The organism is Streptomyces sp. NPDC041135, assembly GCF_055592085.1.
Genome location: NZ_JBVIYZ010000001.1, coordinates 1 through 223,310, shown reverse-complemented (window position 1 = coordinate 223,310; position 223,310 = coordinate 1). Strand labels below are relative to the sequence as shown.

The 223,310-nt window shown below is 73.0% G+C and carries 198 protein-coding genes, 6 tRNA genes and 4 pseudogenes (1 of these 208 running past the window's edge); 88 read left to right on the top strand and 120 right to left on the bottom strand.

Features of this window, described 5'->3' with window-relative positions; all coding sequences use genetic code 11:
• The 3 genes in view from ACZ6CZ_RS01040 to ACZ6CZ_RS01030 are tightly spaced (each overlapping or abutting the next) and all read left to right on the top strand, a layout consistent with a single transcriptional unit that may run on beyond the window.
• Positions 1 to 502: the end of a glycosyltransferase gene (locus ACZ6CZ_RS01040; protein WP_469012718.1), read on the top strand. It extends 656 nt beyond the left edge of the window; 502 of the gene's 1,158 nt are visible here — the last part of the coding sequence; its start codon lies off the left edge, out of view; it ends in the stop codon at positions 500 to 502.
• Positions 499 to 1,155, top strand: a complete 657-nt coding sequence (locus ACZ6CZ_RS01035; protein WP_469012715.1) for a YveK family protein — start codon at positions 499 to 501, stop codon at positions 1,153 to 1,155. The genes ACZ6CZ_RS01040 and ACZ6CZ_RS01035 overlap by 4 nt, the downstream gene beginning before the upstream one ends.
• Complete coding sequence (locus tag ACZ6CZ_RS01030) at positions 1,152 to 2,261, top strand: GNAT family N-acetyltransferase (RefSeq protein ID WP_469012713.1); 1,110 nt, start codon at positions 1,152 to 1,154, stop codon at positions 2,259 to 2,261. The genes ACZ6CZ_RS01035 and ACZ6CZ_RS01030 overlap by 4 nt, the downstream gene beginning before the upstream one ends.
• On the opposite strand, the gene ACZ6CZ_RS01025 is transcribed toward ACZ6CZ_RS01030, so the two are convergent.
• Complete coding sequence (locus ACZ6CZ_RS01025) at positions 2,258 to 3,610, bottom strand: glycoside hydrolase family 26 protein (RefSeq protein ID WP_469012711.1); 1,353 nt, start codon at positions 3,608 to 3,610, stop codon at positions 2,258 to 2,260. The two genes, ACZ6CZ_RS01030 and ACZ6CZ_RS01025, sit on opposite strands and share 4 nt — an antisense overlap.
• 189 nt (positions 3,611 to 3,799) lie before the next feature.
• Here ACZ6CZ_RS01025 and ACZ6CZ_RS01020 point away from each other — a divergent pair, with 189 nt between their 5' ends.
• Positions 3,800 to 5,077 carry a carboxylate--amine ligase gene (locus ACZ6CZ_RS01020; RefSeq protein ID WP_469012709.1) on the top strand — a complete coding sequence of 426 codons (1,278 nt, stop codon included), beginning with the start codon at positions 3,800 to 3,802 and terminating at the stop codon, positions 5,075 to 5,077.
• Positions 5,074 to 6,342 (top strand): FAD-dependent oxidoreductase, encoded by a 1,269-nt coding sequence (locus tag ACZ6CZ_RS01015; protein ID WP_469012706.1) that lies wholly within the window; start codon positions 5,074 to 5,076, stop codon positions 6,340 to 6,342. Before ACZ6CZ_RS01020 ends, ACZ6CZ_RS01015 begins: the two co-directional genes overlap by 4 nt.
• A 366-nt stretch (positions 6,343 to 6,708) precedes the next feature.
• Here ACZ6CZ_RS01015 and ACZ6CZ_RS01010 read toward each other — a convergent pair whose 3' ends face one another.
• Together ACZ6CZ_RS01010 and chpD are read right to left on the bottom strand one after the other, a co-directional pair.
• The gene (locus ACZ6CZ_RS01010; protein WP_469012702.1) at positions 6,709 to 7,215 is read right to left on the bottom strand and encodes a chaplin; all 507 of its coding nucleotides are present in this window, start codon (positions 7,213 to 7,215) and stop codon (positions 6,709 to 6,711) included.
• Positions 7,216 to 7,337: 122 nt separating this feature from the next.
• Positions 7,338 to 7,565 (bottom strand): chaplin ChpD, encoded by a 228-nt coding sequence (chpD, locus tag ACZ6CZ_RS01005; protein ID WP_469012698.1) that lies wholly within the window; start codon positions 7,563 to 7,565, stop codon positions 7,338 to 7,340.
• Positions 7,566 to 7,745: 180 nt separating this feature from the next.
• On the opposite strand from chpD, the pseudogene ACZ6CZ_RS01000 reads away from it, so the two are divergent.
• Positions 7,746 to 7,826, top strand: a pseudogene (locus ACZ6CZ_RS01000) (rodlin); the annotation flags it as partial.
• A gap of 30 nt (positions 7,827 to 7,856) precedes the next feature.
• Here ACZ6CZ_RS01000 and ACZ6CZ_RS00995 read toward each other — a convergent pair.
• From ACZ6CZ_RS00995 to iolC, 9 genes are all read right to left on the bottom strand, one after another.
• Complete coding sequence (locus ACZ6CZ_RS00995; RefSeq protein ID WP_469012695.1) at positions 7,857 to 9,773, bottom strand: AMP-dependent synthetase/ligase; 1,917 nt, start codon at positions 9,771 to 9,773, stop codon at positions 7,857 to 7,859.
• 91 nt (positions 9,774 to 9,864) lie between these two features.
• A complete protein-coding gene (locus ACZ6CZ_RS00990; RefSeq protein WP_469012691.1) occupies positions 9,865 to 11,415 on the bottom strand; it encodes a vWA domain-containing protein in 1,551 nt (516 codons plus the stop codon).
• Between the two features lie 170 nt (positions 11,416 to 11,585).
• A complete protein-coding gene (locus tag ACZ6CZ_RS00985; protein WP_469012687.1) occupies positions 11,586 to 12,449 on the bottom strand; it encodes an ABC transporter permease in 864 nt (287 codons plus the stop codon).
• Positions 12,446 to 15,097 carry an alpha/beta fold hydrolase gene (locus ACZ6CZ_RS00980; RefSeq protein WP_469012686.1) on the bottom strand — a complete coding sequence of 884 codons (2,652 nt, stop codon included), beginning with the start codon at positions 15,095 to 15,097 and terminating at the stop codon, positions 12,446 to 12,448. The genes ACZ6CZ_RS00985 and ACZ6CZ_RS00980 overlap by 4 nt, the downstream gene beginning before the upstream one ends.
• 170 nt (positions 15,098 to 15,267) lie before the next feature.
• On the bottom strand, positions 15,268 to 16,686 hold the full coding sequence (locus ACZ6CZ_RS00975; RefSeq protein WP_469012681.1) for an APC family permease: 1,419 nt from the start codon (positions 16,684 to 16,686) through the stop codon (positions 15,268 to 15,270).
• 372 nt (positions 16,687 to 17,058) lie between these two features.
• Positions 17,059 to 18,561, bottom strand: a complete 1,503-nt coding sequence (gene mmsA, locus ACZ6CZ_RS00970) for a CoA-acylating methylmalonate-semialdehyde dehydrogenase (RefSeq protein WP_469012676.1) — start codon at positions 18,559 to 18,561, stop codon at positions 17,059 to 17,061.
• Between the two features lie 14 nt (positions 18,562 to 18,575).
• Positions 18,576 to 20,462 carry a 3D-(3,5/4)-trihydroxycyclohexane-1,2-dione acylhydrolase (decyclizing) gene (iolD, locus tag ACZ6CZ_RS00965; RefSeq protein ID WP_469012670.1) on the bottom strand — a complete coding sequence of 629 codons (1,887 nt, stop codon included), beginning with the start codon at positions 20,460 to 20,462 and terminating at the stop codon, positions 18,576 to 18,578.
• Positions 20,459 to 21,283 (bottom strand): 5-deoxy-glucuronate isomerase, encoded by an 825-nt coding sequence (gene iolB, locus ACZ6CZ_RS00960; RefSeq protein ID WP_469012667.1) that lies wholly within the window; start codon positions 21,281 to 21,283, stop codon positions 20,459 to 20,461. The genes iolD and iolB overlap by 4 nt, the downstream gene beginning before the upstream one ends.
• Entirely contained in the window at positions 21,280 to 22,236 is a 957-nt protein-coding gene (gene iolC / locus ACZ6CZ_RS00955; RefSeq protein ID WP_469014348.1) for a 5-dehydro-2-deoxygluconokinase, read from the bottom strand. Before iolC ends, iolB begins: the two co-directional genes overlap by 4 nt.
• A 123-nt stretch (positions 22,237 to 22,359) precedes the next feature.
• Between iolC and ACZ6CZ_RS00950 the strand changes: the two genes are divergently transcribed.
• Together ACZ6CZ_RS00950 and ACZ6CZ_RS00945 are read left to right on the top strand one after the other, a co-directional pair.
• A complete protein-coding gene (locus ACZ6CZ_RS00950) occupies positions 22,360 to 23,286 on the top strand; it encodes a sugar phosphate isomerase/epimerase family protein (RefSeq protein ID WP_469012663.1) in 927 nt (308 codons plus the stop codon).
• 271 nt (positions 23,287 to 23,557) lie between these two features.
• Positions 23,558 to 23,758 (top strand): helix-turn-helix transcriptional regulator, encoded by a 201-nt coding sequence (locus ACZ6CZ_RS00945; RefSeq protein WP_469012661.1) that lies wholly within the window; start codon positions 23,558 to 23,560, stop codon positions 23,756 to 23,758.
• A 31-nt stretch (positions 23,759 to 23,789) separates the two neighbouring features.
• On the opposite strand, the gene ACZ6CZ_RS00940 is transcribed toward ACZ6CZ_RS00945, so the two are convergent.
• Positions 23,790 to 24,833 carry a zinc-dependent alcohol dehydrogenase family protein gene (locus tag ACZ6CZ_RS00940; RefSeq protein ID WP_469012658.1) on the bottom strand — a complete coding sequence of 348 codons (1,044 nt, stop codon included), beginning with the start codon at positions 24,831 to 24,833 and terminating at the stop codon, positions 23,790 to 23,792.
• A gap of 211 nt (positions 24,834 to 25,044) precedes the next feature.
• Here ACZ6CZ_RS00940 and ACZ6CZ_RS00935 point away from each other — a divergent pair, with 211 nt between their 5' ends.
• The 3 genes from ACZ6CZ_RS00935 to ACZ6CZ_RS00925 all read left to right on the top strand — a co-directional run bounded on the left by ACZ6CZ_RS00935 (position 25,045) and on the right by ACZ6CZ_RS00925 (position 28,678).
• On the top strand, positions 25,045 to 25,992 hold the full coding sequence (locus tag ACZ6CZ_RS00935) for a PrsW family glutamic-type intramembrane protease (protein WP_469012657.1): 948 nt from the start codon (positions 25,045 to 25,047) through the stop codon (positions 25,990 to 25,992).
• A gap of 76 nt (positions 25,993 to 26,068) precedes the next feature.
• Positions 26,069 to 26,308 carry a heavy-metal-associated domain-containing protein gene (locus ACZ6CZ_RS00930; protein WP_469012653.1) on the top strand — a complete coding sequence of 80 codons (240 nt, stop codon included), beginning with the start codon at positions 26,069 to 26,071 and terminating at the stop codon, positions 26,306 to 26,308.
• A gap of 111 nt (positions 26,309 to 26,419) precedes the next feature.
• Positions 26,420 to 28,678, top strand: coding sequence for a heavy metal translocating P-type ATPase (locus ACZ6CZ_RS00925; RefSeq protein WP_469012647.1), 2,259 nt, complete (start codon positions 26,420 to 26,422; stop codon positions 28,676 to 28,678).
• A gap of 607 nt (positions 28,679 to 29,285) precedes the next feature.
• Here the strand turns inward: ACZ6CZ_RS00925 and ACZ6CZ_RS00920 are convergent.
• The 5 genes from ACZ6CZ_RS00920 to ACZ6CZ_RS00900 form a co-directional block, all read right to left on the bottom strand.
• A complete protein-coding gene (locus ACZ6CZ_RS00920) occupies positions 29,286 to 30,575 on the bottom strand; it encodes a citrate synthase (RefSeq protein ID WP_469012644.1) in 1,290 nt (429 codons plus the stop codon).
• Between the two features lie 197 nt (positions 30,576 to 30,772).
• Complete coding sequence (gene recD2 / locus ACZ6CZ_RS00915) at positions 30,773 to 33,067, bottom strand: SF1B family DNA helicase RecD2 (RefSeq protein ID WP_469012639.1); 2,295 nt, start codon at positions 33,065 to 33,067, stop codon at positions 30,773 to 30,775.
• Between the two features lie 219 nt (positions 33,068 to 33,286).
• Positions 33,287 to 34,153 (bottom strand): sugar phosphate isomerase/epimerase family protein, encoded by an 867-nt coding sequence (locus ACZ6CZ_RS00910; RefSeq protein ID WP_469014346.1) that lies wholly within the window; start codon positions 34,151 to 34,153, stop codon positions 33,287 to 33,289.
• A gap of 32 nt (positions 34,154 to 34,185) precedes the next feature.
• Complete coding sequence (locus ACZ6CZ_RS00905; RefSeq protein WP_469012636.1) at positions 34,186 to 35,337, bottom strand: dihydrodipicolinate synthase family protein; 1,152 nt, start codon at positions 35,335 to 35,337, stop codon at positions 34,186 to 34,188.
• Positions 35,334 to 36,485 carry a Gfo/Idh/MocA family protein gene (locus ACZ6CZ_RS00900; protein ID WP_469012633.1) on the bottom strand — a complete coding sequence of 384 codons (1,152 nt, stop codon included), beginning with the start codon at positions 36,483 to 36,485 and terminating at the stop codon, positions 35,334 to 35,336. The genes ACZ6CZ_RS00905 and ACZ6CZ_RS00900 overlap by 4 nt, the downstream gene beginning before the upstream one ends.
• Positions 36,486 to 36,848: 363 nt before the next feature.
• Between ACZ6CZ_RS00900 and ACZ6CZ_RS00895 the strand changes: the two genes are divergently transcribed.
• The 4 genes from ACZ6CZ_RS00895 (at position 36,849) to ACZ6CZ_RS00880 (ending at position 41,529) form a co-directional block, all read left to right on the top strand.
• Positions 36,849 to 37,898 carry a LacI family DNA-binding transcriptional regulator gene (locus ACZ6CZ_RS00895; protein ID WP_469012631.1) on the top strand — a complete coding sequence of 350 codons (1,050 nt, stop codon included), beginning with the start codon at positions 36,849 to 36,851 and terminating at the stop codon, positions 37,896 to 37,898.
• Positions 37,899 to 38,029: 131 nt separating this feature from the next.
• Positions 38,030 to 38,623, top strand: coding sequence for a dihydrofolate reductase family protein (locus ACZ6CZ_RS00890; protein WP_469012628.1), 594 nt, complete (start codon positions 38,030 to 38,032; stop codon positions 38,621 to 38,623).
• Between the two features lie 74 nt (positions 38,624 to 38,697).
• A complete protein-coding gene (locus ACZ6CZ_RS00885) occupies positions 38,698 to 39,498 on the top strand; it encodes a sugar phosphate isomerase/epimerase family protein (RefSeq protein ID WP_469012624.1) in 801 nt (266 codons plus the stop codon).
• A gap of 156 nt (positions 39,499 to 39,654) precedes the next feature.
• Positions 39,655 to 41,529, top strand: a complete 1,875-nt coding sequence (locus ACZ6CZ_RS00880) for a glycoside hydrolase family 3 protein (RefSeq protein ID WP_469012621.1) — start codon at positions 39,655 to 39,657, stop codon at positions 41,527 to 41,529.
• Positions 41,530 to 41,543: 14 nt separating this feature from the next.
• On the opposite strand, the gene ACZ6CZ_RS00875 is transcribed toward ACZ6CZ_RS00880, so the two are convergent.
• The 3 genes from ACZ6CZ_RS00875 to ACZ6CZ_RS00865 all read right to left on the bottom strand — a co-directional run bounded on the left by ACZ6CZ_RS00875 (position 41,544) and on the right by ACZ6CZ_RS00865 (position 46,889).
• On the bottom strand, positions 41,544 to 41,933 hold the full coding sequence (locus ACZ6CZ_RS00875) for a hypothetical protein (protein ID WP_469012619.1): 390 nt from the start codon (positions 41,931 to 41,933) through the stop codon (positions 41,544 to 41,546).
• A gap of 152 nt (positions 41,934 to 42,085) precedes the next feature.
• Complete coding sequence (locus tag ACZ6CZ_RS00870) at positions 42,086 to 45,841, bottom strand: ABC transporter ATP-binding protein (RefSeq protein WP_469014345.1); 3,756 nt, start codon at positions 45,839 to 45,841, stop codon at positions 42,086 to 42,088.
• Positions 45,842 to 46,082: 241 nt separating this feature from the next.
• On the bottom strand, positions 46,083 to 46,889 hold the full coding sequence (locus ACZ6CZ_RS00865; RefSeq protein WP_469012615.1) for a serine hydrolase: 807 nt from the start codon (positions 46,887 to 46,889) through the stop codon (positions 46,083 to 46,085).
• 95 nt (positions 46,890 to 46,984) lie between these two features.
• Between ACZ6CZ_RS00865 and ACZ6CZ_RS00860 the strand changes: the two genes are divergently transcribed.
• Positions 46,985 to 47,785 (top strand): endonuclease I family protein, encoded by an 801-nt coding sequence (locus ACZ6CZ_RS00860; RefSeq protein ID WP_469012613.1) that lies wholly within the window; start codon positions 46,985 to 46,987, stop codon positions 47,783 to 47,785.
• A 7-nt stretch (positions 47,786 to 47,792) separates the two neighbouring features.
• On the opposite strand, the gene ACZ6CZ_RS00855 is transcribed toward ACZ6CZ_RS00860, so the two are convergent.
• Both ACZ6CZ_RS00855 and speB read right to left on the bottom strand, forming a co-directional pair.
• Positions 47,793 to 49,481, bottom strand: coding sequence for a thiamine pyrophosphate-binding protein (locus ACZ6CZ_RS00855; RefSeq protein WP_469012610.1), 1,689 nt, complete (start codon positions 49,479 to 49,481; stop codon positions 47,793 to 47,795).
• Complete coding sequence (speB, locus tag ACZ6CZ_RS00850) at positions 49,478 to 50,446, bottom strand: agmatinase (protein WP_469012608.1); 969 nt, start codon at positions 50,444 to 50,446, stop codon at positions 49,478 to 49,480. Before speB ends, ACZ6CZ_RS00855 begins: the two co-directional genes overlap by 4 nt.
• A gap of 141 nt (positions 50,447 to 50,587) precedes the next feature.
• On the opposite strand from speB, the gene ACZ6CZ_RS00845 reads away from it, so the two are divergent.
• Both ACZ6CZ_RS00845 and ACZ6CZ_RS00840 read left to right on the top strand, forming a co-directional pair.
• A complete protein-coding gene (locus ACZ6CZ_RS00845) occupies positions 50,588 to 52,126 on the top strand; it encodes a PucR family transcriptional regulator ligand-binding domain-containing protein (protein WP_469012606.1) in 1,539 nt (512 codons plus the stop codon).
• 79 nt (positions 52,127 to 52,205) lie between these two features.
• Positions 52,206 to 53,000, top strand: coding sequence for a phosphatase (locus ACZ6CZ_RS00840; RefSeq protein WP_469012601.1), 795 nt, complete (start codon positions 52,206 to 52,208; stop codon positions 52,998 to 53,000).
• A 143-nt stretch (positions 53,001 to 53,143) separates the two neighbouring features.
• Here ACZ6CZ_RS00840 and ACZ6CZ_RS00835 read toward each other — a convergent pair whose 3' ends face one another.
• From ACZ6CZ_RS00835 to ACZ6CZ_RS00820, 4 genes are all read right to left on the bottom strand, one after another.
• Positions 53,144 to 53,413: a hypothetical protein gene (locus ACZ6CZ_RS00835; protein WP_469012596.1), complete on the bottom strand. Its 270-nt coding sequence runs from the start codon at positions 53,411 to 53,413 to the stop codon at positions 53,144 to 53,146.
• A 305-nt stretch (positions 53,414 to 53,718) separates the two neighbouring features.
• The gene (gene tesB, locus ACZ6CZ_RS00830) at positions 53,719 to 54,591 is read right to left on the bottom strand and encodes an acyl-CoA thioesterase II (protein ID WP_469012592.1); all 873 of its coding nucleotides are present in this window, start codon (positions 54,589 to 54,591) and stop codon (positions 53,719 to 53,721) included.
• 36 nt (positions 54,592 to 54,627) lie between these two features.
• Positions 54,628 to 55,785, bottom strand: a complete 1,158-nt coding sequence (locus ACZ6CZ_RS00825; RefSeq protein WP_469012590.1) for an acyl-CoA dehydrogenase family protein — start codon at positions 55,783 to 55,785, stop codon at positions 54,628 to 54,630.
• A 115-nt stretch (positions 55,786 to 55,900) separates the two neighbouring features.
• Positions 55,901 to 56,500, bottom strand: a complete 600-nt coding sequence (locus ACZ6CZ_RS00820) for an SACE_7040 family transcriptional regulator (protein WP_469012587.1) — start codon at positions 56,498 to 56,500, stop codon at positions 55,901 to 55,903.
• Between the two features lie 95 nt (positions 56,501 to 56,595).
• Here ACZ6CZ_RS00820 and ACZ6CZ_RS00815 point away from each other — a divergent pair, with 95 nt between their 5' ends.
• The 10 genes from ACZ6CZ_RS00815 (at position 56,596) to ACZ6CZ_RS00770 (ending at position 69,670) form a co-directional block, all read left to right on the top strand.
• On the top strand, positions 56,596 to 58,212 hold the full coding sequence (locus tag ACZ6CZ_RS00815) for a carboxyl transferase domain-containing protein (protein WP_469012585.1): 1,617 nt from the start codon (positions 56,596 to 56,598) through the stop codon (positions 58,210 to 58,212).
• An 11-nt stretch (positions 58,213 to 58,223) separates the two neighbouring features.
• A complete protein-coding gene (locus ACZ6CZ_RS00810) occupies positions 58,224 to 60,254 on the top strand; it encodes an acetyl/propionyl/methylcrotonyl-CoA carboxylase subunit alpha (protein WP_469012581.1) in 2,031 nt (676 codons plus the stop codon).
• Positions 60,251 to 61,192 carry a hydroxymethylglutaryl-CoA lyase gene (locus ACZ6CZ_RS00805; protein WP_469012578.1) on the top strand — a complete coding sequence of 314 codons (942 nt, stop codon included), beginning with the start codon at positions 60,251 to 60,253 and terminating at the stop codon, positions 61,190 to 61,192. Before ACZ6CZ_RS00810 ends, ACZ6CZ_RS00805 begins: the two co-directional genes overlap by 4 nt.
• A gap of 5 nt (positions 61,193 to 61,197) precedes the next feature.
• Positions 61,198 to 62,358, top strand: coding sequence for an acyl-CoA dehydrogenase family protein (locus ACZ6CZ_RS00800; protein ID WP_469012576.1), 1,161 nt, complete (start codon positions 61,198 to 61,200; stop codon positions 62,356 to 62,358).
• A gap of 138 nt (positions 62,359 to 62,496) precedes the next feature.
• On the top strand, positions 62,497 to 63,537 hold the full coding sequence (locus ACZ6CZ_RS00795; protein WP_469012571.1) for an ABC transporter substrate-binding protein: 1,041 nt from the start codon (positions 62,497 to 62,499) through the stop codon (positions 63,535 to 63,537).
• A 97-nt stretch (positions 63,538 to 63,634) separates the two neighbouring features.
• The gene (locus ACZ6CZ_RS00790) at positions 63,635 to 64,528 is read left to right on the top strand and encodes a siderophore-interacting protein (protein WP_469012567.1); all 894 of its coding nucleotides are present in this window, start codon (positions 63,635 to 63,637) and stop codon (positions 64,526 to 64,528) included.
• Between the two features lie 115 nt (positions 64,529 to 64,643).
• A complete protein-coding gene (gene desA / locus ACZ6CZ_RS00785; RefSeq protein ID WP_469012563.1) occupies positions 64,644 to 66,086 on the top strand; it encodes a lysine decarboxylase DesA in 1,443 nt (480 codons plus the stop codon).
• Positions 66,070 to 67,353 carry a lysine N(6)-hydroxylase/L-ornithine N(5)-oxygenase family protein gene (locus ACZ6CZ_RS00780; RefSeq protein WP_469012560.1) on the top strand — a complete coding sequence of 428 codons (1,284 nt, stop codon included), beginning with the start codon at positions 66,070 to 66,072 and terminating at the stop codon, positions 67,351 to 67,353. Before desA ends, ACZ6CZ_RS00780 begins: the two co-directional genes overlap by 17 nt.
• A complete protein-coding gene (locus ACZ6CZ_RS00775; protein WP_469012558.1) occupies positions 67,350 to 67,880 on the top strand; it encodes a GNAT family N-acetyltransferase in 531 nt (176 codons plus the stop codon). The genes ACZ6CZ_RS00780 and ACZ6CZ_RS00775 overlap by 4 nt, the downstream gene beginning before the upstream one ends.
• On the top strand, positions 67,877 to 69,670 hold the full coding sequence (locus tag ACZ6CZ_RS00770; protein WP_469012556.1) for an IucA/IucC family protein: 1,794 nt from the start codon (positions 67,877 to 67,879) through the stop codon (positions 69,668 to 69,670). Before ACZ6CZ_RS00775 ends, ACZ6CZ_RS00770 begins: the two co-directional genes overlap by 4 nt.
• A 115-nt stretch (positions 69,671 to 69,785) precedes the next feature.
• On the opposite strand, the gene ACZ6CZ_RS00765 is transcribed toward ACZ6CZ_RS00770, so the two are convergent.
• Positions 69,786 to 71,387, bottom strand: coding sequence for a beta-N-acetylhexosaminidase (locus tag ACZ6CZ_RS00765; protein WP_469012551.1), 1,602 nt, complete (start codon positions 71,385 to 71,387; stop codon positions 69,786 to 69,788).
• 72 nt (positions 71,388 to 71,459) lie between these two features.
• On the opposite strand from ACZ6CZ_RS00765, the pseudogene ACZ6CZ_RS00760 reads away from it, so the two are divergent.
• Positions 71,460 to 72,280 (top strand): annotated as a pseudogene (locus ACZ6CZ_RS00760) (DUF4429 domain-containing protein).
• Positions 72,281 to 72,329: 49 nt separating this feature from the next.
• Here the strand turns inward: ACZ6CZ_RS00760 and ACZ6CZ_RS00755 are convergent.
• The gene (locus ACZ6CZ_RS00755) at positions 72,330 to 73,889 is read right to left on the bottom strand and encodes a purple acid phosphatase family protein (protein ID WP_469012548.1); all 1,560 of its coding nucleotides are present in this window, start codon (positions 73,887 to 73,889) and stop codon (positions 72,330 to 72,332) included.
• Positions 73,890 to 74,054: 165 nt separating this feature from the next.
• Here ACZ6CZ_RS00755 and ACZ6CZ_RS00750 point away from each other — a divergent pair, with 165 nt between their 5' ends.
• Together ACZ6CZ_RS00750 and glmS are read left to right on the top strand one after the other, a co-directional pair.
• Positions 74,055 to 74,312, top strand: coding sequence for a hypothetical protein (locus ACZ6CZ_RS00750; RefSeq protein ID WP_469012546.1), 258 nt, complete (start codon positions 74,055 to 74,057; stop codon positions 74,310 to 74,312).
• Positions 74,313 to 74,336: 24 nt separating this feature from the next.
• On the top strand, positions 74,337 to 76,154 hold the full coding sequence (glmS, locus tag ACZ6CZ_RS00745) for a glutamine--fructose-6-phosphate transaminase (isomerizing) (RefSeq protein WP_469012545.1): 1,818 nt from the start codon (positions 74,337 to 74,339) through the stop codon (positions 76,152 to 76,154).
• A gap of 294 nt (positions 76,155 to 76,448) precedes the next feature.
• On the opposite strand, the gene ACZ6CZ_RS00740 is transcribed toward glmS, so the two are convergent.
• Entirely contained in the window at positions 76,449 to 76,976 is a 528-nt protein-coding gene (locus tag ACZ6CZ_RS00740; protein ID WP_469014343.1) for a universal stress protein, read from the bottom strand.
• Positions 76,977 to 77,301: 325 nt separating this feature from the next.
• Here ACZ6CZ_RS00740 and ACZ6CZ_RS00735 point away from each other — a divergent pair, with 325 nt between their 5' ends.
• From ACZ6CZ_RS00735 to ACZ6CZ_RS00720, 4 genes are all read left to right on the top strand, one after another.
• On the top strand, positions 77,302 to 77,559 hold the full coding sequence (locus tag ACZ6CZ_RS00735; RefSeq protein ID WP_469012541.1) for a hypothetical protein: 258 nt from the start codon (positions 77,302 to 77,304) through the stop codon (positions 77,557 to 77,559).
• 387 nt (positions 77,560 to 77,946) lie between these two features.
• A complete protein-coding gene (locus tag ACZ6CZ_RS00730; RefSeq protein ID WP_469012536.1) occupies positions 77,947 to 79,158 on the top strand; it encodes a GlxA family transcriptional regulator in 1,212 nt (403 codons plus the stop codon).
• Positions 79,159 to 79,254: 96 nt separating this feature from the next.
• Positions 79,255 to 79,857 (top strand): oligoribonuclease, encoded by a 603-nt coding sequence (orn, locus tag ACZ6CZ_RS00725; protein ID WP_469012533.1) that lies wholly within the window; start codon positions 79,255 to 79,257, stop codon positions 79,855 to 79,857.
• A gap of 134 nt (positions 79,858 to 79,991) precedes the next feature.
• A tRNA-His gene (locus ACZ6CZ_RS00720) sits at positions 79,992 to 80,064 on the top strand.
• Between the two features lie 141 nt (positions 80,065 to 80,205).
• Here ACZ6CZ_RS00720 and ACZ6CZ_RS00715 read toward each other — a convergent pair.
• From ACZ6CZ_RS00715 to ACZ6CZ_RS00695, 5 genes are all read right to left on the bottom strand, one after another.
• Positions 80,206 to 81,261 carry a LacI family DNA-binding transcriptional regulator gene (locus ACZ6CZ_RS00715; RefSeq protein ID WP_469012529.1) on the bottom strand — a complete coding sequence of 352 codons (1,056 nt, stop codon included), beginning with the start codon at positions 81,259 to 81,261 and terminating at the stop codon, positions 80,206 to 80,208.
• Positions 81,262 to 81,430: 169 nt separating this feature from the next.
• Entirely contained in the window at positions 81,431 to 82,873 is a 1,443-nt protein-coding gene (locus ACZ6CZ_RS00710; RefSeq protein ID WP_469012526.1) for a GH1 family beta-glucosidase, read from the bottom strand.
• Between the two features lie 213 nt (positions 82,874 to 83,086).
• The gene (locus ACZ6CZ_RS00705) at positions 83,087 to 84,007 is read right to left on the bottom strand and encodes a carbohydrate ABC transporter permease (protein ID WP_469012523.1); all 921 of its coding nucleotides are present in this window, start codon (positions 84,005 to 84,007) and stop codon (positions 83,087 to 83,089) included.
• Positions 84,008 to 84,021: 14 nt separating this feature from the next.
• The gene (locus ACZ6CZ_RS00700; protein WP_469012519.1) at positions 84,022 to 85,005 is read right to left on the bottom strand and encodes a carbohydrate ABC transporter permease; all 984 of its coding nucleotides are present in this window, start codon (positions 85,003 to 85,005) and stop codon (positions 84,022 to 84,024) included.
• A gap of 239 nt (positions 85,006 to 85,244) precedes the next feature.
• Entirely contained in the window at positions 85,245 to 86,564 is a 1,320-nt protein-coding gene (locus ACZ6CZ_RS00695; RefSeq protein WP_469012512.1) for an ABC transporter substrate-binding protein, read from the bottom strand.
• Positions 86,565 to 87,053: 489 nt separating this feature from the next.
• Between ACZ6CZ_RS00695 and ACZ6CZ_RS00690 the strand changes: the two genes are divergently transcribed.
• Both ACZ6CZ_RS00690 and ACZ6CZ_RS00685 read left to right on the top strand, forming a co-directional pair.
• Positions 87,054 to 88,103, top strand: coding sequence for a LacI family DNA-binding transcriptional regulator (locus ACZ6CZ_RS00690; protein WP_469012510.1), 1,050 nt, complete (start codon positions 87,054 to 87,056; stop codon positions 88,101 to 88,103).
• Positions 88,104 to 88,207: 104 nt separating this feature from the next.
• A complete protein-coding gene (locus ACZ6CZ_RS00685) occupies positions 88,208 to 89,638 on the top strand; it encodes a GH1 family beta-glucosidase (protein WP_469012507.1) in 1,431 nt (476 codons plus the stop codon).
• A gap of 101 nt (positions 89,639 to 89,739) precedes the next feature.
• Here ACZ6CZ_RS00685 and ACZ6CZ_RS00680 read toward each other — a convergent pair whose 3' ends face one another.
• From ACZ6CZ_RS00680 to ACZ6CZ_RS00670, 3 genes are all read right to left on the bottom strand, one after another.
• Positions 89,740 to 91,218, bottom strand: coding sequence for a glycoside hydrolase family 18 protein (locus tag ACZ6CZ_RS00680; RefSeq protein WP_469012502.1), 1,479 nt, complete (start codon positions 91,216 to 91,218; stop codon positions 89,740 to 89,742).
• 143 nt (positions 91,219 to 91,361) lie between these two features.
• Complete coding sequence (locus ACZ6CZ_RS00675; protein ID WP_469012497.1) at positions 91,362 to 92,765, bottom strand: sensor histidine kinase; 1,404 nt, start codon at positions 92,763 to 92,765, stop codon at positions 91,362 to 91,364.
• On the bottom strand, positions 92,762 to 93,490 hold the full coding sequence (locus tag ACZ6CZ_RS00670; RefSeq protein WP_469012494.1) for a response regulator transcription factor: 729 nt from the start codon (positions 93,488 to 93,490) through the stop codon (positions 92,762 to 92,764). The genes ACZ6CZ_RS00675 and ACZ6CZ_RS00670 overlap by 4 nt, the downstream gene beginning before the upstream one ends.
• 439 nt (positions 93,491 to 93,929) lie before the next feature.
• On the opposite strand from ACZ6CZ_RS00670, the gene ACZ6CZ_RS00665 reads away from it, so the two are divergent.
• Positions 93,930 to 94,592, top strand: coding sequence for a chaplin (locus ACZ6CZ_RS00665; protein WP_469012491.1), 663 nt, complete (start codon positions 93,930 to 93,932; stop codon positions 94,590 to 94,592).
• Positions 94,593 to 95,325: 733 nt separating this feature from the next.
• Here ACZ6CZ_RS00665 and ACZ6CZ_RS00660 read toward each other — a convergent pair.
• Together ACZ6CZ_RS00660 and ACZ6CZ_RS00655 are read right to left on the bottom strand one after the other, a co-directional pair.
• Entirely contained in the window at positions 95,326 to 95,610 is a 285-nt protein-coding gene (locus ACZ6CZ_RS00660) for a hypothetical protein (protein WP_469012488.1), read from the bottom strand.
• Positions 95,611 to 95,683: 73 nt separating this feature from the next.
• Complete coding sequence (locus ACZ6CZ_RS00655) at positions 95,684 to 95,842, bottom strand: hypothetical protein (RefSeq protein WP_469012485.1); 159 nt, start codon at positions 95,840 to 95,842, stop codon at positions 95,684 to 95,686.
• Positions 95,843 to 96,691: 849 nt separating this feature from the next.
• On the opposite strand from ACZ6CZ_RS00655, the gene ACZ6CZ_RS00650 reads away from it, so the two are divergent.
• From ACZ6CZ_RS00650 to ACZ6CZ_RS00640, 3 genes are all read left to right on the top strand, one after another.
• The gene (locus ACZ6CZ_RS00650; RefSeq protein WP_469012483.1) at positions 96,692 to 97,159 is read left to right on the top strand and encodes a hypothetical protein; all 468 of its coding nucleotides are present in this window, start codon (positions 96,692 to 96,694) and stop codon (positions 97,157 to 97,159) included.
• A gap of 203 nt (positions 97,160 to 97,362) precedes the next feature.
• Positions 97,363 to 97,647: a hypothetical protein gene (locus ACZ6CZ_RS00645; RefSeq protein ID WP_469012480.1), complete on the top strand. Its 285-nt coding sequence runs from the start codon at positions 97,363 to 97,365 to the stop codon at positions 97,645 to 97,647.
• Positions 97,648 to 97,853: 206 nt separating this feature from the next.
• Positions 97,854 to 98,138 (top strand): hypothetical protein, encoded by a 285-nt coding sequence (locus ACZ6CZ_RS00640; RefSeq protein ID WP_469012477.1) that lies wholly within the window; start codon positions 97,854 to 97,856, stop codon positions 98,136 to 98,138.
• A gap of 537 nt (positions 98,139 to 98,675) precedes the next feature.
• On the opposite strand, the gene ACZ6CZ_RS00635 is transcribed toward ACZ6CZ_RS00640, so the two are convergent.
• The 8 genes from ACZ6CZ_RS00635 to ACZ6CZ_RS00600 form a co-directional block, all read right to left on the bottom strand.
• Positions 98,676 to 98,939 (bottom strand): ATP-binding protein, encoded by a 264-nt coding sequence (locus ACZ6CZ_RS00635; protein ID WP_469012475.1) that lies wholly within the window; start codon positions 98,937 to 98,939, stop codon positions 98,676 to 98,678.
• A gap of 698 nt (positions 98,940 to 99,637) precedes the next feature.
• Positions 99,638 to 99,874, bottom strand: a complete 237-nt coding sequence (locus ACZ6CZ_RS00630) for a hypothetical protein (RefSeq protein WP_469012473.1) — start codon at positions 99,872 to 99,874, stop codon at positions 99,638 to 99,640.
• Positions 99,875 to 100,238: 364 nt separating this feature from the next.
• Positions 100,239 to 100,478, bottom strand: coding sequence for a hypothetical protein (locus tag ACZ6CZ_RS00625; protein WP_469012471.1), 240 nt, complete (start codon positions 100,476 to 100,478; stop codon positions 100,239 to 100,241).
• A 117-nt stretch (positions 100,479 to 100,595) separates the two neighbouring features.
• On the bottom strand, positions 100,596 to 100,895 hold the full coding sequence (locus ACZ6CZ_RS00620; protein ID WP_469012469.1) for a hypothetical protein: 300 nt from the start codon (positions 100,893 to 100,895) through the stop codon (positions 100,596 to 100,598).
• 522 nt (positions 100,896 to 101,417) lie between these two features.
• Complete coding sequence (locus ACZ6CZ_RS00615; RefSeq protein WP_469012464.1) at positions 101,418 to 101,663, bottom strand: hypothetical protein; 246 nt, start codon at positions 101,661 to 101,663, stop codon at positions 101,418 to 101,420.
• A 722-nt stretch (positions 101,664 to 102,385) separates the two neighbouring features.
• Complete coding sequence (locus ACZ6CZ_RS00610) at positions 102,386 to 103,213, bottom strand: alpha/beta fold hydrolase (protein ID WP_469012459.1); 828 nt, start codon at positions 103,211 to 103,213, stop codon at positions 102,386 to 102,388.
• A gap of 28 nt (positions 103,214 to 103,241) precedes the next feature.
• Entirely contained in the window at positions 103,242 to 104,468 is a 1,227-nt protein-coding gene (locus ACZ6CZ_RS00605) for a beta-ketoacyl-[acyl-carrier-protein] synthase family protein (protein ID WP_469012458.1), read from the bottom strand.
• Positions 104,465 to 104,698, bottom strand: coding sequence for an acyl carrier protein (locus ACZ6CZ_RS00600; protein ID WP_469012456.1), 234 nt, complete (start codon positions 104,696 to 104,698; stop codon positions 104,465 to 104,467). The genes ACZ6CZ_RS00605 and ACZ6CZ_RS00600 overlap by 4 nt, the downstream gene beginning before the upstream one ends.
• Positions 104,699 to 104,979: 281 nt before the next feature.
• Between ACZ6CZ_RS00600 and ACZ6CZ_RS00595 the strand changes: the two genes are divergently transcribed.
• Positions 104,980 to 105,498: a hypothetical protein gene (locus ACZ6CZ_RS00595; RefSeq protein ID WP_469012450.1), complete on the top strand. Its 519-nt coding sequence runs from the start codon at positions 104,980 to 104,982 to the stop codon at positions 105,496 to 105,498.
• Positions 105,499 to 105,537: 39 nt separating this feature from the next.
• On the opposite strand, the gene ACZ6CZ_RS00590 is transcribed toward ACZ6CZ_RS00595, so the two are convergent.
• Both ACZ6CZ_RS00590 and ACZ6CZ_RS00585 read right to left on the bottom strand, forming a co-directional pair.
• Positions 105,538 to 106,404, bottom strand: coding sequence for a spermidine synthase (locus tag ACZ6CZ_RS00590; protein WP_469012443.1), 867 nt, complete (start codon positions 106,402 to 106,404; stop codon positions 105,538 to 105,540).
• Between the two features lie 62 nt (positions 106,405 to 106,466).
• Positions 106,467 to 106,865, bottom strand: a complete 399-nt coding sequence (locus ACZ6CZ_RS00585) for a hypothetical protein (protein ID WP_469012438.1) — start codon at positions 106,863 to 106,865, stop codon at positions 106,467 to 106,469.
• Positions 106,866 to 107,130: 265 nt separating this feature from the next.
• On the opposite strand from ACZ6CZ_RS00585, the gene ACZ6CZ_RS00580 reads away from it, so the two are divergent.
• The gene (locus ACZ6CZ_RS00580) at positions 107,131 to 108,561 is read left to right on the top strand and encodes a hypothetical protein (RefSeq protein ID WP_469012433.1); all 1,431 of its coding nucleotides are present in this window, start codon (positions 107,131 to 107,133) and stop codon (positions 108,559 to 108,561) included.
• A 9-nt stretch (positions 108,562 to 108,570) separates the two neighbouring features.
• On the opposite strand, the gene ACZ6CZ_RS00575 is transcribed toward ACZ6CZ_RS00580, so the two are convergent.
• Positions 108,571 to 109,167, bottom strand: a complete 597-nt coding sequence (locus tag ACZ6CZ_RS00575; protein WP_469012431.1) for a histidine phosphatase family protein — start codon at positions 109,165 to 109,167, stop codon at positions 108,571 to 108,573.
• Between the two features lie 189 nt (positions 109,168 to 109,356).
• Between ACZ6CZ_RS00575 and ACZ6CZ_RS00570 the strand changes: the two genes are divergently transcribed.
• The 7 genes from ACZ6CZ_RS00570 to ACZ6CZ_RS00540 all read left to right on the top strand — a co-directional run bounded on the left by ACZ6CZ_RS00570 (position 109,357) and on the right by ACZ6CZ_RS00540 (position 115,872).
• On the top strand, positions 109,357 to 110,310 hold the full coding sequence (locus tag ACZ6CZ_RS00570) for a phosphatase PAP2 family protein (RefSeq protein WP_469012429.1): 954 nt from the start codon (positions 109,357 to 109,359) through the stop codon (positions 110,308 to 110,310).
• On the top strand, positions 110,243 to 111,427 hold the full coding sequence (locus ACZ6CZ_RS00565) for a hypothetical protein (RefSeq protein WP_469014342.1): 1,185 nt from the start codon (positions 110,243 to 110,245) through the stop codon (positions 111,425 to 111,427). The genes ACZ6CZ_RS00570 and ACZ6CZ_RS00565 overlap by 68 nt, the downstream gene beginning before the upstream one ends.
• Positions 111,418 to 113,088: a hypothetical protein gene (locus ACZ6CZ_RS00560; RefSeq protein WP_469012428.1), complete on the top strand. Its 1,671-nt coding sequence runs from the start codon at positions 111,418 to 111,420 to the stop codon at positions 113,086 to 113,088. Before ACZ6CZ_RS00565 ends, ACZ6CZ_RS00560 begins: the two co-directional genes overlap by 10 nt.
• Positions 113,085 to 114,422, top strand: a complete 1,338-nt coding sequence (locus tag ACZ6CZ_RS00555; protein ID WP_469012425.1) for an AAA family ATPase — start codon at positions 113,085 to 113,087, stop codon at positions 114,420 to 114,422. Before ACZ6CZ_RS00560 ends, ACZ6CZ_RS00555 begins: the two co-directional genes overlap by 4 nt.
• Positions 114,423 to 114,738: 316 nt before the next feature.
• Entirely contained in the window at positions 114,739 to 115,110 is a 372-nt protein-coding gene (locus ACZ6CZ_RS00550; RefSeq protein WP_469012423.1) for a hypothetical protein, read from the top strand.
• Positions 115,111 to 115,211: 101 nt separating this feature from the next.
• Complete coding sequence (locus tag ACZ6CZ_RS00545) at positions 115,212 to 115,808, top strand: hypothetical protein (protein ID WP_469012421.1); 597 nt, start codon at positions 115,212 to 115,214, stop codon at positions 115,806 to 115,808.
• A tRNA-Lys gene (locus ACZ6CZ_RS00540) sits at positions 115,799 to 115,872 on the top strand. The genes ACZ6CZ_RS00545 and ACZ6CZ_RS00540 overlap by 10 nt, the downstream gene beginning before the upstream one ends.
• 165 nt (positions 115,873 to 116,037) lie before the next feature.
• Here ACZ6CZ_RS00540 and ACZ6CZ_RS00535 read toward each other — a convergent pair.
• Entirely contained in the window at positions 116,038 to 117,249 is a 1,212-nt protein-coding gene (locus ACZ6CZ_RS00535; RefSeq protein WP_469014340.1) for a M6 family metalloprotease domain-containing protein, read from the bottom strand.
• A 371-nt stretch (positions 117,250 to 117,620) separates the two neighbouring features.
• On the opposite strand from ACZ6CZ_RS00535, the gene ACZ6CZ_RS00530 reads away from it, so the two are divergent.
• The gene (locus ACZ6CZ_RS00530) at positions 117,621 to 119,429 is read left to right on the top strand and encodes a putative bifunctional diguanylate cyclase/phosphodiesterase (protein ID WP_469012418.1); all 1,809 of its coding nucleotides are present in this window, start codon (positions 117,621 to 117,623) and stop codon (positions 119,427 to 119,429) included.
• Here ACZ6CZ_RS00530 and ACZ6CZ_RS00525 read toward each other — a convergent pair.
• On the bottom strand, positions 119,408 to 120,508 hold the full coding sequence (locus tag ACZ6CZ_RS00525) for an LLM class flavin-dependent oxidoreductase (RefSeq protein WP_469012416.1): 1,101 nt from the start codon (positions 120,506 to 120,508) through the stop codon (positions 119,408 to 119,410). The two genes, ACZ6CZ_RS00530 and ACZ6CZ_RS00525, sit on opposite strands and share 22 nt — an antisense overlap.
• 79 nt (positions 120,509 to 120,587) lie before the next feature.
• Positions 120,588 to 121,319: a maleate cis-trans isomerase family protein gene (locus ACZ6CZ_RS00520; protein WP_469012411.1), complete on the bottom strand. Its 732-nt coding sequence runs from the start codon at positions 121,317 to 121,319 to the stop codon at positions 120,588 to 120,590.
• Between the two features lie 269 nt (positions 121,320 to 121,588).
• Between ACZ6CZ_RS00520 and ACZ6CZ_RS00515 the strand changes: the two genes are divergently transcribed.
• The 3 genes from ACZ6CZ_RS00515 (at position 121,589) to ACZ6CZ_RS00505 (ending at position 123,673) form a co-directional block, all read left to right on the top strand.
• Positions 121,589 to 122,536 (top strand): D-2-hydroxyacid dehydrogenase, encoded by a 948-nt coding sequence (locus tag ACZ6CZ_RS00515; protein ID WP_469012408.1) that lies wholly within the window; start codon positions 121,589 to 121,591, stop codon positions 122,534 to 122,536.
• A gap of 184 nt (positions 122,537 to 122,720) precedes the next feature.
• On the top strand, positions 122,721 to 123,479 hold the full coding sequence (locus ACZ6CZ_RS00510) for an IclR family transcriptional regulator (protein ID WP_469012406.1): 759 nt from the start codon (positions 122,721 to 122,723) through the stop codon (positions 123,477 to 123,479).
• A gap of 120 nt (positions 123,480 to 123,599) precedes the next feature.
• Positions 123,600 to 123,673: transfer RNA gene (locus ACZ6CZ_RS00505), tRNA-Lys, on the top strand.
• Between the two features lie 96 nt (positions 123,674 to 123,769).
• On the opposite strand, the gene ACZ6CZ_RS00500 is transcribed toward ACZ6CZ_RS00505, so the two are convergent.
• From ACZ6CZ_RS00500 to ACZ6CZ_RS00485, 4 genes and pseudogenes are all read right to left on the bottom strand, one after another.
• Positions 123,770 to 124,210: a hypothetical protein gene (locus tag ACZ6CZ_RS00500; RefSeq protein WP_469014338.1), complete on the bottom strand. Its 441-nt coding sequence runs from the start codon at positions 124,208 to 124,210 to the stop codon at positions 123,770 to 123,772.
• Positions 124,211 to 124,385: 175 nt separating this feature from the next.
• On the bottom strand, positions 124,386 to 124,991 hold the full coding sequence (locus ACZ6CZ_RS00495; protein ID WP_469012404.1) for a lytic polysaccharide monooxygenase auxiliary activity family 9 protein: 606 nt from the start codon (positions 124,989 to 124,991) through the stop codon (positions 124,386 to 124,388).
• 120 nt (positions 124,992 to 125,111) lie between these two features.
• Positions 125,112 to 126,245: an SPFH domain-containing protein gene (locus ACZ6CZ_RS00490; RefSeq protein WP_469012400.1), complete on the bottom strand. Its 1,134-nt coding sequence runs from the start codon at positions 126,243 to 126,245 to the stop codon at positions 125,112 to 125,114.
• A gap of 233 nt (positions 126,246 to 126,478) precedes the next feature.
• A pseudogene (locus ACZ6CZ_RS00485) lies at positions 126,479 to 127,063 on the bottom strand (peptidoglycan-binding protein); the annotation flags it as partial.
• A 300-nt stretch (positions 127,064 to 127,363) separates the two neighbouring features.
• Here ACZ6CZ_RS00485 and ACZ6CZ_RS00480 point away from each other — a divergent pair.
• Positions 127,364 to 127,437, top strand: a tRNA-Lys gene (locus ACZ6CZ_RS00480).
• An 86-nt stretch (positions 127,438 to 127,523) separates the two neighbouring features.
• On the opposite strand, the gene ACZ6CZ_RS00475 is transcribed toward ACZ6CZ_RS00480, so the two are convergent.
• From ACZ6CZ_RS00475 to ACZ6CZ_RS00455, 5 genes are all read right to left on the bottom strand, one after another.
• A complete protein-coding gene (locus ACZ6CZ_RS00475; protein ID WP_469012396.1) occupies positions 127,524 to 128,195 on the bottom strand; it encodes a class F sortase in 672 nt (223 codons plus the stop codon).
• 13 nt (positions 128,196 to 128,208) lie between these two features.
• Positions 128,209 to 128,787, bottom strand: coding sequence for a hypothetical protein (locus tag ACZ6CZ_RS00470; protein ID WP_469012393.1), 579 nt, complete (start codon positions 128,785 to 128,787; stop codon positions 128,209 to 128,211).
• A 117-nt stretch (positions 128,788 to 128,904) separates the two neighbouring features.
• Positions 128,905 to 129,684: an HAD-IIA family hydrolase gene (locus ACZ6CZ_RS00465; RefSeq protein WP_469012392.1), complete on the bottom strand. Its 780-nt coding sequence runs from the start codon at positions 129,682 to 129,684 to the stop codon at positions 128,905 to 128,907.
• Between the two features lie 131 nt (positions 129,685 to 129,815).
• Complete coding sequence (locus ACZ6CZ_RS00460; protein WP_469012390.1) at positions 129,816 to 130,796, bottom strand: hypothetical protein; 981 nt, start codon at positions 130,794 to 130,796, stop codon at positions 129,816 to 129,818.
• Between the two features lie 137 nt (positions 130,797 to 130,933).
• Complete coding sequence (locus ACZ6CZ_RS00455) at positions 130,934 to 132,142, bottom strand: ROK family transcriptional regulator (RefSeq protein WP_469014336.1); 1,209 nt, start codon at positions 132,140 to 132,142, stop codon at positions 130,934 to 130,936.
• A 122-nt stretch (positions 132,143 to 132,264) separates the two neighbouring features.
• Here ACZ6CZ_RS00455 and ACZ6CZ_RS00450 point away from each other — a divergent pair, with 122 nt between their 5' ends.
• From ACZ6CZ_RS00450 to ACZ6CZ_RS00440, 3 genes are all read left to right on the top strand, one after another.
• Positions 132,265 to 133,362, top strand: coding sequence for a Gfo/Idh/MocA family protein (locus ACZ6CZ_RS00450; RefSeq protein ID WP_469012388.1), 1,098 nt, complete (start codon positions 132,265 to 132,267; stop codon positions 133,360 to 133,362).
• On the top strand, positions 133,359 to 133,862 hold the full coding sequence (locus ACZ6CZ_RS00445) for a heme-degrading domain-containing protein (RefSeq protein ID WP_469012385.1): 504 nt from the start codon (positions 133,359 to 133,361) through the stop codon (positions 133,860 to 133,862). Before ACZ6CZ_RS00450 ends, ACZ6CZ_RS00445 begins: the two co-directional genes overlap by 4 nt.
• Positions 133,863 to 134,038: 176 nt before the next feature.
• Entirely contained in the window at positions 134,039 to 134,923 is an 885-nt protein-coding gene (locus ACZ6CZ_RS00440) for an LLM class F420-dependent oxidoreductase (RefSeq protein WP_469012382.1), read from the top strand.
• A gap of 134 nt (positions 134,924 to 135,057) precedes the next feature.
• On the opposite strand, the gene ACZ6CZ_RS00435 is transcribed toward ACZ6CZ_RS00440, so the two are convergent.
• The 4 genes from ACZ6CZ_RS00435 to ACZ6CZ_RS00420 all read right to left on the bottom strand — a co-directional run bounded on the left by ACZ6CZ_RS00435 (position 135,058) and on the right by ACZ6CZ_RS00420 (position 137,883).
• Positions 135,058 to 135,915, bottom strand: a complete 858-nt coding sequence (locus tag ACZ6CZ_RS00435) for a fumarylacetoacetate hydrolase family protein (protein ID WP_469012380.1) — start codon at positions 135,913 to 135,915, stop codon at positions 135,058 to 135,060.
• Positions 135,916 to 136,087: 172 nt separating this feature from the next.
• Positions 136,088 to 136,801, bottom strand: a complete 714-nt coding sequence (yidC, locus tag ACZ6CZ_RS00430) for a membrane protein insertase YidC (RefSeq protein WP_469012378.1) — start codon at positions 136,799 to 136,801, stop codon at positions 136,088 to 136,090.
• Positions 136,802 to 136,899: 98 nt separating this feature from the next.
• Positions 136,900 to 137,283 carry a DUF6412 domain-containing protein gene (locus ACZ6CZ_RS00425; RefSeq protein ID WP_469012376.1) on the bottom strand — a complete coding sequence of 128 codons (384 nt, stop codon included), beginning with the start codon at positions 137,281 to 137,283 and terminating at the stop codon, positions 136,900 to 136,902.
• Positions 137,284 to 137,355: 72 nt separating this feature from the next.
• Entirely contained in the window at positions 137,356 to 137,883 is a 528-nt protein-coding gene (locus ACZ6CZ_RS00420) for a winged helix-turn-helix transcriptional regulator (RefSeq protein WP_469012373.1), read from the bottom strand.
• Between the two features lie 66 nt (positions 137,884 to 137,949).
• Here ACZ6CZ_RS00420 and ACZ6CZ_RS00415 point away from each other — a divergent pair, with 66 nt between their 5' ends.
• From ACZ6CZ_RS00415 to ACZ6CZ_RS00390, 6 genes are all read left to right on the top strand, one after another.
• Positions 137,950 to 139,380, top strand: a complete 1,431-nt coding sequence (locus tag ACZ6CZ_RS00415; protein WP_469012370.1) for an MFS transporter — start codon at positions 137,950 to 137,952, stop codon at positions 139,378 to 139,380.
• 334 nt (positions 139,381 to 139,714) lie between these two features.
• A complete protein-coding gene (locus ACZ6CZ_RS00410) occupies positions 139,715 to 141,187 on the top strand; it encodes a glycoside hydrolase (protein ID WP_469012365.1) in 1,473 nt (490 codons plus the stop codon).
• A 116-nt stretch (positions 141,188 to 141,303) separates the two neighbouring features.
• On the top strand, positions 141,304 to 142,314 hold the full coding sequence (locus tag ACZ6CZ_RS00405) for an SEC-C domain-containing protein (RefSeq protein WP_469012362.1): 1,011 nt from the start codon (positions 141,304 to 141,306) through the stop codon (positions 142,312 to 142,314).
• 86 nt (positions 142,315 to 142,400) lie between these two features.
• On the top strand, positions 142,401 to 143,375 hold the full coding sequence (locus ACZ6CZ_RS00400; protein WP_469012360.1) for a NaeI family type II restriction endonuclease: 975 nt from the start codon (positions 142,401 to 142,403) through the stop codon (positions 143,373 to 143,375).
• A 30-nt stretch (positions 143,376 to 143,405) separates the two neighbouring features.
• A complete protein-coding gene (locus ACZ6CZ_RS00395) occupies positions 143,406 to 144,386 on the top strand; it encodes a hypothetical protein (protein ID WP_469012356.1) in 981 nt (326 codons plus the stop codon).
• On the top strand, positions 144,386 to 144,862 hold the full coding sequence (locus tag ACZ6CZ_RS00390; RefSeq protein ID WP_469012351.1) for a very short patch repair endonuclease: 477 nt from the start codon (positions 144,386 to 144,388) through the stop codon (positions 144,860 to 144,862). Before ACZ6CZ_RS00395 ends, ACZ6CZ_RS00390 begins: the two co-directional genes overlap by 1 nt.
• An 8-nt stretch (positions 144,863 to 144,870) precedes the next feature.
• On the opposite strand, the gene ACZ6CZ_RS00385 is transcribed toward ACZ6CZ_RS00390, so the two are convergent.
• Positions 144,871 to 145,926 carry a DNA cytosine methyltransferase gene (locus ACZ6CZ_RS00385; RefSeq protein WP_469012347.1) on the bottom strand — a complete coding sequence of 352 codons (1,056 nt, stop codon included), beginning with the start codon at positions 145,924 to 145,926 and terminating at the stop codon, positions 144,871 to 144,873.
• 159 nt (positions 145,927 to 146,085) lie between these two features.
• Between ACZ6CZ_RS00385 and ACZ6CZ_RS00380 the strand changes: the two genes are divergently transcribed.
• On the top strand, positions 146,086 to 146,835 hold the full coding sequence (locus ACZ6CZ_RS00380; RefSeq protein WP_469012342.1) for an HNH endonuclease: 750 nt from the start codon (positions 146,086 to 146,088) through the stop codon (positions 146,833 to 146,835).
• Here ACZ6CZ_RS00380 and ACZ6CZ_RS00375 read toward each other — a convergent pair.
• The gene (locus tag ACZ6CZ_RS00375) at positions 146,832 to 147,461 is read right to left on the bottom strand and encodes an ATP-binding protein (protein WP_469012340.1); all 630 of its coding nucleotides are present in this window, start codon (positions 147,459 to 147,461) and stop codon (positions 146,832 to 146,834) included. The genes ACZ6CZ_RS00380 and ACZ6CZ_RS00375 overlap by 4 nt on opposite strands.
• Before the next feature lie 217 nt (positions 147,462 to 147,678).
• Between ACZ6CZ_RS00375 and ACZ6CZ_RS00370 the strand changes: the two genes are divergently transcribed.
• From ACZ6CZ_RS00370 to ACZ6CZ_RS00360, 3 genes are all read left to right on the top strand, one after another.
• Positions 147,679 to 148,524 carry a helix-turn-helix domain-containing protein gene (locus ACZ6CZ_RS00370; protein ID WP_469012339.1) on the top strand — a complete coding sequence of 282 codons (846 nt, stop codon included), beginning with the start codon at positions 147,679 to 147,681 and terminating at the stop codon, positions 148,522 to 148,524.
• On the top strand, positions 148,525 to 148,740 hold the full coding sequence (locus ACZ6CZ_RS00365) for a DUF397 domain-containing protein (protein WP_469012334.1): 216 nt from the start codon (positions 148,525 to 148,527) through the stop codon (positions 148,738 to 148,740).
• Between the two features lie 180 nt (positions 148,741 to 148,920).
• On the top strand, positions 148,921 to 149,463 hold the full coding sequence (locus tag ACZ6CZ_RS00360) for an MOSC domain-containing protein (protein WP_469012329.1): 543 nt from the start codon (positions 148,921 to 148,923) through the stop codon (positions 149,461 to 149,463).
• A 76-nt stretch (positions 149,464 to 149,539) separates the two neighbouring features.
• On the opposite strand, the gene ACZ6CZ_RS00355 is transcribed toward ACZ6CZ_RS00360, so the two are convergent.
• The 4 genes from ACZ6CZ_RS00355 to ACZ6CZ_RS00340 form a co-directional block, all read right to left on the bottom strand.
• Positions 149,540 to 150,079 (bottom strand): DUF2267 domain-containing protein, encoded by a 540-nt coding sequence (locus ACZ6CZ_RS00355; protein WP_469012327.1) that lies wholly within the window; start codon positions 150,077 to 150,079, stop codon positions 149,540 to 149,542.
• 144 nt (positions 150,080 to 150,223) lie between these two features.
• Positions 150,224 to 150,649: an Hsp20/alpha crystallin family protein gene (locus ACZ6CZ_RS00350; protein WP_469014334.1), complete on the bottom strand. Its 426-nt coding sequence runs from the start codon at positions 150,647 to 150,649 to the stop codon at positions 150,224 to 150,226.
• A 244-nt stretch (positions 150,650 to 150,893) separates the two neighbouring features.
• Complete coding sequence (locus tag ACZ6CZ_RS00345) at positions 150,894 to 152,387, bottom strand: MFS transporter (protein WP_469012323.1); 1,494 nt, start codon at positions 152,385 to 152,387, stop codon at positions 150,894 to 150,896.
• Between the two features lie 51 nt (positions 152,388 to 152,438).
• Positions 152,439 to 153,899, bottom strand: a complete 1,461-nt coding sequence (locus ACZ6CZ_RS00340; protein ID WP_469012319.1) for a DUF445 domain-containing protein — start codon at positions 153,897 to 153,899, stop codon at positions 152,439 to 152,441.
• A gap of 167 nt (positions 153,900 to 154,066) precedes the next feature.
• Here ACZ6CZ_RS00340 and ACZ6CZ_RS00335 point away from each other — a divergent pair, with 167 nt between their 5' ends.
• The gene (locus tag ACZ6CZ_RS00335; protein ID WP_469012315.1) at positions 154,067 to 155,401 is read left to right on the top strand and encodes an SGNH/GDSL hydrolase family protein; all 1,335 of its coding nucleotides are present in this window, start codon (positions 154,067 to 154,069) and stop codon (positions 155,399 to 155,401) included.
• A 60-nt stretch (positions 155,402 to 155,461) separates the two neighbouring features.
• On the opposite strand, the gene ACZ6CZ_RS00330 is transcribed toward ACZ6CZ_RS00335, so the two are convergent.
• The 4 genes from ACZ6CZ_RS00330 to ACZ6CZ_RS00315 form a co-directional block, all read right to left on the bottom strand.
• Positions 155,462 to 156,235: a DUF1707 SHOCT-like domain-containing protein gene (locus tag ACZ6CZ_RS00330; RefSeq protein ID WP_469012312.1), complete on the bottom strand. Its 774-nt coding sequence runs from the start codon at positions 156,233 to 156,235 to the stop codon at positions 155,462 to 155,464.
• A gap of 34 nt (positions 156,236 to 156,269) precedes the next feature.
• Positions 156,270 to 157,265: an ABC transporter ATP-binding protein gene (locus tag ACZ6CZ_RS00325; protein WP_469012311.1), complete on the bottom strand. Its 996-nt coding sequence runs from the start codon at positions 157,263 to 157,265 to the stop codon at positions 156,270 to 156,272.
• Positions 157,266 to 157,268: 3 nt separating this feature from the next.
• The gene (locus ACZ6CZ_RS00320) at positions 157,269 to 158,111 is read right to left on the bottom strand and encodes an ABC transporter permease (protein ID WP_469014333.1); all 843 of its coding nucleotides are present in this window, start codon (positions 158,109 to 158,111) and stop codon (positions 157,269 to 157,271) included.
• Between the two features lie 76 nt (positions 158,112 to 158,187).
• Positions 158,188 to 158,988, bottom strand: a complete 801-nt coding sequence (locus ACZ6CZ_RS00315; RefSeq protein WP_469012309.1) for an ABC transporter permease — start codon at positions 158,986 to 158,988, stop codon at positions 158,188 to 158,190.
• Between the two features lie 203 nt (positions 158,989 to 159,191).
• Here ACZ6CZ_RS00315 and ACZ6CZ_RS00310 point away from each other — a divergent pair, with 203 nt between their 5' ends.
• Positions 159,192 to 161,591, top strand: coding sequence for a transglycosylase domain-containing protein (locus ACZ6CZ_RS00310; protein WP_469012306.1), 2,400 nt, complete (start codon positions 159,192 to 159,194; stop codon positions 161,589 to 161,591).
• Between the two features lie 94 nt (positions 161,592 to 161,685).
• Here ACZ6CZ_RS00310 and ACZ6CZ_RS00305 read toward each other — a convergent pair whose 3' ends face one another.
• Both ACZ6CZ_RS00305 and ACZ6CZ_RS00300 read right to left on the bottom strand, forming a co-directional pair.
• Positions 161,686 to 162,045, bottom strand: coding sequence for a GroES family chaperonin (locus tag ACZ6CZ_RS00305; RefSeq protein ID WP_469012303.1), 360 nt, complete (start codon positions 162,043 to 162,045; stop codon positions 161,686 to 161,688).
• A 58-nt stretch (positions 162,046 to 162,103) separates the two neighbouring features.
• Positions 162,104 to 162,433: a DUF3618 domain-containing protein gene (locus ACZ6CZ_RS00300; protein WP_469012300.1), complete on the bottom strand. Its 330-nt coding sequence runs from the start codon at positions 162,431 to 162,433 to the stop codon at positions 162,104 to 162,106.
• A gap of 93 nt (positions 162,434 to 162,526) precedes the next feature.
• On the opposite strand from ACZ6CZ_RS00300, the gene bcp reads away from it, so the two are divergent.
• Positions 162,527 to 162,994, top strand: coding sequence for a thioredoxin-dependent thiol peroxidase (bcp, locus tag ACZ6CZ_RS00295; RefSeq protein WP_469012297.1), 468 nt, complete (start codon positions 162,527 to 162,529; stop codon positions 162,992 to 162,994).
• Between the two features lie 74 nt (positions 162,995 to 163,068).
• Positions 163,069 to 163,153 (top strand) — tRNA-Leu (locus tag ACZ6CZ_RS00290).
• A 54-nt stretch (positions 163,154 to 163,207) separates the two neighbouring features.
• Here the strand turns inward: ACZ6CZ_RS00290 and rdgB are convergent.
• The 4 genes from rdgB to ACZ6CZ_RS00270 all read right to left on the bottom strand — a co-directional run bounded on the left by rdgB (position 163,208) and on the right by ACZ6CZ_RS00270 (position 165,435).
• A complete protein-coding gene (gene rdgB / locus ACZ6CZ_RS00285; protein ID WP_469012294.1) occupies positions 163,208 to 163,810 on the bottom strand; it encodes an RdgB/HAM1 family non-canonical purine NTP pyrophosphatase in 603 nt (200 codons plus the stop codon).
• A gap of 22 nt (positions 163,811 to 163,832) precedes the next feature.
• Positions 163,833 to 164,240, bottom strand: a complete 408-nt coding sequence (locus ACZ6CZ_RS00280) for a hypothetical protein (protein ID WP_469012288.1) — start codon at positions 164,238 to 164,240, stop codon at positions 163,833 to 163,835.
• Between the two features lie 146 nt (positions 164,241 to 164,386).
• Positions 164,387 to 165,124: a ribonuclease PH gene (gene rph / locus ACZ6CZ_RS00275; RefSeq protein ID WP_469012286.1), complete on the bottom strand. Its 738-nt coding sequence runs from the start codon at positions 165,122 to 165,124 to the stop codon at positions 164,387 to 164,389.
• Between the two features lie 77 nt (positions 165,125 to 165,201).
• The gene (locus ACZ6CZ_RS00270; RefSeq protein ID WP_469012283.1) at positions 165,202 to 165,435 is read right to left on the bottom strand and encodes a PTS sugar transporter subunit IIB; all 234 of its coding nucleotides are present in this window, start codon (positions 165,433 to 165,435) and stop codon (positions 165,202 to 165,204) included.
• A gap of 187 nt (positions 165,436 to 165,622) precedes the next feature.
• Here ACZ6CZ_RS00270 and ACZ6CZ_RS00265 point away from each other — a divergent pair, with 187 nt between their 5' ends.
• Together ACZ6CZ_RS00265 and ACZ6CZ_RS00260 are read left to right on the top strand one after the other, a co-directional pair.
• A complete protein-coding gene (locus tag ACZ6CZ_RS00265) occupies positions 165,623 to 166,924 on the top strand; it encodes a PTS transporter subunit EIIC (protein ID WP_469012279.1) in 1,302 nt (433 codons plus the stop codon).
• Positions 166,925 to 167,153: 229 nt separating this feature from the next.
• Positions 167,154 to 168,419 carry a PTS transporter subunit EIIC gene (locus ACZ6CZ_RS00260; protein WP_469012275.1) on the top strand — a complete coding sequence of 422 codons (1,266 nt, stop codon included), beginning with the start codon at positions 167,154 to 167,156 and terminating at the stop codon, positions 168,417 to 168,419.
• A gap of 78 nt (positions 168,420 to 168,497) precedes the next feature.
• Here ACZ6CZ_RS00260 and ACZ6CZ_RS00255 read toward each other — a convergent pair whose 3' ends face one another.
• Positions 168,498 to 169,250, bottom strand: a complete 753-nt coding sequence (locus tag ACZ6CZ_RS00255; protein WP_469012272.1) for an MBL fold metallo-hydrolase — start codon at positions 169,248 to 169,250, stop codon at positions 168,498 to 168,500.
• Between the two features lie 238 nt (positions 169,251 to 169,488).
• On the opposite strand from ACZ6CZ_RS00255, the gene ACZ6CZ_RS00250 reads away from it, so the two are divergent.
• Positions 169,489 to 169,956, top strand: a complete 468-nt coding sequence (locus tag ACZ6CZ_RS00250) for a type II toxin-antitoxin system PemK/MazF family toxin (RefSeq protein WP_469012269.1) — start codon at positions 169,489 to 169,491, stop codon at positions 169,954 to 169,956.
• Between the two features lie 42 nt (positions 169,957 to 169,998).
• Here ACZ6CZ_RS00250 and ACZ6CZ_RS00245 read toward each other — a convergent pair whose 3' ends face one another.
• The 8 genes from ACZ6CZ_RS00245 to clpS form a co-directional block, all read right to left on the bottom strand.
• Positions 169,999 to 170,505, bottom strand: coding sequence for a hypothetical protein (locus ACZ6CZ_RS00245; RefSeq protein WP_469012266.1), 507 nt, complete (start codon positions 170,503 to 170,505; stop codon positions 169,999 to 170,001).
• 142 nt (positions 170,506 to 170,647) lie between these two features.
• Entirely contained in the window at positions 170,648 to 171,598 is a 951-nt protein-coding gene (locus ACZ6CZ_RS00240; protein WP_469012263.1) for a PLP-dependent cysteine synthase family protein, read from the bottom strand.
• Between the two features lie 17 nt (positions 171,599 to 171,615).
• Positions 171,616 to 171,894 (bottom strand): MoaD/ThiS family protein, encoded by a 279-nt coding sequence (locus ACZ6CZ_RS00235; RefSeq protein WP_469012259.1) that lies wholly within the window; start codon positions 171,892 to 171,894, stop codon positions 171,616 to 171,618.
• Positions 171,895 to 172,008: 114 nt separating this feature from the next.
• On the bottom strand, positions 172,009 to 172,104 hold the full coding sequence (locus ACZ6CZ_RS00230) for a putative leader peptide (RefSeq protein WP_469012254.1): 96 nt from the start codon (positions 172,102 to 172,104) through the stop codon (positions 172,009 to 172,011).
• A 128-nt stretch (positions 172,105 to 172,232) separates the two neighbouring features.
• Positions 172,233 to 172,655: a M67 family metallopeptidase gene (locus ACZ6CZ_RS00225; protein ID WP_469012251.1), complete on the bottom strand. Its 423-nt coding sequence runs from the start codon at positions 172,653 to 172,655 to the stop codon at positions 172,233 to 172,235.
• A gap of 147 nt (positions 172,656 to 172,802) precedes the next feature.
• Positions 172,803 to 174,236: an amino acid permease gene (locus tag ACZ6CZ_RS00220; RefSeq protein ID WP_469012246.1), complete on the bottom strand. Its 1,434-nt coding sequence runs from the start codon at positions 174,234 to 174,236 to the stop codon at positions 172,803 to 172,805.
• 341 nt (positions 174,237 to 174,577) lie between these two features.
• A complete protein-coding gene (locus ACZ6CZ_RS00215; protein ID WP_469012243.1) occupies positions 174,578 to 175,183 on the bottom strand; it encodes a DUF2017 domain-containing protein in 606 nt (201 codons plus the stop codon).
• A 12-nt stretch (positions 175,184 to 175,195) separates the two neighbouring features.
• Complete coding sequence (gene clpS / locus ACZ6CZ_RS00210; RefSeq protein ID WP_061923862.1) at positions 175,196 to 175,513, bottom strand: ATP-dependent Clp protease adapter ClpS; 318 nt, start codon at positions 175,511 to 175,513, stop codon at positions 175,196 to 175,198.
• Positions 175,514 to 175,570: 57 nt separating this feature from the next.
• Between clpS and ACZ6CZ_RS00205 the strand changes: the two genes are divergently transcribed.
• Both ACZ6CZ_RS00205 and ACZ6CZ_RS00200 read left to right on the top strand, forming a co-directional pair.
• Complete coding sequence (locus ACZ6CZ_RS00205) at positions 175,571 to 176,917, top strand: nicotinate phosphoribosyltransferase (protein ID WP_469012240.1); 1,347 nt, start codon at positions 175,571 to 175,573, stop codon at positions 176,915 to 176,917.
• Positions 176,918 to 177,099: 182 nt separating this feature from the next.
• Positions 177,100 to 177,690, top strand: a complete 591-nt coding sequence (locus ACZ6CZ_RS00200) for an isochorismatase family protein (protein ID WP_469012237.1) — start codon at positions 177,100 to 177,102, stop codon at positions 177,688 to 177,690.
• 34 nt (positions 177,691 to 177,724) lie between these two features.
• Here the strand turns inward: ACZ6CZ_RS00200 and ACZ6CZ_RS00195 are convergent, their stop codons facing one another.
• Positions 177,725 to 178,054, bottom strand: a complete 330-nt coding sequence (locus ACZ6CZ_RS00195; protein ID WP_469012234.1) for a hypothetical protein — start codon at positions 178,052 to 178,054, stop codon at positions 177,725 to 177,727.
• 121 nt (positions 178,055 to 178,175) lie between these two features.
• A complete protein-coding gene (locus ACZ6CZ_RS00190; protein ID WP_469012229.1) occupies positions 178,176 to 180,521 on the bottom strand; it encodes an immune inhibitor A domain-containing protein in 2,346 nt (781 codons plus the stop codon).
• 401 nt (positions 180,522 to 180,922) lie between these two features.
• Here ACZ6CZ_RS00190 and ACZ6CZ_RS00185 point away from each other — a divergent pair, with 401 nt between their 5' ends.
• Positions 180,923 to 181,240 (top strand): hypothetical protein, encoded by a 318-nt coding sequence (locus tag ACZ6CZ_RS00185; protein ID WP_469012227.1) that lies wholly within the window; start codon positions 180,923 to 180,925, stop codon positions 181,238 to 181,240.
• A gap of 16 nt (positions 181,241 to 181,256) precedes the next feature.
• On the opposite strand, the gene ACZ6CZ_RS00180 is transcribed toward ACZ6CZ_RS00185, so the two are convergent.
• Both ACZ6CZ_RS00180 and ACZ6CZ_RS00175 read right to left on the bottom strand, forming a co-directional pair.
• Positions 181,257 to 182,003, bottom strand: coding sequence for an RDD family protein (locus tag ACZ6CZ_RS00180; RefSeq protein ID WP_469012223.1), 747 nt, complete (start codon positions 182,001 to 182,003; stop codon positions 181,257 to 181,259).
• A gap of 129 nt (positions 182,004 to 182,132) precedes the next feature.
• Entirely contained in the window at positions 182,133 to 183,866 is a 1,734-nt protein-coding gene (locus ACZ6CZ_RS00175) for an RDD family protein (RefSeq protein ID WP_469012221.1), read from the bottom strand.
• 253 nt (positions 183,867 to 184,119) lie between these two features.
• Between ACZ6CZ_RS00175 and ACZ6CZ_RS00170 the strand changes: the two are divergent.
• A pseudogene (locus tag ACZ6CZ_RS00170) lies at positions 184,120 to 184,531 on the top strand (SsgA family sporulation/cell division regulator).
• A 28-nt stretch (positions 184,532 to 184,559) separates the two neighbouring features.
• Here the strand turns inward: ACZ6CZ_RS00170 and ACZ6CZ_RS00165 are convergent.
• A complete protein-coding gene (locus ACZ6CZ_RS00165) occupies positions 184,560 to 185,966 on the bottom strand; it encodes an FAD-binding oxidoreductase (protein ID WP_469012218.1) in 1,407 nt (468 codons plus the stop codon).
• Between the two features lie 91 nt (positions 185,967 to 186,057).
• Between ACZ6CZ_RS00165 and ACZ6CZ_RS00160 the strand changes: the two genes are divergently transcribed.
• The gene (locus ACZ6CZ_RS00160; RefSeq protein ID WP_469012216.1) at positions 186,058 to 187,512 is read left to right on the top strand and encodes a tetratricopeptide repeat protein; all 1,455 of its coding nucleotides are present in this window, start codon (positions 186,058 to 186,060) and stop codon (positions 187,510 to 187,512) included.
• A gap of 38 nt (positions 187,513 to 187,550) precedes the next feature.
• Here the strand turns inward: ACZ6CZ_RS00160 and hppD are convergent, their stop codons facing one another.
• Positions 187,551 to 188,705 carry a 4-hydroxyphenylpyruvate dioxygenase gene (gene hppD / locus ACZ6CZ_RS00155; RefSeq protein ID WP_469012214.1) on the bottom strand — a complete coding sequence of 385 codons (1,155 nt, stop codon included), beginning with the start codon at positions 188,703 to 188,705 and terminating at the stop codon, positions 187,551 to 187,553.
• Positions 188,706 to 188,828: 123 nt separating this feature from the next.
• Here hppD and ACZ6CZ_RS00150 point away from each other — a divergent pair, with 123 nt between their 5' ends.
• The 5 genes from ACZ6CZ_RS00150 (at position 188,829) to ACZ6CZ_RS00130 (ending at position 193,212) form a co-directional block, all read left to right on the top strand.
• Complete coding sequence (locus tag ACZ6CZ_RS00150) at positions 188,829 to 189,305, top strand: Lrp/AsnC family transcriptional regulator (protein WP_469012209.1); 477 nt, start codon at positions 188,829 to 188,831, stop codon at positions 189,303 to 189,305.
• Positions 189,306 to 189,335: 30 nt separating this feature from the next.
• Positions 189,336 to 189,983 (top strand): ABC transporter permease, encoded by a 648-nt coding sequence (locus ACZ6CZ_RS00145; RefSeq protein WP_469012204.1) that lies wholly within the window; start codon positions 189,336 to 189,338, stop codon positions 189,981 to 189,983.
• An 81-nt stretch (positions 189,984 to 190,064) separates the two neighbouring features.
• On the top strand, positions 190,065 to 191,309 hold the full coding sequence (locus tag ACZ6CZ_RS00140) for a betaine/proline/choline family ABC transporter ATP-binding protein (protein WP_469012198.1): 1,245 nt from the start codon (positions 190,065 to 190,067) through the stop codon (positions 191,307 to 191,309).
• Positions 191,306 to 192,256, top strand: a complete 951-nt coding sequence (locus ACZ6CZ_RS00135; protein WP_469012193.1) for an ABC transporter permease — start codon at positions 191,306 to 191,308, stop codon at positions 192,254 to 192,256. The genes ACZ6CZ_RS00140 and ACZ6CZ_RS00135 overlap by 4 nt, the downstream gene beginning before the upstream one ends.
• Positions 192,253 to 193,212: a glycine betaine ABC transporter substrate-binding protein gene (locus tag ACZ6CZ_RS00130; RefSeq protein WP_469012190.1), complete on the top strand. Its 960-nt coding sequence runs from the start codon at positions 192,253 to 192,255 to the stop codon at positions 193,210 to 193,212. The genes ACZ6CZ_RS00135 and ACZ6CZ_RS00130 overlap by 4 nt, the downstream gene beginning before the upstream one ends.
• Positions 193,213 to 193,259: 47 nt before the next feature.
• On the opposite strand, the gene ACZ6CZ_RS00125 is transcribed toward ACZ6CZ_RS00130, so the two are convergent.
• From ACZ6CZ_RS00125 to ACZ6CZ_RS00115, 3 genes are all read right to left on the bottom strand, one after another.
• A complete protein-coding gene (locus tag ACZ6CZ_RS00125; protein WP_469012186.1) occupies positions 193,260 to 194,051 on the bottom strand; it encodes a S16 family serine protease in 792 nt (263 codons plus the stop codon).
• Positions 194,052 to 194,147: 96 nt separating this feature from the next.
• Complete coding sequence (locus ACZ6CZ_RS00120; protein WP_469012181.1) at positions 194,148 to 194,789, bottom strand: IclR family transcriptional regulator; 642 nt, start codon at positions 194,787 to 194,789, stop codon at positions 194,148 to 194,150.
• A 304-nt stretch (positions 194,790 to 195,093) separates the two neighbouring features.
• Positions 195,094 to 196,884, bottom strand: coding sequence for a DEAD/DEAH box helicase (locus tag ACZ6CZ_RS00115; protein WP_469012174.1), 1,791 nt, complete (start codon positions 196,882 to 196,884; stop codon positions 195,094 to 195,096).
• 381 nt (positions 196,885 to 197,265) lie between these two features.
• On the opposite strand from ACZ6CZ_RS00115, the gene ACZ6CZ_RS00110 reads away from it, so the two are divergent.
• Positions 197,266 to 197,337: transfer RNA gene (locus ACZ6CZ_RS00110), tRNA-Cys, on the top strand.
• 267 nt (positions 197,338 to 197,604) lie between these two features.
• Complete coding sequence (locus ACZ6CZ_RS00105) at positions 197,605 to 198,273, top strand: histone deacetylase (RefSeq protein ID WP_469012169.1); 669 nt, start codon at positions 197,605 to 197,607, stop codon at positions 198,271 to 198,273.
• A 48-nt stretch (positions 198,274 to 198,321) separates the two neighbouring features.
• Here the strand turns inward: ACZ6CZ_RS00105 and ACZ6CZ_RS00100 are convergent, their stop codons facing one another.
• The 8 genes from ACZ6CZ_RS00100 to ACZ6CZ_RS00065 form a co-directional block, all read right to left on the bottom strand.
• Positions 198,322 to 199,500, bottom strand: a complete 1,179-nt coding sequence (locus tag ACZ6CZ_RS00100) for an SUKH-4 family immunity protein (RefSeq protein ID WP_469012165.1) — start codon at positions 199,498 to 199,500, stop codon at positions 198,322 to 198,324.
• 208 nt (positions 199,501 to 199,708) lie between these two features.
• Entirely contained in the window at positions 199,709 to 199,834 is a 126-nt protein-coding gene (locus tag ACZ6CZ_RS00095; protein WP_469012161.1) for a hypothetical protein, read from the bottom strand.
• Positions 199,831 to 202,140 carry a xanthine dehydrogenase family protein molybdopterin-binding subunit gene (locus ACZ6CZ_RS00090; RefSeq protein WP_469012157.1) on the bottom strand — a complete coding sequence of 770 codons (2,310 nt, stop codon included), beginning with the start codon at positions 202,138 to 202,140 and terminating at the stop codon, positions 199,831 to 199,833. The genes ACZ6CZ_RS00095 and ACZ6CZ_RS00090 overlap by 4 nt, the downstream gene beginning before the upstream one ends.
• Positions 202,137 to 203,822, bottom strand: a complete 1,686-nt coding sequence (locus ACZ6CZ_RS00085; protein ID WP_469012154.1) for a (2Fe-2S)-binding protein — start codon at positions 203,820 to 203,822, stop codon at positions 202,137 to 202,139. Before ACZ6CZ_RS00085 ends, ACZ6CZ_RS00090 begins: the two co-directional genes overlap by 4 nt.
• Positions 203,819 to 204,712 (bottom strand): FAD binding domain-containing protein, encoded by an 894-nt coding sequence (locus tag ACZ6CZ_RS00080; RefSeq protein WP_469012151.1) that lies wholly within the window; start codon positions 204,710 to 204,712, stop codon positions 203,819 to 203,821. Before ACZ6CZ_RS00080 ends, ACZ6CZ_RS00085 begins: the two co-directional genes overlap by 4 nt.
• A 311-nt stretch (positions 204,713 to 205,023) precedes the next feature.
• Complete coding sequence (locus ACZ6CZ_RS00075; RefSeq protein WP_469012148.1) at positions 205,024 to 206,658, bottom strand: beta-N-acetylhexosaminidase; 1,635 nt, start codon at positions 206,656 to 206,658, stop codon at positions 205,024 to 205,026.
• Positions 206,659 to 207,010: 352 nt separating this feature from the next.
• Positions 207,011 to 207,301: a DUF3039 domain-containing protein gene (locus tag ACZ6CZ_RS00070; RefSeq protein ID WP_469012144.1), complete on the bottom strand. Its 291-nt coding sequence runs from the start codon at positions 207,299 to 207,301 to the stop codon at positions 207,011 to 207,013.
• Between the two features lie 29 nt (positions 207,302 to 207,330).
• On the bottom strand, positions 207,331 to 207,903 hold the full coding sequence (locus tag ACZ6CZ_RS00065; RefSeq protein ID WP_469012142.1) for a YqgE/AlgH family protein: 573 nt from the start codon (positions 207,901 to 207,903) through the stop codon (positions 207,331 to 207,333).
• 219 nt (positions 207,904 to 208,122) lie between these two features.
• Here ACZ6CZ_RS00065 and murA point away from each other — a divergent pair, with 219 nt between their 5' ends.
• Positions 208,123 to 209,469 carry a UDP-N-acetylglucosamine 1-carboxyvinyltransferase gene (murA, locus tag ACZ6CZ_RS00060; RefSeq protein ID WP_469012139.1) on the top strand — a complete coding sequence of 449 codons (1,347 nt, stop codon included), beginning with the start codon at positions 208,123 to 208,125 and terminating at the stop codon, positions 209,467 to 209,469.
• Positions 209,470 to 209,640: 171 nt separating this feature from the next.
• Here murA and ACZ6CZ_RS00055 read toward each other — a convergent pair whose 3' ends face one another.
• The 11 genes from ACZ6CZ_RS00055 to ACZ6CZ_RS00005 form a co-directional block, all read right to left on the bottom strand.
• Positions 209,641 to 209,922 carry an HU family DNA-binding protein gene (locus ACZ6CZ_RS00055; RefSeq protein WP_007382399.1) on the bottom strand — a complete coding sequence of 94 codons (282 nt, stop codon included), beginning with the start codon at positions 209,920 to 209,922 and terminating at the stop codon, positions 209,641 to 209,643.
• Positions 209,923 to 210,290: 368 nt separating this feature from the next.
• A complete protein-coding gene (locus tag ACZ6CZ_RS00050) occupies positions 210,291 to 211,712 on the bottom strand; it encodes an NAD-dependent malic enzyme (RefSeq protein ID WP_469012136.1) in 1,422 nt (473 codons plus the stop codon).
• A gap of 410 nt (positions 211,713 to 212,122) precedes the next feature.
• Positions 212,123 to 214,540, bottom strand: a complete 2,418-nt coding sequence (locus tag ACZ6CZ_RS00045) for a HelD family protein (protein WP_469012132.1) — start codon at positions 214,538 to 214,540, stop codon at positions 212,123 to 212,125.
• Between the two features lie 141 nt (positions 214,541 to 214,681).
• The gene (locus tag ACZ6CZ_RS00040) at positions 214,682 to 215,509 is read right to left on the bottom strand and encodes a zf-HC2 domain-containing protein (protein ID WP_469012128.1); all 828 of its coding nucleotides are present in this window, start codon (positions 215,507 to 215,509) and stop codon (positions 214,682 to 214,684) included.
• Positions 215,509 to 216,093 carry a sigma-70 family RNA polymerase sigma factor gene (locus tag ACZ6CZ_RS00035; RefSeq protein WP_030167252.1) on the bottom strand — a complete coding sequence of 195 codons (585 nt, stop codon included), beginning with the start codon at positions 216,091 to 216,093 and terminating at the stop codon, positions 215,509 to 215,511. The genes ACZ6CZ_RS00040 and ACZ6CZ_RS00035 overlap by 1 nt, the downstream gene beginning before the upstream one ends.
• A gap of 320 nt (positions 216,094 to 216,413) precedes the next feature.
• Complete coding sequence (locus ACZ6CZ_RS00030; protein WP_469012122.1) at positions 216,414 to 217,007, bottom strand: CGNR zinc finger domain-containing protein; 594 nt, start codon at positions 217,005 to 217,007, stop codon at positions 216,414 to 216,416.
• Between the two features lie 134 nt (positions 217,008 to 217,141).
• On the bottom strand, positions 217,142 to 218,389 hold the full coding sequence (locus tag ACZ6CZ_RS00025) for a uroporphyrinogen-III synthase (protein WP_469012118.1): 1,248 nt from the start codon (positions 218,387 to 218,389) through the stop codon (positions 217,142 to 217,144).
• 85 nt (positions 218,390 to 218,474) lie between these two features.
• Positions 218,475 to 219,857, bottom strand: a complete 1,383-nt coding sequence (locus ACZ6CZ_RS00020; protein ID WP_469012113.1) for a nitrate/nitrite transporter — start codon at positions 219,855 to 219,857, stop codon at positions 218,475 to 218,477.
• Between the two features lie 828 nt (positions 219,858 to 220,685).
• On the bottom strand, positions 220,686 to 221,369 hold the full coding sequence (locus ACZ6CZ_RS00015; protein WP_469012111.1) for a hypothetical protein: 684 nt from the start codon (positions 221,367 to 221,369) through the stop codon (positions 220,686 to 220,688).
• On the bottom strand, positions 221,366 to 222,754 hold the full coding sequence (locus tag ACZ6CZ_RS00010; RefSeq protein ID WP_469012107.1) for a hypothetical protein: 1,389 nt from the start codon (positions 222,752 to 222,754) through the stop codon (positions 221,366 to 221,368). Before ACZ6CZ_RS00010 ends, ACZ6CZ_RS00015 begins: the two co-directional genes overlap by 4 nt.
• Positions 222,751 to 223,068 (bottom strand): hypothetical protein, encoded by a 318-nt coding sequence (locus ACZ6CZ_RS00005; RefSeq protein WP_469012106.1) that lies wholly within the window; start codon positions 223,066 to 223,068, stop codon positions 222,751 to 222,753. Before ACZ6CZ_RS00005 ends, ACZ6CZ_RS00010 begins: the two co-directional genes overlap by 4 nt.
• Positions 223,069 to 223,310: the final 242 nt, after the last annotated feature.

Sequence of the window (223,310 nt, the reverse complement as noted above, 5' to 3'; positions counted from 1 at the left end):
GGACTGCCGGCTGCTGCTGGTCGGCGGCGGCGCCGAGGAGGGCGCCCTGCGCCGCACCGCGCACCGGGCCGGGGTGGCGGACCGGGTGCTCTTCACCGGGGAGTGCCCGTACACGGGCGACGGCGGGTCCGGACCGGACCTGCCGTCGCTGACGGCTGCCATGGACGTGCTCGCCTCGCCGTCGCCCGAGGAGGCCTTCGGCCTGGCGGTGGTGGAGGCGCTGGCCGCCGGGCTGCCCGTGCGCTACGCCTCCTGCCCGGCCGTCGAGGACCTGCCGGCCGCCGCCGCCCCGGACGCCCTGCGGGTCCGCGGCGGCGCCGGGGCCTACGCGGCGGCGCTCGCCGAGGTCCGGGCCGCCGGCCCCGGCGACCGCACGGCCGCGGAGGCCGCCCGCCGTTACTGCATCACCCGCAGTGCCGCCCAGCTGATGGACATCTACACGGCGGCACTGGCCCCACACGTCCCATCGTCCCGAGCCCCTCAGGGAGCCAGCCCGTCATGACCGAGAATCCCACCCGGCCCCACCGCCAGCCCCGCATCTCCCGCGTCCGTTCGCTGCCGCCCTGGTCGCTGGTGGCGGCCGGGGTCCTGGTGGGCGGGGCGCTGGGCGGCGCGTACGGGGGGCTGAAGGCGCCGACGTACACGGCCACCAGCTATGTCATCGCCGTGCCCACCGAGCGGTCCGACACCGCCTCGGCGCTCGGTTTCGCGCAGGCCTACGGCCGGGTCGCCACGCAGCTCGCGGTGCTCGGGGACGCGCAGGTGTGGGCGGGTGTGCCGGTGCGGACACTGCAGCGCGACGTGCGGACGGCGACCTCGCCGGACGCGCCGATGGTCGCCGTGTCGGCCACCTCCGACCGCCCGGCCCGGGCCGCGGACATGGCCAACGCGGTCGCCCGTTCCCTGACCCGGCACGCCGCCGACGTGAAGGCCGACACGCACGTGGAACTGCTGCAGTTCTCCCGCGCGGTGCGGCCCACCGAGCCGACCTCGGCGTCCGCCGGGGTCACCGCCCTGGTGGGGGCGAGCGCCGGCGGCCTGCTCGGCGCCCTCGCACTGCTGGTACGGCCCCGGCGCTCGGAGCAGGACGAGTCCGCGCGGCCCGCGTCGGTGCCCGGCCCCGCCGTCGCCGCCGACGCCCACGGACAGCTGTGACGGCGACGTACACCGCGCGCGGCGCGTTCGTCACCGAGGTCGTCGGCGACGAGGACGCCTTCGCCGCCCTCGCCCCGGCCTGGGAGCGGCTGTACCGCGGCTGCGCGGCGGCCACCCCGTTCCAGAGCCACGCCTGGCTGCACTCCTGGTGGCTGTCCTACGGGGGCCCGGGACGGCTGCGGCTGCTGCTGGTCCGGCGGGGCGATGACCTGGTGGCCGCGGCGCCGCTGATGCGGGCCCGCCGCCCGCTGCCCGTGCTGGTGCCGCTCGGCGGCGCCATCTCCGACTACGGGGACGTGCTCCTGGACGACGCCGACGACGGGCGGGCGGCCACCGCCCTCACCGGGGCGCTGTGGGAGGCGGCCCGCACCGCGCTGATCGACCTGCGCGAGGTGCGGCCGGGCGGCGCGGCCGAGCGGGTCTACGACCACTGGCGCGGGCCGCGCCGGGCGGTGCCGGACTCGCTGTGCCTGGAGCTGCCCGCCCTGCCGATGGACGGGCTGGTGGCCCGGCTGCCGTCGAACAAGGCCCAGCGGGTGCGGGCCAAGCTGCGCAGGCTCGGCACGCTCGGCGTGCGGCGGCGGGTGGTCCGGCCTGAGGAGACGGGCGAGGCGCTGCACCGGCTGCTGGAACTGCACCGGTTGCAGTGGCAGGGGCGGAAGGTGACCACCGAGCACCTGCGGCCGCGTTTCCGTGAGCATCTGGTGCGCTCGGTCGGTGCCATGGCGCGCTCCGGCGACGCCGTGGTCACCGAGTTCCGGATGGACGACGAGGTCGTGGCCGTCGACCTGACCCTGCTCTCCCCCGGCCTGGGCGGCGGCTACCTGTACGGCGCCCACCCGCGGCTGCGGGAGCGCAAGGCGGACGTGGCCGCGATGCTGCTGGACGCCTGCACCCAGCACCTCGGCGGGCGGGGGGTGCTGAGCCTGTTGCGCGGCGACGAGCCGTACAAGCACCACTGGCGCCCCGAGCCGGTCGTGAACCGGCGGCTGCTGCTGGCCCGGCGGCGCACCGCCCCGCTGCTGTCGGCCGCACTGAGCGACGCGGCGGCACGGCAATGGGGACGGGAGGTGCTGCACCGGTGGAACGAGCGCGGTCAGGGCTAGGACAGGGACACGACCTGGGGGCGCGACGGGCCCCGGGTGCCGTGCACGTACCAGTCGAGGCGCAGGCAGAGCTTTCCGCCGATCCAGTGCTCGACCCAGGCATCGAGGGCCAGCGGCGAGCAGCTGACGGGCTGCGGGAGCGGTGTCGGCTGCACGGGCGCGCTCGGGACCGGGGTGGGCGTCGGCGTGGCCGGGTCCTCGACGCGGCCGGAGAGCACGGCGCGGTAGATGCGGGACGCCTTGGGGTTGGCCGAGCACTGCCACACGCCGTGCGGGCAGTAGTCGGTCAGCGTGTTGTACAGCGGCCGGTGCTCGTCCATCCAGGCGAGCATGCGGCGCATGTACTCGGCGTTGTCGCCGTTGCGGAACAGTCCCCATTCCGGGTAGGAGACGGGCTTGCCGTGGGCCTTGGCGAAGTCCACGTGCTGCTGGAGGCCGTAGGGCTCGCTCACCTGCTGGTCGAAGGTGAGTCCGGCCGGCTGGTCGTAGGAGTCCATGCCGATGATGTCGACGGTGGCGTCCCCCGGGTAGCACTGCGTCCAGGGGACGGCGTCCCGGCCGCGGCTCGGTGCGAAGTCGAAGCGGAACCTCTGGCCCGGCACCGCACGCATGGTGGTGACGATCCTGTTCCAGTACGTCTTCCAGGCCTCCGGGTCCGGTCCGCAGCGGTGCGTGTAAGTGATGCCGTTCATCTCCCAGCCCAGCACGACGACCGTGTCCGGCACCCCCAGCCCCACCAGCCGCTCGGCCAGCGCCCGGAAGTGCTGGTCGAACCGGCCCGCGGCGCCCTGCCGCAGCAGCTCCCGCACCGCGGCGTCGGGGACGCCCTCCTCGTTGCGCTCCTGCATGGGCACGTTGAGCACCAGCGTCCGGCCGGCCTTCTCGCGCCGCCAGCGGGCCCAGACGTCGAGGAAGCCGGGCCGTCCCTCGATGTCGCGCCAGCGGTCGCCGGGCAGGTAGGTGTGGCCGACCGTGGGTTCGGCACCGCCCAGCCAGCGGCCGAGTTCGGCGATGCGGGCCACGCCCAGGGGACCGGAGTCCAGGAAGGCCCCGAACGGTACGGGCCCCTGCGCCGGGGCCGACGGCGTGGGTGCGGCGGGCGTGGCCGGGGAGACCGCGGGCGCCGGGGTGACGGGTGCGAGGGTCTGCGGGGCCGGGGTCGCGGGTGGTGGCGCCGGGGTCGCGGGCGCACCGGACGCGGAGGCGACCGGCGAGGGGACGGGAGGCGCGGCGGCCCCGGTCCCCCCCACCGCGAACCCGGGTCCGGCCGCGAGGGCGGTCGCGGCGACGACGGCCGCCGCGACCACGGCCGGCCGCCCTGTTCGGACCCTTCGCTGCTGTGCTGCCATGCCTGCTCCCTTGTCCGCCCACCGTTCCGGTCCGAGATGTCCCGGATGTCGCAAGCTGCTGACGTCCAGTCATATCAGCAATCAGTCATATCAATATGAATTTCGCCGTGCGCTTGCGGCTTTCAGGGGTCCCCGGACCCCCGCACGAGTGAACCGACCCCAGTCCCATCGATCAGAAGGAAACAGCGCGTGTCACTGCTAGACGTCCGGGTCCCCGCGGTACTGCTGCGGATCGACCGGAATCCCTTCCACCACGGCACCCTCGGCGCCGTGCGCTCGCTCGGCCGGGCCGGGGCCGAGGTGCACCTGGTCGCCGACGCCTGCGGCAGCCCCGTGCACCGGTCCCGCTTCGTCCGCCGGACCCACGCCCCGCCCCCGCCCGGCGCGTCCTGCGCCGACATCGCGGCCACGCTGCACCGGGTGGCGGCGCGCATCGCCCGCCCGGCGGTACTGATCCCGATGGACGACGCCGGCGCCATCGCCGTCGGACGGCTGCGCGCCGACCTCGCCCCGGCCTTCCTGCTGCCGCGGCAGCCCGGCACCCTGCCCGAACGCGTCGCCGACAAGCGGGAACTGGCCGAGCTGTGCGCCGTCGCCGGGATCCCGCACCCGGTCACGCTGGCCCCGGACAGCGCCGAGCAGGCCGCGGCGGCCGTCCGGCGGCTGGGCCTGCCGGTGGTGGCCAAGTGGAGCAGGCCCTGGCTGGTGCCGCCCGGCCGCGGGCTGCGCAGCACGGTCGTGGTGCGCTCCGCCCAAGAGGCGCGGGAGCTGTTCGAGCGGGCGGCGGAGGCGGGCAGCGCCCTGCTGTTCCAGTCGTTCCTGCCGCCCGGCCCGGACCGCGACTGGTTCTTCCACGGGTACGCCGACCGCACCGGCGCGGTGCTCGCCGGTGGCGCCGGCCGCAAGCAGCGGGCCTGGCCGCGCGGCGCCGGCCTGACCGCGGTCGGCCGCTGGACGCCCAACCCGCAGGTGCGGGCCCTCGCCGAGCGGCTCACCGGCGAGCTGGGCTACCGGGGCATCTTCGACCTGGACTTCCGGCGCTGCGCCACCAGCGGCCGCTACCACCTGCTCGACTTCAACCCGCGCCCGGGCGCCCAGTTCCGGCTGTTCGCCGACGGCGCGGGCCTGGACGTCGTACGCGCGCTGCACCTGGACCTGACCAACCGTCCGCTGCCGGACGGGATGCCGCTGCCCGGGCGGGCGTTCGTGGTGGAGAACTACGCGCCGCTGAGCGCGCTGCGCCCGTGGCAGCAGGGGCGGGAGCTGGCCTGGCACGCGGCCGACGACCCGGCGCCCGGCCGGGCGATGTGGGGGCTGTGGTGCCGCCATGTGACCGGCCGGCTGGCCGAGCGTGTCCGCCGGCAGGCGGGCCGGCCGGCCGCGCTCCCCGCACCGCGCAGAACCGACTTCCAACCGGCCGGCGGCACCGGCCCCCGCGACGACAAGGAAGCGAACAGCTACAGATGACCGATCTTCTGGTGGTGGGCGCGGGCCCGTACGGCCTGTCCATCGCGTCACACGCCGCGGCCGCCGGGCTGGACGTGCGCGTCCTCGGCCGCCCGATGGCGTCCTGGCGGGATCACATGCCCCGCGGCATGTTCCTGAAGTCGGAGCCGTGGGCCTCAAACCTCTCCGACCCCGGCGACCGCTGGCGGCTCGACGTGTACTGCGCCGGGCAGGGACGGTCGGCCAGGCACGGCGAACCCCTCCCGCTGGAGGTCTTCACCGAGTACGGACTGTGGTTCGCCCGCAACGCCGTGCCGCCCGTCGACGAGCGGACGGTGACCCGGATCGCACGGTGCCCCGGCGGCTTCGAGGCGGTCACCGAGGACGGGGAGACGCTGACCGCGCGGACGGTCGCGCTGGCCGTGGGCGTCCTGCCGTTCGCCGAGATCCCCGCCGCGCTGCGCGGACTGCACCCGGACCTGGTCTCGCACAGCTGCCACCACGCCGCTCTCGACCGGTTCCGGGGCCGGGACGTCACCGTGATCGGCGGTGGTCAGGCGGCACTGGAGACGGCCGCGCTCCTCGCCGAACAGGGCACCCGGGTACGGGTGCTGGCCCGCGCCGAACGGCTGTGCTGGAACGACCTGCCCCCGCACCGGGTGCGCTCCTGGTGGCATGCGGCCCGCTCCCCGCACAGCGGCCTCGGCCCCGGCTGGCGCAACTGGTTCTACTCCGAGCGGCCCGGTTTGTACCGGCGGCTGCCGGAGCCGACCCGGACACGCATCGCGGCGTCGGCACTGGGCCCGGCGGGCGCCTGGTGGCTGCGCGAGCGGGTGGAGCGCGGGGTGGAGGTGATTCCGGGTCACGAGGTCACGACGGCCCGTGCGGTACCGGGCGGGCTGCGCCTGGAGACGGTGGACCGGGCGGGCGGCACCCGCACGCTGGAGACCGGGCACGTCATCGCGGCCACGGGCTTCCGGGCCACGCTCGACCGGCTCGGCCTGCTCTCCCCCGGCCTGCGGGCCGGCCTGCGCACGAGCGCGGACGGCGCACCGGAGGTGGGGAGGGAGTTCGAGTCGTCGTGCCCCGGCCTCTTCCTGGCCGGTCTGCTCACGGCCCCGGGCTTCGGGCCGGCGATGCGTTTCGTCCACGGCGCCGGCTTCACGGCGGGCACGCTGGTGCGGGGGGTACGGCGGCGGCTGCGCGCGGACCCGGCGGCCGAGCGCTTCCCTGCGGGCCGTGTCCCGACGGACCACCGGGAGGTCCCGGCCGCGGCACGGCCGTGAACCCCTGTCGGCGAGGGCACGGGTGCGGGTGCCGGCACCCGACCTGATCCGAACCACGGGACCGGTGGAGGCTGGGTCGTGTGCGCGAAGCGGCGCCGGGCGTCGCGAGCCAGACGGGACCTGTGCGGACACAACCCGGTGCTGTGGCCGGAAAGGTTCGCCGAGAAGCTCGCGGCGTCCGGTTGCCGGGGGCACCTCCCGCGCCTTTCGGGCAGGGGGGAGCATCGCACGGCGGAGGAGGGCGCCATGGCGCAGCCATGGCGCCCGGCGACAACGCGGCGGTGGGGGTACCTCCAGCTCGAGCGAAGCCGAGAGTGGGGGAGCGGCACCGGGCCCGCGAGCCCGGCCTGATCCAGACGAAGGACCCTAGCGGTGCCGTGCCGTCCGGCCTCGCCGGTAGAGGAGCACGCCGCCCGCGATCAGCGCGGCACTGGCCGCCGAGGTCGCCAGCAGCCCCTCGCTGCCGGTGTGCGGCAGAGTGGGCGGCGTACCGGGGTGCTCGCCACCGTACCCGGGGGTGTCCTCGCCGTAGCCCGGGGTCGCGCCGGAACGGGTGTCGGGGGCGTGGCCCGACTGGCTGGAGTCGCCGTGCGGGGTGTCGTGCACGCGGTCGTCCCGGCGCTCGCCGGGCGAGCCGTGGGCGCAGGCGTTGCCGAACGCCGGGTTCAGCGCCGCGGCCGCATCGACGGAGTTGCCGCACACGTTGACCGGGACGTCCACCGGCGCGGACACGGAGTTGCCGGACAGCACGCCGGCCGATCCGTGGGCGTCGCCGTGCGCGCCCGAGTCGGCCATCGCCGAACCGCTGTACAGGGAGAGCACTCCGGTCGCGGCGGCGGCCACGGCCATTCCCCTGCTGAGAGTCTGTCGCACTCTCGTTGCCTTCCTGCTTGAGAAGAGGGGAGGCCGGTCCCGAACCCTCCGATCACACCGATCAGCGGTCCGGGGCCGGCCGTCACACAGCCTGAGCGGCTGGTGCGTTGCGACAACCGTCGTCAGTCGTTGACGCAGACGTTGCCGAAGGCGGGGTTGAGCAGGGCGATGACGTTCACCGTGTTGCCGCAGACGTTGACCGGCACGTGGACCGGGACCTGGATCACGTTGCCGGAGAGGACACCCGGAGAACCGACGGCCGTGCCGTTGGCTCCGGCGTCGGCGAAGGCGGGCGCGGCCCCGCCCAGAGCCAGGATCGCACCCGCGACGACAGCAGCGCTCTTCTTCATGGACTTTCCCTTCTTTGCGGTCATGCCCTGTGACGGCCGAAACCGAGCGAGCACAGCTTGGACGGCTCGCACCATGACCGGCAGGCTGTGAAACGAGTGATAGACAGAAGAAGAAACTGCGGGAGGCGCGCCGCCGCGCATTTCACTCGAACGCCTCCCTGGAATTGACCTGATCCGCGCCAGGCCAAGGGCGACGAAGCGCTCTCGCACATCCTGGACGACATCTCCGCCCTGTCCGGCAACGGCGCCGGCAACGGCTGAGCACGCTCCGCCCGCACGGCGGGCAAGCGCTCACCTGGCGTAGAGGGCCTCGATCTCCGCCTCGTAGCGGGCCGTCACCGCGTGGCGCCTGACCTTCAGGGACGGGGTCAGCAGGCCGTTGTCCTCGGTGAACTCGCCCTCGACGAGGGTGAAGGCGCGGATGGACTCCGCGCGCGAGACGGCCTCGTTGGCGTAGTCCACGGCCCGCTGCACCTCGGCCCGCAGGCGTTCGTCGCCCACCAGACGGGACATCGGCGTGCCGGGCGGCAGCTTGCGTACCTCCAGCCAGTGCGCGACCGCCTCCGGGTCGAGGGTGATCAGGGCGGCGACGAAGGGCCGGTTGTCGCCGACGACGACGCACTGGCCCACCGGTGAGCGGCTGCGCAGCCGGTCCTCCAGGACGGCCGGGGAGACGTTCTTGCCGCCCGAGGTGACGAGGATGTCCTTCTTGCGGCCGGTGATGGTCAGATAGCCGTCGTCGTCCAGGCTGCCGAGGTCACCGGTGGCGAACCACCCGTCGCGCAGGACGGCGTCGGTCGCGGCCGGGTTGTTCCAGTACGACCGGAAGACCACCCCGCCCTGGATCAGCACCTCCCCGTCACCGGCGATGCGTACGGCCGCGCCGGGCACCGGCAGCCCGACCGTGCCGGGGCGGGGCGCGAGCGGGGGCACGACGGTGGCGGCGGCGCTGGTCTCGGTCAGGCCGTATCCCTCGTAGACGACGATCCCGGCGGCGTAGAAGAACAGGTTGAGGGTGCGGTCGAGCGGGGAACCGCCGCAGATGGCGTACCGCATGCGGCCGCCCAGCTCCTTGCGGATGCGCCGGTAGACCAGCAGGTCGTACAACGCCCAGGCGGCGGTCAGGCGGAGCCCGGGGCCCTTGCCGGTGCCGAGGAACCTGTCCAGGGCGGCCTCGCCGAAGCGGACGGCGATCCGTTCGGCCCGGTCGAAGGAGGCGCCGCGGCCGATCTTCTCGGCGGTGGCGCGCCCGGCGTCGTGGATCTTCTCGAAGAGGTACGGCACCCCGACCAGGAAGGTGGGCCGGAACTCCTTGAGCGCCGGGCGCAGTTCGTCGGGCCTGACGCTCGGGAAGTGGCCGACCTCGATGCGGGCCAGCAGGCAGGCGAGCTGGAGGGTGCGGCCCAGGATGTGGGCGAGCGGCAGGAACAGCAGGGTGGAGGCGGCCTGCCCGGTGACCGCCTGGAACACCGGGTGGAGCAGCTCGACGGTGTTGGCGGCCTCCGCGTGCAGGTTGGCGTGGGTCAGCACGCAGCCCTTGGGCCGGCCGGTGGTCCCGGAGGTGTAGCAGAGCGTGGCGACCGTGTCGGGGGTGAGGGCGCCGCGGCGCTTGGCGACCTCGTCGTCGGGCAGGTCGCGGCCGAGGGCGGTGAGGTCGGCGAGGGCGCCCGCGTCGAGCTGCCACACGCGCGGCGGTGCGGGGTGGCCGGCGGTGGCGGCGGTGACCGTGGCGGTGTTCTCGGCGGTCTCGGTGACGGCGTACCGGGCGCCGGAGTCGCGGACGATCCACTCGACCTGCTCGGCGGAGGAGGTCGGGTAGACGGGGACGGACTGGCCGCCCGCCGCCCAGACGGCGAAGTCCAGCACGGTCCACTCGTAGCGGGTGCGGGACATCACCACGACCCGGCCGCCCGGTTCGAGGCCGGCCGCGATCAGGCCCTTGGCCACGGCGGTGACCTCGGCGGCGAAGGCGGCCGCCGTGACCGGGCGCCACTCGCCGCCCGCGCGGCGGCGCAGCAGCACCGCGTCGGGGGTCTCGGCGGCGTGGCTGACGGGCAGGTCGGCCAGCGAGCCGGTGAGCGGCGGCGCGAGGGGCGGCGTGCGGACCTCGCGCACGGTGCCCGCCGGGTCCCTGATGATCTCCACCCGGCCGCGCGCCGCCAGGTCGGTGCGCTGCCGTGCCCGTTTCAGTTCCTTGCGTACGCCCATGACGGCTCCCGGTTACGGCTGTTGCTGTCGTTCGGCCCCAACGTACTTACCGCAGAGTAAACTTACTCATGCGTTAAGGAAGGTCAATGGGTCACCGGCCGGTGTCTCCCGGTTGCCGGTGGGCGGCCTGCCGGATCGCGTCCGCCAGCGCGGTGACGTCCCTGTCCTCGGTGGTGCCGGCCAGTTCGGCGGCGCGGCGGCCGAGCCGGTCAAGGGCCGGGGCGCCGGGCAGCGCGGGCCCCCGGTCACCGCCGGCGCGCAGGGCGTCGGCGAAGTACGCGGCGACCGCGGTGACCTGGAAGCGCGGGCTCGCGCTCCACGGCGAGCCGGCCAGGGAGCCGGTCTCCAGCTCGCCGGACGCCTCGTGCGGGGCGCGGGTGGCCGGGTCGAGCCAGCGGACGGTGGCGGTGGCGAGGTGGCCGTCGGCGCCCGCCCTGGTCCGCACCGTGTACAGCGCGGTCACGGTGTGGCCGGGGCCGGCCTCGCCGCCGTCGACCCGGTCGTCGCGGAAGTCGTCGTCGGCGACGCGGCGGTCGTCGTAGCCGACCAGGCGGAACTCGGCGACCGTGTGCGGGTCGAAGGCGACCTGGGCCTTGGCGTCCCGGGCGGTCAGCCCGATGTTCCGCGGCAGCTGCTCGCAGAAGACCGTGCGGGCCTCGCCGGCGTCGGAGACGTACACCGTGTGGCCGTCGCCCTTGTCGGCGAGGCGTTCCATCAGGGCGTCGCCGTAGTCGCTGCCGACGCCGACGCCGAAGAGGGTGATGCCGTGCTCGCGGCGGGCGGAGCCGACGCGTTCGAGGATGACGTCCGGGTCGGTCTCGCCGTCGTTGGCGAGGGCGTCGGAGATCAGCACGACGCGGTTGGTGGCGCCCTTGCGCAGCCCCTCGACGGCGGTGGCGTACCCGGCCTCCACGCCCGCGCCGAGGTCGGTGGACGACTGCGCCTCCAGGCCGTCGATCACGTGGTGGACCTCGGCGCGCCGGCCGCCCAGGCGGGTCATCGGCAGCAGTGTCCTGGCGCGGTCGCTGAAGGTGACGACGGCGACCGAGTCGTCGTCGCGCAACCGGTCGGTCATGGTGTCCAGGGACTGCCGGGCGAGGTCGAGGCGGCCCGTCTCGCCCATGGAGCCGGAGACGTCGATGACGAAGGTCAGGGCGGCGGGCGGGCGTTCGCCGGCCGGTGCGGAGGCGCGGGTGGCGAGGCCGACGCGCAGCAGGGACCAGTTCCCGGCGCCGGTGCGGGCGCCGTCGACGGTGACGGCGAAGCCGTTGCCGTCGGGCCTGCGGTAGTCCTGGCGGAAGCTGTTGACGAACTCCTCCGGCCGGATCGTCGCCGGGTCGGGCCGGCCGCCCTCGGCGAGGGTGCGGCGGGCGTAGTCGTAGGAGGCGGTGTCCACGTCGAGCGCGAAGGTGGAGAGGTGACCGGCCGGCGGGCCGGACTCGCGGCCGTCCTGCTCCCCCGGGCCGCGTGGGTGGGCGGGGGCGGGGGCGGGCAGGCCGTGGTCCGTCCGGCTCGCTCCGCTGCTGTCGGCGCTGCCGCCCGCGCCGCAGCCGGTCAGCAGCAGGCCGCCCGCGGTGAGGGCGACCAGCGCGCCGCGCGTCCGTCCCGTGCTCCGCCGTGTCCGTGTGCCGTTGCGCCGCATGTCATGTGCCCCCTGTGCCGGTCGACGTCGACTGCCCGGACGTGTGTGCCGTCCGTCGACTGTGACGCGGCGGGGGGCCGGAACGTGCGTCCCGGGGCGTTGCGGATGGATCTCGAAGCGGCCACGGACCGGCGCCGCCGGGACGTGCAGGACAGCTGCCTGCCGCCGCCCTAGGAGACCACGTCCTTGCGGGTGAAGCCGCGGAAGGCCAGGGCGAACAGCACCAGGGCGTAGGTCACGGAGAGCGCGGCGCCCTGGATCATGCCCGACCACTCGGGGCGCGGCTGCACGGCGTCGGCCCAGGCGAACTGCCAGTGCGCGGGCAGGAAGTCGCGCCAGTGGCCGAGGGCGGTGACGGCGTCCAGGACGTTGCCGACGATGGTCAGGCCGACCGCGCCGCCGACCGCGCCCAGCGGGGCGTCCGTCCTGGTCGACAGCCAGAAGGCGAGCCCGGCGGTGACCGACTGGGACACGAAGACGTACGCCACCACGATCACCAGGCGCTGCGCCGCCGTACCGGGATCCAGGGCGCCGCCGGTGGGGATCTGCAGGGGGCCCCAGCCGTAGGCGGCGGTGCCGACCGCGAGGGCCACGACCGGCAGCAGCACCATCGCGGCGAGGCTCAGGCCGAGCGCCACGACGAGCTTGGACCACAGCAGCCGGGCCCGCGGCACGGGCGCGGCGAGCAGATAGCGCAGGGAGGACCAGCCGGCCTCGGAGGCGACCGTGTCCCCGCAGAACAGGGCGACGGGGATGACCAGCAGGAAGCCCGCCGAGACGAACAGGTTCACGGCGGCGAAGTTGGCGCCGGAGGCGGTGGCCGTGTCCATCAGGGTGACCTGGTTGTTGCGGCCGCCCGGGTCGCCGCCGACGGCGAAGGCGATCAGCAGCACGAACGGCAGCACGGCCAGGATCGCGCCCATGACCAGGGTGCGGCGCCGCTTGAGCTGGCGGACCAGCTCCACGCGCAGCGGCAGGGTGCGGCCCGCGCGGTAGCCGGGTGCCGTCTCGGCGCGCTCGGCGAGCGTGCTCATGCGGAACCTCCGATCAGGGTCAGGAAGGCGTCCTCCAGGCGGCGGTGCGGGCCGACGGAGGCGACCGGCACGCCCAGGCGCACCAGCTCGGTGACGAGCCGCTCGGCCGTGCCGCCGGCCGCCAGGCGGACGAGCAGCCCCTCGTCGGTGCGGGCGGCGGAGGCGACGCCGGGCAGCGCGGCCACCTTCTCCACGACCGGCTCCTCCACCGGCGCGCCGGTGCCCACGAGCAGGGTGTCGCCGGAGCCGATGATGTCCCGGACCGGTCCGGCCCGCAGGAGCCGGCCGCGGTCCATCACCACCAGGTGGGTGCAGGACTGCTCGACCTCGGCGAGGAGGTGGCTGGAGACGATCACGGTGCGGCCGGCGGCCGCGTAGCGGATCATCACCTCGCGCATCTCCCGGATCTGGGGCGGGTCGAGGCCGTTGGTGGGCTCGTCGAGGATGAGCAGGTCGGGCAGGCCGAGCATGGCCTGGGCGATGGCCAGCCGCTGGCGCATGCCCTGCGAGTAGGTGCGTACGGCGCGGGCGAGCGCGTCGCCGAGGCCGGCGATCTCCAGGGCCTCCTCCAGGTGGGCGTCCCCGGCGGGGCGGCCGGTGGCCCGCCAGTACAGCTCCAGGTTCTCCCGGCCGGACAGGTGGGGCAGGAAGCCCGCGCCCTCCACGAAGGCGCCGACCCGGGACAGCACGGTCGCGCCGGGCCGGATCGCGTGGCCGAAGACGCGGATCTCGCCGGAGTCCGGAGTGATCAGGCCCATCAGCATGCGCAGCGTGGTGGTCTTGCCGGCGCCGTTGGGTCCGAGCAGGCCGAGCACCTGGCCCCGCTCCACCCGGAAGGACAGCCCGCGCACCGCGTACCGGTCGGCGGAGCGGGCGTACCGCTTGCTCAGGTCGGTGATCACCAGCGGCACGCCGGCCAGCTCGGGGTCGGGCGCGGGTGCGGACGTACGGCGGCGGCCGGTCAGCAGCAGGGCGAGGGCGGCCGCGGCGCCGGCCGCGGGCAGCCACCAGACCCAGGAGGGCAGGGGCGCGGCGGCCGTGGTGACGGCGGGGGCCGTCGGCACGCGGAGGTCGCCCTTCAGGGCGACGGTGTAGGTCGCCGGGGCGGCCGGTGAGGCGTACCCGAGGTCGGTGGAGGCGAGGACCAGGCGGAGCCGGTGGCCCTTGCGCACCTGGTGGTCGATCGCGGGGAGGGTGACGGTGACGTCCTTGCCGGCGGCGGCGCCGGTGACCCGGAACGGGGCGACCAGCTGGGCGGGCAGGACCTGCCGGGTGCCGTCGGGGGAGACGTCGTAGACCTTGCCGAACAGGACGGCGTCGGCGCGGCTGGAGGTGACGTGGACGGTGGCGGTCGGGGCGCCGGTGACTTGCAGGTCGCGGGTGAGCGGGGCCGAGTCGAAGCGCGCGTGCTGCCCGGGGAAGTCGAGGGAGACGCCGAGGCCCAGCGCGGACAGCTGGGAGAGGCCGCCGGAGCCGCCGAGGCCGGGCAGCGCGGAGACCGCGGGCGGGCTGGCGCCGGCCGGGTTGGTGACGCGCTGCTCGCCGCCGGTCAGGGGGACGGCGCGCTGGTGGTCGTGGAGTCCGGGGTAGGCGTCCGCGCTCGCGCCGCGCAGCTGGGCGGTGCCGTCGGTGGAGTCGACGCCGCCGGTGCGGGTGATCCGGAAGGCGGGGCCGGTGGGGGCGTCCCGGTCGCCCCGGAGGTAGCGGTCGAACCAGTCGCGCACGCGTGCCTGCACCCGGGCGCTCTCCATGTCGCCGCCGTCGTGGCCGCCCGCGATCCAGTCGACGTCCACGGGGGCGCCGTTGGCCCGGATGGCCCGGGCGGCGGCGTCGGACTGGCCGAGGGTGAACAGGGAGTCCGTCTGGCCCTGCACCAGCAGGGTGGGCACCTTGATGCGGTCGCCGACGGCGGACGGCGAGCGTTCCTCCAGCAGGGCCCGGGCGGCCGCGTCGGGGGTGCCGGACTCGGCGACCCGGTCGTACATCCGGCACAGGGCGGGCTCGAACCGGTCGCAGCCGCCGCCGGTGTTGAAGAAGATCCCGGTCCACAGCTTCTTGAAGACGCCGCCGGGGAAGAGGGCGTCCGCGAGGTTCCAGTAGGTGATGGCCGGGGCGATGGCGTCGACGCGGTGGTCGTGTCCGGCGGCGAGCAGGGCGACGGCGCCGCCGTAGGAGCCGCCGGCCATGCCCACGCGCGGGTCGCCGGGTGCGTCGAGGCGGACCTCGGGCCGCCGGGCCAGCCAGTCGAGGAGCCGGGAGACGTCGGCGACCTCGTGCGCGGGGTCGTTGATGCCGATCTTCCCGGTGGACCGGCCGAAGCCGCGCGCGGTCCAGGTCAGGACGGTGTAGCCGTGCCGGGTGAGGTCCTCGGCCTGCCCGCGCATGTCGTCCTTGGTGCCGCCGAAGCCGTGCGCCAGCAGGACGGCCGGGTGGCGGCCGGCGGTGGCCGGGGCGAAGAAGGAGGTGTCCAGGCGCACGCCGCCGACCGTCAGCACCTGGTCGCTTACGCGTACCGTCCGCGTGTCGTCGGAGGCGACGGCCGCCGTCCAGGTCCCGGCGCCGGCGAGCACCACGACGGCGGCCGCGGCGGCGAGCAGCCGCCGCGGCCCCTTCAGCAGCCCTCGCGGCGCGGGCACTCGAAGATCCATGGGTCAACGGTACGGGCCGGGCCCGGCGACCGATGCGGCCGCCGGGCTGAACCGGGTGCCCTCCCCGGGGAGTACGGGCCCGCCGCCGTGTACTCCGGCCGCGGTAGGGCGGGCTTCGGCGGGGGCCCGCCGGGCGGTTCCGGAGCGTGCCCGGCGGGCAGGGGGCCTGCCTAGAGCGTGGCGTCGGCGGCGGGCCGGCCGTCCTCCGGGATGGACACCAGCCAGCGGGTGTCGCGGCGGGGGCGGAGGTAGAGCGCCCAGTAGAGGGTGGCGACGGCGGTGATGCCGCCGGTCCACAGCAGGTAGGAGGTCTCCTGCTGGGTGAGGATGTAGGCGAGGACGGCGATCAGCAGCACCGGCACCGCGGGCCACAGCGGCATCCGCCAGGCCGCCGTGTGCTTGTGGGCGCCGCGGCGGCACAGCAGGGCGGCGACGGCGACCAGGAGGTACATGCCGGTCACCGAGACGCCCGTGACGCCGTAGAGGGTGTCGAGCTTGACGAAGCAGAGCAGCGCGCCGGGGACGCCGACGGCGAGGGTGGCGACCCAGGGGGAGCCGAAGCGGCCGAGCTTGGAGAAGACGTTGTTGACCGGCTCGGGCCAGGCCTTGTCACGGGCCGAGGCGAACAGGACGCGGGAGTTCTGGATGACCATGACGATGCCCGCGTTGATGATCGCGAGGGCCACGCAGAGGCTGACGAAGGTGCCGACCGCGGAGTTGGACCAGGCGGTGACCATGGAGCTGATGTCGCCGCCGGTCAGCTCCTGGAGGTCGGAGGCGCCCAGGGTGATGGCGACGACCGGGACCAGGATGACGACGGTGGAGATGGCGAGGGTGGCCAGGACCGTCCGGGCGACGTTGCGCCGGGGGTGCTCCAGCTCCTCGGAGAGGTAGACGGCGGTCGAGAAGCCCTGGGTGATGAAGAGGGCGATGGCGAGCCCGGAGACGACCAGCATCGCCGTCACGGTGTCCGTGTGGCCGCTGCCGCCCGCCACCTGCATCGAGGTGAGGCTGCCCAGGCCGCGGTGGCCGTGGGTGAAGCCCAGCAGGGCGACGACGCCGGCCGCGATGACCTCCAGGACCAGGAATATGCCGGTGATCCAGGCGTTGGCGCGCAGGTCGAGCAGACCGGCGAGGGTGGCCAGCAGCATGACGCCGGCGCCGGTCATCGACGGGTCGAGGTGGACGATCGGGGAGAGGTAGTCGGCCGTGCCCATCGCGATCACCGGCGGGACGATCATCACCACCAGCAGCGACAGCACGAAGACCAGCCAGCCCGCGAGCCGCCCGGCCATCGTGGACACCATGGCGTACTCGCCGCCCGCGCTGGGGATGAGGGTGCCCAGCTCGGAGTAGCAGAACGCCACGGCGATACAGAGGAGGGAGCCGATGGCGATGGTCAGGGCGGTGGCGGTGCCCAGCGAGCCGAACAGATCGGGGACGACCACGAAGAGCGTGGAGGCGGGCGTCACGCAGGACAGCGTGAGCAGGGTGCCGCCGACGACGCCGATGGAACGCTTCAGTGTCCGAGGGCTGTCCTGCTGAGCTTCCCCCGGGGGGAGGTCGACAGGGCTGAGCGTGTCCGTCATGCGGCGTGTCCGATCGGTCGTACGGCAGCGGGTGTGGGTCGGGAGCGCTATCGCCTCCGGCGGCTCGTCGTACGTCTGTCGTCCGCTCCCGGCGCTGATAGAACCCCGACGAAAACCACCCCGTCAATGGGCGTTTACCTTCGGAATCCGCAGATGCGGAGCGTGGAGTGTCACATAGCTTTCGCAGGGGTGAATCCGTTAATGAAGCATTCATCAAGCCTTCATCAAGTGTGACCTTGCTTTCGAAGGTCATAAGGCTGTAGCTCCTGCGCCGCCCGATTCATCCCCCTAATACGATAACCGTAGCCTTGGTGTCAAAAAAATTCCAGGCCGTCCGGTATCCGGACGGCCTGGCGGGGGTTTCGGAGCTGCTCAGTGCGTGCGCGGGAAGCCCAGGTCGACGCCCTCCGGGGCCTCGGACGGGTCCGGCCAGCGGGTGGTGACGACCTTGCCGCGGGTGTAGAAGTGCGTGCCGTCGTTGCCGTAGACGTGGTGGTCGCCGAAGAGGGAGTCCTTCCAGCCGCCGAAGGAGTGGTAGCCCACCGGCACCGGGATCGGCACGTTCACGCCGACCATGCCGGCCTCGACCTCCAGCTGGAAGCGGCGGGCCGCGCCGCCGTCCCGGGTGAAGATCGCCGTGCCGTTGCCGAACGGCGAGTCGTTGATGAGGGCCAGCCCCTCCTCGTAGGTGTCCACGCGCAGCACGCACAGCACCGGGCCGAAGATCTCGTCCCGGTAGGCCCGGGCGCTCGTGGGCACCTTGTCGAGCAGCGAGATGCCGATCCAGTGGCCGTCCTCGAAGCCCTCGACGGTGTGGCCGGTGCCGTCCAGCACCACCTCGGCGCCCTCGGCGGCCGCGCCCTCGACGTAGGAGGCGACCTTGTCGCGGTGCGCCCGGGTGATCAGCGGGCCCATCTCGGACGCCGGGTCGTTGCCGGGGCCGATGACGATCTTCTCGGCGCGCTCGCGGATCTTCTCCACCAGCGTGTCGCCGATCGAGCCGACCGCCACGACGGCCGAGATCGCCATGCAGCGCTCGCCCGCGGAGCCGTAGGCCGCCGAGACCGCCGCGTCGGCGGCCGCGTCCAGGTCGGCGTCCGGCAGCACCAGCATGTGGTTCTTGGCCCCGCCGAGCGCCTGGACGCGCTTGCCGTGCGCGGCGGCGGTGGTGTGGATGTGGCGGGCGATCGGCGTGGAGCCGACGAAGGAGACGGCCTTGACGTCCGGGTGCTCCAGCAGGCGGTCGACGGCCGCCTTGTCACCGTGCACGACGTTGAAGACGCCGTCCGGCAGGCCCGCCTCGGAGAGCAGCTCGGCGATCCTGACCGAGGCCGAGGGGTCCTTCTCGCTCGGCTTCAGCACGAAGGTGTTGCCGGTGGCGATGGCGATCGGGAACATCCACATCGGGACCATCGCCGGGAAGTTGAACGGGGTGATGCCCGCGACGACACCCAGCGGCTGGCGGATCGAGGCCACGTCCACGCGGCTGGCGACCTGCGTCGACAGCTCGCCCTTGAGCTGGACGTTGATCCCGCACGCCAGGTCGACGATCTCCAGGCCGCGGGCGACCTCGCCGAGGGCGTCGGAGTGCACCTTGCCGTGCTCGGCGGTGATCAGCTCGGCGATGGCGTCCCGGTTGGCGTCCAGCAGCGCGCGGAACCGGAACAGGACGGAGGTGCGCTGGGCCAGGGAGGAACGGCCCCAGGTGGCGAAGGCGTCCTTGGCGGCCGCGACGGCCGTGTCCACGTCCTCGGCCGAGGCGAAGGCGACCTTCGTGGTGACCGCGCCGGTCGCCGGGTCGGTGACCGGCCCGTAGGTGCCCGAGGCGCCCTCGACGGACTTGCCGCCGATCCAGTGGTTGACGATCTTCGTCATGACCGAGTACTCCTTCACAGATGGCGGCGTCGGGTCGAGACCTGCCGTTCGTACAGCTCACGTGCCGTGACCGCGGACGACCGGGTCGCGGTCGCGGCCACGGGTACATCCCACCAGGCCTGCGCCTCGGGTGCGCCCGACACAGTGTCGGCCGTTTCGGTCTCCACGTAGACACATGTGGGAACGGTGGCGGCGCGCGCCTCGGCGAGCGCCGCGCGCAGCTCGCCGACGGTCGCCGCGCGCAGCACCCGCATCCCCAGGCTGGCCGCGTTGGCCGCCAGGTCCACGGGGAGCGGGGCGCCGGTGTACGTGCCGTCGGCCGCCGGGAAACGGTAGGCGGTGGCGAACCCCTCGGCGCCGACGGACTCCGAAAGCCCGCCGATCGAGGCGTACCCGTGGTTCTGCACCAGGACGACCTTGAGGGCGATGCCCTCCTGCACCGCCGTCACGATCTCCGTCGGCATCATCAGGTAGGTGCCGTCGCCGACCAGCGCCCACACCGGCCGGTCCGGCGCCGCGAGCAGCACCCCGATCGCGGCCGGGATCTCGTAGCCCATGCAGGAGTAGCCGTACTCCAGGTGGTACTGGTCGCGGGAGCGGGTCCGCCACAGCTTGTGCAGGTCGCCGGGGAGGGAGCCGGCCGCGTTGACGATCACGTCGGTGTCGTCGACCAGTGCGTCCAGCGCGCCGAGCACCTGCGGCTGGGTGGGGCGCGCGCCAGGGTCGGGGGCGGCGTAGCAGGCGTCGACGCGGCGCTCCCAGCGCTCCTTGTCCGCGCCGTAGGCGGCGGCGTAGGCGTCCGCAACCCGGTGGCCGTGCGCCGCCAGCGCCCCGGTCAGCTCGCGCAGGCCGCTGCGGGCGTCCGCGACCAGCGGCAGCGCGGCGAGCTTGTGGCTGTCGAAGGGCGCGATGTTGAGGTTCAGGAAGCGGACGTCCGGGTGCTGGAACAGGGTGCCGGAGGCGGTGGTGAAGTCGGTGTACCGGGTGCCGACCCCGATCACCAGGTCGGCGGTGCGGGCCAGTTCGTCGGCGGTGGCGGTGCCGGTGTGGCCGATGCCGCCGACGTCCTGCGGGTGGTCGTGGCGCAGGGAGCCCTTGCCGGCCTGGGTGGCGGCGACCGGGATGCCGGTGGCCGCGGCGAAGGCGGCGAGGGCCTCCTCGGCGCGGCTGTGGTGCACCCCGCCGCCGGCGACGACCAGGGGCCGGGCCGCGGAGCGGATCAGCCGTACGGCCGCGGCCAGTTCGGCCGGGTCCGGGCCCGGCCGGCGTACGGTCCACACGCGCTCGGCGAAGAAGTCCTCGGGCCAGTCCCACGCCTCCGCCTGGACGTCCTGGGGCAGGGCGAGGGTGACCGCGCCGGTCTCCACCGGGTCGGTGAGCACCCGCGCGGCCTGGAGGGCGGCCGGGACGAGCTGCTCGGGGCGGGTGATCCGGTCGAAGTACCGCGACACCGGCCGCAGGGTGTCGTTGACGGAGACGTCCCCGGCGTACGGGACCTCGAGCTGCTGAAGGACCGGGTCGGCGGGGCGGGTGGCGAAGACGTCGCCGGGCAGCAGCAGCACCGGGAGGTGGTTGACGGTGGCCAGGGCGGCGCCGGTGACCAGGTTGGTGGCGCCGGGGCCGATGGAGGTGGTCACCGCGTGCGCGGACAGCCGGCCCGACTGCCGCGCGTACCCGACGGCCGCGTGCACCATCGCCTGCTCGTTGCGGCCCTGGTGGAACGGCATCACGCCGGCGTGCTCGACGAGGGCCTGGCCGAGGCCGGCGACGTTGCCGTGGCCGAAGATGCCCCAGGTCGCGCCGATCAGCCGCCGCCGCACGCCGTCCCGCTCGGTGTACTGGGCGGCGAGGAAGCGGACCAGCGCCTGCGCGACGGTGAGCCGCGGCGTCGCGGCCGTCATCGGTAACCTCCGGTGCCGGGCAGGTGGTCGGGGTGGAAGCGGATGCGCCATTCCCGGTCCGCGCCGGGGCCCGCCATGACGTTCAGGTAGTACATGGCGTGGCCGGGGTGGGCGATCGACGGGCCGTGCCAGCCGTCGGGGACGAGCACGGCGTCGCCGGAGCGGACCTCCGCGAGCAGGTCGGCGCCGCCGGCCCGGGAGGGGAAGACCCGCTGGTAGCCGAAGCCGCCGGGGCCGTCGATCTCGAAGTAGTAGATCTCCTCCAGCACCGACTCCTCGCCAGGCCGGTGCTCGTCGTGCTTGTGCGGCGGGTACGACGACCAGTTGCCGGCCGGGGTGATCACCTCCACGGCGATCAGCCGGTCGCAGTCGAAGACGTCGGCGGCGGCGAAGTTGCGCACGTGGCGGGTGCAGCCGCCGCTGCCGCGCTCCTCGACGGGGACCTCCGGCGCGGAGCCGTAGCGGGCGGGGAGTCGTCGCTCGCACTTCGCTCCTGCCAGGGCGAAGCGGCCTCCCGCGCCGGAGGCGATCTGGACCCGGGCGTCCCGGGGGGCGTACGCGAAGTCCGTGACCGACGTGAACACGCTGTCGCGGCCGCGGATTTGGAACTCCTTCCCCGCTGTCCGCACGGTACAGCCGCCCCGCAGCGGAAGCACGATCCATTCGCTGTCCCCGGTGGTGAACAGATGGCTGCCGCCAGGTGCCAACTCCACGACGCGCAGGCTGCTGTGGGTCCAGCCGGCCAGCTTGGGGCCGATGTCGAGGGCGTACGGGCCGCGGGCGGCGGTCCCCCCGGCCAGGTGCAGTCCGGTGCCGGTCATCCGGCCCGCACCGCCCCGGCCTCCAGGGCGGCGGCCACCTCGGCGGCGGTGGGCATCGCGGAGGAGCACTCCAGGCGGGAGGCGACGATGGCACCGGCCGCGTTGGCGTACCGCATGGTGGTCGCGAGGTCCCAGCCGGCGAGCAGGCCGTGGCAGAGGGAGCCGCCGAAGGCGTCACCGGCGCCGAGCCCGTTGAGGACGGTGACGGACAGCGGCGGGACCTCGGCCGTCCGGCCGTCGGCCCCCACGGCGAGGACGCCCTCGGGCCCCCGTTTGACCACGGCGGTCCGTACGCCCGCGGCCAGCAGCGCGCGGGCGGCGGCGTGCGGCTCGCGCAGCCCGGTGGCGACCTCCACCTCGTCGACGTTGCCCACGGCCACGGTGGCGTGGCGCAACGCCTCGGCGTAGAAGGGACGCGCCTGGTCCGGGTCGGACCAGAACATGGGGCGCCAGTCGAGGTCGAGGACCGTCGGGCCGGCCTTGGCGCGGTGGGCGAGGGCCGCCAGGGTCGCCGTCCGGCTGGGCTCGGCGCTCAGTCCGGTGCCGGTGACCCAGAAGACGCCCGCCTCGCGCACGGCTTCCAGGTCGAGGTCGTGGGCGTCGATCTCCAGGTCGGGCGCCTTGGGCTGCCGGTAGAAGTAGAGCGGGAAGTCATCCGGCGGGAAGACCTCGCAGAAGGTGACCGGGGTGGGCAGTCCGGGGACGGCGGTGACCCAGCGGTCGTCGACGCCGAAGCCGCGCAGGGCCTCGTGCGCGTAGGCGCCGAAGGGGTCGTCGCCGGTGCGGGTGATGACGGCGGTGCGGCGGCCGAGCCGGGCCGCGGCGACCGCGACGTTGGTCGCCGACCCGCCGAGGAACTTGCCGAAGGACGACACCTGGGCGAGCGGCACGCCGGTCTGCAGGGGATAGAGGTCCACGCCGATCCGCCCCATGGTGATCAGCTCGTACGCCATCCGGCTTCCCTTCGTCACGGCTCTCCCCGGTTTGTAGCCCGCACCGGGAACGCTGTCAATGCTTTGTCCGGACATTCGGACCAGTCCTTGACACCCCTGCCCGCGCCGCGCACCCTGACGCCCATGACGTCGCTGCCGGCTCAGCCCCCAGTCTCCGGTGTCTCCCGCATCCGCGTCGGATCGGCGCCCGACTCCTGGGGGGTCTGGTTCCCCGAGGACCCCCGGCAGGTGCCCTGGCCGCGCTTCCTCGACGAGGTCGCCGCCGCCGGCTACAAGTGGATCGAGCTGGGCCCCTACGGCTATCTGCCCACCGATCCGGGCGTGCTCACCGAGGAGACGGCCCGGCGCGGCCTGAAGGTGTCGGCCGGCACCGTCTTCACGGGCCTGCACCACGGCGAGGCGGTGTGGGAGCGCACCTGGGAGCACGTGAGCTCCATCGCCGCGCTCACCCGGGACATGGGCGCCCGGCACCTGGTCGTCATCCCCTCCTTCTGGCGGGACGACCGGACGGGCGAGGTGCTCGAGCCCTCCGAGCTGACCCCGGCGCAGTGGCGGGACCTCACCTCGCTGACCGAGCGGCTGGGGCGGGAGGTGCGGGAGCGCTACGGGCTGAGAATCGTCGTCCACCCGCACGCCGACACCCACATCGACAGCGAGCGGAACGTCACCCGCTTCCTCGACGCCACCGACTCCGACCTGGTGTCGCTGTGCCTGGACACCGGGCACTACGCCTACTGCGGCGGCGACAGCGTCCGGCTGATCGAGACCTACGGGGAGCGCATCGGGTATCTGCACCTCAAGCAGGTCGACCCGGAGATCCTGGCGGACGTGCGGGCCGAGGGCACGCCGTTCGGGCCCGCGGTCGCCCGGGGGGTGATGTGCGAGCCGCCGTCCGGGGTGCCCCCGCTGGGACCGGTGCTGGAGGCGGCCCGCAAGCTGGACACCGACCTGTTCGCGATCGTCGAGCAGGACATGTACCCGTGCGAACCGGACCGGCCGCTGCCGATCGCGCGGCGGACCCGGGCGTTCCTGCGCTCCTGCGGGGCCTGAACCCGGCGGGGCGACGGGCCCCGCCCGGGGACGGGTGCGGGCCCGTGCGGCAGCCGTGCGGGCCCGTGCGGCAGCCGTGTCACAAATACTCCTCTCCTGTCACACATGTCTCATGTACGCGGGCTGCCGGTCACACCCGGTCCACAGCCGCTTCCTCTCCGTCACGCCGGGTCGTTCACCGGGCACTGGCTTGGTGATCGCCAGCGCAGCGCCCGGCTCCCCCGACGGCCGTCCCGGCCGCCGCCGCGGCGCGCGCGGGGAGGTGCAGCTCATGACCGACCGACGGCTGTGGTCGTACAAGGAGATCGCGGCGCACATCCGGGTGCAGCCGGACACCGTGCGCTCCTACCGCAAGCACGGGCTGCTGCCACCGCCCGACCACGTGGAGCGCGGCAAGCCCTACTGGTACGCCGACACGGTGCGCGCCTGGGTCGCCTCCCGGCCCCGCAACCGCGGCCGCGACGAGAGCTGACCGCTGTCCTCCCCGCCCCGGCCCGCCCGGGTCAGCTCCAGGGCTCGACGACCGTGACACCAGCCCCCGGCGCCGTGCCCATCGCGGCCAGCGCCGCGGGGGCCGCGTCGAGACCGATGGTCCGCGTCACCAGCAGGTCGGGGCGCAGCACGCCGGAGCGGACCAGCTGGAGCATGCCGGGGTAGGCGTGCGCGGCCATGCCGTGGCTGCCGAGGAGTTCGAGTTCCAGGGCGATGGCCCGGGCGAGCGGTACGGGGGTGGTGCCGTCGGGTGAGGGCAGCAGGCCGACCTGGACGTGCCGGCCCCGGCGGCGCAGGGAGTCGACCGAGCCGGCGCAGGTGGCCGGTGAGCCGAGGGCGTCCAGGGAGAGGTGGGCGCCGCCGCCGGTGAGGTCGCGGACCGCCGCCGCCGGGTCGGGCACCCGCGCCGCGTCCACGCAGTGCGCCGCGCCGAAGCTCCGGGCCAGCTCCAGGGCGCGGGGCGACACGTCGACGGCGACCACCCGCGCTCCGGCGGCCGCCGCGATCATCACCGCCGACAGTCCGACGCCGCCGCAGCCGTGCACCGCGACCCACTCCCCCGTCGCCGCCCGGCCCTGCTGCACGACGGCCCGGAACGCGGTGGCGAAGCGGCAGCCGAGGCCGGCCGCGGTGGCGAAGGACATGTCGTCCGGGACGGCGACCAGGTTGACGTCGGCGTGGTCCAGGGCGACGTACTGGGCGAACGAGCCCCAGTGGTGGAAGCCGGGCTGGGTCTGGCGCTCGCACACCTGCTGCTGACCCGCCGCGCAGGACGGGCAGGTGCCGCAGGCGCAGACGAAGGGCACGGTGACCCGGTCGCCGGGCCGCCAGGCGGTGACCCGGGAGCCCGCCGACTCTACGGTCCCGGCGAGTTCGTGGCCCGGTACGTGCGGCAGCCGGACGTCCGGGTCGTGCCCCATCCAGCCGTGCCAGTCGCTGCGGCACAGCCCGGTCGCCGCCACCCGCACCACGACCCCGTGCTCCGTCGGCCGCGGGTCCGGCACCTCCCGCACCTCGGCGGGCTCCCCGTACTGCTCGAACACGACGGCTCTCATGCGTCTGCCTCTCCTCGGCGATCACCGGTGATCACCCCAGGATGAGGTGTGCGGCGGGCGGATCGAAGCGGCGGCGGGGACGGCGGCGCCCGGCGGGGCTCGGCCGGCAGGGCGACCGGCGCCGGCGGACACTCCTCGTCCGGACTGCGTCACCGGGCGCATATGCCTAAAGTGCGGAGGAAAAGCCCAGCAGGAGCACGAGGGGACCGCCGTGACGCACTCTCCGCCGCCCGGCACCCCGCGTGCCCGCATCCCCCGCCCCCAGCAGCCGCCGCCCCTGTACCCCCGCATCCGCCCCGGCCTCTGGCGGCGCTGCCTGGGCGGCGGGCTGGCCCTCGGGGCGTCGGCCGCGTGGGCGGCGTACGCGACCGGCAGCACCGCGCCGCTGCCCACGCTGACCCTGCTCGGCTGCTTCCTGGTCCCGGTCGCCTTCGTCCTGTGGGCCTGTGAACGGCACGGCCACGACCTCGGCGTCAGCGCGGTCCTCGGCTGCTTCCTGGCCGGCGGCGCGCTGGGCGCCCTCGCCGCCCCGCTGACCGGGTACCCGCTGCGGCACCCCTCCCTGGCGGCGTACACCGGCGTCGCCCTCGTCGAGGCGGTGGCGCAGCTGGGCGCCCTGGCGTTCGTGGTGCGCCGGCAGCCCGCCGTCGGCGGCGCACGCGCCGGGCTGGTGCTGGGCGCGGCCGTGGGCCTCGGCTTCGCGGCCCTGGAGGGCGCCGGGTACGCCGTGGGCGCGGTCGCCGCCGGGGGCGCCGGCGCACGGGCACTGCTGGCGGCCGAGTTCCCGCGCGGGCTGCTCACCCCGCTGGGCCACGGCCTGTGGGGGGCGGTCGCCGGGGGCGCGCTGCTGGCCTCGCGCCGCGCCGACGGCCGCTTCCGGCTCGCCGCGCCGGCCGTCGGCGCGCTCCTGGGCGCCGCCTCGCTGCACGCCCTCGGGGACTGCGCGCAGGCGTTCGCCCTCTGGCTGACGGCGCGAGCGGCGGGTACCGGAGGGAACGGGGAGCCGGTCGCGCGGGCGGCGGTGGCCCTGCCGACCGAGCAGCAGGAGCAGCTGTGCACGGTGTTCTCGGTGGGCGGCACGGCCCTGGTCTGCCTGGTCGCGCTGGCCTGGACGCGTTCGCTGGCGCGCCGCGATCCCTGTTGGAGAAATACCCCCTAGGGGTATAGTGTGACGAGGGTGAGGCTCCCTCGCGAGCCCCATCGGCCCCACCCGCCTCTCGACGAGGAGTAACGACATGACCGCCCAGACCGACACTTCGGGCTCCGTCACCGCCGTCTACCAGGTGACCGGCATGAGCTGCGGACACTGCGAGGGCTCCGTCTCCGGGGAGATCTCCGCCATCCCGGGCGTCAGCTCGGTGAAGGCCGTCGCCTCGACCGGCGAGGTCACCGTCGTCTCCGCGTCCCCCCTCGACGACGAGGCCGTCCGCGCCGCCGTCGACGAGGCCGGCTTCGAGCTGGCCGGCAAGGCCTGACCCACCGCGGCCCGGCCGGTGCGCCGGCCCGCCCGTCCGTTGTCCGACCGGGCCGTACCGACCAGCTCATACTGGTTCCGTACGGTCCGGTCCGTCGTCTGGAGTCCGGACATGACCAGTACCACCGCAGCGGCACCCACCGGCGCGCCGATAGCGGAGACCTCCGAGGTCGACCTGCTCATCGGCGGCATGACCTGCGCGTCCTGCGCCGCCCGCGTCGAGAAGAAGCTCAACCGCATGGACGGCGTCAGCGCCACGGTGAACTTCGCGACGCAGAAGGCCAGGGTCAGCTACGCCGACGGGGTCGAGGTGGCCGACCTCATCGCCACCGTGGAGCGCACCGGCTACACGGCCGAGGAGCCCGCGCCCCCCGAGCCGCAGCCGGACGAGCGGGCCGCCGGGAGCGGCGACGACCCGGAACTCGCCGCGCTGCGCACCCGCTTCACCGTCTCCGCCGCCCTGGCCCTGCCCGTCGTGCTGCTCGCCATGGTCCCCGCGCTCCAGTTCGACAACTGGCAGTGGCTGTCGCTCACCCTCGCCGCGCCGGCCGTCGTCTGGGGCGGGGCGCCGTTCCACCGGGCCGCCTGGACCAACGCCCGGCACGGCGCGGCCACCATGGACACCCTGGTCTCGGTGGGCACGCTGGCCGCGTTCGGCTGGTCGCTGTGGGCGCTGTTCCTCGGCGACGCGGGGATGCCCGGCATGCGCGACGAGTTCCGCCTCACCGTCTCCCGCACGGACGGTGCCTCCACCGTGTACCTGGAGGTGGCCGCCGGGGTCGTCGCCCTGATCCTGCTCGGCCGGTTCCTGGAGGCCCGCTCCAAGCGGCGCGCGGGGGCGGCGCTGCGGGCGCTGATGGAGCTGGGGGCGAAGGACGTCACCGTGCTGCGGGCCGGGCGCGAGGTGCGGATCGCGGTGTCCGCGCTGGCCGCCGGGGACCGGTTCGTCGTGCGGCCCGGGGAGAAGATCGCCACCGACGGCACGGTCGTCGAGGGCGTCTCCGCCGTGGACGCGTCCATGCTGACCGGCGAGTCGGTGCCGGTGGACGTGGGCCCCGGCTCCCCCGTCGCCGGGGCGACCGTCAACGCCGGCGGCCGGCTGGTCGTCGAGGCGACCCGGGTCGGTGCGGACACCCAGCTGGCGCGGATGGCGCAGCTGGTGGAGGACGCGCAGAACGGCAAGGCCGAGGTGCAGCGGCTCGCCGACCGGATCTCGGCCGTGTTCGTGCCGGTGGTCATCCTGATCGCGCTCTCCACGTTCGCCGCGTGGCTGGGCGTCACCGGCGACGCCGCGGCCGCCTTCACGGCCGCGGTGGCCGTGCTGATCATCGCCTGCCCGTGCGCGCTGGGCCTGGCCACGCCGACGGCGCTGCTGGTCGGCACCGGCCGGGGCGCCCAGCTCGGCATCCTCATCAAGGGCCCCGAGGTGCTGGAGTCCACCCGGCGCGTCGACACGGTCGTCCTAGACAAGACCGGCACCGTCACCACCGGCCGCATGACCCTCCAGGAGGTGTACGCCGCCGCCGGCACCGACGAGCGGGAGCTGCTGCGGCTCGCGGGCGCCCTGGAGCGCGCCTCGGAACACCCCGTCGCCCGGGCGATCGCCGCGGGCGCCGAGGAGCGCGCCGGGGAACTGCCGGGCACCGAGCACTTCGAGAACGTGCCGGGCCGGGGCGTGCGCGGGCGGGTGGCGGGCCGCGAGGTGGCCGTCGGGCGGCTGTTCGACGAGGTGCCGCCGGAGCTGGCCGAGGTCCGCGCCCGGGCCGAACGGGAGGGCCGTACGGCCGTGCTGGCGGGCTGGGACGGCCGGGCGCGCGGGGTTCTCGCCGTCGCCGACGCCGTCAAGGAGACCAGCGCCGAGGCGGTGCGCGAGCTGCGGGCGCTGGGGCTCACCCCGGTGCTGCTCACCGGCGACAACCGGACGGTCGCCGAGGCGGTCGCGCGGGCCGTCGGCATCGCCCCGGACGACGTGATCGCCGAGGTGCTGCCCGAGGGCAAGGCGGACGTCGTACGGCGGTTGCAGGGCGAGGGCCGTACCGTCGCCATGGTCGGCGACGGCGTCAACGACGCGGCCGCGCTGGCCACCGCCGACCTCGGGCTCGCCATGGGCACCGGCACGGACGCGGCGATAGAGGCGAGCGACCTGACGCTGGTGCGCGGCGACCTGCGGGTGGCCGCGGACGCCATCCGGCTCTCCCGGCGGACGCTCGGCACCATCAAGTCCAACCTGGCCTGGGCCTTCGGCTACAACGTGGCCGCGCTGCCACTGGCCGCCGCGGGGCTGCTGAACCCGATGATCGCGGGCGCGGCGATGGCCTTCTCCTCGGTGTTCGTGGTGACCAACAGCCTGCGGCTGCGCACCTTCCGCTGAGGCCGGGAGGCGGCCCGGGGGCGGCGCCGCCGAAGTTACCGGCGGTAGCAGTCGGCCGAAACCGGTACCCCCCTTCAGTCCGGCGCGCACCTCACATAAGCTCTTCACAAGGCTCGCGCATCATCCTTACGCCCGGGGTCCCGATCGCCGTATCGGGCCTCTTGCGCAGGTAAAGGACATATGCAAGAGACGCAGATCACAGTGACGCGAACGTAACCATCGAAGGGCTTCGAAGGTCTAAGTTGGCGGTGTCAGAAAAGCGTCTTGGGGGGCGCTGACTGGCATCTGGGGATGTCTTGGGGGACTTCCTCAGAGATGCGTTGCCGGGGCACGTACTTCGGGAAGCTTTGAGCGGCCCTCCCGACCGGTACGGGTCCCGGCAGATCGCACCGCGTCACTGGAGCACGAGGAGCACGAAAGTGCGCGGGGCACGGCGAGTTCGGCTCGCCGTGCCCGACACAGCGATTCAGGCGCTGTCCTCACCAGACGCCCGGCCGGATCCCGTGGGGGGAATCCGCACCGGGACATGGGAAGGCGCCCTGGACGTCGGCCCGTGGGGGGACCGGCGTCAGGGCGCCTTCCGCTTTTCCCGGTCTCCCGGGTGTGCTCAGCGCTCCTCGACGGGGATGAAGTCCCGCTCCACCACGCCCGTGTAGATCTGGCGCGGACGGCCGATGCGGGAGCCCGGCTCCTTGATCATCTCGTGCCACTGGGCGATCCAGCCCGGCAGCCGGCCGAGGGCGAACAGAACCGTGAACATCTCGGTCGGGAAGCCCATGGCCCGGTAGATCAGGCCGGTGTAGAAGTCGACGTTCGGGTAGAGGCTGCGCGAGACGAAGTAGTCGTCGGAGAGCGCGTGCTCCTCCAGCTTCAGCGCGATGTCCAGCAGCTCGTCGGACTTGCCGAGCGCGGACAGCACGTCGTGCGCGGCCGCCTTGATGATCTTGGCGCGCGGGTCGAAGTTCTTGTAGACCCGGTGGCCGAAGCCCATCAGCCGGACGCCGTCCTCCTTGTTCTTCACCTTGCGGATGAAGGAATCGACGTCGCCGCCGGCGTCCCGGATGCCCTCGAGCATCTCCAGGACGGACTGGTTGGCGCCGCCGTGCAGCGGGCCCCACAGGGCGTTGATGCCGGCCGAGATGGACGCGAACATGTTCGCCTGCGAGGAGCCGACCAGGCGGACCGTCGACGTCGAACAGTTCTGCTCGTGGTCCGCGTGCAGGATCAGCAGCTTGTCCAGGGCGGAGACCACGACCGGGTCCAGCTCGTACTCGTCCGCCGGCACCGAGAACGTCATGCGCAGGAAGTTCTCGACGTAGCCGAGGTCGTTGCGCGGGTAGACGAACGGGTGACCGATCGACTTCTTGTACGCGTACGCCGCGATCGTCGGGAGCTTGGCGAGCAGGCGGATGGTGGAGAGGTCGCGCTGCTTGGCGTCGAACGGGTTGTGGCTGTCCTGGTAGAAGGTGGACAGCGCCGAGACGACCGAGGACAGCATGGCCATCGGGTGGGCGTCGCGCGGGAAGCCCCGGTAGAAGTTCTTGACGTCCTCGTGCAGCAGGGTGTGCCGCGTGATCTCGTTCTTGAACGCCGAGAGCTCGTCGACGGTCGGCAGCTCACCGTTGATCAGCAGGTACGCCACCTCGAGGAAGGTGGAACGCTCGGCCAGCTGCTCGATCGGGTATCCCCGGTACCGCAGGATGCCCGCCTCGCCGTCGAGGTAGGTGATCGCGGATTTGTACGCGGCCGTGTTGCCGTAACCGCTGTCCAGAGTCACCAGACCGGTCTGGGCGCGCAGCTTCCCGATGTCGAAGCCCTTGTCGCCGACGGTGCTGCCGACCACCGGGTAGGTGTACTCGCCGTCGCCGTACCGCAGTACTACAGAGTTGTCGCTCACGTCTTCCCTCACCGACGTAGTGCCTCATCTTCGAGGTGCCCTGACTGTCTCTACCATCCCCCATTTGGCTCAGGAGAGTGCACTCGGGGTCGACCATTGGGCCTATTGGCGGCACTCAGTGCCGCCAACCTGCTCATCCTGCCCCCTCCGGCGGGCAACGGGAAGTGCTCTGTGACCTTCACGACTCATTTGATCGATCATTTTTTGTGATGCCCGTCCGGACCGGCCAGGAGGAGGCCTCCGGACGGTGCCGCCAGCCGGGCGTCGAGGGCCGTGCAGCGCCGTCCGGCCGACACCGTGCGCACGGCCTGGCCGATGGCCCGGCGCGAACCGACGAGGACCACCAGCCGCTTGGCCCGGGTGACGGCCGTGTAGAGCAGGTTGCGCTGGAGCATCATCCACGCCCCGGTGGTCACCGGGATCACCACGGCCGGGTACTCGCTGCCCTGCGAGCGGTGGATGGTCACCGCGTAGGCGTGGGCCAGTTCGTCCAGCTCGTCGAAGTCGTAGGGCACCTCCTCGTCCTCGTCGGTCAGCACCGTCAGACGCTGGTCGACCGGATCGAGCGAGGTGACGACGCCGACGGTGCCGTTGAAGACACCGTTGGTGCCTTTGTCGTAATTGTTGCGGATCTGTGTCACCTTGTCGCCGACCCGGAAGACCCGCCCGCCGAACCGCTTCTCGGGCAGGTCCGGGCGACCCGGGGTGATGGCCTGCTGGAGCAGTCCGTTGAGGGTGCCGGCGCCGGCCGGGCCGCGGTGCATGGGCGCGAGGACCTGCACGTCCCGGCGCGGGTCGAGACCGAACCTGGCCGGAATGCGCCGGGCGGCCACGTCCACGGTGAGCCGGCCGGCCTCCTCGGTGTCGTCCTCGACGAACAGGAAGAAGTCCTGCATGCCGTCGGTGAGCGGATGCTGCCCGGCGTTGATCCGGTGCGCGTTGGTCACCACGCCCGACTGCTGGGCCTGGCGGAAGACCCGGGTGAGCCGGACGGCCGGCACCGGGCTGCCGTCGGCCAGCAGGTCCCGCAGCACCTCGCCGGCGCCCACGCTGGGCAGCTGGTCGACGTCCCCCACGAACAACAGGTGCGCCCCCGGGGGCACCGCCTTGACCAGCTTGTTGGCGAGCAGCAGGTCCAGCATCGAGGCCTCGTCCACCACGACCAGGTCGGCCTCCAGCGGGCGGTCCCGGTCGTAGGCCGCGTCGCCCCCGGGCTTCAGCTCCAGCAGCCGGTGCACGGTGGAGGCCTCGGCGCCGGTCAGCTCGGCCAGCCGCTTGGCGGCGCGGCCGGTGGGCGCGGCCAGCAGCACCCGGGCCTTGCGGGCGCGGGCCAGCTCCACGACGGAACGGACGGTGAAGGACTTGCCGCAGCCGGGGCCGCCGGTGAGCACGGCGACCTTCTCGGTGAGCGCCAGCTTCACCGCCGCCTCCTGCTCGGGCGCCAGCTCGGCCCCCGTGCGGCTCCTGAGCCAGGACAGCGCCTTGTCCCAGGCCACGTCCCGGAAGGCGGGCATCCGGTCCTCCCGGGTGCGCAGCAGGCGCAGCAGCTGGGCGGAGAGGGCGAGTTCGGCGCGGTGGAAGGGGACCAGGTACACGGCCGTGACCGGTTCCGAGCCGCCGTCGGGCGCGGGGACCTTCTCCCGTACGACGCCCGGCTCCTCGCCCTCCGCGGCGGGTGCGGCCAGCTCGGCGAGGCACTCGATGACCAGCCCGGTGTCGACCTGGAGCAGCTTCACCGCGTCCGCGATCAGCCGCTCCTCGGGCAGGTAGCAGTTGCCCTGGTCGGCGGACTGGGACAGGGCGTACTGCAGGCCCGCCTTGACCCGCTCGGGGCTGTCGTGCGGGATGCCGACGGAAGCGGCGATCCGGTCGGCGGTGAGGAAGCCGATGCCCCAGACGTCGGAGGCCAGCCGGTAGGGCTGGTCCTTGACCACGGAGATGGAGGCGTCGCCGTACTTCTTGTAGATGCGCACGGCGATGGAGGTGGAGACCTCCACCGTCTGGAGGAAGAGCATGACCTCCTTGATCGCCTTCTGTTCCTCCCAGGCGTCGGCGATCCTCCTGGTGCGCTTCGGGCCCAGGCCGGGGACCTCGACGAGGCGCTTGGGCTCCTCCTCGATGATGCGCAGGGTGTCGGTCCCGAAGTGCTGGGTGATGCGGTCGGCGAAGACCGGCCCGATGCCCTTGACCAGGCCCGAGCCGAGGTAGCGGCGGATGCCCTGGACGGTGGCGGGCAGGACCGTGGTGTAGTTCTCCACCGTGAACTGCTTGCCGTACTGGGGGTGCGAGCCCCAGCGGCCCTCCATCCGCAGCGACTCCCCCACCTGGGCGCCGAGCAGCGCGCCGACGACCGTCAGCAGGTCGCCGCCGCCGCGTCCGGTGTCGACCCGGGCGACGGTGTAGCCGTTCTCCTCGTTGGCGTACGTGATCCGCTCCAGCACGCCTTCCAGCACGGCCGTCCGCCGCTCCCCGCTCCCCGTCTGATCGGACATGATCCGACCGTACCGCCCGGCACCGACAGCGGCCCGGGTCCGGGCGGCGGCCGTGCGGCGGCGGGAGAGAGAGCGACCGTGCGCGGGCGGGCCGGGGGCCCGGGAACGCTTCGAGGGCGTGCCCCGGTCCGTCGACCCGGGCACACCCCCTCGGCTCTCCCCTCCGTACCAGGACCCCCTCATCCCCCCCGGGTCCCCACCCAGAAGTCCTGATGCCCCCTACGACCCGCGCGGCGGCGGAAGGGTTGCACGGGTCCGGGAAGATTCTTCCCGGCGGCCCTCACCCGGGCGGGCGACGTGGTCCAGGAAGCGCGTCACCGTCTGCGCCAGCACCTCCCGGCCGTCCCGGGCCCACAGCGCCTCGTTGAACAGCTCGACCTCGATCGGGCCGGTGTACCCGGCGGCCTCCACGTACCCCGTCCAGGCCCGCATGTCGACGCAGCCGTCGCCGATCTGGCCGCGGCCGTTGAGGACGCCCTCGGGCAGTGGTGTCGTCCAGTCAGCGAGCTGGAAGGCGTGGATGCGGCCCCCCGCGCCCGCGCGGGCGACCTGCCCGGGGGCGGTGTCGTCCCACCACAGGTGGTAGGTGTCCACCGTGACGCCGACCTGGTGGGCGGGGAAGCGCTCGGCGAGGTCCAGGGCCTGGGTGAGGGTGGAGACCACGCAGCGGTCGGCGGCGTACATGGGGTGCAGGGGCTCGATGGCGAGGCGGACGCCCCGGGACTCGGCGTAGGGGCCCAGCTCGGCGAGCGCGTCCGCGATCCGCTCCCGGGCGCCGGGCAGGTCCGTGGAGCCGGCCGGCAGGCCGCCGGAGACCAGGACGAGGGTGCCGGTGCCCAGGGTGGCCGCCTCGTCCACCGCCCGCCGGTTGTCGGCCAGCGCCCGGGCCCGCTCCCCGGGGTCGGTGGCGGTGAGGAAGCCGCCCCGGCACAGCGTGGTCACCGTCAGGCCCGCGGCGCGCATCAGCTCGGCGGTCCGTTCGAGACCGTGGGCCCGGACCGGTTCCCGCCACAGTCCGACCTGGCCGACGCCTGCCGCGCGGCAGGCGTCGGCCAGCTCCGGCAGGGACAGCTGCCTGACCGTCATCTGGTTGACGGAGAAGCGGTCGAGGCCGGCGCTCACTGCTCCACCCCGTACACCGCCAGCAGGTTCCGCATCCGCTCCTCCGCGAGTTCCGGGTCCGGGAACAGGCCCAGCCGGTCTGCCAGTTCGTAGGCGCGGGCCAGGTGCGGCAGGGAGCGGGCGGACTGGAGGCCGCCGACCATGGCGAAGTGGCTCTGGTGGCCGGCCAGCCAGGCCAGGAACACCACGCCGGTCTTGTAGAACCGGGTCGGGGCCTCGAACAGGTGCCGGGACAGTTCCACGGTCGGGTCGAGCAGGGCGCGGAAGCCCGCCGTGTCACCGGTGTCCAGCACGCGGACCGCCTCGGCGGCCAGCGGGCCGAGCGGGTCGAAGACGCCCAGCAGGGCGTGGCTGAAGCCCCGCTCGTCGCCCGCGATCAGCTCGGGGTAGTGGAAGTCGTCGCCGGTGTAGCAGCGGACCCCGTCGGGCAGGCGGCGGCGCAGCTCGACCTCGCGGCCGGCGTCCAGCAGGGAGATCTTCACGCCGTCGACCTTGTCCGGGTGGGCGGCGACCACCTCCAGGAACACCTCCGTCGCCGCGTCCAGGTCGGTCGAGCCCCAGTAGCCGGTGAGCGCGGGGTCGAACATCGGGCCCAGCCAGTGCAGGATCACCGGCTCGGCGGACTGGCGCAGCAGGTGGCCGTAGACCTCCAGGTAGTCCTCGGCGGAGCCGGCCGCGGCGGCCAGCGCGCGCGAGGCCATCAGGACGGCCTGGGCGCCCGCCTCCTCGACCACGGCGAGCTGTTCCTCGTAGGCGGCGCGGACCTCGGCGAGCGTCCCGCCGGCGATCTGGTCGGTGCCGGCCCCGCAGGCGACACGGCCGCCCGCGCTCCGTGCCTCCGCGGCCGAGCGGCGGATCAGCTCGGCCGCGCCCGCCCAGTCCAGGCCCATCCCGCGCTGGGCGGTGTCCATGGCCTCGGCGACGCCCAGGCCGTGCGACCACAGGTGGCGGCGGAAGGCGAGGGTGGCGTCCCAGTCGACGGCGGCGGGCGAGTCCGGGCAGACGTCGGCGAACGGGTCGGCGACGACGTGCGCCGCCGAGAAGACCGTTCGGGAGGTGAGCGCCGTGCCCGGGGCGGCGGCGAGGGGCTCGGCGCGCGGTTCGTAGCGGTGCAGCAGGCCGTCCGGGCCGGGGAGTCGGAGGGTCACAGCGAGATCTCCGGGACGTCGAGGCGGCGGCCCTCGGCCGAGGACCTCAGGCCCAGCTCGGCGAGTTGCACGCCGCGGGCGCCGGCCAGCAGGTCCCAGTGGTAGGGGGCGTCGGCGTAGACGTGCCGCAGGAACAGTTCCCACTGGGCCTTGAAGCCGTTGTCGAAGTCCTGGTTGTCCGGGACGGCCTGCCACTGGTCGCGGAAGACCTCGGTGGCGGGGACGTCCGGGTTCCAGACCGGCTTGGGGGTGGCCGAGCGGTGCTGGACCCGGCAGTCGCGCAGGCCGGCGACGGCCGAGCCCTCCGTGCCGTCCACCTGGAACTCGACCAGTTCGTCGCGGTTGACGCGGACCGCCCAAGAGGAGTTGATCTGCGCGACGGCGCCGCCCGCCAGCTCGAAGATGCCGTACGCGGCGTCGTCGGCGGTGGCGTCGTAGGGCTTGCCGTCCTCGTCCCAGCGCTGCGGGACGTGCGTGGTGGCCAGGGCCTGCACGGAGGTGACGCGGCCGAACAGCTCGTGCAGGACGTACTCCCAGTGCGGGAACATGTCGACGACGATGCCGCCGCCGTCCTCGGCGCGGTAGTTCCAGGAGGGGCGCTGGGCGGGCTGCCAGTCGCCCTCGAAGACCCAGTAGCCGAACTCGCCGCGCACGGACAGGACGCGGCCGAAGAAGCCGCCGTCGACGAGCCGCTTCAGCTTCAGCAGGCCCGGCAGGAAGATCTTGTCCTGGACGACGCCGTGCCGGATGCCCTTGGCCTGGGCGAGGCGGGCCAGTTCCAGGGCGCCGTCGAGGCCGGTCGCGGTGGGCTTCTCGGTGTAGACGTGCTTGCCGGCGGCGATCGCCTTCCTGATCGACTCCTCGCGCGCGGAGGTGACCTGGGCGTCGAAGTAGATGTCGGTCTCCGGGTCGGCGAGGACCGCGTCGAGGTCGGTGGAGACGTGCTCCAGGCCGTGCCGCGCGGCGATCTCCCGCAGCGCGTGCTCGCGCCGCCCGAGCAGCACCGGCTCCGGCCACAGCACGGTGCCGTCGCCGAGGTCGAGGCCGCCCTGGTCGCGGATGGCCAGCAGGGAGCGGACCAGGTGCTGGCGGTAACCCATGCGCCCGGTCACGCCGTTCATGGCGATACGCACCGTCTTGCGTGTCACGTCGGTCCCTTCGTCAGACCACAGGGGAGTCACAGAAAAGCGTCAGAGGCGCTACGGCCGCACCGCACAGCAAGCGCTTTCTATCCAGAGAAGCTAGCCTCTGACCAGCGGTCGGGACAAGGCCCCGGGCGGGGCGGGGCGCGGGTGGAGCCGTTCGAAGGGGCGAACAAACGGGGCGGTTGGCCTTAAGGTCTGCTCACACCGCGCGGCACCGTGGCTGTGAGCGGTCCGGGCACCGGTGCCCGGACGCGACGTTCGCGGGCCGGCCGGTGCGGGGGACGGGCGGTGCGGGGGACGGGTGTCCGCGGCGGTCCGGCCCGCGAGCACCGCGTACGACGAGAAGCGCGACCGGAGGACGACGAGATGACGGTGACCCTGGCGGACGTGGCGGCCCGCGCCCAGGTCTCCCCCGCGACGGTGTCGCGCGTACTGAACGGCAACTACCCGGTGGCCGCGACCACCCGGGAGCGGGTGCTGCGGGCGGTGGACGAACTGGACTACGTCCTCAACGGCCCCGCGAGCGCCCTGGCCGCGGCGACGTCCGATCTGGTCGGCATCCTGGTCAACGACATCGCGGACCCCTTCTTCGGGATCATGGCGAGCGCGATCCAGGGCGAGATCGGCGGACCGGGCGGCCGGGCGGGCGGGGAGCGGCTGGCCGTCGTCTGCAACACGGGCGGGTCACCGGAACGCGAGCTGACCTACCTGACCCTGCTGCAACGGCAGCGCGCCGCGGCGGTGGTGCTGACCGGCGGCGCCGTGGAGGACGCCCCGCACGCGGCGGCGGTGGCGGCGAAGCTGCGCAAACTGGCGGAGGCGGGCACGCGGGTGGTGCTGTGCGGACGCCCGCCGGCGCCGGACACCGAGGCGGTCGCCCTCGCCTTCGACAACCACGGCGGCGCCCGCCGGCTCACCGAGCACCTCATCGGGCTCGGGCACCGGCGCCTGGGCTACATCGCCGGCCCCCGGGAACGGACGACGACCCGGCACCGGCTGGAGGGGCACCGGGCGGCGCTGGAGGCGGCCGGCGTCGCGGAGGACGCGAGGTGGACGGTGTACGGCCGCTTCGACCGCCGGTCCGGGTACGAGGCCACCCTCGAACTGCTGCGCAGGGACCCGTCGCTCACCGCGGTCGTCGCCGCGAACGACTCCGTCGCCCTGGGCGCCTGCGCCGCCCTGCGCGAGTCCGGTCTGCGCGTGCCCGAGGACGTGTCGGTGGCCGGCTTCGACGACCTGCCCTTCAGCATCGACGCCGTGCCCTCCCTGACGACCGTACGGCTGCCGCTGGCGGAGGCGGGGGCCCGGGCGGGCCGCGTCGCGATGGGCCGCGAGGAGCCGCCGCCCGGAGGGATCGCCACGGTGCGGGGCGAGTTGATGGTGCGGGGGTCCACGGGAGTGCCCCGGGAGGACTGAGCGGGGCCCACCGGCAGGCGCGGGCGCGTGGTCCACAGCCGCGGGAGCGATGAGTTCCGCGGTGCGCGGCGGTCCGAGGTGGCGCAGAACCGAGATGCCCAGGCCGGGCACGACGCACAGGAGTGGTGGTCATGCGGATCGTCGTCACCGAGTTCATCAGCCTCGACGGGGTCGTCCAGGCGCCGGGCGGGGCCGAGGAGGACACCGACGGAGGGTTCGCGCACGGGGGCTGGTCGCACCCCTTCTTCGACCCCGAGGTGGTCGGGGGCGCGTTCGCCGCGGGGCTGGAGCGGGCCGGCGCGCTGCTCTACGGGCGCCGCACCTGGCAGACCATGGCCGCCGCCTGGCCCGAGCGGGCCGGGGACCCCTTCGCCGACCGGCTGAACGCGATGCGCAAGTACGTCGTCACCGACACCCTGGGCGAGGACCAGCTGACCTGGGAGAACACCGTGCGCATCCCCGGCGCCGGGGCCGTCGGGCGCATCCGGGAGCTGCGCGCGGCCGAGGGCGGCGACCTGGCGGTCCTGGGGAGCCCCACGCTCGTGCGGGCGCTGCTGCACGAGGGGCTCGTGGACGAACTGACGCTCGTCGTCATGCCGGTGCTGCTCGGCGGCGGCAAGTCGGTCTTCCCCGAGGACGGGGTGAAGCGGACCCTGGAACTGGTCTCCAGCACCACCGGGAAGACCGGCGTCCAGGTCAACGTCTTCCGCCCGGCGGCCGAGTAGCCCGGCGGGACCGGAGCGGGGCGGGGATGCCTGGTTCCGCACGGACCGGGTACGTGCGAGTAGGGTCGCTGGTCATGAAGTTCGCCTTTTCCACTCTCGGTGTCCCCGGCCTGCCCGTACCCGAGGTACTGGCGCTCGCCACCGCCCACGGCTTCCAGGGCGTCGAACTGCGCGCCCATCCCGAGGAGCCGGTGCACACAGGTCTCGGCCCGGCCGAACGGGCCGACGTGGCCGCCGCGTTCAAGGCGGCCGGCGTCGGCGTACTGGGCGTCGCCGGCTACGCGCGGGTCGCCGCGCCGGGCGACGACGCGCCGGTGCTCGACGAGATCCGTGCCCTGCTGCACCTGGCCCGCGACCTGGGCGCCCCCTTCGTCCGCGTCCTGCCCGGCGCCGACCCCGACCGGCCCGGCGAGGAGTCCGACGCGCTCGCCGCCCGGCGCCTGGGCACCGCCGCCGAGGACGCCGCCGCCCTCGGTGTCCGCATCCTGCTGGAGACCCACGACTCGCACCCCACCGGCGCCGACGTGATCCGCGTCCTCGGACCCGTCGGGCACCGGCAGGCCGGCGCGCTGTGGGACGTGATGCACACCTGGCTGGGCGGTGAGCAGCCCTCGGAGACCTACGCGGCCCTCGCCCCGCACCTCGGCTACGTCCAGGTCAAGGACATCGCCTCCGCCGACGACCGCACCCCGCTGCCGCTCGGCACGGGCGTCCTGCCGCTCACCGAGTGCGTGGAGGTGCTCTCCCGGCACGGCTGGGACGGCTGGCTGTGCTGGGAGTACGAGAAGCACTGGTACGAGACGGCCCCGCCGCTTCCCGGCCTGCTGGACGCGGGCCGCGACCACCTCGTCCGGCTGCTCAGCGACTCCGCCTGACGCGCGGCGCGGCGCGCCCGGGGCCGAGTGCGCCGCCGGCGGCCGCTCGCTGGTTACTGTGCATTCCCTTGACGGAAAGAAACTTCCCGGATATTCGTGATTCCCTGGAAGTTTCCTTCAGCACTTCTCCAGCGGGCCGGTCCGGAAGGAGCGCACGTGCACGACATCAGCACGGGAAGCACGGGAAGCACGGGAAACACCGCACGGCCGTCCAGACGCACCGTCCTCGCCGCGACCGCGGGACTGACCGCCGCCCTCGCCGCGTCCGGCGCCGCGCACGCCTCGGCCGCCGGGCGCGGCGACAGCCGGCTGCGGGCGCTGATCTCCCGGATGACGCTGGAGGAGAAGGTCGGCCAGCTGTTCGTGATGCGGGTGTACGGCCACTCGGCCACCGCCCCCGACCAGGCCGACGTCGACGCCAACCTCGCGGAGATCGGCGTCCGCACGGCCGCCGAGCTGATCGAGAAATACCGGGTCGGCGGGATCATCTACTTCACCTGGGCCCACAACACCCGTGACCCCGAGCAGATCGCGGAGCTGTCCAACGGCATCCAGCGGGCCTCCCTCGGCCTGCCCCGCGGTCTGCCCGTGCTGGTCGCCACCGACCAGGAGCACGGCGCGGTGTGCCGGGTCGGCCGGCCCGCGACGCTGTTCCCGGGCGCCATGGCGATCGGTGCCGGGGGCTCCCGCGCCGACGCCCGCGCCCTCGGCCGGATCTCCGGCGCCGAGCTGCGCGCGATGGGCATCAACCAGGACTACTCCCCCGATGCGGACGTGAACGTCAACCCGGCCAACCCGGTCATCGGCGTACGGTCCTTCGGCGCCGACCCGGACGCGGTGGCCCGGCTGGTGGCGGCGGAGGTCGAGGGGTACCAGGCGTCCCGGGTCGCGGCGACCGCCAAGCACTTCCCCGGGCACGGCGACACGGCCGTGGACAGCCACTTCGGCTTCCCCGTCATCACCCACAGCCGCGAGGTGTGGGAGCGGCTGGACGCCGTGCCGTTCCGGGCGGCCGTCGCGGCGGGCATCGACTCCGTGATGACCGCGCACATCCAGTTCCCGGCCCTCGACGGCTCCGGCGACCCGGCCACCCTCTCCCACCCGATCGTCACCGGCATCCTGCGCGGCGAGCTGGGCTACGACGGGGTGGTGGTGACCGACTCCCTCGGCATGGAGGGCGTGCGCACCAAGTACGGCGACGACCGGGTGCCGGTGCTGGCGCTCGCGGCCGGCGTCGACCAGCTGCTCAACCCGCCGGACCTGCACGTCGCCTGGAACGCGGTGCTGTCGGCCGTGCGCGGCGGCGAGCTGACCGAGGAGCGGCTCGACGCGTCGGTGCTGCGCGTCCTGCGGCTGAAGTCACGGCTCGGGCTGTTCGACCGCCCCTACGCCACCCGGGCCGGCGTGCGGCGCGCGGTGGGCACCGCCACGCATCTGGCCGCCGCCGACCGGATCGCCGAACGGACGACGACCCTGCTGGTCAACGAGGGCGGCGTCCTCCCGCTGGACCACCGTACGGTGGCGAAGGTGCTGGTCGTCGGCGCCGATCCGGCCTCCCCCTCGGGGACCACCGGGCCGCCCACCGGCGTGCTCGCCGCCGCCCTGTCCGAGCTGGGCTTCACCGCCACCGCGCTGCCCACCGGCACCGCGCCCTCCGCCGCGACCGTCGCCTCGGCGGTGGCGGCGGCCCGGGAGGCGGACGCGGTGGTGGTGGCCACGTACAACGTGACGGCGGGCAGCGCGCAGCGGACGCTGGTGAACCAGCTCATCGGCACCGGCCGGCCGGTGGTGGCCGTCGCCGTCCGCAACCCCTACGACGTGGCCCAGCTGCCCGCCGTCCAGGCGTACCTGGCGACGTACTGCTGGACGGACGTCGAACTGCGGGCCGCCGCACGGGTGATCGCCGGGCAGGTGGCGCCGCGCGGCAGGCTGCCGGTGCCGGTGCAGCGGGCGGACGATCCCGCGCGGGTGCTGTACCCGGTCGGGCACGGGCTGACCTACCCGAGGGGTGACGCCCGCCCCGCCCGGTAGTGGTCAGCGGAGTGTCAGCACAGGATCCAGCCGGAACTGACCGAGCCGTGGCCGACTGAGCCGCGCACCCACACGCAGCGGTGGCCGGCGTGCACGGTCACCGGGCCCGCGAGGCGCCGGAACATGCCCTTGTCGACGACCGGCCGGTTGCCGCGGGCCTGGAGGCTGACCGACATCGACCGCTTGGCACCGGCCGCGCGGGCGACGGTCGTCGCGCAGACGTAGCCGCCGCGCCGGTAGAGGTGCACGGTGCCGGTGGCGAAGGGCAGGGTCCTGATCTCCCGCCCGGCGCAGGCGCCGGTCGCCGCCTGCGCGCCGGCGGGGGCGGCCAGGACGAGCGCCCCGGACGCGGCCAGCACGGCCGCGCCGAGCGCCAGACGCCGGCGTATCGCACCACGGTCCACTGTCGTCCTCCCCGTACCCGGCCCGTACCTCACGCGCGTGCCCGCCGCGCACCTCGTGCGCACGTACTGATGTACGGACGCACGACGTATGCCGGATGGTTGCACGGCCGTCAGGGACACGCGCCACCGGGGCGGGCCCGGCGGCCGGCCGGCTACCGGGCCACCCCGGCCGTCGGCGGTACCGGTTCCTCCGGCCCCGGCCCGCCGACGAAGGTGTGCCACAGCTCGGCGTACCGGCCGCCCCGCGCCAGCAGCTCGTCGTGGGTGCCGTCCTCGGCGACCCGGCCGCGGTCCATCACCACCACCCGGTCGGCGCGGGCCGCGGTGGTCAGCCGGTGGGCGACGATCAGCGTGGTGCGCGCGCGGGCGGGCGCCGGGGCACTCCCGTCCGCCGCGCCGTCGCGGCCCGCCAGCCGGTCGGTCGCCTGGTTGACCTGGGCCTCCGTGGCCAGGTCCAGGGCCGCCGTCGCCTCGTCCAGGAGCAGGATGTCCGGGGCGACCAGCTCCGCGCGGGCCAGCGCGATCAGTTGGCGCTGGCCGGCGGACAGGTTGCGGCCGCGCTCGGCGACCTCGTGCAGGTAGCCGCCCTCCAGCGTGGCGATCATCTCGTGGGCGCCGACCGCCCGGGCCGCCGCCTCCACCTCGGCGTCGCCGGCGCCGGGGCGGCCGTAGGCGATGGCGTCGCGGACGGTGCCCGGGAAGAGGTAGGCCTCCTGCGGGACGACGCCGAGCCGGTGGCGGTAGGAGGTCAGGTCGAGCGCGCGCAGGTCGGTGCCGTCGACCGTGACCCGGCCGGCCGTCGGGTCGTAGAACCGCGCCACCAGCTTGACCAGCGTGGACTTGCCCGCGCCGGTCTCGCCGACGAAGGCGACGGTCTGCCCGGCCGGGATGCGCAGGTCGATCCCGCTCAGGGCTTCCTCCTCGCCCCCGTAGGCGAAGGACACGCCCTCGAAGGCGATCTCGCCGCGCAGCGAGCGCACCTCGGCCGGCTGCCCGGCGGACTCGGTGGACGCCGGCTCCCGCAGCAGCTCCTGGATGCGGCCCAGCGACACCGTGGCCTGCTGGTAGCCGTCGAAGACCTGGGAGAGCTGCTGGACGGGGGCGAAGAACAGGTCGATGTAGAGCAGGTACGCCACCAGCGCGCCCGCGGTGAGGGTGGCCGCCTCGATGCGGTGGGCGCCCGCGATCAGCACGGCCGCCGCGGCCACGGACGACAGCAGCTGGACGAAGGGGAAGTAGACGGAGATCAGCCGCTGGCCGCGGACGCGGGCGCGCCGGTAGGCGTCGCTGCGCTCGGCGAACCGCCGGCTGCCGTCCCGCTCGCGCCGGAAGGCCTGCACGATCCGCAGCCCGGCCACCGACTCCTGGAGGTCGGCGTTGACCGCCGACACCCGCTCACGGGCCAGCTGGTACGCCTTCACGCTCGCCCGGCGGAAGAAGTAGGTGGCGACGATCAGCGGCGGCAGGGTGGCGAAGACGACCAGCGCCAGCCGCACGTCCAGGACGAGCAGCGCGGCCATGATGCCGAAGAAGGTGACGACGGAGACGAACGCGGTGACCAGGCCGGTCTGGAGGAACGTGGAGAGGGCGTCGACGTCCGTCGTCATCCGCGTCATGATCCGGCCGGTCAGCTCGCGCTCGTAGTAGTCGAGGCCGAGCCGCTGGAGCTGCGCGAAGATCTTCAGGCGCAGCGCGTACAGGACGCGCTCGCCGGTGCGGCCGGTCATCCGGGTCTCGCCGATCTGCGCGGCCCACTGCGCCAGCACGGCGAGCAGCGCCAGCAGCGAGGCCGACCAGACCGCTCCCAGGGCCGCCCGGGTGACGCCCTGGTCGATGCCGTGCCGGATCAGGATCGGCAGCAGCAGGCCCAGCCCCGCGTCGACGGCGACCAGCGCCAGGCTGACCAGCAGGGGCGCGCCGAAGCCGTGCAGCAGGCGGCGCAGGCCGTAGGAGTCCTCGGCCCGGACCGCGCGGGCCTCGTCGATGCCGGGGGTGTCGGTCGCCGGGGGCAGCGCCTCGACCTGGGCGAGCAGCTCGGGGGTGGCCGGGGTGCCGGCGAGGGCGGCGTCGCGGGGCTCGCGGTCGCCCGTCCACAGCCTGGGGGTGACGCCGCGCTCGGCGTCGAACTCGGCGTCCAGCTCGTCGCGGAGCGTGGTGTCCTCGGCGGGTGCGGCCGGTGGGACGTGGCCCGGGGAGACGCCGCCCAGTTCGTCGGGGTCGGTGAGCAGGCGGCGGTACAGGGCGCAGCGGCGCTGTAGTTCGTCGTGGGTGCCGAGGTCGGCGAGCCGGCCGCCGTCGAGGACGGCGATGCGGTCGGCGAGGTTGAGGGTGGAGCGGCGGTGGGCGATGAGGAGCGTGGTGCGGTCCGCCATGACGTGCTTGAGCGCCTCATGGATCTCGTGCTCGACCCGGGCGTCCACGGCGGAGGTGGCGTCGTCCAGGACGAGCAGGCGCGGGTCGGTGAGCAGGGCGCGGGCGAGCGCGACGCGCTGGCGCTGGCCGCCGGAGAGGGTCAGGCCGTGCTCGCCGACCTCGGTGTCGTAGCCGCGCGGCAGCTCGCTGATGAACCGGTGCGCCTGGGCGGCGCGGGCGGCGGCCTCGATCTCCTCCTGGGAGGCGTCGGGGCGGCCGTAGGCGATGTTGGCGCGGACGGTGTCGGAGAAGAGGAAGGAGTCCTCGGGGACCAGGCCGATCGCCGCCCGCAGGGAGTCCAGGGTCAGCTCGCGCACGTCGTGGCCGCCGATCAGGACGGCGCCGTGGGTGACGTCGTAGAAGCGCGGCAGCAGCAGGGAGAGGGTGGACTTGCCGGAGCCCGAGGAGCCGACGACGGCCAGGGTCTCGCCCGCGCGGATCTCGAAGCTGAGCCCCTTCAGGACCGCGCCGGCCTTGTCCGGGTCGCTGTCGTAGCCGAAGGACACGTCGTCGAACTCGACGCTCGCCGGTGCGCCGGCGGGCAGTTCCTTGGTGCCGTCGCGCAGCGTCGGCTCGGTGTCGATCAGCTCCAGGACGCGCTCGGTGCCGGCCCGGGCCTGCTGGCCGACGGTGAGGACCACGGCGAGCATCCGGACCGGCCCGACGAGCTGGGCGAGGTAGGCGGAGAAGGCGACGAAGGTGCCCAGGGTGATGTGCCCGCCGACCGCGAGCCAGCCGCCGACGGCCAGCATGGCGACCTGCCCGAGGGCGGGGACGGCCTGGAGCGCCGGGGTGTACGTGCTGTTCAGCCGGATCGTGCGCAGGCGTCCGGCGAACAGGCGGCGGCCGACCTCCCGCAGCTTGCCGGTCTCCTGCTCCTCCTGTCCGAAGCCCTTGACCACGCGTACGCCGCTGACCGCGCCGTCGACCACGCCGGCGACGGCGGCGGCCTGGGCCTGGGCGTACCAGGTGGCGGGGTGCAGCCGGGTGCGGCTGCGCCGGGCGATGAAGCCGAGGGCCGGGGCGACGGCGAGGGCGATCAGGGTCAGCGGCAGCGACAGCCAGGCCATGACGACCAGGGAGATCAGGAACAGCAGGATGTTCCCGATGGTCATCGGGAGCATGAACAGCAGGCCCTGGATCAGCTGGAGGTCGCTGGTGGCGCGGCCGACCACCTGGCCGGTGGACAGCTCGTCCTGGCGGCGGCCGTCCAGCCGGGTGATCGAGCCGAACATGTCGGTCCGCAGGTCGTGCTGGACGTCGAGGGCGAGCCGGCCGCCGTAGAAGCGGCGGACGTAGGCGAGGGCGTAGACCAGGACGGCGGCGCCCAGCAGCGCGCAGGCCCAGGGGGCCATGGCGCGGGTGTGGGCGCCGATCACGTCGTCGATGATCACCTTGGTGATCAGCGGTACGAGGGCCGTCAGGCCCATGCCGGCGAGGGAGGAGCCGAGGGCGAGGACGACGTCCCGGGGGGAGCGCCAGGCGTAGCCCGCCAGGCGCCGTGCCCAGCCCGGCCGCTGGTGCGGTTCCTGCCGTTCCCGCCCGGTCCGGCCTGGTTTCTCCCCTTGCTGCCGCGCCACGCCGTGCCTCCCGTTCGACCTGATCTGCCGCAAGGCACCAACGCCCGAGGAAGCGGATTTCATCCCTCCGCAACAATTCCCCCGAGGCTTCGGTGGCCCCGCGGCCGGACAGGCCCCGCGCCGGAGGCGGCGGCCGGCGCCGCGCACGCCGGGTGCGTCAGGAGGCGGCGAGGTCCCGGTGGATGACCTTGGCGACGCCCTGGATGGTGGCGATGCCGTAGTTCATCGTGCTGTTGCCGTGGCTGAGCACGGTGATCGTGTAGTCGTGGCCGCCACCGGTGAAGGTGCCGACGCTGTGCACCCGCCAGCCGTGCGTGGAGCGCTGCAGCCAGCCGTTCTTGACGTGCACCGAGACCCCGGCGGGGGCGCCGTAGGGGGTGCCCCAGCGCTGCGAGGAGACGACCTGGCCCATCAGCTTCAGGATGTAGGCGCGCGCGTTGTCGCTCAGCACGGTGTTCCTGGCGGCGACGAGCTTGAGCAGCTTCTGCTCGTCGGTGACGTTGATCTGGGTGAGGCCCCAGTAGCCGCCGGTGCCCGGCACGGTCTTCGTCATCCCGGCGGCGGCCAGGAACGCCTTGACCTTCGTCAGGCCCAGTTGCTTCCACAGCTTGCTGGTCGCGTCGTTGTCCGACTTGGTGATCATCGCCTTGGCGAGCGCGGCCTCGGTGTCGGTGAGGTAGCGGTCGTGCTTCTTCGCGTCCCACAGCAGCGTGGCGAGGACGGTGACCTTGACCACGCTGGCGGAGTCGTAGGAGCTGGTGGCGCGCAGGGTGCAGGTGGTGCTGGTGGTGCGGTCGTAGAGGCCAACGGCGACCGTGCCCGAGCGGCCGGCGAGCGCGGCGGTGATGTCCTTCTTCAGCTTGGTGGCCAGCGCCGCATGTGCGGAGGTGCAGCCGACCGTGGGCGTGGCCGCCGCGGTGGGCCGACTCGGGTGGAGACGGGGCAGATTGTCGCTCCCGGTCACCGGATCGACACGTCGGATTCATTTACAGGGCCTCATGTCCATGCCACGCTCCCGTCTGCCGCCTCCAGTCAACCCGCGTAGATGGGACCCCACACATGCTGGCGACACGCACCCGCCGGAAGTCGGTGGCCTGGGCCACGGCCGCCGTCCTGGTCGGCCTCACCGCCCCCGCGCTGACCGCGACCCCGGCCTCCGCGACGACGACCGCCTACGACTCGACCTACTACAAGAACGCCGTCGGAAAGTCCGGCACCAGCCTGAAGTCGGCCCTCCACACGATCATCAGCAGCCAGACCAAGATCTCCTACTCCGCGGTCTGGAACGCCCTGAAGGTCACCGACCAGGACCCGAACAACAGCAACAACGTGATCCTGCTGTACAGCGGTGTCTCGCGCAGCAAGTCCCTCAACGGGGGCGACCTCGGCGACTGGAACCGCGAGCACACCTGGGCCAAGTCCCACGGCGACTTCGGCGAGGTGACCGGCCCCGGCACCGATCTGCACCACCTGCGCCCCGCCGACGTCCAGGTCAACAGCATCCGCGGCAACCTGGACTTCGACAACGGGGGCAGCGCGGTCACGGGCGGGGGCGGCAGCCGCGTCGACTCCGACTCCTTCGAGCCGCGCGACGCCGACAAGGGCGACGTGGCCCGCATGATCCTGTACATGGCCGTGCGCTACGAGGGCGGCGACGGCTTCGCCGACCTGGAGCCCAACGAGAAGGTCGACAACGGCAGCAACCCGTACATGGGCAAGCTCGCGGTCCTCAAGCAGTGGAACGAGCAGGACCCGCCGAGCGCCTTCGAGGAGAAGCGCAACCAGGTCATCTACGACACCTACCAGCACAACCGCAACCCGTTCATCGACCACCCGGAGTGGGTCGAGGCGATCTGGTAGCGGGCGGTCAGCCGGCCAGGTGCGTCGGCGCGAACATCCGCAGCACGGCCGGGAGCACGACCACCGAGGGGCCCGGCCGCGCCAGCGCCCGCGCCAGGTCGGCCGCCAGTGTCCCGGGGGTGGTACGCACCCCCGGGACACCGAAGGACTCGGCCAGGGCCACGAAGTCCGGCCCCGCCAGGTCCGTCCCCGTGGCCCGGCCGAAGGCGTCGTGCATGTACTCCCGCAGGATGCCGTAGCCGCCGTCGTCGACGATCAGCCAGGTGACGTCGAGGTCGTGCTGACGGGCCGTCGCCAGCTCCGCGATCGAGTACATCGCCCCGCCGTCGCCGGACACCGCGAGGACCGGGCGGGTGGGGTCGGCCACCGCCGCGCCGAGCGCCGCCGGGAAGCCGTAACCGAGGCCGCCCGCGCCCTGCGCGGAGTGCATGGTGTTGGGGGCCTGCGGGTCGAAGGCGGACCAGGCCCAGTACGCCAGGACGGTCATGTCCCAGAACGACGGGGAACCGGCGGGCAGGGCCCGGCGCACGGACGCCAGGACCTCCTGCTCCAGGGTGAGGTCCTGGGCGGCGATACGGCCCGCGACCTGGGCGAGCAGGGCGCGGACCCGCTCCGGGGCCGAGGGGTCGGTGCGCTCGCGGACCGTCTCCAGCAGCGCCTGGAGGGCGAGCCGGGCGTCCGCGTGGATGCCGAGGGCCGGGTGGTTGGACTCCAGTTTGCCGAGGTCCGCCTCGATCTGGACGATCTGGCCGCGGGGCCGGAACGTGTGGTAGTTCGAGGAGAGTTCGCCGAGCCCGGAGCCGACCACGAGCAGGACGTCCGCGTCCTCCAGGAAGTCGGTGGTGTGCCGGTCCTCCAGCCAGGAGCGCAGCGAGAGCGGATGGTTCCAGGGGAACGCGCCCTTGCCGCCGAAGGTCGTCACCACGGGGGCGTCGAGCCGCTCCGCGAGCTGCCGCAGCTTGCCGGCCGCGTCCGCCCGTACCACTCCGCCGCCCGCGACGATCGCCGGGCGGGCCGCCCGGGACAGCAGGTCGGCGGCGACCGCGGTCAGTTCGGGGCGCGGCGGCAGCTCGTCCGGGAGCGCGTCCGGCGCCGTCACCACCGGCAGCCGGGCCCCGGCGAGCAGTACGTCCTGGGGGATCTCCACCCACACCGGCCCGTGCGGGACGCTCAGCGCCGACTTCCAGGCCGCCGCGATCGCGGACGGGATCTGCGACTGGCTGCGCACGGTGTGGACCGACTTGACCACGGCGCGGAACGAGGCCGCCTGGTCGGTCAGTTCGTGCAGGTAGCCGCGGCGGCCGCCGCCTAGGCCGGCCGTCGGGACCTGGCTGCAGATCGCCAGCACGGGCGCGGAGGCGGCCGCCGCCTCCTGGAGCGCCGGCAGCGACGTCAGCGCGCCCGGGCCGGTGGACAGCAGCAGCGGCGCGGCCTCGCCGGTGATCCGGCCGTAGGCGTCCGCCGCGAACCCGGCGCCGCCCTCCGTCCGCAGGCCGACGTAGCGCAGCGGTGAGCGGCGCAGGGCGTCGAACAGCCCCAGCGCGTGCTGGCCGGGCAGCCCGAAGACGGTGGTGGCGCCGAGTCCGGCCAGCGTCTCCACGACCAGGTCTCCGCCGGTGCGGCCCGCCGGGGGGTTGAGCGCGGCCTCGGTCTGGGCGGGCGTCGGGCGGAGTTCCAGGTCGTGGTCGTGGGTCACTTCGCGCGGGCCTCCGCGATCTGGCGGGACATGATCGTGGTCAGTTCGTAGGCGGTGTGGGAGGCGGCCACCGAGGTGATCTCGGCGTGGTCGTAGGCCGGTGCCACCTCGACGACGTCCGCCGACACCAGGTTGCAGGATGCCAGGCCGCGCAGGATCTCCAGCAGCTCGCGGGAGGTCATGCCGCCGGCCTCGGGGGTGCCGGTGCCGGGCGCGTGGGCCGGGTCGAGGCAGTCGATGTCGATCGAGATGTACAGCGGGCGGTCGCCGATGCGCTGGCGCAGCTGGTCGGCGACCTCGTCGGCGCCCCGGCGGTAGACGTCCGCCGAGGTGACGATGCCGAAGCCCATCTTCTCGTCGTCGGTGAGGTCCTGCTTGCCGTAGAGCGGGCCGCGGGGGCCGACGTGGGAGAGCGCCTCGGTGTCGAGGATCCCCTCCTCGACGGCCCGGCGGAACGGGGTGCCGTGGGTGTACTCGGCGCCGAAGTAGGTGTCCCAGGTGTCGAGGTGGGCGTCGAAGTGGAGCAGGGCGACCGGGCCGTGCTTCCTGGCGACCGAGCGCAGCAGCGGCAGGGCGATGGTGTGGTCGCCGCCGAGGGTCATCAGCCGGGCGCCGGTGCCCAGCAGGTCGTCCGCCGCGGCCTCGATCGTGTCGACGGCCTCGTTGATGTTGAACGGGTTCACGGCGATGTCACCGCCGTCCGCGACCTGGGCGAGGGCGAAGGGGGAGGCGTCCTGCGCCGGGTTGTAGGGGCGCAGCAGCCGGGACGCCTCGCGGATGGCGTTGCCGCCGAAGCGGGCGCCCGGCCGGTAGGAGACCCCGGAGTCGAAGGGCACGCCGACGACCGCGACGTCGGCGGTGCCGACCTCGTCGAGGCGGGGCAGCCGCGCGAAGGTCGCGGGTCCGGCGTAGCGCGGGACGCGGGAGGAGTCGACGGGGCCGCGGGGCGTGTCGTTGCCGCTCATGGTGGATGCCTTCTTTCCTGCGCTTCGCCGCGCATGCACTGCTGTCTCTTCCGTCCTGTTCTGACAGTAGGTGGCCGGAACGCACCTGCGAAGTGTACGTTTCATCCAGCTGGACCGTGATGGATGGAGGAATCGCACAGCATGCCGGACTCGCCGCCGCCCGCCGCGCCGCCGCCCGCCGCGCCGCCGCCCGCCGCGCCGGCGGTGCCGCCCACCCCACCGGTGCCGCTGTCCGCGCTGCTGGCCCGGGAGGACCTGGCCCTGCGGCAGATCGCCGGCCCGGCGGGCCCGGAGGTGGTGATCCGCTGGGCGCACGCCTCCGAGATGGCCGACCCCTATCCCTACCTGCTGGGCGGCGAGCTGCTGCTGACGGCGGGCGTCCACATCCCGCCGGCGGCGACCGCGGAGGGCGCGCCGGCCTCCTTCGACGCTTACGTCTCCCGGATCGTGGCGGCGGGCGGCGCGGCCCTCGGCTTCGGCCTCGCGCCGCTGCACGACCGGGTGCCGCCGGCCCTGGTGGCGGCGTGCGAGGCGCGGGGCCTGCCGCTGCTTCAGGTCCCGCCGCGGACCACCTTCTCGGGCGTGGCCCGTGCCGTCTGGCAGCTGATGGCCCAAGCCCGCCTGGCCGAGCTGCGCCGCGTCACGGAGGCCCAGCAGCGGCTGGCGGCCGCCGCCGCCCGCCCCGACCCGGTGCCGTCGGTGCTGCGCCGGCTCGCCGGGCGGCTGGAGGGCTGGGCGGTGCTGTACGGCCCGGACGGCACGGAGATCGCGCGGGCGGGCCGGGGTCCGGCGGAGGCGGTGCGCGGCGCGCTGCGGGAGCTGGCGGGCGTGGTCCGGCCGGCCGCGGCGCCGGGGAGCGGGGCGGCGGCGGTCCCCGCCTCGGCCACCGACACCCTGGCCGGTACGCACCTCGCCGCCTACGCCCTCGGCACCGGGCAGGGTTTCGTGCTCGGCGTGAGCACGCCCCGGCGCGAGCCCGGGGACCACACCATCGCGTCCGTGGCCGCCGTGCTGCTGTCCCTGCTCACCGGTGAGCACCGCGGCGGCGCCGGTGCCGCGCGGTCCTCCGCGCTGGTGCGGCTGCTGCTGGGCGCGGCGCCCGGGGAGGTGGCGCCGCTGCTGGGGGCCGGGCGGTGGATCGTGGTGCACGCGCGGCCCGAGCGCCGGGATGCCGACGCGGTGGCCGCCTCCGCGCTGGGCGCCGCCCTCGGGTCCGCGCTGGTCGACCTCTCCCCCGGCGTCGTACGGGTCCTCGTGCCCGCCGACCGGGAACCGGCCGCGCAGCCCGGCTGGTCGCTCGGGGTGAGCGCGGCCGTCGCGCCGCAGGACTGGCCGGCCGCCGACACCCAGGCGGCCCGTGCCCTGGCTCGCGCCCGCGCCACCCGTGCCCCGCTGGTCCGCCACGGCGACCGCCCGGGGCTGGCCGGGCTGCTGCCGCCCGGCGCGGCCGAGTCGCACGCCCGCACGCTGCTGGCGCCCCTCGCGGCCGGTCCCGCGCTCACCGAGACGCTGCGCTCCTGGCTTTCCCTGCACGGCAGTTGGGACCGGACGGCGGTGGCGCTGGGCGTGCACCGCAACACCGTGCGGCAGCGGATCGCCCGGTGCGCGGCGCTGCTGGACGCCGACCTCGACGATCCGGACGTGCGGATGGAACTGTGGTTCGCCCTGCGGCAGATGTGACCGCGGGCGGCCGGTGACGCACGTCCCACGGTGCGATATGCCAGGGACGCGCACCGCCCGCTGCCCCACAATGGGAGGCATGCCGATATCCGGGACACCCAGCCGCGCCGAACTCGTCGACCACCTGGTGAGGACCCGTATCGCGGGCGATGTCGCCACGCCGCGCGAGAACAACCTCTCCCACTACCGCAAGCTGGCCAACGGTGACCGCCACTACTGGTTCGGGCTGGAGCTGGGCGACCGCTGGCAGGACGAGCAGGACGTGCTCGCGGTGATGGCCGAGCGGGTCGGCGTCAACGACGACCCGGAGTACCGCTACGGGCAGGACACCATCGACCCGGAGCTGACGGTGGACGCCCTGGACCGGCTGGCGGGGCGGTTGCGCAAGGCGGCCGAGGGGCAGCAGCGGGTGCTGCTCGCCACCGGCCACCCGGGCGGGCTGCTGGACGTGCACCGGGCCACGGCGGTCGCGCTGCGCGCCGCCGGCTGCGAGATCGTGGTCGTCCCGGACCTGCTGCAGACGGACGAGGGGTACGTCATGCAGTTCGCGGACGTGGCCGTCCTGGAGCACGGGGCCAGCCTGTGGCACACCCATTCGGGCGAGCCGATGCGGGTCGTCCTCACCGCGCTGGAGCGCGCGGGCCGCCCGCTGCCCGACCTGGTCGTCGCCGACCACGGCTGGGCCGGGTACGCCGCGCAGCACGGCGTGGACTGCGTCGGCTACGCCGACAGCAACGACCCGGCGCTGTTCCTCGCCGAGTCCGAGGGCACCCTCCAGGTGGCGGTGCCGCTCGACGACCACGTCCTCAGCCCGCGCTACTACGACCCCCTGACGGCGTATCTGCTGGCCGAGGCGGGGCTGGCGGCGTCCTGACGGACCGCCAGGACCGCGCGGGTGCGCACCGGCCGCCGTACGCGCCGCGAAGCCGGGACGCCGGATCGCGGGCCCGGCGCACAGCGGCGTGCGGCCCGGTCGAGGGGCCGCACGCGCGCCGGTGTGATGACGAACGGGACGAGTCAGTCGCAGTCGTCGTCGCCGTTGCCGTAACCGTTGTCGTCGTCGTTCCACCAGTTGCCGTTGTGGTCGCCGTAGCCGCCACCGTGGTTGCCGCCGTAGCCGCCGCCGTGGTCGCCGCCGTAGCCGTTGGAGTGGCTGTAGCTCCCGTTGTTGCCCTGGTGGTCGGAGGACGCCGAAGCGGTGCCCGCCGCGCCGATGGCAGCACCACCGGCCAGCAGCAGCCCGGCTGCGGACGTCGCGACAAGACGCCTCGTGCGTAGTGATCGCATGGGAATTCCTTCCGTTCCATCGTCCCTCGCGTGCTCCCGGATCAGAGGCGCGAGGCGGATGGCCGTCGCCGCACACAAGAGACGGGTGCGGCCCGGTCTTCGGATGTCACCGCAGGTCAGGAACGGTGCAGCGGTACTGCCGACGCCTGCGGCCCACTCGTACGCACTCGTGCGCGCCTTCGGGTGCCGCGGCTGAGGTCCTTCGGTCCGGTACCTCGTCGGACAGGCATGCCGTTCACTGCGGCTTTCACTCCAAGAGCCTAAACCCCCACCTGTCACACGTCATCTCGGGGGGCAACCCGGATTCACCCGCGTCGCGGGACGCGGACGACGCCCTCCTGGATGACGGAGACGGCGAGCCGTCCGTCCTGGGTGTAGATGCGGGCCTGTCCCAGGCCGCGGCCGCCGTGCGCGGCCGGCGACTCCTGGTCGTACAGCAGCCATTCGTCGGCGCGGAACGGCCGGTGGAACCACATGGCGTGGTCGAGGGAGGCGCCGACGACGTCCCCGACGGCCCAGCCGCCGCGCCCGTGCGCGAGCAGCACCGAGTCGAGCAGGGTCATGTCGGAGACGTAGGTGGCGAGGACGACGTGCAGCAGCGGGTCGTCGTCCAGCTTGCCGTTGGTGCGGAACCACACCTGGGAGTGCGGCTCGCGCCGCTCGCCGAACTGTCCGTACGGCGGCTCGTCGACGTACCGCAGGTCGATCGCCTCGCGGGTCTCCAGGAAGCGCTCGACGACCGCCGGTGCCAGGTGGGCGTAACCGCGCAGCCGCTGCTCGGAGGTGGGCAGGGTCTCCGGGTCCGGGGCGGACGGCATGGCCGCCTGGTGGTCCAGGCCCTCCTCCGGGGTCTGGAAGGACGCGGAGAGGTGGAAGACCGGCTGGCCGTGCTGGACCGCGACCACCCGCCGGGTGGTGAAGGAGCGGCCGTCGCGGATGCGGTCGACGGTGTAGACGATGGGGGCGCCCGGGTCGCCGGGGCGCAGGAAGTACGCGTGCAGCGAGTGGGCGTGCCGGTCGGCGGGGACCGTGCGCCCGGCGGCGACCAGCGCCTGCGCGGCGACCTGCCCGCCGAAGACGCGGGGGACGACGGCGGAGCGGGACCGGCCGCGGAAGATGTCCTCCTCGATCTGCTCGAGGTCGAGCAGATCGAGGAGGCTCTGGAGTGCCTGGCTCATGAGGTGTATCTGTACCGGCCAGTGGTTGTTCAGGCCTTACAGGCCCATGTCCTTGGCGATGATCGTCTTCATGATCTCGCTGGTGCCGCCGTAGATCCGGTTGACCCGGTTGTCCGCGTACAGGCGGGCGATCGGGTACTCGTTCATGTAGCCGTAGCCGCCGTGCAGCTGGAGGCAGCGGTCGATGACGCGGTGCGCGACCTCGGTGCAGAACAGCTTGGCGGAGGCGGCCTCGGCCGGGGTCAGCTCACCGGCGTCCAGCGCCTCGGTGGCGCGGTCGGCGACGGCCTCGGCGGCGTCCACCTCGGCCTGGCAGGCGGCCAGCTCGAACTTGGTGTTCTGGAAGTGGGCGACGGGCTTGCCGAAGACGGTGCGCTCCTGCACGTACTGCTTGGCGAACCGGACGGCGGCCTTGGCCTGCGCGTAGGCGCCGAAGGCGATGCCCCAGCGCTCGGAGGCCAGGTTGTGGCCCAGGTAGGAGAAGCCCTTGTTCTCCTCGCCCAGCAGGTCCTCGACCGGCACCTTGACGTCGACGAAGGCCAGCTCGGCCGTGTCGGAGGTGCGCAGGCCGAGCTTGTCCAGCTTGCGGCCGATGGAGTAGCCCTCGGACTTGGTGTCCACCGCGAAGAGGGAGATGCCGAAGCGGCGGTCCTCGGCGGTCGGGGCGGAGGTCCGGGCGCAGACGATGACCTTGTCGGCGTGGACACCGCCGGTGATGAAGGTCTTGGAGCCGTTGAGGACGTAGTGCGAGCCGTCCTCGGAGAGCCGGGCGGTGGTCTTCATGCCCGCGAGGTCGGAGCCGGTGCCCGGCTCGGTCATCGCGATGGCCCACATCTCCTCGCCGGTGACGAACTTCGGCAGGAACCGCTTCTTCTGCTCGTCGGTGGCGAGCATCTTGATGTAGGGCAGGGCGAGCAGGACGTGCACGCCCGAGCCGCCGAACTGGACGCCCGCACGCGCGGTCTCCTCGTACAGGACGGCCTCGAACTTGTGGCTGTCCATGCCGGCGCCGCCGAACTCCTCGGGCACGTTGATCCCGAAGATGCCCAGCTCACCGAGCTTGTAGTAGAAGTCGCGCGGGGCCTGGCCGGCGGCGAACCAGTCGTCGTACACCGGTACGACCTCGGCCTCGATGAAGGCGCGGAGGGTCTCCCGGAACGCCTCGTGATCCTCGTTGAACACCGTACGGCGCACGCCGCCACCTCCACGTACCTCGGTATGACATCGGCATGTCTAAGCGCTTGCTCAGACACCAAGATACCGGCGAGTACGAGCCCCCGTCCAGGGTGACCTTCCCCACCCGTACGGCTCAGTCCCCCGCGGCCGCCGCGAAGGCCCCGCGGGCCATCCGGTGCAGCAGGGCCGAGGTGGCCGGGCGGCCGGGCAGGGTTCCGGCGCGGCCCAGGTGGGGGGTGGAGTTGAGCAGGCCGAAGACCGAGTGCACGGCCGAGCGCGCCGAGGGCTCGGCCAGCCCCGGGTACACCTCCCGGACCACCTCCACCCACAGCTCGACGTACTGCCGCTGGAGCTGGCGCACCAGCTTGCGGTCGCTGTCGCGCAGGCGGTCCAGCTCGCGGTCGTGCAGGGTGATCAGGGGGCGGTCGTCGAGGGCGAAGTCGATGTGGCCCTCGATGAGGGAGTCCAGGACGGCCGGGGCGCCGGTGCGGCCGCCGGCTTCCGCGAGCCGCCGCTTGGCCCCCGTCAGCAGCCGGCCGCTGATGCCCACCAGCAGCTCGGCGAGCATCGCGTCCTTGCCGGGGAAGTGGCGGTACAGGCCGGGGCCGCTGATGCCGACCGCGGCACCTATCTCGTCGACCCCGACGCCGTGGAAGCCGCGCTCGGCGAACAGCCGGGCCGCCTCCCTGAGGATCTGCTCGCGCCGGGTGGGGGCGTCGGTTCTGATGGCCATGCCGCCAATTCTAGACAGCGACGTTAGCGGTCGTTAACCTGAGGGCGAAGGTTAACGCTCATTAACAGTCGATCACTGGGTGAGGGGACCGCAGGATGCACGAGGCACCGGAGCTGACGAGCGCGGCAGATCCCGCGTCGGAGGCCTGGCAGGCCAACGAACAGGCGCATCTCGCGCTGGTCGGGGAGCTGCGCGCCAAACTGGCCGCCGCGGCCCTCGGCGGCGGCGAGAAGGCCCGGGCGCGGCACACCGCGCGCGGCAAGCTGCTGCCCCGGGACCGGGTGGACGCGCTGCTGGACCCGGGCTCGCCGTTCCTGGAGCTGGCCCCGCTCGCCGCCGACGGGATGTACGACGGGCAGGCCCCGGCCGCCGGTGTCATCGCCGGGATCGGCCGGGTCTCCGGGCGCACCTGCGTGATCGTCGCCAACGACGCCACCGTCAAGGGCGGGACGTACTACCCGCTGACGGTGAAGAAGCACCTGCGCGCCCAGGAGGTGGCCCTGGAGAACCGGTTGCCGTGCCTGTACCTGGTGGACTCCGGCGGCGCCTTCCTGCCCATGCAGGACGAGGTCTTCCCCGACCGCGAGCACTTCGGGCGGATCTTCTACAACCAGGCGCGGATGTCGGGCGCGGGCATCCCGCAGATCGCGGCGGTCCTCGGGTCGTGCACGGCCGGCGGGGCGTACGTGCCCGCGATGAGCGACGAGGCGGTCATCGTCCGCGGCCAGGGCACGATCTTCCTGGGCGGCCCGCCGCTGGTGAAGGCCGCCACCGGCGAGGTGGTGACCGCCGAGGAACTGGGCGGCGGCGAGGTCCACGCGCGTGTGTCCGGGGTCACCGACCACCTCGCGGAGAACGACGCCCACGCGCTGCGCATCGTGCGCACCATCGCCGCCACGCTCCCCGCGCAGGGCCCGCCGCCCTGGGAGGTCACCGCGCCGGTCGAGCCCAAGGTCGACCCCCAGGGGCTGTACGGCGCCGTCCCGGTCGACTCCCGCACCCCCTACGACGTGCGCGAGATCATCGCGCGCGTGGTCGACGGCTCCCGGTTCGCCGAGTTCAAGTCGGAGTTCGGCCAGACCCTGGTCACCGGCTTCGCCCGCATCCATGGCCACCCGGTCGGGATCGTCGCCAACAACGGCATCCTGTTCTCCGAGTCCGCCCAGAAGGGCGCCCACTTCATCGAGCTGTGCGACCAGCGCGGCATCCCGCTGGTGTTCCTGCAGAACATCTCGGGGTTCATGGTCGGCAAGGACTACGAGGCGGGGGGCATCGCCAAGCACGGCGCCAAGATGGTCACGGCGGTGGCGTGCACCCGGGTGCCGAAGCTGACGGTCGTGGTCGGCGGTTCCTACGGCGCCGGCAACTACTCGATGTGCGGCCGGGCCTACTCGCCCCGCTTCCTGTGGATGTGGCCGGGCGCCAAGATCTCCGTCATGGGCGGCGAGCAGGCCGCCTCGGTCCTCGCCACCGTCAAGCGGGACCAGCTGGAGGCCCGGGGCGAGGAGTGGCCGGCCGAGGAGGAGGAGTCCTTCAAGGCCCCCGTCCGCGCCCAGTACGAGCGCCAGGGCAGCGCCTACTACGCCACGGCCCGGCTCTGGGACGACGGCGTGATCGACCCGATGGAGACCCGGCAGGTGCTGGGGCTGGCCCTGACCGCGTGCGGCAACGCCCCGCTGGGCGAGCCGCACTTCGGCGTCTTCCGGATGTGAGGAGGGGACCCATGTTCGACACAGTGCTGGTGGCCAACCGCGGCGAGATCGCCGTCCGCGTCGTCCGGACGCTGCGCGCCCTCGGCGTGCGCTCGGTGGCCGTCTTCTCCGACGCCGACGCCGACGCGCGACACGTGCGCGAGGCCGACACGGCCGTCCGGATCGGCCCGCCGCCCGCGGCCGAGAGCTATCTGTCGGCCGAGCGGCTGCTGGCCGCGGCCGCCCGGACCGGCGCCCAGGCCGTCCACCCCGGCTACGGCTTCCTCGCCGAGAACGCCGGCTTCGCCCGGGCCTGCGAGGCGGCGGGACTGGTCTTCATCGGCCCGCCGGCGGACGCCATCGCCCTGATGGGCGACAAGATCCGGGCCAAGGAGACCGTGCGGGCGGCCGGGGTGCCGGTCGTCCCCGGCTCCAGCGGCAGCGGGCTGTCCGACGCGCAGCTCGCCGACGCGGCCCGGGAGATCGGCATGCCGGTGCTGCTGAAGCCCTCCGCGGGCGGCGGCGGCAAGGGCATGCGCCTGGTGCGGGACGCGGGCGCGCTGGCCGAGGAGATCGCGGCCGCCCGCCGCGAGGCCCGCGCCTCCTTCGGCGACGACACCCTGCTGGTGGAGCGGTGGGTCGACCGGCCCCGGCACATCGAGATCCAGGTGCTGGCCGACGGCCACGGCAACGTCGTCCACCTCGGCGAACGCGAGTGCTCCTTGCAGCGCCGGCACCAGAAGATCGTCGAGGAGGCGCCCAGCGTGCTGCTCGACGAGGCGACCCGGGCCGCGATGGGCGAGGCGGCCGTGCAGGCGGCGCGCTCCTGCGGCTACCGGGGCGCGGGCACGGTGGAGTTCATCGTCCCCGGCGGCGACCCGTCGTCGTACTACTTCATGGAGATGAACACCCGCCTCCAGGTGGAGCACCCGGTCACCGAGCTGATCACCGGCCTGGACCTGGTGGAGTGGCAGCTGCGGGTGGCGGCCGGTGAACGGCTGCCGTTCGGGCAGGACGGCGTCACGCTCACCGGGCACGCCGTCGAGGCACGCCTGTGCGCCGAGACGGTGTCGGTCCGGGAGGGCGCGCGCGGCTTCCTGCCCTCGGGCGGCACGGTGCTCAGGCTCCACGAACCCCAGGGCGACGGCGTCCGCACCGACTCCGGGCTCAGCGAGGGCACCGAGGTCGGCAGCCTCTACGACCCGATGCTGTCCAAGGTGATCGCCTACGGCCCCGACCGCGCGACCGCGCTCAGGAAGCTGCGGGCCGCCCTCGCGGACACCGTCACGCTGGGCGTGCCCACCAACGCCGGGTTCCTGCGGCGGCTGCTGGCGCACCCGGCGGTGGTGGCGGGCGAGCTGGACACCGGCCTGGTGGAGCGGGCCGCCGACGAGCTGGTGCCGGACGGCGTCCCGGACGAGGTCTACGCGGCGGCGGCGCTGATCCGCCAGGCGGCCGCGGCCCCCGCGCCCGGCAGCGGCCCGCGCGACCCGTTCGACGCGGCCGACGGCTGGCGGCTGGGCGGCGAGCGGGCCTGGACCGCGCACCATCTGCACGTGCCGGGCCACGACCCGGTCGCGGTGCGGGTGCGCGCCACCGCGGACGGCGGCACCGAGGTGCTGCTGCCCGGGGCGGACACGCCCCTCGCGGCCTCCCGGCCGGTGCCGCCGCGGGCCCCGGACGACCGCTTCACCGTCCGCCTCGACGGCGTCACGCACACCTTCGCCGCCCTTCCCGACGGCAGCTGGCTGGGCCGGGACGGCGACGCCTGGCAGGTGCGCGACCACGACCCGGTGGCCGCCTCCCTGAGCCGGTCCGCGCACGCGGGCGCCGACTCGCTGACCGCGCCCATGCCCGGCACGGTGACGGTGGTGAAGGTCGCCGTCGGCGACGAGGTGAGCGCCGGGCAGAGCCTGCTGGTGGTGGAGGCCATGAAGATGGAGCACGTCATCTGCGCCCCGCACGCCGGCACGGTCGCCGAACTGGACGTACGGCCGGGCACGACGGTCGCCATGGACCAGGTCCTGGCCGTCGTCGCACCGCACGAGGAGGCGGCGCGATGACCGTGCCCGGACTGCCCATGACCGTGCCCGCCGAGGGCCTGCCCGCCCGGGTGCGCATCCACGAGGTCGGCGCGCGCGACGGCCTCCAGAACGAGAAGGCGACCGTGCCGACGGCCGTGAAGGCGGAGTTCATCCGCAGGCTGGCCGGCGCCGGGCTGACCACGATCGAGGCCACGAGCTTCGTGCACCCCAAGTGGGTGCCCCAACTGGCCGACGCCGAGGAGCTGTTCCCGCTCGTCGCCGGCCTGGACGCGGACCTGCCGGTGCTGGTGCCCAACCAGCGCGGCCTGGACCGCGCGCTGGCGCTGGGCGCCCGCCGGATCGCCGTGTTCGCCAGCGCCACCGAGTCCTTCGCCAAGGCCAACCTCAACCGCACCCTGGAGGAGTCGCTGGCCGTGTTCGCCCCGGTGGTGCGGCAGGCGAAGGACGCCGGCGTCCACGTGCGCGGCTATGTCTCCATGTGCTTCGGCGACCCCTGGGAGGGCCCGGTGCCCGTCCAGCAGGTCGCGGGGGTCTGCGCGGCGCTGCGGGACATGGGCTGCGACGAGCTGAGCCTCGGTGACACCATCGGCGTCGCCACGCCGGGCCATGTCGGCGCCCTGCTCACCGCGCTCGGCGAGGCGGGCGTGCCGGCCGGCGTCCTCGGCGTGCACTTCCACGACACCTACGGCCAGGCCCTCGCCAACACCCTGGCCGCCCTCGGGCACGGCGTCACCACCGTCGACGCCTCGGCGGGCGGCCTCGGCGGCTGCCCGTACGCCCGGTCCGCCACCGGCAACCTCGCCACCGAGGACCTCGTGTGGATGCTGCACGGCCTCGGCATCGAGACCGGGGTCGATCTCGGCCGTCTCACCGACACCAGCGTGTGGATGGCCGGCCACCTGGGCCGACCCAGCCCGTCCCGTACCGTCCGCGCCCTCTCCCACAAGGACCAGTGATCAGCATGGACCACCGACTCAGCCCCGAGCTGGAGGAACTCCGCCGTACGGTCGAGGCGTTCGCGCACGACGTGGTGGCGCCGAAGATCGGCGACTTCTACGAGCGGCACGAGTTCCCCTACGAGATCGTCCGCGAGATGGGCCGCATGGGACTGTTCGGGCTGCCGTTCGACGAGGCGTACGGCGGCATGGGCGGCGACTACCTGGCGCTGGGCATCGCCCTGGAGGAACTGGCCCGGGTCGACTCCTCGGTGGCCATCACCCTGGAGGCGGGCGTCTCGCTGGGCGCGATGCCGATCCACCTCTTCGGCACGCCGGAGCAGAAGCGCACCTGGCTGCCCCGGCTGTGCTCCGGCGAGATCCTGGGCGCGTTCGGCCTCACGGAGCCCGACGGCGGCAGCGACGCCGGCGCCACCCGCACCACCGCCCGGCTGGACCCGGACACCGGCGAGTGGGTGATCAACGGCACCAAGTGCTTCATCACCAACTCCGGCACGGACATCACCGGCCTGGTGACGGTGACCGCGGTGACCGGGCGCAAGCCCGACGGCAGGCCGCTGATCTCGGCGATCATCGTCCCCTCGGGAACGCCCGGCTTCACGGTCGCGCCGCCCTACTCCAAGGTCGGCTGGAACGCCTCGGACACCCGCGAGCTGTCCTTCCAGGACGTCCGGGTCCCGGCGGCCAACCTGCTCGGCGAGGAGGGCCGCGGCTACGCCCAGTTCCTGCGCATCCTCGACGAGGGCCGCGTCGCCATCGCGGCCCTGGCCACGGGCCTGGCGCAGGGCTGCGTGGACGAGTCGGTCAAGTACGCCCGGGAGCGGCACGCCTTCGGCCGGCCCATCGGCGCCAACCAGGCCATCCAGTTCAAGATCGCCGACATGGAGATGAAGGCCCACACCGCCCGGCTGGCCTGGCGCGACGCCGCGTCCCGGCTGGTGTCGGGCGAGCCGTTCAAGAAGGAGGCGGCGCTGGCGAAGCTGTACTCGTCCACCATCGCCGTGGACAACGCCCGCGACGCCACGCAGATCCACGGCGGCTACGGCTTCATGAACGAGTACCCGGTGGCCCGTATGTGGCGCGACTCCAAGATCCTGGAGATCGGCGAGGGCACGAGCGAGGTCCAGCGGCTGCTGATCGCGCGGGAGTTGGGGCTCGTGGGCTGAGGTGGGCCGGGCGGCCGGACGCCGCCGCGCGGGCGCGGTGCGAGGTGCCCCGCCCGCTGGACAAGAACTGAGGTTAGGCTAACCTACCTTCGAACTTGTCCGGCGGGCTCCTCGCCCCGTTCGAAAGCAGTCACACCCATGCACCGTGCCCGTGCCACCCAGTTCACCCGACGCGGCCTGCTCGCCGCGGGCGGCGCCCTCGGCCTCGGCGCCGCGCTGGCCGCCTGCGGCGACGACGGCGCCGGTGGCTCCGGCAAGGACGGCGCGGCCGGCACCTCCGGCCCCTGGACCTTCACCGACGACCGCGGCACGGCCGTGAAGCTGGACGGCAGGCCCGCGGACATCGTCGCGTTCACCGGCGTCGGTGCCGCCCTCTACGACTACGGCATCCAGGTCAAGGGCGTCTTCGGACCCACGCGGACCACCGACGGCAAGGCCGACGTCCAGGCCGGCGACATGGACATCAGCAAGGTCACCGTCCTGGGCAACACCTGGGGCCAGTTCAACATCGAGAAGTACGCCGCCCTCGCGCCCGACGTGCTCATCTCCACGATGTTCGACGACGCCGGCACCCTCTGGTACGTGCCGGAGGAGTCGAAGAAGAAGATCGCCCAACTGGCGCCCAGCGTCGGCATCTCCGTCTACGACCGCCAGCTCACCCGGTCCCTGCAGCGCATGTGGCAGCTGGCCGGATCGCTCGGCGCCGACCTGAGGTCGGCCGCGGCCACCGGCGCCAAGAAGCGCTTCGAGGAGGCCGCCGCCCGGCTGCGCGCCGCCGCCAGGGCCAAGCCCGGCATCAAGGTGATGGCCGGTTCGGCGAGCGACCAGCTGTTCTACGTCTCCGGCACCGACCTCTCCATCGACCTGGAGTACTTCAAGGCCCTCGGCGTGAACTTCGTCGAGCCGCCGGCGAGCGCCAAGAAGCAGGGCGGCGGCTGGTACGAGAGCCTCAGCTGGGAGAACGTCGACAAGTACCAGGCCGACATCATCATGATGGACGACCGCACCTCGGCCATCCAGCCCGCCGACATCACCAAGGCCACCTGGAAGAAGCTTCCCGCGGTCAAGGCGGGCCAGGTCATCGCCCGTTCGCCCGAGCCGATCCTGTCGTACGACAAGTGCGTGCCGCTGCTGACCGGCCTGGCCGAGGCGCTGGAGAAGGCCCGGAAGGTCGCCTGACCCCGCTGACCGGCCCCGGTGCCGCCGGGAAGGCCGCCGCACCGGCCCCTCCCCGCACCGCCGCACACCGCCCCTGACGCTCCCTCAGGAGTTTTCGATGACGACGGCCGTAGCCGCCCCGTTCCGTTTCTTCTCCCTCCAGGTCGTACGGACGAGGCGGCTCGGCCCGTCGCTCGTCCGGGTCACCTTCGCCGGAGCCGACCTGCACGCCTTCCACTCCGACGGGCGCGACCAGTCGCTGTCGCTGTTCCTGCCGCACCCGGGGCAGCGCGAGCCCGCGGTCCCGCTGGAGCTGGGCGACGACTGGTGGCAGGGCTGGCGCGACCTGCCCGACGGCGTACGGGCCGTGATGCGCTCGTACACGCTGCGGGCGCTGCGCCGGGACCCCGACGAGATCGACATCGACTTCGCCCTGCACGGCATCGACACCGACGCCCCCGCGCCCGGTTCCGCCCCCGTCCCCGGTTCTGCCGCCGGGGCGCGCCCGTCCGTCCCGGCCGGTCCCGCCTCCCGCTGGGCCGCCCGCGCCGCCGCCGGGGACCGGGTGCTGCTGCTCGGCCCGGCGGTCGCCGACAACCGCGCCATCCGCTTCCGGCCGCCGCTGGACACCGACCTCGTGCTGCTCTGGGGCGACGAGACGGCCGTGCCCGCGGCCACCGCCGTCCTGGAGTCCCTGCCGGCCGGGGTGCGCGTGCGCGCCTGGCTGGAGGTGCCGCACGCGCTGGACGTGCAGGACGTGCGCACCGCGGCGGACGCGGACATCACGTGGCTGGTACGCGGCGACGGCTCTCCCATGGCCGTCGACGCCGTACGGGCCGCCCGGCTCCCGGCCGCCGAGCGGCCGTACGTGTGGCTCGCGGGCGAGGCCGGGCGGGTGAAGGAACTGCGGCGGCACTTCACCGGTGAACGCGGCGTCGACCGCCGCCGGATCACCTTCGTCGGCTACTGGCGGCGGGGGCTGACGGAGGAACAGCTCCGGGCCGAGGGCTGAACCTTCTCCTTAGTTAGGTTAGGCTTGCCTAAGTTGACCAAGGAAGTCGACCACGGCCCCGCGCCCCCGTTCCGTTCCCCGTCCCGCCCGGACCGTCCCACCGGAGGACCCCCGCATGCGCTCGCACCTGCTCAATGACCTCACCGCGGAGCACTACCGCCGCTCCGTGACCGAAGGAGTCGAGCGGGTGGCGGCCAGACTCGCCACCACCGACCGCCCGTTCACCGGCGTCACGGCCGACGCCCTCGCCCCCGTCGTCGACCGGATCGACCTCGACCGCCCGCTGCACGACACCACCGCCGTGCTGGACGAGCTGGAGGAGGTCTACCTGAACGACGCGGTCTACTTCCACCACCCCCGCTACCTCGCCCACCTCAACTGCCCGGTGGTCATCCCGGCCGTGCTCGGCGAGGCGGTGCTGTCGGCCGTCAACTCCTCGCTCGACACCTGGGACCAGTCGGCCGGCGCCACCCTCATCGAGCGGCGGCTGATCGACTGGACGGCCGCCCGCATCGGCCTCGGCCCCGCCGCCGACGGGGTGTTCACCTCCGGCGGCACCCAGTCCAACCTCCAGGCGCTGCTGCTGGCGCGCGAGGAGGCCAAGAGCGACTCCCCGCACCGGCTGCGCATCCTCACCTCCGAGGCGAGCCACTTCAGCGTGCAGAAGTCCGCCAAGCTCCTCGGCCTCGGGCCGGACTCGGTCGTCGTCGTGCCTGTCGGCCCGGACAAGCGCATGCGGACCGTGTCGCTCGCCCGTGAGCTGGCGCGCTGCACCGCCGACGGCCTGCTGCCGATGGCCGTCGTCGCCACCGCGGGCACCACCGACTTCGGCTCCATCGACCCGCTCCCGGAGATCGCCGAACTGTGCGCCCGGTACGGCACCTGGCTGCACGTGGACGCGGCCTACGGCTGCGGGCTGCTGGCCTCCCGCACCCGGCGCCACCTCCTCGACGGCATCGAGCGCGCCGACTCCGTCACCGTGGACTACCACAAGTCCTTCTTCCAGCCGGTCAGTTCCTCGGCCCTGCTGGTGCGCGACGCCGCGACCCTGCGGCACGCCACCTACCACGCGGACTACCTCAACCCGCGCGGCACGGTGCGGGAGCGCGTCCCCAACCAGGTCGACAAGTCGCTTCAGACCACCCGCCGCTTCGACGCCCTCAAGCTGTGGATGACCCTGCGCACGATGGGCGCCGACGGCATCGGCGAACTCTTCGACGAGGTGTGCGACCTGGCCCAGGAGGGCTGGCGGCTGCTGGCGGCCGACCCGCGCTTCGACGTCGTCACCGCCCCGGCCCTGTCCACCCTCGTCTTCCGCTGCGTCCCGGCCGCCGTCACCGACCCGGCCGAGATCGACCGCGCCAACCTCTACGCCCGCAAGGCGCTGTTCGCCTCCGGTGACGCGGTGGTCGCGGGCACCAAGGTGGGCGGCCGCCACTACCTGAAGTTCACCCTGCTCAACCCCGAGACGACCGCGGCCGACATCGCCGCCGTCCTCGACCTGATCGCCGGCCACGCCGAGCAGTACCTGGGAGACTCCCTTGACCGCGCGTCCTGACGCCCCGCACCGCATCCACGACTTCGTCGGGATCGGGCTCGGCCCCTTCAACCTCGGCCTCGCCTGCCTCACCGAGCCGATCGCCGAACTGGACGGCGTCTTCCTGGAGTCCAAGCCCGGCTTCGAATGGCACGCCGGGATGTTCCTGGAGGGCGCCCACCTCCAGACCCCGTTCCTGTCGGACCTGGTCACCCTGGCCGACCCGACCTCCCCGTACTCCTTCCTCAACTACCTCAAGGAGCGGGGCCGGCTGTACTCGTTCTACATCCGCGAGAACTTCTACCCCCTGCGGGTCGAGTACGACGACTACTGCCGCTGGGCCGCCGGCAAGCTGACCAGCGTCCGCTTCGGCACGACGGTCACCGAGGTGACGTACGACGAGGGCGAGGAGGTGTACGTGGTCCGCACCCGGGCGGGCGGGACGTTCCGGGCCCGGCACCTGGTCCTCGGCACCGGCACCACGCCCCACCTCCCCGACGCCTGCCGCGACCTGGGCGGCGACTTCCTGCACACCTCCCGCTACCTGCTCCACAAGGCGGAACTCCAGCGCAAGGAGTCGATCACGCTGGTGGGCAGCGGCCAGTCCGCCGCCGAGATCTACCACGACCTGCTCGGCGAGATCGACGTCCACGGCTACCGGCTGACCTGGGTGACCCGCTCGCCGCGCTTCTTCCCGCTGGAGTACACCAAGCTCACGCTGGAGATGACGAGCCCGGAGTACGTCGACTACTACCACGCCCTGCCCGAGGCCACCCGCTACCGGCTCACCGCCCAGCAGAAGGGCCTGTTCAAGGGCATCGACGGCGACCTGATCGACGCGATCTTCGACCTGCTCTACCAGAAGAACCTCGGCGGCCCGGTCCCCACCCGGCTGCTGACCAACTCGGCCCTGGTCAGCGCCCGGTACGACGGCGGCACCTACACCCTGGGCCTGCGCCAGGAGGAGCAGGGCAAGGACTTCGAGCTGAGCAGCGAGGGCCTGGTCCTGGCCACCGGCTACCGCTACCAGGAGCCCGCGTTCCTCCGCCCGGTCCGCGACCGGCTCCGCTACGACAGCCGGGGCAACTTCGACGTCGCCCGCAACTACGCCGTCGACGTCACCGGCCGGGGCGTGTTCCTCCAGAACGGCGGCGTGCACACCCACAGCGTCACCAGCCCCGACCTCGGCATGGGCGCCTACCGCAACAGCTACATCATCCGCGAGCTGCTCGGCACCGAGTACTACCCGGTGGAGAAGAGCATCGCGTTCCAGGAGTTCGCCGTATGACCATCACCTTCGACTTCCGCCCCCTCGACCCGCTGACGGACGCCTCCCTGGTGCACGCCTGGGTCACCCATCCCAAGGCGGCGTTCTGGATGATGCAGGACGCGAGACTCGAGGACGTCGAGCGGGCCTACAGGGAGATCGCGGCCGACGAGCACCACCACGCGCTGCTCGGACTGCGCGACGGCGAGCCGGCGTTCCTCATGGAGGTCTACGACCCCGCCCGCCGGGAGCTGGCCGGGCTGTACCCGGCGCAGCCCGGCGACGTCGGCATGCACTTCCTGGTGCCGCCGACGGACACGCCGGTCCACGGGTACACCAGGGCGGTCATCACCGCCGTGCTGCGCCACCTGTTCGAGGACCCGGCGACCCGCCGGGTCGTCGTCGAGCCGGACGTGCGCAACACGGCCGTGCAGGCCCTCAACGAGGCCGTCGGGTTCCGGCCCGAACGGGAGATCCAGAAGCCGGAGAAGAAGGCACTGCTGAGCTTCTGCACGCGCGCGCGGTTCGAGGAGGCGGTGTCCGCATGAGCCCCGCCGACGCCGTGGCCCATCTGTCCCCCGAGCGCTGGGAGCAGGCCGGCCGGCAGCTGATCCGCAAGGCGCTCGCCGAGTTCGCCCACGAGCGGCTGCTCACCCCCGAGCCCGACGGCGACGGGTACGTCGTACACACCGACGACGGCCTGACCAGCTACCGCTTCACCGCCGTCCGCCACGCCCTGGACCACTGGCAGGTGGCCGCCGACTCGATCACCCGCCACCGCGGCGGCACCGAACTGCCGCTGTCCGCGCTGGACTTCTTCGTCGAGCTGCGCCGGACCCTGGGCCTGTCCGACGAGATCCTGCCGGTGTACCTGGAGGAGATCTCCTCCACCCTCGCCGGCACCTGCTTCAAGCTCACCAAGCCGCGGGTCACCGCCGCCGAACTGGCGGCCCGGATCGCCTCCGCACCGGCCGCCGTCTCCTTCCAGGACGTCGAGACCGCGATGACCGAGGGCCACCCCTGTTTCGTCGCCAACAACGGCCGGCTCGGCTTCGGCGTCCACGACTACCTGTCCTACGCCCCCGAGACGGCGAGCCCGGTCCGGCTGATCTGGCTGGCCGCGCACCGCTCACGGGCCGCGTTCACCGCGGGCGCCGGGATCGAGTACGAGTCCTTCCTGCGGGCCGAGCTGGGCGAGGAGACCCTGGAGCGGTTCCGTACCACCCTCACCGGCCAGGGTCTCGACCCGGGCGACTACCTGCTGATCCCGGTCCACCCCTGGCAGTGGTGGAACAAGCTCTCCGTCACCTTCGCCGCCGAGGTCGCCCGCCGGCACCTGGTGTGCCTGGGCGAGGGCGACGACGAGTACCTGGCGCAGCAGTCCGTGCGGACCTTCTTCAACCGCTCGGCGCCGCACCGGCACTACGTCAAGACGGCCCTGTCCGTCCTCAACATGGGCTTCATGCGCGGTCTGTCGGCCGCCTACATGGAGGCGACACCGGCGATCAACGACTGGCTCGCGCGGCTGATCGAGAACGACCCCGTGCTGAAGGCGACGGGTCTGTCCGTCATCCGCGAGCGGGCGGCCGTCGGCTACCGGCACCTGGAGTACGAGCGGGCCACCGGCCGCCACTCGCCGTACCGCAAGATGCTGGCCGCGCTGTGGCGGGAGAGCCCGCTGCCGTCCCTGCGCCCGGGCGAGTCACCGGCGACGATGGCCTGCCTGCTCCACGTGGACGACGAGGGCGCCTCCGTGGCGGGCGCGCTGATCGAGCGCTCCGGCCTCGCGCCCACCGAGTGGCTGCGGCACTACCTGCGGGCCTACTACACGCCCCTGCTGCACAGCTTCTACGCCTACGACCTGGTGTTCATGCCGCACGGCGAGAACGTCGTCCTGGTGCTGGAGGACGGCGTGGTGCGGCGGGCGGTCTACAAGGACATCGCCGAGGAGATCGCCGTCATGGACCCGGACGCGGTGCTGCCGCCCGAGGTGCGGCGCGTCCGGGTGGAGGTGCCCGAGGACCAGAGGCTGCTGTCGCTCTTCACGGACGTCTTCGACTGCTTCTTCCGCTTCCTCGCCGCGAACCTCGCCACCGAGGGGATCCTGGCGGAGGACGACTTCTGGCGCACGGTCGCAGAGGTCACCCGCGCGTACCAGGACTCGGTGCCCGAACTGGCCGACCGGTTCCGCCGGTACGACCTGTTCGCCCCCGGGTTCGCGCTGTCCTGCCTCAACCGGCTCCAGCTGCGGAACAACCGGCAGATGGTCGACCTCGCCGACCCGTCCGGCGCGCTGCAACTGGTGGGGCACCTGGACAACCCCCTCGCGCGGTTCTGACGCGCCGCCGGACGACGGGCACCCCGCGGTACGGTCCCGCGGGGTGCCCGTCCGGCCGTGCTCAGCCTCAGCCCGCCGTGCTCAGCCTCAGCCCGCCGTGCTCAGCCGGCCGTGCTCAGCCGGCCGGCCAGGGGACCTGGGGCGACCTGTAGTAGCTGATGCCGAGGGCGTCCCAGCGCGGGGCCTGCGCCGCGAGCCGGGCCCTGTAGGAGTTCCAGTCGTGGGTGGCCGCCGGGGACCAGCCCAGCTCGGCCGCCCCGGGCAGGCGCGGGAAGGCCATGTACTCGATGTCGGAGGACTTGGTGAGGGTCTCCGACCACAGCGGCGCCTCGACCCCCCGGACGGCCGACGCCGGCGCTCCCGGCAGATAGGCGCCGGGGTTCCAGTCGTAGGAGCGCCGCACCTCGACGAAGCCCGCCCACTTGGTGCCCAGCCGGGTGTTCGCGGTGTACTTCATGTCGAGGTAGACCCGGTCGGCCGGGGAGAGGACGAGCCCGGTGCCGTTCTGGGCGGCCTTCGCCACCTGGGCCTTCTCCGCGGCGGAGGTGCCGTCCAGGCCCCAGTACTGGGCGAGGGCGCCAGGGGCGGGGGTGGCGCCGGTCAGCTGGTGCCAGCCGATGACCGTCTTGCCGTACTTGGTGACGATCGGCTGGACGCGGTTCATGAACGCCACGTAGTCGGCGTGGCTGGTGGAGTGCGCCTCGTCGCCGCCGATGTGCAGATAGCGGCCCGGGGTGAGGGCGGCCAGTTCGCGCACGACGTCGTCGACGAAGTCGTAGGTGACCTGCCGGGACACGCACAGCGAGCTGAAGCCGACCTGGGTGCCGGTGTACAGCGGCGGGGCGGTGCCGTCGCAGTTCAGACCGGCGTAGGAGGCGAGGGCCGCGTTGGTGTGGCCGGGCATGTCGATCTCCGGGACGACCTCCAGGTACCGGGAGGCGGCGTAGCGGACGATCTCCTGGTAGTCGGCCTTGGTGTAGTAGCCACCCCGGCCGCCGCCGACCTCGGTGGAGCCGCCGTAGGTGGCCAGCCGGGGCCAGGAGTCGACGGCGATGCGCCAGCCCTGGTCGTCGCTGAGGTGCAGGTGCAGCTCGTTGACCTTGTACAGGGCCAGCTCGTCGATGTACCGCTCGACCTGACGGACGGTGAAGAAGTGCCGCGCGACGTCCAGCATCGCCCCGCGGTACGCGTACCGCGGGCTGTCCTGGATGCTGCCGCCCGCGATCGGCCAGGGGCCGCGCTGCACCGAGCGCCTCTCCACGGCCGCGGGCAGCAGCTGGCGCAGGGTCTGCACGCCGTGGAACAGGCCCGCCGGGTGGGCGGCGGTCACGGTGACGCCGGTACCGGCGCTGACCAGCCGGTAGCCCTCGGCGCCGTACGGCCCCTGCGCCAGGTGGAGCCGGATGCCGCCGGTGCCGCCGGTGAGCACCGGCAGGGCGTAGCCGGTCGAGGGCCGCAGGATGCCCGCGAGGTACTCGCCGATGCGGCGGACCTCGCCGGAGTCGTCGACGTGGATACGGGTGCCGGGGGTGACGCGGAAGGCGAAGCCGCCCGGTTTCACGGTGGCCGGGGCGGGGATCACCCGGCCCAGCGGCACGGGCGTCGCCCTCGGTGGTGCCGGGGCCGCCGCCGCGGTGCCCGCGCCGGCCGCCGCGAGCAGCAGCAGGGCGCCGAGGACGCGGGCGATGCGGGGAGTCGTGCTGGGGTGCCGTCTCACATGCGCTCCCTTCACGTACGGGTGCGGACCACTCTCCCGCACATCCGGCCGCCCCGGTGGAACAATCCCCGCATGGCGGAAATCATCCAGCGAGGCGGCACCTGGTCCTTCCACGGGGACGCCCTGCGGCTGACTCCCGGGCGGGGCGGGGCAGTCGGGCCGCTGCGCCGGGCGCTGGGTCAACTGGTCGTGCCGCTGGGGGCGCTGGCCGGCATCTCGTTCGAACGGGGATGCAGGTCGGGGCGGCTGAGGCTGCGTCTGCGGGAGGGCGCCGACCCGCTGCTGCGGGCCACCGCAGGCCGCCTCGCCGAGCCCGACGACCCCTACCGGCTGAGCGTGGAGTGCGACCGGTACGGGGTGGCCGGGTACGTCACCGAGGTGGTGCGCGAGGCGCTGCTGCTCACCGGCGTCCCGGCTGGGCCGGTCCGCGGCTACCTGCTGCCGGGCCCGCGGGTCCCGCTGTCGGTCACGGCCGGGGGCGGCACGGTGGGTTTCGACGGCGAGCGGGTGCGGCTGGAGAAGCACGGCGGCGGGGCGCGCGGTCGCGGAGCCGCCGGGGTCCGGGTGCTCGGCCTCGCCGGCCTCACGTCGGTGGAGTGGCGGCCGGCGGCCGGTCCGGCCGGCTGCGCTTCGCCGTGCGGGGCGTGCCGGCCACGGCCCCGCCGCGCTACGACCCGCACGCCGTGGAGCTGCGAAGGATGCCCACGGACGCCCTGACGGCCCTGGTCGCGGCCGCCGTGCGGGCCCGGCTGCCGCATCCGTCGGCGGCGGGCGGTGACGGCTGCGACGCCCTGCCGCGGCGGCTGCGCGAGCTGGGCGAGCTGCGCCGGGCGGGCGTGCTGAGCGGCGCCGAGTTCACGACGGCCGAACAGGCGGTCCTCGCACGCCTGTGACGGGTCCGGTAGGGCTCGTCACCGCGGCGCCGGCGAGGACCGCCCGCGCTCACTTGGCCCTGCGGGCCACGGTGAAGCGGTCGATCTCGGCGCCGGTCTCGGCGATGCCGCGCACCGTCAGCGTGGTGGTGCGGCCCCTGGGGGCGGGCTCCACGTCCACGCGCAGGAAGGAGTAGTTCAGGTAGCGCACCCGCGACCAGGCGACGGTCTCGTTCCGCTTGCCGTCCTTGACGTTGACGAACGCCGCCACCGACTCCACGTCGTTGACGTTGCCCTCGTAGGAGTCCGGGGCGCTGAACGCGTACAGGCTGCGGCCCGCGGCGCCCGCCGTGACGTACACCACGCCCTCCGTCTCGGGGTAGGCGGTGCCGCCGATGGGGAGCTTCTTGGCGACGGCGTCGCCCTTGATGACGTCGGTGCGCTCGTACTGGTGGTTGTGGCCGTTGATGACCAGGTCCACGGTGTACTTCTCGAACAGCGGCACCCACTCCTGGCGCACGCCGCCCTCGGAGGAGTGGGCGGTGGAGGTGCAGTAGGCGCAGTGGTGGAAGAAGACCACCACGAAGTCGACGTCCTTGGAGGCGCGGAACTTCTTCAGCTGCGCCTCCAGCCAGGTCGTCTGCGTGCCGCCCGAGATGCCCAGGTTCGCCGGGATCTCGAAGGAGACGTCGTTGGCGTCGAGCGAGATGACGGCGGTGTTGCCGTAGACGAAGGAGTAGACGCCCGGCAGGTTGGCGCTGTCGGGGCCGTTGTCCGGCAGGTTCCAGCGGGCCTCCTCGCCGCCGTAGCCGTTGGGCGAGTACCAGGCCTCCATGTCGTGGTTGCCGTACGACACCATCCACGGCACGGACTTGGCGACGGTCTCGGTCTGGGCGAGGAACTGGTCCCAGATCCGCGAGTCGAAGCCGGTGTCGGTTTCCTTGCCCTGGCCGGCCGGGTCGGCGTAGGCGATGTCGCCGGCGTGCAGGTGGAAGGCCGGGTTCTGGCCGAGCAGCAGGCTGTCGTTGGCCAGGCCGTGGTAGCCGACGCCCTCGTCGCCGAAGGCGGTGAAGGTGAAGGGCGCCTTGTGGGCGGGGGCGGTGGTGAAGGTGCCGAGGGTGCCCAGCAGGTGCGGCTGGGCGGGGTCGAAGCCCTGGTGGCCGACGCCGTAGTAGTAGGTCGTGCCGGGGCACAGGCGGGCCAGCTGGGCGTGCACGTAGTACTGGGTGTGGTCGCCGCCGGCGCCGACACCGGTCGGGGTGTGCAGGGCGCGGACCTCGGCGTCGATCGTGCGGGAGAGGTCCCAGGGGTGGGCGCCGATGCGGATGAAGGGCTTGTGCACCGCGACCGGGACCTGCCAGGAGACGGTCATCTCGGTCCGCGGGTCGTTGCCGTAGGCGAGGTGGCGGCCGAAGGGTGCCGCGAGGGAGCCGTCGACGCGGTGCGCGGCGGTGCGCTGCGCGGGGACGGCCGCCTGGGCGGTGGCACCCGGCACGAACGCGCCACCGGCGACGGCGCCCAGCGTGACGGCACCGCCCCTGATCATCGAGCGCCGCGAGAACCTGGCGCGCAGGTACTCGTGCTGTTCGGCCATGCTCATGCGCGCGGCCAGCTTCTCGGGTACTCCCATGCGAGGAATGTCCATGGCGTCTGAAACTCGTCTGTCCGGGCAACGATGTACCGGACGTCGGATGGACAGCATGCGAACAGCAGTCCAAAGGACGTTCAACAGGCTGTTGCCCGAAATCGGGCAGGATTCTTGCGAAACCGCCGCCGGTACCCCAGGATCTACCGGGTGCACGACGAACTCGTTGATCATCTGACGCGGTCCACGCCCCTCGCCCGGGGCGAGGCGCTGCGGGTGATCCAGGACGTGCTCGCCTTCTTCGACGAGACGACCGAGGACTACGTGCGTCGCCGCCACCGCGAACTCCAGGCCCAGGGCCTGGTGAACACGGAGATCTTCGAACGGATCGAGGCGGACCTGAAATACCGTGCGGTCGCCCCGCCGGAGCTGTCGCTCAGGCAGCTGCGGCGGATCGTCTACGGCTGAACCGAGGCTTGGGGATACACATACATGTGCGGAATCGTCGGATACATCGGGAAGCGTGACGTCGCCCCTCTGCTGCTGGAGGGCCTGCAGCGGCTGGAGTACCGCGGCTACGACTCCGCGGGCATCGTCGTCACCTCCCCGAAGACGGCCGGCCTGCGGATGGTCAAGGCCAAGGGCCGGGTCCGCGACCTGGAGGCCAAGGTCCCGGCGCGCTTCAAGGGCACCACCGGCATCGCCCACACCCGCTGGGCCACCCACGGCGCCCCCTCCGACGTGAACGCCCACCCGCACATGTCGGCCGACCACAAGGTCGCCGTCGTGCACAACGGCATCATCGACAACGCCGCCGACCTGCGCCGCAAGCTGGAGGCGGACGGCGTGGAGTTCCTCTCCGAGACCGACACCGAGGTCCTCGTCCACCTCATCGCCCGCTCGCCGGCCGAGAAGCTGGAGGACAAGGTCCGCGAGACCCTCCGCGTCGTCGAGGGCACCTACGGCATCGCCGTGATGCACGCCGACTTCGCCGACCGCATCGTGGTGGCCAGGAACGGCTCCCCGGTGGTCCTCGGCATCGGCGAGAAGGAGATGTTCGTCGCCTCCGACGTGGCCGCGCTGGTCGCCCACACCCGGCAGATAGTCACGCTGGACGACGGCGAGATGGCCACGCTCAAGGCCGACGACTTCCGCACCTACACCACCGAGGGCACGCGCACCACGGCCGAGCCGACCACCGTGGAGTGGGAGGCCGAGTCCTACGACATGGGCGGCCACGACACCTACATGCACAAGGAGATCCACGAGCAGGCCGACGCCGTGGACCGCGTGCTGCGCGGCCGCATCGACGACCGCTTCTCCACCGTGCACCTCGGCGGCCTGAACCTGGACGCCCGCGAGGCCCGGCAGATCCGCCGGGTGAAGATCCTCGGCTGCGGCACCTCCTACCACGCCGGCATGATCGGCGCCCAGATGATCGAGGAGCTGGCCCGCATCCCCGCGGACGCCGAGCCCGCCTCGGAGTTCCGCTACCGCAACGCGGTCGTCGACCCCGACACGCTGTACGTCGCCGTCTCCCAGTCCGGTGAGACCTACGACGTCCTCGCCGCCGTGCAGGAGCTGAAGCGCAAGGGCGCCCGGGTGCTGGGCGTGGTCAACGTGGTCGGCTCCGCGATCGCCCGCGAGGCCGACGGCGGCATCTACGTGCACGCGGGACCCGAGGTCTGCGTGGTCTCCACCAAGTGCTTCACCAACACCACGGTCGCCTTCGCCCTGCTGGCGCTGCACCTCGGCCGCACCCGCGACCTCTCGGTGCGCGACGGCAAGCGGATCATCGAGGGCCTGCGCCGGCTGCCGGAGCAGATCACCGAGATCCTCAAGCAGGAGGACGAGGTCAAGCAGCTCGCCGAGCAGTACGCCGAGGCCCGCTCGATGCTCTTCATCGGCCGCGTCCGGGGCTACCCCGTCGCCCGTGAGGCCTCCCTGAAGCTGAAGGAGGTCTCCTACATCCACGCCGAGGCCTACCCGGCGTCCGAGCTGAAGCACGGCCCGCTCGCGCTGATCGAGCCCGCGCTGCCGACGGTGGCGATCGTCCCCGACGACGACCTGCTGGAGAAGAACCGCGCGGCCCTGGAGGAGATCAAGGCCCGCAGCGGCAAGATCCTCGCCGTGGCCCACCGGGAGCAGGAGAAGGCCGACCAGACCATCGTCGTGCCGAAGAACGAGGACGAACTGGACCCGATCCTGATGGGCATCCCGCTCCAGCTCCTCGCCTACCACACCGCGCTGGCCCTGGGCCGGGACATCGACAAGCCCCGCAACCTCGCCAAGTCGGTCACCGTGGAGTAGGACGGACCCCGGCCGCGCCGCGGCACAGGACGTGAGGAGCGGACCCCCGCGCGTGCCACCGGACGCGCGGGGGTCCGCTCATGGCCGCCGGGGCCGCCCGACGCCCCGGCCCGGCTGCCGTATGGCCGGTGGCCGTCACCCCCCGGCCGGCAGCGCGTCGCGGTGACCGGTATATGCCCTTCACAAGGGCACAAACACCTCTACGCGCGAGTAGTTTCGCGCTGTAGTAGTTCCGCGCCGCATCACGGGAGTTGGGGATCGCCTCGCACCAAGTCGGCGGGTCCGGCGGGGAGTTCAGGGGATGACGATGACGGGCCGCTGCGCCCGCTTGGCGAGCCGCCCGGCGACGGAGCCGAACAGCCGGCCCACGATCCCGTGCGTGGAGCCGACCACGATCGCGTCGGCCTCGTACTCCCGGCCCACCTCTTCGAGTTCGTGGCAGATGTCGCCGCCCCGCTCGACCAGGATCCAGGGCACCTCGGCCAGGTAGTCCGCGCAGGCCAGTTCCAGACCGAGCACCTCGGTGCGGTGGTCGGGGACGTCGACGAAGACCGGTGGCTCGCACCCGGCCCACACGGTGGTGGGCAGCCGGTTGGCGACGTGCACGATGATCAGCCCGGAGCGGGAGCGGTGGGCCATGCCGACCGCGTAGGCGAGGGCACGCTCACTCGACGTGGAGCCGTCGAATCCGACGACGACTCCGTGCTTGAAGGCGGGATCGCAGGAGGAGCGCTGCTCGTCCTGCGCCAGGGGCTCGGCCGCCGTGTGATCGGCGACGGGCCGCTTGCGGTCCGCGGGTTCGGAGTATTCGTGACCGGCCATGGCTGTCTCGGCGTCGTGATCCTTCATGGGTGGGGACGTCGGAGGTGCGGCGGAGCTGTGTCCGGGAAACATCTTCCCGGGCCCATACCCCCAAGGGTACGGCGGCACGCCTGTCCGGCCCAGTTCCCGCACACTCTGCGTAGGGGTGCCCGGAGTCCGTAGGGGTTCCCCGGAGCATGCACGAGAGGCGCCCGTGACGCAATGGTTGCTGCCCCGTACAGGCGGTTTGCACAGCATTCGCGGAAGCGTGCAGTGACCGACGGATCACCCCCGCGTTGAACGGGTGAGCCACCGCCCCCGGGGCAGCGTCACAGGGAGTACGACCATGTCCGGACCGCGACCGTCCACCGAAGCCCGCCCCGCCCCGGACACCGTCGGTGACGTCGTGCGCTGGGCCGCCTTCAGCTGCGTGCTCGTCCCGGTCGTGCTCCTCTGGTACGGCACTTCCCTGGCCGGCGCCACCGGGACCGCCCTGGGCCTGGCCGCCGTCACCGCCGCCTGCCGGGTGCTGCTGCGACGCTCGGAACGCCGCGGGACCCCGGGAGGCGGACGTCACACCAAGGGCCATACACCGGTTGACTGACCGGTTTCCGCGCACCCGGACGTATCTTTTCAGCCAACTTCCCGGGCCCGCCCGGAACCCACCCCCACCACCCCCCAACCCCCGTTCCACCTGCACGAACAGGGTCCGGTGGGGCACGGGCACCCTATGCGGTTTGGCCACTGCCACAAGGCGCACTTCCCTGCACGGCCCGCGAGTGCAACGCTTCGTGATCGAATGCTTCACGCCAAGTTGTCATGTCGACAATCTGTGGCGTGTCGAACTGGTCACCGCGACCGCGCGTGACCCAGTAGATTCGATCTTGACTGTCTTACGGCGGGGGACTCGTGCAGGACCGAGGGGAAACGTGTTGGAGCGACAGACCCGAAAGGTAGAGGGTGCCGCGACCACCAAGGGGGGCTTAGCAGGATGAGCCACGACTCCACTGCCGCGCCGGAAGCCGCGGCCCGGAAGCTTTCCGGGCGACGCCGCAAGGAGATCGTCGCGGTGCTGCTGTTCAGCGGCGGGCCCATCTTCGAGAGTTCCATACCGCTGTCGGTGTTCGGGATTGACCGCCAGGACGCCGGCGTACCGCGCTACCGCCTTCTCGTGTGCGGTGGCGAGGAAGGCCCGCTGCGGACCACAGGGGGCCTGGAACTCACCGCACCGCATGGCCTGGAAGCGATCGCGCGCGCGGGTACGGTCGTCGTACCGGCCTGGCGTTCGATCACCTCCCCGCCACCGGAGGAAGCGCTCGACGCCCTGCGTCGCGCGCACGAGGAGGGTGCCCGCATCGTGGGCCTGTGCACCGGCGCGTTCGTGCTGGCGGCCGCGGGCCTGCTGGACGGCCGCCCGGCGACCACCCACTGGATGTACGCACCGACGCTGGCGAAACGCTATCCGTCGGTGCACGTGGACCCGAGAGAACTTTTCGTCGACGACGGGGACGTGCTCACGTCGGCCGGTACGGCCGCCGGGATCGACCTGTGCCTGCACATCGTGCGCACGGACCACGGCAACGAGGCGGCCGGCGCGCTCGCCCGGCGCCTGGTGGTACCGCCGCGCCGCAGCGGCGGCCAGGAGCGCTATCTCGACCGGAGTCTACCGGAGGAGATCGGCGCCGACCCGCTCGCCGAGGTCGTCGCCTGGGCGCTGGAACACCTCCACGAACAGTTCGACGTGGAGACCCTGGCGGCCCGCGCCTACATGAGCCGCCGCACGTTCGACCGCCGGTTCCGCTCGCTGACCGGCAGCGCGCCGCTGCAGTGGCTGATCACCCAGCGGGTGCTCCAGGCGCAGCGGCTGCTGGAGACGTCCGACTACTCGGTCGACGAGGTGGCGGGCCGCTGCGGCTTCCGCTCCCCCGTCGCCCTGCGCGGGCACTTCCGCCGCCAGCTGGGCTCCTCCCCCGCCGCCTACCGGGCCGCCTACCGCGCCCGCCGGCCGCAGGGCGAGCGCTACGGCGACCCGGAGGCGCCGGTGCAGCAGCCCGGTCCCGCGGGCCCGTCCGGCCTGTCCGGACCCGGCCCGGTGGGCCCCGTGCCCGCCCTCCTGCACCCGGAGAGCGGGGTGCCCATGCAGACCCGGCGCACCCCGGCGGGCGCGGTGAGCCTGCTGCCGGGGCCGAGAAGCGGTACGTGAGCGCGAGGGGGGCGGAGCCGCAGGCTGCGCCCCCCTCGGCAGTTCCCCGCCGCACGCCGGGCACGGCCGCCCCGGGCGGGACGTAAGGTTAGGCACATGAACGATCGCATGGTGTGGATCGACTGCGAGATGACCGGTCTCTCGCTGTCCGACGACGCGCTCATCGAGGTGGCCGCCCTCGTCACCGACTCCGAGCTGAACGTACTCGGCGAGGGGGTGGACATCGTCATCCGCCCGCCGGAGCGGGCCCTGGAGACGATGCCCGAGGTGGTGCGCCAGATGCACACCGCGTCGGGGCTGCTCGAGGAGCTGGCCGGCGGCACCACGCTGGCCGACGCCGAGGAGCAGGTCCTCGCCTACGTCCGGGAGCACGTCAAGGAGCCCGGCAAGGCCCCGCTGTGCGGCAACTCCGTCGGCACCGACCGCGGCTTCCTGCTGCGGGACATGCTCGACCTCGAGGGCTACCTGCACTACCGGATCGTCGACGTCTCCAGCGTCAAGGAGCTGGCCCGCCGCTGGTACCCGCGGGCCTACTTCAACAGCCCGCAGAAGAACGGCAACCACCGCGCGCTGGCCGACATCCGCGAGTCCATCGCCGAGCTGCGCTACTACCGCGAGGCCGTCTTCGTCCCGCAGCCCGGCCCCGACTCCGACACCGCCAAGGCCATCGCCGCCCGGCACGTGCTGCCCGCCGGGTAGCAGCACCGGGCAGGACCACCGGGCGGGAGGGCCGGACAGAAGCCCCGCAGGAAAGGCGTGCGCGAGCACCCCTTCGGACCCTGTACACTTTTTCTCGGCCGGTCGGAGAACCACTAGGTGAACCGCCGGACATGGTGGGTGTAGCTCAGCTGGTAGAGCACCTGGTTGTGGTCCAGGATGCCGCGGGTTCGAGTCCCGTCACTCACCCTGAGTGATCAGCCGGTGACCTCGTCTCAGGACGAGGTCACCGGCTGATCGCGTTGTACGAGTCCGTACCCGGCCGTCCTCCCCCTGCCCGGCCCGCTGCCGCCCCCGCCGGAGCGGGGGCCGCGGACTTCGGGGACGGGGCTACGACGACGCCCTGGTCACCAGTTCCGTGGGCAGCACGGTGTGGCGCCGCTCCAGGCTGTGGGCGGCGGAGGGGCGGCTGTCGGCGATCTCCGCGAGCAGCAGGTCGATCATCGTGCGGCCCATCTCCTCGATGGGCTGGCGGACGCTGGTCAGCGGCGGGTCCATGTGGCGGGCTATGGCCGAGTCGTCGTAGCCGACCAGGGCCACGTCGTCGGGGATGCGGCGGCCGGCCTTGCGCAGCACCTGCCGGGCACCGGCCGCCATGACGTCCGAGCCGGCGAAGACCGCGTCCAGGTCGGGGTGGCGCTCGAGCAGGGTGGCCATCGCGCGCCGGCCGCCCTCCTCGGTGAAGTCGCCGGGCTCGATGAGGAGTTCGTCCGCCGGGTGGCCGGCGTCGCGCAGCGCGTCGCGGTAGCCGGCGACGCGGCGCTGGGCACCGTAGACGTCGAGGCGGCCGGTGATGTGGGCGATGCGGCGCCGGCCCCGGCTCAGCAGGTGCTGCACGGCCGAGCGGCCGCCGCCGTAGTTGTCGGAGTCCACCGAGGTGAGCGTCTCCCCGGCGGACCGGGGGCCGCTGATCACGGCCGGGATCTCCAGCTGGGCCACCAGGTCGGGCAGCGGGTCGTCGGCGTGCACGGAGACCAGCAGCACGCCGTCCACCCGGTGCGCGGCCAGGTACTGGGCCAGCCGGCGCCGCTCCCGGGCACCTCCCGCGAAGATCAGCACCAACTGCATGTCGGTCTCGGACAGTTCCGCGCCGACGCCGCGCAGCATGTCGGAGAAGTACGGCTCCGCGAAGAACCGGGTCTCCGGCTCGGGGACGACCAGCGCGACCGCGTCCGTGCGGTTGGCGGCCAGCGCCCGGGCCGCGTTGTTGGGCACGTAGCCGAGTTCCGCGACCGCCGCCTGCACGGCCGCGCGGGTGGTGTCGCTGACCCGGGGAGAACCGTTGATCACCCGGGACACGGTGCCGCGGCCCACGCCGGCCCGGGCTGCGACCTCTTCCAGGGTCGGCCGCCGGCTGCCCCGGCCCCGCCCACCGTTGACCGCCATAGTCGCCGCCTTCCGTTCACCGCCCTAGGGCCAGGAATGTAACAGCCCTGGCCCGGGGTCCCCGCCCCCCATCCTGCCTCGCGGGAGCCCGGCCGTTATCGGCCTATGGCGGAAAACACCGCGGCGGGGCACGGCCGGTGTCACGGCCGTGCCCCGTGGGCGCCGGCACTCAGGCCGGCAGGGCGTTGTCCCGGATCACGCCGGCGTACCAGTGGGCGCTCTCCTTGGGGATGCGGCGCTGGGTGGAGTAGTCGACGTAGACGGCGCCGAAGCGCTTGGAGTAGCCGTAGGACCACTCGAAGTTGTCCAGCAGGGACCACAGGAAGTAGCCGCGCACGTCCGCGCCGTCGGCGATGGCCCGGCGCACGGCCTCCAGGTGGGAACCCAGGTAGGCGATGCGCTGCGGGTCGTTGACCCGGCCCTCGGGGGAGATGTAGTCGTCGAAGGCGGCACCGTTCTCGGTGACCATCAGCGGCAGCCGCGGGTGCGAGGCGGCCAGACCGGTCAGCAGCGTGTGCAGCCCGTCGGCGTCGATCGCCCAGTTCATGGCGGTGACGTCGTCGTTGGCGAGGTGGAAGGCGATGTGCTCGGAGCCGGTCCACGGGGAGTGGTCGCTGGCGCCGTGGCCGTCGTTGCGGGTGCTGCCGGAGCCGTCGGCGGGCAGCGAGACGACGGTGGGCGAGTAGTAGTTGACGCCGAGCACGTCGATCGGGCGGGAGATCTCCGCCAGGTCGCCGTCCTGCACCAACTGGCCCCAGTCGACCAGGTGCGCGGTGTCGGCGATCAGGTCCTCGGGGTAGGCGCCGTCCAGGATCGGGCCGGTGAAGACCCGGTTGCCCACCGCGTCGATGCGGCGCGCGGCCTCGGCGTCCCCGGGGTTGTCGGTGAGCGGGCGGACCTGGTGCAGGTTGAGTGTGATGGAGGTCTGCGCGGTCGACGGCAGCACCGAGCGCAGCGCCCCGATCGCCTGGCCGTGGGCGAGGTTCAGGTGGTGGGCGGCGCGCAGGGTGGCGGCCGCGTCGGTGCGCCCGGGGGCGTGCACGCCGGAGCCGTAGCCGAGGAACGCCGAGCACCAGGGCTCGTTGAGCGTGGTCCACACGCCGATCCGGTCACCGAGGGCGCGGCCCATGATGCCGGCGTACTCGGCGAAGCGGTGCGCGGTGTCGCGGTGCGGCCAGCCGCCCGCGTCCTCCAGCTCCTGCGGCAGGTCCCAGTGGTAGAGCGTGGCGACCGGCGTGATGCCCGCCTCCAGCAGCTCGTCGGTGAGCCGGCGGTAGAAGTCCAGGCCGCGCTCGACGGCGGGGCCGCGGCCGGTGGGCTGGACCCGGGACCAGGAGACGGAGAACCGGTAGGCCTGGAGGCCGAGGTCCTTCATCAGCGCCACGTCGTCGCGGTAGCGGTGGTAGTGGTCGGCAGCGATGTCACCGGTGTCGCCGTTGCGGACCTTGCCGGGGGTGTGGCTGAAGGTGTCCCAGATGGACGGGGTGCGGCCGTCCTCCGCGGCGGCGCCCTCCACCTGGTAGGCGGCGGTGGCGGCACCCCAGACGAAGCCGGTCGGGAAGGAGGTGTCCGGTGCCGTCCGGGCGGTGGTCTCGGGTCGTACGGCGGTCATGGTGTGAACGCTCCCAAAGTGGGGTGAGGAAGGGGCGACGGCGGACGGTGGTCCGGCGGCCGGGAAAGGGGGTCGCGCGGTGCGCGGGTGCACTGCGGCGGGGCCGCGTGGCATCGGCCTGGGGGCCGGGTGACGCCCGGTCCGGTACGGCCCGCGTGCGGGGCGGCCTCGGGAGGCGGGTCGTACCGGCCGGGCTGTTCGGGGCGGCTCGGGTCAGCCCTTGACCGCGCCCGCCATGATGCCGCCGACGATCTGCTTGCCGAAGACGACGAAGACCAGCAGCAGCGGCAGGGTGCTGATGAGCGCGCCCGCCATGACGATGCTCTGGTCGGGGGTGTAGGAGGCGCTGAGCTGGCCGAGCGCCACCTGGATGGTGGGGTTCTCCTGGTTCAGGGCGAGGAAGGGCCAGAAGAAGTCGTTCCACGCCTGGACGAACGTGAGCATGCCGAGCACCATCATCGCGGGCCGTGCCACGGGCAGGACCACGGCCCACACGATGCGGATGTTGCTGGCCCCGTCGACCTTGGCCGCCTCGATCAGCTCGTACGGCAGGGCCTCCAGCAGGTACTGGCGCATGAAGAACACACCGAAGGCGCCGACCAGGGTCGGGAAGATCACCGACTCCAGCTTTCCGCCCCAGCCGATGTCCGACATCATCATGAACAGCGGGACGACGCTGAGCTGCGGCGGGATGGTCAGGGTGGCGATGACCGCGGTCATCAGCGCCCCGCGGCCGCGGAAGCGCATCTTCGCGAAGGCGTAGCCGGCGAGGGTGCAGAAGAAGAGGGTGGCGGCGGTGATGCAGCCGGCCACGATCACGCTGTTGACGATGGCCTTCCCCAGGTGCGCCTGGTCCCAGGCCGTCTGGAGGTTGGTCCACAACCGGCCGCCCGGCAGCAGCGGCGGGGGGTTGTCCAGGACGCGCTGCTGGTCGTGCGAGGCGGCCACCAGCGTCCAGTACAGCGGGAAGACGGAGCCGAGGCCGACGACGACCAGGGCGAGGTAGGTGAACGGGCCACCCCTGAGCTGCTGGCCGGCGCCGATCTTGAAGCGGCCGCGGCCCTTGCCGGCGGGCGCGGCGAGCGGTGCCGGGGTGAACTCCGGCGCGATCTTGGTGGGACTGGTCGTGGTCATCGATGTCGCTCCCGTCAGGCCGCGCTCTTGCGCATGAACCGGCCGACGATCCAGTTGATCAGGGCGATGAGCAGCAGCAGGACGAGCATGGCCCAGGCCACGGCCGCCGCCGGCCCCAGGTGCCCCAGCTTCCAGCCGTAGTTGAAGAGGTAGATGCTGAGCGTCTCGTACTGGTGCTCGCTGCCGCCGATGGAGCCGAGGGTGCCGCCCTGGAGCAGCAAGGGCTCACCGAACAGCTGCATGGAGCCGATGGTCGAGATGACGATGGTGAACAGGATCGTCGGCCGCAGCGAGGGGATGGTCACCTTGCGGAACTGCTGCCAGCGCGTCGCCCCGTCGATCGAGGCGGCCTCGTACAGGTCGGTGGGCACCGCCTGCATGGCCGCCAGGTAGATCAGGGCGTTGTAGCCGGTCCAGCGCCAGATCACGATGACCGAGATGGCGATCTTGGAGGTCCACTGCCCGTTGCCCCAGTCGGTGTTGCCGGCGCCGAAGAAGTGCAGCACCCAGTTGAGGATGCCGCCGTCGGCGCGGAAGACCAGGGCGAAGACGAGGGCCGCGGTGGCGACCGAGGTGGCGTACGGGGTCAGGATCACCGTCCGCCAGAAGGTGCTGGCGCGCAGCTTGTAGTTGAGCAGGTGGGCCAGGCCCAGCGCGACGAGGAGCTGCGGGACGGTGGAGATGACGCCGATGACGAAGGTGTTGATGACGGCGGTCCAGAACTCGGAGTCCTGGAGGATGCGGGAGAAGTTGTCCCAGCCGACCCACTGGGACTGGTCCAGTCCCGTCATCTCCACCCGGTGCATGGCTATCCAGCCGGTGTAGAGCAGCGGGTAGAGCCCGAAGGCGCCGAAGATGAGGAAGAAGGGGGCGATGTAGGCGTACGGGGACGCCTTGTCGTCGAGGCGCCACAGCCGGGTGCGCCAGGCGCTCGGGGTGGCGCCGGTGCCGCCGGAGGGCGGGGTGTAGGCGCCCCGGGCGGGGGTTGTCGTTGCCACGGAGGGAGTCCTTCCCTGGAGGTTTCGGCCGGGTTGGGGCGGGAGGCGAGGTCAGTGCCGGGTCGGTCCCGCCGCTCCCTGCGCGGACCGTACGGCGTCGAGCGGCCCGCGTGGCCTGACGTGCGTGTGGGGCGGGGCCCGGCTGACGGGCCCCGCCGGATGGTGCCACCGCGGCGCGGAACTGCCCCCGCGCGCAGCGTGGTGCGGGCGGCCGCCGGACCGCCCGCACCAGGACCGGACTAGCCGATCACCTTGTCGATGGAGTCGGTCGCGGCCTTCCACGCGTCAGCCGGCTTGGTGCCGTGCTGCTCCATGTTGTTGATCTGCGTGGAGATCGTGTCCTTGATGGTGGCGTCCTTCGGGCCGAGCACCGCCTCGGGGATGGTCTTGGCCTCCTCGGCGTAGATCTTGCCGATCGGGGCGTCGCTGAAGTAGGGGAGCGTGGCGTTCTTGACGCTCTCCAGCTCGTAGGCGCCCTTGTTGGACGGGAAGACGCCGATCGCCTTGAACACCGCGGCCTGCTGCTCGGGGGCGGTCAGCCACTTGACCAGCTCGGTGGCCTCCTTGACGTGCGAGCCGCCCTTGGGCACGGCCAGGAAGGAGCCGCCCCAGTTGGCCGCGGTCGAACCGGGGGCGCGGGATATGTCCCACTTGCCCTTGAAGGCGTCACCGGAGTTCGTGGAGATCTGGCCGGCCATCCAGGCGGGACAGGCGACGGTGGCCACGGTGCCCTTGCGCAGGGCCGCCGTCCAGGCGTCGGTGAACTGCGGCAGGCCCTTGGACAGCTTCTTGGACGCGGCCTCGGCGGACAGGTTCCAGCCCTGCTGCACCGAGGGGCTGTCCTTGTAGATGGCCTTGCCGTCCGCGTCGTAGTACTGCTGCGCGGAGGAGCTGACCACCGCGTTGTACATGGCGGAGGCGGAGTCCATGAAGTAGGTGCCCGCGGGCGCCTTCTTCTTGTACTGGTCACCGAGCTTGAGGTAGTCCTCCCAGCCGCCGGCGACGGCCTTGGCGACGGCCTCGCGGTCGGTGGGCAGGCCGGCCTTCTCGAAGAGGTCCTTGCGGTAGCACAGGGACATCGGGCCGATGTCGGTGCCGGCGCCGATGACCGTGCCGTCCTTGGCGGTGGCCTGCTTCTCCTTCCAGGAGACCCAGTCGTTCACGTCGATCGTCTTGCTGAGGTCGGTGTACTTGCCCGCCTGGGTGTCGACGACCTCCTTGATGCGCCCGACCTCGATACCCGTGACGTCCGCCAGGCCGCTGCCCGTGTTCAGCTGCTGAAGGAGCTTCGGGTAGTAGTCCTGCTCGTTGGCGGTGGTCTCTTCCTTGACCGTGATGTTCGGGTGCAGCTCGTGGTACTTCGCGAACAGGCCGGCCTCCTTGTAGCCGAACTGCCCGAAGTCGGCCACCTTGAGGGTGATGTTCCCGTTGGCGTCCGTGCTCGAGTCGTCGTCGTCGCTGCTGCAGCCGGTCAGCAGCAGCGCCGAGGCCGTCAAAACCGATGTGGTCAGAGCCGCTGCTCTGCGGCCGTGACCGCCGCCGGTTCGGGTGATGCGCATTCCACTACTCCTTGTTCCAGGTGGGAACGGGACCTCAGGAATCAGACCGCCGGGTCCGACAGTCGGGACCTGCCCCTCTCGTTTCGAGCAGCGGCCAGCCACAGCACGCGGCGTGCGGCGAAGAGGTGCTGGTCAACGGTGTGCCATGCGGATTGAGGGGAGGGCCGTCAGTGTTTCCGTCCGCACGGGAGAGAGCCCCGGTCACCCCGTGGGACCGCTCCCACGCGGCATGCCGGAAGACTCGTTGCTGCCAGGCCAGGTGTCAAGACTTGAAAACGCCGTTGTTGCCTAAGCGTGTTGTGCGCGTCACGAGAACGTGTCGCTCGGCGCGGCGTCATCAGCCGGTCATACGCCTGTCGCGTCCAGGATTTACGCAGGTCACGGCGGGGTCAACCAAGACGCCGCAACAACTGACCGGACCGCCCGGTCGGTTGCGGCAATTCCTGGGCCAGAATGAAGCACTCCCCATGGACCGCCGGAAGGTGAACGATGAGCCCTGCCGAACAACCGCTGCCGATCAGGAGCGCGGACGTCCGGCGCCCGACCCTGAACGCCGTGGCCGCCCGCGCCGGCGTCGGACGGGGCACGGTCTCCCGGGTGATCAACGGCTCCCCCAAGGTCAGCGACCGCTCCCGCAGCGCCGTCGAGCAGGCCATCGCCGAACTCGGCTACGTCCCCAACCGCGCCGCCCGCTCCCTGGCCACCCGCCGCACGGACTCGGTCGCCCTGGTGGTGCCGGACGCCCAGACCCGGCTGTTCTCCGAGCCGTACTTCTCCGAGATCATCCTCGGCGCCTCGGCCGGACTCGCCAACGCCGGGCTGCAACTGCTGCTGGTCCTGGCACGCGACGAGACGGAGTACGGGCGGCTGGCCACCTACCTGGCCGCGCAGCGCGTGGACGGGGTGCTGATGATGGCGGTCCACGGCGACGACACGCTGCCCGACCGGCTGGACGAGCTGGCCGTGCCGACCGTGCTGGCCGGCCGGCGCAGCGACCGGGAGCGACTGGGGCACGTCCGCGCGGACAACCGGGGCGGCGCCCGGATCGCGGTCGAGCATCTGCTGGCGGGGGGCCGCCGGGCGATCGCCACCATCACCGGGACGCTGGACATGGACGCGGCGCAGGGCCGGCTCGACGGGTACCGGGAGGCGCTGCGGGGCGCCGGGATCGCCGCCGATGAGAGCCTGGTCGCACGCGGGGACTTCACCGAGGAGGGCGGGCGCGCGGCGATGCGTGAGCTGCTGCGCCGCCGTCCCGGCCTGGACGCGGTCTTCGCCGCCTCCGACGTGATGGCCTCCGGCGCGATGCTGGAGCTGCGCGCGGCGGGCCGGCGGGTGCCGCAGGACGTGGCGCTCGTCGGCTTCGACGACTCGATCGTGGCCCGGCACGTCGATCCCCCGCTGACCAGCGTCCGCCAGCCGCTGGAGGAGATGGGCCGCACCATGGCGAGCCTGCTGCTGGACGAGATCGCCCAGCGCGGCACGGGCCACCGGGAGGTCGTCCTGCCGACGGAACTGGTGGTGCGGGAGTCCGCTTAACGGGGAAACGGACGGGCCGGACACGGGATGCGTCCGTGTCTCCCCCTTTGCTGTGGGAGCGCTCCCATGCATAATGGGCGCACTCGACTCGTGGGAGCGATTCCATGTCCGAACCGACATCCGTGTCCTTCCCGCCCGCCTTCCTCTGGGGCGCGGCGACCTCCGCCTACCAGATCGAGGGCGCGGTGCGGGAGGACGGCCGCACGCCCTCCATCTGGGACACCTTCAGCCACACACCGGGCAGGACGGCCGGCGGCGAGACCGGTGACATCGCCGTCGACCACTACCACCGCTACCGCGACGACGTGGCGCTGATGGCGGAGCTGGGCCTGGGCGCCTACCGGTTCTCCGTCTCCTGGCCCCGGGTGCAGCCCGGCGGCCGGGGCCCGGCGCTCCAGGCGGGCCTGGACTTCTACCGCCGCCTGGTGGACGAGCTGCTGGAGCACGGCATCAAGCCCGCGGTCACCCTCTACCACTGGGACCTGCCGCAGGAGCTGGAGGACGCGGGCGGCTGGCCGGAGCGGGACACCGCGCTGCGCTTCGCCGACTACGCCCGGCTCGTCGGTGAGGCGCTCGGCGACCGGGTGGAGAACTGGATCACGCTCAACGAGCCCTGGTGCAGCGCCTTCCTCGGCTACGCCTCCGGGGTCCACGCCCCCGGCCGCACCGACCCGGCGGCGTCGCTGCGCGCGGCCCACCACCTCAACCTGGCACACGGGCTGGGCGCCACGGCCCTGCGCTCGGTGCTGCCGGCCGGCAGCCAGATCGCCGTCAGCCTCAACTCCGCCGTCGTCCGCCCCCTGACCCAGGACCCGGCCGACCTGGCGGCGGCCCGCCGGATCGACGACCTGGCCAACGGCGTCTTCCACGGCCCGCTGCTGCACGGGGCGTACCCGGAGTCGCTGCTGGCGGCGACGGCACCGGTCACCGACTGGTCCTTCGTCCGGGACGGCGACCTGCGCGCCGCCCAGGTGCCGCTGGACGCGCTGGGCCTGAACTACTACACCCCCGCCCTGGTCTCGGCGGCCGCCAACGGGCTCGGGGGCCCCCGCGCGGACGGCCACGGCGCCAGCGACCACTCCCCCTGGCCCGCCGCCGACGACGTGCTGTTCCACCAGACGCCCGGCGAGCGCACGGAGATGGGCTGGACCATCGACCCCAGCGGCCTGTACGACCTGCTGCTGCGCTACACCCGCGAGGCACCGGGCCTGCCCCTGTACATCACGGAGAACGGCGCCGCCTACGACGACAAGGTCGACGACGACGGCCGCGTCCACGACCCGGAGCGCGTCGCCTACCTGCACGGGCACCTGTCGGCGGTGCGCCGGGCGATCACGGACGGCGCGGACGTCCGCGGCTACTACCTGTGGTCCCTGATGGACAACTTCGAGTGGGCGTACGGCTACGGCAAGCGCTTCGGCGCGGTCTACGTCGACTACGTGACGTTGCAGCGGACGCCGAAGTCGAGCGCCCTGTGGTACCGCGAGGTGGCCCGGACCGGGACCCTGCCGCCGGCCGGGGAACCGGGGGCCTGAGACACGCCCGGAGGGCGCGGCACTCCGGGGGGAGCGCCGCGCCCTGCGGGCGGCGGTCCGGCGGGCGGCGCCCGGCGGGCGGCCGACCGGCGGGTGCGGGATCAGCCGAGGGCGGCGAACGCCTTCGAGAACGCGCCCGTGTCCTGGACGACCGAGCTGCAGGTGGCGTCGGCGTAGTTCTTGGCACCGCCGGGGCACTGCTTGTCGCGGGTCGCGGACCACATCGACAGGCCGCCCAGGCCCTTGGACTTGGCGAAGTTCACCAGCTGGGTGGCGTCGGCGACCGTGAAGACCTCGCTGGAGACGTCGTTGACGCCGATCATCGGAGTGACGGCCACCGCCTTCCAGGCCGCCGCGTCCGACAGTCCCAGGACGCTCTTGACCTGCGCCTGCGTGGCGGTCGCCGCCTGCTCGGCGTAGCTGCCCATGTCACCGCTGTACGCGGGGCCGTAGTCCATCGCCATGATGTTGACCGTGCCGGTGCGCACACCGTTGGCCTTGGCGTCGGCGAGCAGGTTCACGCCGTCCTGGGTGAGGCCCTCGGGCATCACGGGCAGGGTGAAGGAGACGTCGAGGCCCGGGTGCTGTGTCTGGAGCCTGGCGATCGCCTTGGCGCGCAGGGTGTTCGCCGCGGTGTTCGGCAGCGCGCCGCCCTCGACGTCGAAGTCGACCTTGGTGAGCTTGTAGGCGTCCACGGCCTTGCCGTACGCCGCCGCCAGCGCGTCCACCGAGGAGCACCCGGTGGCCAGTTCGGTGCCGCTGGCCCCGCCGAAGGAGACCCGGACGTCACCGCCCTTGGCGCGCAGGGCGCCGATCTGGGCCGCGACGGCGTCGCTCGCCAGGTCCGTCACGCCGCCCCACTTCGGCGTGCAGCCCCCGCCGTCGGTGACGAAGGCCAGCGTGTAGTTCTTCACGCCGGTGGCGTTGGCGCTCGCCACCAGGTCGAACGCCGGGTAGAGGGAGGTGTCGACGTACGGGGCGAAGCCGCCGGAGGCCGTCGTGCCGGTCCCGGTGCTCTGCGAGGGCGTCGGGGACGCGGTCGCCGTGGGCGTGGCCGGGGTGCTCTTGGTCGGTGTCGCGGTCGCGGTCGGGGCAGCCGTGGCGGTGGGGGTCGCCGACTGGGTCGGGCGGCCGCTCGGCTCCGGGGTCGCGCCCGGGTCGGTGGAACAGCTCGCGCCGTCGATGCGGCAGCCCGTCGGGGCGCCGGTGCCGCTGACGACGAAGCCGACGGTGACCGACTTGCCCGGGGCCAGGCCCGCCGTGTCCCAGGCGGGAGGACGCACGGTGACGTGCTGCCCGCTCACGCTCTGCTCGCCGTTCCACAGGGAGCTGAGCTTGGAGCCGGCCGGCAGGTCGAACTCCAGCGTCCAGTCCCGCTCCGCCTGGGCGCTGTTGTTGGTGACGACGTACTGCGCGGTGTAGCCCGTCGACCAGTCGCTGGTGCGGGTGTAGGCGGCGTCCACCCCGGCCGCCTGTGCGGTGCCGGTGAGCACGAGCGCGCCCCCGCCGACCACGGCCGCGGCGACGAGCCCGCCTATCGCCTTGTTCCTGCCACTGATCCTGCGCCGGTGCGTGCTCATGGGCCTGCCTGCCTTCACTGCTCACGGGGTTCTACAGCGGTGTCCCAGGGACTTCTCGAACCCGGGGGTGCGGCAGCACGCTAGCGACACGGAATCGGACAAATAACCCAGCGTGGGCGGGGGTTGCGGATCTTAGGGTGCGCTTAAGGAAGGGATCGGGGGCGGTTAATGGTCGAGACCTGTCTGCCGCGCCGGCGGCGGCGGACGGTGCCCCGGTGGCCGGTGCGCACCGGCGCGCGCCCGTCCAGCTGGAGCCAGAGGCGCACCTCGGTGCCGCCGAGCACCGACGCGCCGATCCGTACGTCGCCGCCGGTGGACTCGGCGAGCCGGCGCACGATGTCCAGGCCGAGGCCGGTGGAGCCGGCGGCGCCCGAGCCGCGGCCGCGGGCCATCGCCGCCTGCGGGTCGGGTATGCCGGGGCCCGCGTCGGAGACCAGCACGATCACCGCGTCGTCGCCGTTGTGCACGTCGACCGCGAAGGCCGTGCCCTCGGCGGTGTGCCGGAACACGTTGCCGAGCAGGGCGTCGAGCGCGGCGGCCAGCTCGGAGCGGGCGACGGGCACGCGCACCGGACGCTCCGCCCCGGCCACCCGCCACTTGCGCCCCTCGTCCTCCGCGAGCGCCGACCAGAACCCCATGCGCTCGCGCACCACCTCGGCCGCGTCGCACCCGCCGCCCGGACCGGCGGCCGCGGTCTGCGGTTTGGCCTCCCGGGCGGTGCGGATGATGGTGTCGACCTCGCGCTCCAGCTGGGCGACGGCGGCCCGGGTCTGCTCGGCGGCCGGTCCGTCGCCGAGGGAGGCGGCGTTCAGACGCAGCACGGTCAGCGGGGTGCGCAGCCGGTGCGAGAGGTCCGCCGCCAGTTCCCGTTCGTTGGCGAGCAGTTGGACGACCTGGTCGGCCATGGAGTTGAACGCCACGGCCGCCAGCCGCAGTTCGGTCGGGCCCTCCTCCGGCACCCGCGCCCCCAGCCGGCCCTCCCCCAGCTCGTGGGCGCCCTCGACCAGCCGCCGGGCGGGCCGCACCATCCGCACCCCGAGCCGGTCGGCGACCGCGACGGAGCCGACGATCAGCGCGGCGCCGACGGCGGCGAGCACCGCCCAGGCCGTGCCGACGCCGTTGCTGACCTCGGACTCGGGCACGTACACCTCGACCACCGCGATGGCGCCGGAGCTGAGCGCGACCGGCTGGAGCAGGGCCGAGCCGCCGGGCACGCCGGTGGTGGAGGCCCGGCCCAGCCTGCGTACCGCCGCCACGTCTCGGGCCGCGGTGCGGGAGCGGCCGATGTCGGTGGCCGCTCTCCCGGCGGTGCCGGGCAGGTGGACCGCCATCGCGTCGCCGGAGCCGGCCGAGGCGACGACCTTCTCCAGCTGGTCGTGGTCGGTGGTGATGGACAGCGCGGGGGCGAGCGCGGCGGCCTGGCGCTCGGCGTTGGAGAAGGCGCGATCGCGTGCCATCTCCTTGACGACCAGCCCCAGCGGGACGGCGAAGGCGATCACGACCATCGCGGTGACCGCCAGGCAGACCTTCACCAGTGCCCACCTCATCGCGCCGGCTCCGTCCCGGGCAGGCCGGCCGCGTCCGGCCGGGGCGGCTCCAGCTTCACGCCGACCCCGCGCAGGGTGTGCAGGTAGCGGGGCCGGGCGGCGGTCTCCCCCAGTTTGCGGCGCAGCCAGGACAGATGGACGTCGATGGTCTGGTCGTCGCCGTACGACTGCTGCCAGACCTCCGCGAGGAGTTCCCTGCGCGGCACGACGACGCCGGGGCGGCCGGCCAGGAAGGCTAGCAGGTCGAACTCGCGGCGGGTCAGGTCCAGCGGGACGCCGTCCAGTTCGGCCCGGCGGCGCAGCGGGTCGACGCTCAGGCCGCCGACCCGCAGCACGCCGGAGGCCGGTGCCTCGCCGGCGGCCGAGCGGGAGCGGCGCAGCACGGCGGCGATGCGGGCCGAGAGGTGCGCGACGGAGAACGGCTTGGTCAGGTAGTCGTCCGCGCCCGCGTTCAGCAGCCGGACGACCTCCGTCTCGTCGTCCCGGGCGGTGGCGATGATCACGGGCACGTCGGTGATGCCGCGCAGCATCTTCAGGGCCTCGGAGCCGTCCAGGTCGGGCAGTCCGAGGTCCAGGACGACCACGTCGAAGCGGAAATGGGCGACCTCGCGCAGCGCCTCCAGCGCCGTACCGACGCTGCGCACGGTGTACGCGGCGTCGGTCAGGTGCCGGATGAGCGCCGAGCGCACGAACTGGTCGTCCTCGACCACGAGCACACTTGCCATGCGCCGCACCGTACGCCATACCGAAACGGCCGGTCCGGGCCTGTGGACAACGACATGACCGGGGACCGCAGGCCGAGCCACCGACCGGGCGGCCGGACTTGTCGTGGTTCCGGTGGACGAGGGCCGTGAAGACGGTTCTGGCGTCGTCGCCACCTCGGCCGCCGGGAGCCCACGAGCGGCACCTTCCAAGCCGTCGTCGGCCTGCCGTCCCGGCCGGCATGGCGCGGACCTGGGGGCGGTGCGACGGGTGTGAACACCGAACCCCGCCGCCGTCCTCGGCGTCTGCCCGCTCACCCGTGCACGAGCTCCTTGGCCCGGCGCGGCGACTCGGAAGCCGGCACGCCATAACCGTGTTGCTTCTCGAGCGTTGAAGATGTGCGGGTGAGTGCCCGCGGTGATGTCAGGAAGGTGATTCATGAAACGGGCTACTTGGCACCGTGTGCTCGCCGTTGCCGCCACGTCCGGGGCAGTGGCCGTGGCGCTTCCCGCGTCCGCCGTCTACGCGGCCGACGGTGCTGACGCCGGGAGCACGGCGGCCGGCTCGCCCGGGGTGCTCTCCGGGAACAACATCCAGGTTCCGGTGTCTGTGGCGCTGAACCTGTGCGGCAACACGGTGGACGTCGTGGGGCTGCTCAACCCGGCCGTCGGCAACGTGTGCAGGAACGGGCACACGGTGAAGGCCGGCGGTGCGGGCACCGACGCCGGATCGGATTCGTCGGGCAGCGCCTCGGCTCACGGCCGCGTCACCGACTCGCCCGGGCTGGTCTCGGGCAACGGTGTTCACCTCCCGGTCGATCTGCCGCTGAACATCTCTGGCAACAGCGTCAACGGGGTCGGTGTGGGCAACCCGGCGATCGGCAACCATTCCGTCAACGGCAGTGGCATCTCCCGCCCCCGCGTCCCCCGGCAGACTCCGGCCCCGAAGAGTCCGCCGGTGCACTCCCGGCCGCCTCGGCATCAGGCGGTTCCGTACAGCCCGGACACGCATGGGCCGGTCCTGGCCCATACCGGAGCGGATCAGGTTGCTCCTGTCCTCGCCGGCGGTGCCGCGTTCCTCCTCGCCGGTGCGATCCTGTACCGCCGTTTTCGCCCGGTCCGCTGATCCGGATACCGCTACAGCCCCATCGGCAGTGTCCGGTGGGGCTCCGCGCTGTCGGCACCCGGCCGCCCTGCGCGCCTGGCCGCCGGAGCGGCTCGAGCCGCCCGCGTCCCGTTGGACCGGCCGCGCCGCCTCGGCCTGCCCGCGCGCCTCGGCCGGACGGGCAAGGGCTGCCGTGCGCACAGCCGGATCATCCGCTGCCGGTTTCGAGCGCCCGGCGCCCTCGCTCATCGGCATCCACAGGCATCGGCATCCACAGGCGTCGTGTGCACCTGGCCCTGCCTCTTGCGGTCCCGCGGAGATCACGGCCCGGCAGGGTCGGCTCGTTCCGCCCGGTGGTGCGGGCGGACGCGAGGCAGCTGCGGGGCGCGGCGTCCGTGAGCCGAGAGCGTCCGCTCGCCCTCCTCCGGTTCACGTGATCACGGGAAGCGGCCGTCCGCCGACCGCACCGGCCTGTACCGCGGTGGGGCGGAAACGGCGCGGACGCTCACCGGCTGGGTGCCGTTCGGAGTCTTCGATCCAGGCCACCCAAAGCTGGGAACGGAAGGCGATCCGCGGCGAGCACAAGGAATACGGAAGGCGGCGGGACGCTTCACGCGTCCACGCCGCCTCCGTGCGGCCCGCATGGTGATGATGCGGGCCGAAGAACAGTTTCGTGCAGGCGAACGACCTTGCGCCATGCGTCGAGGCGGTGGCGCTGCGCCCACGGACTGAAGGGGCGCGGGTTCGAGTCCGGTCAGAATGCCTGGTTGTTGCAGCCCATGGTGGAACCGAGGTGGCTCTTCTGTGCGCCGGGTGCCCCTTCTCCGTTCAGCAGGTTGCCGGCCAGGCCGGTGAGAGCGCCGACGCCGCCGAGCACCTCGATGTTCATGTCGTGCGAGCGGCACTCGACGCCCTGGGTGATGTCGATGCTGTCGGTGTCGTGTCCCGGTTCGCCGTGCGCGAAGGCGGTGTTGGCGCCCAGGGAGCCGACACTGCCGAGGAGGGCGCTGAGAAGAACTACCTTGTGCAACGTGCGCATGTGAAGCTCCTTGCAGGAAGTGTGGAAACCTGACATGTCGAGTCAGGGCTGCGGATGTGTAGCCGGCGGGCCGTCAGCCGATGCGGGGCAGTCCCAGTTGTCCGACGGGAGGCGCCGCGACCTGTCCCAGGCCGACCGGAGCGAGCTGCCCCGGGCTCGTGGGCGTCAGCGTCGGGTTGACGACCGGGTTCACCTGGGGGTTCAGCTGCGGGTTCACCTGCGGGGCGACCACCGGGACCTCCTGGCCGACTGCCTCGGGTACTGCTACCTGCGGGGCCACTTGCGGCATCACCTGCGGCATCACCTGCGGCACGACCTGCGGCTGGGAGGCCTGCGGCTGCGCGGCCTGCGGCTGCTGTGCGGGAGCGGCCTGCTGCGGGTTCGGTGACGTGGAGGCCTGGGCTGTTCCCTGCGACGAGGCCGAGGCCGAGGCGTATCCGGTCTGCTGTGGTCCTGACGGGGCGGCCTGTGGGGCTGCGACCGGAGCAGGTGGCTGATCCGGAACCGATGCCGGAGTGGAATGGGGGCGCCCGTCCGGTGAGTCGGCAAAGCTGCCGCCGGCGCCGATGCCGGCCAAACCGCTGGCCGCTGCGACGACGAGCGCGGCCTTGTGAAGCTTCCGCATGAAACCCTCGGCCCTTCGTTACCTGAAATGAGGTCCACTGCATTCAGAGCGGTCACGCGTGCATTTGGTGCGCCACTCGCATCGCGCCGGAGGCTACGGTTGTCTCGAGGAGCACGCGGACTTCGTGATCGAAGCTGGCAGCAGATCCCGCACCGTGTGTTGGTCAACGGTCGCTGCCCTCTCCTCAGAGGAACGAGTTCTCGCCCGCTGTGGTCACGGCATCCGGCGACTCGTCACCCATTTGCCGACCGCGCGAGCCGGGCACCCCGCTCCCGCGCCCTGCATCAAAAGGGTGACCAGCACGCGCGCACCCGTATCGAGGTCCGTGCCTGCTTCGTTCCCCACGGGGCGAGGGGGACGGCCCGTCGCAGCCGAACGAGCAGCGCAGACCAGGCCGCCCTCTCGCCGAACCAGCTCCGTGCACAGGTCAATTGAAGAGCCGAGGAACCCATGCGCATGCTTCACAAGATCGCGCTCGTCGCCGCAGCAGCCGGCGGCCTGACCGGCGTCGGCGTCGGCCCGAGCTCCGCCGTCACCCCGTCCGCCCACAACGGCACCGCACCGCCCCCGGTCTCGCAGCCCGACGCCCAGGCCGCCTCGGCGTCTTCCGCTCAGGCCACCACGCAGACCTACGGCTCGCCGGCTGCGCAACAGCCGGCGCCCTCGCGTGGCACTCAGGTCTCCCCGCAGCTGAACCCGCAGCTGAACCCGCAGCTGAGCCCGCAGATCTCTCCTGAGGCGCCGCACAAGGACCAGGGCGTTTCGGCGGGGCAGGCCAACCTGTTCCGTCCGTACCAGGAGTGCAGCCCGCAGACCCTGCTCGATGCGAACGTCCCGGTCGCCCTGCTGGCCGCAGCCCAGACCCGGGGCGTGGAGTGCACCCAGGCCAACAGCCAGTCGAACTCCTTCGCCAGCGTGCAGTAGCGCTGCGGCCCCCACGCCGACGCCGCGCACGGGCCGTGGACGAACGACCACCGGGCCCGTCCGGCCTGGCGATACGGCTGTCCGTGTCTGCTGCCGACACGAACCGGCGTGTTGCTGTCCACTTTGCGGCGTTTGTGCGTAGATTTCAGCATTGTAAACGCGATCTACACCAGATCGCTGGAACTCACCTCATCGGAGATGAAATGCGCAAGCTTCGCAACGTTGCGGTTCTGGTCGCTGCCCTCGGTAGCATCGGACTCGTGGGCGGCACGGCCTACGCGGGCGGCCAGGGCGGCGAGGGCGGCGGCGACCAGTTCCAGATCACGCAGAGCTCCACCTGCAAGTCGCACGACCTCAACGTCGACGTCCTCGGCGAGGTCGGTGTGCTGAACGGCCTGCTGGGCAACGCCCTCAACGGCGAAGGCAACCCCGGCGCCCAGGCCACCGACATCGGCTCGACCATGGGCTGCAACAACAGCGCCTTCTGAAGTCACCTGCGGCGTAACGACGCCGAACAGTGAACCGGTCCCGGCGCTGGCCCCAGGCAGAGCGCCGGGACCGGTTCTCGTGCGCCGATGCACTGCCCGGGGCGGCACGACGCTCCCGGGCACTTCCCTCCGGCGCCGCTGAACCCTTCGCGTCCGTCAGGCGATCCTTCACAGATCGCATTCACCTCACTTCTCCTGGAGATGACATGCGCAAGCTCCGCACGGCTGCCGTCCTGACGGCGGCATTCGCAAGCGTCGGACTTCTGGGCGCCGGCGTCGCCCAAGCAGATCAGGGCTGGGGCAGGGGCGACAGCCTCACCATCTCTCAGCACACCACCTGCCAGTCGCACGACCTCAACCTCGACGTCCTCGGTGAGGTCGGCATCGGCAACGGGCTGGGCGGCAACCTGGCGAACGGCGAGGGCAGCCCGGGAGCCCAGCAGACGTCGCTGGGCTCCGACATGGGCTGCAGCAACAGGGCCGGCCGCTAAGAGCACACAGAGGAACGCCATGCGGGCGAGCGGCTCAGGGACCTCCCGTGCCACGTGACGGTCGCCCGCCGGTGGTCTCACAACCCGCAGACCGGTGGTCTGCAACGGTTTCGCCCGCGTTCTGGACGTGCGAACGGCCTGGTTTCACTAGCCGTTCGCACGTCCATGCATGGAGAAGGGCCTCTTGGCAGCTCGCGGACATCGAGTCCGTCAGCTGCCAAGAGGCCCTGTTGTCGAAGTGCCGCGTGGTCACGGCCACCGGGCCCGGTCCGTCCAGTCCCGGGTGTGACGCTCTCGCCCGCAGGTGCGCGAACGCCGCCGGCCGGCCAGGGCGGGTGGCCCCCGATAGGGCCCGGACGCGAGCGATGCCGAGTGGGCCCCGGAGCGGGATCCGCTGCCGGTTCCGGGACGTCCGGTCGGGGCGGGCGGGGGGTGCCGCCACCGGCAGATGACCGACGCGGTGCGCTGCCTCGTCGACACCGCCATCATCGTCGACCTGGAGGACACTCGACGGGAAGTAGCCGGTGAGCTCGCCGATCAGCCGGTCCTGGTCCTCGGCGAGGAAGCAGAAGCCGCAGTCCGCAGCATCCTGTGGTGCGGCAGCTTCGACAGCCGCAGACCGTCGCGGCAGCGGCGGCCGTCCCCGGCCGCGACTTTCCCGCAGCCCAGTTCGAGCAGGTCGAGGTGACCCACCCCGGTCCCGTCCGCCCGCTGGACGTACTGGTTCAGTGCCTCGGCCGGGTGCGGCAGGCCCAGCCCGGCGGCGCCGACGCGGATACGGGTACTGGTCAGCTCACTCAACGGGCCTCCTCGGTGCAGGAGTCGGCAGTGCGGGGGCGGGTGCCGGTCGGCTCGTCACAGACCGACAGCGGACGGCGTCCGACCTCGACGTTCGCGGCGACTGCCCGCTTCGGCAGCGCCCGCAGCGACATCGCGCTTGCCCTCACCGGCCGCGGCCGGGCGAGGGCAAGCGACGCCGGGGCCGGCACGGCGGCCGGCACAGGCAAAGGCCGTCCCGGTGCCCCCCGTCCACGGTGCGGGCACCCCGGCCGGCGGCCCGTGGGCGGACGGCCGCACAAGGTCCGGCACCTGCGTCGGGAGCGGTGGAATGCGGGCCGCCCCCTGCGACGTCGTGGGCCCGCCGTCCCGGCCGGCCGACGAGGGCGGACCGTGCGGGCGGGCGCCGGGTGATGGTTCGCGTCGAAGGCGACCAGGCAGTCGTGCCTACGGGCCGCAGATGCCGCCGGGTGACCACATACGAGGTCGTCGGCAGCGAAGGCAGAGCATGCGGTCGCGCACCGGCCCGCTCTGCCATGACTTCGCCGTGGGCGCCGGAGGGTCCCGAGAGCTCACACCGACAGCTGCCAGGCCCGCACCGGCGCTCATGCACCGACGCCCGCCCGGTCAGCCAGGCAGCGAGCCAGGTCCGAAAGCCTGACAGATCAGCGAGACGGCGCCCCGCCCATGCCCGGTCCGGGAAGGCTCCCCCAACCGGGCATCTACCGTGAGCGCGAACCGAGGTGCGGCCTCCTGAACCCGTCAGGCAGTTTGGCCGTGTTGGAGCACTCCACAACCGGCCCCTTCTTGACAGTTTCGTCGCCCAGCAGTCCATCCTGCTGCGTGACCACGTTCGGCCGGTCCGCCGTCGTGCACTGCTGGTCCTGCGTGATGACGTGCGTGCCGTCCTTGTCGATGTGCGACTCGCCCTTCTGAACGCACGTGACGCCCTCCTGCACGGTGGGACAGTCACCTGAGGTCCCCTCAGCGTGTGCGTGTGCGGCGCCGAGGCAGATGGCAACGAGGCTTCCGACGAATGCGGCGGCGGCCGCACTCCTCTGTGAATAGTGCATGGGTTGAATTCCCCTTGTGTGAAGGATCGGACAGTCTTCCGTCGAACCGGCGCCGCTCGTGCCGAGACGGGCGAGCGACTGCAGTCCTCGCCCGTCGGCGGGACGGCTGTAGCCCGGACGCGAACGGGAGCGTCCGGGCTATTCACACCACGGTCACCACTTGGTGCACCGCGCAGAGATCGAGTCGCACGTGACCTTGACGCTGAGTGGGACCGCGGCAGGCCTTCCCCTCCGGCTCTGCTCCTGGCAGTCACTCCTGGGGCGCGGAGCCTTCCTGCTTCCGCTCGTGCTCCTGCGACCGGGCAGGCTGCTCCTGCGGCTGGACGTAGTGATCGCCCCCGAAGGCCACCGCGCCGGCGGACGAGTGGGCAACGGCGGTGACCGATACAGGCGTGCCGTCGTCACCGTCGGCGAAGCTGATGCCGGCACCGAGGGCGGACAGTCCCGCGACAGCCGCCGCTACCACCGCGGCGCGCTGAAACCTACGCATAGCATGTCCCTTTCCTGGTCCAGGCTCACCACCTGGATCGACCACTGGCAGTGATCGTAAGTCCGCTATGTGTAACTATGGGGGATTGGTGCCCCCATGTCGCGCCGGGTCCTGTGCTCAGTGTGCTGCGGTCGCGGCAGACGAACAGGTCACCTCAGGGCCGACTCGTGTCGTGCCGTTGCCCGAGGCGGCGGGCAGTGTTGCGGCCTGCACCGGCATACAGATCTCCTGATGCGGAAGGGTGCCGCCCTCGGAGGTCGTGCCCTGGATGTGCTGCACGCAGATGACGTCTCCCTGGGGAGACAGAGTGCAGGACCCCGGGTCTGCCGCGACGTTCGCGTACGCGATCGCGGTGGAGGCCACGGCGAGCCCGCTGATGAGCCCCGAGAGGGCTGCGATCTTCTTCCTGCTGAACATGGTGATCCGTGTCCTTACTGCGGGCGCCCGGGCGCCCGCTCCCTCACGACCGGCCCCGCCGCGAGCATGGTCCGCGACACCGGGCCCTTCCCATTCGCGCGCCGGTCGGTCGGCCGGCCGACCGGCTGAAGCTCCGGCTCGAGAGCTCTCGCGCGCCTGTCCGCCCGTCCGGCGCCAAGGTGTCCGGCGCATTCTCTGCCTGCCCGCCCTCGCGACGGCCGCCGGCACCTGCTGGGCGGACGAGGGCTGTCACGTCAGCCCGTCTGCCCTGTCGCGGCCGGCGGACGGACACCGTCCCCGTGGGGCGGCAGGCCGTCACCGGGTCCGGCGCGAGGCCGGGCACCGGCCGAGCCGGCCATCGCCGCCCTCGGGTGGTGACGGCTGCTTTCCGAACTCGCTGCCCGACGGTCCGCCGGCAGACCGGCCCAGACCCAGCCGGGACAGCCGGCCGGCATCCGATTCCTTCAGGCCGGTCCGAAGGGATCGGACGCCGGGCCGTCGCGACGATCGACGCCGGCGACCTCAGCCGGTGAAGGCGTTGTTGTACTGGCCGCAGGTGGTGTCCAGGGTCTGACCGAGACCGAGCACCGCGACCGGGATGTCGTTCTCCGACACCGTCTGCGGGCTGCACTCCTGGTAGGGCCGGTACACGTCGAGCACCTGCGGTCCGTCGGCACGGGTATCGGCGGCAGCCGTCCCGGCACCGACGGCGGCCAGGCCACCGGCCGCCACTGCTGCTGCGATCACGACCTGCTGAAACTTACGCATGGAACCCTCGGTTCTCCATCGCTTACACATGATGGCTAGTTGCCTAGCGTGACTGAGTGAACACTAGCAGTAGTTCGGTGGTGGGCGCGCGGAGGTCATACGTGTCCTGCGCAGGAGCCTGACCCCGACATGGACGCCAACGGGCACTGTGCAAAGACGCCTTGGCGTAGGGCATACGGCAGAAGCGCACGGCGGACGAAGTCCCACGCCGCACTCCGTCACGTCAACCCGCCGACCCGTCCCGGGAGTTACCTCGAGACCAAGGGCGTGCCAGGGGCAGCCAGTCGCGGGTGACGGTCAGCGTCCGCGGGGCCTGCCCCCCTCACTGGTTGGGGGACAGGCCCCGGGCCGGCCGGTTCGTCGGTGGCCGGCCCGGGCCGGTAGGCCCGTCCCCCGACACGGCAGGAACGGGTCCCGCGGCCACCGGCCACCGACCACCGAAGGGAAGAAATGGCGGGAAGCCGTCTGAACGCGGACGCGCCGTACCGTGCCACCGGTTCAACGGCCCGGCCCGGTTTTCGTCACGCGCCCTCACCGGCCCTCGCGCGGTACTCCGCTCCGCCGGCCACCACCGACACCGATCCCCCGGGCGGATGTACCACAACGGCTGCACGGCCCGGCGTCAGTGCCGACGGTGAGAACCGGCGCGAGGAACGGGGCCGGATGAACGGGGCGACATCCCGGCCAACCGCATCGCACCGCACCGCACCGCACCGGGAAGTTCATTCCTTCAGCAGGAAGGAGGCCACCAGGGACGTGACGGCCTCGGGGCGTTGCAGCGGCAGCATGTGGTCGCAGTCGGGGAACGTGATGAACTGGCTGCCCTCGATCGTCGCGGCGAAGGCCTGCTGGCGCTCAGGAGGGTGGAGGTGATCGTGTTCAGCGCTGAACACCATGGTGGGCACCCCCCTCAGGCCACCCGTGAGCGAGTGGTGACGGCTTGTCAGAGCGCTGGAGATCAGGTCGATGTAGCGCGGAGTGCGGGCAGCCTTGCGCATGAAGCGCAGCACATAGCCGAGCGCCAGGTCGCGGCGGTGCACGTGGTGGCTCTCGTCGAGGCACAGCAGATCAGCGGCCATGAGGGCGGCGAAACCCTCCGCGTCACCGGCCCTCGCCCGGTCGGTGGCGCGGCGCAGATGGGACAGGACCTTCGGCGTGAGCTGGTAGCGCACGCCTCCGATGAGCAGTCGAGCGACACGCTCGGGATGGCGCTGGGCGTACTGGAAGGCGACGGCCGCTCCCATGGAGTAGCCGTAGAGGTTGACGCGGGCTGCGCCGAGGTCCGCGATGATGCCTTCAAGTCCGTCGCACAGGGTGTCGACGTCGTCCCGGTCCGCCGGGAGCGCTCCGGGATCGACGGTGGGCAGATCCACCGTGACCATGCTCGCCCTGGGCATCACGGTGCTCTCCAGGTACCCCCAGTCGTACATGCCCTGCAGCACTCCGCCCAGCAGGACGACGGGCTCGACGGCGGGGGCCGGCGGCTGCAGTACCCGGTAGGTGTAGGACACACCCTGCACGGGCACAGCGCGGACATGTTCCTCGGTCATGCTTCCTCCCGTCTCGCTTCCTCCCGTCTCAGACGCGAGTGAGGACCAGGGCGGCGTTGTGCCCGCCGAAGCCCAGCGAGGTGCTCACCGCACAGTCCAGACGCACAGATTTCGCGGCCTGCGCCACCACCTCGACCGGTACGCGCGGGTCCTGCTCGGCCAGGTTCACCGTTGGCGGGACCAACTGCTCCTCGAGGGCGAGGACGGTGAAGGCAGCCTCGATACCGCCCGCGGCGCCCAGCGTGTGCCCGGTCATGGCCTTCGTCGACGTCACCAGCGGGTGATCCCCCAGCACACGGTGCAGCACGGCCGACTCCACCAGATCGTTCATCACCGTCGCCGTGCCGTGCGCGTTGACATGCTGGACCTCGCCACCCCCCACACCGGCATCGGCCAGCGCGGCACGCAGCGCCAGCTCGACACCGGCCTCACCCGGCGCGACAGGAGACGCGATGTCACCGGAGGAGGCCGCCCCGTACCCGCGCACGACCGCCCGCGACACCACCCCGCGAGCGCGGGCGTGCTCCGCCCGCTCCAGCACCAGCACCCCAGCCCCCTCCCCCACCACGAAACCGTCCCGGTCCACATCGAACGGACGGCACGCCCCGGCGGGGTCCGCCGAACGGGTCGACAGCGCCTTCGTGTTGCATCCGCCGGCGAAGAACGCCCGCGCGGACATCGACTCCGCACCACCCGTGACAGCGATGTCACACGCCCCGGCACGCAGCAGATGCAACGCGATACCGATCGCGTCCGTCCCGGAGGAACACGCCGTCGCCACCGCCAGACTGGGTCCCATCACACCCAGATCCCGAGCGACACTGCCGGCCGCCCCGTTGACGACCGTCAACGGCGCCAGCCTGGGCGACACCCTGCGCGGACCGCGCTCCATCAGCACCCTGTGCTGCTCGTCGTAGAAATCCAGACCCCCATGGGCGGAACCGATGACCACCGCCACACGAGTGCTGTCCCACACCCCCGGCCCCAGCCCGGCATCCGCCACCGCCTCCCTCGCCGCGACCACAGCCAACTGCGCGAAGCGGTCCATCAACCGGTACGCCGCCACACCCAGCACCGCATCGACATCCAGCCCACCGACCGTGTACATGAAGTCACACGGCAGATCCAGCAGCGACGGCGGCCGCCGCACCCCCACAGGAGCAGTGGCCGTCGTCACCCGGTTCCACGACTCCTTCACCCCCACACCCGCAGCCGTCACCAGACCCAGACCCGTGACCACCACCCCAGCACTCACGCCGCGACCGACTTCTCACGCACCAGATCCAGCAGACTCCCGACCGTGTCCTTCGACGTCAGACTCACATCAGCCAGATCAATGCCACACGCGTCCTCGATCATCCGCAAAAGCTCCTCCGCGGCCAGAGAGTCGATGGCCAACTCATGCAGAGGAACATCCACACACACATCGGGGCGAACCCCGAAGGACTCACGCAAAAGAACCCTGACACGATCGGTCGCTTCCACGTCCACACCAACCCTTGCTCACGACGGACAACCAAACAACGCAGAACCGACCCCGAAGACACGGCCCACTCCCACACAAGACACGCAAACCACCCCACACCAGACATTCATCGCCGGCCGCTTCGGCCCCGCCGGACGGCCCGTACTGCTGCCCCTGGGCGATCCATGGGCAAGGCGGACATCGTCGTCGCGGACAAGGCCGCCCTTCTCCGCCGAAGGTGGCTTCTGCGGGTGGACATCCGGTGGGACACCGGCGCGGCGCGTGCGGCAGTATGGCCGCGATGCGCAGAGGACTCCTACACGTACTGGCCTGGTCGCTCGCCACGGGCGCGGCGGCCACGCTGTCGTGGTGGGGCGTGCACACGGTGATGACGGGGACGGCGTACGAACCGCCGCGCGCCCTGCCCGTCACGGTGGCCGACTCGACCGCGCGGGGCGTGAAGCCGCCGGTGCCGGCCTCGCCGCGGCCGACCCCGCCGGTGACCGCGTCGAGCGGCCCGCCCGCGCCTCGGACACCGTCCGCCACCGCCACCGCCCCCGCGCACAGCCCCTCCCCGTCCCCCTCGCCCAGCGCCTCCGGCCGGGTCAGGGCCTACGACACCGAGGGCGGCCGGGCGGTGTTCGACCTCGGCGCGAGCGACGCGACGCTGGTGTCGGCGACGCCGGGCACCGGCTGGTCGATGCAGGTGTGGAAGACGGAGTCCTGGATCAGGATCGAGTTCGGCAAGGGCGCCGACCGGGTGTCGGTCTTCTGCACCTGGCACGACGGCCCTCCGCGGGTGGAGGTCGGCACCTACTAGGCCCGTCCGGGAGGCGCCGGACCCGCCGGTCCGGGTGGGTCAGTGGAACACCGACGGTGGCGGGGCGGGCGAGGCCACCGCCGCCTCGTCGGTGACGGGTACGGCGCCGCCGGTGAAGTCGGTGAGCGCCCGGCCGTGTTCGACGCGGCCGGGGTGGGGGTCGGAGGCGGCGCGGCGGGTCAGCTCGGTGAGCGGCAACGGCCGGTCGGCGGCGACCAGGACGGCGTTGCCGAACCGCTTGCCGCGCAGCACGGCCGAGTCGGCGATCAGCGCGAGTTCCCCGAAGCGGGCGGCGGCGGTGGCGATCTGGCCGCGCAGATGGGCGAGTGGGGGCCCGTCGGCGAGGTTGGCGGCGTGCACCCCGGTGGGCTTCAGCACGCGGCGGACCTCGTCCAGGAACTCGGTCGAGGTGAGGTGGGCGGGTGTCCGGGCGCCGCTGAAGACGTCGGCTATGACCAGGTCGGCCCAGCCGTCGGGGACCTTGGCCAGTCCTTCGCGCGCGTCGGCGGACCGCACGCGTATCCGGGCGCCGGGGTCCAGCGGGAGTTCCCGGCGGACCAGCCGCACCAGGGCGGCGTCGCGCTCGATGACCTGCTGGGTGGAGCGGGGGCGGGTGGCGGCGACGTACCGGGCGAGGGTGAGGGCACCGCCGCCGAGGTGAACGGCGTGCACCGGCTTGCCGGGCGGGGCGACGAGGTCGATGACGTGCCCGAGGCGGCGCTGGTACTCGAAGGACAGGTAGGCCGGGTCGTCGAGGTCGACGTGCGACTGGGGCGCCCCGTCCAGGAGCAGGGTCCAGGCCCGGGCGCGGTCCGGGTCGGGGACGAGGGAGGCGGTGGCGCCGTCGACGCTCTCCACGACGGAGTCGGCGGCGGCCCGGCGCCGCGTGTTCCTGGACTTGCCCATTGCGCCATCTTCGCAGGCGGCGCACGGGCACGCCCCCGCGGTCCCGCCGCCGGGCCGCGGGCTCAGCGGCAGCTGTCCGCGGCCTCGATGGTCCGGGCCGCCTCGTCCAGCGCGCGGCGCAGCACCGCCGGGTCCGTCGCCAGGTCGGCCTCGCCGGGCGGCACCAGCCAGTCGGAGCCCTCCGCCGGCGGCTCGGGGCACAGCCGCAGGCCCCGCCCGTCGGTGCCCGTGCAGGTGCTGCCCGGCACGTCCCAGCCGGCGGCGGTGCCCGCGGGCACGACGAAGCCCAGGGTGTCGCAGCCGTCGTCGTGCAGGACGGCGCCGACCGTGTCCCCGGCACCGCGCCGCAGGATGTCGACCGCCTCCAGCCCTTGGCGGGCCGGTACGGTCACGAGATCGCATCCCGCGTCACCGGTCGCCGCCGACGGCGTCCGAGGATCGTTGATCTGGCTGGTCTCCATGCCGGCCTCCACCGCGCTGCCCCATTGCAGTCCATGGAGTCCAACGCGCGGCGGCGTCAACGGCTACGGCACAAGTCAGCCGCAAAGGATGGCAGTTCATGGCAGATCGGGGATGAGATATCCGGTTTGTAGCCAAACACTGCGTGGCGGGTCCGCTACAGCGGGTACGTTCATGCCCGCCGGAACCAGGGCGTGACTCGGACAACTCACCCCGATCCCACCCCGGTCCGGCATGGTTCGACGGTTCGCACGAGAGGACCCGGCCATGGCGTCGTCAACCGTGACCTCGTCACAGCCCGATCGGCCGCCCCGGCCCAACCTCGCCTTCCGGCAGCTGCGCGGCCACCGATCACCGGCGGAGTTCGCCGCGCTGGTACGGCGGGCCGCCCGCGAGATCGGTGAGCGGGTGAGCTGTGACGCGCGCTACATCGGTCGTGTCGAAGCGGGTGAGATCCGCTGCCCCAACTACGCGTACGAACGGGTGTTCCTGCACATGTTCCCCGGCCGCAGGCTCGCCGACCTCGGCTTCGCACCCCGCTCGTCCGTCCGCGGACGCGCCGCACGCCCGCCCGCCGGGTGCGCCGCCGGTGAGACGCGCGGGGCCTTCGAGCCGTATGACCCCGATGAACCGTGCGATCCCCACCACGAGCACGGGAAACACGAGAACCACGAGGAGAGCGACGTGCTGCGTCGCGCATTCATGACCGGCGGGGGCGCCACCGTGGCCGCCGCCACGCTGGGCCCCCTGGGGCTCGCCATCGACGCCGCGGCCGCCGGACGGCCGCCCCGGCGCGCCGGGACACCGGAGGCCGCCGCCCTGGAGGAGGCAGTCCGCAGGATCCGGCTGCTCGACGACCGCCACGGCGCGGACGGCCTCTACCGGCGCGCGGCCGCGCCCCTGCGCGCCGCCTACGCGCTGCTGGACGCCGGGACCACCCGGCAGGCGACCGCCGAGCGGCTGCACTCGGGCGCCGGGGAACTCGCCATCTCGGTGGGCTGGCTGGCCCACGACTCCGGCCGCTTCGACGACGCCCGCTCCCACTACGCGGAGGCGCTCGCCACCTCCCGCACCACCGGGGACCCCGCGCTGGAGGCGCACGCCTTCTGCAACACGGCGTTCCTCGCGCGGGACGCCGGGCGCCCCCGGGAGGCGGTGCGCGCGGCGCAGGCCGCGCAGCGCGTCGCCCGCCCGCTGGGCTCCGCCCGGCTGATGTCCCTGCTGGCGCTGCGCGAGGCGGGCGGCTGGGCCGGGCTCGCCGACCGCGCGGGCTGCGAACAGGCGCTGGCCCGCGCCCAGGTCCTCTACGGGCGGGGCCGCTCGGACGCCGACCCGGAGTGGATGAGCTTCTACGGGGAGGCCGAACTGGAGGGCCTGGAGGCGCAGTGCTGGTCGACGCTGGGCGACTGGCCGCGCGCGGCCCGGCACGCCCGGCGGGCGGCGCGGCTCCAGGACCCGCACTTCACCCGCAACATCGCCCTGTACACGGCCGAGCTGGCCGACGACCTCGCGCGCGGGGGGCGCCCCGACGAGGCGGCCGCGGCCGGGCTGCGCGTCCTCCAGCTGCTGGACCAGGTGCAGTCCTCCCGCATCCGGACGATGCTGGCGGCCACCGCCCGCGTCCTGCTGCCGCACCGGCGCGCCTCGGAGGTGTCGGACTTCCTGGAGCGGCACGCCTGTCTGCCCCGCACCGCGTGAGCGCGCCGGTCAGCCGGCCAGGTGCCCGGTGTCGTTCCAGCTCTCGATCGCCGGTTCGCCGTAGGCCCAGCCCAGGACGGACAGCGACGTGGGGTTGAGCCGGATGCGGGCGGCGAAGTCCAGGGGCAGGCCCAGCCAGCGGGCGCCGATGGAGCGCAGCATGTGGCCGTGGGCGAAGACCAGGACGTCACGGTCGGCCCCGCGGGCCCAGGCGACCACCTCGTCGGCGCGGGCGGTGACCTCGGCGAGCGTCTCCCCGCCCGGGACGCCGTCGCGCCAGATCAGCCAGCCGGGCCGGACGTCCTGGATCTCGGCCGGGGTCATGCCCTCGTAGGCGCCGTAGTCCCACTCCATGAGGGTGTCCCAGGTGGTGGCCCGCTCACCGAACCCGGCGAGTTCGCAGGTCTCCCGCGCGCGTGCCAGCGGACTGGTGCGCACCTCGGCGTCCGGCAGGCCGTCCAGCGGCGGCCGGTGCAGCCGCTCGCCGAGCAGCTTGGCCCCGCGGCGGCCCTCCTCCAGCAGCGGGACGTCGGTCCTGCCGGTGTGCTTGCCGGACAGCGACCACTGCGTCTGTCCGTGCCGGGCCAGCAGGATGCGCGGTGCCATGGAGAGGCCTTTCGGGAAGCGGCGGCGGGTCCCTTCCATCATCGCGCACCCCGGTCAGGGGCAACCCGGGGGGCGATCCCGGCGTCTTCGAGAGCTGAGCGGCCCCGCCGAGGGGCGCCGGAGGCACACCGTAAAGTGTCACGGTCGGCCCGCCGGGTGCCGCACGGGAGAAGGGGGAGGGCGATCGGATTGCCGCAGACCGAGACACCGGGCACCGAGGTGGCCCCGCGGACCCGGCTGCGCTGGTGGACCGAGCTGCCGCTCATCCTGCTGGTGTACGCCTGCTACTCGGCCGGCCGGCTGCTGGCCCGAGGAAACGTCTCCGCGGCCGTCGACCACGGCCTGGTGATCCTGCGCGTCGAGAAGACGCTGCGGCTCAACGCCGAGCACCCGCTCAACCGGCTGTTCACCCACCACGCGTGGCTCGGCGTACCGGCCGACTTCTGGTACGCGTCGCTGCACTACCTGGTCACGCCCGCCGTGCTGGTCTGGCTGTTCAGGTCCCGCGCCGCGCACTACCGGGCGGCCCGCACCTGGCTGATGACGTCCACGTTCATCGGCCTGATCGGCTTCATCCTGCTGCCCACCTGCCCGCCCCGCCTGCTGGCACCGGGCCACGGCTTCGTCGACACCATGGCCCAGTACAGCTCCTACGGCTGGTGGGGCGGCGAGGCCAGCGCCCCCCGGGGCATGGGCGGCATGACCAACCAGTACGCGGCGATGCCGAGCCTGCACGTCGGCTGGGCACTGTGGTGCGGGGTGATGCTGTGGCGCCACGGCGGCACCCGCGCGGCCAGGGCGCTCGGCGTCGCCTACCCGCTGCTGACCGCGGTCGTGGTCATGGGCACCGCCAACCACTACCTCCTGGACGCGGTCGCGGGCGCGGCCGTGATGGGCGCCGGCCTGCTGCTCGCCCCGTACGTGATGCGCGCCGCGGACGCGGCGGTGGCTCTGGTGCGCCCGCGCGGCCGGGTCGCCGGGGCACGCGCCGCCGGCACGGGTTCCGCGATTGTCAGTGGCGGATGCCAGACTTCCGCGGGTGAGCGAATTCCACGGCAGCGCGAGTCGCAGCGAGGTGCCCCGGCCGGACCGGACACCTCTTCCGTCGACGCCGGCGAAGGGGCTCCGACAGCGGCTGGCTGAGCTGCGCGGCCCCGACGTGCCCGCCAAGGCGCTGGACGCGCGCGCCCTGGCGGCGCTCGCCGCGAACCCGGGCTGCCGCCGCCGGGCGATCCTGGACGGCGCCGGGGTGGACAAGGCGGCGCTGGCGAGCGCGCTGGGCGCGCCGTCCGCGTTCGGGCAGTCGCAGTTCGCCCTGACCCGGGGCAACGCCTTCGAGGCGAAGGTGAAGGCCGACGGCGGCGCGGAGCTGCTGCGGCTGGTGCACGCCCGCCTCGACCCGGGCGCCGAGCCGCCCGCCGCGGCCGCCGTGCCCGACCTGTCGGCGATCGGCCCCGAGGGACGCACGGCGCGTACGGCGCTGGCGCTGCGGGAGGCGGTGGGCGCGGGCGGCTGGACGCTGCTGGACCACCCGATGCTGGCGCTGGAGGTGGCGGGCTCGCCGGCGTTCCTGGAACCGGACGCGGTGGTGGTGCACCCGGACGGCAGCTGGTCGGTGGTGGAGATCAAGTCCTTCCCGATGCTCGACGGTTCGGCCGACCCCGCGAAGGTGGGCGCGGCCGCCCGGCAGGCCGCGGTGTACGTGCTGGCCCTGGAGGAGGTCGCGGCCCGCCTCGAGAGCGCCCCACGCGTGCGCCACCGGGTCCTGCTGGTGTGCCCGAAGGACTTCTCCAACCTGCCCACGGCCTCCGCCGTCGACGTACGCAGGCAGCGCGCGGTCACCGCCCGCCAGCTGGCCCGGCTCACCCGCGTCGAGGACATCGCCGAGAGCCTTCCCGAGGGCGTCTGCTTCGCGCCCGGCCTGCCCCCCGAGGAGCTGACGAGCGCGGTCGAGACCGTCCCGGCGGCGTACGCGCCCGAGTGCCTGTCCGCCTGCGAACTGGCCTTCCACTGCCGGGAACGCTCGCGCGCGGCCGGCGCGGTGACCGCCCTCGGCCGCCCGGTACGCGCCGAACTCGGCGCTCTGGCCACGGTCGGGGAGGTGCTCGCGGCGGCCCGCGGCGAGCACGGCGACCCGGACGACCCGGCGGTGGCCGCGCTGCGCCGGGCGGCGGCCCTGCGGGCGGAGGCGCTGGCCACGGCCGGTCTGCCCGGCCCCCGGGCGTCGGCGGCGGACCGGGAGGCGGCGGCGTGTCACTGATCGCCACCCTGGCCCGGCTGGAGGCCGTCAGCAGCGGCCGGGCGCAGCCCGCCGCGACGGTCCGCCACCGGCACCTGTCGGACCGGCCGCTGGTGTTCGTGCCGCTCACCACCGCCGGTGAGGCGGGCGCCCCGCTCGGCGCGCTGGTCGGCACCGACCGGGACGCGCCGCGCCTGCTGGTCGTGCCGCAGCCGCGCGACCGCGAGCTGCGCTTCGCCTTCCTCGCCGAACTCGCCGACGTGGTCCTGCCCTACGTCGACGACTGTGCCGCGGCCGTGGAGGCCGCCGAGCGCACGGAGACCGACCCGGAGACCGGCAAGCGGGTCAAGGTCGAGGTGGAACTGTGCGCGGACGCCCCGCAGTTGATTGTGCCGAGCCGGGCCGGCCTGGACCTCGTGCGGCTGCTGGGGCGGTCCATGCGGTTCCGGCGCACCGCCGAGCAGGAGCCGGAGGCGCCCCATCCCGCGCCGCCCCGGGTGCCGCTGCTCGGCCGGTGGCTGACGCACTTCGGGGAGCGGGCCCGGGTGCCCGGCTCCTCGCTGCTGCTGGCCCTCACGGACGTGCTGTCCCGGCACTGGGCGACCGGCCAGTCCAGCGTGGAGGACCAGCACCTGGGCGCGCTGCTCGCCTGGATCGACCCGCCCGCGGGCGTCACCGGCGCGGACGCCGCCCGGCGGGCCGAACTCGCGCGGGACGCCGACGGGCAGCTGCTGAGCCCGCCCGCCGGTCCGGCCACCGACCCGGCGTTCGACAACAAGCTGCTGGCCCCCGCCATCGAGCGCTACGACCGGGCGCGTACGGCCCTCGCCGCCGCCGAGGACGGCCTCCAGGCCGACGACCGGCTCACCGCGCTCACCGCCGCCGAGCGGGAGATCCGCGACCTCGTCCACAGCCGCATCCGGCCGGTCTGGGACGACGTGTGGCGCGGCCTGGATCTGCTGCGGGCGCTGCCCGAGGGCGCGCACGTGGAGGAGCGGTGGACCCGCGACCGCTGGTCGTTCACCGGGCACCGCGACCGCGTGCTCGCCGGTGAACCCCCGCAGCCGCGCCGCGACGACGCCGTCACGGCCGCGAACAAGCTCGCCACCCGGGAGCGGGAGCAGGCCCGGCTGGAGGCGCAGGAGGCACTCGACGACCCGCTGGTCATGGCGGGGCGGCGGCTGGCCGGGGAGGCGTTCGCGGGGGAGGTCGTCGACGTCGTGATGGCGTACAGCGAGGGCAAGCGGCCCAGCCCGCGCCCCCTGGTGACCGTCCGCACGGACGACCGGCCGCACCTGGGCGAGCGGACGAAGGTGTACCGCTCCCTGGGCGGCAGGCCGCAGTCGGCGGAGTTCGTCGGCCACGCCGCCGACGGACGCGACGGCGAACCCGCGCGCGAGGCACCGCAGGACGGGGAGGGCCCGCAGGACGCCGGGCCGGGCTCGCCGGACGCCGGGCTGGTCGTGCTGCGGGTGCTGGACAAGATGGGCCGCGGCAAGGAGCCCGAGGCGGGGTCGGTGCCGGAGAAGGGCGACCGGCTCTGCTTCACGCTGTTCGAGCACGAGCAGCGCGGCGGGGCGAAGCTGCCCGACCCGGAGGAGACGCCCTGGACGCACGGCGGGCCGCCGGGCGAGCGCGTGCCCGAGGCGCCCGACGCCGCCACCGAGGAGGACGTGCTGTGACGGAAGCGGACCTCGATCCCGGCGCCGCGGCCGCCCGGGCCACCGACGCGATCCTGCGCGACACCCTGCACGGCACCGACCGGGGCGTGGTCGTCGACTCCCCGCCCGGAGCCGGCAAGTCCACGCTCGTGGTGCGCGCGGCCCTCGAACTCGCCGAGGCGGGCCGCCCGCTGATGGTCGTGGCGCAGACCAACGCCCAGGTCGACGACCTGGTGCTGCGGCTCGCCGAGAAGAACCGCGAGCTGGGCGTGGGCCGCCTGCACAGCAGCGACACGGACCCCTACGACAAGGCGCTGGACGACCTGCCGAACGTGCGGACGTCGGCGAAGGCGGCCGACCTGGCCGGGCTGCCGGTCGTGCTGTCCACCGCCGCGAAGTGGGCGCACGTGAAGGCGGACGAGCCGTGGCGGCACGCGATCGTCGACGAGGCGTACCAGATGCGCTCCGACGCCCTGCTGGCCGTGGCCGGGCTGTTCGAGCGGGCGCTGTTCGTCGGCGACCCGGGCCAGCTGGACCCGTTCGCGATCGTGGGCAGCGAGCAGTGGGCGGGCCTGTCCTACGACCCCGCCGCCTCGGCCGTCAGCACCCTGCTGGCCCACAACCCCGAGCTGCCCCAGCACCGCCTCCCGGTGTCCTGGCGCCTGCCCGCCTCCGCCGCGCCCCTGGTCTCGGACGCCTTCTACCCGTACACCCCGTTCCGCAGCGGCACCGGCCACGGCGACCGCCGGCTGGCCTTCGCCGTCCCCTCCGACGGTTCGGGCCCGGACCGGGTGATCGACGAGGCCGCGGCCGCCGGCTGGGGCCTGCTGGAGCTGCCCGCCCGGCACACGCCGCGCACGGACCCGGAGGCGGTGCGGGCGGTGGCCGCGGTGGTGCGGCGCCTGCTGGACCGCGGTGGCGCGGCCACCTCCGAGCGTTCGCCCGACCCGGCTCCCCTCACCCCCGGCCGCATCGCCGTCGGCACGGCGCACCGGGACCAGGCGGCGGCGGTCCGGGCCGCGCTGGCCGGGCTGGGCGTGGTGGACGTCACCGTCGACACCGCCAACCGCCTCCAGGGCCGGGAGTACGACGTCACGGTCGTCCTGCACCCGCTCTCCGGCCGCCCCGACGCCACCGCCTTCCACCTGGAGACCGGCCGCCTGTGCGTGCTGGCGTCCCGCCACCGGCACGCGTGCATCGTGGTCTGCCGGGCGGGAGTGGGCGACCTCCTGGACGACTACCCCTCCACGGAACCGGTCCAGCTCGGCACCCTGGTGAAGTTCCCGGACGGCTGGGAGGCCAACCACGCGGTCCTGGCCCGCCTGGCCGAACACCGCGTCGCCTGGCGGCCGTGAGCACATCGCGGCACCGGCCGCCCGGAAACCCGCCCCCTCCGCCGGACGGAGTCCGGCACGCCGCCGCAGGCGGCAGACAGACACAGCCCGGACGGCTGGGAGGCCAACCACGCGGTCCTGGCCCGCCTGGCCGAACACCGCGTGCCCTGGCGGCCGTGACCGACCCGGGCGTACGCGTCGGGCGGGCCGGAGGCCGCGGGTGCCGGGGTGTGCGGTGGGCCGAGGCCCCCTTGCATCGGCGCGCGACAATGGACGGTGGCCCGCCCCTGGCGGCGGCGCCGAGTGAACCGTATGAGTCCCATGAGGAGGACGAGACATGGCGGAGCCCACGCCGCGTCGGCACGAACCGCGGCTACGCCCCGCGCCCCTGCTCTTCGAGCCCGCGGCGGCGGTCGCCGATCCCGAGCACTTCTTCGACCTGGAGTCGATCGACGACCCCCGGGCACTGCTCGCCCGGGCGACCGAGCTGACCGAGGCGTTCCGCGCGGCGACCGACCGGGCGATGGAGTTCCAGGCCATCGCGGCGGCCCAGCTCGCCGACCCGCGCCGCTTCGACCGGCTGACGACGGCGGACATCGCCGCACGGGCGGAGTGGACCGAGGACTACGCGAAGAAGATGGTCGAGTTCGGCCGCGACCTGATGAAGGGCGCCGGCACCGAGGGCCGCGGCCCGGCCGAGCCGGTGTAGCGGGCGGCCCACCGTGACACGCACGGTGGCATATGCCAGCCGGGCAAGATACTCCCTGCCGCCCCGGCCTGTCCCCGGTTTGCGCAACTCAGCGCAGTCATATGCTCACGGCCGGTACACCTGGTGACATGAGCACCGACGTCACCGCCGACGGAGCCGCCTGGCTCGCCTCCACCGGACCGTATCCGCGCAGCACCCTCGCGCTCTGGCAGGAAGGACCGGACGCGCCCCTGGTCCTGCCCTGCGGCACCGCCTTCGACGTGGTGAACGCCCCCGCGATCTTCGGCCGCCGGATGCTGGACCGGCTGCGCGACGAGGGCCCGGGCTCCGGGCCGGTCGCGGTGTTCCGCGGCCGCATGCTCCTGTTCACCGCTCCCGGCACCGCCCACCGGCTGCCCTCCCTGCTGGCCTGGGAGGAGTGGGGCACCCCCGGCGGCCGTACGGAGGCGGTCCCTCCGCTGCTGTGCCACGGCACCGGCGACGCGGTCACCGTCCCCGCCCTGCGCGCCCCCGACGAGGCCTCCCCCGCCCACGGCTCCCGCTGGATCGTCACCCCCGACACCCGGCATCCGTGGCTCCCCGGCCCCGAGATCGTCCTGTGGGCGGCCGTCCGGGCGGCCCGGGCCGGCGTGCGGATTTCGATTTTTCCTCCCGCCGACCAGGATGCTAAGGTCTACGACGTCAGCAGGCGCCGCTAGCTCAGTTGGTTAGAGCAGCTGACTCTTAATCAGCGGGTCCGGGGTTCGAGTCCCTGGCGGCGCACGATGGCGAATGGCGAGACATGTCCGCGGAAAGCGCGGCGGGTCTCGCCATCGTCGTTTCCGCGCGGCTTCGCGGCGCGTTGTGGGGGCTTCGCCACCCACACCTCCGTGAGATGGGCTGCCGGCGACCGGCGCGCGCAGGATCGGGGCCGTTCCGGTGCCGGGGTCAGCCGGTGGGTTCCGGGGTGATCTTCACCGTCCAGGCGCCGGAGGCCGTGCGGTCCTCCACCTCCACCTTCACGCCCTCGCCGGGCACCGTGAAACTCTCGCCGAGGGCGATCGGGGCGTCGGCGAGGGGCGGGTAGACCGAGTTCTCCCAGCAGGCCTCGGTGTGCGGGTGGGCGTCCACCACCTCGATCGGACCGCCCCCGGACTCCGCCCCGCTGCGCACCCGGTACACCAGCACGCCCTGCCGGCAGGCCGCCCGGTCGTTCCCGGCAGACCCGCGCGCCTCGACGGCCAGCACGCTGTCGGGGCCGGTGCGCACCACCGCCAGCTTCGTGCCGTGCCCCAGCCCGAAGGCCGGCGCCCCGGCGGCGCCCCGCACCGGGATGCCGGGGCCGGCGGCGAGCGGCTCCAGGGTGAGGCGGGTCGGCCCGCCCCGCACGCACACCACCTGGCGCGGATCCAGCCACCCCAGCTTCCACTTGTGCCAGCCGAACAGATCCGGGGAAAGACCGAACTGGCTGCCCATCAGGTCCCAGTCGCCCACGTACGTGTCCCAGTCGCCCTTGCCGTCGTCGGGGCGGTGGTAGAGGTCCGGGAGGTCGAAGACATGCCCCGTCTCATGGGCGAGAACCAGCCGGTCCGGCGGATGCTTCTCGAAGACCGTGACGACCCGCCGTACGTCCGCGCCGTCGAGGTGCACCGGAGTGTCCAGGTTGACCACCTTCGTCGCGTCGGAGTCCACCCCGGGCGCGTCCGGATCGGCGACGAAGTACACGACGTCGTAGCGGGAGAAGTCGACCTGCCCGTCGGCCACGGCGAACGCGTCGCGCAGGTAGGCGGCCCGCCGCTCGGCGCTCCAGTCCCGCCTTATGGCGTACGACGTCGACGGCCGGGGCATCCGCAGCCAGCGCCGCACCGGGTGCGGGCGCAGGGTGAACCTGCCGTAGGAGGCCTGCTCGAAGAAGCGGCTGGTGGCGGGGAAGTGGTCGGCGGCCAGCTCGGCCGGTGTGCTGTGCGGGACGGCGTCCGGGAAGGACAGGAACACCATCACGGCGTCCAGCGGCCGGCCGGGGCGGGTGTAGGCGGCGTTCCAGGTGTCCACGCCCTCGGAGTGGTGGGCCTCGGTCCGGTGCAGGGCGCAGGGGGCCGGCGAGAAGGGCTCGGCGACGGACGGGCCGGTGAGGATCGTGGTCGCGGCGAGCGCCGACATCGTGGTGAACACGGCGGCGGTGCTGCGCAGCTGGGGACGCGGCACGAAGGACCTCCGGGTGCGGTTGACGGGACACCGCACTCAGATTGTGGGATTTTGTCGACCATTGCCCTGTTTGTCTGCACCAGGCGAGTGAGGAGGCCCCGGCGCACTCTCGGGCCCGGCCCGCGCCCGACACCCCGAAACACTCACGGAACGTCACAACCGGTCGCGGGGCTGAAGAACCCGTCCAGGTGCGGGCAGAAACGATCTGTCAGAACCACCGGTCGGTCCGGGACACTGGACGACGGCTGGAAGGCCTCGGGGCCAGCCTCTATGATCGGCACACTTTCCGGCACGGACAGGGATCGAGTGCAGTGCGGGAGCGAGCGGTGAGCGGAACGTCCGAAGGGCCGACGCCCGCGGCAGACCTCGACCGGTCAGCCGTCACAGACAGTGACCAGACATACCATCATGTCTTCGCGGCCTCTCCGCTCGCCATGGCCGTCGTCGACCGCGAGGGCCTGGTGGCCGGCGCCAACGACGCCTTCGCCGCGCTGCTGGGCACCGCGCCGGACGCGCTGACGGGGCGGCCCGCCGCCGACCTGGTGGACCTGGCCTCCGACGCCCGTACCTGGCACAGCTACCGCGAGGTGCTGCGCGGCCGGCAGGCGCGGCTGCGCTGCACCCGCCGGCTGAAGCTGGCCGACCGCAACCCGGTGTGGGTGCAGGTCACGGTCGCGCCACTGGCCGCGGGCCGGCCCGGTGTGCTGCTGTCGGTGGCGGACATCAGCGCCCGTCGCGAACTCCAGGCGCAGCTGCGGCACTTGCAGATGCACGACCCGGTGACCCGGCTGCCCAACCGGACGCTGTTCTTCGAACGGCTGACGGCCGCGCTGGAGGCGGAGTCGTACGAACAGGGCGGCACCGGGCGGGTCGGCCTGTGCTACCTGGACCTGGACGGCTTCAAGGCGGTCAACGACACCCTCGGCCACCGCGTCGGCGACCGGTTGCTGGCCGCCGTCGCCGAACGGCTGACCCGGGTCGCCGAGGAGGCCGGGTACGCCCGCGCGGCCGCACCCCTGGTGGCCCGGCTGGGCGGTGACGAGTTCGCGCTGCTCGTGGAGGACTCCACCGGCACCGACCAGCTCGCCGACCTCGCCGAGTCCGCGCTCAAGGCCCTCCAGGATCCCTTCGACCTGGCCGGGCAGCGGCTGTCGCTGTCGGCCTCGATCGGCGTGGTCGAGCGGCACGCGGCCGGCACGACGGCCACCGGCCTGATGCAGGCCGCCGACACGACGCTGTACTGGGCGAAGGCCGACGGCAAGGCCCGCTGGACGCTGTTCGACCCGGAGCGCAACGCGCACCGGATGACCCGTCAGGCGCTGTCCTCCACGCTCCGGCCGGCCATCGAGCGCGGCGAGTTCGTGCTGGAGTACCAGCCGCTGGTCGGGATGGAGGACGGCCGGCTGAGCGGGGTGGAGGCGCTGGTGCGCTGGCACCATCCGCAGTTCGGCACGCTGACGCCGAATCGGTTCATCGGACTGGCCGAGGAGGACGGCTCGATCGTGCAGCTCGGCCGCTGGGCGCTGGCCACCGCCTGCCGGCAGGCCCGGCGCTGGCAGCTGGACCGCCCCGGCGAACCGCCGATCTTCGTCAGCGTGAACGTGGCCGTCCGCCAGGTGTGGGACTCCGACCTGGTGGCCGACGTGGCCGAGACCCTCGCGGAGACCGGGCTCGCCCCGCACCTGCTCCAGCTGGAGCTGACCGAGTCGGCCGTGATGGGCTCGGCGGGCCGCCCGCTGCAGGCCCTCCAGGCGCTCAGCGACATGGGCGTGCGCATCGCCATCGACGACTTCGGCACCGGCTACTCGAACCTGGCCTACCTGAGCCGGCTGCCGGTGTCGGTCCTGAAACTGGACGGCTCCTTCGTCCGGGGCTTCCAGTACGAGGAGTCCGCCCAGGGCGCGGGCCAGGCGCCCAACCCGGCCGACGAGGTCATCGTCGAGGCGATGATCCAGCTCGCCCACCGGCTCGGGCTGACCGTCACCGCCGAGTGCGTGGAGACCTCGGCGCAGGCCGCCCGGCTGCGGCGGATCGGCTGCGACACCGGCCAGGGCTGGCTGTACTCGCGGCCGGTGCCGCCGGAGCGCATCTCCGAGCTGCTGGGGGCGCGGGTCTACGCGGTGGGCAACCCGTAGGCGTCGGCGATCAGTTCGTACGAGCGCAGCCGCAGCTCGCCGCGGTGGGCGTGCGAGGTGAGCATCAGCTCGTCGGCGCCGGTGCGCTTGTGCAGGTCGTCCAGCCCGGCGCGGACCGCGTCCGCCGTGCCGTGCACGATGTTGCCGGCCCAGGAGGCGACGAAGTCCTCCTCCATGGGGCTGAACTCGTACGCCGCCGCCTCCTCGGGGTCGGGGAAGAGGCCCGGGCGGCCGGTGCGCAGCCGGATCATGTTCAGCGCGGTGGCCCGCACCTGCCGGCGTGCCTCGGCCTCGTCGTCCGTGGCCAGCGCCGAGACGCCGATGAGGGCGTACGGCCGGTCGAGCACGGCCGAGGGCCGGAAGGTCTCCCGGTAGAGGTCGAGGGCGGGCAGCGTGTTGTGCGCCGAGAAGTGGTGGGCGAAGGCGAACGGCAGTCCGAGCACCCCGGCCAGCCGGGCGCTGAAGCCGGAGGAGCCCAGCAGCCAGACCGGCGGCCGGTGCGGGGACTGGACGCCGCCCGGGCTGCTGCCCTGGACCGGGCCGGGGATGGCGTGGATGCGCCGGTAGGGGTGCCCGTCGGGGAAGTCGTCGTCCAGGAACCGGATCAGCTCGGCGAGCTGCTGCGGGAAGTCGTCGGCGCCCTCGTTGAGGGTGTCCGTGCGGCGCAGGGCCGCCGCGGTGGCGCCGTCCGTGCCGGGCGCCCGGCCCAGGCCCAGGTCGATCCGGCCGGGCGCCATCGCCTCCAGCGTGCCGAACTGCTCGGCGATGACCAGGGGCGCGTGGTTGGGCAGCATCACCCCGCCCGAGCCGAGCCGGATGCGGCCGGTGTGGGCGGCGAGGTGGGCGAGGATCACCGCGGGCGAGGAGGAGGCGACGCCGGGCATGGAGTGGTGCTCGGCGACCCAGTACCGGTGGAAGCCGCGGGCCTCCGCGAGCCGGGCCAGCTCCACGCTGGTGCGCAGCGCGTCGGTCGCGGTGCGGCCGGCGCCGACGGTCACCAGGTCGAGCACGGAGAGGGGGACGGGGGCGCTGCCCCGGGCCGCGCCTCGGATCTCGTCTGCCGCCACGTCTGCCGCCACGGGTGGTACCTCCTGCTTGTCGGCCCTGCGATGTCCTCCGGCGGCCAACGGGGGACGGCTCCCGTTTATTCCGCGGCCGTCACACCTGCACCACCGGCTGCCGGGTGAACAGCGAGCCCAGCTCCGGCGCGTTGACCCGGCGGTCGGCCAGCCGCAGCGCCTCCCACACGGAGACCTGGCTGGCGGTGAGCACCGGCTTCGACAGCGCCTTCTCCAGCAGCGGCAGGTGGGCGGCCGTGCGCAGCGCGGTGTCCGGCAGCAGCACCGCCTCCGCACCGGGCACGTCCGCCGCCCGCGCCAGCGTCAGCACCTCCTCCTCGCCCCACGCACCGGCCTCCGCGGCCGTACCGGCCCCGGACGAGCGGGCGCCGCCGACCTCCACGCCCGCGGCCCGCAGGAACGCGGTGAACAGCTCCGTCACGTCCTCGGGGCCGGCCGCGCCGACCGCCACCCGCCGTACGCCCAGCTCGCGCAGCGCGTGCACGAAACCGAAGGAGGTCGAGGAGGCCGGCAGACCGGCCTGCCGGGCGAGGCCCCGCACCTGCTCGTGGGCGCCCTCCCAGCCGTACACGAAGCTGCCCGGGGCGGACGCCCACACCACCGCCTCGGCGCCCGACAGCCGCAGGCCCTCCATGCCCCGCGCCAGCCGCTCGGGCGAGCCCAGCTCGCGCAGCGCGTCCAGCGCGTGCGCGTCCTCGCCCGCGTCCGTGTGGGCGACGTCCAGCCGGATGTCACTGCCCAGGAGCTGCTCGATGCGCGGATAGTCGTCCTCGGCGGCGTGGCCCGGGTAGAGGAATCCGAGTGCGGTCATGTCCAGCCTTCCTGCGTTCTCGCGGACCGTACGGGCCGCGCGCGCGGCCTCGTCCAGCGGCGCCTGTCGCGGCCCCACCGTCCGGGTACCCCGTCGGCGCGGCGCCGCGCACCTCCGCGCCCGGCCGGCCGCGCGGAGCGCCGCGCGGTGCGGTTGACGCAGGCAGGCGGGGGTGCGAGCGTGGTCGGCCCGCCCGCCGCGCGGTCCGCCGCCCCGCGCCGCGGGGCGCGGGGCGCGGCAGCCGCCGCAACCGCCAAGATCGGCCCGCCATGCCCGTCCCGACCGTCCTCGTCCTCGACGCCGATCCGCCGCCCCGGCTCGGCCGTCTCACCGGCCGGGTCCGCGTGCTGCGCACGGACGCGGCCGGTCTCGCCGGGCGGCTGCCCGCGGCCGACGTGCTGCTGGTGTGGGACTTCACCTCGCACGCGGTGCGCGCGGCCTGGCCGGGCGCGGGGCCGCGGCCGCGGTGGGTGCACACGGCGAGCGCGGGGGTGGACCACCTGATGTGTCCGGAACTCGCCGCCTCCGACACGGTGGTGACCAACGCGCGCGGCATCTTCGAACAGCCGATCGCGGAGTACGTCGCCGCGCTGGTCCTGGCCTTCGCCAAGGACCTGCCGCGGACGCTGGACCTCCAGCGGGAGCGGACCTGGCGGCACCGGGAGACCCGGCCGGTGGCGGGCACGCGCGCGTGCGTGGTCGGCTCGGGACCGGTGGGGCGGGCGATCGCGGCGACCCTGAAGGCGCTGGGCGTGACGACCGCGCTGGTGGGCCGGGTGCCGCGCACCGGCATCCACGGCCCCGACGACGTGGACCGGCTGGTGTCCCGGTCGGACTGGGTGATCGCGGCGGCCCCGCTGACGGACGAGACGTCCGGCATGTTCGACGCCCGCCGCTTCGGGATGATGCAGCCCTCGGCGTACTTCCTGAACGTCGGGCGGGGCGGGCTGGTCGTCGAGGACGCCCTCGCCGAGGCGCTCGCCAGGCGCTGGATCGCCGGGGCGGCGCTGGACGTGTTCGCCACCGAACCGCTGCCCGGGGACAGCCCGTTGTGGGGGCTGCCGGGGCTCCTGGTCTCCCCGCACATGAGCGGCGACACGGTCGGCCGGCAGGACGAGCTGAGCGCGCAGTTCGTGGCCATGTTCGAGCGGTGGGCGGCGGGCCGGCCGCTGGTCAACGTGGTCGACAAGCGGCGCGGCTACGTGCCCGGGCACTGACCCCCGGGGCGCGCCGCGCCGGTCTTCTGCTCGGATCATGACAGTGGCATATGCCAAATGCCTGGTGCCGCAGTTCGGAGAGGCACGATCTCGCCAACACCCCCTCCCTTCGGGGCCCTTGCCCGTTATCGTGGAGAGGCTCCGACCGGATCGCGGCCCACACAGCGAGCGCAGGGGGAACACCGTGGCGCTGAAGCACGAGCCGACCGCCCCGTACCACTCCGCCCAGGACGCGCTGCGCGTCCTGGAGGCCGTGGCACATCACTCCACCGGCGTCACCGACACGGAGCTGGCCCGCCTCAGCGGCCTGCGGCCCGAGCGGCTCGCCGCCCTGCTGCGCATGCTGCGCCGCGAGGGATACGTCGAGCAGGCCGCCGACGGCGCGTACGTCACCGGGGACACCCTGCGCCGGCTCGGCTCCGCCCACGACCGCGAGCAGGCCCTGCGCGACAAGCTCCAGCAGACCCTGGACCGGCTGCGCGACTCCGTCGGCGCGGCCGTCTACATCAGCCGGTACGTGGACGGCGAGGTCCGCGTCACCCAGTACGCCGCCGGGCCCGGCGCCCCCGCGGTCAACGAGTGGGTCGACTTCCGCTCCTCCGCCCACGCCACCGCCGTGGGCAAGAGCCTGCTGACCCAGCTGGACCACAACGGCCGCCGCGACCACCTCTCCCGGCACAAGATGGCCCGCCTCACCTCCCGGACCATCACCAGCGACAAGCTGCTGCTGTCCCGGCTGGAGTCGCAGCCGCCGACCGTGCCCGTGCTGGACCTCCAGGAGTACGCGGTCGGCACGGTGTGCGCGGCCGTGCCGATCACGGCCGGTTCGGCGGTGGGCTGCCTGGCGCTGTCCCTCCCGGTCGAGCACGCGCACCGGCTGCGGCAGGCCGCCGACCGGCTGAACCGCGGGGCGGCCCCGGTGCTGCTGTCGCTGGCGATCTGAGGCCCGGCCCGGCGGTCGGGGGCCGCTCACGGGGGCGCCGGCGGGTGGTCACGAGCACTCCCGGGGACCGGGTAGTATTTTCTTCGTCGCCGGCCGCGCGCAGCGGACGGCGGGAGTCATGCGCCGCTAGCTCAGTTGGTTAGAGCAGCTGACTCTTAATCAGCGGGTCCGGGGTTCGAGTCCCTGGCGGCGCACCGGTGAAGGGCCTCTCGTCTCGCACGAGGGGCCCTTCGGCGTTCCCCCGGCCGGCCCGGAACGGCCGCCGACGGTCGGCCGGCGACCGGCGGGGCTCAGGCGGCCGCGTGGAAGGACTCCATGAACCCGACGCAGAAGACCAGGATCACGCCGAGGAAGGCCAGCGCGGCCAGCGTGCGGACCGTTTCCTTGCCGAGGCCGGGCCTGCGGGCCGTGGCCACCACCTCGGGGCCGTCCGCGTAGTGCACGGTCACGAAGTCCCCCTCGACGACCGTCCCCGGACCGCCCTCCTCCTCGAACCGCACGACACGGCCGTCGCGCGCCGTGAACTCGTAGACGTGGTGCAGCGCGGTGCGCACGGAGGTGTCGTTGGCACCGCCGTGGGTCGTCGTGTACATGCGCAGGCAGCGCCCCTCGGCGGTCAGACCGCTGCTCCAGGCGCTGCGGAACTGCAGTGCCCGCCGCACGACGCGGTAGGCCAGGACGAGGGCCATGACCATGATCAGGCCCGGGACCGCGTAGAACATCGCATCCATCGTGCTCACCCCCGTGATCGGTACGCCGCGTTCTCCAGTGGCGTGGGAGGAAGCTACCCGGACCGCGGGGCGGATGGGCTCAAGTAAGGCTCAGAGTCGGTCCGGGCCGGACCCGGAACCGGTCCGGGCGGCCCCGCCTCGGTGCGCGGAGCCGCCCGGACCTCACCGGGACCGCTCAGAAGGTGACGTCGGAGCAGGCGTAGAACGCGTTGGCCGTGTCGGCGATCGTCCAGACCGCCACGATGACGTGGTGGCCGCTCAGGCCGGTCGGCAGGGTGCCGCTGTGGCTGAGCGTGGAGGGCGGCCGCTGGCCGTTGTACGGCACCGTCAGGAACGGTGTCGTGTTGAGGTCCGAGCGGGACAGGGCGTGGTTCTGGTTCCAGCCCGGCTTGGTGACGTAGTACCGGAAGTCGGTCGTGGCGTGCATCGCGGTGAACTGCCACCGGAAGGTGTAGCTCTGCCCGCCCGTCACCCGGGTGGTGGGCCAGGCCGCGCCGGACGGCGTCGTGGGCGAGCTGAGCTGGGCGAAGTCGCTGTGCCCCGCGTTGCAGATCTGGCCGTCGGCGGGTCCGCCGGCCGGGAAGCCCTTGGGGCCCTCGACGCTCTGCGGCTCCCACTGGATCTGGCCGCAGTTCGCCACGGTGCCGTTCTGGCAGAGCTTCTGCCTGCTGATGGGGAGGTCGGTGTAGCCGTGCCCGCTGGCGCCGCCGGTGGAGAGCGCGAAGGCTCCGGCGGTCGCCACGCCCAGCACGGCCGCGGACACCTTGGTCTTGGTACGCATGCTGCCGCTCCTGGAGAACGTGGGGGAGGTTCATGAGCCGTGCAGGTCTAGACCAAGTTCAGATTATTGGTGTGAGTTGAACATGTCCATACCAATAGCGAGGAGGAATCCGGGGCCCCCTCAGGGCGCCGCCGCCACGCGGCCCGAGCAGAAGGCGACCGTCAGGTCCCGTACCAGCACCTTGCGTTCGGCGTCGTCCAGCGCCACCAGCCCGCGCATGGTCAGCCGGGTCACCGTGTCCTCCACCGAGTCCACGACCGACGTCAGCATGCTGGCCCGGCGCTGTTCGTCCAGCGCGGCGATCCGGTGCCGGTACATCGCGGCGGCCACCTCCGGGACGTACTCCGCGGGCAGCGGCTGCACCGCGAACACCTCCAGCCCGACCGGCGCCGCCTCCGCCGCCACCAACCGGGTCAGCGCCTCCCCGGCCGGCTCCAGCAGACCCCGCGCCACGGTGCCGGGCGGTTCCATTGGCACCCGGGCCAGCGCCACCTCCACGCACTGGCGCAGATACGTCTCGTGGTCCTCGACCCCGAGCACCGCACGCGCGGTGTCCCGCACCCGCCACACCACCCGCACCGCCACCCGCACCGCGACACCGTTGCCGTCCGCGGCCGCCAGCGGCTCGCTGCGCCAGTGCCGCAGCCGCACGTCCACCCGGCGGCGCAGCACCAGCGGGTTCATCCACAGCAGGCCGGTGCGGCGCACCGTGCCCCGGTAGCGGCCGAACAGGCCGAGCACCCAGGCCCGCCCGGTGGTGCCCCGGGCCAGCCCGCCGAAGCCGCACAGGCCCAGCGTGCCGGCCCCGGCGTAGGCCGCCCACTGGGCCGGGCCCAGCCCTCCGGCCCCGCACGCCGGCAGGCGCAGCGCGTGCAGCGCGACGGGCGGCAGCGCACCGGCCCACCACGAGGTGGCCAGGCATCCGGCCAGGCCGCCCACCCCGGCGAGCACCCCGGCCACCCCGGGCAGCACCCGGGCCGGGCGCTCCTCGAGGCCGGGGTCGACCCGGGCTGCGGAGCCCGGCCGCGCGGGGACGGAACGCCGGAAGCGCGGCTGTTCGCCGGTGCCCTGCCGGCGGCCCACCACGGCCGGTCTCGGCGGCGCCGCCGACGGGGCGGGGTCGTCGCGGAAGAGCAGGTGGACGGGGATCTCGGTGGTGGCCTCGTTCTGGATCAGGCGGGCCGGACGCGTGGTCGCGCCTCCCGCGGGGGCCTCGGGTTCGGGCTCGGGTGTACGGGACGTGGTCGGACTCATGCGTGCCTCCAGCCTCCGCGCCAGACGCGTCATGACAGGTGGGTGACGGGGATGAGGGTGGGTGACGGCCGTGACCGGCGGTACCGGCAGTGACCGGCAGGACCAGCGGGATCAGCGGGATCAGCGGGATCAGCTAAGTCAGCTGGATCAGCGGGACCGGCGTGACGGGGATATCGCCGGTGGCCGGGACGGCGGGCGCCGGTCCGGGTGCGGGGGCGGGGGCGGGGGCGGCGTCACGAGAACAGCCGTCGCCAGGTCTCCGGTCCCGGGCGGCCGTCCGCCGCCCTGCCCCGCCAGCCCTGGGCGCGCTGGAAGGCCCGGACGGCGCGGCGGTCCGCCTCGCCCCAGACCGGGCCGGGCGGGGCCGGGTAGTGATGGCCGAACCCCCTGCTCACCAACTGCCTCCCCAACCGGGTGACGTAGGCGTTGCGGGCGCCGGGGCGGAACAGGTTCCGGCCGGGGTAGCCGGGCACGCCGTGCGAGGCGGGTCCGGCGGCGCCGGCCGGGCCGGGACCGACGTCCTCGCCCCGGCCGGCGGTGAGCAGCTCCCAGGTGCGCGGACCGGGCAGCCCGTCGGCGTCCGCCCCGCTCCAGCCCTGGGTCAGCTGGAACGCCCGGGTCGCCCGCCGGTCCGCCTCCGTCCAGCGCGGCCCGGGCCCGCCGGGGTAGTGCGCGGCCGCTCCCCGGGCGGTGAGCAGCCGCCCGAGGAGGGTGACGTAGGCGTTGCACGCGCCGGGGCCGAAGTACGCGGCCCCCGGGAACGGCACCGCGGCGGGCCGGTCCCGGGCCGGGACGGGGGCGGCGGCCGGATGACCGCCGAGGCGGCCGGGCAGCAGGCGAGGACTCACCCGCCGCCAGTGGACGCACCCGGGGCACTCGCAGTCGCTCACGGGATCGAGATCCTCGAACACCGGAGCGATGATGCGATGTCCCTCACACTCGGGAGGAGAATGTCCGCGATCGTGCACGTTGATCAGTCTCACAACTGTCGCGCCCGCGCGCATGCTGACGGTCCGAATGATGTACGCCGGGCGGTACGGCACCCCCGGGCGGCCCCGCCCCCGGCGCGGGTGGTCGAAGGCACCCTTCCAGGTCAGGTAGAGTTCTCGTGTCAGCAGGCGCCGCTAGCTCAGTTGGTTAGAGCAGCTGACTCTTAATCAGCGGGTCCGGGGTTCGAGTCCCTGGCGGCGCACAGACGGAAGAAGCCCCTCGCGACAGCGGGGGGCTTCTTCGTTGCCCGGGTAGCCGGCGGGCCGGCCGGACAGCCGTCGTCTCAGGTCATGCCGCGGTTCTCGTGAGGTACGCCGACACCACCACGTTCGCCGTGTAGCTGCGGCCGGCCCGGTCGTAGGTGCCCCCGCAGGTGATCAGCCGCAGCTCGGCGCGGCCGGGCGCGCGGGGCCCGTAGGCCTGCCGGGCGTCGAAGCGGTCGCGGGGCAGGACCCGGACGTCGTCGACGGTGAACTCGGCGACCCGGCCGTCGGCGCGGACCACCCGGACCGGTTCGCCGGGGCGCAGCGCGCTGATCCGGTAGAAGACGGCGGGCCGGGTGCGGGTGTCGGCGTGGCCCACCATCAGCGCGGTCCCGGCCGCACCGGGCGCGGCGCCGGAGCCGTACCAGCCGACCACGCCCGGCTGGTCGAAGGGCGGCGGGTCGACGGCCCCCCGGGCGTCCAGGCCGCGGGCCACCACGGGTGCCTGGACACCCAGTGCGGGGATGTCGACGCGCCGGGGCGGCGCGGCGGGCAGGGGCCGGGCGGGCGGAGGCAGGCGGACCGGCTCCACCGGGCGGCCGACGGCGGCCACGTCACCGGTGGCGGTGCCGGACGCGTCCGGCGGTACGCCGGTCACGTCGCGGCCCCACAGCCACAGCCCGAGCAGCAGGGCCGCCCAGACCACCCCGGTCAGCAGGCGGGCGGTCCCGGAGGAGCGTTCGCGGTCGTCGGACATGGCGGTCCCGCCCTCAGTCGGTGCCGTGGCTCCGGCGGGTGCCGCGCAGCCCGACGGCGACCGTGGCGATCCCGGCGAGGACCAGGCCGGTCACCGCCTGCGCGGTGTCCGGACCGGCGGCGCGGGAGTCCACCGAGGCGAGGGGCGCGGCGCCGCCGCCGCCCGCCTGCACCGGGGCGACGGGCGAGGCGGGGGCGGGCGCGGCGGGCCGCCCGGCGGCCGGGGGTGCGACGGTGATCCGGGCGGCACGCACGGCGCCGGCGCAGCTGACCCGGACGGCGTAGACGCCCGGCCGGAGCGCGGAGCGGACCGTGGTCTCACCGGTCAGCGTGGTGCCGGTGCCGGAGTCAGTGCCTGTGCCTGTGCCGGTGTCCGTGTCGGTGCCGGTCAGGCGGGCGTCGGCGACGAAGGCCGGGGAGGCGGCGGTGCCGGTCGGGCCGCCGCAGCCCGGCACCCGCAGCGCCACCTCGGCGCCGGGGGCCGGGGCGGACGGGGACATGGAGACATCGCCGCCGTCCGCCGCGTACGCCGCCGGGGTGAGGGCGGCGCACGCGAGGAGCGCCGTACCGAGTGTGAGACGTAGTGAGCCCATCGTGACCTCCAGTTGTCTGGAGACTCCCCCGCCAGGGGTGCTGTCGCATCCTCGTCGGGCCCCGGATTGCTCCGTCCGGGTGGCGCCGGGTTTCGGACGGGGGAGGCGGCCGCCCGGTCAGACCAGGTCGACGAGGTCCGCGATGGAGTCGACGACCTGCGACGGCCGGAACGGGTAGCGGTCGACGTCCGCGGTGCGGGTGACGCCGGTCAGCACCAGGAAGGTGCGCATCCCGGCCTCCAGGCCCGCGAGGACGTCGGTGTCCATCCGGTCGCCGATCATCGCGGAGGTCTCGGAGTGGGCGCCGATCGCGTTCAGCCCGGCGCGCATCATCAGCGGGTTGGGCTTGCCGACGAAGTACGGCTTCTTGCCCGTCGCGGCCGTGATGAGAGCGGCGACCGAGCCGGTGGCGGGCAGGTCGCCCTCGACGGACGGGCCGACGTTGTCGGGGTTGGTGGCGATGAACCGGGCGCCGGCGTTGATCAGCCGCACGGCCTTGGTCAGCGCCTCGAAGGAGTAGGTGCGGGTCTCGCCGAGGATCACGAAGTCCGGCTCGTGGTCGGTCAGCACGTACCCGATGTCGTGCAGTGCCGTGGTCAGCCCGGCCTCGCCGATGACGTAGGCGCTGCCGCCGGGCCGCTGGTCGGCCAGGAACTGGGCGGTGGCCAGGGCCGAGGTCCAGATGTTCTCCACCGGCACGTCCAGGCCCATCCGGCGCAGCCGGGCGTGCAGGTCGCGGGCGGTGTAGATGGAGTTGTTGGTCAGCACCAGGAAGGGCCGGCCGGACTCCCGCAGCTTCTTGAGGAAGGAGTCGGCGCCCGGGATCGGGACGCCCTCGTGGATCAGGACGCCGTCCATGTCGGTGAGCCACGACTCGATGGGCTTGCGGTCTGCCATGTGCTGCGTCTCCTGGCGTGCGTGCGGTCATGAGCGGGGGCGCCGGAACCACGGCGTACCGACGCCCTCAGCCTAGTCAGACGGCCCCGCCGGTGACCCCGGTCAGGGTTCGCCTCTCGCCGCCCCGCCCGTCATGCGCGGAGCCCGCGGCGGCCGCGGGCCAGCACGTACGCGCCCGAGCCCGCGAGGAGCAGGGCGGCGACGGCCGCGAGGAGTCCGTGCGCGGGCCCGGGTCCGGTGCGGGCGAGTTCCCGCGCGCTCCCTGCGGCTTCCTCGGCGCCCGCGGCGAGGGGCGGGGAGTCGGCGGAGGTGGGGGCGGGGGCGGCGGGCGTGGCACCGGGGGTGGCGGCGGACGTGGCGTCGGTGGCGGGGGGCGCCTCGGGGTCGGCGCCGGGGGTGGTGCCGGGGGAAGCGTCCGGGTCGGCGCTGGGGTCGGTGTCGGGGCCGGTGCTGGGGTCGGCGTCGGGGCCGGTGCTGAGGTCGGCGTCGGGGCTGGTGTCCGGGTCCGTGCCGGGGTCGGTGCCGGCGTCCGTGCCCGGCTCGCTGTCGATGCCGAAGCGGTAGTCGTTCGACTGGCCGACCCAGTCGCCGTCCTGGCCGCGCTTCTGGACGACGGCCGCGTTGGCGGTGACCTGGTCGGGGGCGACGTCGGAGGTCAGCGCCAGCCGCAGCTTCACGGTGACCGTCCTGCCGGGCGCCACGGTGAAACCCGGGAAGCCCTCCCCGTCGAGGACACCGACCAGTTCCGCCTCGTCGGTGGCCTCGAACCGGACCGCCCGGGTCCGCGAGCCGTCGTAGAACTCCAGCTGGGGCTGGGCGGGCTTCAGGGCACGCTTGCTGTCGACGAGGACGACGACCGGGTGGACGGCGGCGCAGCCGCGGCTCGTGGTGTTGGTGAGGTCGAGGTACCAGGTGCCGAAACCGCCGCCCGCCTCGTACGACGGGGGACCGCCGTGGATGCGGGTGGCGAGCGGGAAGCTCCGGTCACCGGCGCCCGCGCAGGAGGGCACCGCCGAGTCCGCACGGGCGGTCCCGGCCGCCACGGGTCCGGCGACGACGGTGGCGGCCGCGGCAAGGCAGAGGGACAGGGACGTGCACAGTCGCATGAACACATGATCATGCCGGGTGCGCCGGGCGGGCGGCGACGCCGCTCCGCCGGACCCGCGAGGTCCGCCCGATCAGCTCACGGACCGGCGCCTGATCGGCCCACGCACACCCGTACGTGACCGGCGCCACGGCCGGTGACGGGTCAGCGCACGGGAGGGGCGCCGTCTCCCCGGCCGAACAGCGGTGCGAGCAGCAGTTGGGCGGCGCCCTCCGCCACGGCCCGGTCGCCTCCGGGGGCCCCGCGGACCGGGACGGCGCCGCCGAGGGCGCCCTCGCGGCGGGCACGGGCGTCGAGGACCGCGGCGACACCCCGCACGAACGGCTCCGGCGCCGCCGCCACCGTACGGCCGCCGAGCAGGACGAGGTCGATGTCCAGCAGCCCGGCCAGGTTCGCCGCCCCCGCGCCCAGCACCCGTGCCGCCTCGGCGAGGTCGCCCCGGGCGACGGCGGCCAGGCACAGCGCCTCCAGGCAGCCCCGGTCGCCGCACTCGCAGGGCGGTCCGTCGAGCTGGATGACCTGGTGGCCGAACTCCCCCGCTCCCGTCCGCGCCCCCCGGTGCACGGCGCCGCCGATCACCAGTCCGGCCCCGAGCCCCGTACCGAGGTGCAGGTAGGCGAAGGAGCCGCGCTCGCCGCCGACCGAGAGTCCGAGCGCGGCCGCGTTGGTGTCCTTGTCGACCACGACCGGCACCCCCAGCCGCCCGGCGAGCGCGTCCCGCAGCGGGAAGCCGTCCCACTCGGGGAAGCCCGTGACCCGGTGCAGCACACCGTGCGCGTGGTCGAGGGGGCCGGGGAGGGCGACCCCGACACCGAGGACGGAACCGGCGGCGACGAGGGAACCGGCGGCGGGGGCGGACCCGTCCCCGGGCGCGGCGCACGACGGCCGGGCGGACGACGGCACCGCGGGGGACGGCTCACCGGGCACCCCCGGCATGCCCCGGACCAGGTCCTCGACCTGCCGGGCCACCGCCCCGATCACCGACTCCGCCCCGGCCCCGAGGTCCAGTTCCGCGCGCCGCTCCCCGGCCACGGCCCCGTCGAGGTCCACGAGGACCGCCCGCAGCTCGTCCCGGTCCAGGTGGACGCCCACCGCGTGTCCCGCGGACGGCACCAGCCGCAGTACCGTGCGCGGTTTGCCGCCGGTGGACGCGCGGCGCCCCGCCTCCGCCGCGAGGCCCTGTTCGCGCAGCCGGGCGGTGATCTTGCTGACGGCCTGCGGGGTCAGCCCGGTGCGCTCGGCCAGCTCCAGGCGGCTGATGCCCGCGGCGCCGGCGGTCCGCAGCAGGTCGAGCAGCAGGGCGGCGTTGTGGCTGCGCAGCCCCAGCACGTTCACACCACCGGGCCCGCGCACCCGGGCCACACCGCCCTCCGCCGTGCCGTCCGGTTTGCCCTCCGCCTTGTCCTCCGCAGTGCTCACCACCCCATTCTCCTCTCCGCTTGCACTTTGGCAACAGCGTTGCGAAAGTGGGAGGCATGACTTCCACGACTGGTACCGGCGCGAGTGGCGCCCCCCTCCGCGTGGGCCTGATCGGTTACGGCCTCGCGGGCTCCGTCTTCCACGCCCCGCTGATCGCCGCCACCGGGGGCCTGACCCTGGACACCGTGGTCACCTCCAACCCCGAGCGGCAGCGGCAGGCCCGCGGCGAGTTCCCGGACGTCCGCCTCGCCGCCGGCGCCGAGGAGCTGTTCGCCCGCGCGGACGAGCTGGACCTGGTCGTCATCGCCTCCCCGAACAAGACGCACGTCCCGCTGGCCACCGCGGCCCTCCGGGCGGGCCTGCCGGTCGTCGTCGACAAGCCGGTGGCCGGCACCGCAGCCGAGGCCCGGGGGCTGGCCGCCCTCGCCGAGGAGCGCGGCCTGCTGCTGTCGGTCTTCCAGAACCGCCGCTGGGACAACGACTTCCTGACCCTGCGCGCGCTGCTGGAGAAGGGCGAACTCGGCGACGCCTGGCGCTTCGAGTCCCGCTTCGAGCGCTGGCGCCCGCGGCCCAAGGGCGGCTGGCGCGAGTCCGGCGACCCGGCGGAGATCGGCGGCCTGCTCTACGACCTCGGCAGCCATGTCGTCGACCAGGCCCTGGTCCTCTTCGGCCCGGTCACCCAGGTGTACGCCGAGTCGGTCGTCCGCCGCTCCGGCGCCCAGGCCGACGACGACACCTTCATCGCGCTGACCCACGCCGGCGGCGTCCGCTCCCACCTCTACGTCTCCGCCACGGCCGCCCAGCTCGGCCCGCGGTTCCGGGTGCTCGGCTCGGAGGCGGGGTACGTCAAGTACGGCCTCGACCCGCAGGAGGCGGCGCTGCGCGAGGGCAGGCGCCCCGGCACGAGCGCCGACTGGGGCCGGGAACCGGAGTCGCTGTGGGGCCGTACCGGCGCCGGGGAGTCCCCGCTGACCGGCGGCGGCACCCCCGTGCCCACCCTGCCCGGTGACTACCCGGCGTACTACGCGGCCGTGGCCGAGGCCCTCACCGGCGCCGGTCCCAACCCGGTGACCGCGCTGGAGGCGGCCGACGCCCTGGACGTCCTGGAGGCCGCGCGCCGCAGCGCCCGCGACGGAGTGACGGTGACGCTGTGACCCACCGCCCGCACATCACCCCGAGGTCCGTCCCGGAGATCACCCCGAGCGTCGAGGAACTGGAGGCGCAGGAACGCCGCCTGGTCTTCCCGCGGTTCACCTACGACGACGCGTGGGCCCTCGGCTCGCTGCTGGTCCAGCTGGCCCGGGAGCGGCAGGCCCCCGTGGCCATCGACATCCACCGCGCGGGACAGCAGCTCTTCCACGCGGCCCTGCCCGGCTCGACGCCCGACAACGACGCCTGGATCGCCCGCAAGCGCCGGGTCGTGGAGCGCTACGGCGCCGCCTCCTACCTGGTCGGCGCCCGCTTCCGCGCCAAGGGCAGCACGTTCGAGGAGTCCTCCCGGCTGGACCCCGACCGCTACGCGGCGCACGGCGGTTCCTTCCCCGTCAACGTCGAGGACGTGGGCGTGGTCGGCGCGGTGACGGTCTCCGGGCTGCCGCAGCTCCAGGACCACCGGCTCGTGGTGGAGGCGATCACACGCTTCCTGGACCGGTAGCGGCCGGCGCCCGGACCGGTGGGTGACCCGGTCGCCCGGACCGGTGGGTGACCATCGGCCGCCTGTTCCCTCGTTCACCCGTCCGGGTGTTGCTCAGGATTACCGCGCGGCTCCCTCCGGTTGACACCGACGTGTCCGACGATCACGGCACGACATCCACCGGAGGGAAAGCCCAGATGACCGATCCGGTCAGCAACGCCCGCTCCATCAAGGAGACGATCGGCCGCTACGGCGTGTGGAACACGGCGCTCCGCTCGGAGGACCCGGCCCTGCGCGGCGCCATCGCGGAGGCAGCCGCGGAACTGGAAGAACTGGGGTACGGCGCCGCCTGGCTGGGCGGCAGCAGCGCCGCCCGGCACGCCGTACCGCTGCTGGAGTCGACGTCCCGGCTGGTCGTGGGCACCAGCATCCAGAGCATCTGGCAGTACGACGCCGAGGAGAGCGCGGCCGGCTTCGCCGAGGTCGAGGCGGCCCACCCCGGCCGCTTCCTGCTCGGCCTCGGCGTGAGCCACGCCAAGCTGGCGGACCAGTACCGCCGCCCGTACTCGACCCTGGTCGCCTACCTGGACGCGCTGGACGCGGCCGGCGTACCGGCCGGGCGCCGTGTCCTCGCCGCCCTGGGCCCGAAGACGCTCGAGCTGTCCCGGGACCGGGCGGCGGGAGCCGTCCCGTACCTGGTCACGCCCGAGCACACGGCGAGCGCCCGCGAGATCCTCGGCGAAGGGCCGCTGCTCGCACCGGAGTTGGCGGTCGTCCTGGAGAGCGACCCGGCCCGCGCCCGCGAACTGGCCCGCGAGCACCTCTCGATGTACCTCCAGCTTCCCAACTACACCAACAACTTCCTGCGGCTGGGCTTCACCGAGGACGACCTGTCCGCGGGCGGCAGCGACCACCTGGTCGACGCGCTGTGCGCCTGGGGCGACGAGGACCGGATCCGGGCGCGCGTCAACGCCTTCCTGGAGGCGGGCGCCGACCACGTGGCGCTCCAGGTCCTGGACGGCGGTTCGCGCGACGATCTGCCGCGCGAGACCTGGCGCAGGCTCGCCGCGATCCTGGCGTGAGCGGCAGGGGTCACGCGTGAGCCGCGCGTCGGGTGCGGCCGGCCCGGTCGCCGGGCCGGAGTGAGCGGTGGCCGCGGGTCCGCGCCGGATGTGCGCGAGTCCGCGGCCACGGCGCCTCCCGGCCGGTCGGGACCTCAGGCGTCCTTCAGTTCCTGCCGCTGGCGGCCGAGCCCGTCGATCTCCAGCTCCACGACGTCACCGGCCCGCAGGTACGGCTTGGGCTCGGGGTGTCCCATGGCCACCCCGGCCGGCGTACCGGTGTTGATGACGTCACCGGGGTAGAGCGTCATGAACCGGCTGACGTACCGGACGACCTCGGCGACCGGGAAGATCTGCTCGGCGGTCGTACCGTCCTGCTTCAGCTCACCGTTGACCCACAGTCTCAGGGAGAGGCTCTGCGGGTCCGGCACCTCGTCGGCGGTGACCAGCCAGGGGCCCAGCGGGTTGAACGTCTCGCAGTTCTTGCCCTTGTCCCAGGTGCCGCCCCGCTCGATCTGGAACTCCCGCTCGGACACGTCGTGCGCCACCGCGTACCCCGCGACGTGCGCGAGCGCCTCCTCGGCCGACTCCAGGTAGCGGGCGGTGCGTCCGATGACGACGGCCAGCTCCACCTCCCAGTCGGTCTTGGCGGACCCGCGCGGCACCAGCACGGTGTCGTGCGGGCCCACGACCGTGTCCGGCGCCTTGAAGAAGACCACCGGCTCGGCGGGGGCGGCGGCGCCGGTCTCCCGGGCGTGGTCGTGGTAGTTCAGCCCGATGCACACGATCTTGCCGATCCGGGCCAGCGGCGGCCCGATCCGCAGCCCGGCCGCGTCCAGCGCGGGCAGTTCCCCGGCCGCCGCGGCGGCCCGGACCCGGTCCAGCGCCGCCTCGTCGGCGAGCAGCGCCCCGTCGATGTCGTCGACGACGCCGGACAGGTCCCGCAGGGTCCCCTCGGCATCGAGCAGCGCGGGCCGCTCCGCTCCCGCCGTACCGACTCGCAGCAGCTTCATGGTCACAATCCCCTTCGATCGCGAACGCCCGGCCGATGGGTGCAGCCATCGCCGGACTTGGCCGATCGTCCAAGGACGAGGTCCACTCCGCAATACCGTGTTCACGTACTGGACCGTCACAAGGCCGCGCGACGACCGTTCAACGACCGCTCAGCGGACGGTCAGCGGCCCGTCAGCGGTGGAGCGCGGCCCGTTCCACCGCGCTCCACGCGGCACTCGTGACCACGTACAGGGCGGCCGCCAGCGGCACCACGGCCACGGTGACGAGCGTGAGGTAGGGCGTGTACGGCAGGACCTCGGCGACCGCCCCGAGCCCGGGCGGCCGTTCGTCACCGGCGGGCGCCGGGCCGCCGGCCGCGGCCGCCGTGCGCCTGGTCCGGATACTGCTGAAGGTCGCGACGGCGGCGACGACGGCGAACAGCGCGAGGTGGACGAGGCCGGCGCCCCCGAGGAGGCCGCCGTCGCCGAGCGCGTCGGCCCACCGCCCGCCGAGGGGCGCGCCGAACAGCCGGTGGCGCAGCAGCTCACCGCCGCTGCCGCCGCCGGAGAAAAGGCGGTAGAGGAGGAAGAAGGCGGGCAGCTGGAGCAGGCCGGGCAGGAGGCCGGACAGCGGGGACACCCGGTGCTCGGCGTGCAGGTCCAGCAAGGCCCGCCGCAACCGCTGCGGGTCGCCGCCGTGCGTGCGGCGCAACGCGGCGATCTGCGGCTGGAGCGCGGCCCGGGCCCGCTGTCCGCGCGCGGCCGCCCGGGAGAGCGGGTGGAGGAGGAGTCGTACCAACGCCGTGAACAGGACGATCGCGGCGGCGGCCGAGGAGGCGTGGCAGAGCGGTCGGAGCAGGTCGGCGAGGTGCTCGACCAGGTGGGCGAAGACAGCGAGGACAGACATGGGTGGGAGCCCTCCGTGGGGTCTCGTCGTGCCGGTACGCGAAGGAATGCGGCAGGACGACCCGCGCGGGGCCGGGAACGGCTGAGCCGGTGGCGGCCCTACGCGGCGGTCGCCGGGAGGGCGGAGCCGGGTGCCCGGGGCCTGGGGCGGCCGGAGGCGTCGGGGTCGCGCTGCGGCAGGAAGGCCGTACGGCGGTCCCGGTCGCGGATGGCCGTACGCACCCGAGTGGGCGGCACGGCGGGCGCGCAGCGCGCGGCGAGCAGCAGGCAGGCGGCGAGCGCGCTGCCCGCGGCGGCGGTCGCGGCCAGGGCCACGGTGGTGGAGAGGGCGGTGCTGGCACCGGTGGCGAGCGCGGCCTGGAGCAGGAGGAGCAGCGGGAGCAGGGAAAGTACGGGCGGCAGCAGTGCGGAGGCGGCGCGGCGCGGGCCGCGGCGCGGGGCCGCGCTGCCGGCCGGGCAGGGTGCGGCGCTCCGGCGGATCATGGGCGGCTCCTCCTCTCGCGTGCGGTCCCGGCGGCTTCGGCGGCTTCCGTCACGTCAGCCGCGGTTCGGTTCTCAGGCGTGCTCGGTCTCCAGGGGCTCCAGCAGGCGCTTGGGCCTGAGGAGTGCGCGGCTGACCGGGTCGGCCGGGTCGGGGTCGAGTCCCGGGCCCGGCACGAGGATGACGTCGGCGACGGGCACGACGGTTCCGCAGGCGGGGCAGTCGCCGTACGGGCCGAGTTCGGTGCCGCAGTCCGCGTGCCGGAAGGAGCGCAGCTGGGTCCGGGACAGCTGCTCGCGGCCCCAGAGGGACAGGGCCCGCAGCGCAGGCCAGAGCGCGATGCCGCGGTCGGTGATGACGTACTCGTCGCGCGGCGGCGACTCCTGGTACCGGCGCTTCTCGAGCACCCCTTCCTCGGTGAGCGTCTTCAGCCGGGCCGAGAGGACGGCGCGGGGGATGCCGAGGTGGACGAGGAAGTCGTTGTAGCGCCGGACGCCGTAGAGGGCGTCGCGGACGACGAGGAGGGTCCAGCGCTCGCCCACGACCTCCAGTGCGCGGGCGATCGAGCACTCCTGCGTCGCGTAGTCCTTGCCCAGTGCCATGGGTCCACTGTAACCAGGTTTCCCCAGTAGGTTCAGTTAGCGAACCTACGATGCTACGCTGCCGCCATGACTAGGTTCAGTGAGCGAACCCTCCAGGTGTCGGGGGTCCCGTCCGGTCCGGCCACCCCCGTCCCGGCGCCCGGTCGGGAGGCACCCCCGCACCCGCGGGCCACGCTCGCCCTCACCAGCGCCGCGACGGCCGTCACCCTGATGACGTACACGGCCCCGATGGTCACGCTCCCCGACACCGCGGCCGCGCTCGGGACGCCGCTGTCCGCGCAGGCCTGGCTGCTGAACGGCACCCCCCTCGGCCTGGCCGCGCTGCTGCTCGTGGCCGGCAGCCTGGCCGACGACTACGGCCGCCGCCGGGTGTTCCTGGCCGGCACCCTCGCCCTCGGGCTGACCACGGCCGTCGGCGCGCTGTCCACCTCCACCTGGGCCTTCACCCTGGCCCGCGCCGCCCAGGGCGCGGCGAGCGCGGCCGTCCTGGCGAGCAGCCTGGGCCTGCTGGTGACGGCGTTTCCGAGCCCGCGCGGCCGGCTGCACGCGACCGGCGTGTGGGGCGCGTTCGTCAGCGGCGGCATCGCGGCCGGCCCGCTGGTCGCCGGCGCGATGCCCTCCTGGCGGGTGGCCTACGGCGTCCTGGGCGCCGCCGCGCTGGTGGTCGCCGCGCTCGGCCCCGGCCGGCTCTCGGAGTCCCGCTCACCACGCGCCGGACGCCCGGACGTCCTGGGTGCGCTGACCTTCGGACTGGCGCTGGTCGCGCTGGTCGCCGCGCTGACCCTGGGCCGGGACGGGTGGCTGCGGGCCCCGGTGGCACTGCTGTTCGCGGCGGCGGTGGTGCTCGTCGGGGCGTTCGCGGTGGTGGAACGACGCGTACGCACCCCGATGATCGACCTGGGCCTGCTGCGCAACCCCGGCTTCCTGGCCTCCTCCTCCAGCGGCCTGTTCACGGGGCTGGCGGTCATCGGCCTGTTCAGCTTCCTGCCCAGCCTGCTCCAGCGGACACTGGGAATGTCGGCCATGAACACCGCGTGGCTGTTCCTGCTGTGGTCGGGGCTGTCCTTCGCCGTCGCCCTGCAAGCCAAACGGCTGACGGGGCGGGTGGCACCCCGGTGGCAGCTGGCGACCGGCTTCCTGCTGCATGCCGCCGGCGCCCTGGCCATGCTCGGCGCCGTCGGCTCCGGCTCCTGGCCCCGGCTGCTGCCCGGCCTGGTCCTCGGCGGAGTGGGCAGCGGCCTGCTCAACGCCGCGCTGCCCCTGCTGGCGGTGGAGTCGGTACCGGCCGCCCGGGCGGCGATGGGCTCCGGGGCCCAGCAGACGTTCCGCTACATCGGCTCGTGCGCTGGCGTGGCCCTCACGATCGCACTCGTCACCTCCTCCAGCACCTCCGGCGGCGGCTTGGCGCGGGGCGCGGACGTGGCGATGGCGGTGTCGGCGGGGCTGGCGGTGCTGGGGGCGGTGAGCGTGGCGGTCCTGCGGGAGCGGGGCGAGTGAAACTTGCCTGGCGCCGGGGTAGTTGACCCCGCCGCCGCCGTCTGCCTCGTCCGGTTTCCTCCCCCGGGTCCCCCCGGATCTCCTCGGCGCTCCTCGCCTCTCCTCGGCGCTTCTTCCAGCGGTTTTAGGAAGGGCTGCCGGAAAGGGCTGCCGCACTCCTCGACACCCGTCCGCCCCGCCCCCATGCTTCCTGTTGGCACGCACGGGGAACGAGTCGGCGCCGGCCGCACGCGCGGGGGACCGCTCCGCGCCGGTCCCGGGACGGACCGGCGTCCGGCCGGTCCCGGGACCGGCCGGCGTCCGAGCCGCACGGAGACGGAGAGGCAGACAAGCCATGATCCGACGCAGAACGCTGCTGGCCGCCGCGGGCGGTGGCCTGCTGGGCAGCGCCCTGGCCACCGGCACCGCCCGCGCCGACGCCACGGTCGTCGTCAACCCGTCGTCGACGTACGGGACATGGGAGGGCTGGGGCACTTCCCTCGCCTGGTGGGCGAACGTCTTCGGTGCCCGCGACGACTTCGCCGACCTCTTCTTCACCACCAGGTCGACGACGTACAACGGCACCTCGCTCCCCGGCCTCGGCCTGAACATCGCCCGCTACAACCTGGGCGCGTGCAGCTGGAACACCGTCAACGGCGAGGGTATGGCCGCCTCCCCCGACATCCCCGCCTTCAAGCAGATCGAGGGCTACTGGCAGGACTGGAACAACGAGGACCCCGCCTCCACGGCCTGGAAGTGGACGGCGGACGCCACCCAGCGGGCCATGCTGGTGAAGGCCACCGCCCGGGGAGCCACCAGCGAACTGTTCGCCAACTCCCCGATGTGGTGGATGTGCCTGAACCACAACCCCTCCGGCGCCGCGGGCGGCGGCAACAACCTCCAGTCCTGGAACCACCGCCAGCACGCCTCCCACCTCGCGGCGGTGGCCCTGTACGCCAAGCAGCACTGGGGCGTGGACTTCGCGACCGTCGAGCCCTTCAACGAGCCCAGTTCCGGCTGGTGGACGGCGACCGGCACCCAGGAGGGCTGCCACCTGGACGCCGCGGTCCAGTCGGCCGTACTGCCGTACCTGCGAAGCGAACTGGACAAGCGGGGCCTGACCGGCACCAGGATCTCCGCCTCGGACGAGACCGGTTACGACCTCGCCCGTACCACCTGGAACTCCTTCTCCGCCACCACCAAGGGGTACGTGGACCGGGTCAACGTCCACGGCTACCAGGGCTCCGGCGGCCGCCGCGACCTGCTCTACACGGACGTCGTCACCACCGCCCACAAGGCCCTGTGGAACTCCGAGACCGGTGACGGCGACGGCACCGGCATGACCCTCGCGAGCAACCTCCTCTACGACTTCCGCTGGCTGCACCCCACGGCCTGGGTCTACTGGCAGGTCATGGACCCGTCGCCGGGCTGGGCGATGATCGCGTACGACGCGGGCACGCTCGCTCCCGGAGCCGTGCAGACGAAGTACTACGTGATGTCGCAGTTCAGCCGCCACATCCGCCCCGGGATGACGATCCTCGACACCGGCGCGAGCTACGCGGTGGCCGCCCTCGACAGGAGCGCCAGGCGCCTGGTCATCGTCGCGGCGAACACCGCCGCCTCGGCCCAGACCCTGACCTTCGACCTCTCCCGCTTCACGACGGTCACCGGCGGCGCGGGCGGCCTGGTCCCGCGCTGGAGCACGGTGACGACGGGCGGGGACCGGTACACGGCGTACTCGGACACCCACCTCAGCGGCCGGACGCTCGCGGTCCCCTTCGCGGCGCAGTCGGTCCAGACGCTCCAGGTGGACGGGGTCACGGTGTGACGGGGTGCCGCCGCCCGGGCCCCCGATCCGGGGTCCACGGCCCGCTACCCCGGGTCCATCCACTGTGACCAGCCCATACCTCTTCTCTGTCACCGGTCGGCAGTACGGTGTCCCCCATGCGCCCCGACACGCCTGCCGAGAACGTCGACCACACCGCCGAAGCGGCACGCCTGGAGCGGACCGCCGGCCTGTACCCGGAGGACGCCGAGGCCCTGCTCCTCCAGGCCGCGGCCCACCTGGAACTGGCCGGCGACCGCCCCGCCGCGAGCACGCTCTACGACCGCCTGCTGTCCACCCCGGCCGCCCTGGAGAACCCCCAGCTGGTACGCGCGCTGAAGGCGTCCAACCTGTGGGAGTACGGCCACGAGGCCGAGGCCCGCGCGATCATCGACGGAGTCCGCGCGTCCGCGCCCCGCGACCCGGCGCCCTGGGTGATCGTCGGCGAGACCCTGGAGTCCCACGACGAGCTGGAAGCGGCGCACGAGACCTTCACGGAGGGCGCGGCCGCGTTGCTGCCGGACGGCGCGGAGCCGCCCCGGGCCACCCACCCCCTCCTCTTCGGCCGCCACCGCGTACGCCGGATGCTGGGCCTGCCCCACGACGACCGGGACACCCTCGCGGACACCCTGCACTCCCTGCCCATCTCCCTGGACGAGCTGCACGACCCCAAGCGCGTGTGGTCCCTCGGCTCCGAGAACCCGGCCGAGCTGGAGGCGGAGATCTCCCGGCTGCGCGCGGAACTGGGCGCCTACCGGGAGGCCCTGTCCCGCCCGTTCCCCGTCGCCGTCCTGCACTGGCCGGCACCGGAACTGCGCGAACTCCTCGCCGCCTGTCCCGGCCTCGCCGCCGAGTACCCCTCCCACGAGGAGCACCTGGCGACGATAGAGGCGTCCCTGCGCGAACTCGCCGCCTCCGGCACCCCCAACCTGGGCATCGTCACCGGCACGGTCCCCTCCTACGAGGCCTTCGCCGCCTCCGAGGGCACCTCCCCGTCCGACCCGACCCTCCTCCCCCAGTACGCGACCACCCTCGCAGCCCGCGGCCGAGCAGCCGCCTGGCCCCCGCAGCGGGGGGCGGGGTGCTGGTGCGGGTCGGGGGGGTTGTACGGGGAGTGCCACGGGTCGTAGGGCCGTCAAGTGCTGGCCGAGGGTCCGAAGCGCACCCTCCACAGCGGCACTAGTATTCCGGCTGGTTCATCCTGAGGGGGGTTGACTTGCTGCCCATTGACATGAGCGCTGCACACAACATCGCAGCGATGGCGGAGTTGAAGGATGACATTGAACTCCACGAAGTGTTTGCGGAGCTCAGGTCCATCGACTCCACCGGCGCGCGTTTTGCTGCGGTACTGCGGGACACCATCGACCAATTGCTCAATGGTGAGGTCACAGGGCGATACGACTGGAAAGATCTGTACAAAACCGAGAGAACGCATGCCGGAACTCTCGTCGAAATCAATCTCCAGCGTGAATTCAAGTTCGCCGACGGAACAGCGATGGACTACCGGATTTCCGGCATCGAGGTGGACTGCAAGTACTCACAGAATTTCGGCGGCTGGATGATTCCACCGGAAGCGCGAGGACACCTCTGCCTCCTCTTGTGGGCTGACGATTACAAGAGCCGCTGGAGCGCCGGCCTCTTCCGCGTGCGTGGAGAATGGCTGAACAACGGGAGCAATCGAGACGCGAAGCTCACCATAAAGGCGATGCACCGGGACAAGATTCTCTGGTTGTGGCGCGATGCAGAGCTGCCCGAGAACGTGTTGCTCCACATGCAGCCATCCGACTGCAAGGCGGTTTTCGCTTCACCGTCCGGCCAGCAAAGAGTCAACGAATTGTTCCGCCGGGCACAGAGGCGACGTATCAGCCGCAACGTCGTGCGTACCGTCGCCCAGCAGAAGGACTACATGAAACGGGTCCGCGGCAACGGAGGTGCGCGTTCAGCACTGAGGCCGGAGGGAATTCTGATCATGGGTGACTACGACAGTCACCGGGCAGTCGCCAGGAAGCTCGGGATCCAGCCACCGGGCGACGGAGAATTCGTCAGCGTGCGCGTGGCCCGCGCCGCCGAGCGTCACCAGTCCGCCCCCCAGGTAACTCTCGGCGGGGACAACTGGGCAGTAGCCCATGACGACGATCCGCCGGAAATGGCGCCCCTGCTCCCGACGACTTCCCTGGCCTCGGCCAGCTGAATCCTTGCCACCGCTGCACCGGAAGACGACATGCCCCTGAGCCTTGAGAATGCTGCCCTCATCGACCAGTACGTGCATAATGCAGAGGCCATCAGCGCACTCTTTCTGGGCCTCTGCTGGAATGACTCCAACCTTGCCTCCGCCGCTGACATCGAGGTTCACGCCGGTGAGACTCTCCAGGATGCCTCCCATCGGCTCGGACTCGGATGGAACCCGGCATGGCTGACGGCCGCCGGATACACGGCATTCGACAGCGCCGGAACGGCCATTGACGGGCAGGCGCACGCATCTGGCAGTATTCACTGGTCTCCGGAAATCAGAACTTTCCGGTTTGACGACAAAGTGAAGGACTCCGCAACCGGCCACAGCCGACGCCGACGCACCTCGAGCGAGCTGGCAGTTCTTGCCCTCTGGACGGAGGTGGCGGCTCCCGCAGGTATCGACATCAATACGGTTCGGCCGCAGGAAATGGAGCGCAATACACGCGGCGCCCTCTTCCGTGATTTGATCATCTATTACCTTCGCCGCACTCTTCCAGTCGGCTGGCAGGTACGCCACGAGGTTCCGCTCACCCACATCCGTGGCCTGCACATGCGCAAGGACGTGAGTGACAGGAAGAGCGACATCCTCATCATTGATGACGGGAACCGGCTGGTCGCAGCCTTGTCCTCCAAGTGGAGCTGGCGGTCTGACCGCGGCACGGAAGCAGCACAGATGGTGCCGCTCACTCGCTACCGTCCAGACGTGCCCTACGCCATGGTGACGGCCGAATTCCCGCGGGCCGCGAGCGTTGCACGTGAGAGCGTGGAAGACGCGACCTACCACCTGTGCCCCGGGTGGGTAGGCGCATGGATGGCGGTAAACGAGCTGCCGACCGGGGTCTCACCCTGCGAGCGCTGGCCAGACCTGGCATCGCTCCGCCAGGAAGGCAGGGCGAGGGCCCAGACGCTCACCTTGAAGGGGCTCGACACACTGGCAGCTGATCTTCGGAATAGCGGAGACATCCTGTGATGCCAAGTGACCGGAACGATGACCAGACCGACGGCGTGTGGGTGCCGCCCGCCGGCTCGTGGGCGTCATCAGCAGCACGCCGCCGCAACATGCAGGCGATCCGGAACCGGGACACCAAGCCAGAGCGTCTGGTCCGGAGTCTTCTGCACGCACAGGGGCTGCGCTACCGAGTGGCCGCCAAGCCGCTGGACGGTCTCCGGCGGACGGCAGACATCGTCTTCCGTCCCGCAAAGGTGGCTGTGTTCATCGACGGCTGCTACTGGCACGGCTGCCCAGAACACTACGTCCCGCCCAGAACCAACTCCGGTTACTGGTCGGACAAGGTCGCGCGCAACATGGCCCGGGACAAGGACACTGACGAGCAGCTCCGGGCAGCCGGCTGGACCGTGCTCCGGTTCTGGGAGCACGATCCGGCCGAAGAGTGCGCGCTGAAGATTGCCGCTACCGTGAGCCGGCTCCGCAAAGCCAAGCCGTAGGTTCGCCGTCAGGCTTGCCGTTCGCGGGCCTCGGCCTCGAACGCGGCGTAGATCTGGTTTCCGACAGCCTGGGCAACGGGAGGCGGAAAAGCGTTGCCGACCTGCCGGTAAGCAGCTGTCTTCCGGCCCGAGAATTTCCATTCCGGCGGAAATCCCTGAATCAAAGCGGCCTGTGTAACGGTGAGTTTGGGACCATAATCAGAGAAGAGGTCGCGCTCAGCGTCCTTCACCTCATGCGGCTCGTTGGCCACTCCCAGACCGCACACGCCCAGGGAAGCCCAGGCTCGCTTGGCACGGGTGGGTCCCAGGTCGGCCCCGCCGTGCTTCTTCGAGCCGCCCACGATGGTGGGTGCCACACCTTCCAGTGCCTTTTCGTACCAGTTCTTGAAGGCCGCCTCTGCCCTGGGGTCATGAGCCACGGCGTCGTAGCGTTCCCTCATCGAGTCGTGCAGTGCCTCGCCCACAGTGACCACCCTGGTCTCTGCGGGTTTGTGGTGCTCGAAGAAGCGCGCGTATGCGGGCTTCATCGCGACCAGGATCGCCCTCGGGCGGAGCTGCGGGACGCCGTAGTCCTTGGCTTCGAGGATGTCCCAGTAGCACTTCTCGTAGCCCATCGACTCCAGGCGCTCGATGATGTCCTGACGGTACTCGGCGAACTTGGGATCAAGCAGGCCACGAACGTTCTCGATCATGACCGCCTTGGGCTCAAGGTCATGCACGAGGTCCAGCATCACCGGGAAGAGGTCCCGCTCGTCATCACGTCCCAGCTGCTTCCCCGCGGCTGAGAAGGGCGGGCACGGAACGCCACCCGCCAGGAGATCAAGGTCACCTGGTTCCAGGCCGAGACCGATCGGCTTGAATTCCCGGAGGTCGGCTTCGATGACCTTGCAGGCCTGCCACTCAGCGTTACCCTCCGTGTTGTCCCGCAGAGTCTGGCAGGCGTCCCTGTCGATCTCGATGAGCGCGACATGCCTGAAGCCCGCGTTGTGCAGACCTACCGCCTGCCCACCGGCCCCGGCACAGATTTCCACCGAGGTGTACTTGAGTTCGTTCGTGCGGGTCATGCCCCTCCTTACAGCCGTACAGCGGCAGACACGTTTTGCAATCCACCATCACTGAGGGTGACAGACGCCACTGACAACGAGCCCCACCAGTGTGCAGTACGTCCCGCAGTCCTCGGAACGTACCCTCCGCCACTCCCGAACGCTCGTACGATATGGCCCATGCGGATCCCTGGGTGGACTGAGGACGAACTTGTACTGGCCGGGGCGCTGGTCGTGCGGAACGGCTGGCGGGAACTGCGTACCGGGCACCCGGACGTACAGGAGCTGTCGGAACTGCTCCGGTCCCTTCCCATCCACAGCCCGGAAGCACACGCCCTGCCCGGCTTCCGGTCTCCTGACAGCGTGAGCCGCAAGACCACGGACTTCATGACGAATCACCCGCTCTACCGCGGCAAGGCCACTCGCTGCGGCAGGCCTACGCTGCTCATGATCGAGGCGTTCACTGACCGCGAGGCCGAGATGCTGCAGGTGGCCCAGGCCATTGAGCAGGGCATCGGGTCGGGGGAACTCCACCTCATCCCTCCGCAGCCTGGCGAAGTGGACGAGCAGGGCGTCACCGCCATCGAGGGCCGCCTCCTGGTTCGCCTGGCACTCAGCCGGGAACGGGATCCCCGGCTTCGCGCCCGGAAGATCGCGGAAGTCAGGAGAGCGGGGCGTCCGCTGGCCTGCGAGGTCTGTGACTTCGACTTCGCCCGCGTGTACGGCGCCCTGGGAGAGGGATACATCGAGGTGCATCACGCCACGCCCCTTCATGTGTCCGGTGTCAGGGAGACCCGGCTCAATGACCTCGCGTGCCTGTGTGCCAACTGTCACCGCATGTGCCACAGAAGCCGCCCTGGAGCGACGTGGCGCACTCCCGCTGCTCTCCGGGAGCAGATGCGGAAGGCGATGCCACCAGCCGCACACTAGGCGGCATCCGCTTCAGCCTCGTAATGCATCTGCGCCTGGTCGAGGACGTCGTCCGGGTCATGGCCCCGGGCGGCGGTCCAGTGCAGCAGGTCGGCGATCAGCTCAATAGCTGACTCGTGCAGGCCGCGCTCCTGCCCGCTCCCTGCGAGGTCCGCGCCAGCACCAATGCCCCGGTAGCCTTCCAGCACCCCCACCGCTCGCTCGATGCGTCGGCACACTCGCCCTGCACTGAGCGGAATCTCGCACCAGACAGCCTTACCTCCGGTCGTCAGCGCAGTACCCCAGTCCGCCGCCAGCGTGGCCAGCAGGTGCAGGCCCCGGCCGCACTCCTCATCGCAGGCCGACGTTCTGGCCGTTGGCGCGACGCGGCTCTTGTCGTGCACTTCGAGCCGGAGCCGCTCGCCTCTCCACTCGAGGATCAGCGTCGCCGCGGTGTTTTCGCCGACGTGCTTGATGACGTTCGTCGCCAGTTCGGTGACGAGCAGGCCTGCCTCGTCGGCTGCCGCAGGCACGCCCCACCGCCCCAGTTGCCTGGCCGTAGCCGCCCGGAGCAGCCGGACCTCCGCCGGCGCCGCCTCGAAGGGCAGAACACAGCGGAGCCGGGTTGTGACCTCGCAGTCAGACATGACTGCTCCTCCCTCCCTGCCACACAGGACCGCACGGCCCGTGTCCGTACGACTGCTCTGCGTGGCTTCCGGTTAGACGAGCATGGCACAGAGAATTCTCGCTGTGTAACTTCTCACCGGAATCGATCGAGTGAATGTGATGGTGGGCCCAGGAGCCCCTGCCTAGCCTGAGGTGGATCTCCGGGGCTTCACCCCACACACACGGCGAAGGAGCCGAATGTCAGAGCGGACCACGACACGCCGCCGTCAACTGGGAGCGACGCTGCGCAAGTTGCGGGCCCGCGCGGGGATGACGCTGGAGGAAGCCGGTCAGCTCGTCGGTGTTTCGAAAGCTACGGTCAGCCGTTACGAGACCCAGGCCGGGCCGGTCAGGTGGGTCGTCGTGGACGCTCTGTGCCGTGAGTACCGCGCAACGGATGCGGAGCTGCGAGCCGTAGTCGGACTCGCCAAGGACGCGAAGCAGCAGGGCTGGTGGAGCTCCTTCGCCGACTCGATCCCCGAGAGCATGAACCTGCTGCTCACTCTCGAAGACGATGCGGTCGGCGAAAGCCACTTCTCGTGCGTCTACGTCCCTGGCCTGCTGCAGACGCGTGCCTACAGCACAGCACTGCAGAGGGCCAACGAAGTGCCTCTTGAGCGGGCGGAGATCGAGAGGCTCGTCGACATCCGGATGAAACGGCAGGAGATCCTCACCCGCCCGAAGCCGCTGCGGCTCTGGGCCATCCTCGACGAGTCAGTCATCCGTCGCGTCGTCGGATCTCCCCGGATCATGAAGGAACAGCTCGGGCGGCTGCTCGAAGCGAACGAGTCTCCTCACATCACCCTGCAAGTACTGCCGTTCACCAAGGGCGCCCATGCCGCGGCACTGGGCAGTTTCGTCATCATCGGCGGTCCCGAGCCGGCTCTTGACGTGGTGTACGTCGACTTCCACACCGGATCCCTCTTCCTGGAAAAGGATGAGGAACTGGAGCGCTACAGACTTGCGTTCGAGTATCTGCGCGCACAAGCGTTGGACATGGAGGCTTCCTCCGCCATGATCCAGCGCGCTCGCGAGGAGTTGTAGATGCCCGTCGGTCGCCAGTCCGCCACCGCACCCCTGTGGTTCAAGTCGTCGTACAGCGGTGGCAACGCAACCGAGTGCTTGGAGGCCGCGTTCACCGTGTCCGGTGTCCTCATACGGGACTCCAAGCGGCCCGGCCGTGCGCACCTCGCTGTGTCAGCGGAGGTGTGGGCCAGGTTCCTGACGGATGTCCGGCACCTGACTGAGGAATCCTTGTAGACGCTCCGACGGTTTGCCGCAGGCTCACCGGCCTGGCGTGTACGACCGCCACGGCACGCACTGCCGACCGTGCCCAAACCGCCGGCCCTGATGGGGGCCCGACACAGGGCCGACCGGAGACGGCTGGAGTCAGGCGGGAGAGGATTCAGAGGTGAACCGAAAGAGGAGCAGGGGCGGAATATGAGCGCGGCGGTCGTGGCGGTCAGCTGTAACGGGGCGTACTCCTTCAGCAAGCCGAACCGGGAGAGCATCACCCTGCTCGCCGGGCTCGGGGTCGAGGGGGATGTGCATGCCGGGGTGACCGTGCGGCATCGGTTCCGGGTCGCTCAGGACCCGAGCCGGCCGAACCTGCGGCAGGTGCACCTCATCCACGCGGAGCTGTTCGACGAGATCGCTGAGCAGGGGTTCGCGGTCGCGCCCGGTGAGCTGGGGGAGAACATCACCACCCGGGGGATCAATCTGCTCGGGCTGCCCACCGGGGCCCTGCTGCGCATCGGTGACGAGGCCGTCGTCGAGGTGACCGGGCTGCGCAACCCGTGTGCCCAGATCGACCGCTTCCGGCGCGGCCTGCTGAAGCAGATGGTCGGGCGGGGTGCGGACGGGCGCGTCGTCTACCGGAGCGGGGTCATGGGCGTCGTACGGGAAGGCGGTGTCGTGCGGCCCGGGGATGTGATCGCGGTGGTGCTTCCGGAGGGGCCTCCTCGGCCTCTCCAGCGCGTCTGAGACACCGGTGCTCCCGTCGGCCGGCACCGCCCGGGGGGAGAAGCGGGCGGTGGCCGGCCGTGCGGCTGCTCGGGGCTCAGGCCGTGGGGGCCAGGTCGGCTCGGCCGAACAGCAGGGCGTAGCCCGGGGGGAGCTGCGCCAGGAGCCGGGTCACCAGGTCGTCGCCGGCCAGCCGGGCCAGGACGCCGAGGACCGAGCTGACGTCCCAGCGGGCCGTCGCGGCAGTCGCTCCTTCGACGCGGGCCGCCACCGACTCGACGAACTCGGGTGCGGTGCGGGGGCGGGTGACCGGGATCTCGGCGGTGAGCACCCGTGCCGCCTCCTCGGGCAGCGCCCGGGCCAGGTCCACCCGCTCCTCGCCGACCACGTGCGTGCCGAACGCCGCCAGCACGATGCGGGTGACGCGTTCCGCCTCCCGGTGGGTGGGATAGCGGCCCTCCTCGCGGACCTCCTCGACCAGTTCGGCCCAGGCGTCGCCGGCCGGCGGCCCCCCGGACGCGCGGGCCGGTGCCTTCGGGCTCGGCAGTGTCACTCGCGGTGCCGGCGGCACCTTCAGCACGCGCAGCGCTTCCGGCGCTCTCGGGACGGTCACGGTCGGCACCGTCGTCGTGGTCATACGTGCGGGCTCCCTTTCCGGTTCCGGTCCGCCCGCCGCCTGGGCCGCGGCGGGCCTGGATGACCTCGTCCCGCGGGCCGGCTTGGGGGGTGTCGGCCCGCGGGGCGCTTCTCCCTGGTGCGGCGCGGTCGGCCGCTGATCCGCTCAGCCGCTGATCTGCCTGCGCGGGCTGTCGCCGCCCGTGATCTGGATGCGGCGCGGCTTGGCCTGCTCGGCCACCGGGATGCGCAGCGTCAGCACACCGGCCTCGTAGGAGGCGTCGATGCGCTCGGTGTCGAGGGTCTCGCCGAGGAAGAGCTGGCGGGTGAAGGTGCCGCTGGCCCGCTCGGCGACGAGCAGCTCGGCGCCCTCGGGGGCGGGGGAACGGCGCTCGGCGCGGACGTTGAGGACGTTGCGCTCGACGTCCAGCTCGATCGTCTCGGGGTCGACGCCGGGGAGGTCGAAGTGGACCAGGAAGTCGTCCCCGGAGCGGTAGGCGTCCATGGCCATCGCGGTGGGGCGGGCGTCAGAGCCGAAGACCTGCTGCGCGAGTCGGTCGAATTCGCGGAACGGGTCGGTACGCATGAGCATCACGGGTCACTCCTCTCATCAGGAACTGGGTGCGATGCCCTACGTCTTCTTATATAGCTCAGGGGAGGAAACTTGACAAGCCTCGACTCAGGTTCGAGGGGGGAGAGGATGGAGCGCCGTTGCCGGGCCGGCGCGTCACCACCTGAAGCCCCGGCACAGCGGTCGGCCGCCTCCCCGGAGTGCGAACTCCGGCAAGGCGGCCGACCTGCGGATACTTGGTGTCTGTCTCTGGTGTCTGATGCCTCTACGCCGTAGCCGACGGCGTCGCCTTCGGCTTCGCCTTTCCGGCGGCAGCCGTCAGCGGGCGGGCGATGTCCTCCAGGGAGCGGCGTTCCGCCGGTACGGCGAGGGCCGCCGCGACCAGTCCGGCCGCGCACATCAGCCCCGCGCCGATCTGGAAGGCGAGGACCGTGTCGCCGACCTTGCCGGTGCTGGTGAGGTCCGCGAACAGCAGGGGGCCGCTGATGCCGCCGGCGGCGGTGCCGAGGGCGTAGAAGAAGGCGATGGACATCGCCCGGGTCTCCATCGGGAAGATCTCGGAGACGGTCAGATAGGCGCTGGAGGCGCCCGCGGAGGCGAAGAACAGCACCACGCACCAGCATGCCGTCAGGGTGGTCGCGCTGAGCGAGCCCCGGCCGAACAGCCAGGCGGTGCCGAACAGGAGCACGCCGGAGAGCAGGTAGGTGGAGGAGATCATGATCCGGCGGCCGACCGTGTCGAACAGCTTGCCCAGCAGCAGCGGGCCGAGGAAGTTGCCGATGGCGATGACCGCGAAGTAGTACCCGGTGTGGTCGGCCGGCACGTCGAAGAACTTGGTCAGGATGGCGCCGAAGCCGAAGGTGATGGCGTTGTACAGGAACGCCTGGCCGATGAAGAGGGAGAAGCCGAGCGCGGCCCGCTTGCGGTACTGGCCGAAGACGGTGCGGGAGATCTCCAGGAAGCTGACGCTCTTGCGCTGGTGGATCTCCAGCTCGCCCTCCGCCTCGGCGAGCGGCTTGCCCTTCTCCTCCTCCACCTGCTGTTCGATGGAGGCGACGATCTCCTCGGCCTCGCGCTCCCGGCCGTGGATCAGCAGCCAGCGCGGGCTCTCCGGCACGTGCCGGCGCACGAGGAGGATCACCAGGGCCAGGACCGTGCCCAGCGCGAAGGTCAGGCGCCAGCCGATGTTCGCGGGCAGCAGGCCGGTGTTCAGCGCGACGATGGAGAGCAGGGAGCCGCCGACGGCGCCCAGCCAGAAGCTGCCGTTGATGATCAGGTCGACGCGGCCGCGGTAGCGGGCCGGGATCAGCTCGTCGATCGCGGAGTTGATGGCCGCGTACTCACCGCCGATGCCGAAGCCGGTCAGGAACCGGAAGGTGAAGAACCACCAGGCCTCGGTGGACAGCGCGGTCAGGGCGGTCGCCGCGAGGTACACCGCCAGGGTGATCATGAACAGCTTCTTCCGGCCGAAGCGGTCGGTCAGCCGGCCCCAGAACAGGGCGCCCACGCAGGCGCCCGCCACGTACAGGGCGGCGGCGACGCCGGTGACCTGGCTGGAGGAGATCGACAGGCCGCTGCCGGGCTCGGAGAGCCGGCTGGCGATGTTGCCGACGACCGTGACCTCCAGGCCGTCGAGGATCCACACGGTCCCCAGGCCGATGACGATCGTCCAGTGCCAGCGCGACCAGGGCAGTCGGTCGAGCCGCGCGGGGATGTGGGTGGTGATGGTCCGGCCGGACTCGGCCGCCGCTGTACTCATGGGCTCCCTCCACGTCGAAGGCCGGGAACCGGGTGCCCCGAGGCGGATCCTTCACGCCCCGAGCCCCCGCGACAGCGCGTAGATCGCCAGCCCCGCCAGGGAGCCGACCACCGTGCCGTTGATCCGGATGAACTGCAGGTCGCGTCCGATGTGGGCCTCGATCTTGCGGGTGGTGTGCTCGGCGTCCCAGCCGGCCACCGTGTCGGTGATCAGGGAGGTGATCTCCTTGCGGTACGTCGTCACGACGTGCACGGCGGCGCCCTCCACCCAGCTGTCCACCTTGTCCTGCACCTTGGGGTCGCCGGCCATCCGGGAGCCGAGGGAGAGCAGGGAGGCGCGCACCCGCAGCCGCAGCTCGCTGCGCTCGTCCTCGGCAGCGGTGACGATCATGGAGCGTACGGCGGTCCAGGCGGAGGCGATCAGGTCCTGCACCTCGCCGCGGCCCAGCACCTCGCCCTTGAGCCGTTCCACCCGGGCCCGGGTGTCGGTGTCGGACTGGAGGTCGGAGGCGAAGTCGGTGAGGAAGCGGTCGAGGGCGCCGCGCGCGGGGTGGGAGGGCATGTCCCGCATCTCGGTGACGAAGCGCAGCAGTTCCTTGTAGACGCGTTCGCCGACCCGCCGGTCGACGAAGCGCGGGGTCCAGCCGGGGGCGCCGCCCTCCACGGCGACCATCACGTCGCCGCGGTGCAGCTCCAGCCAGTCGTGCGCCCGGCCCACCACCAGGTCCACCACGCGCCGGTGCCCGCCGTCGGCGACGACCCGCTCCAGCATCTTGCCGATGCCGGGAGCGATCTCCTGGGCGTCGGCCCGCCGGGTGATGGCCTCACCGACGACCGCCTGCACGTCGGAGTCGCGCAGCACGGCCAGGGCGCCCCTGAGGGCGGTCGCCAGTTCGGCCGTCACCCGGTCGGCGTGTTCCGGTTCGGCGAGCCACGCGCCCAGCCGGCTGCCGATGCCGACGGCGCGCAGCCGCTGGCGCACGACGTCCCGGGAGAGGAAGTTCTCGCCGACGAACTCGCCGAGCGAGATGCCGAGCTGGTCCTTCTTGGTGGGGATGATGGCGGTGTGCGGAATGGGCAGGCCCATGGGGTGGCGGAAGAGGGCCGTGACGGCGAACCAGTCGGCGAGCGCGCCGACCATGCCCGCCTCGGCGGCGGCCGCCACGTACTCGCTCCAGCGGCCCGCGCCCGCGTGCGACGCCCAGGTGGCGAGGACGTAGACCACCGCCACGAACAGCAGCAGGCCGGTCGCCGTGAGTTTCATCCGCCGCACGCCCCGCCGGCGCTCCTCGTCGGCGGGGGTGAAGGCGGTCATGGTGCGGTAGGAGGCCGCGGGACCGCCCGCCGCCGCGCCCGCCCCGGCCCCGGCCGCCCCAGCCCCGGCTGTCCCGGCCCCGGTCGCCCGCGCGGCCGGGGTCTCCGCGGGAGTCGGTCCCCCTCCCGTCCGTCCCGTTCCCGTCGGTTCTGTTCCCGTTGGTTCCATCAGCTCCACCCGTTCGGTGATCCCGCACACAATTGTCCCTTCCTGACCGACTCCCGGAACGGAACAGGAGTTCCCGGCGTCTGTATGTCCGGGGGTTTTGGTCAGGGTCCTGTCAGCCCCGCCCAGCCACATGACGCATCATGGGCTGACCGGATCGGAGCCTCGGGCTCCCGTCTCCCGAGGAGAACTGCACACGTATGACCAAGCGTCAGGGGTTCGCCCTGCTGGGCGCGCTCGTCGCGCTGGTGGTGGCCCTGTCCACCGCCATCCGCATCGGGGTGGCGGCCGACGACGGCACCTCACGCGACACCCTCGCCGACAACCGCCCCCCTCGCGACTCCGCCGCGGCCCCCGTCTCGACCGGTACCTGGGTCGGCTCCTGGTCCACCGCGCCGGTGGGCGGTGAGCCCGGCACCGAGACGGACGGCATGGCGGGCCGGTCCGTGCGCAACGTCGTGCACGCGAGCGCCGGTGGTACGAGTGCCCGCATCACGCTGTCCAATCTCTACGGCCAGTCGCCGCTGACCATCACGCACGCCTCGCTCGCCCTCGCGGCCGGCGACGGCACCGCGGCGGCCGCCGAGCGGACCATGCGGCGCCTCACCTTCGACGGCTCCACCGGCGTCGTCCTCCCGCCCGGCGGCCAGGTGCTGAGCGACGCCGTACGCATCCGGATCCCGCGCGACTCCGACGTGCTGGTCACCACCTACTCCCCCACCCCGTCCGGCCCGGTCACCTACCACCCGCACGCCCGGCAGGTGTCGTACGTCGCCGACGGGGACCGCACCGAGGACACCGGCGGCGCCGCGTACACCGAACCGACACCGTACTGGCGGTATCTGACGGGCCTCGACGTGCTGAGCAACGAGGCCGACGGCACGGTCGTCGTCCTCGGCGACTCCATCACCGACGGCATCACCTCCACCGAGGGCGCGAACCGGCGCTGGACCGACGTCCTCGCCGAGCGGCTGCACACGGCCGTCGCGGGCGGCGGGCGGCTGCCCCGCTACAGCGTGGTCAACGAGGGCATCAGCGGCAACCAGGTCCTCGCGGACGGCCTGGGGCGGCCCGCCGAGAACCAGAGCGGCCTCGGTCGCTTCGGACGGGACGTTCTCGGCCGGACCAACGTCCGGGTCGTCGTCGTCGACCTCGGGATCAACGACATCCTGCGCAACCCCGAACTCGCCGACCCGGTGAAGGTCACCGACGGGCTGCGCGCCCTGGTCCGCCGGGCGCACGCCCGCGGGCTGAAGGTCGTCGGCACCACGCTGATGCCCTTCGGCGGCCACCGGGGCGCCACGCCCGCCCGGGAGGCGGTCCGGCAGCGGATCAACGCCGAGATCAGGGCCGGACGGGTGTACGACGCCGTCGCCGACTTCGACCGGGCGCTGCGGGACCCCTACGACCCGAGCCGGCTGCGCGCCGACTACGACTCCGGGGACCACCTGCACCCCAGCGACCGCGGCTTCGCCCGGATGGCGGAGGTCTTCGACCTGCGGTCGCTGAAGGGCGCGGGACAGGCGGAGCTGTAGACCGGGGCGCGGGGGCGCCCCGGCGCCCGCTCAGCGGCCCCGCATACGGTCGCGGCGTGCTCAGCGCTCCCCGTGCCGGTGTTCCCGCTGCCGCTCCCGCCCGCCGCGGCCGTCCGTGCGGTCCGTGCGATCCCTGCGGGAGCCGCGCAGCTCCCGGCGGGACTCCCGCTGCTCCAGGCGTTCCTGACGCCGCTGCTCCTTCAGGCGGGCCCGTTCCGCCCGGGTCACCTTGCGCTCGATGCCGACGCCGCCCCAGAAGGCGAAGCCGCTGACGATCACCCGCGGCGCGCCCGGTTCGCCGGGCGCGGCGTCCGCGAGGTCGTCGAAGCCGCCCATGACGCCGACTCCGCGTACCACGACCTCGACCCCGGGCGGCACGGTGACCTGCAACCCGCCCATGATGGCGACGCAGTTGATCTCGACCTCGCGGTCCGCGAAGTTCGCCTCGCGCAGGTCGATCTCGCCGCCGCCCCAGAAGGCGAAGCAGGAGAACCGCTTCGGCACCGTCCAGCGGCCCTTGCGCTCGAAGCCGGACATGATGGCGATCGCGCTCGACGAGGACCCGGAGCCGCCCACGATCCGGGCGGCCCAGCCGTCCTGGGGCGCGGGCTCCTTGGTCATCGACACGACCGGCGGCGGCACCGCTCCCGGCCCGGGCAGGTCGCGGGTGATCGGCGCCAGCTCCGCGTAGGTGCGGGCCCGGTAGGTCTCCTCCAGCCGTTCCTCGAACTCCCCCATGTCCAGGCGCCCTTCGGCGACGGCGTCCCTCAGGACCTCGGCAACCCGTTCGCGATCGGCGTCGGAGGCGCGCAGCTCCGCGGCATCGTCGGTCATGGGCAGCAGCCTACGAGCAACTCCGGCCCCGCGGCTATGAGATCGGCCGGCCGGCGACCCCGCCGCCCGCGTAGAGGGTGGCGATGACGGCCTCGATGTCCGGCTCGCGCACCGACAGGTCCACCAGCGGGTACTCCGCGGCGATCCGCGCGACCAGCGGGGCCGCCGAGGCGGAGGCCGGGAAGGCCAGCCACTGCCGCGGGCCCTCCACCTTCACCACGCGCGCCGACGGCACCTGGACGGGCGGCAGTTCCCGCTCCAGGTCCACCACCAGGGTGCGTTCACCCTCGGCGGCCTCGTGCAGCCCGGCGAGCGGGCCGTCGTACACCAGCCGGCCGTGGTCGATCACCATCACCCGGGAGCACAGCTGCTCGATGTCCTGGAGGTCGTGGGTGGTGAGCAGGACCGTGGTGCCGCGCTCGGCGTTCAACTGCCGCAGGAATCCCCGCACCTTGGCCTTGGAGACGACGTCCAGGCCGATGGTCGGCTCGTCGAGGTAGAGCACCTCGGGGTCGTGCAGCAGGGCGGCCGCGATGTCGCCGCGCATCCGCTGGCCGAGGGAGAGCTGGCGGACGGGTACGTCCAGCAGGTCGCCGAGTTCGAGCAGGTCCACGCAGCGCTCGAGGTTCTCGCGGTACCGGGCGTCCGGGATGCGGTACATGCGGTGGACCAGCCGGTAGGAGTCGAGCAGCGGCAGGTCCCACCACAGGGTGGTGCGCTGGCCGAACACCACCCCGATGCGGTGGGCGAGGCGGGCCCGTTCGCGGGCGGGGTCGATGCCGGCCACGCGCAGGCGGCCGCCGCTGGGGGTCAGGATGCCGGTGAGCATCTTGACCGTGGTCGACTTGCCGGCGCCGTTGGGGCCGATGTAGCCGACCATCTCGCCGCGCGGCACGGTGAAGGAGAGCGAGTCGACCGCCCGCACCTGCCGCCGCTCCCGTCTGAGGAACCCGGTCCTGCGGCGTACGTCGAAGACCTTCTCCACCCGGTCGAGTTCGATGAACCTGTCGTCGTGGCCGCCGTCCGGCATGTGCTAGCTCCCTGTGCTCCGGTATGAACGCAGTCCCGTCCGCCAGGCGGGCCCGGCCAGCGCGCAGCACCCGGCCGCCACCGCCGGGGACACGAACGCCGCCCACGCCGGCAGCCCGAGCGGATACGGCCGGCCGAGGACGTAGGTCGCCGGCAGCCAGTTGACGAAGGCCAGCGGCAGCACGAAGGTGACCCCGCGCACCAGGTCCTGGCCGAAGACGGTCGGGGGGTACTGCAGCAGCGTGGTGCCGCCGTAGGTGAAGGCGTTGTGCACCTCGGAGGCGTCCTGGGCCACGAACTGGAAGGCCGCGCCCGCCACGAACACCGCGCAGAAGATGCCGCAGCCGCTGATCAGCATGACCGGCATCAGCAGCAGTTTGAGCGGGGTCCAGTCGAGGTCGAGGCGGGTCAGTGCCCAGCCCAGCACCAGCGCGCCCTGGGTGACCCGGCCCAGCCGCCGCAGCGCGAACCGGTCGGCGGCCATCTGGGCCAGCACCGGTGCCGGGCGGACCAGCAGGGTGTCCAGCGTGCCGTCGCGCACCCGGCGGCCCAGCCGGTCCATGGAGCCGAGGATCAGGTCGGCGAGGCCGAAGGAGGTGCTGGACAGGCCGTAGAGGAAGGCGACCTCGGGCAGGGTGTAGCCGCCGAGCGCGTCCACCCGGGAGAACATCAGCATGATGGCGACGAAGTCGAGGAAGGTCGCCGCGAAGTTGCCGAAGGCGGTGACGGCGAAGGAGGTGCGGTAGGCCATCGTGGAGCGGATCCACATGCCGGCGATCAGCCGGTAGGCCCGCATCCCGTCGCGCACCCTGCCCCACACCCCGCTGCCCGGCAGCCCGTCGCGCATCCCGCTGCCCAGCGCCCCGTCGCCCACCCCGCCCCGCGCCCCGCCGCCCGGCGGTCCGGTGCGGGCTCCGCCCGTCTCAGCCACCCTGGACCACCACCCGGCGCGTCGCCGCCGACTGCACGAGCCGGCCGGTGCCCAGCAGCACCGCCGCCCAGGCGGCCTGGAAGAGGTAGGTGGCGAACGGGTCGGCGTCCCCGAGCAGGACGTCCGCCGGCGCCTGGAGCAGCGCGGACCACGGCAGCAGCCGCACGACGTCGCCCAGGGCGCCCGGGAAGACGTTCAGCGGCAGCAGCATGCCCGAGCAGAAGAACCCGGCCAGCCAGCCGATCTGGGCGACCCCCGCGCCGTCCAGCAGCCAGAACGCGCTCAGCGCGATCAGGAACCGCAGGCCGTAGCCGACCAGCATCGCCAGCAGCACGGCGACGAGGAAGGCGAGCCAGGTGCCCGCGTCCGGGGGCAGCGCCGCCTGGAAGAACAGGACGCCGAAGAGGAAGGGGACCACGCCCCGGCCGAGCAGCTGGAAGCAGGCGCGTCCCAGGTCGGCCGCGAGCCACCACAGCTGGAGGTCGGCGGGCCGGTACAGGTCGACGGCGATGTCCCCCGTGCGGATGCGTTCCATCATCTCGTCCTCGACACCGCCGCCGCCGATGGCGAGCGTGGACAGCAGCGCCTGCCCGAGCCACACGTAGGTCACGGCCTGTGCCTGGTCGTAACCGCCGAGGTGCGGCCGTTCGTCCCACAGGGCGAGGTAGGTGTACACCAGGATCAGCCCGAAGACGGTGTTGGTGAACACCCCTGCCGCCGTGGCCGCCCGATAGGTCGCGTACCGTCTGAATCCCCCCGCCGCGACGGCCAGGTACAACCGTCCCGCGCCCACGCCAACCGACCTCCCGGACCGCCCGACACCGAAGCGCAGGAGCCTAGTGCGGCGCTGAGGCCGGCGGCCACGCATTTTCCGGCCGGAAGCGCGCCGGGATTCCGGGAACGGAACGCAGGGTGCGAGAGTCTTCAACAGGGGGCGCAGAAGGCGTACGAGGGCGTACGGGAACGTACGACGCGAAACAGGAGTCCGTGCACGAGATGAGTGACGAGCCGAAGCCGCAGCAGCCGACCGGGGTCGGGTCCGGGGCACCGGGGGGCGGGGCGACGAAGGCCGGACGGCCCCGGCGCACCGGCTGGCGCCGGGTCGTTCCCACCTGGCGGATGGTGCTCGGCACCTTCGTGATCGGGGTGTTGCTGATCATCGGGGCGTTCTTCATCGGCTACTCGCTGGTGAAGATCCCGTCGGCCAACGCGCTCGCCGTGAAGCAGAGCAACGTCTACCTCTACGCGGACGGCTCCCAGCTGGCCCGGGACGGCACGGTCAACCGGGAGAGCGTCTCCCTGGCGCAGATCTCCACGGACGCCCAGCACGCCGTCCTGGCCGCCGAGGACCGCGACTTCTACACGGAGTCCGCCGTCGACCCCAAGGCGATGATCCGGGCCGCCTGGAACACCTCGACCGGCAAGGGCACCCAGTCCGGTTCGACGATCACCCAGCAGTACGTGAAGAACTACTACCTGGCGCAGGAGCAGACGGTCACGCGCAAGGCCAAGGAGTTCTTCATCGCGATCAAGCTGGACCGCGAGAAGTCCAAGCACGAGATCTTCGAGGGCTACCTCAACACCAGCTACTTCGGCCGCAACGCCTACGGCATCCAGGCCGCCGCCCAGGCCTACTACGGCCGGGACGCCACCGACCTGGACCCGGCCCGCGCCGCGTACCTGGCCGCGCTGGTCAACGCGCCCAGCGAGTACGACGTCGTCGCCCACCCGGAGAACAAGGCGGCGGCGCTGGCCCGCTGGAACTACGTGCTGGACGGCATGGTCAAGAAGGGCTGGCTCAGCCAGAGCCGGCGGGCCGGTCTCGAGTTCCCCATGCCGAAGCAGCAGACGGTCTCCACCGGCCTGTCCGGGCAGCGCGGTTACCTCGTCGAGGCGGTGAAGCACTACCTCACCAGCAACGGCATCGTGGACGCGGACGAGCTGGCCGCGGGCGGCTACCGCATCACCACCACGCTCCAGAAGAAGCGGCAGGACGCGCTGGTCGACGCGGTGAACGACCGGTTGATGTCCAAGCTGGACCCGAAGGCGCGCAAGGCCGACTCCTACGTCCGCGCGGGCGGCGCCTCCGTCGACCCGAAGACCGGCGGGGTCGTCGCGCTGTACGGCGGCATCGACTACGTCAAGCAGTACACCAACGGCGCGACCCGCGGGGACTTCCAGGTCGGCTCGACGTTCAAGCCGTTCGTGTTCACCTCGGCGGTGCAGAACGGCTCGACCACCCAGGACGGCCGGACCATCACCCCGAACACCTACTACGACGGCACCAACAAGCGCCCGGTGGAGGGCTGGAGCGGCGGCGGGTACGCCCCGGAGAACGAGGACTTCCGCTCGTACGGCGAGATCACCGTGCGCAAGGCCACCGACCTGTCGGTGAACGCGGTGTACGCGCAGATGGCCGTCGACGTCGGTCCGGAAGAGGTCAAGAAGACGGCTGTCGACCTGGGCATCCCGGCCGCCACCCCGGACCTCAAGCCCTACCCGTCCATCGCGCTCGGCACGGCCACCGCGAGCGTGCTGGACATGGCGGAGGCGTACGCGACGCTCGCCAACCACGGCAAGCACGGCACGTACACGCTGGTGGACAAGGTCCTCAAGGACGGCGAGGCGCTGAAGCTGCCGCACCCGGCCACGAAGCAGGCCGTCAGCCGGGAGGCCGCCGACACGACCACGTCCGTGCTGCAGAGCGTCGTCGACAACGGCACCGCCACCGGCGCACAGGCCGCGGGCCGCCCGGCGGCCGGCAAGACCGGCACCGCCGAGGAGGACACCGCCGCCTGGTTCGCGGGCTACACCCCGCAGCTGGCCACGGTGGTGTCCGTGATGGGCCAGGACCCGGTGACGGCCAAGCACAAGCCGCTGTACGGCGTGATGGGCCTGGCGCGGATCAACGGCGGCGGCGCCCCCACCGAGATCTGGGCGCAGTACACGAAGGAGGCGCTGAAGGGGAAGCCGGTGCGCACCTTCGACCTCCAGCTCCAGCAGGGCGCCGACGTCGTGGCTCCCGGCACGCAGGCTCCGACCCCGCCGGGCACCGACGGCGGGCAGGACGACGGCGGCACCACCGGCGTCACCACGGACGGCGGCGGCACGACCGGCGGCGGTGCCACGGACGGCGGTGGCACGACCGACGGCGGCGCGACCACGGACGACGGCGGGACGACGGACGGCACCACCGGCGACGGCGGCGCGACGGCGGACGGCGGGACGGCCACCGGCGGGGGCGCCACCACGGACGGCGCCACCACCGGCGGCACCGCCACCGCGGGCACGGACGACGGCGGCGCCACCACCGGCGGTGCCACGGGCGGTGCGCCGGGCGGCGGGACGGCGGCGGGCACCGCCGCGGGACCGCAGGGCACCGGCCGCCGCCAGTGACGGGTCCTCCCCGGACATGACGAAGACGGCGGTGCGGGGGCGGTGACCACGGTCACCGCCCCCGCACCGCCGTCGCAGGCGCGATCCGCCGCCGCTACAGGTACAGGCCCGTGGAGTCCTGCGACCCCTCGAACCGGTCCGCGGCCACGGCGTGCAGGTCCCGCTCGCGCATGAGCACGTAGGCCACGCCCCGCACCTCGACCTCGGCACGGTCCTCGGGGTCGAACAGGACGCGGTCGCCGGGCTCGACGGTCCGTACGTTCTGCCCCACCGCGACGACCTCGGCCCAGGCCAGCCGCCGCCCGACCGCCGCCGTGGCGGGGATCAGGATGCCGCCGCCCGACCGGCGCTCGCCCTCGCCGGTCTCCTGCCGGACGAGGACCCGGTCGTGCAGCATCCGGATGGGCAGCTTGTCGTGCCGGGGGGTGCTGTGCTCGTTTCTGTTGGCGCTCACCCTGTGAACCTACCTGTCTCCGCCCCGCCCGGACGCCGCCGGGTCGCCGTCCGTCGTTCTACCGCTTGCGTCGCCGGCTGTTCAGGACGAGCAGCCCCGCCACCCCGACGACGGCCAGGGCGACGGGCACCACCCGCTCCAGCCGGGGCGCGCCCTTCTCGTCGACGAACCGGGCCCGCACCTGCGTGACGGCCCGGTTGACCTGGACGTAGGCCCGCCCGAGGGTGTGGTCGACCTGGGCCACGGCCTTGGCCTTGGCATCCCCGACGATCGTCTTCGGGTGCACCCGCACCCCGATCTCGTCGAGTGTCTCGGCCAGCACGTCCCTGCGGCGCTTGATGTCCGCCTCGATCTGCGCCGGGGTTCTGGTGTCCGACGTGTCCGCCACCGTACGGCCTCCGAAGTCTGCTGATGCTGTTGCGGTCAGTCTGTCAGCTTCCCGCTCCGGCGCGCTGTCACCACCCCCCGTTACGCTGGAGCGATGAGCGAGCGACTCCAGCCCGGTGACGTGGCCCCCGACTTCACCCTTCCCGACGCCGACGGCAACGAGGTGTCCCTGTCCGGCCGCAGGGGCCGCAAGGTCATCGTCTACTTCTACCCGGCGGCCCTGACCCCGGGCTGCACCAAGCAGGCCTGCGACTTCACCGACAACCTCGACGTCCTGGCCGGCGCGGGCTACGACGTCATCGGCGTCTCCCCCGACAAGCCGGAGAAGCTGGCGAAGTTCCGCGACCAGGAGTCGCTGAAGGTCACGCTGCTCGCGGACCCCGACAAGAAGGTCCTGGAGGCCTACGGCGCGTTCGGCGAGAAGAAGAACTACGGCAGGACCTACCTCGGCGTCATCCGCTCCACGGTCGTCGTGGACGAGGAGGGCAAGGTCGAGCGCGCCCTGTACAACGTCCGCGCGGCGGGCCACGTCGCCAAGATCATCAAGGACCTGGGGATCTGAGGAACGGGGTCCCCAGTACTGCCCGCCACCCCCGCCCGACGCCGCGCGCCCGACCGGTACGATGGCAGGCGTCGGCGGCGGTGGCGCAACGGCTGACGCAGCAGACTTAGGATCTGTGGCCCTTGACCGGGCTTGAGGGTTCGAATCCCTTCCGCCGCACAGGAACGGCCTGCGAATCGAAGGTTCGATACGCAGGCCGTTGTCGTGTGCGGCTCAGCCCAGCAGTTCGCGCACCACCGGCACCAGCGCGCGGAAGGCCTTCCCGCGGTGGCTGATCGCGTTCTTCTCCCCCGGGGTCAGCTCCGCGCAGGTCCGCGACTCGCCCTCCGGCTGGAGGATGGGGTCGTAGCCGAAGCCGTGGGTGCCGGCGGGGGCGTGCCGCAGGGTGCCCGGGAGCCGTCCCTCGACGACCCGCTCGGTGCCGTCGGGCAGGGCGAGGGCGGCGGCGCAGGCGAAGAACGCGCCGCGGTGCCCGTCGCCGATGTCGGAGAGCTGGGCGAGCAGCAGGTCGAGGTTGGCCCGGTCGTCGCCGTGCCGGCCGGCCCAGCGGGCGGAGAAGATGCCGGGCGCGCCGCCCAGCACGTCGACGCAGAGGCCGGAGTCGTCGGCCACGGCGGGCAGCCCGGTCGCGCGGGCCAGTGCGTGGGCCTTCAGCAGGGCGTTCTCGGCGAAGGTCACGCCCGTCTCCTTGACGTCGGGGACGTCGGGGAAGGCGTCGGCTCCCACCAGTTCGTGGGGCAGGCCCGCTTCGGCGAGGATCGCCCGGAGTTCGGTGATCTTTCCGGCGTTGCGGGTGGCGAGGATCAGGCGCGTCATGCCCACCAGTATCCAGCGCGGCTCAGGGGGTGCAGACCTTGGTGAGTTCGCCCGCCGCGTCGGTGACCGGGGTGACGTCCGGGGTGTCGTCGCCGTCGCGGACGGCCGTGCGGACGTCGGCGACGGCCTTGCGCAGGTCGTCGACCGCCTTGTTGACGTCGGCGTCGTCGGTCTGGTCGCCGATCTTGCGCAGGTTCTTGTCGATGGTGTCCAGCGAGGTGTCGGTCTGCGTGGGGTCGTCGGCGGCGTTCTCCACCGCCTGCTGGAGGCCGGTGACGCTGTCGGCGATGGCGTCGGCGGTCTGCACGCAGTCCAGGGCGGTGTCGACGGCGTCGCAGCCGGTGGTCAGCCCGGCGGTGAGCGCGGCGGCCGCGACGGCGGCGGCGATGGCGGTCGTACGGCCGTGGCGTCGACGTCGGCTGGCGGCCATGGTTGGGTTCCCTCCCCGTTCTCCGACTGGCCGGGCGCACGGTGGTGGGCCGTACGCCCGTGTCGTCTAGGACGCGTGGGAGGGCGGCCGGGTTGCCTCGCACCCGGCCGCGGCTTGGCCGGCCCTTTACTTCCCGGTGGGCTCCCTCACCGTTCCAGGGTGGTCGCGAGCGCGGCGTTCTGGACGGTGGCGAGTTCGGTGCAGCCGGTGACGGCCAGGTCGAGCAGGGCGTCGAGTTCCGCGCGGGCGAAGGGCTCGGCCTCCGCGGTGCCCTGGACCTCGACGAAGCGGCCGTCGCCGGTGCAGACGACGTTCATGTCGGTGTCGGCGCGGACGTCCTCCTCGTAGCAGAGGTCCAGCAGCGGGACACCGCCGACGATGCCGACGGAGACGGCGGCGACCGTGCCGGTCAGCGGCCGGCGGCCGGCCTTGACCAACTTGCGGCCCTGCGCCCAGGCGACGGCGTCGGCGAGGGCGACGTAGGCGCCGGTGATGGCGGCGGTGCGGGTGCCGCCGTCGGCCTGGAGGACGTCGCAGTCGAGGACGATGGTGTTCTCGCCGAGCGCCTTGTAGTCGATGACCGCGCGCAGCGAGCGGCCGATGAGGCGGCTGATCTCGTGCGTGCGGCCGCCGATCTTGCCCCGGACGGACTCGCGGTCGCCGCGGGTGTTGGTGGCGCGGGGCAGCATGGAGTACTCCGCGGTGACCCAGCCCTCGCCGCTGCCCTTGCGCCAGCGGGGGACGCCTTCGGTGACCGAGGCGGTGCAGAAGACCTTGGTGTCGCCGAAGGAGATGAGGACGGAGCCCTCGGCGTGCTTGCTCCACCCGCGTTCGATGGTGACGGGGCGGAGCTGTTCGGGGGTGCGGCCGTCGATTCGAGACATGCGGTGAGCCTAGCGGCACCTGCGCGAAGGGCCCCTCCCGCGGTGGGAGGAGCCCCTTCACGGGTGAGCGGGTGCGCTCACATCAGGTCTTCGATCTCCGCGGCGATCGGGTCGGCGTCGGTGCCGATGACGACCTGGATGGCGGTGCCCATCCTGACGACGCCATGGGCGCCGGCGGCCTTCAGGGCGGCCTCGTCGACGAGCGAGGGATCGGCGACCTCGGTGCGCAGCCGCGTGATGCAGCCCTCGATCTCCTCGATGTTGTCGATGCCCCCGAGCCCGGCGACGATCTTCTCAGCCTTGCTGGCCATGTTCCCTCTCCCTGATCCGAACCGCTTTGTCGCAGTAACCCACAGTTGGCCCAACTTCGCGAGCGGTCGTGCCGTCCGTGCCGAATGATGGCGATCACGACAGCGGTACCGTCCGCCAGCTGGTCTACACCACCGTGGGGGCGGTCGCCAAACCGCGTCCCAGTCGACCGGACCGGGAGGACGCCCCATGAGCGCCGACAGCAGTGCCGTGCGGCCGGCCGGTCCCGCGCGGCAGCGGTGGCACACCCTGTTCCAGGGGTTGCAGAAGATGGGCCGCTCCCTCCAGCTGCCCATCGCGGTGCTCCCGGCGGCGGGCATCCTCAACCGGCTCGGCCAGCCGGACGTGTTCGGCTCCGAGGGGCTGGGCTGGACGGACGTCTCGCGGGTGATGAAGGGGGCGGGCGGCGCGCTGCTCGACGGCTCCCTGGGGCTCCCGCTGCTGTTCTGCGTCGGCGTCGCGATCGGCATGGCGAAGAAGTCCGACGGCTCGACGGCGCTGGCGGCGGTGGCGGGCTTCCTCGTCTACTTCTCCGTGCTGCACCAGTTCCCGCTGGACTGCCCGGGCGGCTCGAAGGCCGTCGGGGAGGTCGGCTGCCAGGTCCAGGACGGGTCGGTCACGGCGTTCACCTACCAGAACCCCGGGGTCTTCGGCGGCATCGTCATGGGCCTGCTCTCCGCCTTCTTCTGGGCCCGCTACCACCGCACCCGGCTGGTGGACTGGCTCGGCTTCTTCAACGGCCGGCGGCTGGTGCCCATCATCATGGCGTTCGTCGCCATCGTCTTCGCCGCGCTGTGCCTGTGGGTGTGGCCGCCGATCGGCAGCGCGCTGGAGAGCTTCAGCCACTGGCTGCGGGACGCGGGGTCGTGGGGCGCGGGCATCTTCGGGCTCACCAACCGGGCGCTGCTCGTCATCGGGCTGCACCAGTTCCTCAACGTGCCCATCTGGTTCCAGTTCGGCACCTACACGCCGCCCGGCGGCAGCCCGGTGCACGGCGACATCAACATGTTCCTCGCGGGCGACCCGGACGCGGGGCAGTTCACCTCGGGCTTCTTCCCGATCATGATGTTCGCGCTGCCCGCTGCGGCGCTGGCGATGACCCACTGCGCCAAGCCGCACCGCCGCAAGGAGATCGGGGGCCTGATGCTCTCGGTGGCGCTGACGTCGTTCGTCACGGGCATCACCGAGCCGCTGGAGTACTCCTTCCTGTTCGTCGCGCCCCTGCTCTACGCGGTGCACGCGCTGCTGACGGGTGTGTCGATGGCGGTGACCTGGGCGCTGGGGGTGCACGACGGCTTCAGCTTCTCGGCCGGCCTCATCGACTACGTCATCAACTGGAACCTGGCGACCAGGCCGTGGGCGATGATCCCGATCGGGCTGTGCTTCGCGGCCGTGTACTACGCCGTCTTCCGCTTCGCGATCACCAGGTTCGACCTGAAGACCCCGGGACGGGAGCCGGCGGAGGACGTCGAGGACGTCTCCAAGGTCTGACACCGCACGGCCGCCGGGCCCCCGGAGGGTGATTCCGGGGGCCCTTCGTCATGCCTGCCGAGACCCCCCGGCCAGCACGGGGCGTAGCGCTCCGGTTGCTGATTTCACGGGTTCCTTATACCGGTCCCATCGTGCTACAACAGGTCTACACCACTGAGTGGTGTAGACCAGAGACGCTGCCGTCCCCTTTCATGGTTCCCGGGCGGCGCCTTGCCCGATGGAGGAACGTGTGACCACGGTCAGCGCCGCGCCCGCGGCTGAGAAGAAGAAGGGCGCAGGGGCCATGGCGGTGCTCCAGCGCATCGGCCGCAGCCTCATGCTGCCGGTCGCCGTGCTGCCCGCCGCCGCCCTCCTGGTGCGCCTCGGCAACACCGACATGCTGGGTCGCCCTGAATACCCGGCGTTCCTCACCAAAATAGCCTCCTTCATGGCGGCCGGTGGAAACGCGATCCTGGACAACATGCCGCTGCTCTTCGCGGTCGGCATCGCGATCGGTTTCGCGAAGAAGTCGGACGGCTCCACGGCCCTCGCGGCGGTCGTCGGCTACTTGGTCTTCAAGAACGTCCTCGGCACGTTCACCGACAAGAGCCTGCCCAAGGTGGCGACCGTCGCCGACGGCAAGGTCGTCCTGGTGAACGCCCCGGTGGACGCCAAGGTCCTCGGCGGCGTGGTGATGGGCCTCGTCGTGGCGCTGCTCTACCAGCGCTTCTACCGCACCAAGCTGCCCGACTGGGCGGGCTTCTTCGGCGGCCGCCGCCTCGTCCCGATCCTGTCGGCGCTGGCGGGTCTCGTCATCGGCATCGTCTTCGGCTACATCTGGCCGGTCCTCGGCACGGGTCTGCACAACTTCGGTGAGTGGCTGGTCGGGTCGGGTGCGGTGGGCGCGGGCATCTTCGGTGTCGCCAACCGTGCGCTGATCCCGATCGGCATGCACCACCTGCTGAACTCCTTCCCCTGGTTCCAGGCGGGCGAGTACCACGGCAAGAGCGGTGACATCGGGCGCTTCCTGGCCGGCGACCCGACCGCCGGTCAGTTCATGACCGGCTTCTTCCCGATCATGATGTTCGCGCTGCCGGCCGCCTGTCTCGCAATCGTGCACTGCGCCCGCCCCGAGCGCCGCAAGGTCGTCGGCGGCATGATGTTCTCGCTGGCCCTGACGTCCTTCTTCACCGGTGTCACCGAGCCCATCGAGTTCACCTTCATGTTCATCGCACCGGTCCTGTACGGCATCCACGCGGTCCTCACCGGTGTCTCGATGGCACTGACCTGGTCGCTCGGTATGAAGGACGGCTTCGGCTTCTCGGCGGGCGCGATCGACTTCGGGCTCAACCTGGGCATCGCCACCAACCCGTGGGGTCTCGTCCTGGTCGGTCTGTGCTTCGCGGTCGTCTACTACGTCGTCTTCCGCTTCGCCATCATCAAGTTCAACCTGCCCACGCCGGGCCGCGAGTCCGACGAGGAACTCGCCGAACTGCAGAAGGCGGAGGCCAAGTAGCCTCACCGCTGCGGTCTCGCCGACGACGAGGGCCCGGTCCGTGCGGACCGGGCCCTCGTCGTCGCGGAAGCGGGAACGTCAGATCTCGTACACCGCGCGCGGCGCCGCCAGGTCCACCGGGCCGGTGAACACCGCGCGGGCGTCGCGGAGGTTGGCCTGCGGGTCGGTCCACGGCGGGATGTGGGTGAGGACCAGGCGCCGGGCGCCCGCGCGGGCCGCCGTCTCCCCCGCCTCGCGGCCGTTGAGGTGCAGGTCGGGGATGCTCTCCTTGCCGTGTGTGAACGCGGCCTCGCACAGGAACAGGTCGGTGTCGCGGGCCAGCGAGTCCAGCGCGTCGGTGACGCCGGTGTCGCCGGAGTACGTCAGGGAGGTCCCGCCGTGCTCGATGCGGATGCCGTACGCCTCCACCGGGTGGCGGACCCGCTCGGTGTGCACGGTGAACGGCCCGATGTCGAACGTCGACGGCTTCACCGTGTGGAAGTCGAAGACCTCGCTCATGGAGGAGGCGGTGGGCGTGTCGGCGTAGGCCGTCGTCAGCCGGTGCTCGGTGCCCTCGGGGCCGTAGACCGGCAGAGGCGCGCAGCGGCCGCCGTCGTGGCGGTAGTAACGCGCCACGAAGTACGCGCACATGTCGATGCAGTGATCGGCGTGCAGATGGCTCAGGAAGATCGCGTCGAGGTCGTAGAGACCGCAGTGGCGCTGCAGCTCGCCGAGGGCGCCGTTGCCCATGTCGAGGAGCAGCCGGAAGCCGTCGGCCTCGACGAGGTAGCTCGAGCAGGCCGATTCCGCGGACGGGAACGACCCCGAGCAGCCGACGACGGTGAGCTTCATGAACCAGAAACCTCCGTTGGCGGAATCCGTTGGGCGGGGGGCGGGGAGCGGAGACAGGGGTCGGGCAGGGGGGTCGTGCGGTCCGTCGAGCGTAAGGCGCGAGAGGACCGGTCGCTCCTCCGCCAGGGGCCGTTGTGGGCGAACTCACCTGTGGTGTCACCGGTTCGGCTGGACCCTGGGCGCGTAAGGGTGAGCAGAGGGCGCGCATGGAAAGGCGCGCGCCGGTAACGTCGTCCGTATGGACACGTCATGGTGGCTCGCGCTCGCGGCGGTGGTCCTGCTCGCGCTGGTCGCCACGCTCGTCGACGGCTGGGGGCGGGGCCACCGCCCACCGCGCCGCCCGCGGGGCAGGCTGCGACCGCCGGCGGGGCCCGGACGGCCGGGGACGCGGGCGGCGCGGCCGCACCCGGGGGACATCTGGTGGGCCAACGTGCCCTACGAGGACGGGCCCGGCGCCAAGGACCGGCCGTGCCTGGTGCTGGCCGTGCGCGGCAACCGGGCGACGGTCGCGAAGATCACCAGCAAGTACCACGACGAGCGCTCCGGGGTGATCCCGCTCCCGCCCGGCTCGGTCGGCGACGCCCAGGGCCGGCCGAGCTTCCTGCAGACCGACGAGCTGCGCCAGGTCCCGGTGTGGGAGTTCCGGCGGCGGGTGGGCGTGGTGGACCCGGTGCTGTGGGACCAGGTGCGCCACCTCACGCGCTGAGCCCCGCCCCGTCCGCGCGCCGGCCGCACCGGTCCGGGCCGGTCACCGCACCCGTACGGTGACCGTCCACTCCTGGACGCCTTTGCAGGACACCTGCCCCGGGGCGGTGGGTTCGGCGCACATCGGGCGGGAGGACGTCAGCCGCGCGGTGCCGGGCGCCACCGCCTCGTAGGCCGCGCTCGCGTCGCCGGGCCGCAGGACGAGGCCCGGGTTGCCGGCCCGCAGTGCGCCGCCGCGCAGCGCGACCGGCTGCCAGGGGCGCTGGCGGGTGCCGTCCAGGGTGAGCCGGAGCCGGCCGCCCTCGGCCAGGCAGACCGTACGTCCGTCGTCGGCGGCGGTCAGCTCGGCCGAGCCGACGCATCCCGCGGCGCCCGGTGAGCGGGAGGGGGAGGCCGCGGACGGGGAGACCGCGGACGGGGAGACCGCGGTGCCGCCCGCGCCCGGGTCGGTGTTCCCGGCCTTCCCGGAGTTCTCCGCGCCGCAGCCCGCGAGGAGCAGCGCCGCCGCGACGGCCGGAAGGGTGGTGCGGTGCAGTGCCGTACGGGGCATGGGTTCCGCCTCTCTGCCGTGGCCGGGCTGCCGGCCCCTGATGCAGATGTGACGTGTCAGCGGCGCGGACGGATCCCGCCCGTCCCGCCCGTCCCGCACGCGCCCGCCCGGCGTGCGGGACCGCCGGGGTCCGCCGCGGCGGTCAGGCCCAGAGCTGGCCCTGGAGGGTGGCGATGGCCTCTTCCGTGGTGGCGGCGGTGTAGACGCCGGTGGAGAGGTACTTCCAGCCGCCGTCGGCCACGACGAAGACGACGTCGGCGCTCTCGCCCGCTTTGAGTGCCTTGTTGGCGACGCCGATCGCCGCGTGCAGGGCGGCGCCGGTGGAGACGCCCGCGAAGATGCCCTCCTGCTGGAGGAGTTCACGGGTGCGGGTGACCGCGTCGGCCGAGCCGACCGAGAAGCGGGTGGTGAGGACGGACGCGTCGTACAGCTCCGGCACGAAGCCCTCGTCGAGGTTGCGCAGGCCGTAGACGAGGTCGTCGTAGCGGGGCTCGGCGGCGACGATCCGTACGTCCGGCCGGTGCTCGCGCAGGTAGCGGCCGACGCCCATCAGGGTGCCGGTGGTGCCCAGGCCCGCGACGAAGTGGGTGATCGAGGGCAGGTCGGCCAGGATCTCGGGGCCGGTGGTGGCGTAGTGGGCGCCGGCGTTGTCCGGGTTGCCGTACTGGTAGAGCATCACCCAGTCGGGGTGCTCGGCGGACAGTTCCTTGGCCACGCGCACGGCGGTGTTGGAGCCCCCCGCCGCGGGCGAGGAGATGATCTCGGCGCCCCACATGCCCAGCAGGTCCCGGCGCTCCTGCGAGGTGTTCTCGGGCATCACGCACACCATGCGGTAGCCCTTGAGCTTGGCGGCCATGGCCAGCGAGATGCCGGTGTTGCCGGAGGTCGGCTCCAGGATGGTGCAGCCCGGGGTCAACCGGCCGTCCTTCTCGGCCTGTTCGATCATGTGGAGCGCGGGGCGGTCCTTGACCGAGCCGGTCGGGTTGCGGTCCTCCAGCTTGGCCCAGATGCGGACCTCGGCGGACGGCGACAGCCGCGGCAGGCGCACCAGAGGGGTGTTGCCCACCGCGGCCAGCGGGGAGTCGTAGCGCATGGCTGGTCAGCGACCGCTCAGACCATGCCGCCGGCCACGGCCGGCAGGATGGTCACGGTGTCGCCGTCGGACAGCTTGGTGGTGATGCCGTCGACGAAGCGGACGTCCTCGTCGTTCAGGTACACGTTGACGAACCGGCGCAGCTGGCCGTTGTCGACGATACGGCCCTGGATGCCCGCGTGCCGGGTCTCGAGGTCGGCGAACAGGTCGGCGAGCGTCTCACCACTGCCCTCCACCGCCTTCTGACCGTCGGTGTACTGGCGGAGGATGGTGGGGATGCGGACCTCGATGGCCATGGTTGCGGACTCCTGTCGGATGGGTTCGTCGATTCGGTGTGTGCGCGCCGTGGTGGTCCCCCCGGGCTCCCGTGCTCGAGGGGGCGCCCGCGGCTCCACGGCCGTGGGGCTGCGTCAACAGATGGCGCTGCTGAGCCTGCACAGGTCGACGTGCAGCCGCGCCACGAGCAGCACGCCCGGCGCCTTCTCGCTCACGTCGTTCAGAACCATGGGCTCATCGTATCGATTCCCGGTCCGGGTCCCGGAATGTGATCTCGCATGCTGGATGGATTCCGACCGAAGGGTGGTCAGCACCGCGCTGAGCTGGGCATGACGTCCCGGTGGACCGGGTTGACCGCTCAGTAGGCATCCACGATCCGGACCTCCTCCTCGGTGACCTCGCCGTCGAGGATGCGGAAGGAGCGGAACTGGAAGTCGCCGAGGCCGTCGGTGTCGGCGGTGGAGACCAGGACGTAGTGGGCGCCGGGCTCGTTGGCGTAGCCGATGTCGGTGCGGGAGGGGTACGCCTCGGTCGCGGTGTGGGAGTGGTAGATGACCACCGGCTCCTCGTCGCGGTCGTCCATGTCGCGGTAGAGCTTGAGCAGGTCCTGCGAGTCGAACTCGTAGAAGGTGGGCGAGCGGGCCGCGTTCAGCATCGGGATGAACCGCTCGGGGCGGCCGGCGCCCACCGGTCCGGCGACCACGCCGCACGCCTCGTCGGGGTGGTCCTCGCGCGCGTGGGCGACGATCTGGTCGTACAGGGCCTGGGTGATGGTCAGCATGGGGGTCAGGATAAGCGGGCGGGCCGTCCCGTACCGAGGTGTGGTACGGGACGGCCCGGATGATGGACGCCCTGAGCGGCGGCCGCCGGCCGCGCCACGAGTGCTCCGGCGGCCCGGACGTCCAGGGGAGCAGCCTCCCCGGTGGTCTCAGCCCACCTTCTCCAGCTCCGGCTCGCGCCGGTCGGCGATCTCCGGCGTGCGGGCCTTGAGCACCAGCCAGCCGATGCCGAGGGCGACCGCCCAGACCGCCATCACGTACAGGCAGACCCGGGAGTCGGCGTCGTAGGCGATGAGGCCGGTGACGAAGAGCAGGAAGACGATGGCGATGTACGAGCAGACCGCGCCGCCCGGCGCCGGGAAGGACGAGGCGGGCAGCCGGCCGGCGACCACCGCGCGGCGGTAGCGCACGTGGCTCACCAGGATCATCAGCCAGGTCCAGATGCCGGCCGCGGTGGCGACGGAGGTGACGTAGCCGAAGGCCTTCTCCGGGACGACGTAGTTCAGGACCACGCCGATTCCCATGAACAGCACCGAGACGGTGATGCCGAGGGCCGGGGTCTTGGTGGACGACAGCTTCGAGAAGACCCGGGGCGCCTCGCCGTTGTCGGCCAGGGTGCGCAGCATGCGGCCGGTGGAGTACATGCCGGAGTTGCAGGACGACAGGGCCGCGGTGAGGACCACGAAGTTGACGATGCCGGCGCCGGCCGGGATGCCGATCATGGCGAAGGCCTTCACGAACGGGCTGACGCCCGGCGCGAACTCGGTCCACTTCACCACGCACAGGATGACGGTGAGCGCGCCGACGTAGAACAGCGCGATGCGCCAGGGCAGGGTGTTGATCGCCTTGGGGAGGGTCTTCTCGGGGTTCTCGGACTCGCCCGCGGTGACGCCGACCAGCTCGACGGCGAGGTAGGCGAACATCACGCCCTGGAGGGTCATCAGGGAGGAGCCGATGCCCTTGGGGAAGAAGCCGTCGAACTGCCAGAGGTTGGCGACGGAGGCGGTGTCACCGGCGGCGCTGAAGCCGAAGGTGAGCACGCCGAGGCCGATCACGATCATGCCGATCAGGGCGGTGACCTTGACCATCGAGAACCAGAACTCGATCTCGCCGAACAGCTTCACCGAGATCAGGTTGGCCACGAACAGGACGACCAGGAAGACCAGGGCCGTCACCCACTGCGGGACCGACGGGAACCAGTAGTGGACGTAGATCGCGGCGGCCGTCAGCTCGGCCATGCCGGTCACCACCCACATCAGCCAGTACGTCCAGCCGGTGAAGTAGCCGAAGAACGGGCCGAGGAACTCGCGGGAGTACTCCGCGAAGGAGCCCGACACCGGGCGGTACAGGAGCAGCTCGCCGAGCGCCCGCATGATGAAGAAGATGATGACGCCCGCGAGGGCGTACATCAGGATGAGGCTGGGTCCGGCCTTGGCGATGTTCGCCCCGGCACCCAGGAACAGGCCGACGCCGATGGCGCCGCCGATCGCGATCATCTGGACCTGACGGCTGCCGAGCCCGCGCTCGTACCCCTCTTCGGGGGTGTCGCCGGCAACCTCGTCGGTGACCTTCGAAGAGGTCATGTGTGGTGCGCCTTTCTCCATGCCGACCCGGGCCTTTCGTCGGCCGCGGATCGGGTTCGATCCCCCCGGATTGATGGAGCCGGGCGGGCTTCGCGGGCCCGCCCCTGCCTGGCCGGCGGTTGCCGGCTCGGTGGCGCACCCGGCCGAACATGGGTGGTGTTCGCCGGGCGGTCGTGAAGATTTATCACGGCCGCAACACTGATCACAGATGTGCACTGTGAGGCAGCGCACAGGGAAAAGCGGACAAAGGACACCCGCATGGAGCAAAACAGGCCGCAACGGTGACGGGATCGTTATCCGGATTTGAGTGTCCTCTGAGCGGACGCGCAAAGGCGGACGGTCTACGGCATAAGGGTCGTGACGAGGGTCTCCTGGAGCCCGCCCAGCCACAGGTAGGCCATCACCATGGGCTTGCGCGGGTCGTCGTCGGGGAGGCGGTAGAGCAGGTCGGTGTCGTCCTCGTCGCTGATCTCCAGCCGGGCGCCGATGGCCAGGCGCAGGTCGTTGAGCGAGCCCAGCCAGGCCCGGGACTGGTCCGGCGACAGCTTCAGCACCGCCCCGCCGTCGCCCCCGGAGGCCAGCGCGTCCAGGGAGCGGATCACCGCCAGGGCGTTCTCCCGCTTCCCCGCGCGCAGGTCGTTCTCGGTGTAGCGGCGGAACTCGGAGGAGTACTCCTGCCGCTCCTGCGCCTGGCGGGGCGAGCCGGGTTCGTTCTCGGGGTCGGTGTAGGCGTCCGGGAACAGCCGGCGCAGCACCGGGTCGGCGGGCGGCTCGCTGGGGCCCTCGGCGAACAGCTCCGCGAGCGGGTCGGCGGGGGTGTCGGCGGCGGGGCCGGGTCCGATGAGTTCCAGGAGCTGGACCGCCAGCGACCGGATGATGGAGATCTCGACGTCGTCGAGCGCGACGGCCGCGCCGCCGCCGGGGAGCGGTTCGAAGGTTCCGGGCATGGAGGAGGTTCGCTACTTCCGGTCCTGCTGGAGGGTGGCCCACAGACCGTAGCCGTGCATCGCCTGCACGTCGCGTTCCATCTCCTCGCGGCTGCCGCTGGAGACGACCGCCCGGCCCTTGTGGTGGACGTCGAGCATGAGCTTGGTGGCCTTGTCCTTGGAATAGCCGAAGTACGTCTGGAAGACGTACGTCACGTAGCTCATGAGGTTGACCGGGTCGTTGTGGACGATCGTGACCCAGGGGACGTCGGGTTCGGGTACGGCGAAGACCTCCTCCGCCGACTCGGTGCGTTCGATCTCTACGGGCGCGGGTGACGTCACACCGCCCATGCTGCCACGGGCGCCTTTATTCGTCACACTGACGAAATGGGGGTAGCATCGCCTCCCATGAACACAGCGGACCTTGGGCTGCCGGTGGACGTTCCCTCGACGGCGCTTTTCACGGACCAGTACGAGCTGACCATGCTGCAGGCCGCCCTGCGGGCGGGCACGGCCGAGCGGCGGAGCGTGTTCGAAGTCTTCACCCGGCGGCTGCCGGAGGGGCGCCGCTACGGCGTGGTGGCGGGCACCGGACGCGTCCTGGACGCGGTGGAGAACTTCCGCTTCGACGACGGCGTCCTCGGCTTCCTGCGCGAGCAGCGGATCGTCGACGAGGCGACCCTGCGGTGGCTCGCGGACTACCGCTTCAGCGGTGACATCTGGGGCTACCCCGAGGGCGAGGTGTACTTCCCCGGCTCGCCGATCCTGCGGGTGGAGGGCTCCTTCGCCGAGTGCGTGCTGCTGGAGACCGTCATCCTGTCGATCCTCAACCACGACTCGGCCATCGCGGCCGCCGCCTCGCGGATGGCGTCCGCCGCCGGGGGCCGGCCGCTGATCGAGATGGGCGCCCGCCGCACCCACGAGCTGGCCGCGGTCGCCGCCGCCCGCGCCGCGTACGTCGGCGGCTTCACCACCACCTCCGACCTCGCGGCCGGCTTCCGCTACGGCATCCCCACGGTGGGCACCTCCGCGCACGCCTTCACCCTGCTGCACGACCACGAGCGGGACGCCTTCCGCGCCCAGGTGGACTCCCTCGGCCGGGGCACCACGCTGCTGGTGGACACCTACGACGTCACCGAGGCCGTCCGGGCGGCCGTCGAGGTGGCCGGGCCCGAGCTGGGCGCCGTGCGCATCGACTCCGGCGACCTGCTGCTCGTCGCGCACCGGGTGCGCCAGCAGCTGGACGAGCTGGGCGCGACCGGCACGAAGATCATCGTCACCTCCGACCTGGACGAGTACGCCATCGCCTCGCTGGCGGCGGCGCCCGTGGACGCGTACGGCGTCGGCACCCAGCTGGTGACCGGCTCCGGGCACCCGACCGCGGCCATGGTCTACAAGCTCGTCGCCCGCGCCGAGTCCGCCGATCCCGCGGCGCCGCTGGTGGCGGTGGCGAAGAAGTCCACCGGCGGCAAGACCTCCGTCGGCGGCCGCAAGTGGGCGGCGCGCCGGCTGGACGCGGACGGCGTCGCCGAGGCCGAGGTCGTGGGCACCGGCCCGGTGCCGTCCGCGCTGGCCGGCCGGGAGCTGCTGGCCGAGCTGGTCAAGGGCGGCGAGGTGGTCGCCCGCGAGCCGCTCGACGTGCCCCGCGAGCGCCACCTGGCCGCCCGCGGCAACCTGCCGCTGTCGGCGACCCAGCTCTCCCGCGGCGAGCCGGTCATCCCCACCGAGTACGTGCACGCGCCCGCCGCGGGCTGACATCGGGGTACCCGGACACCCGCACAGACCCGGGCGTCCGGGGCGCGCGGGGAGCGGTCCGGGCGCCGTGGCGCGCCGGTTCCTGCGAGCGCCGGTCGCGCGCCCCCGTGAACGCCCCCTCCCGCACCGCCGCGGAAGTCTCTAGGCTCAATTACTTCAGCCCCAGTCGAAGGACACCGACCATGCGCCGCGCCTTGATCGTCGTAGACGTGCAGAACGACTTCTGCGAGGGAGGCAGCCTCGCGGTGGCCGGGGGTGCCGACGTGGCCGCCGCGATCACCGAACTGATCGGGCAGGCCCCCGCCGGGTACCGGCACGTGATCGCCACCCGCGACCACCACATCGCGCCCGGCGGACACTTCGCCGACAACCCCGACTACGTCCGCTCCTGGCCCGCGCACTGCGTCGCGGGCACCGAGGGCGTCGGCTTCCACCCGAACTTCGCCCCGGCCGTCGCCTCCGGCGCCGTGGACGCGGTCTTCGACAAGGGCGCCTACTCGGCCGCCTACAGCGGCTTCGAGGGCACCGACGAGAACGGCGTGGCGCTCGCCGACTGGCTGCGCGCCCGGCAGATCGACGAGGTGGACGTCGTCGGCATCGCCACCGACCACTGCGTGCGCGCGACCGCGCTGGACGCGCGGCGCGAGGGCTTCCGCACGCAGGTGCTGCTGGAGCTGACCGCCGGGGTCGCCGCCGCGACGACCGAGCGGGCGCTGCGGGAGCTGCGCGAGGCGGGCGTGGAACTGACCGGCAAGCCGGTCGTCGGCGGCTGACCCGCGGGGCGCGGGTGGCCGGCGCCCGCGCGGGCTACGCCGGGGCCGGCGGGCGGCGCAGCAGGGAGCGGATCGGGCGCCACAGCTCGGGGCGGCCGAGGGCGTCGAAGGGGGCCGTGCGCCATATCAGCCCGTCGGGGTGGTGCAGTACGGCCGTGACCTCGTCCGGGGTCGGCGGCGCCGCGTTGCCCCGCAGGTAGACCGCCCGCATCCCCAGGTTGCGCAGCCGGGTCAGGGCGCGGGAGCGGTTCTGGGCGTGGACGAGGACCCGCACGCCCAGCGAGCCGTCGGCGGCCTGGCCGGGCAGGTCCAGCGCCACCACCACGGTGCCGTTCGGCAGCTTGCAGAAGCCTCCTGCGGCCATGCGGTCACATCCCCGTTCCGGTCGGTGTCAATAAGCGGTCCACAGGACGCACCTAAACACGATCGGCGGCGACCCGCCAGGGGGTCGCCGCCGATACGTCTGTGACCTGCGGGAATGCGGACTACTTCACCGCAGGGCCAACCTTCAGGGAGATCGTCGAGCCGTCCTTGGCCTCCTTGACGATCTTGATCTTGGTGTTGGTGTCAGTGACCTTGACGCCCGCGGCCGGGTTGGCCGAGGTGTAGTAGCTGCTCAGGTGGTCGTTGAAGACCGACACACCCTTGTGGCCCTTGATCTTGGTCGCGACGTCCGCCTTGTGCAGGGTGATGCCGTCCGAGGCGTACAGGCTGAACGGGGAGTCGTAGGCCTGGATGCGGTTGCGCATCAGCGTGCCGTCGGTCCACTTCAGCGGCGCCGGGTGCGAGTCGATCGGCAGGATCAGACCGGTGCCGGCGTGCGTGCCGGTGTTGTTGTCCGCCTGGGAGGTGTCCCACTTCCAGATCAACAGGCCGTTCTGGTACGGGTAGTGCTCCACCCAGTCCGGACGGGTCGTCGAGAAGCCGAAGTTGTACGGGCCCGTCTTCAGGGTCTTGTCGTACGACGCGTACTGGCGGTTCTCCGCGATGTAGTACTGCGCGTAGTCCTTGGTGAAGGAGGCGCCGATGCGGGAGAAGCCGTTGGCGGTCCAGGCGCTGTCCGCGCTCTCCGCGTCGTCCGAGAACAGGGCCGCGCCGTCCGCGGTGACGGTGATCTCGTCGGCCGTGAAGCCGTTCTCCGCGACGCCGCTGTCGGTGGCGTAGCGGAAGCGCAGCTGGATCTTCTGGCCGGCGTAGGCGTCGAGCGGGAACGCCAGCTTCTTGTAGGTGTCCGAGAAGCCGGTCAGCGCGGGCGCGTCACTGCCGTCCCGCGGGATGGCCTGGCCGTCGGCGGTGCCGTCGAGCGGCTTCCAGTTGGCGCCGTTGTCCGTGGAGACCTCGGTGTAGACGTAGTCGTAGTTGGCCTCGGCCGCCCACCACCCGTCCAGCGTCAGGGTCGCCGAGGACTTGCCGGTGAGGTCGACGGAACGGGTCAGCGTGTTCTTCAGGTCGTTGCCGCTGCCGCTCCACCACTGGGTCGCGCCCTGGGCCGGGGTGACGATCGTGGTGGTGACCGCCTTCTGCGGCAGGCTGACCACGAGGCCCTGCTTGTCCCAGGTGTTGTACTCGGCCAGGCCCAGCCGGTGGGTGGACTGCGTACCCGCCTTGGCGGTGTCGTAGTTCAGCCAGCCCAGCTGGAGCTTGTCCCAGGCGTTCATGTCGCCGGGCAGGTCACCGATGGACTGCTTGCCGGTGCCCAGCCAGGAACCGGAGGACATCAGCGTCCAGAACCCGGTGGAGTTCTCGCCGCCCGCGGTGTCGTACTCGTCCGGCAGGCCGAGGTCGTGCCCGTACTCGTGGGCGTAGACGCCGAGGCCGCCGTTCTCCGGCTGGATGGTGTAGTCGCCGACCCAGACACCGGTGTTGCCGACGGGCGCGCCGCCGAGCTTGTTGCCGGCCGGGCCGGTGGCGCCGGCGTCGGTGCCGAAGGCGTACCAGCGGTGCGCCCAGATGGCGTCCTCGCCCTGGACGCCGCCGCCCGCGGACTCGTCCTCACCGGCGTGCACGATCTGGAAGTGGTCGACGTAGCCGTCGGGCTCGTTGAAGTTGCCGTCGCCGTCGTAGTCGTAGCGGTCCCACTGGTCGTACTTGGCCAGGTCCGCCTTGATGGCGGCGTCGGACTTGCCGGCCGCCTTCTGCTGGGCGACCCACGCGTTGAGGCCGTCGCTGACGACGTTCCACACGCTGGGGCAGTTGGTGGAGCCGCAGGCGTTGTTGCCGTAACGCGCCTCGTTGTAGGGGACCGTGACCCAGTCCGAGACCTCGCCGGCGACCGAGTAGCGGCCCGAGGACTGCTTCTCGTAGTACTTCTTCAGCGACTCGGTCTTCTTGCCGGTGCCGAAGTACAGGTCCTGGAAGTGCTTTTGGTTGTAGTCCTTCTGCCAGGCCGTGCTGTTGTCCTTCTTGCGGTCCGGCGCGGCGATGGTGTTGTGCAGCGGACCGGGGGTGCCGCCGAACTTCGGGTCCGTCTGCTTGCCGAACTGGACCAGGATGGTGAAGATCTTGTCGGTCTTCTCCCGGCCCAGCTCGACGTACTTGCTGTCGCCCTTCTTGCTCTTGAGCTGGACGACCTGGGACCCGTTGCGGTCCTTCACCTGAGCTTTGCCGGATATGACCTGCTTGAGGGCTTCCTCGCGCTGGGATTCCTGCGTCTTGCTCAGCGGTCCGTCGAGGTTGTGCTCGTGCTGCCGCACCGGCTGCGGGTCGTGCCGGTGCACGGTGGCCGCCGGGGCGCCCGCCTCCGCCACCGCGAAGGTGGCGAAACCGGCCGAGGCCGCCGCGAGCGTCACGCCGATGGCGGCGGCTCTGAATGTCCAGGATCTGCTGGTCACTTGCTGTCCTCCCCTGACACGTCCGCGCGCACGGAAGGAGGGTCTCTGGCCATGAAAGGTCCGCGCGCGATCAACGCGTGTAGTCAAGTGACGACATTTGACTAGAGGTTCAGCAGAAAAGACAGACCTTGACTTGAACAGGTCAATTGCATTATGCGGAGCCGACGTCCGCTTTACGAACACCTGGAGCACCGCTCAACAGGCGCGTGAGCCGGTCCACTTGGTGGACGCCATGACTCCGTGCGCCCCCTGTGCACCGGTACCGTGGGTTAGGTCACGCTTACCGGGCGTTCCACTCGGGCATGCACGCGAATAGAGTCGAAGAGTGGCACGCCCGGAGGCCGGTGGAAACCCAGGCCGGCATCCCGTCTCACCCCCAATCTTCCGAGGACACGATTGCCATGCCTCGTCCGACCGCCGCACAGCTCGCTTACGGTTCGTGCACCGTGATCTTCTCGACGCTCGCCATGCTGCTGCTGTCACAGACGAGTTCGGGCGTCGGCATCACGGTCATCGCCCTCGCCGCGCTGGCCCTGGGGCTGCTGGTCGCCATGACCGTGCCCCTGCCCGGACCACGCGCCGCCACCGGCTCCCTGCCGACGGCCCCGGCGCCGGCCCACGCCCCGGCTCCCGCCCCGGCGGCGGCCCGGCGGCGGGTGCCCGTGCAGCGCGAGCCCGTGGCCGCCTCGGCCGAGCCCGTGCGGGAGCCGGCGCCCTGACGGACGCGCCGGCGGGTCAGGTGGTGCTGACCACCACCGTCTTGGCGGCCTTGTCGTGCAGGCCCTGCTTGTACGGCTTGTCGAAGAAGCTCCAGCCGCCCGCGACGGCCGTCCAGATGCAGGCGCAGCAGAAGGCGAACGGCAGCCACAGCACCAGCGAGCGCACCAGCGCGGTCCGCGCCGAGGGCGTCGAGCCGTCGCCCAGGTCGGCCACGCGCATCTTCAGCCACTTCTTGCCGAGGGTCTGCCCGGTCCTGGCGATGAGGAACGTGTCGTAGGCGACGTAGAGCACGGCGGCGATCAGCGACTGCGTGAAGGACTTGCCGACCTCCATCCGGTCACCGTTCATCTGGTACTCGCGCACCCCGAACGCCCAGGTCAGCAGCCAGACCACGATGCCCACCAGGATCATGTCGATGATGCGGGCGAGGGTGCGCTTGCCGCTGTCGGCCAGCGGAGGCATCCCGGCGAGCGGGTCACCGCCCGGGCCGCCGCCCCCGTAGGGGTCACCGCCGTAGGGGGACTGCCCGCCTCCGCCGTACGGCGGCTGCCCGCCGCCCCCGTAGGGGGACTGCCCGCCGCTCCCGTAGGGGGACTGGCCGCCCGGGCCGGGGGGCGAGGGCTGGCCGCCGGGCGGGCCCTCCCGGTCGCCGTACGGGGAGTCGTACGGCGAGCCCGGCCGCGGGCCGGTCGGGGGCTGCTTCCTGAACGGGTCGTCTTCCGGCGGCTCCGGTCCGGAACCGGGAGGCGGTTCGCTGCTCATGGCCCGAGTGGACCCCGATCCCCCCGCCGCCGCATCCGGCACGGTCCGTACGGGCTACGGCGGTGCGGGGTACGGGGTACGGGGGTACGGCCCACGGGGACGGGCCCGGCGCGGCGGGGAGCCGGGCGGTCAGCCCGCCACGAAGGTGTGGGCCGCCTTGTCGTGCCAGCACTGGTGCCACGGCCGGTCGAACAGGCACCAGGCGACACCGACGATCCCGATGCCGAGCAGACCGGGCACGCTGTAGACCAGCCAGCGGCGCAGCGCGAGCCCGAAGCCCGGGGGCTCGTGCGCCTCGATGTCCCGCACCTCGATGCCGCACACCCGCTTGCCCAGCGTGCGGCCCCACTTCGCGGTGGGCAGCACCTCGTACAGGACGCCCGCGACGAGCAGGACGCCGAGGACGATGCCCAGGCAGGCGCCGGTGGTGCCGTCCAGCAGCCACACCGTGACGGTGGTGCCCGACAGCCGGGCCGCGTCGATCTTGTCCTGGACGTGCTCGGCCGCCCTGGTGCCGAGCGGTACGGCCGCCACCGCGGTCACCGCGCCGAGCACCAGGCTGTCGATCAGCCGGGCCGCGAACCGCTTGCCGAGCCCGGCGGGACGGGCCGCCGACTGCCGCCGGGCGGCCGCCTGGAACACGTCCTCCACCGGCGGCTTCCAGGGCACGACGGGCTGCTCGTCACCCCCTCCGGCCAGCTGGTGCACCTGCTGCGCCCACGAGGCCTGGCCGCCGCCGGGCCCGCTGGTCACCGGGGTCGCGGGCGGGTTCGCCTGCTGCGGCACGGACGGCGCCGCGCCACCGGCCGCCCGCTCCGGCGGGGACACCGTGGGCCCCGCCTGCGCCGGTACCTGGCCCTGGGCGCCGCCCGGCGCCGGCTGCGCGGCTGCCTTCCCCGGGGCGAAGCCGGGCCCCGACGGGGCGGCGGGGCCGCCCTGGCCCGCCGGGCCGAACCCCGCGCCCTGCGGCCCGTGCGCGGGCCCGGCCGGACCGGAGCCCGGCGCGCCGAACCCCGCCGCACCACCGGACGGCGCGCCGACGGGACCCTGCGCACCGAGCTGCCCCTGCGGGCCGGGCCCGTACGGGCCGGCGGCCGGTACGCCGGGGGCGTGCGGGCCGGGAGCCTGCGCGCCCGGCCCGGGAGGGCCGAAGCTCCCGGCAGCGGCGGCGCCCTGGTTGCTCTGGCCGCCCTGGCCGCTCAGGTGCGCCGTACCAGCGCCGGGACCGCCGACCGGGCCCTGTGCGGGCAGACCTGGCGTGCCCGGGGACGCGGGCCGGGCGCCGCCGGTCCGGGCTCCGGGCACCTGGCCCTGCTGCCCGCCGTGCGGCGGGACCGGGCGGAAGGTCATCGTGCCCGGGTCCGCGGGCCCGCCGGAGCCGCCCGGGCCGCCGGGGGCCGCCGCCGGGCCCGTGGCCGGCCTGCGGAAGACGAACGTTCCGCCCGGGTCGAGGTCGTCGCCCCCGGCCGGGGCCGGCCCGCCGTCGGGCCGCTCGGGCGGCGCCACCCGGTCCGGGTGCTCCGCGGGGACCCTGGGGTCGGCCCCCCAGGCGACGCGGCGGTCCTGGTCGCCGCCGAAGCCGGACTGCCGCGCCCGGTCCGCGCCCCACGCGGGCGCCTGCTGCGGCTGCGGCTGCTGCGGGTCCTCGTCGAAGAAGTGCGGGCCCGTCTCCTCGACGGCGGGAGCGGCCGGGCCCGCACCGGCGGGCGGGGCGAGCGACTCGCCGTCCCGCGGCGCCGGCCGGCTGGTGCCCGGCACCCATGCGGCACCGTTCCAGTACCGGACGTATCCGGGGATGGACGGGTCCGGGTAGTAGCCCTCGCGGGGCCTGTCGTCACCTGGGGCCGGGGTTGGGGCGCTCATGTCCGTCGTCCCGTATCTGCTCGGGGGTCGTCTGGGGGGCTCCACATCTATCAGACCCGCGCAACGCCCACCGCCAGTCCGGCGGGACCCGCCCCTTTCCGGGCAACTCCCCGCGGCCGCTCCTCCGGAGGGTGTACCGGGCGGGGGAAGGAATTTCCGCCGACCCGCGTAATGCCGGCGGCCCCGCCCCGTCTCCACCCGTACGGGCCCGCTCCGGGCGCCCGTACACCCGCTCGAGAGAGGACACCCGCGCATGCGGCACACCGTGGTGGAACGCGAACTGGAGCTGCGGCTCATCCTGTCGCCCGAGCGCGGCATCCCGGTCCCGGCCCGGCTCAGCTTCCGGACCGGCGACCCCTACGCCGTCCACATCGCCTTCCACACCGACACCGACCACCCCGTCGGCTGGACCTTCGCCCGCACCCTGCCGGTGGAGGGGGTGTTCCGGCCGTGCGGGCAGGGGGACGTGCGGGTCTGGCCGAGCCGGGCCGAGGGACGCGCCGTCGTCCTGCTGGCGCTCAGCTCATCCGACGGCGACGCCCTGCTTCAGGCGCCCGCCGCCCCGGTCTCGGCCTGGCTGGAGCGGACGCTGCGGGTGGTGCCCCCGGGGACCGAGGGCCCCCGGCTCGGTCGACGACGCGCTGGAGCAGCTGCTCGCCCGGTGACGCCCGGCCGCGGGGGCCGGCCGGGGGGTCAGAACAGCTTGCCGGGGTTGAGGATGCCCAGCGGGTCGAAGACCTGCTTGACGGCCCGCTGCATCTCCAGGCCCACGGGGCCGATCTCCCGTGCCAGCCACTCCTTCTTCAGCACGCCCACCCCGTGCTCGCCGGTGATGGTGCCGCCCAGTTCCAGACCGAGGGCCATGATCTCGTCGAAGGACTGCCGGGCGCGCCGCGACTCCTCCGGGTCCCCGGCGTCGAAGCAGACGGTGGGGTGCGTGTTGCCGTCGCCCGCGTGGGCGCAGACGCCGATGGTGAGCCGGTGACGTGCGGCGATCCGCTCGACGCCCTCCAGCATCTCGCCGAGCCGGGAGCGGGGCACGCACACGTCGTCGATCATCGTGGTGCCCTTGACCGCCTCCAGCGCGGTCAGGGCCAGCCGCCGCGCCTGGAGCAGCAGCTCGGACTCGGCGGCGTCCGCGGCCGGGACCACCTGGGTGGCACCGGCCTCCTCGCACAGCGCGCCGACGGCGGCGAGGTCGGCCGCCGGGTCGGGCGTGTCGAAGGCGGCCAGCAGCAGCGCCCCGGTGCTCTCCGGCAGGCCCATCCGGGCCAGGTCGTTGACCGCCTTGACCGTCGTACGGTCCATCAGTTCGAGGAGGGAGGGGACGTGACCGCCCGCCATGATCCGGCACACGGCGTCGCAGGCGGCGGTCGCCGAGCCGAACTCGGCGGCCAGCACCAGCTGCCGCGGCGGCTTGGGCCGCAGGGCGAGCACGGCCCGCACGACGACCCCGAGCGAGCCCTCGGAGCCGACGAAGAGGCGGGTGAGGTCGTAGCCGGCGACGCCCTTGGCGGTGCGCCGCCCGGTGGTCAGCAGGCGGCCGTCGGCGAGGACGACGTCCAGACCGAGGACGTACTCGGCCGTGACCCCGTACTTCACGCAGCACAGGCCGCCCGAGGCGGTGCCGATGTTGCCGCCGATGGTGCACGTCTCCCAGCTGGAGGGGTCCGGCGGGTACGCCAGGCCGTGCTCGCCGACCGCGCGGGACAGGACGGCGTTGACGACACCCGGTTCGACGACGGCGACCCGGTCGACCGGGTTGATCTCCAGGATGCGGTCCATCCGGGTCAGGGACAGCACGATGCAGCCGTCGGTGGCGTTGGCGCCGCCGGACAGGCCGGTGCGGGCGCCCTGCGGGACGACCGGGACGCGCAGCTCGGTGGCGGTGCGCATGACGTGCTGCACCTCTTCGACCGTGCGCGGCAGCACGACCACGGCCGGTACGCCGGCCGGGCAGAAGCTCGCCATGTCGCCGGCGTAGGAGGCGGTGACGTCGGGATCGGTGAGGACGGCCCCCGACGGCAGACCCGCCAGAAGCCGGTCGGTGAGGGTGCCCGGGACAGCGTCGGCTGCGGCGTCGATACGGCTCATGATCACAGCGTCGCACCGGGGGCCATCGGTGTGAACCCCGGCGGCCCCGGCCTTCGGCTGCCGGGGTGAGGTAGTCGTACTGGGCACAGTGAACGCCATGGCGAACCGACACTCCGGACCGGGTACGTCCCTGCCGCCCCCGCTCCCGCACCGGCACCGCCGCCCCCGGTGGCTGCGGCGCGCGCTGGTGGTGGCGGTGGCGGGCGGCGCCGCGGCGGGCGGGGCGCTGGCGCTGCTGCCGCCCGCGCCGCCCGCCGCCGCTCCCCCGCCGGCGGCCGGACCGCAGCACCGGGCGCCGGCCGCGGGCAGGCCGGCGGCGCCGCCCGGCCTGACGGCGCTGATCGCGCGGCAGGAGAGCCTGGTGCACGCGCGGCCGCGGGACGCGCACGCCTGGGCCGTGCTGGGCACCGCCTACGTCGAGCGGGGGCGGCGCACCGCCGACGCGGTCAGCTTCCCGAAGGCCGAACGGGCGCTGCGGACCTCGCTGGCGGTGCGGGGCCGCACCACCGAGGCGCTGGACGGGCTGACCGCGCTGGCGAACGCGCGCCGGGACTTCCCCGCCGCCAAGCGCTGGGGCGAGGAGGCGCTGAAGCTCGCGCCGAAGCGGTGGGCGGCGTACCCGCCGCTGATCGACGCCTACACCGGGCTCGGCGACTACCAGGCGGCCCGGCGGACGCTGGACACGCTGATGGGACTGCACGCCGGTGGCGCCGCGCGGCCTGCGGTGATGGCGCGGGCCGCGGCCGTCTACCGCGACCGGGGCTGGCGCGAGGACGCGACGGCGCAGCTCACCGACGCCGCGGCGGCCGCCGGCTCCCCCGCCGAACAGGCCGGTTACCTGGCCGGGGTGGGGCAGCTGGCCTGGGAGCGCGGTGACCGGGAGGACGCGCTGCGCCACTTCGAGGCCGCCGCGCGCCTCGACCCCGGCCTGGCGGCCGCGGCGGCCGGGCAGGGGCGGGCGCTGGCCGCCCTGGGCCGCACCGCCCGGGCGCTGACCGCCTACCAGCGGGCCGTGGCCCGGCAGCCCAGGGCGCAGGACCTGCTGGAGCTGGGCGAGCTGTACGAGTCGCTGGGCATGCGGCGGCAGGCCGAGGAGCAGTACCGCCTGATGACGGGCCGGGTGGCGGAGGCGACGGCGGCCGGGGTCGACGAGGAGCTGCTGATCGGGCAGTACGAGGCCGACCACGGCGACGCGCAGGACGCGGTGCGGCGGCTGCGGGCGGAGTGGGAGCGCCAGCCCGGCATCGAGGTGGCCGACGCGCTGGGCTGGGCGCTGCACCGCGCCGGAGACGACGCGGAGGCCCTCACCTTCGCCTCGACCGCGACGGACAAGACCAAGGGCGGCGGGGTGCGCAGCGCGCTGTACGCCTTCCACCGGGGCATGATCGAGGGCGACCTGGAGCTGTACGGGCCGGCCCGCCGCCATCTCCAGGACGCCCTGCGGATCAACCCGTACTTCTGCCCCCTGCGCGCCCCCATGGCCCGGGCGGCGCTGGACAGCCTGGGCGAGCCGTCCGAGGAGCCCCCGGAGGAGCTGCTGCCCGAGCCGTAGCCGCCGCGCCGGCCGGGCCAGGGCCGCGCCCGGTCGGGCTACAGGTTGCCGCGCCTGTCCTGCTCGCGCTCGATGGCCTCGAACAGGGCCTTGAAGTTGCCCTTGCCGAAGCCCATGGAGCCGTGCCGCTCGATGAGTTCGAAGAACACCGTGGGGCGGTCCTGGACCGGCTTGGTGAAGATCTGCAGCAGGTAGCCGTCCTCGTCGCGGTCGGCGAGGATCTTCAGCTCGCGCAGGGTGTCGACCGGGACGCGGGTGTCGCCGACCCACTCGCCGAGGGTGTCGTAGTAGGAGTCCGGGGTGTCGAGGAACTGCACCCCGGCCGCCCGCATCGTCCGTACCGTCTGCACGATGTCGTTGGTGGCGAGCGCGATGTGCTGGACGCCGGCGCCGCCGTAGAACTCCAGGTACTCGTCGATCTGGGACTTCTTCTTGGCGACGGCGGGCTCGTTGATCGGGAACTTGACCTTGAGGGTGCCGTCCGCGACCACCTTCGACATCAGCGCGCTGTACTCGGTGGCGATGTCGTCGCCCACGAACTCCTTCATGTTCGTGAAACCCATGACCGTGTTGTAGAACCGCACCCACTCGTTCATCCGGCCGAGTTCGACGTTGCCCACGCAGTGGTCGACGGCCTGGAAGGTGCGCCGGGCGGGCGGTTCCACGATCGGCCGCGCGGCGACGAAGCCGGGCAGGTAGGGCCCGTCGTAGCCGGAGCGGTCGACGAGGGTGTGGCGGGTCGTGCCGTAGGTGGCGATCGCGGCGAGGACCACCGTGCCGTGCTCGTCCTTCACCTCGTACGGCTCGGCCACCGAGCGGGCGCCGTGCTCGACGGCGTAGGCGTGGGCGCGACGGGCGTCCGGGACCTCGATGGCGAGGTCGATCACGCCGTCGCCGTGCTCGGCCACGTGCCCGGCGAGGAAGTGGCCCCACTCGGTGGCGGGCTTGATCACCGAGGTGAACACGAAGCGGGCGGAGCCGTTCTCCAGGACGTACGAGGCGGTCTCGCGGCTGCCGTTCTCCGGTCCGGAGTAGGCGACGAGCCGCATGCCGAAGGCGGTGGAGTAGTAGTGCGCCGCCTGCTTGGCGTTGCCCACGGCGAAGACGACCGCGTCCATTCCCTTGACCGGGAAGGGATCGGCCTGCCGGGCGGTGTCGGGGGTGCGGTCTGTGTGCGAAGAAGTCACGGCCATAGCCAGAGGGTGGCCCCGCCCTGCAAGGTGCGCAATAGTTTGCGCATCCGCTGGACAACGTGCCCATCCAAACGGCCGGTCGGGCGGACTTCTGCGTACAGGATGACCACTCGGGAGGCGGGCGTGGCGATCGATCATCTGGACGGGCGGATCATCCTGCTGCTGGCACGGGAGCCGCGCATCGGGGTGCTGGAGATGTCCCGGCGGCTGGGGGTGGCGCGGGGGACGGTGCAGGCGCGGCTGGACCGGCTTCAGTCGAACGGCGTCATCCGCGGATTCGGTCCGCAGGTCGACCCGGCCGCCCTCGGCTACCCGGTGACCGCGTTCGCCACGCTGGAGATCCGGCAGGGCCAAGGGGCCGACGTCCGGGCGCACTTGGCGACCGTCCCGGAGGTGCTGGAGCTGCACACCACCACCGGCCGCGGGGACATGCTGTGCCGGCTGGTGGCCCGCTCGAACGCCGATCTCCAGCGGGTGATCGACCGGGTCGTCGGTTTTGATGGCATCGTGCGGGCCGCCACCGCGATCGTGATGGAGAACCCCGTTCCGCTGCGGATCATCCCGCTGGTGGAGCAGGCGGCCGAGGACGCGCGGAGCTAGGGCCTGTCGTTCGGGAGGCGGTGAGGACGCGTGACCTTCTGGGCCTACCTGGGCAGCCGCCACCAGCAGCTGCTCACGGACGCCTACCAGCACGCCAGTGCGGTCTTCCAGTGCACGGTCGTGGCGACCGCCCTGGGCGTGCTGATCGGTGTGCTCACCTACCGCAGCCAGTGGGCGGGCAACCTCGCCACCCTCACCACCTCCACCATCCTCACGGTGCCCTCGCTGGCCATGATCGGTCTGCTGATCCCGGTGGTGGGCCTGGGCGTGGCGCCGACCGTGATCGCGCTGACGCTGTACGGGCTGCTGCCGGTGGTGCGCAACGCGATCGTGGGCCTGCGCGGCGTGGACCCGGCCCTGGTGGACGCGGCCCGGGGCATCGGCATGTCCCGGCCCGCCCGGCTGCTGCGGGTCGAGCTGCCGCTGGCCTGGCCGCCGATCCTGACCGGCATCCGGATCGCCACCCAGATGCTGATGGGCATCGCCGCCATCGCCGCCTACGCCTCCGGACCCGGCCTGGGCAACGAGATCTTCCGCGGCCTCGGCTCGCTGGGCAGCAGGAACGCCCTGAACCAGGTGCTGGCGGGCACGCTCGGGATCATCGTCCTGGCCCTGCTGTTCGACGCCGCGTACGTCCTGCTCGGGCGGCTGACCATTCCCAGGGGGATCCGTGCGTGAGCCTTCCGGGCCCGGGGCGGGGCGTCCGTGAACGGGGCGCCGGGGAACGGGAGGTCCGGGAGCGGGGCGTCCGGTGGCGGAGTGTCCGGGGGCGGGGCGTCGGTCGCGGGGGCGGCGATCGAGCTGGAGAACCTGACCAAGCGGTACCCGGGCAACCCGCAGCCCGCCGTCGACAACGTCAGCCTGGAGATCCGGGCGGGCGAGACGGTGATCTTCGTCGGACCGTCCGGCTGCGGGAAGTCCACCACCCTGAAGATGATCAACCGGCTGATCGAACCGACCGGCGGCCGCATTCGCATCGGCGGCGAGGACGTCACCGACATGGACCCGGTGAAGCTGCGCCGGAAGGTCGGGTACGCCATCCAGTCCTCCGGTCTCTTCCCGCACATGACGGTGGCCCAGAACATCGCCCTGGTGCCGAAGATGCTCGGCTGGTCCGCCTCCCGCGTCCGCGACCGGGTGACGGAGATGCTGGACCTCGTCGGCCTGGACCCGGGCGAGTTCCACGGCCGCTACCCGCGCGGGCTCTCCGGCGGCCAGCAGCAGCGCGTCGGCGTGGCGCGGGCGCTGGCCGCCGATCCGCCGGTGCTGCTGATGGACGAGCCGTTCGGCGCGGTCGACCCGATCACCCGCGACCACCTCCAGGACGAGCTGATCCGGCTCCAGCGCGAACTGCGCAAGACGATCGTCTTCGTCACCCACGACTTCGACGAGGCGATCAAGCTGGGCGACCGGATCGCGGTCCTGCGAGAGCGCTCGCACATCGCCCAGTTCGACACCCCGGAGGCCATCCTCACCAACCCGGCGGACGACTTCGTCTCCGGCTTCGTCGGCGCCGGGGCGGCCCTGAAGCGGCTGAACCTGAGCCGGGTGCGGGACGTGGAGATCACCGACTACCCGACCGTGACCGTGGAGACGCCGCTCCAGCAGATCTTCAACCGGCTGCGCGGCGGCGGCGCCAGCGAACTCCTGATGCTGGACCGGCGCGGCCGCCCCTACAAGTGGCTGCGGCGCGGTGACCTGATGCGGGCCAGGGGCTCGCTGGCCCGCGCCGGCACCCTGGTGAGCGACACGGTGACCCGGGACGCGACGCTGCGGGACGCGCTGGAGGCGGTGCTCACCGACAACGCCGGGCGGGTCGCGGTGACCGGGCGGCGCGGGGAGTACATCGGTGTCGTCGACATGGAGACGCTGATGAACTCCGTGCACGAACTGCTGGAGGCCGACCGGCTGGAGGCCATGGAGGCCCAGCACGAACTGGAGGAGGCCCGCGTCCAGCAGACCCACTTCGACCAGGAGGGCCACGGAGCGGAGCCGAAGGCATGAACACTCCCCCGCTGTCCCGCCACCCCGCGGAGGAGCCCGGCTCCGAAGGAACCGGCCCCGGCGGGAGCGGCCCGGACGGAACCGGCCCCGCCGGAACCGGTTTCGCCGACGACGCCTCCGCCGACGGAGCCGGTCCGTCCGGCGAAGCCGGTCTCCCCGGTGACGACGGCGCCGTACGGGCGGCCCCGCCCCGCCGGCGTCCGCACGCGCGGCGGCTCACCTGGCAGCGGCTGACCGTCCTGCCCGCCCTCCTGGTGGCGCTGCTGCTGGCGACCTGGCTGTGGTTCGCGCAGGCGGACCTGGATCCGGTCTCCGCGAACGCGCTGTCGGGCGGCCAGGTCGGCAAGGCGCTGTGGCAGCAGGTGCGGCTGACGGCGATCTCCACCTTCTTCGTGCTGATCATCGCGATCCCGCTGGGCATCCTGCTGACCCGCCGGGCGTTCCGGAAGGCCGCCCCGCTGGCGATGACGGTCGCCAACATGGGCCAGGCGACCCCCGCGATCGGCCTCCTCGCCCTGCTGGTGATCTGGCTCGGCACCGGTACGAAGGCCGCCCTCATCGGCATCGTCGTCTACGCCGTGCTGCCGGTGCTGGCCAACACCATCGCCGGACTGAAGGCCAACGACCCGGCGCTGCTGGAGGCCGCCCGCGGCATCGGCATGTCCCCGCTCGGCGTGCTCGCCCGGGTCGAACTCCCCCTCGCCGTCCCGCTGATCCTGGCCGGCATCCGTACGGCCCTGGTCCTCAACGTCGGTACGGCGACCCTGGCGACCTTCGGCGGAGGCGGCGGCCTGGGCGTGCTGATCACCGCGGGCATCACCAACCAGCGCATGCCGGTGCTGGTGCTGGGTGCCGTCCTCACCATCGCCCTCGCGCTGCTGGTCGACTGGCTGGCCTCGCTGGCGGAGGTGCTGCTGCGGCCGCGGGGGCTGGAGGCGGGCACATGAGGCACCGCGTCCGGGCGCTGCTGGCCGCGCTGCTGGTCGTACCGGCCGGCTGCGGGCTGACCAGCGGTTCACCCATGGTGGACGACGTGCGGCCCGGCTCCATCGGCGCGGGCGAGCCGCTGCGGGGCGCGCACCTCACCGTCAGCTCCAAGTCCTTCACCGAGCAGCTGATCCTCGGCGCGATGATGGGCATCGCCTTCCAGGCGGCGGGCGCGGACGTGCTGGACCGGACCGGCATCCAGGGCTCCATCGGGACGCGGGAGGCGGTCAGGAGCGGGGACGTGGACGCGCTGTACGAGTACACGGGCACCGCGTGGATCACGTACCTCGGCCACAGCGACCCGATCAGCGACCCGCACGCGCAGTGGGAGGCGGTGCGCCGGGCCGACCTGGGCAACGGGCTGACCTGGCTGCCGGCCGCACGGCTGAACAACACCTACGCCCTCGCCCTGAACCAGGCCAATTTCCGCAGGTACGGGACGCGGACGCTGTCCGACGTGGCCGCGCTGGCGAAGAAGGACCCCGGTGCGGTGACGCTGTGCGTGGAGAGCGAGTTCGCCAACCGGGCCGACGGGCTGCCGGGCATGGAGAAGGCGTACGGCATGAGCCTGCCGGCGAGGAACATCACGCAGATGGACACCGGCATCATCTACACCCAGGTCGCCAAGGGCAGCTGCACCTACGGCGAGGTCTTCACCACGGACGGGCGGATCAGGTCGATGAACCTGGTGGTGATGGAGGACGACAAGAAGTTCTTCCCCAACTACAACGTGGCCCCCGTGATCAACAGCGAGGCCCTGAAGAAGTGGCCGGCCATCGCCGCCGTCCTCGACCCGGTCACCCGCAGGCTGGACAACACGGTGGCGCAGACGCTGAACGCCAGGGTGGACGTGGACGGCGAGGACCCGCACCAGGTGGCGCTGGACTGGATGAAGCAGCAGGGGTTCGTGAAGTAGCGCAGTACGTCTCAGCCCAGCGCTGCGTCTCAGCCCAGCGCTGCGTCTCAGCAGGACGGTACGGAGTGCTTCCCGGCGCTCAGGGCGGTCAGGGCGTTCACCGCGCCCTTCAGCGTGGTCACCGGCACCAGCCGCAGGCCCTTCGGCAGGTCCGGCTTGGCGGCGGCGCACTCGGCCTTCGGCACCAGGAACACGGTCGCCCCGTCCCGGCGGGCCGCCTGCGTCTTCAGGGCCACCCCGCCGACCGCGCCCACCGACCCGTCGGCGGTGATGGTCCCGGTCCCGGCGACGGTCCGGCCGCCGGTGAGGTCGCCGCCGCTGCCGTCGCCGTCCAGCTTGTCGATGATGCCCAGCGTGAACAGCAGCCCGGCGCTGGGGCCGCCGACGTCGGCGAGCTTCAGCGTGACCTTGACCTTGCGGTCGCTCAGGCCCAGGTAGGTGAGCGCGGCCTGGCTGGCGGCGTCCTGGGACTGCCGCATCTGCTCGGCGTTGTGCTGCTCGATCTCCTTGATGTCGCCGCCGCCCGGGTAGACGGAGTCGCGGGGCATGACGGCCCGGTCGGTGCGGAACCAGTTGCCGATCACGTCCCCGAGCGAGACGTGCGTGTCCGGCGCGGTCGCCTCGATGGTCGTCATCCGCAGCTGCCCGCTCGTCCCGCGGGTCGGCGCGCCGGAGATGGTGATCACCGGCGTGTCCTTGTTCTCCCCGAGCACGTTCGCCGTCATCCCCGGCTGGGCCACCGAGAACGGCAGGGGCACCGACACGGCCGTGGCGATCAGGGCCACGACGGGCACAGCGCAGACGGCGACGGCCTGGAGGCGCGTGAGACGAGAGAGCACGGAGTCAATCTAACGCGGCACGTCCGCGCGGCCACCGCCCGCCCGTCCGCGGCCACCGCCGCGGCGGGGCCTGCCGGGAGCCGGTGACCTCCCGGGTCAGCGCAGCGCTTCCGCGACCTCGCGGGCCGCGTCCACCACCCGCGGTCCCACCCGCTCCGGCACGGAGTCCGCGAGCATCACCACGCCCACACTGCCCTCCACGCCCGTCACCCCGACCAGCGGCGCCGCCGCCCCGCTGGCACCGGCCTCCAGCTCCCCGTGCGTCAGCGTGTACCCGGGGTCGGCCAGCGGCGACTGCCGCGCCGCCAGTATGGCCCGGCCCGCGGCCCCCCGGTCCAGCGGATGCCGGAAGCCCGCCCGGTAGGCCACGTGGTAGTCCGTCCAGGTCGGCTCGACCACCGCGACGGCCAGCGCCTCCGTACCGTCCACCAGCGTCAGGTGGGCGGTGGCCCCGATGTCCTCGGCCAGCGACCGCAGCGCGGGCAGCGCGGCCTCGCGCACCAGCGGGTGCACCTGCCGCCCCAGCCGCAGCACGCCCAGCCCGACCCGGGCACGCCCGCCCAGGTCACGTCGTACGAGCGCGTGCTGTTCCAGGGTGGCGAGCAGCCGGTAGACCACGGTCCGGTTGACGCCCAGTTTGCTGGACAGCTCGGTGACGGTCAGTCCGTGGTCGGTGTCGGCCAGCAGTTTGAGGACGCGCAGTCCCCGGTCGAGCGTCTGCGAGGTCTCCGCGGTCACGACGCCCACTCCTTAGGTGGTGAGGCCGGCGGCCACTGCGGCGGACGCGTCACCGGTCCCGTGGGCGACGCGCGTCAGAGGCCGCCGATCGGCAGGACGGCCCGGCGGCTCCGGGCTCGGTCGCTTCACGGCTGCGCTCCGCGGCGGCGCTGCCACGGGGCGTGTGCGTAGCGGGACAGTAGCGAAGCCGGTTCGCTGAGCGGAAGCCTCCGTCCAGAATCCGGGCAGTGCCCGGTACGGAGTCCGGCTGTTTGTCCGGAGAAGTACGGTGCCGGAAGGGCCTCACCAGCGGCTGCCGGGCGGGTCACCGCATCCGGGTGGCCCACTCCTGCATCTTGGCGATCCGCTGCCGCAGCTGCCCGGCCGTGGCCTCGGCGCTCGGCGGGCCCCCGCACACGCGGCGCAGCTCGGTGTGGATGACCCCGTGCGGCTTGCCGCTCTGGTGGACGTAGGCGCTCACCATCGTGTTGAGCTGTTTGCGCAGCTCCATCATCTCCTTGTGGGAGACCACCGGACGCCGCTCGGCGGGCAGCTCGAGCAGGTCGGCCTCGCTGTCCGGCTTCCTGCGGCTGTGCGCGATCTGCCGGGCCTGCCGCTTCTGCAGCAGCAGCTGCACCTGGTCGGGCTCGAGCAGCCCGGGGATGCCGAGGTAGTCCTGCTCCTCCTCGCTGCCGGGGTGGGCCTGCATGCCGAACTCGGCGCCGTCGTAGAGCACCCGGTCGAAGACGGCCTCGGACTCCAGCGCCTCGAAGGCGAACTGCTCCTGCTCGCCGGTGTCCTCGTCCTGCTCCTTGTTCGCCTCGTCCATCTCCTTCTCGGACTCGGCGTACGGGTCCTCCTCGCCCTCCTTCTTCGGCTTGTCGAGGGCGTGGTCGCGCTCCACCTCCATCTCGTTGGCGAAGGTGAGCAGGTCCGGGACGGTCGGCAGGAAGACGGAGGCGGTCTCGCCGCGCCGCCGGGAGCGGACGAAACGGCCGACGGCCTGCGCGAAGAACAGGGGGGTGGAGATGGTGGTGGCGTACACGCCGACCGCGAGCCGGGGCACGTCGACGCCCTCGGACACCATGCGCACCGCGACCATCCAGCGGTCGTCGCTCGCGCTGAACTCGTCGATCCGCTTGGAGGCGCCCGCGTCGTCGGACAGCACCAGCGTGGCCCGGCTGCCGGTGATCTCCCGGATCAGCTTGGCGTAGGCGCGGGCGGACTCCTGGTCGGAGGCGATGACGAGGGCGCCCGCGTCCGGGATGGCCTTCCTGACCTCGGTCAGCCGCTGGTCGGCGGCGCGCAGCACGCTGGGCATCCAGTCGCCGCGCGGGTCGAGCGCGGTACGCCAGGCCTGGCTGACGGCGTCCTTGGTCATCGGCTCGCCGAGCCGGGCGGCGATCTCGTCGCCGGCCTTGGTGCGCCAGCGCATGTTGCCGCTGTAGGAGAGGAAGATGACCGGCCGGACGACGCCGTCGGCGAGCGCGGAACCGTACCCGTACGTGTAGTCGGCGGCGGACCGCCGGATCCCGTCGTTGCCCTCCTCGTACGTGACGAAGGGGATCGGGTTGGTGTCGGACCGGAACGGCGTACCGGTGAGCGCCAGGCGCCGGGTGGCCGGCTCGAACGCCTCCAGGCACGCCTCGCCCCACGACTTGCTGTCACCGGCGTGGTGGATCTCGTCCAGGATGACCAGTGTCTTGCGCTGCTCGACCCGGTTGCGGTGCAGCATGGGCCGCACCCCGACACCGGCGTACGTCACCGCCACGCCCTGGTAGTCCTTGCCGAGCGGGCCCGCGCTGTACTCGGGGTCCAGCTTGATCCCTATCCGGGCGGCCGCCTCGGCCCACTGCTTCTTCAGGTGCTCGGTGGGCGCCACCACGGTGATCTGCTGCACGACGTGGTGGTGCAGCAGCCACGAGGCGAGGGTCAGCGCGAAGGTCGTCTTGCCCGCGCCGGGCGTGGCGACCGCCAGGAAGTCACGCGGCTGCTCCTGGACGTACCGCTCCATCGCGCCCTGCTGCCAGGCGCGCAGCTTGCTGGCGGTGCCCCAGGGGGCGCGGCCCGGGAAGGCCGGGGAGAGGTGGTGGGAAGTGGCGCTGGAAGCAGTCATGGGGGTGGAAGCTGACGGCCCTCGGTCGAAGGTGGGGGCGGGCGACGGTCGGGCGGTAGTCACGGTCTCCGGGGGATCGGGGCTCGGGCGGCTCGGCTACGTATGACAACCGGGCCACCCTACCGGCGCCCCACCCGCCCGGGCGCCCGGACGCCACCGGTTCCACCGGGGGTGGGACCGAGGTCACAGTCGACGCGCCGGGGCCCACCGGATGCGCCTCCGTCCCCCCTCCGGCCGCGCTGGGCACCCCGCCGCACCCGCCGCTTCATGAACGCCGTGTGGCAGTCGCATTGCGGCCCCGGCGTTCCCCTTGAGCCCGCTCGGCCCGGCCCCCTACGGTCATGTCATCGAGTTCGGCACGACAGCGATCGCGCCCGACCCGGCCGTGTGCCCGAGTGGTTCAGGGACTCGCCTGCAAAGCGAGTTACGTGGGTTCGATTCCCGCCACGGCCTCTGACTGCCTGACCAGTCGAAAAGAAAGGGCGGCACCCCGAGCGGGTGCCGCCCTTTCGACCGCCGCGCCGGCATGGCCGTGTCATCGACCATCCTCATCAGGCGCATGACGGCACGCTCGGGGGCCCCGACGATGCGCAGCGCCGTGGCGGCCGTGTGCACCTGCCGCGACTCCTACGAGTAGTGATCACGATCCTTCCGGGAGCCGTCATGTCATCAGGTATGACGTATCCGCCGAGTGAAGACGTCTTCCAGGAGCCACCACGCGTGAAGGCACTGCACAGCATCGACCCGACGCTGCCGGACGACCTCCATCCCGAACAGGTCTGGTACACGTCCTACGGCTCCAACGTCCATGTGGACCGTCTCGGTCACTACATCCAGGGCGGCCGACCACCCGGAACGGCGAAGGTCTACCAAGGGTGCAGAGACCCGCGGATGCCTGCTCGCTCGATCCCGGTGGAGCTGCGCGGCACCATGTACTTCACGACCGAGTCGCCCGTGTGGGGTGGCGGTAGGGCGTTCTACGACCCGGCAGCAGCGGGCCGCGTTCTCGCCAGGGCACACCTGGTGACCGCAGGACAGTTCTCGGACATCGCGGCTCAGGAGATGTACCGGGAGCCGGGCGAGGGGATCGACCTCACCGAGGTCTTGACCCGTGGCACGGCGGCCTTGGGCGACGGGCGCTACGAGACGTTGGTATGCGCCGGCCAAGTGGACGGGCTACCGCTGCTGACCTTCACCGCCCCCTGGCAGTTGCACGATGTTCCGTGGAACCCCCCGTCAGCCGCGTACGTGCGCTACTTGGCGGCCGGGTTGCTCTCAGCGGGGGCGTGGGACGCGGAAGCAGTCGCTTCGTACGTCGCGGCCTGCCCGGGCGCAGCGGGCCACTGGTCGCACGAGGCGGTCGCGGGTCTGCTGCACAGCCACGACTGATCACGGACGGCCGTGACCTGCGGTCGGGGCGGGTCGGGGCGGGCAAGGTCAGAGGACTCCGCCGGGCTCGTCCTGGAAGAGGTCTGTCCAGTAGTGCGGGCCGGTGCCGGGGTCGGTGACCGTGGGGTCCAGGGCGGCGAGGGTGTGGATCATCGCCGCGGCCAGCTGGTCGTAGGCCCGGGTGGTCAGCTCGTGGCCGAGGTGGGCGTCGATGCTCCGCTCGTGGTGCAGGAGCCACAGGGTGAAGGCGAGGGTCGAGACGTCGGTGTTGAGCGGGTACAGGGCCGCCTCGGTCTCGCTGAAGTGGAGGACCGCGCCCGTTCTGCCGTCCACCACCAGGCTGTTGTCGCCGGCGAGGTGGCCGAGGCGTACCAGGTGGTCCGCGTGCGCGGGGAGGGCCGCGAGGGCGGCGAGGGCGTCGGAGGGATGGTCGTCGGCGCGTTCGGCGGTGACGTACTCGGTGAGGGTGGGCAGCGGTCCGTCGGTGTCCGCGTGGAAGAGGACCGCCCGCTGCGGCAGCCCCGTCTCGCGCAGGAAGCGGCGGGTCGGCTCGTGGGTGAGCGTGGCCGGGAAGTCGACGTCCTCGAAGCGGGCGACGCGGCCGGGACCGAACTCCTGCTCCAGCAAGCGGGCGGGCAGGTCCAGGGTGAGTCCGCGGGCCGTGCCGGGGCCCGCGGCCAGGGCGAGCGGGCGGATCAGCGCGGCGGCCTTCCAGTAGGGCGGGACCGCGCCACCCGTGCCCTCCTCGAAGAGGGCCAGGAGGCGGCGGGACGCCTCGGTGGCGGCCGTGCTGCCGTACCGGCCGGCGACGGCGGCGAACCGGCCCCGCAGCCCGGCCAGTTCCTCGGTGACCGCGGCGAAGCGCAGCAGGGTGTGCAGGGACGGGGCGAGCGGACGGGCGCCGGAGGGGTCGAAGAGGTAGGCGCTGGTGATCTCTCCCGTGGAGCCGTCGAGCAGGATCGACTCCCGGTCGGTGCCCACCGGGTTGAGCAGTTCGCCGATCACCAGCCGGTCCCGCAGTTCCTCGGCCAGGCGGCCGGGGCCGTCGGCGGCGGCCGCGACGGTGCGCAGGCCGGCCGTGCGCAGCGGCGAGAAGGTCAGCAACGCGCTGTCGGAGGGCAGACCGGGGCCGGTGAGCAGGCCGCGCGTCGGCGCGTGCGTGACATACCGGTCCAGCTCGGCCTCGGTCAGCGTGATCGCCGCGACACCGGCGTCGGTCGTGCTCATCGCTCCCCCGCGATCTTCGATGACAGTGACAGTGGTGGTGGCTCTGGTGGTGGCAGGGGCCATGTCCGGCGCGCGTCCGCCGGGTTCGGACCGGCGCTGTCCCACTGCTCGGAACAGTACGCCGCGCCACTGACATCGCCCGTCGAGGAGGACGCCGCGCGGAGCCGGTGCGTTGCGTCCCGGGGGCGGGGACGTCACGCGCGCGGGCTCAGGTGAAGTAGATGCCGCCGAGGACGACGGCCAGTGCGGCCAGGACGAACAGCAGCACCCACGGCAGCAGCTTGCCGGGGCCGGGCGCGGGCTCGTAGCGCGGTCCGTCCTGCGGGGTGCTCACTGCGCGGTCACCACGGCGGCCTGGGGCCGGATGGGCAGGCGGTTGACGGGGCGGCCGGTGGCGGCGCGCACCGCGGAGGCGATCGCCGCCGGCGAGGTCACCACCGGTACCGCGCTGACGGACTTGGCGCCGAAGGGCGCGACCACGTCCCGCTCCTCGACCAGCTTGACGATCCGGATGTCCGGGGCGTCCAGGGCGGTGGGGAGGGCGTACCCGGTGAGGTCGGGGTGGCGGACCAGGCCGCGCGGGGCGCGCAGGTTCTCGGTGAGCGCGATGCCCAGGCCCTGGGTGACGCCCGCCTCGATCCGGGCGACGAGCTGCGCCGGGTTCAGCACCCGGCCCACGTCCTGGGCGACGGCCAGCTCCACGACCCGGACCGAGCCGAGTTCGATGTCGACGTCCACCACCGCGCGCACCGCGCAGAACGCCAGGCCCACGAAGGCGTCGCCCTGGCCGGAGGCGTTCAGCGGCTCCGTGGGATGCGGGCGGCACTGGGCGGTGGCCCACAGCTCCTTGCCCTCCATCGCCTCGGTGACCGTGGTCGACAGCACCCCGTCGTACGACGTGATCTTGCCGTCGGTGATCTGGAGCAGCTCGGTGGACATGCCGAACTGGTGGGCGAGGGGCTGGAGCAGCTGGGTGCGGACCATCTTCGCCGCCCGCTCCACCGCGCCGCCGGAGACCCAGGTGTGCCGGCCGCGGCAGCCCGGGCCCGCGGGCGGCTGGTCGGTGTCGACGGGGGCGACGTGGACCTCGTCGATGCCGAGGGTGTCCTGGACGATCTGCCGGGCCAGCGTGGTGAAGCCCTGGCCGGTCTCCACGGCGGCGCACAGCACCGTCGCGATGCCGTCGTGGACCTTCACGGTGGCCGTGGACACCTCGTCGGCGCCCTCCGCGCCGAGCATGTGCACCATGCCGAGGCCGTAGCCGACGCCCCGGCGCACCGCGCCCGGCTCGCCCGCGCCCTCGGGGCCGCCGGGCAGCAGCCACTCGTCCTCGGGGGTGTCCTTGGGCAGCGCGGGGAGCGGGAAGTCCCGGACCGCCTGGAGCAGTTCGGCGACGGGGGCGGGGCAGGTCACGGTCTGTCCGATGGGCAGCACGTCCCCGGTGGCGAGGGCGTTGCGCAGGCGCAGTTCGGCCGGGTCGAGACCGAGCTTCTTGGCGAGCTTGTCCATCTGCGCCTCGTAGGCGGCGCACACCTGCATGGCGCCCTCGCCGCGCACGTGCCCGGAGGGCGGGTTGTTGGTGCGCACCGCCCAGCCCTCGATGAAGGCGTTCGGGACGACGTAGGGCCCGCAGGCGAAGGAGACGGCGGCGGCCAGCGCCTCGGCGGAGGTGTCGGCGTAGGCGCCCGCGTCGAGCAGGATCTGCGCCTCGACCTTCACCAGCCTGCCCTCGGCGTCCGCGTGGTGGCGGTAGCGCAGCAGGGTGGGGTGGCGGTGGACGTGGCCGAGGAAGGACTCCTCGCGGGTCGCGGTCAGCTTCACCGGGCAGCCGGTCTTCAGGGCGAGCAGGCCCAGCGGCAGCTGGAAGCCCTGGTCCTCCCGGTCGGCGGTGGCCCCGGGCACCCCGGTGACGACGATCTTCACCCGGTCGGGGGACAGGCCGAAGCAGGCGGCGGCGGTGTTGCGGTCGCTGTGCGGGTCGGTGGAGGCCAGGTACAGCTCCACGCCGCCGTCGGGGCGGGGCACCGCGAGGCCCGCCTCGGCGCCGATGGGGGCCGGGTCCTGGCGGCCGATGCGGTACAGGCCCTCGACGACGATCTCGCCCGCCGCGTCCGGGTCGCCGTGGCGCAGCGGGATGTGCCGGATCAGGTTGCCGTCCGGGTGCAGCGGTTCGGCCTCGAAGGCCAGCTCGGGATCGGTCACCGGGTCGAGCACCTCGTACTCGACGATGACGGCGGCCGCGGCCATCCGCGCGGTGTCCGGGTGGTCGGCGGCGACGGCGGCGATGGGCTCGCCGTGGTGGCGCACCACCTCGGCGGCGAACACCGGGCGGTCGGGCGTGCCGCGGCCGTAGCTCGGGGTGCCGGGGACGTCCTCGTGGGTGACGACGGCCCGTACGCCGGGCATCTCGCGCGCGTGGGTGGTGTCGATGGAGACGATGCGCGCGTGCGCGTGCGGGGAGCGCAGCACGGCCGCCCAGAGCAGCCCCTCGGCCCACAGGTCGGCCGCGTAGGGGAAGGTGCCCTCCGCCTTGGCGCGGGCGTCCGCGGGCGGCAGCGAGGCCCCGAGGCCGTGCGGCAGCGCCTCGGCGGCGGGGGGGGCTTCCGTCGCGGTGGTCGCGGTGGCGGCTTCGTTGCTCACGCCTGGCCTCCGTCCTGGCCGTAGTGCTGCTGCTCGTGGGGTGTGACGCCGAACGCCGACGGGTTGACGCCGCCGGCCCCGGGGCCCGCCTGGTGCGGGATGCGCGCCTCGTCGGCGTCGGTGTCGGCCTGCGCCGCGGTGTGCGCCTCGCGCTCGGCGACGACCTCCTTGACGGCGTCCAGGACGCCCCGGTAGCCCGAACAGCGGCACAGGTTGCCGCACAGGGCCTGGCGGGCCTCCATGTCGTTGGGCGCCGGGTTGCCCTCGAGCAGGTCGTGCACGGTCATCGCCATGCCGGGTACGCAGACGCCGCACTGCACCGCGCCGCACCTGGCGAGCGCCCGCTGCACGTCGGAGGGCTGTCCGTCGACGGCGAGCCCCTCCACGGTGCGGACCTCGCTGCCGGCCGCGGTGACGGCGGGGACCAGGCAGGAGGCGACCAGCCGCCCGTCCACCTGGACGTTGCAGGCCCCGCACTCGCCCTGCGAGCAGCCGTCCTTGGCGCCCGCGAGACCGAGGCGCTCGCGCAGCACGTACAGCAGCGACTCGCCGATCCAGGCGTCGGTCACGGGCCGGTCGGCGCCGTTGACGCGCAGCACGTAGGAGGCGAGGGGGTGGTCGTCGTGCGCCGGGAGCGCGGCGGCCGCCTCGTCGGCGGCCTGCTCGTCCTCCGCCTCGCCGGGCGCGCCGGCGGCGCCGGAGCCGGTGCCGTCCGGGCCGTCTGAGGCGTCCGGTGCGTCGGAGGGGTCTTCCGGGGCCGACGGGTCCGCCGGGTCGTGGGCGTCCGGTGTGCCGAACGCGTCGCCCGGGTCCGCGTCGTCGCCCGCGTCGGCCGTGTCCGGCGCTGTCGCGGCCTCCGGCGCCTGGGCGCGGGCCTCGGCAGGATCGAACCGTGCCGGGTCGTCAGCGGGGCGTTCAGCGGCCCCGGCGGCGGCCTCCGTGCCCGGCTCGGCTTCCGGCGCCGTCCGCGGCTCGCCGTCGCCGTGGGCCGGACCGGCGCCGCCGTGCGCGGTGTCGACACCGGGTGCCTGTTCCGGGGTGCCCAAGGGGTCGTGCTCGGCGGGGTGGACGGGGTGGGTGCCGGTGTGGCCGGCGGCGGGGTCGCCCAGGGGGGCGTGTCCGGGTGCCGGGGGCTGCGCGGGCTGGTCCCAGGGGCCCGGCGTCTCCGTCGCCCAGGGCGCCGAGGCGCCGCCGGGGAGGGTGGCCGGCGGGGTGCCGCCCCACTGCTCGACCAGCGCGGACGTGGTGAACTCGCCCGATTCGTCCGGGAGGTCACCACCGGCCACCGGGATGGACCACTGCCCGGTGACGTCGTGGCCGGGGGCCGGCGGGGCCGGGGGCTCCTCGAACGTCCACTGCTGGGTGGCGCCGGGGTGGTAGGCGAAGCGGTCGTCCGGCTCCTGGCGCGCCGCGCCCGGGTCGGGCCACCGGGTGCCCTCGGGCACCGCCCAGGTGCCGGTGGCCGCCGGGTCGGTGCCGGTCGCCGGACCGGCCGTTATCCGGGGCGGCACGTAGCCGTGGCCGGGCGCGGCGAGGGGGCTGTCACCGGACAGCAGGGCGTCGATGCCGCCCTCGGGGAGCTTGACGAACGCGGTGGCGCCGTCGTCGTAGTCGCCCTGGGGCAGCGGGTCCCAGCGGCCGCCGCCCTGGGGCGTGTCCTCTCCGTGCTGGTCGTCGGTCACGACAGCGCCCTCCCCAGTGCTCGTCGGGCCAGCGCGGCCACGGTACGCCGCAGGTGCAGTACGGCGGGCGGAAGCGGTGTGACGGAGCCGTCCGGTTCCGGTGCCGGGTCGGGGATGCAGGCCGCGGCGACGTACTCGCCGAAGGCGCCGAGGGCCTCCGGGACGAGCGCGCGATCGTTGTCCCAGTCGATGAGCCGGGCGACCCACTGCTCGGCGTCCAGCGGGCGCAGCGGCATCGGCGCTATGGCACCGACGGCGCACCGCACTCCGCGCCGGGCGGGGTCCAGGACCAGGGCCACGGAGGCCAGCGCGCGGCCCGGTCCGGTGCGCCCGGTCGCCTTGACGAAGACCTGGGGGGCGTGCAGCAGCGGCACGCGCACGTAGCCGATGAGTTCGCCGCCGCGCAGCATGTCCACGCCGGCCAGCAGGTGCGACACCGGGATCTCCCGGCGGGCTCCGCCGCGGCCCGCGATGATCAGCGTCGCCTCCAGGGCGGCCAGCACCGGCAGCGCGTCCCCGGTGGGTGCGGCCGTGGCGATGTTGCCGCCCAGGGTGCCGGCGTTGCGGATGTGCGGCGGGCCCGCGGCGCGGGCGGCGGCGGCCAGCGCCGGGATCAGGGCGGCGAAGTCGGGGCGGCCCATGCGGGCGTGGGTGAGTCCGGCACCGAGGAGCGCGTGGCCGTCCTGGTACTGCCAGCCGCGGATCTCGCTGATCCGGCCCAGTCCCACCAGGGCGGCGGGCCTGAGCTGTCCGGAGTTGACGGCCGTCATCAGATCGGTGCCGCCCGCGACGGGGACGGCGGTGGGCGTGGCGGCCAGGGCCTCCACCGCCTCGTCCAAGGTCGTGGGCAGCGTGACGGCCTGCGCCGCCTGCGGTGCGTGCGTGGTCAAACCGGCTGCCCCTTCCCGCTGCCCCACCTGGTCCCGCCTGTTGCGCCGTACGGTACGTGCTCACAGGGCGGGGGTGGCAACTCTGGCACATTCTCGCAAGACCCGGACGCGGGGGTCCGTCACGTTCTGCCATCACCTCCCCGCCGTCTGCCCTCGGGGGCGGGCCTCGCGGCGCCGTGGGGCAGGCGGGGGCGGGGCGGGCGGAGTTGTGCGGCATTTGCCCGGTTCTGCTGGAGAGACGGCCACTTTCGGGCGGCATCACCGGTGGGAGCGCATTGCCACCCTTCGGGGTAACTGCCGGATTCCTTCCGTTACCTGTTCGGGGGCTGTCCGTCCAGCGGGCGGCCCGGCACGCCCGGCCGGCGCTGCCAGGGCCGGGGCCCGGAGGGCGGGCGGTAGGCGACCCCGAGGGCGTCGAGGCGCCGGTAGTGCGCGGCCATCCGGCGCTGGAAGTCCGCGAAGTCCCGTTCCGCCGGGGCGGGCAGGGGGCTCCAGGCCACCTCGGCGAAGGCGGCGAGCCGCGGGAAGGCCTGGTAGTCGACGCGGGCCGCGTCCTCCATGACCTCGGTCCAGAGGTTGGCCTGGGTGCCCAGCACATGGCGGGCCGCCTCACCGGTGAGCTGCGGCGGGACGGGCTCGAAGCGGTAGACGTCCTCCAGGGTGCGGACGTAGCCGATGGGCACGGGCTCGTCCGCTCCCGCGGCCTGCCGGTGGTCCAGGTAGACCTGCTGCTCGGGGCACATGACCACGTCGTGTCCGGCCCGCGCGGCCGCGACGCCGCCCGCGTAGCCGCGCCAGGACGACACCGCCGCACCCTCGGCCAGGCCGCCCTCCAGGATCTCGTCCCAGCCGATGAGCCGGCGCCCGCGCGCGGTGAGCCAGCTGTCGAAGTGCCCGATGAACCAGGCCTGGAGGGCGTCCTCGCCGGACAGCCCGAGGTCCGCGATGCGAGCCTGCGCCGCGGGCGAGCGGCGCCACTCGTCCTTGGGGCACTCGTCGCCCCCGACGTGCACGAAGCGCGACGGGAACAGCTCCAAAACCTCCTCGAAGACCCCTTCGTAGAACCGCAGGGTGTGGTCGGTGGGGGCCAGCACGTGCGGCGAGATGCCCCAGTTGTCCCAGACGGCGAGCGAAGCGGTGTCGACGACATCGGTGTTGCCGAGTTCCGGGTACGCGGCGATGGCCGCCTGCGAGTGCCCCGGCACGTCGATCTCGGGGACGACGGTGATGTGCCGCTCGGCTGCGTAGGCGACGATCTCCCGGATGTCGTCCTGGGTGTAGTGGCCGCCGTGCGGCTTGTCCTCCCACAGCGGCGAGGCCCGGTGCCCGAACTTCGTGCGCGCCCGCCAGGAACCGGCCTCGGTCAGCGCCGGGTACCGCCGGATCTCCAGCCGCCAGCCCTGGTCGTCCGTCAGGTGCAGGTGGAGCACGTTGAGTTTGTGGGCGGCCATCAGGTCGAGGTAGCGCAGGACGCCGTCCTTGGGCATGAAGTGCCGGGCGACGTCGAGCAGGAGACCGCGCCAGCCGAAGCGGGGCGCGTCCTCGACGCTTGCGCCGGGCACGAGCCAGCGCCGGCCGGGACGCACCGGGGCGCGCCGGAAGGCGTCGGGGCCGAGCAGCTGACGGAGCGTCTGCGCACCCCAGAACACGCCGGCCGGTCCGCCGCCCTCGACGGTGACGCCGTCCGCGCCGGCGCTCAGCCGGTAGCCCTCCGGCCCGAGCCGGCTCTCCCCGGGCCGCACACGCAGCCGTACGGCGTCACCGGCGTCCCCCGTGCCGGGCGGCAGGGCCAGGCCCGTGGCGGCCCCGAGCACACCGCGCAGCCAGCGGGCGGTGGTCCCGGTGCCGGGTCCGGCGTCGATCACCGTGTCCGCGCCGAGGACGAAGCCGTCCGCGGAGCCCCGCGCGGCGGCGGGCGCGGGAATCACATCCACCAGGTCAGTCACGTCAGTCCTCGCAGACGGTCCGGAACGGCACGGGGGAACCGGCGCGACGGCGCCCCGGCGGTCGGCGGACCGCGAACTGGCCGGAAATCGCCGCCCGGAAACGACCCGCGGGGCCGCGGCCGGACTCCCGCGACGAGGCTACGGACCGCGAGGACCGGCCCACAAGAGGTCTGGACCAATTGCCCGGCACGGCGTTGACCGGCACGGCGTGACCGGGACGGGGAACCGGCGCGGCGCGACCGGACACCGGCCGGGACGCGCGGGAGCCCCGGGGACACCAAACCCCCGGGACACGCCGCGGCGCGTCCCGGGGGCCGTCACCTCTGTTCTGTCGGGCCGGCGCGGGGACCCGTCAGCCGTCCTTGCCGCCGCCCTTGCCCTCGTCGCCGCCGCCCGCGGCCATGGACTCGTAGATCTCCTTGCACATGGGACAGACGGGGTACTTCTTCGGGTCGCGGCCCGGCACCCACACCTTGCCGCACAGCGCCACGACGGGCGTGCCGTCGAGGGCGCTCGCCATGATCTTGTCCTTCTGGACGTAGTGGGCGAAGCGCTCGTGGTCGCCGTCGCCGTGGGACACCTGCGGCGTCGGCTCTACGAGGGTCCCCGTACCAGTCCCGCGCTCGGGCTCAAGAGTGCTCATACCAGCCAGGGTACTGAAGCTCACACGCATCAGTTGAGCGAAGGGTCGTCCGGGTACGTGGCCACCATCGCCAGCTCGCTGCGCTGGCGCCGCAGCACCTCGCGCCAGAGCCGCTCCGGCGCGGGCGAGGAGACGTCGCCGGGCTCGGACTCCACGACGTACCAGGCGCCCTCCACCAGCTCGTCCTCCAGCTGCCCCGGCCCCCATCCCGCGTAACCGGCGAAGATTCTCAGGGACCCCAGGGCGGAGGCGAGCAGCTCGGGCGGGGCCTCCAGGTCGACCAGGCCGATCGCGCCGTGCACCCGGCGCCAGCCCAGCGGGGCCCCGTCGCCCTCCGCGCCGCCCGGGATGACCGCCACGCCCAGCGCCGAGTCCAGGGCGACCGGGCCGCCCTGGAAGACGACACCCGGCTCGCCGGCCAGCTCGGCCCAGCCCTCCAGGATGTCGCCCACGCCGACCGGCGTGGGCCGGTTCAGGACGACACCGAGGGAGCCCTCCTCGTCGTGGTCGAGGAGGAGCACCACCGCGCGGTCGAAGTTCGGGTCCGCCAGGGCGGGTGTGGCCACGAGCAGCCGCCCCGTGAGCGAGGACACCTCGGTCATGCCAGACATGATCCCGCATCTCGCCCCGCTGTGGGGAGCCGATCGGGCCGCCGGGTGAACCAGCCGCCCCGGCGGTGACCGCTCGTGCCCGGCGGCGAACCGTTCGTGTTGTGACACAGCCATGACGCGGCTGGACGGTACTTGGGCTTACAGGACGGGGGTAGGAGGCGATTACCCTGTCTTCCCGGCCCTGCCCCACTTCCACGGAACGCGAGATCCATGACCGTCAACGGCTCTGACGACGTACTGCTTGTCCACGGCGGCACCCCGCTCGAGGGCGAGATCCGTGTCCGCGGTGCGAAGAACCTCGTGCCCAAGGCCATGGTCGCCGCGCTGCTCGGCAGCGCGCCGAGCCGGCTGCGCAACGTGCCGGACATCCGCGACGTGCGCGTCGTACGCGGACTGCTCCAGCTGCACGGGGTGACGGTCCGTCCGGGTGAGGAACCGGGCGAGCTGGTGCTCGACCCGTCCCACGTGGAGAGCGCGAACGTCGCTGACATCGATGCCCACGCGGGCTCGTCGCGCATCCCGATCCTGTTCTGCGGCCCGCTGCTGCACCGCCTCGGCCACGCCTTCATCCCGGGCCTGGGCGGCTGCGACATCGGCGGCCGGCCCATCGACTTCCACTTCGAGGTGCTGCGGCAGTTCGGCGCGGTCATCGAGAAGCGCGCGGACGGCCAGTACCTGGAGGCGCCGCAGCGGCTGCGCGGGACGAAGATCCGGCTGCCGTACCCGTCGGTGGGCGCGACCGAGCAGGTGCTGCTGACGGCGGTGCTGGCCGAGGGCGTGACGGAGCTGTCCAACGCGGCCGTCGAGCCGGAGATCGAGGACCTCATCTGCGTACTGCAGAAGATGGGCGCGATCATCGCGATGGACACCGACCGAACCATCCGCGTCACCGGCGTCGACTCGCTCGGCGGCTACAACCACGCCGCCCTCCCGGACCGCCTGGAGGCCGCCTCCTGGGCGTCCGCCGCGCTGGCGACCGAGGGCGACATCTACGTCCGCGGCGCCCAGCAGCGCTCGATGATGACGTTCCTCAACACCTACCGCAAGGTGGGCGGCGCCTTCCAGATCGACGACCAGGGCATCCGCTTCTGGCACCCCGGCGGCCAGCTGAAGTCGATCGCGCTGGAGACGGACGTGCACCCCGGCTTCCAGACGGACTGGCAGCAGCCGCTCGTGGTGGCCCTCACCCAGGCCACCGGCCTGTCGATCATCCACGAGACGGTGTACGAGTCCCGGCTGGGCTTCACCTCGGCGCTGAACCAGATGGGCGCCCACATCCAGCTGTACCGCGAGTGCCTGGGCGGCTCGAACTGCCGCTTCGGCCAGCGCAACTTCCTGCACTCGGCCGTCGTCTCCGGCCCCACCCGGCTGCAGGGCGCCGACCTGGTCATCCCCGACCTGCGCGGCGGCTTCTCGTACCTGATCGCGGCCCTGGCCGCCCAGGGCACCTCCCGGGTGCACGGCATCGAGCTGATCAACCGCGGCTACGAGAACTTCATGGAGAAGCTCGTGGAGCTGGGCGCGAAGGTCGAGCTGCCCGGCAAGGCCCTCGGCTGACCCGCCCGCCGCAGGGGCCTGTCCGGACGTTCAGGCCCCGGGCGGCCGTACGCGCGTCGTACGGCCGCCAGGCGGCGGTGGTACGACGATGGGGCGGCTCCCTCGGAGGGGGCCGCCCCATTGGCGTTCACACTGCCTCGTACGCCGTCCCGCGGCGCACGGGAGCCAGGGTCACTTGCCCTTGGCGGCTTCCTTGAGCTTGCTGCCCGCGGAGACCTTCACGCTGTAGCCGGCCGGGATCTGGATCGGGTCGCCGGTCTGCGGGTTGCGCGCGGTGCGAGCGGCACGGTGGGTGCGCTCGAAGGTCAGGAAGCCGGGGATGGTGACCTTCTCGTCGCCCTTGGCGACGATCTCGCCGACGGTCTCGGCGAACGCCGCCAGCACCGCGTCGGCGTCCTTGCGGGTCACCTCGGCGCGGTCGGCCAGCGCGGCCACCAGCTCACTGCGGTTCATGTTGTTACTCCCGTGTTCTTTTTGCCATTGAGGCGTGCCACGCGGCGAAGCCGCATGTTGGGCACAGCGAAGCCGATGCTGCCAGGGTCCTCGGACAGTCCCCGGACCCGGGTCCTTCGTTCCAGACCCTCGCGCCCAGAGACGCATCCTGCCCCTACCTGCGGCGGGAATGCCAATCCGGCACCCGCAGGAGTCGTGAGAACACCCTTGGGAGTCACACGAAAAGAGGGCTGGTCCGGCCGACACCCTAGAGTGCCGTCCGGACCACCGGGTTCCCCGACGCGCCGGGCGCAAGGGCTGTCGTGGCGATCCTCACAACCCCGCTCCGGCCGCCCGGTACGGGCCGGTACGGGCGCTGCCGCCCCGGGTCAGACGCCGGCGCCGGCGCCGGCCGCCCTGGCCGCGTCCCGGACCGCTCCGGCGACCGCGCCCGCGACCTTGTCGTTGAAGACGCTGGGGACGATGTAGTTGGCGTTCAGCTCGTCCTCGGTCACCACGCAGGCCAGCGCCTTCGCGGCCGCGAGCATCATCTCCGTGTTGACCGTGCGGGACTGCGCGTCGAGCAGGCCGCGGAAGACGCCCGGGAAGACCAGCACGTTGTTGATCTGGTTGGGGAAGTCGGAGCGGCCGGTGGCCACGACGGCCGCCGTCTGCCGGGCGATCGCGGGGTCGACCTCGGGGTCGGGGTTCGCGAGCGCGAACACGATCGCGTCGTCGGCCATGGCGGCCACGTCGTCGCCGTCGAGGACGTTCGGGGCGGAGACGCCGATGAAGACGTCGGCGCCGCGCACGGCCTCCTTCAGCGTGCCGGTGAGGCCCTCGGGGTTGGTGTTGTCGGCGATCCAGCGCAGCGCCGAACCGGCCGGGGCGTCCACCAGGTCCTCGCGGCCCGCGTGCACCACGCCGTGGATGTCGGCGACGACGGAGTTCTTCACGCCCGCCGCGAGCAGCAGCTTGAGGATGGCCGTACCGGCCGCGCCGGCGCCGGACATCACCACCCGGATCTCCTCGATCGCCTTGCCGGTGACGCGCAGCGCGTTGGTCAGCGCGGCGAGGACGACGATCGCGGTGCCGTGCTGGTCGTCGTGGAAGACGGGGATGTCGAGGGCCTCGCGCAGCCGGGCCTCGATCTCGAAGCAGCGCGGCGCGGAGATGTCCTCCAGGTTGATGCCGGCGAACCCGGGGGCGATGGCCTTGACGATCTCGACGATGGCGTCGGTGTCCTGGGTGTCCAGGCACAGCGGCCAGGCGTCGATGCCGGCGAAGCGCTTGAAGAGAGCGGCCTTGCCCTCCATGACCGGCAGGGCGGCCTTGGGGCCGATGTTGCCCAGGCCCAGCACGGCCGAGCCGTCCGTCACGACCGCGACGGAGTTGCGCTTGATGGTGAGGCGGCGGGCGTCCTCGGGGTTCTCGGCGATGGCCATGCAGACGCGCGCCACACCCGGCGTATAGATCATCGAGAGGTCGTCACGGTTGCGAATGGGGTGCTTGGACTGCATCTCGATCTTGCCGCCGAGGTGCATCAGGAACGTACGGTCGGAGACCTTGCCGAGCGTGACGCCCTCGATGCCGCGCAGCTTGCCCACGATCTCGTCGGCGTGCGCGGTGGAGGTGGCCGCGATCGTGACGTCGATGCGGAGCTTCTCGTGGCCGGACGCGGTGACGTCGAGGCCGGTGACCGAGCCTCCGGAGGACTCCACGGCGTTGGTGAGCTGCGAGACGGCCGTTCCGCTCGCGGGCACCTCCAGCCGGATGGTCATCGAGTAGGAGACGCTGGGCGCCGTTGCCATGGCGGACTTCCTCTGCTTTCACCGTGTCGCGGGTTGTGCCGTCCGATCGTCGCACCTACCGCCGAGTACGTGGTAGTCGCCCCCGGTTGCGGACGTTGTGTTCACGGGCGGTACCTGGACACACCACCGATCACACGCCGTCGCGCCACCCTGGGCGGCGCTTTCGGAAAACGACTTCCACCATACGAGAAACGATCAGACAAAGAAAGAGGCCCACGTCACAAGGTGACGTGGGCCTCTCACTCGTTCATGACACCGGCCCGCCATGCTCGCCTCGCGGCAAGTGGTCGCTCGTAGCGACGAAGGTTGGGCCCGGGGGCTTGGATCGAGCCGGTGTCACACCCAGGCTAACAAACGGACAGCCGAACGCCATTCCCGTCGGCGGAGTTCGTGCCGACTTCCCGGAAAGTTCAGTCGCGCAGCAGATCCGGCACCCCGTTCGCGTCCGGTTCGTCCCGGTCGCCGGAGACCACCGTCAGCTGCTGGGTGGCCCGGGTCAGCGCCACGTACAGCACCCGCAGCCCGGCCGGCGACTCGTCCGCGATCTCCGCGGGCGAGACGACGACCGTCGCGTCGTACTCCAGGCCCTTGGCCTCCAGGCTGCCCAGCGCCACCACCCGGTCGCCGAGCCCGGCCAGCCAGCGCCGGGCCTCCGCGCGCCGGTTCATGGCGACGACCACGCCGACCGTGCCGTCGACCAGGTCCAGCAGCCGCTCGGCCTCGGCGCGCACCGTGCGCTCGGGCGACTCGCGCACCACGGCGAAGCGCGGGCGGACCCCGGTGGAGCGGACGGCGGACGGCGACTCGGAGCCGGGCATGGCGAGGGCCAGCACCTTCGCGGCCAGCTCGGCGATCTCCGAGGGGTTGCGGTAGTTCACGGTGAGCCGGAAGCGGCGGCGCGGGCGGCTGCCCAGCGCCTCGTCCCGGGCCTGGGCCGCCTCCTCGGGGTCCGACCAGGAGGACTGGGCCGGGTCGCCGACCACCGTCCAGGTGGCGTGCCGGCCGCGGCGGCCGACCATGCGCCACTGCATCGGCGTCAGGTCCTGGGCCTCGTCCACGATGACGTGCGCGTACTCGGTGCGCTCCTGGGCCAGGCGCTCGGCCCGCTCCCGCTGGGTCTCCTCGCGGACCGGCATCAGCTCCTCCAGGCCGGTGAGCTGGTCCAGCGGGTCGAGGTCCCGGCGCTTGCGGGGGCGGGCCGGGGCGCCCAGGATCGCCGTCAGCTCGTCCAGCATGGCGATGTCGTGGACCGAGTAGCCGTCCCGCTTCAGCGACCGGGCGACCTTGCGGACCTCGCCGGGGTTGAGGACGCGCCGGGCCCAGCGGCCCAGGCGCCGCTCGTCCGCCATGGCGGCGAGGACGGCCTTCGGGGTCAGCTCGGGCCACCAGGCGTCGAGGAAGGACAGGAAGGAGTCCTCGGCGCTGACGTCCTCGTCGAAGGAGGAGCGCAGCTCGGCCGCCAGTTCGGGGTCGGTGTGCCGGCCGGCCGCGCCGGAGCGCGCCCACAGGGCGTCCAGCAGCAGCTTGCGGGCGCGGGGGCGCAGCAGGTTGACCGGCGCGGTGCCGCTCAGGGCGGTGCGGCGGATGCCGTCCAGCTCGTCGGCCTCCAGCTCCAGCCGGCGCCCGAAGGCGACGACCCGCAGCCGGGCCGGCACACCGGTGTCCGTGAGGGAGCCGGTGCCGCCGTCCGCCGTGCCGCTGCCGGCGAGCGCGTCGTCCAGGGTGGCGGGGCCCGGCCGTCCGGCCGGGGCGCCGCCGCCCGCGCCCAGCTCCAGCACACCCCGGGCCGCCTTCCGCAACACCTTGAGCATGCGGTACGACCCCTTGGCGCGGGCCACGGCCGGGGAGTCGTACAGGGTGGCCTCGGCGCCGACGGCGTCCACGGCGAGCGAGCCGATCGCGCGGATGGCGACCTGCCCCTCCTCGCCCAGCGAGGGCAGCACGCCCTCGGTGTACGCCACCAGCAGCGGGGTCGGGGAGACGATCAGGATGCCGCCCGCGTACCGGCGCCGGTCCTGGTACAGCAGGTAGGCGGCGCGGTGCAGGGCCACGGCCGTCTTGCCGGTGCCCGGGCCGCCCTCGACGTACGTGACCGAGGCGGCGGGGGCGCGGATGACCATGTCCTGCTCGGCCTGGATGGAGGCGACGATGTCCCGCATGGTGTGCGTGCGGGCCTGGCCGAGCGCGGCCATCAGGGCGCCGTCGCCGATCACCGGCAGTTCACCGCCGCCCAGGTACGCCCGCAGCTCGGGGCGCATCAGGTCGTCCTCGACGCCGAGCACCCGGCGCCCCTTGGAGCGGATGACCCGGCGCCGTACGACCCGCCCGGGGTCGACCGGCGTGGAGCGGTAGAAGGGGGCCGCGGCCGGTGCCCGCCAGTCGATGACCAGCGGGGCGTAGTCCTGGTCCAGCACGCCGATGCGGCCGATGTGCAGGGTCTCGGCGATGTCGGCGGTGCCATCGGGCCGGATCGCGCCGTCCGCGGGCTCGACGGCGGTGTAGGCGCCGTCCGGCCCCTTCTTCCCGTCCTTGCCGGGCAGCAGGTCGATGCGTCCGAAGAGGAAGTCCTCGAACTCGTTGTTGAGCCGGTTGAGGTGGACCCCCGCCCGGAAGACCTGTGCGTCGCGCTCGGCGAGCGCGCCGGGAGTGCCGACCTGGCCGCGCTGGGCCGCGTCGTTCATCAGGAACTCTGCTTCGTGGATCTTCTCCTCGAGCCGCCGGTACACCCGGTCCAGATGTGCCTGTTCCACGCTGATCTCTCGGTCACGCACGGAGTCGTGTGCCTCGCGTACCGATCCGACCGCGGATTGTTGAGCCTGAGCGGCCACCGGGCCCCCTTCTGACGTGCTGGAGCAGCCGTCAACCGTACGCGAAGGAAACCCCGCCGGGCTACGGGCCCGCCGTCGGGAACGAAGCGAGGAGGGTCCGCCACCGCGGCCCCTCCTCCGTCCGTCCGCCGTCCACCGCCTCTACGTGCTCACGTCGACCAGTTTCTTGCCGTCGAAGGTCATGACCTCGAAGTGGTCGATCTGGTTGGGCGCGAAGGCCGCGCCGCCGTGCACGTAGAGGGGGTTCTTCGCCTCTTCGCTCTTGGCGTTGGGCAGGCCGTAGCCCCAGTTCGGGACCGCCCAGGAGGTCACCGTCTCGCGTTCGCCGTTCTTGCCGACGGCGATGAGCGAGCACTTCTCCGGGCCGCTGACGTTCCTCAGCTGGAGCACCGCGTGGGTGCCCCAGTTCTTCTTCTCCATGGCGACGGTGGCGCTGACGTGGGTCGTCGGGTCGGTCGCGCTCTTCTTGTCGGTCATGGTGCGGAACGCGGTCTGGGCCGGGCCCATGGCCTCGGTGGAGCTGCCGCCGTCCGAGCCGCCGTTCGCCGCCACCACGGCCAGCGGCCCGGCGACGATCAGCGCGGCCGCGGCCGCGAGCATGTAGAAGCTGCGGCGGCGCTTGACCGCGCGGCGCTCGGCGACCTCGTCCACCAGCTTCTCGGCCAGGCGCGGGGCGGGCTTCGCGGACAGCGACTCGCCGATCGCGGGCGTCCCGGCCCCCGGCAGGTCCGCCAGCGCGGCCAGCATCGGCTCCATCCCGGCCAGTTCGTCGAGCTGCTGGGCGCACCACTCGCAGGTGGCGAGGTGGGCCTCGAAAGCGGTTGCCTCGGCGTCGTCGAGAATCCCGAGCGCGTACGCGCCGACGGTCTCGTGCTCGTTGGGCGCCGGCGGTCCCTGACTGGGGCTCATGGGTCCAGACATACCCGGACCACCCGCGCTGAAGCCGCTGTGTCCCCCGTATCCGCTCATCACGCCGTCACCCCCCGCTCCTCCAGTGCCAGCTTCATCGACCGCAGCGCGTAGAACACCCGGGAGCGGACGGTGCCGCTGGGTATCCCGAGCGTCTCGGCCGCCTCGTTGACCGTACGCCCCTTGAAGTACGTCTCGACGAGGACCTCCCGGTGGGCAGGGGTCAGGTCGTCGAGCGCGTCGGACAGCGTCATCAGCCACAGCGCCTTGTCGATCTCGTCCTCCGCGGGGATGACCTCCAGCGGCGACGGATCGACCTCCTGCGGCCGGGCCTGCCGGCTGCGGTGGCCGTCGATGACGATGCGGCGCGCGACCGTCACCAGCCAGGGGCGTACCGATCCGGTCGCCCGGTTGAGCTGACCGGCGTTCTTCCAGGCCCGGATGAGCGTTTCCTGCACGACGTCCTCGGCACGCTGCCGATCGCCGGCGACCAGGCGCAGGACGTACGCGAGCAAGGGTCCGGCGTGCTCCCGGTACAGGGCGCGCATCAGCTCCTCGTCAGGTTCCGAGGGCTGTGAGGACATGCGATGTCGGGCCCTCGATCCACGTTCATTGGCCACGGCCGCATCCTTGCGCACGCCCACCTCCGGTGTCCGGGGGTTCCCCCAGTCGGTCGCTCGCCCACCGGTACGGACGCGGTGCGGGAGGTGTTCAACGTGAGGTGACAGTTTTCTCCGAGGTGACGTGACGAGCGGGACATGCGTGCACATTCCCCCCGCCTGTTCTTTACATTTCCGACACGCCCGTGCGGGGGCCGGGGCTGCCCGGGCGGCGGCGGAGGCAAACGCGGTGTAGTGGACATCACGTCGGCGGTGAGACGTGGGTCACCCCGTACGGCGCCTGCGCGCGCTCGGCTGCGGGTGAGTGCGCGGGTACGGGTGTGTGCGCGGCCTGGCGTACGCGCTCAGCTCCGGGTGAGTGCCGCCCGCCGCCGGTGCCGGGCCACCCGTTCGCGGTTGCCGCAGACCTCGCTGGAGCACCACCGGCGCCTGCGCCCGCGTGAGGTGTCCAGGTACACGAGCGGGCAGGTGTCCCCCTCGCACTCCCGCACCGCCGCCCGCGCGGCCGGGTCGGTCAGCAGCTCCACGGCGTCCCGGGCGACCGCGCCCAGCAGCTCGGCGCACTCGGGCGGCCCGGCCAGCTCCCGCACCAGGGCGCCGTCCGCACCGGGCACCGCGCGCGGCGGCGGGGGCGCGACGCGGGCGGCCTCGTTGAGCCGGGCGAGCGCGAGACCGTACGGCAGCGCGTCGGGCCGGGCGCCGGTGCGCACCAGGCATCCGATCAGCGTGCGCAGTTCACGGAAGGCCGCGAGCCAGGAGACGTCGGCGTGCGCGAGGGGGGTGCGGGGCGGGACGAGCCCGGAGCCGGTGATCCAGGCGCACAGCGGCCCGAGGGCGTCGAGCCGTTCGCCGGGATGCGTGGTCGCGAGGAGGTCCAGGCAGATCCGCCCGGCGTCGAACCGCAGCTCGTAGGGGGCCGTGGCCGTACCCAGTGCCATGTGCCTGTCACCACCTGGGCCTAGGACGGGGGAACCGGGGGGAGAAACCGTTCCTCCCTCACAGTGCCCGTCCGCGGGGGCCGCCGGAACCCCCGGGAGGTGAGCGCGCCGGAACCTCCGGCAGGTGGCGCGCCCTACAGGTCCCCGTCCACCGGGCTCCCGTGCCCCGGATCCCCGTACGTGCCGTCGCCGTACTTGCTGTCCCCGTACTTAGGGTCGGCGGCCGGGTCGAGGGCCAGCCGGTACCCGCGCTTGACCACGGTCTGGATCAGCTTGGGCGCCCCGAGCGCCGTACGCAGCCGGGCCATCGCCGTCTCCACCGCGTGCTCGTCCCGCCCGGTACCGGGCAGCGCCCGCAGCAGGTCGGCCCGGGCCACCACCCACCCCGGCCGCCGCGCCAGCGTCCGCAGCAGGGACATCCCGGCGGGCGGTACGGGCTTCAGCTCCCCGTCGACCAGCACCGCGTGCCCCCGGATCTCCACCCGGTGACCGGCCACCGGCAGGGCGCGGGCCCGGGCCGGCAGTTCCCTGCACAGCAGCTGGACGAGGGGCCCGAGCCGGAACCGCTCCGGCTGGACGGTGTCCAGGCCCAGCGCCTGCAACGGCAGCGCGGTGACCGGCCCGACGCAGGCCGGCAGCACGTCGTGGCCGAGCGCGGCGACCAGCTCGTCGAGCAGGCCCCGCTCCTCGGCCCGGGACAGCAGGGAGGCGGCGGCCGGTGCGCTGGTGAACGTCAGCGCGTCCAGTCCCCGGGTGACGGCGGCGTCCAGCAGCCGGTCCAGCGGGGAGATGTCCTCGGGCGGCATCCACCGGTACACCGGCACCGGCACCACCTCCGCTCCCCCGGCCCGCAGCGCCTCGACGAACCCCGGCAGCGGCTCGCCGTGCAGCTGTACGGCGACCCGGCGGCCGTCGACGCCCTCCTCCAGCAGCCGGTCCAGGACCTCCGCCATGGACTCGCTCGACGGCGACCACTGCTCGGTCAGCCCCGCGGCCCGGATGGCCCCCTTGACCTTGGGCCCGCGGGCGAGCAGGTGCACGCCGCGCAGCCGCCCGAGCAGCTGCTCCCCGAGTCCCCACCCGTCGGCGGCCTCCACCCAGCCGCGGAACCCGATCGCGGTGGTGGCGACCACGACGTCGGGCGCCTGGTCGATGATCTCCTTGGTGGCGCCGAGCAGCTCACCGTCGTCGGCGAGCGGCACGATGCGCAGTGCGGGGGCGTGCAGCACGGCCGCACCGCGCCGCTGGAGCAAGGCGTTCAGCTCATCGGCCCGGCGCGCGGCGGTCACACCCACGGTGAACCCGGCGAGCGGCCCGTGGCCCGAGGGCGCGTCGGACCGTACGGCGGGCTGCTGTTCGGCTGGCTGCTGTTCGTCGTACATGGCTCTCCTGCCTGACCTGCATGCCGACCGAGCCTGTCAACGGCGCGTGACAGGCTCGGTTCCGCTCGATGTCGCCGGTGTTACGTCATACCTCGGCGTAGCTGAGCTGCGGCTCCGACGCGGCGGCGGCCTCGGCCCGCGCCTGGGCCGCCGGACGGCGAAGGTATACGGCCCAGGTGACGACGTAGCAGGCGCCGTAGAAGGCGAGGAAGGCGACGAAGGCACCGGTGCCGGAGCCGTAGGAGAGGAAGGACTGCCGGAACGCCAGGTTGATGGCGACGCCGCCGAGCGCGCCGACGGCCCCGATGAGACCCATGGACGCCCCGGACAGGCGCCGCCCGTACGCGGCCGCCTCCTCGCCCGTCAGGCCCCTGGCGTACGCCTTGGCCTGAAAGATGCCGGGGATCATCTTGAACGTCGAGCCGTTGCCGAGTCCGCTGAGCACGAACAGGACGACGAAGACCGAGACGAACAGCGGCAGGGACGTGCGCATGCTGGCGAAGACCAGGAGGGCGGTGGCCGCGGCCATGCCGACGTAGTTGTAGAGGGTGATGCGGGCGCCGCCGTACCGGTCGGCGAGCCGGCCACCGACGGGCCGGATGAGGGAGCCGAGCAGCGGGCCGATGAAGGTGAGGTAGGCGGCCTGGAGCGGGGTCCGGCCGAACTGGTTGGTCAGCACCTGCCCGAAGGCGAAGCTGTAGCCGATGAAGGAGCCGAAGGTGCCGACGTAGAGGAAGGACATGATCCAGGTGTGGGCGTCCCGGGCGGCGTCCTTGGCGGCGCCGGTGTCGTTCTTCACGGAGGCGAGGTTGTCCATGAACAGCGCGCCCAGCACGGCGGCCACGACGATCAGGGGGATGTAGATCCCGAGCAGGACGCGCGGTCCGCCGCCGGCGCCGATGATGGCGAGCGCGACCAGCTGGATGACCGGGACGCCGATGTTGCCGCCGCCGGCGTTGAGGCCCAGCGCCCAGCCCTTCCTGCGCAGCGGGAAGAAGGCGTTGATGTTGGTCATGCTGGAGGCGAAGTTGCCGCCGCCGATACCGGCCAGCAGCCCGACCAGCAGGAACGTGGTGAACGACGTCCCGGGCTCCATCACCGTGAACGCGGCGACGGTCGGGATGAGCAGCAGGCTCGCGGAGATGATCGTCCAGTTCCGCCCGCCGAAGACGGCCACGGCGAACGTGTACGGCACCCGGACCACGGCCCCGACCAGGGTGACCACGGACGTGAGCAGGAACTTGTCGGCCGGGGTGAGCCCGTACTCCGGTCCCATGAACAGCACGAGCACGGACCACATGGTCCACACCGAGAAGCCGATGTGCTCGGACAGCACCGAGAAGAACAGGTTCCGGCGGGCGATCCTCTCCCCCTTGCCCGCCCAGAACGCCTCGTCCTCGGGGTCCCACTCCTCGATCCAACGGCCTCCCCTGCCGCGCGGGGCGGGGTCTGTACCAGCGGCTGTCATGACGCCTCCACGGTGCTCCGGGCTCGGTCCTGTCACGAGTGACTGACCCGAAGGTAGAAAGGACGCGTTTCGTCGCTGTGCCTGCGAGTGACTGCGAGGGAACGTTGCTCTCACCCTGGGGGGTGGGGGGGTGAGAGGTCCGGGTGACCGGGCGGGGACATGGGGGACGGGGCGACCGGTCGGCGATCAGCCGGCCAGGCGCTGCCGGCCCGGCGGGCACGCTGGAGGGACTCCGTGGAGACGGACCGCCCACCACTCGCGCCGGCCTGTCCGGCAGGCTGGTGGATCACGAACAGCCGCTTGGGCCCCGGCACAGCGACGACTGCGGCGAAGCGCGGATCTCCGGCGAACAGAACGTCCGCGATCTGCCTGGTCCTCTCGGATTCGCAGCCTCTGCCGAGGCGACGCCGCCACCACACTGATCGGACATGGCCACGAAGAATCACCGGGACGACGTGCTCAGGTCCGTCCGGATCGGGGAGGGCCATCCAGACATCCCCGGCCCGGGCACCGGGAAGCCGTCCGAAACCGCTGTCCGGAGTCCTGTGGCTCTGCCAGGGGTAGGCCCGGAGAATGCGCCGGACTCGAAGGGCCGAGACGATGTACTGGCGCTGAAGGCAGACGCGATAGAGGGCGTACAGGACCAAGGGCACCATGAACCAGATCGACCACTGGCCGATCAGCAGCATCAGGACGAACAGGCCCACGCATACCGCGGGCCAAGCCACCTGGCCGAGTACGGCACAGGTGATCAACTTCAACCAAGCGCGCCGGGTGGCTGGATCGTCCCAGGCGGACACCTCGACGGAAGGCTGTGCACGCTCCATGTCAGGCGTCGCCTCCGTGGGGCTGCAGGGGGTCGTCGAACGTGACCATGCGGGCCACCTCCCGAAGTAGAGCGCGGTAGAGGTCGGCGCGGTGTGCGGCCGGGGTGGAGAGAGTCAGCGCTGCCAGCCGTGTCGCATCGGGAGAGGGCACATACGCCGTGACCTGAAGCAGGTCCTCGGACAAGCCAAGAGGTACCTCGAGGCGCATCAAGGTCTCCACGATCGACGCCGGACCGCAGGGCAGAGCGAGAACCTCGACATGCCGGGCGTCGTGTGCGCCCGCGGCGATCCGGGACGCCGTGACGCCGCGTGGTGCCCAGGCGATCTGCCTCCAGCTCAGGGTGAACAGCGACAGCAGCAGCCGACCGTTGCCCTCGTCGTCGCGATGCAGTCCCATCGAGCAGTGGACGACGCCGCTGGACGCCAAAGCTCGGACGGTGCGCTGAACAGGCTTGAGAAACGAGACCAGGTGCTGAGGATCCACAGGGCGACCGATCAGACCGTCCAACGCGGCCCATGGGTCCTCCGTACGCCTCACATGGTGCGGTTCCGCCTCCACCTCCGCTTCCTCGGACCGCAGAACGTCCTCAAGAGGTAACGGCACGAAGCCTGCGGGCAGAACGAACCAGACGCCGGCGTCTGGCATCCGTGCGGACGGGTCGAAGACGACCGTGCCCGTGGTCATGAGGCCGCGGCCATTCCCGTGACGAGGTACTGAAGTACACCGGCCGCGGACGACCCATCGACGGTCGCGGTCCTGACACCGTCCAGCGTGGACGTAAGCACCTTGGCCGCCTCGCTGTCGCTGCCCAGGGAGTCGACAGCGCTGCCGGCCACACCGTAGACAGCCGTACCGGCTCCGAGCCACGTCGCCGTCTGCTCCACCACGGGCAACACGCTCCCCGTCCGTGCGCCGAAGACGTTCACCTTCTCCAGCAGACTGGGAGCACGAGAGAGGGACACCGCCTCATCACGCAACGACGACCCGATCACGGCCGCCTTGTGGCCGAGGGTCAGCGCCCCGTCCGCCGAACGAGCGGCCGCACTCAACGCCTCCGGGGTGACCATCAGTCCCTTGGTGGCCGCGCCGAGTCCCGGCACGACTCCGAGTGCGTCCCCGGCCACCGAGATGCCGTTGCTCCAGAAGTCCGCGTCGAACTCGTGTTTCGTGAGCCCGCCCAACAGGGACGCCCACACCTCGTCGTCCTGCAACCGCAGCGTGAGCGCCGTCCCGCTCAACGCGGTCGCGGCCAGCAGAAGGAGCGGCACGGCGAACGGACCTGTCGCGAAGAGCGCGATCACGCCCAGTACCGCGGCCAGGCTACTGAGGATGTCCGGCAGATTGTCGGTGATCCAGTCCAGGGCACTGTCGAAGAACCCGGGCTCGTGCGGCGCCAGCCTCTTCGTCGCGTCGCGGATCTTTCCCGCGCGGTGGCGTGCCTTCTCCTCGTGCTCCTCGGCCAGCCTCCTCGCCTTGCCGAGGACCGCGTCGAGGTCGGCCTGGGCGTTCCGCACCGCGCCGTTCGCATGGGTCAAGGCCTTCTGGGCGTCGTCGTGCCGAGCCCCGCTCGTCTCGTCCAGGTACGGGTCGCGCCCGGCCCTGTCCGCATGCCCCCGGGCGGCGGACAAGGCCTCCTTGGCGTCCTTCGCCTCGGCGTCCAGCCGCGCGGCCCGCCGTTGGAAGTCCTCGAGTTCACCCTCCCACCGGTCGAGCTGCCGGACCGCCTTCCGGATGGAGTGCGCGGCGTTCTTGAGGTCGAGGGGCAGCGGGCCGCCCTGCAATGCCTCGCGAAAGGCGACGGCGGCGTCACCCCTCCAGTAGCTGCCCTCCATCAGCTTGGTGACCAGCCCGTGCGTCTCCTCCAAGACCTTGGCGCAGGTGGCCAGCTTCTTGTGCAGCTCACGCACCGTCTCGGTGTCCCCCGGAACCGGATTGAACCCGAGCTGCGGGTACGAGTCGGGAAGATCGACACCGTAGGGACGGGACTTCAACCCCTGCGGAAGGGGACCGTTGCGGCGGGCGCCGGAGTCAAGACGGGCGTCGTCCTCGAGGCCGGGCGTGTACGTCACGTGCCACCCCGCCCCGCGCCGCCCGTGCCCCTCCGCAGCGCCTCCTCCAACGCCTTGTCGACCTCTCGGTAACTGTCCTTGCTCTGCCCGACGATCTTCGCGAGGTTCTCGGTCTGCTCACCGATCTGCTCGGTGCCGTACGCCCAGTCCTGCTGGAACTCCTCGCAGGCCGCGTCCAGATCATCGGTGCCGAGGCCGGCGACGGTGGCGGCGCCGAGTGCCTTGCGCAGTCCCCTCAGCGAGTCGCGCGACTTGTGCAGCGACGTCATGAAGTGCTTCAGCTCGTCGTCGTCCACGGCCAGCCGCTCTGCCACGCGCTCCGCTCCCCTCGACTCCGCACCCATCCGGGAAGGGGGCCGACGGGCCACCCGGCCCTTCAACGAGCGACCGGATGGAGAGTTGCTTCGGCTGGTCAGCGGTTCACGGACTGGATCTCCTGTACGACCACGTCCTGGTCGGCGCCGAACGTCCCCTGCGGCAGGTCACCGCCATCACCGTCGCTGCCCGTCCAGTGGATGTCCCACGTGATCGTCGCCTTCAGCCGGTACGAACCCGT

Excerpts from the sequence above, each read along its gene's own strand:
- ACZ6CZ_RS01035 (WP_469012715.1), top strand. The coding sequence starts at position 499 with ATGACCGAGAATCCCACCCGGCCCCACCGCCAGCCCCGCATCTCCCGC.
- ACZ6CZ_RS01025 (WP_469012711.1), bottom strand. The coding sequence starts at position 3,610 with ATGGCAGCACAGCAGCGAAGGGTCCGAACAGGGCGGCCGGCCGTGGTC.
- ACZ6CZ_RS01015 (WP_469012706.1), top strand. The coding sequence starts at position 5,074 with ATGACCGATCTTCTGGTGGTGGGCGCGGGCCCGTACGGCCTGTCCATC.
- chpD (WP_469012698.1), bottom strand. The coding sequence starts at position 7,565 with ATGAAGAAGAGCGCTGCTGTCGTCGCGGGTGCGATCCTGGCTCTGGGC.
- ACZ6CZ_RS00995 (WP_469012695.1), bottom strand. The coding sequence starts at position 9,773 with ATGGGCGTACGCAAGGAACTGAAACGGGCACGGCAGCGCACCGACCTG.
- ACZ6CZ_RS00990 (WP_469012691.1), bottom strand. The coding sequence starts at position 11,415 with ATGCGGCGCAACGGCACACGGACACGGCGGAGCACGGGACGGACGCGC.
- ACZ6CZ_RS00985 (WP_469012687.1), bottom strand. The coding sequence starts at position 12,449 with ATGAGCACGCTCGCCGAGCGCGCCGAGACGGCACCCGGCTACCGCGCG.
- ACZ6CZ_RS00980 (WP_469012686.1), bottom strand. The coding sequence starts at position 15,097 with ATGGATCTTCGAGTGCCCGCGCCGCGAGGGCTGCTGAAGGGGCCGCGG.
- ACZ6CZ_RS00975 (WP_469012681.1), bottom strand. The coding sequence starts at position 16,686 with ATGACGGACACGCTCAGCCCTGTCGACCTCCCCCCGGGGGAAGCTCAG.
- mmsA (WP_469012676.1), bottom strand. The coding sequence starts at position 18,561 with ATGACGAAGATCGTCAACCACTGGATCGGCGGCAAGTCCGTCGAGGGC.
- iolD (WP_469012670.1), bottom strand. The coding sequence starts at position 20,462 with ATGACGGCCGCGACGCCGCGGCTCACCGTCGCGCAGGCGCTGGTCCGC.
- iolB (WP_469012667.1), bottom strand. The coding sequence starts at position 21,283 with ATGACCGGCACCGGACTGCACCTGGCCGGGGGGACCGCCGCCCGCGGC.
- iolC (WP_469014348.1), bottom strand. The coding sequence starts at position 22,236 with ATGGCGTACGAGCTGATCACCATGGGGCGGATCGGCGTGGACCTCTAT.
- ACZ6CZ_RS00950 (WP_469012663.1), top strand. The coding sequence starts at position 22,360 with ATGACGTCGCTGCCGGCTCAGCCCCCAGTCTCCGGTGTCTCCCGCATC.
- ACZ6CZ_RS00945 (WP_469012661.1), top strand. The coding sequence starts at position 23,558 with ATGACCGACCGACGGCTGTGGTCGTACAAGGAGATCGCGGCGCACATC.
- ACZ6CZ_RS00940 (WP_469012658.1), bottom strand. The coding sequence starts at position 24,833 with ATGAGAGCCGTCGTGTTCGAGCAGTACGGGGAGCCCGCCGAGGTGCGG.
- ACZ6CZ_RS00930 (WP_469012653.1), top strand. The coding sequence starts at position 26,069 with ATGACCGCCCAGACCGACACTTCGGGCTCCGTCACCGCCGTCTACCAG.
- ACZ6CZ_RS00925 (WP_469012647.1), top strand. The coding sequence starts at position 26,420 with ATGACCAGTACCACCGCAGCGGCACCCACCGGCGCGCCGATAGCGGAG.
- recD2 (WP_469012639.1), bottom strand. The coding sequence starts at position 33,067 with ATGTCCGATCAGACGGGGAGCGGGGAGCGGCGGACGGCCGTGCTGGAA.
- ACZ6CZ_RS00910 (WP_469014346.1), bottom strand. The coding sequence starts at position 34,153 with ATGACGGTCAGGCAGCTGTCCCTGCCGGAGCTGGCCGACGCCTGCCGC.
- ACZ6CZ_RS00895 (WP_469012631.1), top strand. The coding sequence starts at position 36,849 with ATGACGGTGACCCTGGCGGACGTGGCGGCCCGCGCCCAGGTCTCCCCC.
- ACZ6CZ_RS00890 (WP_469012628.1), top strand. The coding sequence starts at position 38,030 with ATGCGGATCGTCGTCACCGAGTTCATCAGCCTCGACGGGGTCGTCCAG.
- ACZ6CZ_RS00885 (WP_469012624.1), top strand. The coding sequence starts at position 38,698 with ATGAAGTTCGCCTTTTCCACTCTCGGTGTCCCCGGCCTGCCCGTACCC.
- ACZ6CZ_RS00860 (WP_469012613.1), top strand. The coding sequence starts at position 46,985 with ATGCTGGCGACACGCACCCGCCGGAAGTCGGTGGCCTGGGCCACGGCC.
- speB (WP_469012608.1), bottom strand. The coding sequence starts at position 50,446 with ATGAGCGGCAACGACACGCCCCGCGGCCCCGTCGACTCCTCCCGCGTC.
- ACZ6CZ_RS00845 (WP_469012606.1), top strand. The coding sequence starts at position 50,588 with ATGCCGGACTCGCCGCCGCCCGCCGCGCCGCCGCCCGCCGCGCCGCCG.
- ACZ6CZ_RS00840 (WP_469012601.1), top strand. The coding sequence starts at position 52,206 with ATGCCGATATCCGGGACACCCAGCCGCGCCGAACTCGTCGACCACCTG.
- ACZ6CZ_RS00835 (WP_469012596.1), bottom strand. The coding sequence starts at position 53,413 with ATGCGATCACTACGCACGAGGCGTCTTGTCGCGACGTCCGCAGCCGGG.
- tesB (WP_469012592.1), bottom strand. The coding sequence starts at position 54,591 with ATGAGCCAGGCACTCCAGAGCCTCCTCGATCTGCTCGACCTCGAGCAG.
- ACZ6CZ_RS00820 (WP_469012587.1), bottom strand. The coding sequence starts at position 56,500 with ATGGCCATCAGAACCGACGCCCCCACCCGGCGCGAGCAGATCCTCAGG.
- ACZ6CZ_RS00815 (WP_469012585.1), top strand. The coding sequence starts at position 56,596 with ATGCACGAGGCACCGGAGCTGACGAGCGCGGCAGATCCCGCGTCGGAG.
- ACZ6CZ_RS00810 (WP_469012581.1), top strand. The coding sequence starts at position 58,224 with ATGTTCGACACAGTGCTGGTGGCCAACCGCGGCGAGATCGCCGTCCGC.
- ACZ6CZ_RS00805 (WP_469012578.1), top strand. The coding sequence starts at position 60,251 with ATGACCGTGCCCGGACTGCCCATGACCGTGCCCGCCGAGGGCCTGCCC.
- ACZ6CZ_RS00800 (WP_469012576.1), top strand. The coding sequence starts at position 61,198 with ATGGACCACCGACTCAGCCCCGAGCTGGAGGAACTCCGCCGTACGGTC.
- ACZ6CZ_RS00795 (WP_469012571.1), top strand. The coding sequence starts at position 62,497 with ATGCACCGTGCCCGTGCCACCCAGTTCACCCGACGCGGCCTGCTCGCC.
- ACZ6CZ_RS00790 (WP_469012567.1), top strand. The coding sequence starts at position 63,635 with ATGACGACGGCCGTAGCCGCCCCGTTCCGTTTCTTCTCCCTCCAGGTC.
- desA (WP_469012563.1), top strand. The coding sequence starts at position 64,644 with ATGCGCTCGCACCTGCTCAATGACCTCACCGCGGAGCACTACCGCCGC.
- ACZ6CZ_RS00775 (WP_469012558.1), top strand. The coding sequence starts at position 67,350 with ATGACCATCACCTTCGACTTCCGCCCCCTCGACCCGCTGACGGACGCC.
- ACZ6CZ_RS00770 (WP_469012556.1), top strand. The coding sequence starts at position 67,877 with ATGAGCCCCGCCGACGCCGTGGCCCATCTGTCCCCCGAGCGCTGGGAG.
- ACZ6CZ_RS00755 (WP_469012548.1), bottom strand. The coding sequence starts at position 73,889 with ATGGGAGTACCCGAGAAGCTGGCCGCGCGCATGAGCATGGCCGAACAG.
- glmS (WP_469012545.1), top strand. The coding sequence starts at position 74,337 with ATGTGCGGAATCGTCGGATACATCGGGAAGCGTGACGTCGCCCCTCTG.
- ACZ6CZ_RS00740 (WP_469014343.1), bottom strand. The coding sequence starts at position 76,976 with ATGGCCGGTCACGAATACTCCGAACCCGCGGACCGCAAGCGGCCCGTC.
- ACZ6CZ_RS00735 (WP_469012541.1), top strand. The coding sequence starts at position 77,302 with ATGTCCGGACCGCGACCGTCCACCGAAGCCCGCCCCGCCCCGGACACC.
- ACZ6CZ_RS00730 (WP_469012536.1), top strand. The coding sequence starts at position 77,947 with ATGAGCCACGACTCCACTGCCGCGCCGGAAGCCGCGGCCCGGAAGCTT.
- orn (WP_469012533.1), top strand. The coding sequence starts at position 79,255 with ATGAACGATCGCATGGTGTGGATCGACTGCGAGATGACCGGTCTCTCG.
- ACZ6CZ_RS00715 (WP_469012529.1), bottom strand. The coding sequence starts at position 81,261 with ATGGCGGTCAACGGTGGGCGGGGCCGGGGCAGCCGGCGGCCGACCCTG.
- ACZ6CZ_RS00710 (WP_469012526.1), bottom strand. The coding sequence starts at position 82,873 with ATGACCGCCGTACGACCCGAGACCACCGCCCGGACGGCACCGGACACC.
- ACZ6CZ_RS00705 (WP_469012523.1), bottom strand. The coding sequence starts at position 84,007 with ATGACCACGACCAGTCCCACCAAGATCGCGCCGGAGTTCACCCCGGCA.
- ACZ6CZ_RS00695 (WP_469012512.1), bottom strand. The coding sequence starts at position 86,564 with ATGCGCATCACCCGAACCGGCGGCGGTCACGGCCGCAGAGCAGCGGCT.
- ACZ6CZ_RS00690 (WP_469012510.1), top strand. The coding sequence starts at position 87,054 with ATGAGCCCTGCCGAACAACCGCTGCCGATCAGGAGCGCGGACGTCCGG.
- ACZ6CZ_RS00685 (WP_469012507.1), top strand. The coding sequence starts at position 88,208 with ATGTCCGAACCGACATCCGTGTCCTTCCCGCCCGCCTTCCTCTGGGGC.
- ACZ6CZ_RS00680 (WP_469012502.1), bottom strand. The coding sequence starts at position 91,218 with ATGAGCACGCACCGGCGCAGGATCAGTGGCAGGAACAAGGCGATAGGC.
- ACZ6CZ_RS00675 (WP_469012497.1), bottom strand. The coding sequence starts at position 92,765 with ATGAGGTGGGCACTGGTGAAGGTCTGCCTGGCGGTCACCGCGATGGTC.
- ACZ6CZ_RS00670 (WP_469012494.1), bottom strand. The coding sequence starts at position 93,490 with ATGGCAAGTGTGCTCGTGGTCGAGGACGACCAGTTCGTGCGCTCGGCG.
- ACZ6CZ_RS00660 (WP_469012488.1), bottom strand. The coding sequence starts at position 95,610 with ATGCGCACGTTGCACAAGGTAGTTCTTCTCAGCGCCCTCCTCGGCAGT.
- ACZ6CZ_RS00650 (WP_469012483.1), top strand. The coding sequence starts at position 96,692 with ATGCTTCACAAGATCGCGCTCGTCGCCGCAGCAGCCGGCGGCCTGACC.
- ACZ6CZ_RS00645 (WP_469012480.1), top strand. The coding sequence starts at position 97,363 with ATGCGCAAGCTTCGCAACGTTGCGGTTCTGGTCGCTGCCCTCGGTAGC.
- ACZ6CZ_RS00640 (WP_469012477.1), top strand. The coding sequence starts at position 97,854 with ATGCGCAAGCTCCGCACGGCTGCCGTCCTGACGGCGGCATTCGCAAGC.
- ACZ6CZ_RS00625 (WP_469012471.1), bottom strand. The coding sequence starts at position 100,478 with ATGCGTAGGTTTCAGCGCGCCGCGGTGGTAGCGGCGGCTGTCGCGGGA.
- ACZ6CZ_RS00620 (WP_469012469.1), bottom strand. The coding sequence starts at position 100,895 with ATGTTCAGCAGGAAGAAGATCGCAGCCCTCTCGGGGCTCATCAGCGGG.
- ACZ6CZ_RS00615 (WP_469012464.1), bottom strand. The coding sequence starts at position 101,663 with ATGCGTAAGTTTCAGCAGGTCGTGATCGCAGCAGCAGTGGCGGCCGGT.
- ACZ6CZ_RS00610 (WP_469012459.1), bottom strand. The coding sequence starts at position 103,213 with ATGACCGAGGAACATGTCCGCGCTGTGCCCGTGCAGGGTGTGTCCTAC.
- ACZ6CZ_RS00595 (WP_469012450.1), top strand. The coding sequence starts at position 104,980 with ATGCGCAGAGGACTCCTACACGTACTGGCCTGGTCGCTCGCCACGGGC.
- ACZ6CZ_RS00590 (WP_469012443.1), bottom strand. The coding sequence starts at position 106,404 with ATGGGCAAGTCCAGGAACACGCGGCGCCGGGCCGCCGCCGACTCCGTC.
- ACZ6CZ_RS00585 (WP_469012438.1), bottom strand. The coding sequence starts at position 106,865 with ATGGAGACCAGCCAGATCAACGATCCTCGGACGCCGTCGGCGGCGACC.
- ACZ6CZ_RS00580 (WP_469012433.1), top strand. The coding sequence starts at position 107,131 with ATGGCGTCGTCAACCGTGACCTCGTCACAGCCCGATCGGCCGCCCCGG.
- ACZ6CZ_RS00575 (WP_469012431.1), bottom strand. The coding sequence starts at position 109,167 with ATGGCACCGCGCATCCTGCTGGCCCGGCACGGACAGACGCAGTGGTCG.
- ACZ6CZ_RS00550 (WP_469012423.1), top strand. The coding sequence starts at position 114,739 with ATGGCGGAGCCCACGCCGCGTCGGCACGAACCGCGGCTACGCCCCGCG.
- ACZ6CZ_RS00545 (WP_469012421.1), top strand. The coding sequence starts at position 115,212 with ATGCTCACGGCCGGTACACCTGGTGACATGAGCACCGACGTCACCGCC.
- ACZ6CZ_RS00535 (WP_469014340.1), bottom strand. The coding sequence starts at position 117,249 with ATGTCGGCGCTCGCCGCGACCACGATCCTCACCGGCCCGTCCGTCGCC.
- ACZ6CZ_RS00520 (WP_469012411.1), bottom strand. The coding sequence starts at position 121,319 with ATGACCGCACTCGGATTCCTCTACCCGGGCCACGCCGCCGAGGACGAC.
- ACZ6CZ_RS00515 (WP_469012408.1), top strand. The coding sequence starts at position 121,589 with ATGCCCGTCCCGACCGTCCTCGTCCTCGACGCCGATCCGCCGCCCCGG.
- ACZ6CZ_RS00500 (WP_469014338.1), bottom strand. The coding sequence starts at position 124,210 with ATGGATGCGATGTTCTACGCGGTCCCGGGCCTGATCATGGTCATGGCC.
- ACZ6CZ_RS00495 (WP_469012404.1), bottom strand. The coding sequence starts at position 124,991 with ATGCGTACCAAGACCAAGGTGTCCGCGGCCGTGCTGGGCGTGGCGACC.
- ACZ6CZ_RS00490 (WP_469012400.1), bottom strand. The coding sequence starts at position 126,245 with ATGAGTCCGACCACGTCCCGTACACCCGAGCCCGAACCCGAGGCCCCC.
- ACZ6CZ_RS00475 (WP_469012396.1), bottom strand. The coding sequence starts at position 128,195 with ATGTCCGACGACCGCGAACGCTCCTCCGGGACCGCCCGCCTGCTGACC.
- ACZ6CZ_RS00470 (WP_469012393.1), bottom strand. The coding sequence starts at position 128,787 with ATGGGCTCACTACGTCTCACACTCGGTACGGCGCTCCTCGCGTGCGCC.
- ACZ6CZ_RS00465 (WP_469012392.1), bottom strand. The coding sequence starts at position 129,684 with ATGGCAGACCGCAAGCCCATCGAGTCGTGGCTCACCGACATGGACGGC.
- ACZ6CZ_RS00450 (WP_469012388.1), top strand. The coding sequence starts at position 132,265 with ATGACTTCCACGACTGGTACCGGCGCGAGTGGCGCCCCCCTCCGCGTG.
- ACZ6CZ_RS00440 (WP_469012382.1), top strand. The coding sequence starts at position 134,039 with ATGACCGATCCGGTCAGCAACGCCCGCTCCATCAAGGAGACGATCGGC.
- ACZ6CZ_RS00435 (WP_469012380.1), bottom strand. The coding sequence starts at position 135,915 with ATGAAGCTGCTGCGAGTCGGTACGGCGGGAGCGGAGCGGCCCGCGCTG.
- yidC (WP_469012378.1), bottom strand. The coding sequence starts at position 136,801 with ATGTCTGTCCTCGCTGTCTTCGCCCACCTGGTCGAGCACCTCGCCGAC.
- ACZ6CZ_RS00425 (WP_469012376.1), bottom strand. The coding sequence starts at position 137,283 with ATGATCCGCCGGAGCGCCGCACCCTGCCCGGCCGGCAGCGCGGCCCCG.
- ACZ6CZ_RS00420 (WP_469012373.1), bottom strand. The coding sequence starts at position 137,883 with ATGGCACTGGGCAAGGACTACGCGACGCAGGAGTGCTCGATCGCCCGC.
- ACZ6CZ_RS00415 (WP_469012370.1), top strand. The coding sequence starts at position 137,950 with ATGACTAGGTTCAGTGAGCGAACCCTCCAGGTGTCGGGGGTCCCGTCC.
- ACZ6CZ_RS00410 (WP_469012365.1), top strand. The coding sequence starts at position 139,715 with ATGATCCGACGCAGAACGCTGCTGGCCGCCGCGGGCGGTGGCCTGCTG.
- ACZ6CZ_RS00405 (WP_469012362.1), top strand. The coding sequence starts at position 141,304 with ATGCGCCCCGACACGCCTGCCGAGAACGTCGACCACACCGCCGAAGCG.
- ACZ6CZ_RS00395 (WP_469012356.1), top strand. The coding sequence starts at position 143,406 with ATGCCCCTGAGCCTTGAGAATGCTGCCCTCATCGACCAGTACGTGCAT.
- ACZ6CZ_RS00390 (WP_469012351.1), top strand. The coding sequence starts at position 144,386 with ATGCCAAGTGACCGGAACGATGACCAGACCGACGGCGTGTGGGTGCCG.
- ACZ6CZ_RS00385 (WP_469012347.1), bottom strand. The coding sequence starts at position 145,926 with ATGACCCGCACGAACGAACTCAAGTACACCTCGGTGGAAATCTGTGCC.
- ACZ6CZ_RS00380 (WP_469012342.1), top strand. The coding sequence starts at position 146,086 with ATGCGGATCCCTGGGTGGACTGAGGACGAACTTGTACTGGCCGGGGCG.
- ACZ6CZ_RS00375 (WP_469012340.1), bottom strand. The coding sequence starts at position 147,461 with ATGTCTGACTGCGAGGTCACAACCCGGCTCCGCTGTGTTCTGCCCTTC.
- ACZ6CZ_RS00370 (WP_469012339.1), top strand. The coding sequence starts at position 147,679 with ATGTCAGAGCGGACCACGACACGCCGCCGTCAACTGGGAGCGACGCTG.
- ACZ6CZ_RS00365 (WP_469012334.1), top strand. The coding sequence starts at position 148,525 with ATGCCCGTCGGTCGCCAGTCCGCCACCGCACCCCTGTGGTTCAAGTCG.
- ACZ6CZ_RS00360 (WP_469012329.1), top strand. The coding sequence starts at position 148,921 with ATGAGCGCGGCGGTCGTGGCGGTCAGCTGTAACGGGGCGTACTCCTTC.
- ACZ6CZ_RS00355 (WP_469012327.1), bottom strand. The coding sequence starts at position 150,079 with ATGACCACGACGACGGTGCCGACCGTGACCGTCCCGAGAGCGCCGGAA.
- ACZ6CZ_RS00350 (WP_469014334.1), bottom strand. The coding sequence starts at position 150,649 with ATGCTCATGCGTACCGACCCGTTCCGCGAATTCGACCGACTCGCGCAG.
- ACZ6CZ_RS00345 (WP_469012323.1), bottom strand. The coding sequence starts at position 152,387 with ATGAGTACAGCGGCGGCCGAGTCCGGCCGGACCATCACCACCCACATC.
- ACZ6CZ_RS00335 (WP_469012315.1), top strand. The coding sequence starts at position 154,067 with ATGACCAAGCGTCAGGGGTTCGCCCTGCTGGGCGCGCTCGTCGCGCTG.
- ACZ6CZ_RS00330 (WP_469012312.1), bottom strand. The coding sequence starts at position 156,235 with ATGACCGACGATGCCGCGGAGCTGCGCGCCTCCGACGCCGATCGCGAA.
- ACZ6CZ_RS00325 (WP_469012311.1), bottom strand. The coding sequence starts at position 157,265 with ATGCCGGACGGCGGCCACGACGACAGGTTCATCGAACTCGACCGGGTG.
- ACZ6CZ_RS00320 (WP_469014333.1), bottom strand. The coding sequence starts at position 158,111 with ATGCGCGACGGGCTGCCGGGCAGCGGGGTGTGGGGCAGGGTGCGCGAC.
- ACZ6CZ_RS00310 (WP_469012306.1), top strand. The coding sequence starts at position 159,192 with ATGAGTGACGAGCCGAAGCCGCAGCAGCCGACCGGGGTCGGGTCCGGG.
- bcp (WP_469012297.1), top strand. The coding sequence starts at position 162,527 with ATGAGCGAGCGACTCCAGCCCGGTGACGTGGCCCCCGACTTCACCCTT.
- rdgB (WP_469012294.1), bottom strand. The coding sequence starts at position 163,810 with ATGACGCGCCTGATCCTCGCCACCCGCAACGCCGGAAAGATCACCGAA.
- ACZ6CZ_RS00280 (WP_469012288.1), bottom strand. The coding sequence starts at position 164,240 with ATGGCCGCCAGCCGACGTCGACGCCACGGCCGTACGACCGCCATCGCC.
- rph (WP_469012286.1), bottom strand. The coding sequence starts at position 165,124 with ATGTCTCGAATCGACGGCCGCACCCCCGAACAGCTCCGCCCCGTCACC.
- ACZ6CZ_RS00270 (WP_469012283.1), bottom strand. The coding sequence starts at position 165,435 with ATGGCCAGCAAGGCTGAGAAGATCGTCGCCGGGCTCGGGGGCATCGAC.
- ACZ6CZ_RS00265 (WP_469012279.1), top strand. The coding sequence starts at position 165,623 with ATGAGCGCCGACAGCAGTGCCGTGCGGCCGGCCGGTCCCGCGCGGCAG.
- ACZ6CZ_RS00255 (WP_469012272.1), bottom strand. The coding sequence starts at position 169,250 with ATGAAGCTCACCGTCGTCGGCTGCTCGGGGTCGTTCCCGTCCGCGGAA.
- ACZ6CZ_RS00250 (WP_469012269.1), top strand. The coding sequence starts at position 169,489 with ATGGACACGTCATGGTGGCTCGCGCTCGCGGCGGTGGTCCTGCTCGCG.
- ACZ6CZ_RS00245 (WP_469012266.1), bottom strand. The coding sequence starts at position 170,505 with ATGCCCCGTACGGCACTGCACCGCACCACCCTTCCGGCCGTCGCGGCG.
- ACZ6CZ_RS00240 (WP_469012263.1), bottom strand. The coding sequence starts at position 171,598 with ATGCGCTACGACTCCCCGCTGGCCGCGGTGGGCAACACCCCTCTGGTG.
- ACZ6CZ_RS00235 (WP_469012259.1), bottom strand. The coding sequence starts at position 171,894 with ATGGCCATCGAGGTCCGCATCCCCACCATCCTCCGCCAGTACACCGAC.
- ACZ6CZ_RS00230 (WP_469012254.1), bottom strand. The coding sequence starts at position 172,104 with ATGGTTCTGAACGACGTGAGCGAGAAGGCGCCGGGCGTGCTGCTCGTG.
- ACZ6CZ_RS00225 (WP_469012251.1), bottom strand. The coding sequence starts at position 172,655 with ATGCTGACCATCACCCAGGCCCTGTACGACCAGATCGTCGCCCACGCG.
- ACZ6CZ_RS00220 (WP_469012246.1), bottom strand. The coding sequence starts at position 174,236 with ATGACCTCTTCGAAGGTCACCGACGAGGTTGCCGGCGACACCCCCGAA.
- ACZ6CZ_RS00215 (WP_469012243.1), bottom strand. The coding sequence starts at position 175,183 with ATGCCCGGAACCTTCGAACCGCTCCCCGGCGGCGGCGCGGCCGTCGCG.
- clpS (WP_061923862.1), bottom strand. The coding sequence starts at position 175,513 with ATGGGCGGTGTGACGTCACCCGCGCCCGTAGAGATCGAACGCACCGAG.
- ACZ6CZ_RS00205 (WP_469012240.1), top strand. The coding sequence starts at position 175,571 with ATGAACACAGCGGACCTTGGGCTGCCGGTGGACGTTCCCTCGACGGCG.
- ACZ6CZ_RS00200 (WP_469012237.1), top strand. The coding sequence starts at position 177,100 with ATGCGCCGCGCCTTGATCGTCGTAGACGTGCAGAACGACTTCTGCGAG.
- ACZ6CZ_RS00195 (WP_469012234.1), bottom strand. The coding sequence starts at position 178,054 with ATGGCCGCAGGAGGCTTCTGCAAGCTGCCGAACGGCACCGTGGTGGTG.
- ACZ6CZ_RS00185 (WP_469012227.1), top strand. The coding sequence starts at position 180,923 with ATGCCTCGTCCGACCGCCGCACAGCTCGCTTACGGTTCGTGCACCGTG.
- ACZ6CZ_RS00180 (WP_469012223.1), bottom strand. The coding sequence starts at position 182,003 with ATGAGCAGCGAACCGCCTCCCGGTTCCGGACCGGAGCCGCCGGAAGAC.
- ACZ6CZ_RS00175 (WP_469012221.1), bottom strand. The coding sequence starts at position 183,866 with ATGAGCGCCCCAACCCCGGCCCCAGGTGACGACAGGCCCCGCGAGGGC.
- ACZ6CZ_RS00160 (WP_469012216.1), top strand. The coding sequence starts at position 186,058 with ATGGCGAACCGACACTCCGGACCGGGTACGTCCCTGCCGCCCCCGCTC.
- hppD (WP_469012214.1), bottom strand. The coding sequence starts at position 188,705 with ATGGCCGTGACTTCTTCGCACACAGACCGCACCCCCGACACCGCCCGG.
- ACZ6CZ_RS00135 (WP_469012193.1), top strand. The coding sequence starts at position 191,306 with ATGAACACTCCCCCGCTGTCCCGCCACCCCGCGGAGGAGCCCGGCTCC.
- ACZ6CZ_RS00130 (WP_469012190.1), top strand. The coding sequence starts at position 192,253 with ATGAGGCACCGCGTCCGGGCGCTGCTGGCCGCGCTGCTGGTCGTACCG.
- ACZ6CZ_RS00115 (WP_469012174.1), bottom strand. The coding sequence starts at position 196,884 with ATGACTGCTTCCAGCGCCACTTCCCACCACCTCTCCCCGGCCTTCCCG.
- ACZ6CZ_RS00100 (WP_469012165.1), bottom strand. The coding sequence starts at position 199,500 with ATGAGCACGACCGACGCCGGTGTCGCGGCGATCACGCTGACCGAGGCC.
- ACZ6CZ_RS00070 (WP_469012144.1), bottom strand. The coding sequence starts at position 207,301 with ATGAGCACTCTTGAGCCCGAGCGCGGGACTGGTACGGGGACCCTCGTA.
- ACZ6CZ_RS00065 (WP_469012142.1), bottom strand. The coding sequence starts at position 207,903 with ATGACCGAGGTGTCCTCGCTCACGGGGCGGCTGCTCGTGGCCACACCC.
- murA (WP_469012139.1), top strand. The coding sequence starts at position 208,123 with ATGACCGTCAACGGCTCTGACGACGTACTGCTTGTCCACGGCGGCACC.
- ACZ6CZ_RS00055 (WP_007382399.1), bottom strand. The coding sequence starts at position 209,922 with ATGAACCGCAGTGAGCTGGTGGCCGCGCTGGCCGACCGCGCCGAGGTG.
- ACZ6CZ_RS00050 (WP_469012136.1), bottom strand. The coding sequence starts at position 211,712 with ATGGCAACGGCGCCCAGCGTCTCCTACTCGATGACCATCCGGCTGGAG.
- ACZ6CZ_RS00040 (WP_469012128.1), bottom strand. The coding sequence starts at position 215,509 with ATGAGCGGATACGGGGGACACAGCGGCTTCAGCGCGGGTGGTCCGGGT.
- ACZ6CZ_RS00030 (WP_469012122.1), bottom strand. The coding sequence starts at position 217,007 with ATGGCACTGGGTACGGCCACGGCCCCCTACGAGCTGCGGTTCGACGCC.
- ACZ6CZ_RS00025 (WP_469012118.1), bottom strand. The coding sequence starts at position 218,389 with ATGTACGACGAACAGCAGCCAGCCGAACAGCAGCCCGCCGTACGGTCC.
- ACZ6CZ_RS00020 (WP_469012113.1), bottom strand. The coding sequence starts at position 219,857 with ATGACAGCCGCTGGTACAGACCCCGCCCCGCGCGGCAGGGGAGGCCGT.
- ACZ6CZ_RS00015 (WP_469012111.1), bottom strand. The coding sequence starts at position 221,369 with ATGACCACGGGCACGGTCGTCTTCGACCCGTCCGCACGGATGCCAGAC.